The organism is Streptomyces sp. MA5143a, assembly GCF_900290235.1.
GTDB lineage: Bacteria > Actinomycetota > Actinomycetes > Streptomycetales > Streptomycetaceae > Streptomyces.
The window spans coordinates 1-190,822 of sequence record NZ_OLMK01000073.1 but is presented as its reverse complement, the minus strand read 5'-3'; the positions used below and the strand labels follow the sequence as shown (position 1 = coordinate 190,822).

Below are 190,822 nucleotides of genomic sequence, written 5' to 3'. Positions count from 1 at the left end.
AGGGCTCGGCGAGTCAGGCCGCCGCCGAGTCGGCGTCGGCGCCCGAGGCACCGCCCGCTGCTCCCGCGACACCGCGCCGCGACCGTACCGCCTCCGGCGGCTCGGCGAGCCAGCGCACCCCGGAGGCCGACGCCCCCGGCGAGCCCCCGGCGGAGAGCCGCCCCGCACGCCCCGCTGCCCGCAGCGCCGACGCCCCGTGGCACCACGCCCGCCCGGCCTTCGAGGAGCCGAAGCCGGAAGCGGAGCCCGCTCCGACGGAGCCGAAGCCCACGCCGGAGCCGGAGCCGGAGCCGGAGCCGGAGCCCACGCCTGAGCCGGAGCCGAAGCCGGAGGCCGAGCCCGTGGCGGAGCCGAAGCTCACGCCGGAGCCGAAGCCGGAGGCCGAGCCCGTGGCGGAGCCGCCCGCGTCCCCCGGCACTCCCGACGGCCGCACCCCCGGCGACGGGAGCGAGACGCCCGCCGAAGAAACCGCCGACCACGCCGAAGAAACCGCGGACGAAACCCCCGCTGCCGAACCTTCCCCCACCCCCGAACCCCCCACCACCCCCGAACCCCCCGCAGGAGGCCCGCGGTGAACGACGCCCTCGACGTCGCCCTGCGACTCCTGCTCGTCTTCGTCGTCTTCCTCACCTTCCCGCTGATCATCGGTCAGACGGAACACAAGGTGATGGCCCATATGCAGGGCCGCCTCGGCCCCATGTACGCCGGCGGCTTCCACGGCTGGGCCCAGCTCGTCGCCGACGGCGTGAAGTTCGCCCAGAAGGAAGACGTCGTCCCGGCCGGCGCGGACCGCCGTATCTTCCAGCTCGCCCCCGCGGTCGCCCTCCTCCCGTACCTCCTCGTCCTCCTCGCCATCCCCATCGGCCCCGGAGAGGGCGCCGTCGGCGAGGTCATCGACGCGGGCATCTTCTTCGTCCTCGCCGTGATGGGCGTCGGTGTCCTCGGCTCCCTCATGGCCGGCTGGGCCTCCGCGAACAAGTTCTCGCTCCTCGGCGGCCTCCGCACCGCCGCCCAGCTCCTCGCCTACGAGCTCCCGATGCTCCTGACGGCCGCGTCGGTGGCGATGGCGGCCGGCACGGTCTCCCTCGTCGGCATCCTCGACGCCTTCGAGTGGTGGTGGCTCCCCTGGCAGATCGTCGGCGCGATCGTCTTCTTCGTCGCCGGCCTCGCCGAACTCCAGCGCCCGCCCTTCGACATGCCCGTCGCCGACTCGGAGATCATCTTCGGCGCGTACACCGAGTACACCGGCCTCCGCTTCGCGCTGTTCCTCCTCGCCGAGTACGCCGGCATCGTCGTCCTGTGCGGCCTGACCACCGTGCTCTTCCTCGGCGGCTGGCACGGCCCCTGGGGCGCCGACGGCCTCGGCTGGGTCTGGACCCTGCTGAAGACCGCCGTCCTCGCCTTCATCGTCATCTGGCTCCGCGTCACCTACCCCCGGCTGCGCGAGGACCAGCTTCAGAAGCTCTCCTGGACCCTCCTCGTCCCCCTGTCCCTCGCCCAGATCGCCCTCACCGGCGTCGTCAAGGTGGTGATCCGGTAACCATGGCCCCCATCCCCGGCAGTGGTCTCGCCAAGGGCCTCGCCGTCACCCTCCGCACGATGACGCGGAAGACGGTCACCGAGCAGTACCCGGACGCCCAGCCGGAACTCCCGCCCCGCACCCGCGGCGTCATCGGCCTCTTCGAGGAGAACTGCACCGTCTGCATGCTCTGCGCCCGGGAGTGCCCGGACTGGTGCATCTACATCGACTCCCACAAGGAGACCGTCCCGCCCGCCGCCCCCGGCGGCCGTGAGCGCAGCCGCAACGTCCTCGACCGCTTCGCCATCGACTTCTCCCTCTGCATGTACTGCGGTATCTGCATCGAGGTCTGCCCCTTCGACGCCCTCTTCTGGTCGCCCGAGTTCGAGTACGCGGAGACCGACATCCGCGAACTCACCCACGAGCGCGACAAACTCCGCGAGTGGATGTGGACCGTCCCGGCCCCGCCCGCCCTCGACCCCGGCGCCGAGGAACCCAAGGAACTCGCCGCCGCCCGCAAGACCGCCGAGAAGCTCGCCGCCACCCAGCAAGCCGAACAGGCCGAACGAACCGAACAGGCAGAACGGGCAGGGCAGGCGGGGCGGGCTGAGCAGGCCGGTTCGGGCGAGCGGGCGCAACAGGCCGAGCAGCACCGGCCGGGGGAGGAGAACGCATGAGCCTCACCGCCACCACCGCCGTCGCCCTCGCCGCCACGCACCACCACCCCTCCTTGGCCGCCGTCGAGACCCGCGGCTTCCTCTCCCCGACCGGCGTCGAGATCGCCTTCCTCCTCGTCGGCCTCGTCACCCTCGGCGCCGCGATCGTCACCGTCACCACCCGCCAGCTGGTGCACGCCGCCCTGTGGCTGGTCGTGGCGCTCGGCGGTCTCGCCGTCGAGTACCTGCTCCTCACCGCCGAGTTCATCGCCTGGGTCCAGGTCCTCATCTACGTCGGCTCCGTCGTCGTGCTCCTCCTGTTCGGGCTGATGCTCACCAGGGCCCCGATCGGCCGCTCCCCGGACGCCGACTCCGGCAACCGCTGGGCCGCCCTCACCGTGGCCGTCGCCGCTGCCGCCGCCCTCGTCTGGGTCGTCGTCGACGCCTTCCGCGCCACGTGGATCGACCTCGACGGCCCCGCCGCCGGCTCGACCAGGGCCACTGGTGAAAGCCTCTTCCAGAACTGGGTCCTCCCCTTCGAGGCCCTCTCCGTCCTCCTTCTCGCCGCCCTGGTCGGCGCGATCGTCCTCTCCCGCAAGGCCAAGCAGGAGCCCGACGAACCGAAGACCCCCACCGCGGCCACGGGAACCACCCCGGCCACCGGGCCCGCCCCCGCCACCGCCCCGGCGAAGGCACCCGCCGCGGCCGACACCGCCGTGCCGAAACCGGCACCCACCCCGACCGACACACCCACCCCGGCCGAGACACCCGCCGCCCCCGCCGCAGCCGCCACCCCCGACCCGTCCGAGGGAGGGGTCCGCTGATGCACCTCGCCTACCCCGTCGTGCTCTCCGCCCTCCTCTTCTGCACGGGCCTGTACGGCGTCCTCGCCCGCCGCAACGCGATCCTGGTCCTGATGTCGGTCGAGCTGATGCTCAACGCCGTCAACCTCAACCTCGTCGCCTTCGACGTCTGGCTCAGCAAGGCCGCCGAGGAGACCCTCCACTCCGGGCAGGCCCTGACCCTGTTCACCATCACCATCGCCGCCGCGGAGATCGGCATCGGCCTGGCCATCGTCCTCGCCGTCCACCGCAACCGCGGCACCGCCGACATCGACAAGCTCCGCGACACCGCCGAGCGCCCCGAGCGGAGCGAGAAGGCCGAGGCCAGCGCGTGACCACGACCACCCTCGCCGTCCTCGTCCCCCTCCTTCCGTTCCTCGGTGCCGCCGCCGGCCTGCTCCTCGGCCGCACCGCCCCCGGCTTCGTCCGCCCCCTCGCCGTACTCCCGACCCTCACGGCCTTCGCCCTGGCCGTCCTGGTCGCCGTGCGCCAGGGCGGCGACAGCCCGGTCGTCGCGTCCACGCGACTCACCCCCACCGGCTCGGTCCCCATCGACCTCGCCCTGTACGTCGACGGCTTCGCCGCCCTCGTCGCCCTGGTGGTCGGTCTGGTCGCCACCTGCGTGCAGATCTACTCGACGGGCTATCTGCGCGACGACCCCCGCTACCCCTCGTACGCCGCCCTCGTCTCCCTCTTCACCTCCGCGATGCTCCTCGTCGTCTACTCCGGCGACCTGATGGTGCTGCTGGTCGGCTGGGAGATCATGGGCATCTGCTCCTACTTCCTGGTCGGCCACTACTGGGAGACCCCGGAGGCCCGCGCCGCCTCCCTCAAGGCGTTCCTGGTCACCAAGCTCGGCGACGTCCCCTTCCTGATCGGTCTGTTCGCGCTCGCCTCGGACGCCGGGTCGTTCCGCATCACCCGGATCCTCGACACCGTCGCCGACGGCGGACTCGACCACCCGACGCTGATCGCCCTGCTGCTCCTGGCCGGTGTGGCCGGCAAGTCCGCGCAGTTCCCCCTCCACACCTGGCTGCCCGACGCGATGGCCGGCCCGACGCCCGTCTCCGCGCTGATCCACGCCGCGACGATGGTCGCCGCCGGTGTCTACTTCATCGCCCGCCTCCTCCCGGTCTTCACCGCCTCCGCGGCGGCCCTGGTCGTCCTCGCCGTGATGGCCGCCGTCACCATGGCCGGCTCGGCTCTCGCCGCCCTCGCCCAGGACGACATCAAACGCGTCCTCGCCTACTCGACGATCGGCCAACTCGGCTACATGACCGGCGCCCTCGCCGTCGGCGACCGCGGCGCCGCCGTCTTCCACCTCATCTCCCACGGCGCCTTCAAGGCGCTGCTGTTCCTCGCCGCCGGCGTGATCATCCACGCCGCCGGCACCAACTCCCTGGCCGCCATGTCCCGCATGAGCAACCTCCGCGCCCGCGTCCCGGACGCCTACTGGACGATGACCGTGGCGCTCCTCGCCCTCGCCGCGATCCCGCCCTTCAGCGGCTTCTTCTCCAAGGAGTCCGTCCTCGGCGCCGCCGAGTCCGCCGCCGAGGGCCACACCGAGCACATCCCCGGCGCCGCCGGCTGGACCGTCCTTGTCGCCGGCCTGCTCACCGCCCTCCTCACCGCCGCGTACGCCACCCGCCTGTGGCTGCGCACCTTCCGCGGCCAGGGCGACGAAGCCCCCGACCACGGCCGCCAGCCGCTCAGCATGACCGTGGTCCTCTGGGTGCTCGCCGTCCCGTCCCTGGCCCTCGGCGGACTCGCCTACGGCACCCTCCCCGACTGGTTCGACGGCGACGACCTGGCCCCGACCCTCACCACGTCCGTCCTCGGCACCGGCCTCGCCCTCACCGGCGGACTCGTGACGTACGCGGCCTGGCGGTACACCACGGCCCTGGCCCGTACCCCGCTCGGCGCGGTCGCCGCCCACCCCGAGGCGGACGCCGCGACCGTCGAGGCGGAGGCCATCGCGAGCCACGCGCCCGCCTACGGGGACGTGGCCTCGGCACCCGACCCGACGGACCCCTCCCGGGTGCTGCTCGGCCCGCTGCACCGCCACGCCGCCGTCGGCTTCCACCTCGACGCCGTGTACACGGCCCTGTTCGTCCGCCCGGTGCAGGCCGGCGCGCGACTCGTCCGGTTCCTCGACCGCGAGGTCGTCGACACCTACGTCCACGGCGCGGGCGCCCTGCCCCGCCTGCTCGGCGCGGCCGTACGGCGGGCGCAGACCGGCAATGTGCAGACCTATGTGAGCGCGCTGCTCGCCGGCACCGTCGTCCTGGTGGTCGCCGCCCTTCTCGTCGCCACGGGAGCGTGAGCAGGCGTGATCGATATCAACGAGTCCGTGACGCAGGTCCTTCTGGCGTTCGTCGTCGTCGGCCCGCTCATCGGCGCCGCCGCCGCTCTCCTGCCCGCCCCGCCGGGGCTGAAGGGGAAGTCACCCGAGCAGGCCGTGCTCCGCCACGGCATCACCGTGACCGGTGCCGTGCTTATCGCCGCGATCGTCCTCGCGCTCGGCTTCGACCACGACCATCCGTCGAGGATGCAGGCCAGCACCGACATCAGCTGGATCCCCGCACTCGACGTGCGCATCCACCTGGGCATCGACGGCATCTCCCTCCCCCTCCTGGTCCTGACCGCGCTGCTGACCTTCCTCTGCGCGCTCTACTCGTACTTCAAGCTGCCCTCGGGTCCGTCCCCGAAGGCGTTCGTCGCCCTGCTGCTCGTCCTCGAGTCCGGCACCCTCGCGACCTTCGCCGTCCTCGACCTGCTGCTGTTCTTCCTCGCGTTCGAGATGGTGCTCATCCCGATGTACTTCCTCATCGCCCGCTGGGGCGGTGAGCAACGTACGCAGGCCGCTTGGAAGTTCATCCTCTACACCCTGCTCGGTTCCGTGGTCATGCTGCTCGGCCTGCTCCTGATCGGACTCAGGGCGGGCACCTTCGACATGGTGGCACTCACCACTGACAATCACCCCGAACTGACCACATCCGTGCAGGTCATCGCCGTTCTGACGATCGGGCTCGGGCTCGCGGTGAAGACCCCGATGTGGCCGCTGCACAGCTGGCTGCCGGACGCCCACACCGCCGCCCCGACCGTCGGCTCGGTCCTGCTGGCCGGCGTCCTGCTGAAGATGGGCACCTACGGGTTCGTCCGCATCCTGCTGCCGATCACCCCCGACGGCTTCCGCACCTTCGCGCCGTACCTCGCCGCCTTCGCGGTCGTCGGCATCATCTACGGGTCCCTCGCCTGCCTCGCCCTCGCCCGGCCGGGCGCGAAGGGCGACCTCAAGCGCCTCATCGCGTACTCCTCCGTCGGCCACATGGGCTTCGTGCTCCTCGGCATCGCGACGATGACCCCGACCGGCGTGAACGGCGCCCTGTTCGCCAACATCGCCCACGGCCTCATCACCGGCCTGCTGTTCTTCCTCGTCGGCGCCCTCAAGGACCGCACCGGCACCACCGACCTCGACGCCCTGGCGCAGGAGACCGGCGCCGCCCTCTACGGCAGGGCGCCGCGCCTCGGCGGCCTGCTCGCCTTCGGCGCCGTCGCCTCCCTCGGACTGCCCGGCCTCGCCGGGTTCTGGGGCGAGATGCTCGCCCTGTTCGGCGCGTTCCGGCCCGCCGACGACCTCAGCCGCCCGGCCTTCCTCACCTTCATGGCGATCGGCGCGTTCGGCACCCTCCTCACCGCTGCGTACATGCTGATCGTGGTCCGCCGCGTCTGCATGGGTGGCGCCCCGCAGGAGGGGCCACGACTCGCCGACGTACAGACGTACGAGTTCGCGGCCTGGACCCCGCTCGTCGCCCTCACCGTTCTCGCCGGTCTCTGGCCCGCGGCCCTCCTCGGCCTGACCGACCCGGCCGTGCAGCAGCTCCTCGCAGGAGGCACCCGATGAGCTCCCTGGCCCCGACGACGGCCCTGACCGCGGCCCAGGCGCCGACGCAGCCGCTGGCCGAGTCCGTCGTCCAGTCCGTCGACTGGCTCGCCGTCGCGCCGCCCACGATCGCCGCCGTCGTCGGCCTCGCCGTGCTCGTCACGGACCTCTTCGTGGACGACACGAAGAAGACCCTGCTCGGCTGGACGTCCGTGGCGGGCCTCGCCCTGTCCCTGCTGGCCCTGGTGCCCCTCCTGGACGGCGACCGCGCCACCTTCTGCCTGAGCGGCAGCCCGGACGTGTGCAGCTACACCGCCGACCGCTTCACCCTCGTCATCCAGTTCATGGTGCTCGGCGGCGCCCTCCTCGCCGCCCTGCTGTCGATGACGGCCCTGAAGGACTACCACAGGGAACTGCCCGCGGGGGAGTTCTGGTTCCTGCTCCTGTCGTCCGCCGCGGGCGCCGCCCTCCTGCCCGCCGCCCGCGACCTCGCCACCCTCGTCGTCGCCCTGGAGGTCGCCTCGCTGCCCGCGTTCGCCCTGGTCGGCATCCGCCACGGCGACAAGCGGTCCTCCGAAGCGGCCCTGAAGTTCTTCCTGTCGTCCGTCACCGCGACCGCCGTCAGCCTCCTCGGCATCAGCTTCGTCTACGCCACCACCGGCACCCTCTATCTCACCCAGATCGCCGACCGGGTCCAGAACGTCGACGGCCAGCTCCACACCGTCACCCAGACCGGCGTCGTCCTCACCCTCATCGGCTTCGCCTTCAAGACGGCCGCCGTGCCGTTCCACTTCTGGGTCCCCGACACCTACGTCGGCGCGCCCCTCCCCGTGGCCGCCTACCTGTCGGTCGTCGGCAAGGCGGTCGGCTTCTCCGGGCTGATCCTCGTCACCGTCGTCGCCCTGCCGTCGTACGCCGACGTCTGGGGCCCCGCCCTCGCCGCGCTGGCCGCCCTCACCATGACCGTCGGCAACGTCGGCGCCCTCCGACAGCGCTCCACGCGCGCGTACAGCGCGGTCCGGCTGCTCGCCTGGTCCTCCGTCGGCCAGGCCGGCTACCTCCTGGTGCCGATCGCGGCCGCCGCCTACACCGACGACGCAGAGCGGGCCATCGGCTCCACCGTCGCCTACGCGCTGATGTACGCGGCCGTGAACCTCGGCGCCTTCGCCGTGGCCGCCCTCGTCGGCCGCACCAGGACCCTCAACCGCGTCAGCGACTACCGCGGCCTCTACGCGTCGAGCCCCCTGACCGCGCTGCTGCTGGGCTTCTTCCTGCTCTGCCTCGCCGGACTGCCGCCGGGCATCATCGGCCTGTTCGCCAAGGTCACCGTCTTCTCGGTGGCCGTCGACGCGGGCCTCGGCTGGCTCGCCGTCGTCATGGCCGTCAACGTCGTGATCGCGCTGTTCTACTACCTCCAGTGGACCGCGCTGCTGTTCCGCGCCCCCGAGGGCGAACCCGAGCCGCACCGCGTCCCCGCTCCCCTCACCCTCGCGATCGCCCTCACCGGAATCGTCGGCATCGCCCTCTCCGGAGCCCCCCAGCTGATCCTGCGCTTCGCCGACACCGCCCTCTTCTAGAGCCCTTCCAGAGCCGGTCGGCCCGACAGGCACAGCCACCCCCCTGGCATCCGGCACGCACGCGTGGGCACCCGGTGCCCCGTACACGCGGGCGTGCCGAGGCGTCCGGCCGTCACCCGGACGGCCCCGCCCCGGCCCGCGCGCACAAGGGAACTAGTGCTCTCCGCCTCGCGTTGACCAGTACGGGAGGGTCCACTGAGAGGTGGAGTCAACAGCGACAGCAGGCAAAGGGTTCCCCTGCCGCACGACTTGGAGGGCGTACCGTGCACCGCCGGCACAACGGGCTCAGGACCGCCGTACTCCTCGGGGGGCTGTCCGCACTCATCATCGTCATCGGCAGTCTCTTCGGCCGGACGGGCCTGATCATCGCGGTTGTCGTCGCCCTCGGCACGAACGCGTACGCCTACTGGAACAGCGACAAGCTGGCTCTACGCGCGATGCGCGCCCGCCCGGTCAGCGAGTTCGAGGCCCCCGCCCTGTACCGCATGGTCCGCGAGCTCTCCACCCAGGCCAGGCAGCCCATGCCCCGCCTGTACATCTCCCCGACCGACGCCCCGAACGCGTTCGCGACGGGCCGCAACCCACGCAACGCGGCCGTGTGCTGCACGGACGGCATCCTCCGCCTCCTCGACGAACGGGAGCTGCGCGGTGTCATCGGCCACGAGTTGAGCCATGTCTACAACCGCGACATCCTGATCTCATCGGTCGCGGGAGCCCTCGCCTCCGTGATCATGTTCCTGGTCAACTTCGCCTGGCTGATCCCCATCGGCCGCTCCGACGACGATGACGGCCCCGGTCTCCTCGGCATGCTGCTGATCATGATCCTGGGCCCGCTCGCCGCCGGCCTCATCCAGCTCGCGATCAGCCGGTCCAGGGAGTACGAGGCGGACGCCTCGGGCGCCCAGCTGACCGGTGACCCGCTGGCCCTCGCCGCCGCCCTGCGCAAGCTCGAAGCGGGCACCAGACAGCTCCCGCTGCCCCCCGAACCCCGCATCGAGACGGCGAGCCACATGATGATCGCGAACCCGTTCCGGCGCGGTCAGGGCTTCTCGAAGATGTTCTCCACCCACCCGCCCATGGCCGAACGCATCGCCCGACTCGAGAAGATGGCAGGTCGCCCCCAGTGAAGACGATCCTCAACATCATCTGGCTCATCCTCAGCGGCTTCTGGCTCTTCCTCGGCTACGTGGTCGCGGGACTCCTCCTCTGCATCACGATCATCGGCATCCCGTTCGGGATCGCCGCGTTCCGCATCGGCGTCTACGCCCTGTGGCCCTTCGGGTACACGACGATCGAGCGCCGTGACGCGGGCGCGCCCTCGTGCGTCGGCAACGTCCTGTGGCTGATCCTGGCGGGCTGGTGGCTCGCGCTGACCCACATCCTGACGGGCCTGGCGCTCTGCATCACGATCATCGGCATCCCGTTCGGCATCGCCAACTTCAAGCTCGTCCCGCTCTCCCTGATGCCCTTGGGCCGCGAGATCATCTCCACGGACGAGCCCTTCGCCGGACGCTACTGACCGGCGCGGCCGCGCCGGTGCCACCACCGCCGCACGAAGTAGGCCGCGGCCCCCGCGCCCAGTACGGCGGCGCCCACCGCCACCGACACCCAGGGCAGCGCGAACGCCACGACGACGCAGCCGACGAGCCCCACGACGGGCACGATCCGCGAGACCGGCGCGGAACTCAGCGTCCACGCGGACGCGTTGGCGACCGCGTAGTACGCGAGCACGCCGAACGAGGAGAAGCCGATCGCGCCCCGGACGTCGACGGTCGCGGCCAGCACCGCGACCACCGCACCGACGGCCAGCTCCGCCCGGTGCGGCACCTGGAACCGGGGGTGCACGGCGGCCAGGACCCGCGGCAGATGCCGGTCCCGAGCCATGGCGAGCGTCGTGCGGGAGACCCCCAGGATCAGCGCCAGCAGCGACCCCAGCGCGGCCACCGCCGCACCGACCCGCACCACCGGTACGAGCCCCGGTGCCCCGGCCGCCCGTACCGCCTCGGCCAGCGGGGCCGACGCCTGCCCGAGTCCGCCCGAGCCCAGCACGGACAGCACGGCGACCGCGACGGCCGCGTACACCACGAGCGCGATGCCCAGCGCGAGGGGGATCGCACGCGGGATGGTGCGCGCCGGGTCGCGCACCTCCTCGCCCAGGGTCGCGATCCGCGCGTACCCGGCGAACGCGAAGAACAGCAGACCGGCCGCCTGCAACACCCCGCCCACGCCGCCCGACGCCCCGATGTCCAGCCGCCCGGCGTCGGACCGGCCGGAGGTGAGGCACACGACGACCACGGCGGCGAGGACCGCCAGCACGACGGCGACGATGGCCCGCGTCAGCCAGGCCGACTTCTGGATGCCGCCGTAGTTCACGGCCGTCAGCGCCACCACGGCGGCCACGGCCACGGCGTGCGCCTGTTCCGGCCAGACGTACGCCCCGACGGTGAGCGCCATGGCCGCGCACGAGGCGGTCTTCCCGACGACGAAGGACCAGCCGGCCAGATACCCCCAGAAGGCGCCGAGCCGCTCACGCCCGTACACATAGGTGCCGCCCGAGGCCGGATAGAGGGCCGCGAGCCGGGCGGAGGACATGGCGTTGCAGTAGGCGACGACGGCGGCGAGCGCGAGACCGAGGAGCAGCCCGGACCCGGCGGCGTGCGCCGCGGGCCCCAGTGCCGCGAAGATGCCCGCGCCGACCATCGATCCGAGGCCGACGACCACCGCGTCACCGACGCCGAGCGTGCGCCGCAAACGGGCGTCCGAAACGGGCTGTGTCATGAGCCGCACCCTACTGACCAGCGCAACCACCGGACGTACGGGAGGCGTCCTCCAGATCAACAGAGCATGACGACCGAGCCCGGCACCACGTGCCCCCTCAGGAACCGCGTAAGCGGCCGCCGGGAGCCACGTGACGGAGACGACACCCCGGGCGCGGCACAGGCACGGCACGAAAGGGCAGGTTCACGGCATGAGCATCATCGGCTGGATCGTTCTGGGGCTGTTGGCCGGCGCCATCGCCAAGTTCCTGCTGCCGGGCCGCGACCCGGGCGGCTTCATCGGCACGACCCTCATCGGCGTCGCGGGAGCGTTCATCGGCGGCTGGATCTCCGCCCGCTGGCTGGACCACCCGATCAGCAAGGACTTCTACGACGGCGCCACCTGGGCGGCCGCGATCGGCGGCTCCCTGGTCCTGCTGATCGCCTACCGACTGCTGTTCGGCCACTCCCGACGCTGAGCGCGCACGACGGGTGGGCCCCGGCTCCGGCCGAGGGCCCACCCTCCGGTAAGTCCTACCGGTAGTTGACGAACTGGAGCGCGAAGTCGAAGTCCTTGCCCTTCAGCAGGGCGATGACGGACTGCAGGTCGTCACGGCTCTTGGAGCTGACCCGCAGCTCGTCGCCCTGGACCTGGGCCTTGATGCCCTTGGGACCCTCGTCGCGGATGATCTTCGCCACCTTCTTGGCGTTCTCCTGGGAGATGCCCTCCTGGATCTCCGCGAAGATCTTGTACTCCTTGCCGGACAGCTGGGGCTCACCCGCTTCCAGCGCCTTCAGCGAGATGCCCCGCTTGATCAGCTTGGACTGGAAGACGTCGAGGACGGCCTTCACCCGGTCCTCGGAGTTCGCCTCCATCAGGATCTTCTCGCCGGACCACGAGATCGAGGCGCCGACGCCCTTGAAGTCGTAGCGCTGCGAGATCTCCTTGGCGGCCTGGTTGAGGGCGTTGTCGACCTCCTGCCGCTCGACCTTCGAGACGATGTCGAAACTGGAGTCGGCCATGTCCTGTGGCTCCTTGTATCGGGGTATCGGGGGGCGTGTCGGGACCATCGGACACGTGCCGGCGCGCGCGAAGGCGATCGCCGAGCCCGGTGTCAGGTCCCACGCCGCATCCGGACAAGCCTAGCCACCCAGCCCCCTCCGAGTGCTGATCAATCAGGTGGCGAAGCACCCCCACGCATCAGGTATCGTTTACGTCGTCGCCACGGAGCACCGCCGAAAAGCGGTTCGAAGGGTGGCAAATCCCAGGCGGTGTGCCCGAGTGGCCAATGGGAGCGGACTGTAAATCCGTCGGCTTAGCCTACCCAGGTTCGAATCCTGGCGCCGCCACGTGGAGGGAGACCCCCTTCGATCCGTTGAAAAGCGGATCGAAGGGGGTCTCTTCGTTGTGCGGCCGGCCCTGTTCGGGCGGGCGCCCGCGGCGACAGCGAGGTGACGTGTCTCACGCGGCGGGACGTAGGGCACCGGGCGGGCGAGTGGGACGCCGCCCAGGCCAGTTGGGGATCTCCTCCGCGGATCATCCACGTCCACGTCACGCCGCCGTGCCGAGCCGTGCCGGGGACAGCCGTACGACTCGGCGCACTCGTCACCGGGCACACTGACCCCATGTCATCGCGCCGCAGGAACTGCCCCGAGTGCCGTCGTGAGATCGCCGTCGTGGCCGGACGGTTCGCGCGGCACGACCCGCCGGGCGCGAGCGGGGAACTCGTATCGTGCCCCGGATCGCGCAGGCAGGCCCAGATCGGGGCGGCCCAGCCCACGCTCGACGGATACGCCGTCCCGGAGTTCCCCGGCCAGCTGCCCCTCTTCTGACCGGCCCCGCCGAGCGGCCCTCAGTTGCCGGCGACCGACTTCACCGCCACCGAGACCGGTGTCGAACCACTGATCGTCTCCAGGACCAGGCCGGCCGTGGCCGGGGTCTCCAGGAGCTCCGCCAGGACCGCGGCCACGTCGTCGCGGGGGATGGGCCCGCGCCCCGTGGACGCCTCCAGGCGTACGAGACCGGTGCCGGCGTCGTCCGTCAGCTGACCGGGGCGCAGGATCGTCCAGTCCAGGGCGTCCAGCCCCCGGACGTACGCGTCGGCCTCGCCCTTCGCCCGCTGGTACACGTCGAAGACCTCGTCGCCCTCGTGGTCCGGGTTCGCCCCCATCGACGACACCACCAGGTGACGCCGTACGCCCGCCCGTACCGCCGCGTCCGCGAACAGGACCGCCGCGCCGCGGTCCACCGTGACCTTGCGGGCCGCGCCGCTGCCCGGGCCGGCGCCCGCCGCGAACACGGCGGCGTCCGCGCCCCGCAGATGCCCGGCGACCTCCTCCACCGAGGCCGACTCCAGATCGCAGTGCACCGGCTCGGCGCCGGCCGCGCGCAGATCGTCGGCGTGCTCGGCGCGGCGGACGAGCCCCGCGACCTCGTACCCGCGCGCGGCGAGCAGTCGCTCCAGCCGCAGCGCGATCTGACCATGTCCTCCAGCGATGACAATGCGCATGTCTCCGACCGTACGCCCGAACGAATGTGTTCGCCGTGCAACCATTCGGGCGCCTCGTGTGTCTCAAACATGTTCGCCGTATCGGCGAGCGCCGAAAACATAGGGGGACGTCATCACCGTCATGCACAAATCCGCCGTACGTACGTCCATGGCGCGCGCGTCAGCCGCCGGGGCGCCCGTCTTCCGCCGCGCGTTCACCGGGGTCGGCTGCGCCGCCGCCGTGCTCGTCACGGTCGCCGCGTGCGGCACCGTCCAGAACCTCAGCGCGGGGCAGAAGGTGGACAACGCCGTCGAGCGGCTCGGCGAGCAGAAGTCGCTGGCGTTCGGCATGCGGCTCGACGCCGACCAGGACGACCTCACCGCGCTGATGGGCGAGGACAGCGAGGAAATGCCGCCGGAGATGGCGGAGTTCTTCACCGGGCTCAGCATCGACGTGACGGTCAAGTCCAAGAAGCCGCTGGCCGACTCCGGGGAGAAGGACCTCGTCGGCGTCGGCATGAAGATCTCGGCCGACAAGAAGGTCTTCACCGAGTACCGGCTCGTCGGCGACTACATGTACTACCGCGTCGACATGGACGCCATGGGCGACGCGATGGGCATGCCGTTCCCCTCGCCCGACGACCTCGACGAACTCCCCGAGAGCGAGCAGCACCTGAAGCCGCTCTTCGAGGGCGACTGGGTCAAGATCAACACCGATGACCTGGAGAAGGCCGGCGAGGAGGCGGGCGGTTCCGGCTCCGGCGGTTCCGGCGAACTCGACGCCAAGACGCAGAAGAAGATCCTCGACGCGGTGCGTAAAGTCATCGCCCGCGAGGTCACCTTCAAGGCCAAGGACGGCAAGGACGGTGCCGAGGTCATCACGGCCAAGGCCAACTTCCGCGAGCTGCTCACCGGCGTCTTCGACAAGCTCCAGCCGCTCGAGGACGACCTCCCGCCGGGCGCCGAACTGCCCACCGCGAAGGACCTGAAGGACGCTCCGAACAAGAAGGTCGCCGTCGACTTCACCATCAAGAACGGTGACCTGACCCGGATCGAGACGGACCTCGCCGTCCTCGCCGACGACCCGAAGGGCGCCAAGGCCCCCCTGGTCCTCACCTTCGGCAAGGCCGGCGACATCAGCGCCCCCCAGGGCGCCTCCGAGATCCCCGTCGACGACTTCGGCGGCCCGTTGGGCGGCGGAATGCTGGGCGTCTGACCGTCCGACACCGTCCGACACCGACTGGGTCCGACTCGGCCGCCACGGGCAGGAGGGCTGTCGGCCAGGGCACCCCTGCGCACGAACAGGCCTTGCACAACGCCGACTTCGGGGCCGGTCATCAGCACCGGCCCCGTCCCCGGCCCCCGTTGAGCACGCTTCGAAACAGCACACCGCAAAACACCGGGCACGCACGCGTGGAGCACGAAAACACCCACGCGCGCGTGCCCACGCTCATTTCCCAGCCGCGGACCCACAGCGGGCGCCACACACCCCCACGCCCCCCCCCCCCCCACGCCCCCTAGACCCCCGGAAACGGCTTCCCCCGCCCCTGCCGGGGTAGATCCAGCGCCGCCGCCCCCGCCGCCGACCCGCAGAACTCCCGTACCGCGCTCGTGCGGGTCACCACACACCCCCGGTGCACGACGATCCGGGTGTACGCCAGGGAGAGCGCAGCGGCGAGCGTTTCGCCCCGGACGGCCAGCAGTTCGGCGGGGAAGCCGGCCTCCACGCGTACCTCGGGCAGGCCCAGGGTCGCCCGCGCCGCCCCGCTCACCGCGTCGTACGCGTCCTCCGCGCGCAACCCCTCCCTCGAGGCCAGCAGATAGGCGGCCTCCAGAGGATCACCGCGCCCCACGGGGTTGGAGACGTCCCGCAGGGCCCCGCTGCCCGCCGCGACCCGCACCCCGGCCGACCGCAGCAGTCGTACGGGCGCGGTGCCCCCGCCGTCCACCGTGCCGCAGCCGCCCTGGGGCAGGAAGACGACGCCCACGCCGGCCGCCGCCAGCTGGTCCGCCGCGCGGGACGCGACCGGGGCGGGAAGGCGCGCCAGGCCCGCGCACGGGCCGAGGGTCACGCCGGGGCGCAGGCCGCCCGCCATGGCCGCGAGCCGGGCGAGCCGGGCCGGGTCGTCGGCGTCGGTGTGCAGGTCGACCGGGCAACCGTGCTCGGAGGCGATGTCCAGCACCGCCTCGACGTACCCGGCGGGGTCGGGGTCCACATCGGGGCAGCCCCCCACCACGGAGGCGCCCATCCTCACCGCGTCCCGGAGCATCGCGAGTCCCTCCGCCCCCGCCACCCCGGTCAGCAGCCGGGGCATCGCCACCGCCGTGACCTCGACGAGCCCGCGCAGCGCCCGCCGCGCCCGCAGGACGGCGGCCAGCGCCCCGAGGCCCTGGACGTCCCCCACGTGCACATGCGAGCGCAACGCGGTGGCCCCGTGCCCGAGTTGCAGCAACGCGGCCTCGGTGAACCGCCGCTGGACGTCCTGGCCGTCGTACGGGACCGGCCCCTCGATCTCCGCCGACAGGGCGGTGTCGCCGTGGGCGTGCGGCTCGGCGGGGGCGGGGAGGAGCAGATGGCCGGCGAGGTCCACGCGCGCGACGGGGGCACCGGACGCGGCCGTACGGCCCGTCCCCAGGCTGCCCGCCGTGCCGACCGCCTCGATACGGCCGCCGCCCAGCCGGACGTCCACGACCCGGCCGTCCACGAGCCGCGCACCGCACAGCAGCAGGGTGCCGCGTTCGTCCGGACCCGAGGGCGGGTCGGACGAGGAGGGGGACGGCTGGCTGTCGGGCATCGCGCTCCCAGAGGCTCGGCGACGGCTGCACATGACGGCGGAGGCGGACAGGGACGGTGGACGGCGCGGCAGGTGAGGGACACAAGATCACGCAGAGTGAGACGAGCCTAGGCGGGCCGCACGGCCTCGGCGCGGAGGAGCGCAATAGTCGTACCGGCGTGGTCCATGTGCCGGGCCGACGCGGTTCCTGGTGCCGTACCCGTGTGATTCCTGTGCCGGGGAGCCGTCGCCGGAGCCGGGAAAGGGGGGCCGGGTGAGGCCCGTGGGGCGGGGGAACAGGGGCGGCCGGAGCCCCGGCCCACCTCCCGGAAGATCCCCGCGGAGCCCGGCGAAGCGGGGCCCGGAAACGGATTTGGGCGAACGGCCGTGGGGCGTGTAATGTCTTCATCGCTCGCCCCAATAGCTCAGTCGGCAGAGCGTCTCCATGGTAAGGAGAAGGTCTACGGTTCGATTCCGTATTGGGGCTCTGGTGTGAAAGGTTCCCGCCGTCAGGCGGGGCCCGATCGCATCACAGCGGTGTAGCTCAGTCGGTAGAGCAAGCGGCTCATAATCGCTGTGTCACCGGTTCAAGTCCGGTCACCGCTACTGACAGTAGCCGATTGTGGGGTCGGTCCTTCGATCGGCTACTCTTCTATGCGTTAAACCCGTCCCATCCGTTCGTCAAGGAGCACTCACGTGGCTGCCACCGACGTCCGCCCGAAGATCACGCTGGCCTGCGTGGAGTGCAAGGAGCGGAACTACATCACCAAGAAGAACCGGCGCAACAACCCGGACCGTCTTGAGATGAAGAAGCACTGCCCGCGTTGCAACGCGCACACCGCGCACCGCGAGACGCGATAAATCAGGCTCGTACGCGAGGCCGTTCCCGAGAGATCGGGGACGGCCTCGCGTCGTTGAGTGACCCGTACCGGCCGGTACCGCCGACCGGTACGAGCCAAGCCCCGCGGCCGACCGCCGAGCCCCGGCCGACGGCCGCCGTTCCCGCTGAGCAATCAGGAGGTGCCGAGCCCATGGCGCTCGATCAGTCCTTCGTGGGGCGGTCCTACCCGCCCACCGACCCGTACGAGGTCGGCCGGGAGAAGATCCGCGAGTTCGCGGAGGCCGTGGGGGACGCCAATCCGGCGTACACCGACCCGGACGCGGCCAAGGCGCTCGGGTACCCCGATGTGATCGCCCCGCCGACCTTCGTGTTCTCCATCACGTTCAAGGCCGCGCGGCAGGTCGTCCAGGACCCCCAGCTGGGGCTCGACTACAGCCGCGTCGTGCACGGCGACCAGAAGTTCGCGTACCGGCGCCCCGTCCGGGCCGGTGACCGGCTCACCGTCACCTCGACCATCGAGGGCATCAAGTCCCTGGCGGGCAACGACATCCTGGACGTCCGCGGCGAGGTCCACGACGAGGCGGGCGAGCACGTCGTCACCGCCTGGACCAAGCTCGTGGCCCGCGCGGCCGAGGAGGCGTGAGGACCCGATGACCGCGAAGATCTCCTACGACGACGTCGAGGTCGGCACCGAACTGCCCGCCCAGACCTTCGGCGTGACCCGCGCCACCCTCGTCCAGTACGCGGGGGCCTCCGGCGATTTCAACCCGATCCACTGGAACGAGAAGTTCGCCAAGGAGGTCGGCCTCCCCGACGTCATCGCGCACGGCATGTTCACCATGGCCGAGGCGATCCGCGTCGTCACCGACTGGACCGGCGACCCCGGCGCGGTCGTCGAATACGGCGTCCGCTTCACCAAGCCCGTAGTCGTCCCCAACGACGACCAGGGCGCGACCATCGAGGTCACCGCCAAGGTAGGCGCCAAGCTCGACGACAACACCGTCCGCGTCGACCTCACCGCGCTGAGCGCCGGCCAGAAGGTCCTGGGCATGTCCCGCGCGGTCGTACGCCTGGCCTGACCACACACAGGGCACAAAGTGCAGTAAGGGGCGTCCTCCACTACGAGGCGCCCCTTACGCACACACTGCGGCGGGTGTGCCGCGTACGGGAGCCGAGGCATGTCACCGGGGCGGCGCAAGCCCCCACGTCGGTTCAGTGGTGTACGGACGAGCCGAGGCGCGTCCCTGATGTGGCGCAAGCCCCTACGGCGGCCCGGTCGCGTACGGACGTGAGGGGGTGTGCCGGGGGGTGTCCGCCCGCAGCGGTTGGCGCGTCAACTGGTTCAGCTTCTCGGGCGACCGATTCCGCGCCGTTCCGAGGACGGACACCCCCCGGCGCGCCCCCGCCCCACCCCACACCGCAGGCGCACGCGAACCCCACCCCACCCGCACAGGCCGCCGCAGGCATCCCCCGGCCCCACCCCCACCCGCGTCCTCGTACTCTTGAGCGCGTGCAGGAACGACACGACGCCCCCCTCGCCCCGCTGACCACCTTCCGGCTGGGCGGTCCCGCGGACCGGCTGATCACCGCCACCACCGACGACGAGGTGATCGCCGCCGTCCGCGAAGCCGACGACACCGGCACTCCCCTCCTCCTCATCGGCGGCGGCTCCAACCTGGTCATCGGCGACAAGGGCTTCGCCGGCACCGCCCTGTCCATCGCCACCAGGGGCGTCACCCTCGACGGCACGAAGCTGGAGCTCGCCGCCGGCGAGGTCTGGACCGACGCCGTCGCCCACACCGTCGCCGCCGGACTCGCCGGCATCGAATGCCTCGCCGGAATCCCCGGCTCCGCCGGCGCGACCCCCATCCAGAACGTCGGCGCGTACGGCCAGGAGGTCGCCTCCACCATCACGGAGGTCGTCGCCTACGACCGCCGCACCCGCGAAACGGTCACCCTCCCGAACGCCGACTGCGCCTTCTCCTACCGGCACAGCCGCTTCAAGAACGACCCCGACCGCTACGTCGTCCTCCGCGTCCGCTTCGAACTGGAGGACGCCGACGGCCTCTCCGGCCCGATCAAGTACGCCGAGACGGCCCGCGCCCTCGGTGTGGAGCCCGGCGACCGCGTCCCTCTCGCCGCGGCCCGCGAGACCGTGCTGAAGCTCCGCGCCGGGAAGGGCATGGTGCTCGACCCCGAGGACCACGACACCTGGTCCGCCGGTTCGTTCTTCACGAACCCGATCCTCACGAACGACGAGTTCGCCGCGTTCCACGCGCGCGTGCGCGCCCGCCTCGGCGACGACGTCACCCCGCCCGCCTACCCCGCGGGCGACGGCCACACCAAGACCTCCGCCGCCTGGCTCATCGACAAGGCCGGCTTCACCAAGGGCTACGGCACCGGCCCGGCCCGCATCTCCACGAAGCACACCCTGGCCCTCACCAACCGCGGCGCGGCCACCACCGAGGACCTCCTCACCCTGGCCCGCGAGGTCGTCACCGGCGTCCACGACGCCTTCGGCATCACCCTGGTCAACGAGCCGGTCACGATCGGCGTAAGCCTCTAGCGCCCCGCCCCGCCCCGCCCCGCCCCGCCACAGCCGGGCCCCGCCGCGCCACAGCCGCGCCGCCGCCGCGGCTCCGGCCGGTCAGCCGACGAGCCAGCCGTCCACCCCCGCCAGCAGCCGAGCCTTCGTGTCGTCCGGCGCCGCCGACCCCCGGATCGACTGCCGGGCCAGTTCCGCCAGCTCCGCGTCCGTGAACCCGTGGTGCGTACGGGCGATCTCGTACTGCGCAGCCAGACGGGATCCGAAGAGCAGCGGGTCGTCGGCCCCCAGGGCCATCGGCACACCGGCCTCGAAGAGCGTGCGCAGCGGTACGTCCTGCGGCTTCTCGTAGACGCCGAGCGCGACGTTCGACGCGGGGCACACCTCGCAGGTGATGCCCCGGTCGGCGAGCCGCTTCAGCAGCCGCGGGTCCTCCGCCGCGCGCACGCCGTGCCCGATCCGGTCGGCGTCGAGGTCGTCGAGGCAGTCGCGGACGGACGACGGCCCGGTCAGCTCACCCCCGTGGGGAGCGGACAGCAGCCCCCCGTCGCGCGCGATCGCGAACGCCCGGTCGAAGTCCCGCGCCATGCCGCGCCGCTCGTCGTTGGAGAGCCCGAACCCGACGACGCCCCGCTCCGCGTACCGCACGGCGAGCCGGGCCAGGGTCCGCGCGTCCAGTGGGTGCTTCATCCGGTTGGCGGCGACGAGTACCCGCATCCCGAGCCCGGTCTCGCGGGCCGTCGTGTCCACGGCGTCCAGGATGATCTCCAGTGCGGGGATCAGCCCACCCAGCCGAGGGGCGTACGACGTCGGGTCGACCTGGATCTCCAGCCACCCGGAGCCGTCCTTGACGTCCTCCTCGGCGGCCTCCCGCACGAGCCGCTGGATGTCCTCGGGTTCCCGTAGGCACGAGCGCGCCGCGTCGTACAGCCGCTGGAAGCGGAACCAGCCGCGCTCGTCCGTGGCCCGCAGCCGCGGTGGCTCCCCGCTGGTCAGCGCGTCCGTCAGCGCGTCGGGCAGCCGTACCCCGTGTTTGTCGGCGAGTTCCAGGACGGTCCACGGGCGCATCGACCCGGTGAAGTGCAGGTGCAGATGGGCCTTCGGCAGTTCAGAGAGATCACGTACGCGCTCCATTGCAGGATCCTGCCGCACGCCCCCGCCGTACCGGTAGCGGAATCCCTGAACGTGGTCTTGCTCGCACAAACGAATGGAGGCGGGCACCCCCCGGAATCCGGAAGATGCCCGCCCCCGACGCGAGCCGACGGACCCACGGGCCGAAAGCCCGAAGGAACGTCCGTCCGTCGTCAGTCCGTCGTCAGTCCGTCGCCTCGGCCAGCAGCTTCTGGATCCGCGACACGCCCTCGACGAGGTCCTCGTCACCCAGCGCGTACGACAGCCGCAGGTATCCCGGCGTGCCGAACGCCTCGCCCGGGACGACCGCGACCTCGGCCTCCTCCAGGATCAGCGCGGCCAGCTCGACCGAGTTCTGCGGCCGCCTGCCCCGGATCTCCTTGCCGATCAGCGCCTTCACCGACGGGTAGGCGTAGAACGCGCCCTCGGGCTCCGGGCAGAGGACGCCCTCGATCTCGTTGAGCATCCGCACGATGGTCTTGCGGCGCCGGTCGAAGGCCTCGCGCATCGTCGCCACGGCGTCCAGGTCGCCGGAGACGGCGGCGAGGGCGGCCGCCTGCGCGACGTTGGAGACGTTGGAGGTGGCGTGCGACTGGAGGTTGGTCGCGGCCTTCACCACGTCCTTCGGGCCGATGATCCACCCGACGCGCCAGCCGGTCATGGCGTACGTCTTGGCGACGCCGTTGACGACGATGCACTTGTCGCGGAGCTCGGGCAGGAGCGCGGGCAGCGAGGTGAACGTCGCGTCCCCGTAGACGAGGTGCTCGTAGATCTCGTCCGTCATCACCCACAGGCCGTGCTCGACGGCCCAGCGGCCGATCGCCTCGGCGTCCTCGGCGCTGTAGACCGCGCCGGTCGGGTTGGAGGGGGAGACGAAGAGGACGACCTTCGTCCGCTCGGTGCGCGCGGCCTCCAGCTGCTCGACGGAGACGCGGTAGCCGGTGGTCTCGTCGGCGACGACCTCGACCGGGACACCGCCGGCCAGGCGGATCGACTCCGGGTACGTCGTCCAGTACGGCGCCGGGACGATCACCTCGTCGCCCGGGTCGAGGATCGCGGCGAACGCCTCGTAGATGGCCTGCTTGCCGCCGTTGGTGACGAGGATCTGCGCCGGGTCGACCTCGTAGCCCGAGTCGCGCAGCGTCTTCGCGGCGATCGCGGCCTTCAGCTCGGGCAGACCACCGGCCGGCGTGTAGCGGTGGTACTTCGGGTTCTTGCAGGCCTCGACGGCCGCCTCGACGATGTAGTCGGGGGTCGGGAAGTCGGGCTCACCGGCGCCGAAGCCGATCACCGGACGTCCGGCGGCCTTGAGGGCCTTGGCCTTGGCGTCGACGGCGAGGGTCGCGGACTCGGAGATCGCGCCGATGCGGGCGGAGACCCGGCGCTCGGTCGGAGGGGTTGCAGCGCTCATGGGGCCCATCGTTCCAGACCGGAAACGAGCCCGGCACGCGGGTTTCACAGACTGAACAGCACCGGAACAACCGTCCGGATCCGGGCGCGGCGACGGTCGATCTTCGACGCACAACGCCCCTGCGGACGCTTTCTGTTCGACGACGGGCCTCGGACCACGTACACTCTCACCTCGTTGGCCTTCACCGGCCGCAGCACCAGGTGCACACCGAGCACCCGGTCGTATGCGGTACGTTGGTGGAGAACCACAAAGGGTCGTAGCTCAATTGGTAGAGCACTGGTCTCCAAAACCAGCGGTTGGGGGTTCAAGTCCCTCCGGCCCTGCTACACACTCCTCACGCCAGGATGTGTGCGCATGTACGTACAGCAATGTTCCGCCGTGCGGCTCAGACCGGGCGCGGCACGGCCACGGACCCGGACCGGAATCAGGTGAGGATGAATGACGGACGCCGTGGGCTCCATCGACACGCCTGATGCCCAGGACGAGGTGCCCGAGGACAAGAAGAAGACCCGTAAGGGCGGAAAGCGCGCCAAGAAGGGCCCGCTGAAGCGCCTGGCGCTCTTCTACCGCCAGATCGTCGCGGAGCTGCGGAAGGTCGTCTGGCCCACCCGCTCCCAGCTGACGACTTACACCACCGTGGTCATCGTCTTCGTCGTCATCATGATCGGTCTCGTGACCGTGATTGACTTCGGACTCGACAAGGCCGCCAAGTACGTCTTCGGCTGAGCCGACTGCGAAGGGCGCCGTACCAGGCGCCCCTTTCGCGTGTTCCACCCCTTGTATCCAGGAAGAAGCAGCCACAGTGTCTGACCCGAACCTGAACGACGCCATCGAGCCGGACCAGTCCGTGGATGATGAGCTCGACATCGTCGAGGGAGCGGACGAGGTCGACGAGTTCGAGGCTGCGGAAGCCGAGGCGGGGGAGCCGGCCGAGGAAGAGGCCGTGCACGTCGTGGACGACGAGGCCGAGGCCGCCGAGGAAGCCGAGGAAGAGGCCCCCGAGGAAGAGCCCGAGCCGGTCGACCCGGTCGAGGCCCTCCGCGAGGAACTGCGGACCCTGCCCGGCGAGTGGTACGTCATCCACACCTACGCCGGTTACGAGAACCGCGTGAAGACCAACCTGGAGCAGCGCGCCGTCTCGCTGAACGTCGAGGACTTCATCTTCCAGGCCGAGGTGCCGCAGGAAGAGGTCGCGCAGATCAAGAACGGCGAGCGCAAGACCATCCGTCAGAACAAGCTCCCCGGCTACGTCCTGGTGCGCATGGACCTGACGAACGAGTCCTGGGGCGTCGTCCGCAACACCCCTGGCGTCACCGGCTTCGTGGGCAACGCGTACGACCCGTACCCGCTGACCCTGGACGAGATCGTCAAGATGCTCGCGCCGGAGGCCGAGGAGAAGGCCGCGCGTGAGGCCGCCGAGGCCGAGGGCAAGCCCGCCCCGCAGCGCAAGGTCGAGGTCCAGGTGCTGGACTTCGAGGTCGGCGACTCGGTCACCGTCACCGACGGCCCCTTCGCCACGCTGCAGGCGACGATCAACGAGATCAACGCCGACTCCAAGAAGGTCAAGGGCCTGGTGGAGATCTTCGGCCGCGAGACCCCGGTCGAGCTTTCCTTCGACCAGATCCAGAAGAACTGACGAAGCTCGAAAGCAGCAGGTCAGGTCGGTCCTTGTGAGGGCCCCCTGACCTGCTCGTTTTTGGCCGCGCATCTATACCCGTTATCGTTGTGCGGTATGCCTTCATCTGGCCGCGAACCGGATGAGGGCGCACTCGAATCGAAAGGACCCGGAGAGCTATGCCTCCCAAGAAGAAGAAGGTCACGGGGCTTATCAAGCTCCAGATCAACGCCGGTGCGGCGAACCCGGCTCCGCCGGTCGGCCCCGCGCTCGGTCAGCACGGCGTCAACATCATGGAGTTCTGCAAGGCCTACAACGCGGCGACCGAGTCGCAGCGTGGCTGGGTGATCCCGGTGGAGATCACGGTCTACGAGGACCGCTCCTTCACCTTCATCACCAAGACCCCGCCGGCCGCGAAGATGATCCTCAAGGCCGCTGGTGTCGAGAAGGGCTCCGGCGAGCCCCACAAGACCAAGGTCGCCAAGATCACCGAGGCGCAGGTCCGCGAGATCGCCCAGACCAAGCTGCCCGACCTGAACGCCAACGACCTGGACGCCGCGTCGAAGATCATCGCTGGCACCGCCCGTTCCATGGGCATCACGGTCGAGGGCTGATCTCAGCCTCGTAGCACCTTCGTAGAACCATGCGGCCTCGGCCGCACGTGGCAGGGCCTGCTCGGCCCGTACCACGACTCCTTTCAGAACACACAGGAGCAGTTGTGAGCAAGCGCAGCAAGGCTCTCCGCGCTGCGGACGCCAAGGTCGACCGGGACAAGCTCTACGCCCCGCTCGAGGCCGTCCGTCTCGCCAAGGAGACCTCCACGACCAAGTTCGACGGCACCGTCGAGGTCGCCTTCCGTCTGGGTGTCGACCCGCGTAAGGCCGACCAGATGGTCCGTGGCACCGTGAACCTCCCGCACGGCACCGGTAAGACCGCCCGGGTCCTGGTCTTCGCGACCGGTGACCGTGCCGAGGCCGCACTCGCCGCGGGCGCCGACATCGTCGGCTCCGACGAGCTCATCGACGAGGTGTCGAAGGGCCGTCTGGACTTCGACGCCGTCGTCGCCACCCCGGACCTCATGGGCAAGGTCGGCCGCCTCGGCCGTGTGCTCGGTCCCCGTGGTCTCATGCCGAACCCCAAGACCGGCACCGTGACCCCGGACGTCGCGAAGGCTGTCACCGAGATCAAGGGTGGCAAGATCGAGTTCCGCGTCGACAAGCACTCGAACCTGCACTTCATCATCGGCAAGACGTCCTTCGAGGACGAGAAGCTGGTGGAGAACTACGCGGCGGCCCTCGAGGAGATCACGCGTCTCAAGCCGTCCGCCGCCAAGGGCCGCTACATCAAGAAGGCCGCCATCAGCACCACGATCGGCCCCGGCATCCCGATCGACCCGAACCGCACCCGCAACCTCCTCGTCGAGGAGGACCCGGCCGCCGTCTGAGCCCACCGCTCACCAGGCAGCCGCGTCGCGCACGCGTAGCGAGAACGAGCCCCGCACCCTCCGAGGTGCGGGGCTCGTCCCTTTGCGGCCTGAAACCCGGGGACAGCCGGGTTGCGGGCGCGTTAGTGTCCCCTCGGCCCCCTGCGTGTGGGGCGTGAGGCAACAGGGGGACACATGAGGTTTGGCACCGCCGGCTCCGTACGACGGCGCAGCGCCGCCACGACGGTCGTCGTCGCCGCGCTGCTCGGCGGCACCAGCGGCTGCGGCACCGCGTCGGACTCGGCGGCCGAGGCGGATCTGACGCCCGCCCAGTCGGTGTCCCGGGCGGTGCGGACGACGCTGGGGCTCACCTCGTTGCGGTACCGGGTGACCGGCACGCTGCCGGGGCACGGCAAGGTGCGGGCCGAGGCGTCCATGGGCGTGCGGCCGAGTGTCATGCGCATGAATATCACCGGGCTCGGCAAGACCGAGGACAAGCCCTTGCAGATCCGGTTCGCGGGCGGGGCCATGTACACCGAGGGGGACACCGCCGCCCTCGGGGACGCGGGCGGGAAGCGCTGGCTCAAGGCGGAGCCGGCCGTGTGGGGCCGCGGCTCCGCTGACAACCAGACCTATCGGGTCGTGCCCCGGCAACTGGAGGGCAGCCCCCTCGTGCAGTCCACGATCCTGAGCGGTGCCAAGGACATCCGCGAGGCCGGCTCCGGGACCGTGGACGGCACCCCCACCACCCACTATCGGGGCGAGGTCACGGGCAAGGGACTGCGGGCGTACCAGTCGGCGGCCAAGAGCAAGAAGGCCCACGAGCTCAGGACGGACTGCTTCGACCAGTTCATGGCCCTGGGGCTGAAGGTCGGGAGCGCGCTCACCATGGATCTGTGGGTCGACGAGGACGGCCGGACCAAGCAGTTCCGGATGCGGGGGCGGACCAACGCGCTGGACGGCAAGGGGCGCTGGGTCGACACCGGGCCGCTGGACGTGACCGTCACCTTCCTGGACATCAACCCGTCGGTGACCGTCGAGCCCCCGGCGGCCGACGACACGCTGGACCTCGCCGAGCTGGTGGACGCGGCGCCCAAGGGCTGATCCGTGACCCCTGACCCCAGGGGAGCGGATTTGCTTGACGACGACACGGTCCCGTACTCTTCCGGAGAAGCCAAAGACCGCTGGTCGTTGCCGTGTGCTCGTTGAGAGGGCTCGGTGGCCGAAGGATCCGCTGAATGCGGACGACCCGCGCAGGTGACTGTGGAAGTTGCTCCCGGATCTGTTCCGTCTCCAGCGGAATTCGTTCGGTCGAGCTACGCCCCGTGCGCCTGCGCCGGGGCGTTTCGTTTTGACGCAGCCCCTTCCGAGCGGTCCTCATCACCCGGAAGGAGGCCGACGCTCTATGGCAAGGCCCGACAAGGCTGCCGCGGTGGCCGAGCTCACGGAGCAGTTCCGTAGCTCGAACGCCGCCGTGCTGACCGAGTACCGGGGTCTCACCGTGGCGCAGCTCAAGACGCTGCGTCGTTCGCTCGGTGAGAACGCCCAGTACGCCGTGGTGAAGAACACGCTGACCAAGATTGCGGCCAACGAGGCCGGGATCACGACGCTCGACGACCTGTTCAACGGTCCGACGGCGGTCGCCTTCGTCACCGGTGACCCGGTGGAGTCGGCGAAGGGTCTTCGTGACTTCGCCAAGGACAACCCGAACCTCGTCATCAAGGGCGGTGTCCTTGACGGCAAGGCGCTGTCCGCCGACGAGATCAAGAAGCTTGCGGACCTCGAGTCCCGCGAGGTTCTGCTCGCCAAGCTGGCGGGCGCCCTGAAGGGCAAGCAGACGCAGGCTGCTCAGGTCTTCCAGGCGCTCCCGTCGAAGCTCGTCCGCACCGTGGACGCGCTTCGCGCCAAGCAGGACGAGCAGGGCGGTGCCGAGTAACTCGGCTCGCGAAATGACCGCCGTCTGAGGCGCTCAGCCACAGACAGAGGTCGTAGCGGGCCGAACGTACGCCCGCCAGACATGTACATCCGGCACCAGCCGAATTAGTGGAAGGAAAGCCATCGTGGCTCTCACCCAGGACGAACTGCTCGCCGAGTTCGAGGGCATGACCCTCATCCAGCTCTCCGAGTTCGTGAAGGCGTTCGAGGAGAAGTTCGACGTCACCGCCGCCGCCGCGGTCGCCGTTGCCGGCCCCGCCGTTCCCGGCGCCCCGGCCGAGGCCGTCGAGGAGAAGGACGAGTTCGACGTCATCCTCACCGGCGCCGGCGAGAAGAAGATCCAGGTCATCAAGGTCGTGCGTGAGCTCACCTCCCTCGGCCTGAAGGAGGCCAAGGACCTGGTCGACGGTGCGCCGAAGCCGGTTCTGGAGAAGGTCAACAAGGAGGCCGCGGACAAGGCCAAGGAGTCCCTCGAGGGCGCCGGCGCCTCCGTCGAGGTCAAGTAAGGCCTCGCTGGTCCGCCAGCTTCCCGGGCCCGCGAGGGCCCGTGCGACACGGATCTGAGACGAGTGGCAAAAACTCGTTCGAATCTGTAACGCGAGCACACTGAAGGGCGATCACCCAACTGGGTGGTCGCCCTTCGGCGTTCCGGGACGTCGAGTGACGACTGCCTTGCGCTGTCGGTGGCGACGAGTAGGGTGATCTTCGTCGTGCCCCCGAGCGTCCTGGGTGACGGACCGCGAGTGACGATCGCGGCGGGCGGATCGGGCATGAGGGGCCTTGACGAACCGCACGCAGCGCGCAATTCTCAGGACGCGTCGTCACACCGATCCGAACTCCGAGGCATGGATCGACGGCGAAGAGGGCAGTATCAACGTGCATTGAGGGCGTGGGCTTGCGCAGGGTGGCGAGAACGACGAGGGTCTCAGAAAACCCGCACTGGACATCAGTGTGCCATCTGGCTACACTGACCCTTTGCGCTGCCTGTTAGCTGTCCCCTGCCCGTCACCAGGGGCATGCCCTCGCTTGAGCATCGACGAAGGACCATTCCCGACCTGGCCTTATCTGTCAGTTCAGGAACATCCTGTTCGCTTTGCGCAGGAGAGGGGCCGGTACGCGCGTAGTGAGTCCGAGCCCTCGGAAGGACCCCCTCTTGGCCGCCTCGCGCAACGCCTCGACCGCGAATACGAACAACGGCGCCAGCACCGCCCCGCTGCGCATCTCCTTTGCAAAGATCAAGGAGCCTCTCGAGGTTCCCAACCTGCTCGCGCTGCAGACCGAGAGCTTCGACTGGCTGCTCGGCAACACCGCTTGGCAGAGTCGGGTCGAGGAGGCTCTGGAGAACGGACAGGACGTCCCCACCAAGTCCGGTCTGGAGGAGATCTTCGAGGAGATCTCCCCGATCGAGGACTTCTCCGGGTCGATGTCGCTGACGTTCCGCGACCACCGCTTCGAGCCGCCGAAGAACAGCATCGACGAGTGCAAGGACCGTGACTTCACGTACGCGGCCCCGCTCTTCGTGACGGCCGAGTTCACCAACAACGAGACCGGCGAGATCAAGTCCCAGACGGTCTTCATGGGCGACTTCCCGCTCATGACCCACAAGGGCACCTTCGTCATCAACGGCACCGAGCGTGTCGTGGTGTCGCAGCTGGTTCGTTCGCCGGGTGTCTACTTCGACTCCTCCATCGACAAGACGTCCGACAAGGACATCTTCTCGGCCAAGATCATCCCGTCCCGGGGTGCCTGGCTGGAGATGGAGATCGACAAGCGCGACATGGTCGGTGTCCGTATCGACCGCAAGCGCAAGCAGTCCGTGACCGTCCTCCTCAAGGCCCTCGGTTGGACCACCGAGCAGATCCTCGAGGAGTTCGGCGAGTACGAGTCCATGCGCGCCACCCTGGAGAAGGACCACACCCAGGGCCAGGACGACGCGCTGCTCGACATCTACCGCAAGCTGCGTCCGGGCGAGCCCCCCACGCGTGAGGCCGCGCAGACGCTGCTGGAGAACCTGTACTTCAACCCCAAGCGCTACGACCTCGCGAAGGTCGGCCGCTACAAGGTCAACAAGAAGCTGGGTGCGGACGCCCCGCTCGACGCGGGCATCCTGACCGTCGAGGACATCATCTCGACGATCAAGTACCTGGTGAAGCTGCACGCGGGCGAGACCGAGACGGTCGGCGACCGGGGTACGAGCATCGTCGTCGAGACCGACGACATCGACCACTTCGGCAACCGTCGCCTGCGCAGCGTCGGCGAGCTCATCCAGAACCAGGTCCGTACGGGTCTGGCTCGTATGGAGCGCGTCGTCCGTGAGCGCATGACGACCCAGGACGTCGAGGCCATCACGCCGCAGACCCTGATCAACATCCGGCCGGTCGTCGCCTCCATCAAGGAGTTCTTCGGCACCAGCCAGCTGTCGCAGTTCATGGACCAGAACAACCCGCTGTCGGGTCTGACGCACAAGCGTCGTCTCTCGGCGCTGGGCCCCGGTGGTCTGTCCCGTGAGCGGGCCGGCTTCGAGGTCCGTGACGTGCACCCGTCTCACTACGGCCGTATGTGCCCGATCGAGACGCCCGAAGGCCCGAACATCGGTCTGATCGGTTCGCTCGCCTCCTACGGCCGCGTCAACGCGTTCGGTTTCGTGGAGACGCCGTACCGCAAGGTCGTCGACGGCGTCGTCACCGACGAGGTCGACTACCTGACGGCCGACGAAGAGGACCGGTTCGTCATCGCGCAGGCCAACGCCACGCTCGACGACGACCTGCGCTTCACCGAGAACCGCGTCCTGGTCCGCCGTCGTGGCGGCGAGGTCGACTACGTCCCCGGTGACGACGTGGACTACATGGACGTCTCGCCGCGCCAGATGGTGTCGGTCGCGACCGCCATGATCCCGTTCCTCGAGCACGACGACGCCAACCGTGCCCTCATGGGCGCGAACATGATGCGTCAGGCCGTGCCGCTGATTAAGTCCGAGGCCCCGCTCGTCGGCACCGGCATGGAGTACCGCTCCGCCGTCGACGCCGGCGACGTCGTCAAGGCCGAGAAGGCCGGTGTGGTCCAGGAGGTCTCCGCGGACTACATCACCACCGCCAACGACGACGGCACGTACATCACGTACCGCCTGGCCAAGTTCGCCCGCTCCAACCAGGGCACCTCGGTCAACCAGAAGGTCATCGTCCACGAGGGCGACCGCATCATCGAGGGCCAGGTCCTCGCCGACGGTCCCGCCACCGAGAACGGCGAGATGGCGCTCGGCAAGAACCTGCTCGTGGCGTTCATGCCGTGGGAGGGTCACAACTACGAGGACGCGATCATCCTGTCGCAGCGCCTCGTGCAGGACGACGTCCTCTCCTCGATCCACATCGAGGAGCACGAGGTCGACGCCCGTGACACCAAGCTCGGCCCCGAGGAGATCACCCGGGACATCCCGAACGTCTCCGAGGAGGTCCTCGCCGACCTCGACGAGCGCGGCATCATCCGGATCGGTGCCGAGGTCGTCGCCGGCGACATCCTCGTGGGCAAGGTCACGCCCAAGGGTGAGACCGAGCTGACGCCCGAGGAGCGCCTGCTGCGCGCGATCTTCGGTGAGAAGGCCCGTGAGGTCCGTGACACCTCGCTGAAGGTCCCGCACGGCGAGATCGGCAAGGTCATCGGCGTCCGCGTCTTCGACCGCGAGGAGGGCGACGAGCTTCCCCCCGGTGTCAACCAGCTGGTGCGCGTCTACGTCGCGCAGAAGCGCAAGATCACCGACGGTGACAAGCTCGCCGGCCGTCACGGCAACAAGGGTGTCATCTCCAAGATCCTGCCCATCGAGGACATGCCGTTCCTCGAGGACGGGACCCCGGTCGACATCATCCTCAACCCGCTCGGTGTGCCGTCCCGAATGAACCCGGGACAGGTCCTGGAGATCCACCTCGGCTGGCTCGCCAGCCGCGGCTGGGACGTCTCCGGTCTCGCCGACGACTGGGCGCAGCGTCTGCAGGTCATCGGCGCCGACAGTGTCGCCCCCGGCACCAACGTCGCCACCCCGGTCTTCGACGGTGCCCGTGAGGACGAGCTGGCGGGTCTGCTCCAGCACACCATCCCGAACCGCGACGGCGAGCGCATGGTGCTCCCGTCCGGCAAGGCGCGGCTGTTCGACGGCCGTAGCGGTGAGCCGTTCCCGGACCCGATCTCGGTCGGCTACATGTACATCCTCAAGCTGCACCACCTGGTCGACGACAAGCTGCACGCCCGCTCGACCGGCCCGTACTCGATGATCACCCAGCAGCCGCTGGGTGGTAAGGCCCAGTTCGGTGGCCAGCGCTTCGGTGAGATGGAGGTGTGGGCGCTGGAGGCTTACGGCGCCGCGTACGCCCTCCAGGAGCTGCTGACCATCAAGTCCGACGACGTCACCGGCCGCGTGAAGGTCTACGAGGCCATCGTCAAGGGCGAGAACATCCCCGAGCCCGGCATCCCCGAGTCCTTCAAGGTGCTCATCAAGGAGATGCAGTCTCTCTGCCTGAACGTGGAGGTGCTGTCCAGCGACGGTATGTCCATCGAGATGCGTGACACCGACGAGGACGTCTTCCGCGCTGCGGAGGAGCTCGGCATCGACCTGTCCCGGCGCGAGCCGAGCAGCGTCGAAGAGGTCTGACGGGAGTTCGGCCGGGCTCGTGACGAGCCCGGCCGGCCCCAGGACCCCCGTTTCAGACCAAAGACTTACAACCCTGAGAGGGATTGACGCATAGTGCTCGACGTCAACTTCTTCGACGAGCTCCGGATCGGTCTGGCCACCGCTGACGACATCCGTCAGTGGAGCCACGGCGAGGTCAAGAAGCCCGAGACGATCAACTACCGCACCCTGAAGCCCGAAAAGGACGGACTCTTCTGCGAGAAGATCTTCGGTCCGACCCGGGACTGGGAGTGCTACTGCGGCAAGTACAAGCGTGTCCGCTTCAAGGGCATCATCTGTGAGCGCTGTGGCGTCGAGGTCACGCGCGCCAAGGTGCGCCGTGAGCGGATGGGCCACATCGAGCTGGCCGCTCCCGTCACCCACATCTGGTACTTCAAGGGCGTTCCGTCGCGGCTGGGCTACCTGCTCGACCTCGCCCCGAAGGACCTGGAGAAGGTCATCTACTTCGCGGCGTACATGATCACGTACGTCGACGAGGAGCGCCGCACCCGCGACCTGCCCTCCCTGGAGGCGCATGTCTCCGTCGAGCGGCAGCAGATCGAGAACCGCCGGGACGCCGACCTGGAGGCCCGCGCCAAGAAGCTCGAGACCGACCTGGCCGAGCTGGAGGCCGAGGGCGCCAAGGCCGACGTGCGCCGCAAGGTGCGCGAGGGCGCCGAGCGTGAGATGAAGCAGCTGCGCGACCGTTCGCAGCGCGAGATCGACCGTCTCGACGAGGTGTGGACCCGGTTCAAGAACCTCAAGGTCCAGGACCTGGAGGGCGACGAGCTCCTCTACCGCGAGCTGCGTGACCGCTTCGGCACGTACTTCGACGGTTCGATGGGTGCCGCGGCGCTGCAGAAGCGCCTGGAGTCCTTCGACCTGGACGAGGAGGCCGAGCGCCTCCGCGAGATCATCCGCACCGGCAAGGGCCAGAAGAAGACCCGTGCGCTCAAGCGCCTCAAGGTCGTCTCCGCGTTCCTGCAGACCAGCAACAGCCCCAAGGGCATGGTGCTCGACTGCGTGCCGGTCATCCCGCCGGACCTTCGCCCGATGGTGCAGCTGGACGGTGGCCGCTTCGCGACCTCCGACCTGAACGACCTGTACCGCCGTGTGATCAACCGCAACAACCGTCTGAAGCGCCTGCTCGACCTGGGTGCTCCGGAGATCATCGTCAACAACGAGAAGCGCATGCTTCAGGAGGCTGTTGACGCCCTCTTCGACAACGGTCGTCGCGGCCGCCCGGTGACCGGTCCCGGTAACCGCCCGCTGAAGTCCCTCAGCGACATGCTGAAGGGTAAGCAGGGACGATTCCGTCAGAACCTGCTCGGCAAGCGTGTGGACTACTCCGCGCGTTCCGTGATCGTCGTCGGTCCGCAGCTGAAGCTGCACCAGTGCGGTCTGCCGAAGGCGATGGCGCTGGAGCTGTTCAAGCCGTTCGTGATGAAGCGCCTGGTCGACCTGAACCACGCGCAGAACATCAAGAGCGCCAAGCGCATGGTGGAGCGCGGCCGCACGGTCGTGTACGACGTCCTCGAAGAGGTCATCGCCGAGCACCCGGTCCTGCTGAACCGTGCTCCCACCCTGCACCGCCTCGGCATCCAGGCCTTCGAGCCGCAGCTGGTCGAGGGCAAGGCCATCCAGATCCACCCGCTCGTCTGCACCGCGTTCAACGCGGACTTCGACGGTGACCAGATGGCCGTGCACCTGCCGCTGTCCGCGGAGGCGCAGGCCGAGGCCCGCATCCTGATGCTGTCCTCGAACAACATCCTCAAGCCGGCCGACGGCCGTCCGGTGACGATGCCGACCCAGGACATGGTCCTCGGTCTGTTCTTCCTCACCACCGACGGCGAACTCCGTGACACCAAGGGCGAGGGGCGTTCGTTCGCCTCCACGGCCGAGGCGATCATGGCGTTCGACGCCGACGAGCTCGCGTTGCAGTCCGCGGTGGACATCCGCTTCCCGGTGGGCACCATCCCGCCGCGCGGCTGGACCCCGCCGGCGCGCGAGGAGGGCGAGCCGGAGTGGCAGCAGGGTGACACCTTCCGTCTGAGGACCACGCTCGGCCGTGCGCTCTTCAACGAGCTGCTGCCCGAGGACTACCCGTTCGTCGACTACTCGGTGGGCAAGAAGCAGCTCTCCGAGATCGTCAACGACCTCGCCGAGCGCTACCCCAAGGTCATCGTGGCGGCGACGCTCGACAACCTGAAGGCGGCCGGCTTCTACTGGGCGACCCGTTCCGGTGTCACCGTGGCCATCTCCGACGTCGTCGTCCCCGAGGCGAAGAAGGAGATCGTCCGCGGGTACGAGGCGCAGGACGAGAAGGTCCAGAAGCAGTACGAGCGCGGTCTGATCACCAAGGAAGAGCGCACGCAGGAGCTCATCGCGATCTGGACCAAGGCGACCAACGAGGTCGCCGAGGCGATGAACGCGAACTTCCCCAAGACCAACCCCATCTTCATGATGGTTGACTCGGGTGCCCGAGGAAACATGATGCAGATGCGGCAGATCGCCGGTATGCGTGGTCTGGTGTCGAACGCGAAGAACGAGACCATCCCGCGTCCGATCAAGGCGTCCTTCCGTGAGGGCCTGTCCGTGCTGGAGTACTTCATCTCCACGCACGGTGCCCGTAAGGGTCTGGCGGACACCGCCCTGCGTACCGCCGACTCGGGTTACCTGACCCGTCGTCTGGTGGACGTCTCGCAGGACGTCATCATCCGCGAGGAGGACTGTGGCACCGAGCGCGGTCTGAAGCTGCGGATCGCCTCGAAGGACGAGACCGGTGTCCTGCGCAAGGCCGAGGACGTCGAGACCAGCGTCTACGCCCGCATGCTCGCCGAGGACGTCGTCATCGACGGCAAGGTGATCGCGCCGGCCAACGTGGACCTCGGCGACGTGCTCATCGACCAGCTCGTGCGCCACGGCGTCGAGGAGGTCAAGACCCGCTCGATCCTGACCTGTGAGTCCAAGGTCGGCACGTGTGCCATGTGCTACGGCCGCTCCCTGGCCACCGGCAAGCTGGTCGACATCGGTGAGGCGGTCGGCATCATCGCCGCCCAGTCCATCGGTGAGCCCGGTACCCAGCTGACGATGCGTACCTTCCACACCGGTGGTGTGGCCGGTGACGACATCACGCAGGGTCTGCCGCGTGTCGTCGAGCTCTTCGAGGCCCGTACCCCGAAGGGTGTCGCCCCGATCTCCGAGGCCTCCGGCCGCGTGCGGATCGAGGAGACCGAGAAGACCAAGAAGATCGTCGTCACTCCGGACGACGGCAGCGACGAGACGGCGTACCCGATCTCGAAGCGTGCCCGACTCCTGGTCAGCGAGGGCGAGCACGTCGAGGTGGGCCAGAAGCTCACCGTGGGTGCCACCAACCCGCACGACGTGCTGCGCATCCTGGGTCAGCGTGCCGTCCAGGTCCACCTGGTCGGCGAGGTCCAGAAGGTGTACAACTCGCAGGGTGTGTCGATCCACGACAAGCACATCGAGATCATCATCCGGCAGATGCTCCGCCGCGTGACGATCATCGAGTCCGGCGACGCCGAGCTGCTGCCCGGCGAGCTGGTCGAGCGCTCCCGCTTCGAGCAGGAGAACCGTCGTGTGGTGCAGGAGGGCGGTCACCCGGCCTCCGGTCGTCCGCAGCTCATGGGTATCACCAAGGCCTCGCTGGCCACGGAGTCCTGGCTGTCGGCGGCGTCCTTCCAGGAGACGACGCGAGTCCTCACGGACGCGGCGATCAACGCCAAGTCCGACTCGCTGATCGGCCTCAAGGAGAACGTCATCATCGGTAAGCTCATCCCGGCCGGTACGGGTCTGTCCCGCTACCGCAACATCCGGGTCGAGCCGACCGAGGAGGCCAAGGCCGCGATGTACTCGGCCGTCGGCTACGACGACATCGACTACTCGCCGTTCGGCACGGGCTCCGGCCAGGCCGTTCCGCTGGAGGACTACGACTACGGTCCGTACAACCAGTAAGGCGTACGTCTGCCGAAGGGCGCCCACTCCGTTTGCGCGGGGTGGGCGCCCTTCGGGGTTTTTGGGGGCGGGTGTGTCAGCGCGCGCTGTCCACGTGGGTCTGTAGACGGTGGAGCCGGGTGTGGACGTCGGGGTGCGAGGCGAGGAGCCGTGCGACGACACCCTCCTCCTCGAAGCGGACGCCCATGGCCGTGGCACCCACCCGCGACGCCTCATCGTGGGCGAGGTCCTCGCGCAGCACGGCCATCAGTTGCGGCGCGAAACCGAGGCCGGCCGCGTGCTCGTCGGCGCGGAGTTCCGAGCGGCGGGACACCGCGGCGACCAGGTAGGGCGTGGCCAGGGGGAGGAGGACCAGGCCGTAGGTGGCGGTCGCCACGGCGAACACGGTGGCTCCCAGGACGCCGATCACCACGGCGGCGGTGCCCACGGGGAGACGGTCGACGCGCGCGGCCAGCCGGCGGAGCAGGCGCCAGGTGAGCTTGGCCGGCAGCGTGTACCAGATGGTGATCAGGGAGGCCCAGGGGTGGCCTCCCACGTGGTGCCCCAGCTCGTGCGCGAGCACTGCGGCGAGCCGGGCCGGCGCCAGGGATCGGAGCGAGTGGCTGGTGACGCCGACGATGTGGCCCGCGGCGGCCATGGCGTTGACCTCGTCGCTGTCCTCGACCCACAGCTGGTAGGCGTCCGGGTCCACCCCGGCCCGGGCGGTGACCTTCCGCCAGACCGAGGTCAGTTTCCGGGCCTCCTCCGGCGTGGGGTGGCGCAGCCCGTACAGCCAGCGGGCGAGGAGACGTTCGCAGGGCCGGTGGAAGGCCAGTGCGCCGCTCGCCGCCCAGCAGCCGACCGGAATCCACCAGGGAGGCCCGAACAGGGCGTCGACGACGTACGAGGCCGCGAGGACGACGGTCAGGCTGGTGAGCAGGTGCGGTAGGTGGAGGGCGAGCGTTCCGAGCGTGGTGACGTCGATGTGCCGGTGCCGGGCCGATATGTGGACGCGGCCCGCGGGGGGCCGCGGGGCGGAGCCGGGTTCGTGGCCGGATCCAAGGCCGGGGCCCGGGTCGGCAGGTTTTCGGCGGCTCTCGGAACCGTGGGGTACGGACATGGCGCTCCTTGTCGGATCGGGTGCCGCACGGGGCGTGATCAGGCCATGAGGGCGGAGGCGGGCAGCAGTACCGCGGCGCAACCGAAGGCGATCAGGCCGGTGCGGATCCAGAGGTGTTTGCGGGCCACGATCCGGCTGGTCTCGGCGAGTGCCGGGAAGAGACCGACGGAGGGATCGCGCCCGGTCTCCGCCACGGCGGTGGCGAGCCCGCCGGAGCGGGCGGCACGCCGTACGTCCCCGAAGTAGGTGAGGGGGCGGCCGGGCTCCCAGCTGCTTCTGCGGTAGCGGGGCAGGACGGCGAGCAGCAGGGCGAACAGCGCGGCGAAGAGCGAGGCCGCGCCGAGCCACCACAGGACGGCGGCGGCGGGCGGGAGCCCGGCCGGGCCCCAGCCGTGTCCGCCGAGCAGACCGGCCGTGATGCCGAGGGCTCCGACCAGGACGGAGGCCTTGGTGTCGGCGCGCGCGATCTCCGCCCGGAGGTCGCCCAGCAACCGCAGACCTGCCTCCACCTGGGGTCCGGGCAGCCGGGCGGGTACGCCGCTCACGCCGGGGCCTCGGGGATCTCGTCCTCGGGGGTGGCCCCGGACTTGAGGACGGTCGTCATCCACTGGGCCGTGAGTTGGCGGGGCTCCTCCATCTGGTAGCTCTCCAGGCCGTCCTTGTCGAGCACACGGTCGATCAGATGGCGTTGGGTCGCGAACAGCTCCTTGCGTTCCTCGCCGAGCCGCGTCAGGACCAGCCGGGTGTCCTCGGGGTGTTCCGCCAGATGGAGGGCCAGCGCGGCCGTGTCGCCTCTGGCCAGGCAGTCCTCGTAGAACTTGATCTTCTCGGACCTGATGTGGGCCTCGTGCCTCAGGCGCCGCGCGGAGACCGCCTGCTCGGGCGGCGCCGCCTCCGCCTCGTGCCGTGCGACGCGCAGCCGTTCCTGGTGGGTGCGTTCGGTGACGTCGCGGCGCAGCCGCACGGTGACGGTGGCACGCAGCCCCTGGTCCGTGCCGATCGGCGCGGCGTCGTTCAACGCCCGCTGTACCGCCCGCTCGGCCCGGGAGCTGTCGCCGATGGCGTGGCCACGGCTCGCGGCGCGCATCAGTGGGACGAGTTCGCGGATCAGAAGGCCGGGTACGTCGCGCTCCTGACTGGCGACGAAGCGGGCGGGGTCGCTGACCCGCCAGGTGATGTCGGCGACGAGGTCGAACTCGAAGCTGTCGACGTCGCTGGGCAGGTGCTCGCACAGCTGGAAGGAGTGCGGGTCGGTGTTCACCTCGTAGAGGGCGACATAGCGGCGGACGGTCGTGGGCCGGGCCGGGGGCAGGAAGGTCTCGTACGAGCCCTTCCGGGTCACGAAGACCAGTGCGTTGTCCAGCCGCCCGGTGAACCGCCGGCCGCCGAGCCGGAGGCGGGGCAGTTGCCAGACCCTGATGACGGGGTCGGTACGGGAGGCGGGGAGAGGAGGGGCTTCTTCAAGCCAGTCGGGTTCGTCGGGCTGAGGGTGCGTTTCGGACATGAGCCGCTCCACAGGGCAGGTTCAGGCGACGGTCGTGAGCAGCCGTGCGGCCACTCCGGTGGTGTCCTCGTCGGAGTCACGCAGGGTCCGCAGGAGGTGGGCGACGCGCTGCTCGTTGGCGGGTGTACCGGTGAGCGCCGGCAACAGGGACACGAGGGCGACCTCGGACTGCCGGTCCCGGCCGGCGGTGAGGATCCAGCTGCGCAGTGTCCGCAGGGCCTGGGCGGTCAGTTCGTGGTCGCCGAGGGCGGCCTCCCAGAAGGCGGCCAGGTAGCGGGCATCCGCGCTCTCCCGGTCCGGTACGGACAGGTACCAGTCGAGGACGATCGGGCGACCGCCGTCCTCCTCGTACCGGTCGCAGGCCTGGACGAAGGCGAGCAGGGCCCGGTCACGGACGGCGCGGTCGGGGTGGGGTGGCAGATACTCGGCCAGAGCGGCGAGCACCGGCCTAGAGACATGAGGCGCTGCGCGAACTGAGCGGTCTCGTGCGGTGGATGCTCGCGTTGGAGGAACTCCTTGACGTACGGGAGCCCACTCAGCTCCGTCCAGGGCGCCTCGCCGAGGGCGCGTGTGACGTGGGAGTGCAGCACATCGGAGGTCGGTGGCGGCTCCCACCGCACATAGGGGACGTCAGTCGGCAGCGCGGAGGACTCGACGGTGATGACCAGATGGCCGCCGACGCGCTCCAACTGCTCGCGCAGCCCCGACAGGTGCGGGGTGCGCAGCGGATGACGGCGGCGGGCCGTCCAGTCGCAGAGGACGTATCCGACGGGCTGGTCCAACCCTCTCGGGAGGAGCCGACCGAGCCCGCGAACTCCTGCTGGCTGAGCCCGAGGGTGAGCTCGATGCCCTCGTCGGTGCGGCTGCCGTGGGTGCGGACGAGTTCGAGCAGTAGGACGGCGAGCCGCTCCCGAACGGTGAGCGCCGCCCACTCCAGCCGACGGCGGTCGGTCGCCCGCTGCCGGTCGGTGGCCAGGCCCAGCAGTTGCAGGGAGACCTGAGGGCTGCCCGAGAGGAACGCGGTGAAGCGGGCCTGGTCGATGACGACCGCCTCGACCGGTTCCAGTGCCGTCACCGTGGCCGAGCGGTGGTGTCCGCTGAGCGCGGCGCCCTCTCCGAGGATGTCGCCGGGGCCGCGAAGGGCGAGCAGCGCCTCGTAGCCGTTGGCGGCGATGGCCGTCACCTTGGTCCAGCCGTGCAGGAGCAGCAGCACATGGGTGGACGGCTCGTCCTGGTGCATGATCACGGCGCGCTCCCGGTACCGCAGAGGCCGGCCGACAGCCAGGAGGGCGGCGCGGTCCTCCTTCTCGAGCCGGGCCAGAAAGGGCACACGGTCGTCGAACCCGTCGTCGTCCCACGCGCGCGTACGCCCCCCGGTCATGCCCTCGCCCCCGCGTCCACCTGTGCCGATGCCGTCGATACCGCGACCCCTCAACGTACTTGAGGCGGCCGGGCGGGAAACGGGCTGCAATCGGCCGCTGGCCGACAGTCGCCCCCTGCCGCGCCTCGCGCCCCGGGGCCTCGTCGCGTCGCCGTCGCGGACGCCCGACCGCCCGCTCGGTCGCCGAACCGGGACACTGGTAGCGGAAACGAAACACAAGCGGCGTCCGGGAACCTGTGCCGGGGGACGTGCGTTGGAGCATCATTGGAGGCACAACCAGTCCGGGGGAGTGTTTCTCGTGTCGAACCCGTCGTGGCAGCCGATGCCGTGGCAGGCGCAGGGCAGTAGTCCGTCGCTGCTCGCCGCCCATGCCGATCGTGAGCGTGCCGTGGATGTCCTGCGGGCCGGTTTCAGTGAGGGCCGCCTCCAGCAGGACGAGTATGAGAAGCGCATCGAGCGGGCCTACACGGCGCGCACGGTGGGTGAGCTGGCCCTTCTGGTCGCCGATCTGCCGCAGGGGCCCTCGGCCATGCAGCCGAGTGCGATGCCCGCGATGCCGCCGGTGGTCCCGCGTACGTTCATGCCGGCCCCCGCTCTGCCCCCGCCCACCAACGGCAAGGCCGTCGGCGCGATGGTGTGCGGTGTGCTCACTACGATGACCATGGGGCTCACCGGTATCCCGGCCGTCGTCCTCGGCCACACCGCCCGCTCCGAGATCAAGCGCACCGGCGAGGGCGGCGAGGGCTTCGCCCTGGCCGGCCTCATCCTGGGCTGGCTCTCGGTCGCCGGCTGGGCCTTCTTCCTCGCCATCATGATCATCGCCGGGGTGGCCTCGGAAAGCGGAGTCTGAGGACGAGGGGGCGGCTGGCCCCTGGGTGCCGGCCGGGAAACCCTGGGGCCGAGAACCCTGAGGTTGCGGGGGCGGGCAGCCCTTCGCCGGGAGCCGCCGCGCAACTCGCCGGGCGGTCTCGCTGGGTAGCCGTCCCGTCTTGCCGGACACCCCGCGGCCCTTGCCGGGTCTCGTTACGTAGCCGCCCCTCTTTGCCGGGCAGCCGCTCGCTGGGCGGCGGCACCCGTCGTCGATTCCGCCCCCGGCCCCAAGGCCCCCCGCCCGACCTCTCCCCGTCCCCGGCACCCTCGGCCCCACCGGCAAGGGCACCGGCGGAAGACCCCCGGCAGCCCCCCGGCCCCCGCCGGAGAAGGCCCCCCGGCCCAGGCCCAGCGCAGCGGGTACCCATTTGTTTTGACCGTAGCGAATGCGATAGGTACGCTCAGACCTTGTGCCTGGGGTGTGCCCTGGCTCTCGTGCGTGCCTTGAACCGCACAGGTGGGAGCCGTAAGCGGACGCCGTAATCTGCGCCCTTCTGCCTCGCGGCGGGAACCCGCAGTATTCGACACACCCGACCGCGTGGGTCGGAGATGTTCCGGGTTAGCTTCACCATTCGGCACACAGAAACCGGAGAAGTAGTGCCTACGATCCAGCAGCTGGTCCGTAAGGGCCGGCAGGACAAGGTCGAGAAGAACAAGACGCCCGCACTCGAGGGTTCCCCTCAGCGCCGCGGCGTCTGCACGCGTGTGTTCACGACCACCCCGAAGAAGCCGAACTCGGCCCTGCGTAAGGTCGCGCGTGTGCGTCTGACCAGCGGGATCGAGGTCACCGCTTACATTCCGGGTGAGGGACACAACCTGCAGGAGCACTCCATCGTGCTCGTGCGTGGTGGCCGTGTGAAGGACCTGCCGGGTGTTCGCTACAAGATCATCCGCGGCTCGCTCGACACCCAGGGTGTCAAGAACCGCAAGCAGGCCCGCAGCCGCTACGGCGCCAAGAAGGAGAAGTAAGAATGCCTCGTAAGGGCCCCGCCCCGAAGCGCCCGGTCATCATCGACCCGGTCTACGGTTCTCCTCTTGTCACGTCGCTCATCAACAAGGTGCTGCTGAACGGCAAGCGCTCCACCGCCGAGCGCATCGTCTACGGCGCCATGGAGGGCCTGCGTGAGAAGACGGGCAACGACCCGATCATCACGCTGAAGCGCGCTCTGGAGAACATCAAGCCGACCCTCGAGGTCAAGTCCCGCCGTGTCGGTGGTGCGACGTACCAGGTTCCGATCGAGGTCAAGCCCGGTCGTGCCAACACGCTCGCGCTGCGCTGGCTCGTCGGTTACTCCCGCGCCCGTCGCGAGAAGACGATGACCGAGCGTCTGCTCAACGAGCTTCTCGACGCCTCCAACGGCCTCGGTGCCGCTGTGAAGAAGCGCGAGGACACCCACAAGATGGCCGAGTCCAACAAGGCCTTCGCGCACTACCGCTGGTAGTCGCAGACCCCATCGAGACCGAGAGAAGACTGAAGCCTTATGGCTACCACTTCACTTGACCTGGCCAGGGTCCGCAATATCGGGATCATGGCCCACATCGACGCGGGCAAGACGACCACCACCGAGCGGATCCTCTTCTACACCGGCGTCAGCTACAAGATCGGTGAGGTCCACGACGGCGCCGCCACGATGGACTGGATGGAGCAGGAGCAGGAGCGTGGCATCACGATCACCTCTGCTGCCACCACCTGTCACTGGCCGCTTGAGGGTGTCGACCACACCATCAACATCATCGACACCCCGGGTCACGTCGACTTCACCGTCGAGGTGGAGCGTTCGCTCCGTGTCCTCGACGGCGCCGTGACGGTGTTCGACGGCGTTGCCGGCGTGGAGCCGCAGTCCGAGACGGTGTGGCGTCAGGCCGACCGTTACGGCGTGCCCCGCATCTGCTTCGTCAACAAGCTGGACCGCACCGGCGCCGAGTTCCACCGCTGCGTGGACATGATCTCGGACCGCCTGGGCGCCCAGCCGCTCGTCATGCAGCTCCCCATCGGCGCTGAGGCCGACTTCAAGGGCGTCGTGGACCTGGTCCGCATGAAGGCGCTCGTGTGGTCCGCCGAGGCCGCCAAGGGCGAGATGTACGACACCGTCGACATCCCGGCCACGCACACCGAGGCTGCCGAGGAATGGCGCGGCAAGCTGCTCGAGGCCGTCGCCGAGAACGACGAGGAGCTGATGGAGCTGTACCTGGAGGGCGAGGAGCCCTCCGAGGAGCAGCTGTACGCGGCGATCCGTCGTATCACCATCGCGTCCGGCAAGTCCAAGGACACCACGGTCACCCCGGTGTTCTGTGGCACCGCGTTCAAGAACAAGGGCGTCCAGCCCCTGCTCGACGCGGTCGTGCGCTACCTCCCGACGCCGCTTGACGTCGAGGCCATCGAGGGCCACGCCGTCAACGACCCGGAAGAGGTCATCAAGCGCAAGCCGTCCGACGACGAGCCGCTGTCCGCGCTGGCGTTCAAGATCATGAGCGACCCGCACCTCGGCAAGCTCACCTTCGTCCGGATCTACTCCGGTCGCCTGGAGTCCGGCACCGCCGTGCTGAACTCCGTCAAGGGCAAGAAGGAGCGCATCGGCAAGATCTACCGCATGCACGCGAACAAGCGTGAGGAGATCGACTCGGTGGGCGCCGGCGACATCGTCGCCGTCATGGGCCTGAAGCAGACCACCACCGGTGAGACGCTGGCCGACGACAAGCAGCCGGTGATCCTGGAGTCCATGGACTTCCCGGCCCCGGTCATCCAGGTCGCCATCGAGCCCAAGTCGAAGGGCGACCAGGAGAAGCTCGGCGTCGCGATCCAGCGCCTGGCCGAGGAGGACCCCTCCTTCCAGGTTCACTCCGACGAGGAGACCGGCCAGACCATCATCGGTGGTATGGGCGAGCTGCACCTCGAGGTGCTGGTCGACCGTATGCGCCGTGAGTTCAAGGTCGAGGCCAACGTCGGCAAGCCGCAGGTCGCCTACCGCGAGACGATCCGCAAGGCCGTCGAGCGCGTCGACTACACGCACAAGAAGCAGACTGGTGGTACCGGCCAGTTCGCCAAGGTGCAGATCGCGATCGAGCCGATCGAGGGCGGCGACGCCTCGTACGAGTTCGTGAACAAGGTGACCGGTGGCCGTATCCCGAAGGAGTACATCCCTTCGGTGGACGCCGGTGCGCAGGAGGCCATGCAGTTCGGCATCCTCGCCGGTTACGAGATGACCGGCGTGCGCGTCACCCTGATCGACGGTGGCTACCACGAGGTCGACTCCTCCGAGCTGGCGTTCAAGATCGCCGGTTCGCAGGCCTTCAAGGAGGCCGCGCGCAAGGCCAGCCCCGTGCTGCTCGAGCCCATGATGGCCGTCGAGGTCACCACGCCCGAGGACTACATGGGTGAGGTCATCGGCGACATCAACTCCCGCCGTGGCCAGATCCAGGCCATGGAGGAGCGGGCCGGTGCCCGTGTCGTGAAGGGCCTCGTGCCCCTCTCGGAGATGTTCGGCTACGTCGGCGACCTGCGCAGCAAGACGTCCGGCCGCGCCAGCTACTCCATGCAGTTCGACTCCTACGCCGAGGTTCCGCGGAACGTCGCCGAGGAGATCATCGCGAAGGCCAAGGGCGAGTAACTCAGTAGAGTTCCAGCCTTTAGGCTTGACTCCGGAGCCTTACGGGGTCAAACCCCCGCGAACGCGGATGTTTGACCCCGGGGCCCGGGCTTTCCAGCAAAGATCACCTGGCGCCGATGAAGCAAGGCGTTCAGAACCACTCCACAGGAGGACCCCGTGGCGAAGGCGAAGTTCGAGCGGACTAAGCCCCACGTCAACATCGGCACCATCGGTCACATCGACCACGGTAAGACGACCCTCACGGCCGCCATTACCAAGGTGCTGCACGACAAGTACCCGGACCTGAACGAGGCCTCGGCCTTCGACCAGATCGACAAGGCTCCTGAGGAGCGCCAGCGCGGTATCACCATCTCCATCGCGCACGTCGAGTACCAGACCGAGTCGCGTCACTACGCGCACGTCGACTGCCCGGGTCACGCCGACTACATCAAGAACATGATCACCGGTGCTGCCCAGATGGACGGCGCCATCCTCGTGGTCGCCGCCACCGACGGCCCGATGCCGCAGACCAAGGAGCACGTGCTCCTGGCCCGCCAGGTCGGCGTTCCGTACATCGTCGTCGCCCTGAACAAGGCCGACATGGTGGACGACGAGGAGATCCTGGAGCTCGTCGAGCTCGAGGTCCGTGAGCTCCTCTCCGAGTACGAGTTCCCGGGCGACGACCTGCCGGTCGTCAAGGTCTCGGCGCTCAAGGCGCTCGAGGGCGACAAGGAGTGGGGCCAGTCGGTCCTGGACCTGATGGACGCCGTCGACTCCGCCATCCCGGAGCCGGAGCGCGACGTCGACAAGCCGTTCCTGATGCCGATCGAGGACGTCTTCACCATCACCGGTCGCGGTACGGTCGTCACCGGCCGTATCGAGCGTGGTGTCCTCAAGGTCAACGAGACCGTCGACATCATCGGCATCAAGACCGAGAAGACCACCACCACGGTCACCGGCATCGAGATGTTCCGCAAGCTGCTCGACGAGGGCCAGGCCGGTGAGAACGTCGGTCTGCTCCTCCGTGGCATCAAGCGCGAGGACGTCGAGCGCGGCCAGGTCATCATCAAGCCGGGTTCGGTCACCCCGCACACCGAGTTCGAGGCCCAGGCCTACATCCTGTCCAAGGACGAGGGTGGCCGCCACACGCCGTTCTTCAACAACTACCGTCCGCAGTTCTACTTCCGTACGACTGACGTGACCGGTGTTGTGACCCTCCCCGAGGGCACGGAGATGGTCATGCCGGGCGACAACACTGAGATGAAGGTCGAGCTCATCCAGCCCATCGCCATGGAAGAGGGCCTGAAGTTCGCCATCCGTGAGGGTGGCCGGACCGTGGGCGCCGGCCAGGTCACCAAGATCAACAAGTAAGTCCGTTGATCTGACCTGGTAGCTCCAGCACGAGCTCCAGAAGGGGCCCGTACGACTTCGGTCGTACGGGCCCTTTCGCTGTGCCCAGGCTTGCGCCGGGGCTTCTCCCGGTAACGCCTTCGCCCTCCCGGGCCAAGTACAGGTGACAGCATGACCGACGACGGGAGGTACCCACCTTGGCACCGGACAGCAGAAGCCGGGGCGGTCCGCAGGGAGCGATGTACGATCCCGCGGCGTTCGAGGTCTTCTATCGCCGCCACGTCGACACCGTCACCCGGTTCATGGCCCGGCGGGTCACCGATCCGCACACCGTCGCCGACCTGACCGCCGAGACGTTCCTCGCGGCCATCGACTCCGCGCACGCCTACCGGGCCGACCTCGGCAGCGAGACGGCCTGGCTCTACGGCATCGCGCGCAACGTCGTCGCCGCTGAGGCCCGGCGCAGCGCCCGCCAGAGCGTCCTCGGCAGCCGTATCGCCGGCCGCCGGCTGCTCGACGGCGACGACATCGACCGGCTGGAGGAGAAGCTCGACGCGGAGGCCGCCGGGCGACGGGCGCTGGCCGCGCTGGAAGGGCTGCCCGACGGGGAACGCGCGGTGATCGAACTCGTCGCGGTCGACCAGCTCAGCGTCACGGAGGCGGCGACGGCTCTCGGGATACGCAAGGTCACCGCGAGGGTGCGGCTGCACCGGGCGCGCAAGGCGCTGCGGTCGGCCGCCGCGCCGATGGAGCAGACAGCGGGGCTCAGCTACGCAGGGGGAGAGGCATGACGACGAAGACGGGGAAGACGGGGAGCACGTTCGAGGACCGGCTGCTGGGCGAACTCCAGCGGGAGATCGCGCTGCGCGCGGCGGACCGGACGGAGGAGGAGCCGGTGCGGCGGCGCCGGGTCACGCCCCGGCGGGCGCTGGTGGCGCTGGCGGCGTGCGCTGTGGCGGCGGGGGTCGTGGTCGCGGTGCCGTCGTCGACGGGTGGGCCGCGGGCGTACGCGGTGGAGCGCAACGACGACGGCACCGTCACGGTCAGCATGGAGGACATCGGGCTGAGCGGCGACGAGTTGAAGGAGCTGGGCGAACGGCTGCGTGCCGACGACATCAGCCTGACCGTCGACAGGCCCAGGGACGGTCATGTCTGCGCGCACCCGCGTGGCGATGCCTATCAGCCGGGCTGGATCAGGGAGTCTTCGGGAGGCGGCGATGTGATGCCCGTCCACGCCTTCATCCTGCGCCCTGGTGATTCGCTGGTCTTCGAGGAGCCGCAGTGGAAGCCCCGGAAACGTATGCCCGCCTCCGTGGTGTACGCGTTCAAGGGGCAGGCCGAGCCCTGCCGGGAGGTGCCCTGGGACGGGGCCGGCGCTTCCAAGGGGATGTTCGAAGAGAAGTAGGCCGCACTTCCCTCTTCGAAACTATTCGACGCGCCTGACCCGTTGTCCCCTCGCTTCACTCCCTCCACCATTTGTCATGTCGCTGAGCAAATCCCGGTTTCGGGACGATCGGTCGAGGGGTGTGGCATGTCCGCGGACGTCAGCCGTAGAACCGTTCTGGGAGTGGGCGCGGGGCTTGCCGTGGGCCCCGCGTTGCCGGGGGCCGCGTCGGCGGACGACGGTTCCACGGCCGGCGGCGGCGCCGGGGGCGGGGTCGGCGGTGGGGGTGGGGCGCTGCGGGTGTCCGACCCGGGGGCGTATCTGTCCCTCACCCCGACCCCCGGCGCGTTTCCGCTGGTGGGCGCGCCGGTCGTGGTCAGCGCCGAGGATCACCCCGGAGTCGTACGGGTGGCGGGGGATCTGCGGGACGACATCGAGCGGGTCACGGGGGTGCGGCCGGGGGGCTCGATGGGCCGTGAGGTGGTCCTGGTGGGGACCATCGGGCGGAGTCCGCTGATCGACGGGCTGGTGAGCGCGGGGAAGCTCGACGTCAGCGGGGTGCGGGGGAAGTGGGAGACCTCGTTGCAGACGGTCGTGGAGCGGCCGATGCCCGGGGTGGAGCGGGCCTTCGTGGTCGCGGGCAGCGATCCGCGCGGCACGATCTTCGGGGTGTACGACGTGTCGTACGGCATCGGGGTCTCCCCCTGGTACTGGTGGGACGACGTGCCGCCGGTGCGCCGGGACGAGGTGTACGTGCTGCCGGGCCGGTACAGCCAGGGCACGCCGGCGGTGAAGTACCGGGGGGTCTTCATCAACGACGAGAACCCGGCACTCGGGACCTGGGCGCCGGCGTTCTTCGGCCCCGGCAAGGCGCCCGGGTATCCCGGTGGGTTCACCGCCGACTTCTGGGCCAAGGTCTTCGAGGTGCTGCTCCGGCTGAAGGGGAACTACGTCTGGCCGGCGGTGTGGGGGCGGGCGTTCGCCGAGGACGACCCGGAGAACCACGCGCGCGCCAAGGAGTACGGGATTGTCATGGGCACGTCCCACGAGGCGCCCATGATGCGGGGCATCGAGGAGTGGAACCGCCACGCCGTGCCGGCGGTCAGGGACTCCTCCGGGGCGATCGTCACCCCCGGCCGCGACCCCTACGGGGGCACCGGGGAATGGTCGTACCGGCGCAACGCCGAGGCCATCCGGGCCTACTGGCGGGACGGCATCCGGCGCATGGTCGACGAGGACTTCGAGGGCGTCGTCACCCTGGGGATGCGGGGGAACGGCGACACGAGCCTGCCCGACGGCGACGGCATCGAGCTGATGACGGAGATCATCGCGACGCAGCGCCGGATCATCGAGGAGGTGACCGGGAGGCCGGCGGACGAGACCCCGCAGGTGTGGACCCTCTACAAGGAGGTCCAGCGGTACTGGGACCGGGGCCTCAGGGCACCGGACGATGTGACGGTCGTCCTGACGGACGACAACTGGGGGAACATCCGTAAGCATCCCGACCCACGGGAGCCCCGATCCGGGGGCTACGGGTTGTACTACCACTTCGACTACGTGGGCGTCGGCCGTAACTACAAGTGGGTCGACACGGCGAACCTCGCGAACCTCTGGGAGCAGCTCCACACCGCCGACGCCTACGGCAACCACGGCCTGTGGGTGGCGAACGTCGGCGACCTGAAGGGGAACGAGCTGCCCACCGAGTTCTTCCTGAACTACGCCTGGCGGCCCGGTCGTTGGGGACTGGAGAACCTGGAGGAGTGGGAGCGGGGGTTCGCCCGGCAGAACTTCGGCGAGCGGTTCGCCGACGAGATCGCCGAGGTGCTGAGCGCGTACGGACAGTTGCAGGCCCGCCGCAAGCCCGAGCTGCTGAACCGGCGGATCACCCTCGACCCGTCGAAGGACCCGACGAAGGACGAGCGGGCGATCGTCTACGACGACAAGGAGACGCCGTTCCACTTCGGGCACCACGAGCTGGAGCGGGTCACCGAGGAGTGGCGCGCGCTGGCCCGGCGGGCGGAGCGCCTGGGGCGGAAACAGCCGGCCCGCGTCCAGGACGCCTGGTTCGAGCTGGTCGGCTACCCGGTGCTGGCGACGGCCAACCTGTACGGGTTACGGGAGGACGAGTTCAAGAACCTGCTGTACGCGCGGCAGGGGCGGGCGGCGACGAACGACCGGGCGGCCGCCGCGGAGGCGGGCCTGACCAGGGACTTCGCCCTCGCCGACCGCTTCAACACCGAGGTCGCCGACGGGAAGTGGCGGGGCTTCCAGACCCAGCCGCACATCGGGTACGGGGACGTCGAACGCTACGGCCCCAACGCCGGGTGGCAGCAGCCCGAGAAGGACCACCAGGCGCTGCCGGACGAGATCTTCCCCAAGGTGCGGCGGATCGAGGTGCCACAGGCCGCGGAGCTGGGAGTCGCCGTCGACGGGGCGGACGACCGGGGGGCGTGGTGGCCGGGCGGCGCGTCCGGCGCGGCGGCCGTGCTCCCGGTGTTCAGCCCGTACCAGACGCGACCCCGGCAGTACGTCGAGATCTTCAACCGGGGCCGTACGCCCTTCTCGTACCGCGTCGAGCCGTCGGTGCCGTGGCTGGTCGTCGACCGGTCGCGCGGCCGGGTCGACCAGCAGGTCCGGGTGGCCGTGCGGGTGGACTGGGCGCGGGTGCCGGCCGGCGGCGCGGAGGGGACGCTGACGGTGAGCGGGGCGGGGGCCTCGGTGACGGTGAGGGCGGTCGCCGAGAAGCCGTCGGCCCGGCAGGCGCGGGCACTGCGGGGGTTCGTCGAGGCCGGTGGGTACGTCGCGATCGACGCGGAGCACCATGTGCGGGCCGTGGGCTCGTCCGGCGGCCGGGTCCGCTGGCGGCGGATCGAGCGGATCGGCCGTACGGGGGCGGGGATGGCCCCGTGGCCGGTGACGGCGGCGCGGCAGACACCGGGTGGGGCCGGGCCGCGGCTGGAGTACGAGGTCGGCCTGCTGTCGGTGCCGACGGGCGGTGAGGTGACGGTGTGGGCGTACGTCTCACCGCGGAACCCCGCCCTTCCGACGGGCGGCCTGCGCTACGCGGTGTCCTTCGACGACGCGGAACCCCAGGTCGTCGACATCCACGCCGTCACCGGCGCCGACGACGGGCTCATGAACAAGCAGTGGGCGCGCAACACCTCCGACAACGTGAACGTGACGGCGACCCGGCACACGGTTGCCGGACCCGGGGTGCGGCGCCTGAAGTTCTGGATGGTCGACCCGACGGTGATCCTGCAACGCCTGGTGATCGACACGGGTGGGCTGACACCGACGTATCTGGGACCGCTGGAGAGCCGGCGTATCTGACTTCCGGCGCCGAGAGCCGGAACCGAGAGAGGAACCACGCATGAGGCACATGAACCGCTTCCGCCTGCCCGCGCTCGCGCTGGCCGCCGGGACCCTGCTGTCCACGGTGGTGGCCGTGCAGCCGGCGTCAGCGGGCGGGGGAGGTCAGGGGCCGTCCCTGCGGGCGCTGGCCGACCGGGCGGGCGTACGCATCGGGACGGCCGTGGACATGACGGCGCTCGCGGACGACCGGACGTACCGCAGGACGACCGGCCGGGACTACAACTCGGTCACCGCCGAGAACGTCATGAAGTGGGAGTCGGTCGAGCCCGAGCGGGGCGTCCACAACTGGAAGCCGGCCGACGACCTGGTCCGCTACGCGCGGGCGCACGGCCAGGTGGTCCGCGGCCACACCCTGGTCTGGCACAGCCAGCTGCCGGTCTGGCTGACCAACGGGGTGGCGGACGGCTCGATCGGGCGGGCCGAGCTGCGGAAGATCCTCCGCGACCACATCACCGCCGAGGTGAAGCGGTACAAGGGGAAGATCCAGCAGTGGGACGTGGTGAACGAGGTCTTCGAGGAGGACGGCAGCCTGCGCGACTCGATCTGGCTGCGTGAGCTGGGCCCCTCCTACATCGAGGACGCCTTCCGCTGGGCCCACGCGGCCGACCGGAAGGCGAAGCTCTTCCTCAACGACTACAACGTCGAGGGCGTCAACGCGAAGTCCACCGCCTACTACGGCCTGGCGAAGCGGCTGCGCGCCGAGGGCGTCCCCGTCCAGGGCTTCGGCATCCAGGGCCACCTCGCCATCCAGTACGGCTTCCCGGGGCAGGTCGCCGAGAACCTCGCCCGCTTCGGGGCGCTGGGGATGCAGACCGCGTTCACCGAGGTCGACGTGCGGATGATCCTGCCGGTCGACGAGACGAAGCAGGCGACCCAGGCGAGCTACTACCGCCGCCTGCTCGACGCCTGCCTGGGCGCCCGGAGCTGCAAGTCCTTCACGGTGTGGGGCTTCACCGACAAGTACTCCTGGGTGCCGGGCGTCTTCGAGGGCCAGGGCTCGGCGACCCCGATGGACGAGACGTACGGCCGCAAGCCGGCGTACGAGGCGCTGAGGGAGGGGCTGGCGGCGGGGCGGTGACCGGGCTCGCCCTCAGCCCTTTTCCGGGTCCGGGTAGCGGGGCAGGTTCTCGGTGGAGATGGTCCAGTCGGCGATGGTGACGTCCTCGCCGTAGACGAAGTCCTTGCGGGTCGCGTAGCGGGGGCCGTCCGGGGTGGAGTGGATGTCCGTGAGGACGGCGCCCGTGCCGGTGCGGGGGTCGAAGACCGCGTACTCGGCGATGCCGAGGAGCGGGTAGTCACGCATTTTGGTGACCCAGTCGTTGTCGGGGTTGGAACGGGAAACGACCTCGACGGCGGCGTAAATCGTGCGGGGATCAAAGGCTCCCTCGACCTCCATGTCGGCTTCGGCGATCACCATCACGTCAGGGCGTCGCATGATGCCTTCGGCTTCGCCCTCCACGTCCGGCTCACCCGTATGGGCCACGATCTCTTCCGGCATCGCCTTTTCCAGGCGCTTTCGTAGGCGCAGCACGGTGAGTTCGTGCGGTCCGATGGGCGCCATCATGTCGTGGACGATCCCTTCCTTGGTGATCTCGAATTTGCCGGGGAGGGTGTCGTCCATCGACTGAACGAAGTCCCGCATAGCCCGGTAGAGGTGGGAGGAGCCGGGCTGTGCGTTGTCCGGGAGGGTGGTCATGGCGCGCGCTCCTCGTCGTCTGTGCCCGGGGGCAAGGATCGTCACGTTCATGCTAGGTGGCCCCATTGAGGTCGGGCGTGGGGCTGGGCCGGCAGTCGCGGCAGCGGCTGTCCTGCGGGCCCCGGAAGCCGCGGTCGCATCCGTCGCAGTTCGTCATGGGGTACTGGATGGCGGGTGGTGCCGCGGGCGCGCGGAACGGCGGCGGGGGTGGCAGCTGGGCCGTGAGGCGGTGGGCCAGGAGGGCGGCCGGGCGGTGGATCGGCTCAGACGGGAGGTCTTTCGCCAGGGCCTGGCGTACGGCCGTGGGGCTGAGGTCGCGCTCCAGCCAGGCGGCCACGCCCGGGGCGAGGTGCGCGGTGTCGCAGGCCGAGAGGAGGAGGCGGGGGTCCGTGCGGCGCAGGTCGGCGAGGAGGTCGGTGGCGGTCTGGAGGAGGGTGGGGGAGCGGTAGGAGGGTTGGGGGACGGCGGGGAGGGGCTTGCGGGGTGGCTTCTTCGCCGGGCGGGAGGGGTGCGTGCGGCGTGCGGGCTCGGCCGCCGCGTGGCCGCCGCGACCGGGCTGGTTGCAGGAGATCGTGCGGGTGACGATGCGGCCCGCGGGCGTGCGTACGCGCTCGCGGCGCAGGTAGCCGTGGGTCTCCAGCTCGCGCAGCGCCGCCGCGATACGGGTCGCGCCCTCCGTGAAACGGGCCGCGAGGCTCTTGATGTCGACGCGGGCGCTCTGCGGCAGCGACTGGATGTGCGTGGCCAGCCCGATCGCCAGGAGCGACAGCTCCGGGTGCTGGGCGAGGTGGTTGCCGATCACCGTGAAGCGGGTGGTGTGGCGGGTGTGGTCGTGTACCAGACCGCCTGAGCTGGAGTGGCTCTGCCGCTTCGGGTGTTTGTTGTCGGCAAGCCGGGCGTGGGCGCGCGCGGGCGCGCTAGGGTGCTGCGTATCCATCGGGAAGTCCTTACCTTCCTCGGTGGTCAGGCCCTCGCACTGGGATTGCCGTCCCGGCGGGGGCCGTCGCATGTCTGCGGTTGTGTTGCGCTGAGAGTAAGGCGCGCAACGGGTCCCGGCGCCAGCCGAGTTGGCGATGTTCACTCGCGAGGGTGAGGCCGCTCGGCGGGCGGGAGGGGTGGGGCTTGGTGGGGGTTCTTTCACCTGTGAGTTCTTTGGAAAAGACGGCCCGTGCCACCGAAGCACGAGCCGTTGGGTGCCGGTGCCGGGCGGAGTTGGACCTCGGCCCAGATGGTCTTGCGTGGGGGGCGCCCCGGCGTGGTTCCCCAGCGGTCCGCGAGCGCCTCGATGAGAAGCAGGCCGCGTCCGGACTCGTCGTCGGCGGTGGGGCGCCGACCGCACGGAAGCCGTTCGGCGCGGGTGTCGGTGACCTCGATGCGGAGGGTGTCGCCGATGACGTAGAGCGTCACCTCGAAATCGCGTCCCTGGACCCGCCCGTGTGTCGCCGCGTTGGCGGCCAGCTCCGCGACGATGTGCTCCGCCGGGTCGGGCGGAAGTCCCCAGGTGCGCAGTTGCTCGGTCGCGAGCAGCCGGGCGAGGCGGGCTCCGCGTGGAGTGGAGGACAGCCGCACGCTGAAGTTGCGGATGGGGCTGGGGTGTTCGGTGTCAGGGCCGACGGTTTCCGTATTCACGTCACTCAGCGTGGCGGCGCGCACCTACTGTGAACAGTGACTGCGCTGATACGTACGGTGACTGTCCGGACGTTGTCCGGTCGTGTCGGGCCTGTCCGGAAGGGCCGTACGGGTAGGGGGCGTTGAGGCGCGACGGTACGGCGGAGAGGTGCGCGATGTTGGTGGACGGCGACGCGGGGCGGCTCAAGACGGAGGCCGACGAGCCGGGCTGGGAGGTGGACCCGGACGACGAGTGGGGCGTCGCGGTCATCGCCACGGTCGGGCGGCAGTTGAAGCTGCGGCGGGAGGCGGTGGGGATGAGCGCCGCCGACTTCGGGAGGGCTGTCGGGTACGGCGAGGACCTGGTCTACAAGATCGAGGGCGGGAAACGGATTCCCCGGCAGGAGTACCTGGACAAGGCCGACGAGGCGCTGGGCGCGGGCGGGCTCATCACGGCGACGTGGGAGGACGTGAAGAAGGTCCGGTACCCGAGGAAGGTGCGGGCGCTGGGGGAGATGGAGGCGAAGGCGGTCGAGATCGGGGTGTACGAGTGCAACAGCGTTCATGGGCTCTTGCAGACGCCGGAGCATGCCCGGGTCTTGATCGAGGCAGCGCAGCCGCCTTACTCGCCGGATGATGTGGAGCGCATGGTGGCCGCTCGTCTGGCTCGGCAGGCGGTGTTCGAGCGCGACCCTGCCCCGTCGATTCACTTCGTCCTGGAAGAGGCCCCGTTGCGACGCCCGCTCGGAGGCACAATGGTGTGGCGACAGCAACTCGAACGTCTGCTGGAGGTCGGGCGGATGCGCCACGTCACGCTCCAGGTGATGCCGACACGCGTTGAGGTCCACTCCGGTCTTGACGGCCGGATCGAGTTGCTGAAGTACGTGGACGGTACGGCGGTCGGACGTTCCGACGGAGCATTCGGCGGGCGTCCCGTCTCCGACCCGAGGCAGCTCCGCATTCTTGAGCTGCGGTATGGCACCATCCGAGCGCAGGCTCTCCCTCCTTGGGAATCGCTGGCCCTCATCGAGCAACTGCTGGGAGAGACATGATCAGTAAGGCCTCCGCCGGGGACGCCTCAGAACCGGCCTGGTTCAAGAGCAGCTACAGCAGCGGCAATGACGGCGAGTCCTGCGTCGAGATCGCCGTAGCCCCCGGCACCGTCCACGTCCGCGACTCCAAGAACCTCACCGGGCCTCAGCTCGCGCTCGCGAGGGACGCGTGGGCGGAGTTCGTGGCGTACGCGGCCGAGGGCTGAGCTGTCAGTTGGTTCACTGGGGCGGAGCGCATCTCTGCTCTGCCCGGTGATCACATGGCCGACCCTTGTCTGCGGACAGCGAAAGGATGGGTCTTACCCTGTGACTGCGCCGAAGTCGTCCACTTTGCTTGCTCCTTGGCTTCGAGCACACCGAAGTCAAGGAAGTCGTCGGCGTTCGCCTGTAGCCAGCGCAACGCGCGGGCTCGCTCGGCGATGCTGAACGCCGCCGCTGCCGACCCGAAGTCGCTGTTCAAGGTGTGACGACAGCGTCGGCGCTTCGAGTGGCGGGAATCGTCCCGTCAGCCACCAGTACCGCCACCGCCTCGCCGTGGTTGCGGACCAGGTAGTCCATCGCGTGTTCGGTGGAGGACTGGTACTCCAGCTGTTGGCCGTAGAAGCGGAGTCGGGTTTCGCAGTCCTGAACGAGTTCGCCCCAGGTCCGGACCCAGATCCTGTACGTCGGTTGGTCGAGGGCGCAGCCCGGGGGATTGTGGGGTTGGTGGGACAGCTCCCGGAGCGTGTCCGTCATGTCGTTGCCGACCAGCCAGAAGTCCCATGTCGTGCGGGTGTCACGGAACCGGTCGTCCTTTCGGACGGCCTGTGCGTAACTGCTGAGCTGCTCGAACTCGCCCGATCCGAGAGTGAGGCCGGGACGCTTGAGCTCGACCACCAGGTGGTGTCGCTCGTCGTGCCGGTGGCGGGACGCTCGCGACAACATGAGGTCGACGATTCCGCGGCGCCCGTCGGGCCGGAGCACGGGAGGGCCGGTCGGCTTCTCGCGGCCGAGCAAATGGCAGTGCTGCCGCAGTACCTCGTCGAGGCTCCGATCGCTCACATGCAGGCCGTACTCCTCGCCGAAGACCCAGCACTCGTTCTCCAGGATGCGGTGGAGTTCGGAGCGTTCCCTCACACGGTTCTTGGCCTCGGGGTCGAAGACGAGGTGTTCCAGAGCCGCCAGGAAGTCCAGCCGACTCGTCGCGGCCGTGGAGGCCTTGACCAGGGCCGACAGGGGAGTGCGGTCGAGGAGTCGGTTGAGCTGCTCACGTTCCTGCTTGGAGAGGTTGAACAGCTCCTCGGCGATGCGGAGGACGTCCGAGGGCTCGTGCGCGAGGACTGATCGGAGCAGGGCGAACGTGGTCCTGCGCGTTCCGGTGGATTTGGGCAGGTGACGGAAGACGGTCGTGGCCACCGCGTCGAACGTCTCGCGTTCCGTTCGTTCGCGTGCACCGGTGGGTGGCCCCGCGTACGGGTAGATGCCTTCCCTACGCCACTCCGCGACCTGTTCCCGCCGTCGCTCGTCGACGCGTGTTCGGACGTGGCTCCTCAACTGGTCGCGGGCAGCGGCGAGGACATCGGCAAGTGGGCCGTGCGACACCCAGTCGGTGAAGGCGAGGTCCTCGGAGTCGACGTCGTCGAATCCGGACCAGTTGAGGTGAGCGGTGAAATTGAAGCCGGGGGCCTGGATGCCGGGCTTGAGCTGAGCTCGGGACATGCCCTGGCCGTCGCACAGAAAAAGCGCGCGGGTGACGGGCCTGCGCCATTCGACGACCCTGAGACGCGCTGGTTCGTCAGAAGCCTCGGCCGAGCTGGCGGGTGATGGCAGGACGTAGTCGCGTACGTGAAGTCGCTCGGCGGCCGGATCGAGATTCCGGCCGTCGTACTCGATCCGCACATCCGGGTATTTCTCCAGGTAGGTGGCGAATGCCGCGGTGAGTGATGACCTGGCGCGCTCGTCGGCCAGAGTGTTCAGCTGTTCGTCCCCGCCGAACGCCTCGAAGAGCGTGCCGGTGGGGTCGTCCGTGGGTTCCGGGTCTCCGATGTCGAACTCGTCCATGGAGCGACGGTCCGCCTCTATCACCAACTGCTGTCGGCCGCCGAATGCGTCGCTGACGCTCGTCCAGCGCACCTGGGTGCCGAGCGCGAAGGCACGAACCCGGCCGCGCCCGTTCTTCCCGTGCAGGGCACGTTTCTTCACTGGGCTTCCCTGCGAGCGCTTCTTCCAGGAGGCACCGATCGGTCGGAAGTACTCCTCGCAGCTCTCGGCCGACATTCCGCTGCCGTCGTCCTGCACGCTGACCCTGTCCACGCCGCCCAGGTCGTTGCGCTCCAACGTGACGACGACGTACTCGGCGTCGGCGTCGACGCTGTTCCAGATCAGCTCCTCGACGGCGCCGACGGGATCCCGCAGCCGCGCCAGCTCGGCGACGTGCTCCCGGCTGGTCTCCAGCCGCACCTTCACCATGACGTCGGTTTCTCCGGTTCTGCCGTACGTCCCTGACCGAGAGCAAAGTCTGCCCCCTCCAGCAGGTTTGACGTAGGGAAACGCCGCGAGATCACCCTTGCTACTCTGCCGCCCTCTGATGGGGACATCCTTTCGAAGAGGTGTGAATGAAGACAGGCAGACGAACCGTCGCGGTGGCCGCGCTCGCGGGAGCGTTGCAGCACCGGCGGCCTCAAGGCGAGCGTCACCGCCTCCACCGACGGTTCCTTCCGCTGGGTGTACTACGGCAACTCGACGACCGGCGTCGCGACCAGCGCGGCGGACTACGTCGACGTGCTCTGACCACCTCCGACCAGGGCCGGGTCAGTACAGGGTCGGCACCTCGCCCCCCTCGGCCCGGGTGAGGGTGACCCCGTCCAGGCCGCGCAGCCGGCGTTCCGCCACGGTGGTCAGCGCGTCGGCGGTCGGCGGGGTCGGACCCAGGCCGATGGCGTAGCGCGTGGGGGCGGTGGTGAAGGGGCGGGGCCAGGCGTGGCACCCGGGGGCCGCTTCCGCGAGGTCGGTGAGCAGGGCCCGCATCCGGCCCCGTACGCGGCCCTCGTCCGCACCCTCGTCCACCGTCACGATCGCCCAGGCGGCGTGGCGGCGGTGGAGCGGGGGAGGGGCCAGGACGTCGGACCAGGGGCGGCCCTCCTCCAGCAACTCCCAGGCCCGGAACAGCTCTTGTGTGATCAGGTCACGCATGCCCGTCGTGACCTGATCCGTGCAGGGGCGGACCGGGAGGGAGGGGGTGGTGATGGTGAGGGGATGGGGGGACCGCTCCGCCCCACCACCCACCGGCTCTCGCCAGTCCCACGACGCCCAGGTCGCGAAGAAGTGCCGCAGGAGGTCGGCCGGCGGCAGGTCACCGGCCTCGCTCGCCGTGCGGGCCGCCAGGACCGACCAGGCCAGCCCCGGTACGCCACCGAACGGCGCCGAGTCCAGCCCCCGGGCCTTCGCCCATGCCTTGACCCGCGTGGCCAGCCGGACGAAGGCCGGCCGGTGGGGGCCCGCCGAGGCGAGTACCGCGTCGGCGTCGCTCACCGCGCTTAGGGCGATCGCCGCCGCCTCGCCCAGTTCGGCCCGGCGGGCCACCGCCTCGGCGGGGTCCAGCGAGCCGGTGGCCACGACCACCAGGTCGACGTCCATCCCGTCGAGGCGCAGTCGCAACCCCGGCACCCGGGCTCCCACCACCTCCCGTACACCGGTCGCCTCAGGGAACGCGGCAGTCAACTCCGCACGCAGCGAGGTCAGTTCGACGGTACCGGGGAGGGCCGCGACCAGGTCCAGGTCGGCGCCCGGCAGCGCGCAGCCCATGCGCCGCGAGCCGACGACGTGCACGACGCCGTAGGGGAGGGCGGCCGAGATGCGGCGGGCGAGGCGGTCGGCCACGGCGCTGTCGGCCCTCTCGTCCGCACCCGGCACGGCGCTGTCGGCCGCATCGCCCCCACCCGGCGTCTCCTCCCGAGGCGCCGGGTGCGGGGGCTCCTCCGCCGCCCAGCGCACGTCGCCCGTGCCCAGCGTCAGCCGGCCCCGCACCCGCATCGGCTCGTCGCCGCGCCGTGACAGGAGCACCAGCGCGTCGACCCGAGCCCGCAGCGGCGTGAGCCGGTCGGCACAGTCGGCGGCCAGGGTGTTCGGGTCGGTGGTGCGGCCCAGACTGAGGTGCGGGGTGAAGCCGTCGCGGCGGCCCCGGCAGCGGGGGAAGCGGCTCACCAGGGCACGGTGCAGCGCGTCCCACGGCTCCTCGCCGGCCGCCGCCGGGTCCAGCCAGACCGTCGCGTCCTCCCGGTGCCCGAACCAGTGCACGCCCTCCAACCGGGCGTCGAACGCGGCGGTCGGCGCCGACGCCAGCACGGCCGCCGCCTGCTCGAAGGCGTGTTCCGGTACGAAGCCGAAGAGGACGTTGACATGCGGGGGCCAGCGGTGGATCTGCGGGTCGTGCTCCCGGCGGATGTCCTGGAGCGGCGGCCACAGTTCCTCCGGCGGCAGCCACGCCAGCGCCGTGCGCGCCGTCGCCGGGGCGTCACAGACGTCGGCGGTCACCCCGGCCGGGTCACCCGCCGACGCGGACGGATCGGCGGTCGGGTCCAGGTCGACCCGTACCGCGTAGTGGTCGGAGATGTGGAGGCCGTCCGCCGTGGGCCGGTCGCCGTACAGCTCCGCGGCGCGCACGCGCAGGCCGTCGCCCGTCGAGCGCAGCAGCACCCGGTCCAGCCGGGAGGCCCGGCCGCTGAGGGAGGAGATCGCGGCGAGGGGGTTGGCGGCGGGGTCGAAGGTCGGCGTCGTGTCGCCGGGGCCGTGGGCCTCGCTCCACGCGTCCCGCATCCCGAGGGTGACCTGCGGGGTGTCCCCGCCGTCGTTGAAGTCGCCCAGGAGGACCAGCTCGGCGTCCAGACCGGCCAACCCCTCGGCGATACGGTCCAGTTCGGCCGTACGACGACCGGCGCCGTCCGTGGAGTGGTCGCTGCTGAGGTGGGTCGCCGCCACGGCCAGGGGACCGGCGGCCGTCTCCACGACCACGGCGGTCACCCCCTTGTGCGGGCCCAGCGCGTGATGCGCCGCCTCGCGCACCGGCAGCCGGCTCAGGAGCAGCAGACCGCACTCGTCCACGTCACGACCGCGAGGGTCCGTGCCCAGCGTCCAGCCCGCCCGGAGCCAGGGCTCGCGCAGCAGCATGGCCAGCAGCTCCGCCTCGACCTCCTGCAACGCGATCACATCCGCTTCGGCGTCGCGCAGCGCCCGCAGCAGCGACGGCCGCCGCCGGGCACTGTCGATGCGGTCGGCGTCGTAGCGGTCCCAGAGGGTGTTCCAGGTCAGGACCCGTACGGTGCCGGCCGCCGTACCCGAGGCCCGGTCGGCGGGGGCGGCCGAGGCCACGGGCGGCGCGGGCACCCAGTCGTCGTCGGCGTCGTCCCAGACGTGGGGCGTGCGGGGCGTGAAGAACGGCGCCCGCAGCCGCCGGGCCTCCCGTACGCGCCCGGCGTCCGTCGCGTCGATGCGGTCCACGCCGGTGGTCCGGTCCCACACCACCTCGCCGTCGGCCTCGAAGAACAGCACCCGGTGCCACGGGATCTCGCCGCCCGGCACGAACGCGGGCAGCGGGACGCGCTTGGGCTCGGCGCCGCGCTGCATCACGCCCAGCACGAAACGGGCCGGGTCGAAGCGGGCGTCCCAGCGCACCCGGTGATAGATCTCCTCGCTCGTACGCACGTCCTCAGACCTCTTCCTCTACGGTCCCACTCGCCCCGATGTACCAGGTGCGATGGGCGTCGCCCGGGTACGGCGGGCTGAACCGGAGCACCTGCGCGGTGAGCACCTCCGCCGGCACCGGGTGCTCGCGGCGGGCGTTGCGCCGCACCAGCTCGTCCTCGTCGACGAGGACCACGGCATGGGTGAGCAGGGCGTCCCTGCGGTGGGCGACCGCGTGCACGAGCGAGCGCTGCTGCCGGGTGAGCGACGTGGCGTCCCACACCACCGTCCCCCCGGCGGCCAGCGCCGCGTCCAGCCGGTCGAGCCCCGCGCGCAGCACCTCCGCGTTGGCCCGCTGATCGGCGCGCGCACCCCGGCCCGCGCGCAAGTCGTCCAGCGAGACGTACGCGTCCACCCCCGGCAGCTCCCGCCCGAAGGTGCTCTTGCCGCTGCCCGCCGGCCCCACCAGCTGGATCAGCTTCGGAAAGTCACCCGCCCGCCAACGCCAGGTCGCGGCCACGGCCTCCGCGGAGACCGCCCCGCTCCCGCCGTCCCCCGCGATCGCGCTGATCCGCCCCCGCGCGTACGCCTCCCGGGCCTCGGCCCGGCAGCGGGCGGCCGCGTCGGCGGGGAGGTCGGCGAAGGCGGCCCGCAGCGCGTCCCACTCCGGGCGGCCGACCTCCTCCGCGTGCAGCGCGGACCACTCCACCTGTTCCCGCGCCTCGTCCGTGTCCGCGGTGGCTCGGGCGACCGCGTGCAGCAGCCCGAGGTCGGCGGCGTACGCCATCCGCACCAGGCCCGTCCGCCGGTCCTCGTCCGGGTACGGCCGGTGCAGCGCCGGGTGCAGCCCGACGAGATCCGCCACCCGCCGCGCGAGCGGCAGGCCCACCGCCCCCGCGAGCCGCCCCGCGAGCCACCCCCGCTGCCCGTGCCGGGCGTGCAGCAGGGCGGCGAGGGCCCCGACGAGCCGGTCGTCCCCGGTGAACCCGGCCCCGTCGAACCGAGCGAGAGCCCCCGCGTCCCCCACTTTCTCCGCACCGGGCAGCCCGACCGCCTCCGCCAGCACCGCCGCGTCGACACCGACCCCCGAGCGCACGTCCCACAGGGCGGCCCGCGCGCCCAGCCCGTTCTCGACGACCGCCGCGTGCATCCAGTGCGTGTCGGTCCGGACGTGCCCGGCCCGCACCCACTTCGCCACGCGCGCCCCGAACTCCGCCGCGCCGAAACCGTCCGCGACCCGGACCACGTACCCCTCCTGCCGGGCGAGGTCCAGCCGCAGCGCCCGGAGCGCCCGTTCATCGAACTCGCCCCGCCACAGCACCCGCGGCACCGGGATCCCGAGCCCCCGCAGAAAGCGGACCGTGCGGTCCCAGTCGAGGCAGCGGCCCCCGGCGTCCCACACCGAGAAGCCGTAGAACCAGCTCTCCAGGTCCTCGTACGCGAGCGAGTGCCGGGCGAACATGTTCTCCCCGCACACCCGCCACCCCTCGGGGATGTACGGCCCGACCCGCGCCTGGAGCGCCTTGACCCAGGTGCGGGAGGGGTGGTGGGCGGAGTCGAGCGACCGGGCGTGGAGACCGTCGGCGTACAGCGTCGTGTTCTCGCCGTCGAGTTTCTCGGTGACGACGACCTCGCGCCCGCGCAGCCCGGACAGATCGGTGACCCGGAGATCGTCCGAGGTCGCGCCGGGGGACCAGGGCAGATGCCGGGTCCGCGGATAGTGCGTACGCATGATGGATGTTCCCCCGCCCGAGCGCCGCCCGGACCCTCCGACCAGCCGCGTCCTGCCCCCGTACGGAACGACCGCCCAGCCCGCGCCTGATCAGCGTAGGAGCGCGTGGCGACGGCGGGCCAACGGATTAAGGGCACTTAGGGGTCCTTTCACCATGCCCGCCCGGGTCGCGCGGCCTGGCACCGCACCTCGCCGCGTTGCCGAAAAGTCCAGGTAGCTCCGCTACCAGGACTCTCCGGCGCCTTGCGATGCACGGCACCAGACCAGCAACGTCACCGCGCTCAGGGCGTCGGTCCCGGACGTGCCCACCACCCTGTCCACCCGTTCCCTGACCGCCCTCCTCAGCGCCCTCCCGCCGGTCGCCGACACCCGGATCGGCTCGGGCCCCCGGCACGAGAGACGCCGGCTGGCGTCGGTCGGCACGATGTTCACGGGCGGCGTGCTGGGCGCCTGGCTCCTCGACGGGACGGCGACCCGGGCGCTCGTCCTGTTCCTGCCCGCCGCGATCGCCCTCTGCCTGGGCACGGCCCACCTGCTCGCCGGGGTGGAACGCACCTCGGTGCGCGGCTGAGCGCGAACCCGCGACGGCCTCCGGGGCCCCTGCGGCGACGGCTCGGGGGAGCTGGTTTGACCTTGGTCACTCTCGGGGTAATCTCTCCGGCTCGATTGGCGGAGGCCCAACCCCATATGGCAGACTGTCCGAGTTGCTCGGTCGAGTGTTGATGCTGCACGCCTCCCGCCGGGAGGACCGGAAGCGAGTCCCACAGTACTCGTCGCTCCAACTGCCTCACGGCAGCGCTGGAGCGGACGTACGGGAATCTTCCGGGAAGTGGAGCGCGGCGCCGGCCAGGCGCCCGGTGGGCCTCCGCCCCCGGCTCGCGGTTCCGGTAGGGCCGCGTTCCCGCGCAAGGGATGCTCGAACAAGGGGTATCTGTGTCAGCGGAAGCGCGACACGCCCGACCGCGTGGGTCGGAGGACGGCCGCAAGGGAACACCGGGTTCCAGAGCGTTAGAAGAGACAGGACTACTGAGTAGCCATGGCGGGACAGAAGATCCGCATCCGGCTCAAGGCCTACGACCACGAGGTCATCGACTCCTCGGCGAAGAAGATCGTCGAGACGGTGACCCGCACTGGTGCGTCGGTCGCGGGCCCGGTGCCGCTGCCCACTGAGAAGAACGTGTACTGCGTCATCAAGTCGCCGCACAAGTACAAGGACTCGCGCGAGCACTTCGAGATGCGCACGCACAAGCGCCTCATCGACATTCTCGACCCCACCCCCAAGACCGTTGACTCTCTGATGCGACTCGACCTCCCGGCCGGTGTCGACATCGAGATCAAGCTCTGAGGGCGGTGATCTGAGAATGGCTAAGCAGATCAAGGGCATCCTGGGCGAGAAGCTCGGCATGACGCAGGTGTGGGACGAGAACAACCGTGTTGTTCCGGTCACCGTCGTCAAGGCTGGCCCCAACGTCGTGACCCAGGTTCGTACCAACGACGCCGACGGCTACGAGTCGGTCCAGATCGCCTTCGGCGAGATCGACCCGCGCAAGGTGAACAAGCCCCTCAAGGGCCACTTCGCCAAGGCCGACGTCACCCCCCGTCGCCACCTCGTCGAGATCCGCACCGCGGACGCCTCCGAGTACACGCTGGGCCAGGAGATCACCGCTGAGGTGTTCGAGGCCGGCGTGAAGGTCGACGTCACCGGCAAGAGCAAGGGCAAGGGCTTCGCCGGTGTCATGAAGCGTCACAACTTCCGTGGCCTCGGCGCCGGACACGGCACCCAGCGCAAGCACCGCTCTCCCGGTTCCATCGGTGGCTGCGCCACCCCGGGCCGTGTGTTCAAGGGCCTCCGCATGGCGGGTCGCATGGGCAACGAGCGGGTCACCACCCAGAACCTGACCGTCCACGCCGTTGACGCGGAGAAGGGTCTGCTGCTCATCAAGGGCGCGGTTCCCGGTCCGAACGGCGGCCTCGTCCTGGTCCGCACCGCGGCCAAGGGGGCCTGAGGTACCGATGAGCACTGTTGACATCCTTTCGCCTGCCGGCGAGAAGACCGGAAGCGTCGAGCTCCCCGCGGAGATCTTCGGCGTGGAGAAGGTCAGCATCCCGCTGATCCACCAGGTCGTCGTCGCGCAGAACGCCGCTGCCCGCCAGGGCACGCACAAGACCAAGACCCGTGGCGAGGTTCGCGGTGGCGGCAAGAAGCCGTACCGCCAGAAGGGCACCGGCCGCGCCCGTCAGGGCTCGACCCGCGCGCCCCAGTTCGCCGGTGGTGGCGTCGTCCACGGCCCGCAGCCGCGTGACTACTCGCAGCGGACCCCGAAGAAGATGAAGGCCGCGGCCCTGCGCCACGCCCTCACCGACCGGGCCCGCCACAACCGCATCCACGTCGTCTCCGGCGTGATCGAGGGCGAGAACCCGTCCACCAAGGCCGCCAAGAGCCTGTTCGGCAAGATCTCGGAGCGCAAGAACCTGCTCCTGGTCGTCGAGCGCTCCGACGAGGCCGCGTGGCTCTCCGCCCGTAACCTGCCCCAGGTGCACATCCTGGAGCCGGGCCAGCTGAACACGTACGACGTGATCGTCTCGGACGACGTGGTCTTCACCCAGGCCGCTCTCGAGTCCTTCGTCGCCGGCCCGAAGGCCAACGACACCGAAGGGACTGAGGTCTGATGGCCGTCCGTCACCCCTCCATCGCCTCGAAGGCCGCCAAGGCCGCCAAGGCCGCGCGCGTCGCCAAGGCGCGTCGCCACGCCACCGAGGGCAAGAACACCGTCGTCACCCCGGCGAGCAAGGCGTACACGGACCCCCGTGACGTCCTGATCAAGCCGGTCGTGTCGGAGAAGAGCTACGCGCTCCTCGACGAGAACAAGTACACGTTCATCGTCGCGCCCGGCGCCAACAAGACCCAGATCAAGCAGGCCGTCCAGTCGGTCTTCTCGGTCAAGGTCACCGGGGTCAACACGATCAACCGCCAGGGCAAGCGCAAGCGGACCCGCACCGGCTTCGGCCAGCGCTCCGCGACGAAGCGCGCGATCGTGACCCTCGCCGAGGGCGACCGTATCGACATCTTCGGCGGTCCGACCGCGTAAGCGGGTCGGATCGTCCGATATCGGACGAGGACTGAGAAATGGGAATCCGCAAGTACAAGCCGACTACGCCGGGCCGTCGTGGTTCCAGCGTCGCCGACTTCGTCGAGATCACGCGGTCCACGCCGGAGAAGTCGCTGGTCCGCCCCCTGCACAGCAAGGGCGGCCGTAACAACGCCGGTCGTGTGACCGTTCGCCACCAGGGTGGCGGACACAAGCGCGCCTACCGAGTGATCGACTTCCGTCGTCACGACAAGGACGGCGTGCCGGCGAAGGTCGCGCACATCGAGTACGACCCCAACCGCACCGCGCGCATCGCGCTGCTGCACTACGCCGACGGCGAGAAGCGCTACATCCTCGCCCCGCGCAACCTTCAGCAGGGTGACCGCGTCGAGAACGGTCCCGGGGCCGACATCAAGCCGGGCAACAACCTGGCGCTGCGCAACATCCCGGTCGGTACCACGATCCACGCGATCGAGCTCCGTCCCGGTGGCGGTGCCAAGTTCGCCCGCTCCGCCGGTGCCTCCGTGCAGCTGCTCGCGAAGGAGGGCGCCTACGCCCACCTCCGCATGCCCTCCGGTGAGATCCGCCTGGTCGACGTGCGCTGCCGCGCCACCGTCGGCGAGGTCGGCAACGCCGAGCAGAGCAACATCAACTGGGGCAAGGCCGGCCGCAAGCGCTGGCTGGGCGTCCGCCCGACCGTCCGCGGTGTGGCGATGAACCCGGTTGACCACCCCCACGGTGGTGGTGAGGGCAAGACCTCCGGTGGTCGCCACCCGGTCAGCCCCTGGGGTCAGAAGGAGGGTCGTACTCGTTCGCCCAAGAAGGCGTCGAACAAGTACATCGTCCGCCGCCGCAAGACGAACAAGAAGCGCTAGGAGCGGGTTTAGATGCCGCGCAGTCTCAAGAAGGGGCCCTTCGTCGACGGACACCTCATCAAGAAGGTGGACGCCCAGAACGAAGCCGGCACCAAGAACGTCATCAAGACCTGGTCCCGTCGCTCGATGATCGTCCCGGCCATGCTCGGCCACACGATCGCGGTGCACAACGGCAAGACCCACATCCCGGTGTTCGTCACCGAGTCGATGGTCGGCCACAAGCTCGGCGAGTTCTCGCCGACGCGCACCTTCCGGGGTCACGTCAAGGACGACCGGAAGTCGAAGCGCCGCTAACCGCGGATCGCATTCAGACACGTAAGTAACTGAGAGGGACAACCATGGAAGCCAGGGCCCAGGCGCGGTACATCCGCGTCACGCCCATGAAGGCCCGCCGCGTGGTGGACCTTATCCGTGGCATGGACGCCACGGAGGCTCAGGCGGTCCTGCGATTCGCCCCGCAGGCCGCTTCCGTGCCCGTCGGCAAGGTGCTCGACAGCGCCATCGCCAACGCCGCGCACAACTACGACCACACGGACGCCAACTCGCTGTTCATCAGCGAGGCGTACGTCGACGAGGGCCCGACCCTGAAGCGGTTCCGTCCGCGTGCCCAGGGCCGTGCCTACCGGATCCGCAAGCGGACCAGCCACATCACCGTGGTCGTCAGCAGCAAGGAAGGAACCCGGTAATGGGCCAGAAGGTTAACCCGCATGGGTTCCGGCTCGGTGTCACCACGGACTTCAAGTCCCGGTGGTACGCCGACAAGCTGTACAAGGACTACGTCAAGGAAGACGTCGCCATCCGTCGGATGCTGACGTCCGGCATGGAGCGCGCCGGTATCTCGAAGGTGGAGATCGAGCGCACCCGTGACCGTGTGCGCGTGGACATCCACACCGCGCGTCCGGGCATCGTCATCGGCCGCCGCGGCGCGGAGGCCGACAAGATCCGCGGTCAGCTGGAGAAGCTGACGGGCAAGCAGGTCCAGCTGAACATCCTCGAGGTCAAGAACCCCGAGACCGACGCTCAGCTGGTTGCTCAGGCCGTCGCCGAGCAGCTGTCCTCCCGCGTCTCCTTCCGTCGGGCCATGCGCAAGAGCATGCAGTCCGCCATGAAGGCCGGCGCCAAGGGCATCAAGATCCAGTGCGGTGGCCGCCTCGGCGGCGCCGAGATGTCCCGCTCGGAGTTCTACCGCGAGGGCCGTGTGCCCCTGCACACGCTCCGCGCGAACGTGGACTACGGCTTCTTCGAGGCCAAGACGACCTTCGGCCGCATCGGCGTGAAGGTCTGGATCTACAAGGGCGACGTCAAGAACATCGCCGAGGTCCGCGCCGAGAACGCCGCTGCCCGTGCGGGTAACCGCCCGGCCCGCGGCGGTGCCGACCGCCCGGCCCGTGGTGGCCGCGGTGGCGAGCGGCGCGGTCGCAAGCCGCAGCAGGCTGCCGGCGCCGAGGCCCCCAAGGCCGAGGCCCCCGCCGCTCCGGCTGAGAGCACCGGAACGGAGGCCTGACCGACATGCTGATCCCCCGTAGGGTCAAGCACCGCAAGCAGCACCACCCCAAGCGTGACGGCGCTGCCAAGGGTGGCACGACGGTCGCGTTCGGCGAGTACGGCATCCAGGCGCTCACCCCGGCGTATGTGACGAACCGTCAGATCGAGGCCGCTCGTATCGCCATGACGCGTCACATCAAGCGTGGTGGCAAGGTCTGGATCAACATCTACCCGGACCGTCCCCTCACCAAGAAGCCCGCCGAGACCCGCATGGGTTCCGGTAAGGGTTCCCCGGAGTGGTGGATCGCCAACGTCAAGCCCGGACGCGTGATGTTCGAGCTGTCGTACCCCAACGAGAAGATCGCCCGTGAGGCCCTGACTCGCGCCGCCCACAAGCTGCCGATGAAGTGCCGGATCGTCAAGCGCGAGGCAGGTGAAGCGTGATGTCGGCCGGTACCAAGGCGTCCGAGCTGCGCGAGCTGGGCAACGAGGAGCTTCTGGCGAAGCTCCGCGAGGCCAAGGAAGAGCTGTTCAACCTCCGCTTCCAGGCGGCGACCGGACAGCTCGAGAACCACGGCCGTCTGAAGGCGGTCCGCAAGGACATCGCGCGGATCTACACCCTGATGCGCGAGCGTGAGCTGGGCATCGAAACGGTGGAGAACGCCTGATGAGCGAGAACAACGTGACTGAGACGAACACCGAGGCGCGCGGATTCCGCAAGACCCGTGAGGGCATCGTCGTCAGCGACAAGATGGACAAGACCGTCGTCGTCGCCGTCGAGGACCGCAAGAAGCACGCCCTGTACGGCAAGGTCATCCGCAGCACGAGCAAGCTCAAGGCGCACGACGAGCAGAACGCCGCCGGCGTCGGCGACCGCGTCCTCCTGATGGAGACCCGGCCGCTGTCCGCCACGAAGCACTGGCGCGTCGTCGAGATCCTCGAGAAGGCGAAGTAATCAAGCGGGGGCCCCGCCCCCGCTGACCCCCGCCGGGGCTCCGTCCCGGACCCCGGCGTGGGTTCTCGCCCGAAGAGGCGCAAGTAATTCCTGCGGGGCAAATCCGCAGGACGGTTCCGCCAGGCTCTCCGGTCAACTCCCGGAGGGAACCGGCAGACAATCAGGAGATAGACGTGATCCAGCAGGAGTCGCGACTGCGCGTCGCCGACAACACTGGTGCGAAGGAAATCCTTTGCATCCGTGTGCTCGGTGGCTCCGGTCGCCGCTACGCGGGCATCGGTGACGTCATCGTCGCCACCGTCAAGGACGCGATCCCCGGTGGCAACGTGAAGAAGGGTGACGTCGTCAAGGCGGTCATCGTTCGCACCGTCAAGGAGCGCCGCCGTCCGGACGGCTCGTACATCCGCTTCGACGAGAACGCCGCCGTCATTCTGAAGAACGACGGCGACCCTCGCGGCACCCGTATCTTCGGCCCCGTCGGCCGTGAGCTGCGCGAGAAGAAGTTCATGAAGATCATCTCGCTCGCGCCGGAGGTGCTGTAAGCATGAAGATCAAGAAGGGCGACCTGGTCCAGGTCATCACCGGTAAGGACAAGGGCAAGCAGGGCAAGGTCATCGCGGCCTTCCCCCGCGAGGACCGTGTCCTGGTCGAGGGTGTCAACCGGGTCAAGAAGCACACCAAGGCCGGTCCGACGGCTCGCGGTTCGCAGGCCGGCGGCATCGTCACCACCGAGGCGCCGATCCACGTCTCCAACGTCCAGCTGGTCGTGGAGAAGGACGGCAAGAAGGTCGTGACCCGCGTCGGTTACCGCTTCGACGACGAAGGCAACAAGATCCGCGTTGCCAAGCGGACGGGTGAGGACATCTGATGGCTACCACCACCACTCCGCGTCTGAAGACGAAGTACCGCGAGGAGATCGCGGGCAAGCTGCGTGACGAGTTCAAGTACGAGAACGTCATGCAGATCCCCGGCCTCGTCAAGATCGTGGTCAACATGGGTGTGGGCGACGCCGCCCGCGACTCCAAGCTGATCGAGGGCGCCATCCGCGACCTCACCACGATCACCGGTCAGAAGCCGGCCGTCACCAAGGCCCGCAAGTCCATCGCGCAGTTCAAGCTGCGTGAGGGCCAGCCGATCGGTGCCCACGTCACGCTCCGTGGCGACCGCATGTGGGAGTTCCTGGACCGCACCCTGTCGCTCGCGCTCCCGCGCATCCGCGACTTCCGTGGTCTGTCCCCCAAGCAGTTCGACGGCCGTGGCAACTACACCTTCGGTCTCACCGAGCAGGTCATGTTCCACGAGATCGACCAGGACAAGATCGACCGCACCCGGGGTATGGACATCACCGTGGTGACCACGGCGACCAACGACGCTGAGGGCCGCGCGCTCCTTCGTCACCTCGGCTTCCCCTTCAAGGAGGCGTGAGCGAGATGGCGAAGAAGGCTCTGATCGCGAAGGCTGCCCGTAAGCCGAAGTTCGCCGTGCGCGGCTACACCCGCTGCCAGCGGTGTGGCCGTCCGCACTCCGTGTACCGCAAGTTCGGCCTGTGCCGCGTGTGCCTTCGTGAGATGGCTCACCGTGGCGAGCTGCCGGGCGTGACCAAGAGCTCCTGGTAATCCCGTCTTTTAGGGATTCCGGAAGCTCTCGGTAAGCACTGGGCGTGTCAGGCGCCCTCCCTTCCATGGCTTAGGCTGGGAGGGTTGGGCGCCTGATGGTCGCCCGTACGACTTACTACGCCGTAGGTCCACCGCACCGCACCCGCCTCGTCTCGGATCGAGGAGAGGGATGGGCACCTGGAAACCCCGGCGAGAGAGGCCGAAGGCCAATTCATGACCATGACTGATCCGATCGCAGACATGCTTACGCGTCTGCGGAACGCGAACTCGGCATACCACGACTCCGTGACGATGCCGGCATCGAAGATCAAGTCTCACATCGCGGAGATCCTCCAGCAGGAGGGCTTCATCACGGGCTGGAAGGTCGAGGACGCCGAGGTCGGCAAGAACCTCGTCCTGGAGCTGAAGTTCGGCCCCAACCGTGAGCGCTCCATCGCGGGCATCAAGCGGATCTCCAAGCCCGGTCTCCGGGTGTACGCGAAGTCCACCAACCTGCCGAAGGTGCTCGGCGGTCTCGGCGTGGCGATCATCTCCACGTCCCACGGGCTCCTCACCGACAAGCAGGCCGGCAAGAAGGGCGTAGGCGGAGAAGTCCTCGCCTACGTCTGGTAGCGGAAGGGAACGGAGGAAACAGCTATGTCGCGTATTGGCAAGCTCCCCATCACGGTTCCCGCCGGCGTGGACGTCACCATCGACGGCCAGACGGTCTCGGTCAAGGGCCCCAAGGGCTCGCTGACCCACACCGTCGTGGCGCCGATCGAGATCGCCAAGGGTGAGGACGGCGTTCTGAACGTCACCCGCCCCAACGACGAGCGTCAGAGCAAGGCCCTGCACGGCCTGTCCCGCACGCTGGTGGCGAACATGATCACCGGCGTGACCCAGGGTTACGTGAAGAAGCTCGAGATCAGCGGTGTCGGTTACCGCGTGACGGCCAAGGGCTCGAACCTCGAGTTCGCGCTCGGCTACAGCCACCCGATCACCGTCGAGGCGCCCGAGGGCATCACCTTCAAGGTGGAGACCCCGACCCGCTTCCAGGTCGAGGGCATCGACAAGCAGAAGGTCGGCGAGGTTGCGGCCAACATCCGCAAGCTGCGCAAGCCCGACCCGTACAAGGCCAAGGGCGTCAAGTACGAGGGCGAAGTCATCCGCCGCAAGGTCGGAAAGGCGGGTAAGTAAGCCATGGCATACGGCACGAAGATCGCTAAGGGCGACGCTTACAAGCGTGCTGCCATCAAGCGGCGCCACATCCGTATCCGTAAGAAGGTCAACGGTACGGCTGAGCGTCCCCGCCTGGTCGTGACCCGCTCGAACCGCCACATCGTGGCCCAGGTGATCGACGACCTCAAGGGGCACACCCTTGCGTCGGCGTCCACCCTGGACTCGTCCATCCGTGGCGGCGACGAGGACAAGTCGGCGCAGGCCGGTAAGGTCGGCGCCCTGGTCGCCGAGCGTGCCAAGGCCGCCGGTGTCGAGTCCGTCGTGTTCGACCGTGGTGGTAACCGGTACGCGGGTCGCATCGCGGCCCTGGCCGACGCCGCCCGCGAGGCCGGGCTCAAGTTCTGAGCTCGCTGCGTAGCTAGCGGAAAGAGAGAGGTAAATCCAATGGCTGGACCCCAGCGCCGCGGTGGCGGTGCCGGTGGCGGCGAGCGGCGGGACCGGAAGGGCCGTGACGGCGGCGCAGCTGCCGCCGAGAAGACCGCGTACGTTGAGCGCGTCGTCGCGATCAACCGCGTCGCCAAGGTTGTGAAGGGTGGTCGTCGCTTCAGCTTCACCGCGCTGGTCGTGGTGGGCGACGGTGACGGCACCGTGGGTGTCGGTTACGGCAAGGCCAAGGAGGTGCCGGCCGCCATCGCCAAGGGCGTTGAGGAGGCCAAGAAGCACTTCTTCAAGGTCCCCCGTATCCAGGGCACCATCCCGCACCCCATCCAGGGTGAGAAGGCTGCCGGCGTCGTGCTGCTCAAGCCCGCGTCCCCCGGTACCGGTGTTATCGCCGGTGGTCCGGTGCGTGCCGTGCTCGAGTGCGCCGGTATCCACGACGTGCTGTCGAAGTCGCTCGGCTCCGACAACGCGATCAACATCGTGCACGCGACCGTGGAGGCCCTGAAGGGCCTGCAGCGTCCCGAGGAGATCGCGGCCCGCCGTGGTCTGCCCCTCGAGGACGTGGCCCCCGCGGCTCTGCTCCGTGCGCGTGCCGGGGCGGGTGTGTGATCATGGCGCAGCTCAAGATCACGCAGGTCAAGTCCTACATCGGCAGCAAGCAGAACCACCGTGACACCCTGCGCTCCCTTGGTCTCAAGGGCATCAACACGCAGGTCGTCAAGGAGGACCGCCCCGAGTTCCGCGGCATGGTGCACACCGTCCGCCACCTCGTGACGGTCGAGGAGGTCGACTGATCATGGCGGAGAACAACCCGCTCAAGATCCACAACCTCCGTCCCGCCCCGGGTGCCAAGACCGCCAAGACCCGTGTCGGTCGTGGTGAGGCCTCGAAGGGTAAGACGGCCGGTCGTGGTACCAAGGGCACCAAGGCCCGCTACCAGGTTCCGGAGCGCTTCGAGGGTGGCCAGATGCCCCTCCACATGCGTCTCCCGAAGCTGAAGGGCTTCAAGAACCCGTTCAAGACCGAGTTCCAGGTCGTGAACCTCGACAAGCTGGCCGCGCTCTACCCCGAGGGTGGCGAGGTCACCGTCGAGGGTCTGGTGGCCAAGGGTGCCGTTCGCAAGAACAGCCTCGTCAAGGTCCTCGGCCAGGGCGAGATCTCCGTGGCGCTCCAGGTGACGGTCGACGCCGTCTCCGGCTCCGCCAAGGAGAAGATCACCGCCGCCGGCGGCAGCGTCACCGAGCTCATCTGAGTCCGGGCGGCCGCGCCGCGCAGCACGTACGGAGGCCGGGTGGTTCCCCTCACGGGGGAGCCGCTCGGCCTTCGGCGTTCACCCGGCGCGAAATGGCCGCGGCCGGCATTCCCGGCGCAGTCCCGCGGGGAACCTCGGCGGACGAGGACTCGTCGTACATCGTGGTGACTGTGCGGTAGCTCTCCGCGCGGCGAGCACGGAGTCCGGTACGCGATCTGTGCCGTTTCCTCCGGTTCGTCGCCGCGGTCGGTGACAGGGGGAGACGCTCGGCCAAAGGTCCCGTCCGGTGTGCGGAGTTCGAACGCGTGACGGGATCCGATGGACGGCGGGTGACGGCGAATTGCTCGCCGCGCAAGCGAGCTTCACCTGGCTGCACAGGCACTGTTAGAGTCCGTGAGGTCCACCTGTGCCCGCGCGAGGAATGCCGTTCGGTGTCGGGGTGGTAGAAAACATCGTTCGGCCCACCGGGCCCTGTTGAAACGACTAGTCCCTACCGCGCGCGTCGCGGGGGTCGCAGGAGGAACCGTGCTCACCGCGTTCGCCCGGGCGTTCAAGACGCCCGACCTGCGCAAGAAGCTGCTCTTCACGCTCGGCATCGTCGTGATCTACCGAATCGGTACGCACGTCCCGATCCCCGGTATCGACTACACCGCTGTCCAGACCTGCATCGATGCGCAGAAGTCCAACTCTGGCCTCTTCGGTCTGGTCAACATGTTCAGTGGTGGTGCGCTGCTGCAGATCACGATCTTCGCGCTCGGCATCATGCCGTACATCACCGCGAGCATCATCCTGCAGCTGCTGACCGTGGTGATCCCGCGCCTCGAGGCCCTCAAGAAGGAGGGTCAGTCCGGTACGGCGAAGATCACGCAGTACACGCGGTACCTGACCGTGGCGCTGGCGATCCTCCAGGGCACCGGCCTGGTCGCCACGGCCCGCAGCGGTTCGCTCTTCCCGACCTGCCCGGTGGCCCAGCAGGTCGTGCCGGACCCGTCGATCTTCACCACCATCGTCATGGTGATCACGATGACCGCCGGCACGGCGCTCGTCATGTGGCTCGGTGAGCTGATCACCGACCGCGGCATCGGCAACGGCATGTCGATCCTGATGTTCATCTCGATCGCCGCCACCTTCCCGGCCGCGCTGTGGGCCATCAAGGAGCAGGGAAGCCTGGCGGACGGCTGGATCGAGTTCGCCACCGTCATCGCGGTCGGCTTCGTGATGGTCGCGCTGGTGGTCTTCGTCGAGCAGGCCCAGCGCCGCATCCCGGTGCAGTACGCCAAGCGCATGATCGGCCGCCGGTCCTACGGCGGTACCTCGACGTACATCCCGCTGAAGGTGAACCAGGCGGGTGTGATCCCCGTCATCTTCGCGTCGTCGCTGCTCTACATCCCGGCGCTGATCGTCCAGTTCTCCGGATCGACGGCCGGCTGGGCCGCCTGGGTCACGAAAAACCTGGCGCAACCGGACGCGCCCGTGCACATCACGATCTACTTCTTCCTGATCGTCTTCTTCGCCTTCTTCTACGTGGCCATCTCGTTCAACCCCGAGGAAGTCGCGGACAACATGAAGAAGTATGGTGGCTTCATCCCGGGCATCCGGGCTGGCCGACCGACCGCTGAGTACCTCTCGTACGTGCTCAACCGGATCACCTGGCCGGGTTCGCTGTACTTGGGTCTGATCGCTCTTGTGCCGACAATGGCGTTGGCCGGCTTCGGAGCGAACTCGAACTTCCCGTTCGGCGGTACCAGCATCCTCATCATCGTGGGTGTGGGTCTGGAGACGGTGAAGCAGATCGAGAGCCAGCTCCAGCAGCGCAATTACGAAGGGTTCCTCCGCTGATGCGAATCGTCCTCGTCGGGCCGCCGGGTGCGGGCAAGGGAACGCAGGCCGCGTTCCTCGCCAACAACCTGTCCATCCCGCACATCTCCACGGGCGACCTGTTCCGGGCCAACATCAGCAAGCAGACGGAGCTCGGCAAACTCGCGAAGTCCTACATGGACAAGGGCGAACTGGTGCCGGACGAGGTCACCATCGCCATGGCCAAGGACCGCATGGAGCAGCCGGACGCCGCGGGCGGCTTCTTGCTCGACGGCTTCCCGCGCAACGTCTCGCAGGCCGAGGCGCTGGACGTGACGCTGCGGGAGGAGTCCATGACCCTGGACGCGGTGCTGGACCTGGAGGTCCCGGAGGAAGAGGTCGTCAAGCGGATCGCCGGCCGGCGCATCTGCCGGAACGACTCGGCGCACGTCTTCCACGTCACGTACAAGCAGCCCCAGCGGGACGGCGTGTGCGACGTCTGCGGCGGCGAGCTCTACCAGCGCGACGACGACTCCGAGGACACCGTCCGCACGCGCCTGGAGGTCTACCACACCCAGACCGAGCCGATCATCGACTACTACAAGGCCCAGGGCCTCGTGGTGACGATCTCGGCGCTCGGCAAGGTGGAAGAGGTCACCCAGCGCGCGATGGACGCGCTGAAGCGCGAGGACGACGGCCAGTAGCCGTCAGCGGTACGTCGGCCGCGGTGCCCGTCAGGGGCGCCGCGGCCGTACTGTTGTGTAGGCAACGCCGACAACCCCGAGAACGACGAGCTGTGGACCGAGGACCGGCCCAGCGGCACAGTGGACGCCCGTAGGCGGAGAAGACGGAGAGCGCAGGACCCCATGGTGCAGATCAAGAGCCCCGAGCAGATCGCCAAGATGCGCGAGGCGGGGCTGGTCGTCGCCGCCATCCACGCGGCCACCCGTGAGGCCGCCGTGCCGGGCGCCTCCACCAAGGACCTCGACGACGTGGCCCGCAAGGTGCTCGCCGAGCACGGCGCGAAGTCGAACTTCCTCGGGTACGGCGGCTTCCCCGCCACCATCTGCACCTCGGTCAACGAGGTCGTCGTGCACGGCATCCCGAGCGACGACGTCGTCCTGAAGGACGGCGACATCATCTCCATCGACTGCGGCGCCGTCGTCGACGGCTGGCACGGGGACGCCGCGTACACGGCGTTCGTGGGCTCCGGCCACGCTCCCGAGCTGGTCGAGTTGTCGCGGGTCACCGAGGAGTCCATGTGGGCCGGGATCGCCGCGATGAGGCTGGGGAACCGGCTCGTCGACATCTCCCGCGCCATCGAGACGTACATCCGCCGGCAGCCGAAGCCGGGCGGCGGCAAGTACGGCATCGTCGAGGACTACGGCGGCCACGGCATCGGCACGGAGATGCACATGGACCCGCACCTGCTGAACTACGTCGAGCGGCGGCGCGGCAAGGGGCCGAAGCTGGTGCCGGGCTTCTGCCTGGCGATCGAGCCGATGGTGTCCCTGGGCACCCCGCGCACCGAGGTCCTGTCGGACGACTGGACCGTGGTGACGACCGACGGCACCTGGTCCTCGCACTGGGAGCACTCGGTGGCCCTGACCGAGCAGGGGCCGCTGGTGCTGACGGCGCCCGACGGCGGCCGGGCGAAGCTGGCGGAGCACGGCATCACGACGGCGCCCGACCCGCTGGCCTGACACCGGGTCGCGGCCCCGGAGACCCATGTGGGCGACGGGCCGCGGGCAGCCGCAAAGCGGCGGCAAAGGAAGCGCATGAACCGATCTTGAAAGCGCATGATTCGCTTTCGTGTTCGGTTCCGGGCCTAGTCTCGTCCATGACCGCAGCGGGGAGCGGGCTCCATGACCGACGACGCTCCCCTCTGGCATGTTCGAAACGAGGGGAATCCCATGAAGCCCGCGCTCCAGCGCACCCTTGCCGTCTCGGCCGGCGCCTTCGCCCTGGCCACCGTGGTGGGTGTCGCGCCCGCCTCGGCCTCCGCGAGCGGCTGTCACTCGTCCGCCTGTGTGCGGGTCGAGGGCTCGAAGCTCCACGTCGACTGGATCAAGGCCTACTCGGGTGACGAGCGGTTCCACGGCAAGTTCAAGATCTACGCGGAGAAGGCGCACTACGTGAAGTGGTCGCCGCTCGCCACGTACTACAACACCAGCACGCACCAGACCTTCTACAAGGTCGACATCGACAAGAACTGGCCCGACGGGACCGACGTCTGCGTCCAGGCCTTCGTCGAGGGCACGGCCTCCAACGGCACCGCCTGCGTCACGGTCCACGACTAGTCGACGACCCGTCCGCGGCACCGGTCGTGCCCCGGACCCACCCGGTCGGCCCGCCCCGCCCCTCGCGCATATCGCGCCGACGGGCGGGGCATCGTCATGAGAGACGGCCAGGAGCCAATTCGTCTTTCCGGGTGCGCTGACGTAGACTGACTCGTCGGCTCTCGTGTACCCGCATGTCCGCATGCGCCCGTTAGGGACTCGCGGACGGGAAAGCAGGAGTCGATCAAGGTAGTCGATTCGAAGGGCGAAGCGTGGCCAAGAAGCAAGGTGCCATCGAGATCGAGGGCACTGTCGTCGAGTCTCTGCCGAACGCCATGTTCAAGGTCGAGCTCCAGAACGGCCACCAGGTCCTGGCACACATCAGCGGCAAGATGCGTATGCACTACATCCGCATCCTCCCTGACGACCGGGTCGTGGTGGAGCTGTCTCCGTACGACCTGACGCGTGGCCGGATCGTCTACCGCTACAAGTAGATCTTGCCCGCATCCGTGCCCCGGTCTCCGGGACGCGGGTGGTGGCACTGACCCGGAGAACCTCACCCAATGAAGGTCAAGCCGAGCGTCAAGAAGATCTGCGACAAGTGCAGGGTGATCCGCCGTCACGGTCGGGTCATGGTCATCTGCGAGAACCCGCGCCACAAGCAGCGCCAGGGCTGACGCACGTTCGACCGCTCCCTCTGCATCGATATCGCAGGGATTCGCGCGACGCGAGCTGAATTGTTCATACGCAGGACCCAGGCGCCCCAGGTGCCTGACACCCCCGGTCGGAGGCCGGGGACCCGGTTCGTACCTGGTACGGCGGCCGGGAGCCGGTTCTGCGGAAGACCTCCGAAGATCACCAGGAGCCATTGAATGGCACGCGTTTCCGGTGTTGACATCCCGCGCGACAAGCGCGTGGAGGTCGCCCTCACCTACGTGTTCGGCATCGGCCGGACCCTCTCCCAGCTGACGCTGGCCGAGACCGGCATCGACCCGAACACCCGCGTTCGCGACCTCTCCGAGGAGCAGCTCGTCGCGATTCGTGAGTACGTCGACAACAACATCAAGACCGAGGGTGACCTCCGTCGCGAGATCCAGGCCGACATCCGCCGCAAGGTCGAGATCGGCTGCTACCAGGGTCTCCGTCACCGTCGTGGTCTGCCTGTCCGCGGTCAGCGCACCAGCACCAACGCTCGCACCCGCAAGGGCCCGCGTCGCGCCATCGCCGGTAAGAAGAAGCCGGGCAAGAAGTAGTCCACAGCGGACTTCGCCGTCCAGCGGTCTTCGCTGTAGGACCGACCACCTCCCGTAGGAGTACAGATGCCCCCCAAGGGTCGTCAGGGCGCTGCCAAGAAGGTGCGCCGCAAGGAAAAGAAGAACGTCGCTCACGGCCACGCGCACATCAAGAGCACGTTCAACAACACGATCGTCTCGATCACGGACCCCTCGGGCAACGTGATCTCCTGGGCCTCCGCCGGCCACGTCGGCTTCAAGGGCTCCCGGAAGTCCACGCCGTTCGCCGCGCAGATGGCCGCCGAGTCGGCTGCCCGTCGCGCGCAGGAGCACGGCATGCGCAAGGTCGACGTGTTCGTCAAGGGCCCGGGTTCGGGTCGTGAGACGGCCATCCGTTCGCTCCAGGCGACCGGTCTCGAGGTCGGCTCCATCCAGGACGTCACGCCCACCCCGCACAACGGCTGCCGTCCCCCCAAGCGCCGCCGCGTCTGACCCTCCGGGTCGGACACACAGACTGCTTGATCTGAGGTTTTCGGGCGGTACGGCTCTTACGGGGCGTACCGCCCGTACCCTTGTAGCTGCAGCACATATCGGGCTACCGCCCGGTGGCAAGGGCATCAAATAGTGGGTGCCCATGACTGAAGGACTCACCACATGCTGATCGCTCAGCGTCCCTCGTTGACCGAAGAGGTCGTCGACGAATTCCGCTCCCGGTTCGTGATCGAGCCGCTGGAGCCGGGCTTCGGTTACACCCTCGGCAACAGCCTCCGTCGCACGCTCCTGTCGTCGATCCCCGGTGCGGCTGTCACCAGCATCCGGATCGACGGTGTCCTGCACGAGTTCACCACCGTGCCGGGCGTCAAGGAGGACGTCACCGACCTGATCCTCAACATCAAGCAGCTGGTCGTCTCCTCGGAGCACGACGAGCCGGTCGTGATGTACCTGCGCAAGCAGGGCCCGGGTCTGGTCACCGCCGCCGACATCGCGCCCCCGGCCGGTGTCGAGGTGCACAACCCCGACCTCGTCCTCGCCACGCTCAACGGCAAGGGCAAGCTGGAGATGGAGCTGACGGTCGAGCGTGGCCGCGGTTATGTCTCCGCCGTGCAGAACAAGCAGGTGGGCCAGGAGATCGGCCGTATCCCGGTCGACTCCATCTACTCGCCGGTTCTCAAGGTCACGTACAAGGTCGAGGCGACTCGTGTCGAGCAGCGCACCGACTTCGACAAGCTGATCGTCGACGTCGAGACCAAGCAGGCCATGCGTCCCCGTGACGCCATGGCGTCCGCCGGTAAGACCCTGGTGGAGCTGTTCGGTCTGGCGCGCGAGCTCAACATCGACGCCGAGGGCATCGACATGGGTCCGTCCCCGACGGACGCCGCGCTCGCCGCGGACCTGGCGCTGCCGATCGAGGAGCTGGAGCTCACGGTCCGCTCCTACAACTGCCTCAAGCGTGAGGGCATCCACTCCGTGGGTGAGCTCGTGGCGCGTTCCGAGGCCGACCTGCTCGACATCCGCAACTTCGGTGCGAAGTCGATCGACGAGGTCAAGGCGAAGCTGGCGGGCATGGGCCTGGCCCTGAAGGACAGCCCGCCCGGATTCGACCCGACCGCCGCGGCGGACGCCTTCGGCGCCGACGACGACGCGGACGCGGGCTTCGTGGAGACCGAGCAGTACTGAGCGCTCCGCGGGGAGGCCGTACTGCGACTGCGGGCCGGTTGTGGCTGGTCGCGCAGTTCCCCGCGCCCCTTCCAGGCCCCTTCGGGGGCCTGGATCTTCGACGGGCGTCCGCCCGCTCGGATACTGACTCCGGTACCTGATACGGCCGGGGCAGACACCTAGGAGAAACACCATGCCGAAGCCCACCAAGGGTGCCCGTCTGGGCGGCAGCGCCGCGCACGAGAAGCTGCTCCTCGCGAACCTCGCGAAGTCGCTCTTCGAGCACGGCCGGATCACCACCACCGAGGCGAAGGCCCGCCGTCTGCGGCCGTACGCCGAGCGTCTGGTCACCAAGGCGAAGAAGGGCGACCTTCACAACCGCCGCCAGGTGCTCTCGGTCATCACGGACAAGAGCGTCGTGCACACGCTCTTCACCGAGATCGGCCCGCGGTACGAGAACCGTCCGGGTGGCTACACCCGTATCACCAAGATCGGTAACCGTCGTGGCGACAACGCGCCCATGGCTGTCATCGAGCTGGTCGAGGCGCTGACGGTCGCGCAGGAGGCCACCGGTGAGGCCGAGGCCGCCACCAAGCGTGCCGCCAAGGACGCGGAGACGCCGGCCGCTGAGGCCAAGGTGGACACCGCCAAGGCCGACGACGCCGCCGATGAGGCCGCCGAGGAGTCGAAGGACGCGTAAGCGTTCTGCGGGGGGCTGCCCGGTCGGCGGCTGCGGGCACGTCGTGGCCGGTCGCGCAGTTCCCCGCGCCCCTGAGGGGGCGCGTGTGAGTGGGTCCGTTCCTGTCGCGGGAGCGGGCCCGCTTTTTTTGTACCTGAGAGGATCCAGGGGTGAGTGACGAAGTACAGCCCGGCCATGTCCGTGTGCGGCTGGACCTGTCCTACGACGGGACCGAGTTCTCCGGGTGGGCCAAGCAGGCCGCGGGGCGGCGGACCGTGCAGGGGGAGATCGAGGACGCGCTGCGGACCGTGACGCGGTCGGCGACGACGTATGAGTTGACCGTGGCCGGGCGGACCGACGCCGGGGTGCACGCCCGGGGGCAGGTGGCCCATGTCGACCTGCCGCGGGAGGTGTGGGACGAGCACCACGGGAAGCTGCTCAAGCGGCTCGCGGGGCGGCTGTCGAGGGACGTACGGGTGTGGGCGCTCCGGGAGGCGCCGAGCGGCTTCAACGCGCGGTTCTCGGCCGTCTGGCGGCGGTACGCCTATCGCGTCACCGACAACCCCGGCGGTGTCGATCCGCTGCTGCGCAACCACGTGCTGTGGCACGACTGGCCGCTCGACGTGGACGCCATGAACGAGGCGGCCCGGGAACTGCTGGGGGAGCACGACTTCGCGGCCTACTGCAAGCGGCGCGAGGGCGCTACCACCATCCGCACGCTCCAGGAGCTGAGCCTGGTGCGGGGCGACGACGGGATCATCACGGCGACCGTGCGGGCCGACGCGTTCTGCCACAACATGGTGCGCTCCCTCATCGGGGCGCTGCTCTTCGTGGGGGACGGGCACCGGGGCGCCGAGTGGCCCGGCAAGGTGCTGGCCGCCGGGGTCCGGGACTCCGCCGTGCACGTCGTACGGCCGCACGGGCTGACCCTGGAGGAGGTCGGGTACCCCGCCGACGAGCTGCTCGCCGCGCGGAACAAGGAGGCGCGGAACAGGCGGACCCTGCCGGGTGCGCCCGGGGGCGGCTGCTGCTGACCCCGGGGCTGCTCCGGTGCTCGCTACTGACCGTTGGCGGCGGCGGAGGCCTGGGCCTGGCCGCGGCGGTGGATCTGCTCGAAGGTGAACTTGGCCAGGGCGTCGCCGGTGGTGAAGACGGCCTTGTCCTTCTTCGTCGCGTCCTTGCCGTTGGTGAAGCCGGTCACAGTGAAGTAGGCGTAGCGGCCGTAGGAGTTGGTGGTCGTGTAGCAGATCGTCGTACGGCAGAAGGTGGGCACGCCGTCACCCGAGAGCGAGGTGACGAGGCTCTTCTTGTCCGCTTCCGCCTTGACCTTCTCGGCTTGGGCCTCGGTGTTGAACAGGGCGACTCCGGCCGTGACCGCGACGTCGCCCCTGTAGTAGGTGACACGCATGACACGGGTGCAGTCGTTGCTGTTCAGGACCTTGTCGAGGGTGCCCTGGACGGCCGAGGCGCAGTCGGTCGTCGAGGCCGTGGGGCCCTTGCGGTAGACGCTGTCGTCCTCGGTGGTCATCTGGGAGCCCGGGAAGAGGATGTCCGGGCTGATCGGCGCCTTGTCCTTGCCCGAGCTGGAGATGAAGTCCTTCGGGTCCAGCGGGGGCGGGGCGGTGGTGGGCTCGAACGACGGATCCGTCTTGGTGCTCGCGCTCGGGATGTCCGTGGTGGCCGGGAGGTCGCTGTTCGGGCCGCTCGCCGTGGTGGAGCCGCCGTCCGCGTTGACCACGGAAAAGGCCACGGCGGCGCCGATGCCGACCGTCGCCAGGGCGCCGCCGACGATCATCAGGAGTCTGCGGCGCCTGTTGCGTGATTCGGACTGTTCGGCCATCGCGGCCCAGTCCGGGGTCTGGTTACTGGAGGAACTCCACTGATCGTCCCACGGAGTGCGGGAACCCCCGGGGCTCCACTGAGACCCCCCCTGCCCAAAGCTCATGGGGCGCAGTTTAGACGGGGGAAGTGGGCCGATGGTCAGTGTCCGGAGGGACTTGAGCGCCGGGCGTGATCCGGAGGGCGGGGGCAAAAGCCGCCAACCATGGGTGGTCGGGACGATCGTCCTCCCGGCATCGGCGGGTCGTCCGCCGGGGCCGTTTTGACCCGTCCGGGGCCGCACGGCTATTCTTCAGGTTCGTTATGTGTATTGGCTTGCTCATTCTCACGTGAGACGCCCTTACACCGGTCCACCGGGCCGATGACCAGCGACCAGCACGCGGTTTGCGTCACCGCTGTGCGGTCAGGGCTGTCGTGATCGTCTTCGGTGACCTTGTCAGGAACCTCACTGAAGAAGCGAAGGCTACGAACCGTGCGTACGTACAGCCCCAAGCCCGGCGATGTGACGCGTCAGTGGCACGTCATCGACGCTCAGGACGTTGTCCTGGGTCGTCTCGCCACCACTGCCGCCACTCTGCTCCGCGGCAAGCACAAGCCGATCTACGCGCCCCACGTCGACGCTGGTGACTTCGTCATCATCATCAACGCGGACAAGGTGCACCTGTCCGGCAACAAGCGGACCCAGAAGATGGCCTACCGCCACTCCGGCTACCCGGGTGGTCTGCGCTCCGTCCGTTACGACGAGCTGCTGGAGAAGAACCCCGAGAAGGCCGTCGAGAAGGCCGTCAAGGGCATGCTTCCCAAGAACTCCCTGGGCCGTCAGATGCTCTCCAAGCTGAAGGTCTACTCGGGCGACCAGCACCCGCACGCTGCCCAGCAGCCGGTGCCGTTCGAGATCACCCAGGTCGCGCAGTAAGTCCGGCCACCCCCTAAGCCTGAAGAGAATCTGAGGAGAATCGTGGCCGAGACCACTGCCGAGCAGCCGCTCGAAGAGCTTGACATCGACAGCTACACCACGGAGTCGGACGTCCCCGTCGAGGGCGAGTACACCACCGAGTCCATGGCCTCCCGCTTCGGCGAGCCCCAGCCGGCCGCCGGCCTGGGCCGCCGCAAGAACGCCATCGCGCGCGTTCGCATCGTGCCGGGCACCGGCAAGTGGAAGATCAATGGGCGGACGCTCGAGGACTACTTCCCGAACAAGGTGCACCAGCAGGAGGTCAACGAGCCGTTCAAGGTTCTTGAGCTCGAGGGCCGCTACGACGTCATCGCCCGCATCGCCGGCGGCGGCGTCTCCGGCCAGGCCGGTGCGCTCCGTCTCGGTGTCGCCCGCGCCCTGAACGAGGCCGACGTCGACAACAACCGTGGCGCCCTCAAGAAGGCCGGCTTCCTCCGCCGCGACGACCGTGCGGTCGAGCGCAAGAAGGCCGGTCTGAAGAAGGCCCGCAAGGCTCCGCAGTACAGCAAGCGCTAAACACCGCTCCGCTGCACCGCACGCAACGCCCCGGTGGCACGTACCTGTGCCGCCGGGGCGGTTTGCGTAGCAGGGCCGCTGCTGTTCCCGCACGACTACACGCAGACTGCCGGTACAACCCCGAACGGGGGAGGACGGTCTCAGGGGATGTACTTGGTCCGGGGGGGACCGGACACTCGGGGGACAACCGGTGGGGGACACCCGGTACGGGACCACCTGGTACGAGCCGCACATTCTCAGCAATTCGGAGGACACCACAGTGGGACGACTCTTCGGCACGGACGGCGTGCGCGGTGTCGCCAACGCGGATCTGACGGCCGAGCTCGCGCTCGGACTCTCCGTCGCGGCGGCACACGTACTCGCCGAGGCGGGCACCTTCGAAGGCCACAAGCCGGTGGCGGTGGTCGGGCGGGACCCGCGAGCGTCCGGGGAGTTCCTGGAGGCGGCCGTCGTGGCCGGCCTCGCCAGCGCGGGCGTCGACGTGCTGCGCGTCGGTGTGCTGCCCACCCCCGCGGTGGCGTTCCTCACCGGCGAGCTGGGCGCCGACCTCGGCGTGATGCTCTCCGCCAGCCACAACGCCATGCCCGACAACGGCGTCAAGTTCTTCGCCCGCGGCGGGCACAAGCTCGCCGACGAGCTGGAGGACAAGATCGAGGCCGTGTACGAGGAGCACCGGACCGGGGCGCCCTGGGACCGGCCGACCGGCGCGGGCGTCGGACGGGTCCGCTCCTACGACGAAGGGTCCGAGCGGTACGTCGAGCACCTGCTGTCCGTACTGCCGAACCGCCTCGACGGGCTGAAGATCGTCCTCGACGAGGCGCACGGCGCGGCCGCCGGGGTCTCCCCGGAGGCGTTCACCCGCGCCGGGGCCGAGGTCATCACGATCGGGGCCGAGCCGGACGGGCTCAACATCAACGACGGGTGCGGGTCCACGCACCTGGGGAAGGTGCGCGCCGCCGTCGTCGAGCACGGGGCGCACCTCGGCATCGCGCACGACGGGGACGCCGACCGGTGCCTCGCCGTCGACCACGAGGGCAACGAGGTCGACGGGGACCAGATCCTCGCCGTGCTCGCCCTCGACATGCGGGAGCGGGGGGTGCTCCGCTCGGACACCGTGGTCGCGACCGTCATGTCCAACCTCGGCTTCAAGCTGGCGCTGGAGCGGGAAGGGCTGCGGCTCGTCCAGACGGCGGTCGGGGACCGGTATGTGCTGGAGGAGATGAAGGAGCACGGGTACGCCCTCGGTGGCGAACAGTCCGGGCACGTCATCGTCCTCGACCACGCGACCACCGGGGACGGCACGCTGACCGGGCTGCTGCTGGCGGCGCGGATCGCGCGGACCGGGCGCACGCTGGGGGACCTCGCGGGGGTCATGGAGCGGCTGCCGCAGGTGCTCATCAATGTGCCGGACGTGGACCGGACGCGGGTGGGGACGTCCGCGGAGCTGGCCGCCGCGGTGACCGACGCGGAGCGGGAGCTGGGGGCCACCGGGCGGGTGCTGCTGCGGCCGTCGGGGACGGAGCCGTTGGTGCGGGTGATGGTGGAGGCGGCGGATATCGAGCAGGCTCGGTCCGTCGCCGGGCGGTTGGCCGACGCGGTGAAGTCGGCGCTCGGGTAGGGCGTCGGTTCCGGGTTCGGGGTGCCGGGTTCTGTGGTGTGCGGGCTGCGGGTTCGTCGTGGCTTGTCGCGCAGTTCCCCGCGCCCCTCAGGTGCCCGGGAGTCATCGGGCGCCCTTTGTCGCTGCTCGTTGCTTTGACCAGAGGTACTTCTGGAGGACCATGGTCAGGGTGGCCGCCAGGATGATGCCCGCCAGGTTGAGCAGGAGTTGGTTCGTCGAGCCCACCGTCTGCTTCGTGTCGCCGTAGGCCAGGGCCACCGCCGCGTTCGCCGCGGCCGGGACCGTGGTGACCGAGATGGCCACGCCCACCAGGGCGCCCGACTTCGCCGATGTCAGGGAGAGGGTGCCCGCGATGCCGGCGAGGACGGCGACGATGAAGGAGAAGGCGTCGGGGGCGTAGACGAACGCGGTGTTGGGGCGGTCGGCCTCCAGTTCGGCCTCGGTGAAGTAGCCGAGCGCGTCCATGAAGACGGTGAAGCCGACCGTCACCGCCATCGCCACCGCGAAGCCCACGAGCAGGGCGATCAGGGAGCGGAGCGCCAGCCGCGGGTGACGTTGCACGATGGCCGTGCTCAGGCCGGCCAGGGGGCCGAACTCGGGGCCGACCGCCATCGCGCCGACGATGAGGATCGCGTTGTCGAGGACCACACCGCACGCGGCGATCATCGTGGCGAGGGTGATGAAGGCGACGTAGGTGACGGAGAGCGTCGACTCCTCGTGCGTCGCGTCCGCCAGGTGCTCCCACAGCACGGCGTCGGCGCCCTCGCCCGGCGCCTCCTTCTCGGCCTTGTCGGCGCGCCTGGAGAGCGACAGGTCGATGTTCTCGACGGCGATCGAGCCGGTCTCGTCCAGGTGCAACTCGCGGAGCGCGCCGATCAGTTCGTCGCCCGCCTCCCGCGCGACGTCGCACATGACGACGTCGCCGACGGGGTTGCGGGCGGCGCCCGGCACCACGACGAGATGGGTGGTGCCGACCGTCGACTCGATCAGGCGCACCACCTCGTCGGTCCGGTCGGCCGGGGTGATCAGGCGCAGATGCAGCATGGTGCCTTTCTAACAGCACCTGTTGAACGTCCCGCCGCCCGGTGCGGCCCTTGGTCGGGCCTCACAGTTTGCGCAGGCTGAGGCGCTTCACCTTGTGGTCGGAGCCCTTGCGGATGATCAGGGCGGCGCGGCCCCGGGTGGGCGCGATGTTCTCGATCAGGTTGGGCTTGTTGATGGTGCGCCACTGGGTGCGGGCGTAGTCGAGGGCCTCCTCCTCGGAGACCTGGGTGTACTTGCGGAAGTACGAGGACGGGTCCTGGAAGGCGGTCTCCCGCAGCTTCCGGAAGCGGTTGAGGTACCAGCGCTCGACGTCGTCGGCGTGGGCGTCGACGTAGACACTGAAGTCGAAGTAGTCGGCGAGACCGACGCGGGTGCGGCCGTCCTTGCCGGGGAGGGCCGGCTGGAGGACGTTCAGGCCCTCGACGATGAGGATGTCGGGGCGGCGGACCGTGAGCCGCTTGTCCGGGACGATGTCGTAGATGAGGTGGGAGTAGACGGGGGCCGTCACCTCGTCCTTGCCGGCCTTGATGTCGGCGACGAAGCGGGTGAGCGTACGGCGGTCGTACGACTCGGGGAAGCCCTTGCGGGAGACCAGGCCGCGTTCGCGGAGGTCCTTCATGGGGAGCAGGAAGCCGTCCGTGGTGACCCGCTCCACCCGCGGGTGCTCGGGCCAGCGGGCGAGGAGGGCCTGGAGGAGCCGGGCCACGGTGGACTTGCCGACGGCCACGGAGCCGGCGACGCCTATGACGAACGGGGTGCCCGACTGGGAGCCCTGCTCGCCGAGGAACGTGTTCAGGGCGCCGCGCAGGCCGTCGGTGGCGCCCACGTAGAGGTTGAGGAGCCGGGACAGCGGCAGGTAGATGTCCCGTACCTCGTCGAGGTCGATGACGTCGCCCAGGCCACGCAGCTTCTCGACCTCCTCGGCGGTCAGTGGCAGCGGCGTCTTGTCACGCAACGCGCTCCACTCGGTACGGGTGAGGTCGACGTAGGGAGTCGCCTCCGGCCTGGGCCGGTTGGCGCTCCGCGGCAACGAGGAGACCGGTGAGATCACAGTCCATTGTTAACGGAGTTTGAACGGGGTGGCGGGGTGGGGTCCGTCACCCTCGGCCGGGGCAGGGTGGCGGACCGGGTTCGTGTCGGGTCCTCACTGTGGGTGAACTGTGGTGAAGGTATGGACCGCGGGTGTGGGGAGGACTAGCGTCCCCGGCAGCCGGGAGGGAGCCGCCTCCCGACTTACCTGAGGGGCGATCGGGTGGCTTCCGTATGGTCTACGCGCGCTGACCAGGAGTTCGCCGGGCAGGTCTGCAGTGAGCTGGCGGACGATCTGCCGGACGAGGATCTGGGCGAGTGCCTCGACGACGCCATGGACATGTACCGGATGGGCAGCAAGCCGCGGTGCGAGGAGGTCGAGTATCTGGGGATGGTGCGGGACGCCATGGACCGGATCGAGGAGGGGGAGTGACGGCCCCCGCCTCGCCTCTCGCCGTAGGTGGGTGACGACGGTCAGGCCCTGATGTCCCGCCATGCCTGGGGGAGGGCGTCCGCGACGTCCTGGGCGGCCGTGGGGGCGCCGTTCGCGGCGTAGCGGCCCGCCAGGCCGTGGAGGTACGCCGCCGCGCTCGCCGCGTCCAGGGACGCGAGGCCGGCGGCCAGCAGGGAGCCGGTGAGGCCGGACAGGACGTCGCCGCTGCCGGCGGTGGCCAGCCACGGGGTGCCGGTGGGGTTCACCCGGACCGGGGTGGCGTCGTCGGGCCCGGCGATCAAGGTGGTCGAGCCCTTGAGGAGGACCGTGGCGCCGTAGCGGCGGGCCAGCTCCCTTACTGCGGTCAGCCGGGCCGACTCGACGTCCTCGCGGGCGACACCCAGCAGCGCCGCGGCCTCGCCCGCGTGCGGGGTCATGATGGTGGGGGCGGTACGGGCCCGTACGGCGGCCACGTCCGCGAGGCGCAGGCCGTCGGCGTCCAGGAGGACGGGCACGTCGGTGGAGAGCGCCTCGGCGACCGGGGCCGCGTCGTCGCCCGCGCCGGGGCCGGTCACCCACGCCTGGACCCGGCCGGCCTTCTTCGGGCCGCTGTCCGACACCAGGGTCTCCGGGAAACGGGCGAGGACGGCGTCGGCGGCCGGGCCCACGTAGCGGACGGCGCCGGCACCGGAGCGCAGGGCGCCGGCGACCGCGAGGACCGCGGCCCCCGGGTAGCGGGTCGACCCGGCCGCGATGCCCACGACTCCCCGGCGGTACTTGTCGCTCTCCGCGGCCGGGTGGGGGAGGAGGGCGGCCAGGTCGGCGTGCTGGAGGGACTCCAGGTCCGGGGTGGCGGGGAGGGTGCTCGCGAGGCCGATGTCGATCAGGCGTACGGAGCCGGCGTACACGCGGGCCGGGTCGATGAGCAGGCCCGGCTTGTGGGTGCCGAAGGTGACGGTGAGGTCGGCGCGGAGAGCTGTGCCGTGCACCTCGCCCGTGTCCGGTTCGATGCCGCTCGGGAGGTCCACGGCGACGACCGTGGCGCGGGAGGCGGTGACGAGTTCGGCGAGGTGGGCGGCGTCGGGGCGGAGACCGCCCTTGCCGCCGATGCCGACGATGCCGTCCAGGACGAGGTCGGCGCGGGCGATGGCGTCCGCGGCGGCGCCAGGTGTGGTGGTGGTGCCGCCGGCTCGGCGGAGGGCCTTGAGGGCGTCGGGGTGGGTGCGGTCGGGGTTGAGGAGGATGGCGGTCACTCCCGCGCCGCGCCTCGCCAGGCGGGCGCCGGCGTACAGGGTGTCGCCGCCGTTGTCCCCGCTGCCGGTGAGGAGGACGACGCGGCTGCCGTAGACCCGGCCGAGCGCGTCCGCGCAGGCCGCGGCGAGGCCGGCGGCGGCGCGTTGCATCAGGGCGCCGGGGGGGAGTTGGGCCATGAGGGTGCGTTCGGCTGAGCGGACGGTTTCTACGCGGTGGGCTGAGCGCATGGGGTCGAGTGTGCCCTTCTCTTTTGGCCGGGGGAGGTAGGAGGGGGCGAGCCTTGGGGTTGGGTGCGAGGTGTGAGGGGTGGGCGCCTGGCAGCTCGGGGGTGCGCGGTTCGTTGGCGGGTGCAGGTGGGTGGGGGCTGGTCGCGCAGTTCCCCGCGCCCCTGAAGCCGGGGGCTGCGCCCCCGGGCTTTCAGCTGAAGGCCGGGCCGCAGGCCCGAAGCCTTCAGGGGCGCGGGGAACTGCGCGAGAAACCACGAACCACCCGCACCCGCCCAGGAACCGCGCACCCCCGAGCCATTAGGCGCCCCTCAGCCCTCGGCGATCACCACCGCTGAGGCCACGCCCGCGTCATGGCTCAGTGAGATGTGCCAGGACTTGACGCCGAGCTCGGCCGCGCGGGCCGCCACCGTGCCGGACACCCGGAGGCGGGGCTGGCCTGAGGGCTCGACGTAGACCTCCGCGTCGGTCCAGTGGAGGCCCGCCGGCGCGCCGAGGGCCTTGGCGAGGGCCTCCTTCGCGGCGAAGCGGGCCGCGAGGGAGGCGATGCCCCGGCGTTCGCCGCTCGGGAGGAGCAGCTCGTCGGGCACGAAGAGGCGTTCGGCCATGGAGGGGGTCCGTTCCAGGGCCGCGCGGAAACGGTCGATCTCGGCGACGTCGATGCCGACTCCGATGATGGGCATGAGCTGCACCCTACGGCGCGCCGCCCCGGGAGGGCGCACCACACCACACCACACCGGGTCCGCCCCGCCAGGGTGCGGCGCGGGCGGCCAAATCCCGGCGCGCCACGCCCTGTTATCGGCTGGCCCGCCCTCCCCGCGCGTTGAGATCATGCTGCGATTCGGTACCCACGTCTCGGGAGAGGCCCTCGTGAAGAAGAACCGCATGACCGCCGGCTTACCCCTCGTCATCGGCTCCGTGATCGCCGCCGGCAGCATCGCCCAGGAGAACTACGGCGGTGCCGTGTTCGCCGTGGTGGCCTGTGGCGCCATCTCGCTCGTCCTGCGGATCAGGGCGAATCCCGGTCAGGGGCGCTGAGGCGGCAACCCCCGCCCCGGTCACTCCACCGTCACCGACTTCGCCAGGTTGCGTGGCTGGTCCACCTCGTTGCCGCGGGCCGTGGCCAGTTCGCAGGCGAAGACCTGGAGGGGGACCGTGGAGACGAGGGGCTGGAGGAGCGTGGGGGTCGCGGGGATGCGGATGAGGTGGTCGGCGTAGGGGGCGACCGTCTCGTCGCCCTCCTCGGCGATGACGATCGTGCGGGCGCCACGGGCGCGGATCTCCTGGATGTTGGAGACGATCTTGTCGTGGAGGAGGGAGCGGCCCGCGGGGGAGGGGACCACGACGACCACCGGGAGGTCCTCCTCGATCAGGGCGATCGGGCCGTGCTTCAGCTCGCCCGCCGCGAAGCCCTCCGCGTGCATGTAGGCCAGTTCCTTCAGTTTCAGGGCGCCTTCCAGGGCCACCGGGTAGCCCACGTGGCGGCCGAGGAACAGCACCGTGTTCTTCGTGGCGAGGGTGCGTGCCAACTCCCGTACCGGCTCCATCGTTTCGAGGACCCGCTCGACCTCGCGGGAGATCCGGGAGAGGTCGCGGATCACCGCCCGGATCTCGTCGCCCCACTTGGTGCCGCGGATCTGGCCCAGGTACAGGGCGACCAGGTAGCAGGCGACCAGCTGGGTCAGGAACGCCTTCGTGGAGGCGACGGCGACCTCCGGGCCCGCGTGGGTGTAGAGGACGGCGTCCGACTCGCGGGGGATCGTCGAGCCGTTGGTGTTGCAGATGGCGAGGACCCGGGCGCCCTGTTCGCGCGCGTGGCGCACGGCCATCAGCGTGTCCATGGTCTCGCCGGACTGGGAGATCGCGACGACGAGCGTGCGGTGGTCGAGGATGGGGTCCCGGTAGCGGAACTCGCTGGCCAGCTCCACCTCGCAGGGCACCCGCGTCCAGTGCTCGATGGCGTACTTGGCGATGAGGCCGGCGTGGAAGGCCGTACCGCACGCGACGATGATCACCTTGTCCAGTTCGCGCAGTTCCTGGTCGGAGATGCGGACCTCGTCCAGTGTCAGTGAGCCCGCCGTGTCGATACGGCCCAGCAGGGTGTCCGCGACCGCCTTCGGCTGCTCGGCGATCTCCTTGAGCATGAAGTAGTCGTAGCCGCCCTTCTCGGCGGCCGACGCGTCCCAGTCGACGTGGTACGAACGGACCTCGGCGGGGCGGCCGTCGAACGTCGTCACCGTCACGCCGTCGCGGCGCAGCTCCACCACCTGGTCCTGGCCCAGCTCGATCGCCGAGCGGGTGTGGTCGATGAAGGCGGCGACGTCCGACGCGAGGAACGCCTCGCCCTCGCCCACCCCGACCACCAGAGGGGAGTTGCGGCGGGCGCCCACGACCACGTCGGGCGCGTCCGCGTGCACCGCGACCAGGGTGAACGCGCCCTCCAGACGGCGGCAGACCAGCCTCATCGACTCGGCGAGGTCGTCGCACGACGAGTACTCCTCGGCGAGGAGATGGGCGACGACCTCCGTGTCCGTCTCGGAGACCAGTTCGTGGCCGCGCTCGGTCAGTTCGACGCGCAGGGCCGCGAAGTTCTCGATGATGCCGTTGTGGACGACGGCGACCCGGCCCGCGTTGTCCAGGTGCGGGTGGGCGTTGACGTCGGTGGGGCCGCCGTGGGTGGCCCAGCGGGTGTGGCCGATGCCCGTGGAGCCGCTGGGCAGCGGACGGCCGACCAGCTCCTTCTCCAGGTTCACCAGCTTGCCGGCCTTCTTGGCGGCGGCCAGGCCCCCGTCGGCCGGCACCGCCACGCCCGCCGAGTCGTACCCCCGGTACTCCAGCCGCTTCAGCCCGGCGAGGACCACGTCGAGCGCGGACTGCGATCCGACGTATCCCACGATTCCGCACATATCAACCCCTGTGTCCGATGGTGTCCGGTGATGTCGTCACTGGTGGTGCTGTCGTCTTCCGGTGATGCCGTCGAACGCGACATGCTGTGCGCCCTCTGTGACTGTACGTGACGACCGGGTCCTGGGTGAGCCCTCATATCGGGTGACCTGGCGCGCGCGGCGCACTCCCGCACAGGTGGGCGGCACGTATGGCTGATCACATGACGAGCAGACAAATTACCCCCCGCGATATCGCGCGACGCCCCGACAACCGTGGCCGGCGCATGACCTTTCGGCGCGTCGCCGTGCTCCTCGCCCTGGTGAGCGTCCTGCCCCTGGACAGCGCCCTGGCCGAGGCGCCGCCCCCCGCCCCCGCCGACGAGCAACTCGTCCCCGGCGTGCCGCCCGGCCCCCATCAGCCCTGGCACCTCGACACGCCCGACCAGGTGCTGCCGCCCCGGGTGTACCGGCCGACCGCCCTGGAGGAGGCGGTGGAGCCGAGGAACGCGGCGGCCGGGACGTACGACCTCATCGAGTACGTGCCGCTCCGCGAGGCCCAGGCGGTCGCCGACGCGAAGGTCACCTGTACGACGGCGACGGGGCCGTACCAGAAGCAGGTCGAGCGGTGGCTCAAGCGGAAGAACGCGGACGCGAAGCAGTCGCGGGCGGACTGCCTCGCCATCCGCGCGTTCCAGATCAAGGAGGGCATCAAGCCGGCGATCGGTTTCGCCGGGCCGGTGACCTGGGCGCGGATGCAGTTCCTCTCGGCCCGCAAGAACCCCAACGCGGCCGGGAAGTGCCCGGTCCGCACGTACCGGGTGGCGTGCGTGGACCTGACGCGGCAGCTGACCTGGGTGCAGAAGGGCAAGAAGGTGGTGTTCGGGCCCGCGCCGATCCGCAGCGGACGGCGGCAGTACCCGACCCGGGCGGGCTGGCACACGGTGTACTGGAAGCACAAGAACCACTGGTCGACGCTGTATCACCAGCCGATGCCGTACGCGCAGTTCTTCAGCGGCGGGCAGGCGTTCCACGCCGTGTACGGGTCCATCTACACGGAGATCGGGTCCATGGGGTGTGTGAACCTGCGGCTGGCGGACGCGCGGACCCTGTGGGGGGTGCTGAAGACCAAGGACCGGGTGTTCGTGTGGGGGCAACGGGCAGGCACGTGAGCCCCCGCGCAAGGGGCGCCGGAGGGGTGTCCCCGGGCTCTGAGACACTGGGGCTGACATGAGTGAGACAGCGCCTTCGCGGACCGCGCCCCTGCGGGCCCGCGCCGAGATCGATCTGGATGCCCTGCGGGCCAACGTGCGGACCTTGCGCGCGCTGGCGCCGGGTGCCGCCCTGATGGCCGTCGTCAAGTCCGACGCGTACGGCCACGGGGCGGTGCGGTGTGCGCGGGCCGCGGTCGAGGAGGGGGCCGCCTGGCTGGGTACGGCCACGCCCGAGGAGGCGCTGGCGCTCCGCGCGGCGGGGCTGCCGGGGCGCATCATGTGCTGGCTCTGGGCGCCGGGCGGACCGTGGCGGGAGGCGATCGAGGCCGACCTCGACGTGTCGGTCAGCGGGCTGTGGGCGCTGCGGGAGGTCACCGACGCCGCCCGCGCGGCGGGTGCGCGCGCGCGTGTGCAGCTCAAGGCCGACACGGGGCTCGGGCGCAACGGCTGCCAGCCGGAGGACTGGGCGGAGCTGGTCACCGAGGCGCTGGCCGCCGAGGCCGAGGGGCTCGTCACCGTCACCGGGATCTGGTCGCACCTCGCGTGCGCCGACGAGCCGGGGCACCCGTCCATCACCGCGCAGCTCGGCCTCTTCCGCGAGATGGTGGCGCACGCGGAGGGCCGGGGCGTGCGGCCCGAGGTGCGGCACATCGCCAACTCGCCCGCCACGCTCACCCTTCCGGAGAGTCACTTCGACCTCGTCCGGGCGGGCATCGCCCTCTACGGCATCTCGCCCAGCCCGGAGCTGGGCAGTTCGGCCGACCTCGGGCTGCGCCCCGTGATGCGGCTCAGCGCCTCGCTCGCCCTGGTCAAGCATGTGCCCGGCGGGCACGGCGTCAGCTACGGGCACCACTACGTCACCCCGGGCGCCACGACCCTCGGCCTCGTCCCCGTCGGCTACGCGGACGGCATCCCCCGGCACGCCTCCGGCACCGGGCCCGTGCTCGTCGGCGGAAAGTGGCGGACGGTCGCGGGCCGGGTCGCGATGGACCAGTTCGTCGTCGACCTCGGCGGGGACGAACCCGCCGTCGGCGACGAGGTGGTGCTGTTCGGCGCCGGTGACGACGGCGAACCGACCGCCGAGGACTGGGCGAAGGCGGCCGGAACCATCGGGTACGAGATCGTGACCCGCATCGGAACCCGTGTACCGCGCGTCTACGTCAACACGGGTGAGCAGGCGTGAGGAATCCCGTACCCACGAACGGGTGAGCGTGTGAGCTGCCCCGCAGTTCTGAACGCGCCCGCGTCGACGCGAGTACAACACGAGTAAGCGCGAGTACACCACGAGTAAGTGAAAGACGAACGAGACGGGAAACTCCGTACAGGTGTGCGGAGCGGCTAGGGCCCGAGGGCCGGCGAAGAGGAGCGGGATGTGAGCGAGAGCAGCGCGGAGGCCGTGGAGGCCGTCGCGAGCGCGGCCGCCACAGCCGCGTCCGCCGCCGCCGGCGGGACCTGGCGCAGGGCCGGTGTCGCGGGGGCGGCGATAGGTGTGGTCGCCGCGGGCGCGGCCGCCGGTGTCGCCATAGAGCGGCTCACCGTCGGCCGCGGCATGCGCAGGAAGGCCCGGCTCGCGCTCGACTCCACGGGCCCCTACGGGACGCTGCGCGGCACCCCCGGCAAGGCGTACGCGGACGACGGCACCGAGCTGTACTACGAGGTCGACGACATCGAGCCCGAGGCCGGCCTCGCGCCCCGCAGACGCCGCCTCTTCGGCCGCAAGTCCCCCGCCCCCGTCACCGTCGTCTTCAGCCACGGCTACTGCCTCAACCAGGACTCCTGGCACTTCCAGCGGGCCGCGCTGCGCGGTGTCGTACGGACCGTGCACTGGGACCAGCGCAGCCACGGCCGCTCCGGACGGGGCCAGGCCGTCGACGGGGCGCCGGTCACCATCGACCAGCTCGGGCGCGACCTCAAGGCCGTGATCGACGCGGCCGTGCCCGAGGGGCCCATCGTGCTCGTCGGGCACTCCATGGGCGGGATGACCGTCATGGCCCTCGCCGCCCACTACCCCGATCTGATCCGTGAGCGGGTCGTCGCCGTCGCCCTGGTCGGTACGTCCTCGGGGCGGCTCGGCGAGGTCAACTTCGGGCTGCCCGTCGCGGGCGTCAACGTGGTGCGGCGGGTACTGCCGGGGGTGCTCAGGGCGCTCGGGCAGCAGGCCGCGCTGGTGGAACGGGGGCGGCGGGCGACCGCCGATCTGTTCGCCGGGATCATCAAGCGGTACTCGTTCGCGTCGCGGGACGTCGACCCGGCGGTCGAGCGGTTCGCCGAGCGGATGATCGAGGGCACGCCCATCGACGTCGTCGCCGAGTTCTACCCGGCGTTCACCGAGCACGACAAGACGGAGGCGCTCGCGGAGTTCGCCGAGCTGCCGGTGCTGGTGCTGGCCGGGGTCCAGGACCTGGTCACGCCGAGCGAGCACAGCGAGGCGATCGCCGATCTGCTGCCGGACGCGGAGCTGGTGCTCGTACCGGACGCCGGGCACCTGGTGATGCTGGAGCACCCCGAGGTGGTCACCGACCGGCTCGCCGACCTGCTGACCCGGGCGGGTGCCGTGCCGACGGGGGCTACCGTAAGTGGTTATGGAAGCGCCAGCAGCACGGTACGTCCCGGGTGAGCCCGGGGTCGTCCCCTCTTCGCCCTCTTCAACCTCTTCACCCTCGTCGCCTTCGTCGTCCGTGACGTCCTTCGAGGGCGTCGTGCAGTCTCCCGAGCAGATGCTGGAGTTGGGCCGTCGGCTGGCCAAACTGCTGCGTCCGGGTGATCTCGTCATGCTCAACGGGGAGCTGGGCGCGGGGAAGACGACCCTGACCCGGGGGCTCGGGGAAGGGCTCGGGGTGCGCGGAGCCGTCACCTCGCCGACGTTCGTCATCGCGCGCGTGCATCCCTCGCTGGGGGAGGGGCCGCCGCTCGTCCACGTCGACGCGTATCGCCTGGGCGGCGGGCTGGACGAGATGGAGGACCTCGACCTCGACGTCTCGCTGCCGGATTCGGTGATCGTCGTGGAGTGGGGCGAGGGGAAGGTCGAGGAGCTGACCGACGACCGGCTCCATGTCGTCATCCACCGGGCGGTCGGTGACACCACCGACGAGGTGCGGCAGGTGACCGTCACCGGGCTGGGGGAACGGTGGGCGTCCGTCGAGCTGGGGGTGCTGTCCGCCTGAGCTGGGCGGCGCCTGGTGGTGCTGCGCCTGAGTGAGGTGGCTCCGTCGTGCGGCGGTCGCCTCTTGTGTCGGTTCCGACAAGGTGTCGGCAAAATGTTGCTTTGGCGCTTCCGGCGTGGTCACATGGTAACCAGTCCTTGGTTAGGTCTACCTAACTTGGTTCGCCGGTGGCACCAGGAGGCGTCCATGCAGGGTTCGGAGCGGCGGGACGGGCGGCCGATCGGGGTGGCGTCCGGGGTCGCCGGGGTGTCGATGCGGGACCTGTTGGCGAGCTGTGCGGCGGCGAAGGTGGTCTCCACACCGCCGGGGGCTCCGCCGGTTCGGGTGGAGGAGCGGCGGGGCGTGAAGGGGCGGCATCCCCGGGCTGCGTAGAGGTTGCGCTCTCGGAGGGGTGTCTGCGGTCGTGGCGCGGCTGCGGGTGGGTGGGGGCCGGTCGCGCAGTTCCCCGCGCCCCTTTTGTGTGCTCCCCTTGCTTCGACCGGCACCCCTTACTTGACCACGACCACCTTCGTGCCGATGCCTGCGAACTGCCACATCGCCTTGCCGTCCTTGCGGGACTCCCGGATGCCGCCCGTCTTGACGGCGGGGTCGGGCTGGGGGGTGGAGCCGTCCACCGCCGCGCTGAAGCCGATCACCACGCCGTCGATCGAGGCGAAGCGGACCACGTGCTCGATGGGGGTGCCGTCGGAGCCGGTGACGGCGGCGGAGCGGGACGTGACCGTGTAGGTGGCGGGGGTGGGGTCCACCGCGCTGGGCGTGACCTCGAAGGTGCGGGTGACCTTCTCGTTCGCGCCGACCAGCCAGACGCGGTCCTCGTCCAGGGAGTAGACGACACGCTCGCCGGTGCCCGAACCCTTGGGCAGGAGCAGGTCGTCGTCCTTCTCCTTGCCGGCGGGTGCCTTGGACTTCTTGGCCGCCGGTGTCTCCGAGGGGGACGGCTTGCCGAGGTCGTCCGGCACGCTGGCCGATGCCTGGTAGGTGAGGAAACCGACTGCGGCGATCGCCGCCGCCGTGAGCCCGGCCACGAATCCCGAGCTGCTGCTGGCCACCTTCTGCGCCCACCTCTCGTACGCACGTACGCCCTTGATGTACGTCTGTGCTGTGACGGTAGCAGCAGAGGGACGGTGCACCGGGTCGGCCGTGGCCCGGGCCGAAGCGCCGTAGGCTGTTTGCGTGCTCTTGCTCGCTCTGGATACCGCCACCCCCGCCGTCACCGTCGCGCTGCACGACGGGACGGATGTCGTCGCCGCGTCGAGCCAGGTGGACGCCCGTCGCCATGGGGAACTGCTGCTGCCCGCCGTCGACCGGGTCCTCGCCGAGGCGGGCGCCCGCCTCGACGCCGTCACCGCGATCGTCGTGGGCACCGGGCCCGGCCCGTACACCGGGCTCCGCGTCGGCCTGATGACCGCCGACACCTTCGGCCTCGCCCTCGGGGTCCCCGTCCACGGCCTGTGCACCCTCGACGCGCTCGCGTACGCGGCCGACATCGAGGGGCCGTTCGTGGCGGCCACCGACGCACGGCGCAAGGAGGTGTACTGGGCGCGGTACGAGGACGCGCGCACCCGGGTGACGGACCCGGCCGTCGACCGGCCCGCCGAGATCGCCGAGGCCGTGGCCGGACTCCCGGCCGTGGGCGCGGGGGCGCTGCTCTACCCCGACACCTTCCCCGACGCCCGCGCCCCCGAGCATGTCTCGGCGGCGGCCCTCGCCGCCCTCGCGGCGGAGCGGCTCGCCAAGGGTGAGGAGCTGGAGGCGCCGCGGCCGCTGTATCTGCGCCGGCCGGACGCCCAGGTGCCCAAGAACTACAAGGTGGTCACCCCCAAGTGACGACCGCGGTGCTGCGCGAGATGCGCTGGTGGGACATCGAGCCCGTACTGGAGCTGGAGAAGGACCTCTTCCCCGAGGACGCCTGGTCCCGCGGCATGTTCTGGTCGGACCTGGCCCACGCGCGCGGGCCCGAGGCGACCCGCCGGTACTTCGTGGCCGAGTCCCCCGAGGACGGGCGGATCGTCGGGTACGGGGGCCTCGCGGCCGCCGGTGACGTCGCCGACGTCCAGACCATCGCCGTCGCCCGCGACCACTGGGGCACCGGCCTCGGCGCGCTGCTCCTGACCGAGCTGCTGCGGGCCGCGACCACGTTCGAGTGCGCCCAGGTGATGCTCGAATGCCGGGTCGACAACGTCCGTGCCCAGAAGCTGTACGAGCGCTTCGGCTTCGAGGCGATCGGCTTCCGCCGCGGCTACTACCAGCCGGGGAACGTCGACGCCCTCGTCATGCGCCTCAACGACCCCTCCACATCCGTACAAGGAACCGAGATCAATGGCTGACGAACCCCTGGTCCTGGGGATCGAGACCTCCTGCGACGAGACCGGCGTGGGCATCGTCCGCGGCCACACCCTCCTCGCGGACGCGATCGCGTCGAGTGTCGACGAGCACGCCCGTTTCGGCGGCGTGGTGCCCGAGGTGGCCTCCCGCGCCCACCTGGAGGCGATGGTCCCGACCATCGACCGCGCGCTGAAGGAGGCGGGCGTCAGCGCGAAGGACCTCGACGGCATCGCCGTCACCGCCGGTCCCGGACTCGCGGGCGCGCTGCTCGTCGGCGTCTCGGCGGCGAAGGCGTACGCGTACGCGCTCGGCAAACCGCTGTACGGCGTCAACCACCTGGCGTCCCACATCTGTGTGGACCAGCTGGAGCACGGGGCGCTGCCCGAGCCGACGATGGCGCTGCTCGTCAGCGGCGGCCACTCATCGCTGCTGCTGTCGACGGACATCACGGCGGACGTACGGCCGATGGGCTCGACCATCGACGACGCGGCCGGCGAGGCCTTTGACAAGATCGCCCGCGTGCTGAACCTCGGGTTCCCCGGCGGCCCGGTCATCGACCGCTACGCCAAGGAGGGCGACCCGCGGGCGATCGCCTTCCCGCGTGGGCTCACCGGGCCCCGCGACCCCATCTACGACTTCTCCTTCTCCGGCCTGAAGACCGCCGTGGCCCGATGGATCGAGGCCAAGCGCGCGGCCGGCGAGGAGGTGCCGGTGCGGGACGTGGCGGCCTCCTTCCAGGAGGCGGTGGTGGACGTCCTCACCCGCAAGGCCGTACGGGCCTGCAAGGACGAGGGGGTCGACCATCTGATGATCGGTGGGGGCGTCGCCGCCAACTCCCGGCTGCGGGCGCTCGCCTTGGAGCGCTGCGAGGCGGCCGGTATCCGGCTGCGGGTGCCGCGCCCCAAGCTGTGCACGGACAACGGCGCGATGGTGGCCGCGCTCGGCGCGGAGATGGTCGCGCGGAACCGCGCCGCCTCCGACTGGGACCTGTCCGCCGACTCCTCCCTCCCCGTCACGGACCCGCACGTGCCGGGCGCCTCGCACACGCACGACCACGTCCACGAGGTCAGCAAGGAGAACCTGTACTCGTGACCGTCGCCCTGATGTGGGAGGCGCGGGCGGTCCCCGGCCGGGGCGAGGACCTGCTCGCCTGGGCCCGGGACCAGCGGCTCCCGGTACGGCCGCTGCGGCGCGAGACGTTCCGGGCACCGCAGGACCGGGTGCTCGTCATCACCTGGTGGGACGCGGAGTTCGACGCCGAGCTGCCGGAACTGCCGGAGCCCGACGCCGGGTTGGCCGGCCGGGCGGTCCACCGCTGGCGGTTCGAGTCGCTGGGTGAGTGACGTGGCCGAGTGACGCGACTCGGTCCGGCGGCTTGATCAACAGGGTCAGGCGGTGAGGGCCGTGCGCAGGGTGGTGGCCATCAGCTCGATGGCCTCCTTCGCGGCGTCCACCGGGCCGGTGTGCGTGAAGTAGTGGTCGACGCCCTCGAAGCAACGGTGGGTGACCGGAACGCCCGCCGCCTCCAGGGCCTTGGCGTAGGCGTCGCCCTCGTCGCGCAGCCGGTCGTGCTCCGCCGTGATGACCAGCGCGGGCGGCAGTCCGGCCAGGTCGTCGGCCAGTGCGGGCGACACCAGCGGATGCGTCAGGTCGGCGGGGTCCGGTACGTAGGCGGCGGTGAAGATCCGCATGAGCCCCGGCGCGAGCAGGGGCTTGGCGATGGGGGACCGCTTGGCGGCCGGGTCCTCCAGCTGGTCGAGCGGCGCCGAGTCGATGATCTGGAGCCGGGGTGTGAAGGTGCCGCGGTCGCGGGCCGTGCGGCAGACCGCGGCGGTCAGGTTGGCCCCGGCGCTGTGCCCGCCCACGGCGATGCGCGAGCCGTCCCAGTTGTGGGCGGAGCCGTTTTCGGCCACCCAGGCGGTGACGTCGTACGCCTGGACGACGGGCGCGGGGTAAGGCTGCTGCGGGGCGACACCGTAGTCCACGTTGATCACCACGCAGCCGGCCGTGGCGGCTATGTAGCGGCACAGGTGGTCGTCCTGCTCGGGGCGGGCGACCACGAAACCGCCGCCGTGGAAGTTCACGTACACCGGGGCGGGGTCGGGGGTCGTGGCGGGCGGGCGGTAGACGGTGCAGGTCACCGTCCCGGCGCCGGTCTCCACCTGGAGGGTTTCCGTGCGCTTCGGGATGTCGGCGAAGCGCAGGTCCTCGTGCACCCGGCTCATCATCCGGCCGAAGAGCACCTGGACGCCTCTGGCCTGCATCTGTGACTTGAGTGGCACGGCGAGCCCCATCGCTGCAAAGTTAAACCATCAGGAATCCTGATGATGGGGTCTCGTCGGGTGCGCACGCAAGAGGGGAACGCGAGCCGATTGCGGCGACGGTGCGCGCCGCAGGCAACCTTCCTCGCCGGGCGGCGTCCTTCCCAGTGGCACGCTCAGAAGATCCCCCGAGCGTGCGGCCACCCCGATCGTCAAGGACGGTGCCGTGATGCTCGATCCCTCCCGCTGCCTGGACGTCCCGAAAGGCTTCGACGACTCGGATGAGGACAGCCAGGTACACCCGATCGCCAGGAAGTTCTTCGTCGGGACGAGCGCCGCGCAGGTCTTCTCCCGGGCACAGACCTGGGTCGGCGAGCACGACGTCCGCGTCCTGGACGTCTCGTGGGACCACCTCTACGGCGAGGACGAGCCGCTGTGCCTGAGCGTGTACTTCGTGTTCGAGCTGCCCGAGGAGGAGGGCGAGGACTGAGAGGCCGGTGTCATGAGGCGCGGGCGGCCCGTGCCTCGCCGACGCGGTCCAGCACGAGGAAGGCGACCGGGAGGCAGAGCAGCGGAACGCACAGGACCAGCAGAAACGTGTTTGACGGCCGGTCGGTGAAGAGGAGCCAGCCGTCGAGCACGAACATGGCGACCGCGACGACGGCGCCGACGATGGCCGCCCGCTGCCACGCTTTGCGTCGCCGCGCCTCACGCTCGATGCGCTTCTCCACCTCGGGTCGGCGCTCCGGTGACGTGAGCCCGAGGCGTAGGGCGGTGGCGTACAGGTCCGCGATCTCACCGATCGGGTCGGGCAGGTGGTACTCGTCGACCTGGGGGAGGCGGGTCCGGCGCCCGTCGACGGCGTACAGGTACCCCGACCACCGTGGGAAGCCGTGCCTGTTGTCCTCGACGCGGAGGCCGTACACGTCGGACCAGGGCCAGGTACGGGTGCGCAGTGCTCCGCGTACGGTGACGCCGTCGGCGGTGACGCACGTGCGAGCCCGCCACTCCTCCAGCACGCCTCGGGCGACGACGACCATCCAGGCTGCCAGGGAGAGCCCGTTCCAGACCGACGCGCCGGACTCCGTCATCGCGTACCCCGAGTTGGCCCCGACCAGAACGCCGGCGGCCATCAGCAGGAGGGTCGGGGGCGGCAAGCGCCGGGTCCTGCGGTACTCCCGCGCTATGCCGCCGCTGTCCTGCTCGCTCATCGCCGCTCCGTTCACGTATCCGCGTACTGGAAGGAGAGTACGTGGCGTTCGATGGACAGTACGGTGATCGTCCGGTCACTCTGGGTTGATGGTGCACGGTGTTGAGTGGGCGTCACAGGGGCCGGGTGGTGAGCCCGAGTCGTCGGACAGCATGAAGGCGTTCGGTGCGGTGGTGCAGGCGCTGCGGGAGCACGCCGGGTTGAGCCGGGAGGAGTTCGGGGCGCGCGTCCATCTGTCCAAGCACTCGGTGGCGTCGATCGAGTTGGGGCGCCGGCTCGCGGACCAGCGGTTCGTGGAGCTGGCGGAGGGGGCGACGGGCACGACGGGGGCGGTTCGGGGTGCGTTCCGGCACATGGCCCGGCAGCCGGGTTTGGCGGCCTGGTTCAGGATGTGGGCGCGGCTTGAGCGGGAGGCGGCGGCCCTGGACACGTATGAGTGCAGGCTGGTGCCGGGGTTGTTGCAGCCGGAGTCATACGTGCGGGCGGTCTTCGAGAACGCTGTCCCGCCGATCAGCGATGACGAGCTGGACGTGCAGGTGGCTGTGCGAATGGAACGCCAGCGGCTGTTGAGGGAACGGCCCAATGCATCGTTCAGCTTCATCATCGAGGAGAGTGTGTTGCTACGGGAATTGGGCGGCCCGGACGTGACCCGCAGCCTGCTGGACTACATGTTGCAGTGCGCGGCCTTGCGTAACGCGAGCCTGCAGATCATGCCGTTGAAGCGCACGCACCACGCCAGCCTGTCAGGGCCGCTCCAGCTTGTTGAGACGCCCGACGGGCGGCGGTTCGCCTACGCCGAAGGCCATATGAACGGCCACCTGATCGCTGACCCGAAAGACGTGGCTGTCCTGCACCAGCGTTATGCGAAACTGCGATCGCAGGCTCTTACCCCGGAAGACTCCGTGAGCTTGCTGGAGCGACTGCGAGGAGCCTTATGAGTACCGCCCAACTCGCTTGGTTCAAGTCCAGCTACAGCACGGATCAAGGAGACAGCTGCGTCGAAGTTGCCCTGGAATGGCGCAAGTCCACCTACAGCGGCACCGCAGGCGACAACTGCATAGAGGTCGCCGCCACCCCCGCCACCATCCACGTCCGTGACTCCAAGGACACCACCCTCACCCCCCTCGGCCTCCACCCCTCCGCCTGGGCCGCCTTCGTTCCGTTCGCGGCGGCCCAGGCGGGCTGAGCGCGTCAGTGGGCCTCCCGGACCTCCGTCTCGCAGTGCAGGCGGCGGTCCGGGCCCACCTCGCGTACCGGGCCCGTCAGCGCGACGCGCACCCCGTGGCGTACGTCCGTGCTGGACGCGGCCAGGCGCAGTTCCAGCTCGCCCGGCTCCACCACGCGGCGCCCCGCGCGGTCGGCGAAGCACGACACGTCGGCGTGGAAGCGGAACCGCACCCTGCGGGCCTCGCCGGGGGCCAACTCGACCCGCTGGTAGGCGATCAGGCGGATGTCGGGGCGGGTCACCGTGGCCACCGGGTCGTGGAGGTAGAGCTGCACGACCTCCGCGCCCGCGCGGTCCCCGGTGTTGCGGATGGTCACCGCGACGTCGTACTCGCCGTCCGTGCCGATCTCCGGGACCCCGTCGCCGTCACCCCCGCCCTCGAAGTCGGTCCACTCGAACGACGTGTACGAGAGGCCGTGCCCGAACGGGTACAGCGGGGTCGGGTCGATGTTGCTCGCGCCGCCGAACAGGCCCATCGGCGGCTGGAGGTACGTCCACGGCTGGCCGCCGGGGCGGTTCGGGACGCTGACCGGGAGGCGGCCGGAGGGGGAGATGCGGCCCGACAGCACTCCCGCCACCGACGGGCCGCCCTCCTCCCCGGGGAAAAAGGCCTGGACGGACGCCGCGAGCCCGCCGTGCCAGCGGCCCAGCGCGTAGGGGCGGCCGGTGAGCAGGACCAGCACGACCGGTGTGCCCGTGGCGACCAGCGCGTCCAGCAGCTTCGCCTGGACGCCGGGCAGCCGGAGGTCCTCCGCGTCGCAGCCCTCACCGGAGGTGCCTCGGCCGAACAGTCCCGCGCGGTCGCCGAGGACCGCCACGCAGATGTCGGCCTCGGACGCGCGGGCGACCGCCTCCGGGAACCCTTCCGTGTCGTCGCCGTCGACCGCGCTGCCGGCGGCGTACGTGATCTTCGCGTCGGGGAGTTCCGTGCGCAGGGACTCCAGGACGGTCGGGATCTCGATGCCGAGGGCGGTGTCGGGGTGGGCGGGCAGGACGTGGGAGGGGAAGGAGTAGCAGCCCAGCATGGCCAGCGGGTCGTCGGCGCGGGGGCCGACGACGGCGATCCTGAGGTCGGGGGCGAGCGGCAGTACGGCGTCGGGGTTGTCCAGCAGCACCACCGACTCCTCGGCCAGGCGGCGGGCCAGGTCGCGGTTGCGGGGCGGGTCCAGGTCGACCGACGCGGTGGCGGGCTCGGGGCTCCAGTCCTCGTCCAGGAGGCCCAGTTCGCACTTCTGGAGCAGGACCCGGCGGGCGGCCACGTCCACCAGGGACTCGGGGATCTCGCCCGCCTTCACGGCCTCGACCAGGGGTTCGCCGTAGCAGCGCAGGCTCGGCAGTTCCACGTCGATCCCGGCGGCCAGCGCGGCGTGCGCGGCCTCCGCGCGGCTGCTCGCCACCCGGTGGTTGGTCTCCAGGAAGCCGATGCCGAAGTAGTCGGAGACGACCGTGCCGGTGAAGCCCCAGTCGCCGCGCAGGAGTTCCGTGAGCAGGGCCCGGTCGGCCGACACGGGGATGCCGTCGGTCTCCGTGTACGCCGCCATCACCGAGCGGGCGCCGCCCTCCCGCAGCGCCATCTCGAACGGCGGCAGGACCACGTCCGCGAACTCGCGCACGCCCGCGCGTACGGGCGCGTGGTTGCGGGCGCCCACGGACGCCGCGTACCCCGCGAAGTGCTTCAGCGTGGCCACGATCCCGACGGACTCCAGGCCCCGGACGTATGCGGCGCCGATCGTGCCCACCAGGTACGGGTCCTCGCCCACGGTCTCCTCGACCCGCCCCCAGCGCGGGTCGCGGACGACGTCGAGAACGGGGGACAGACCCTGGTGGACGCCGACCGACGCCATGTCCCGGCCGATGCTCCGGGCCATCTCCTCGACCAGGGACGGGTCGAAGGTCGCGCCCCAGGCGAGGGGTACCGGGTACGCCGTCGCCCGCCAGCTCGTGAAGCCGGCCAGGCACTCCTCGTGGGCGACGGCCGGGATGCCGAAGCGGCTCGACGCCATGATGCGGCGCTGGAAGCGGGCCAGGACCCGCGCGCCCTCCTCGGGGTCGAGGGGCGCCGTGCCGAAGACACGGGTGAGCTGGCCGAGACCCCGGGTGATCAGCTCGTCGAAGTCGAACGCCTCCGTCATGCCCGCCTCGTCGGGGGCGATGTCCTCGCCGTTGGCGTCGTTCTTCACCCACACGCCGTACAACTGCGCGGTCTTCTCTTCGAGGGTCATCCGGGACAGCAGGTCCTCGACCCGCTCGGCGGCGGGCAGGGCGCGGTCACGCCAAGGGGTGGTCATGAAACTCCTGTCGGTGGTGGTGAGTTTCAGGGGTGCGGAAAGGGTTCGCGGGAGCGGGAGCGCTCACGGATGCGGAAGGGGCTCGGGGCCGGTGGGCGCGCTCACTTGCCGCCCACGCCCATCAGCCCGCCGATCAGGGCCCGTCGCGCCACCAGGTAGACGGCGAAGATCGGGATGCCGGAGAGGACGACCGAGGCGAGCACGGCGGGGATGTTGACGCCGAACTGGCTGACGAAGTTGAAGAGGCCGAGGGTGAGGACCCGCGGCCCGTCGGACTGGGTGAAGATCAGCGGGAACAGGAAGCCGTTCCACGCCTGGAGCGCCGAGTAGATCACCACGGTGCTGATGCCGCCCTTGGCCAGCGGGATCGTCAGCTGGAAGAGCATCCGTGCGGGTGAGGCGCCGTCCAGGGCCATCGCCTCGTACAGGTCCTCCGAGACGTCCCGCAGGCTGCCGACCAGCACCAGCACGGACACCGGCATCGCGAAGGCCGCCGTCGGCAGGATGACCGCGAGGAGCGTGTCGTACAGGTCGAGCTTCGCGATCAGCAGGTACAGCGGGACGACGACCGCCTGGGCGGGGATCGCCACGCCGAGGAGGAACAGCCGGAACGCGGCGTTCGACCAGCGGTTCCGGGTGCGGACGGCCACGTACGCGAGCGGGACGGACAGGGCGAGGACGATGCCGACGACCGCCACGGCGACGATCGCCGTGTTGGTCAGCAGATGGCCGAAGCCGCTGCTCAGGACGGTGTTGTAGTTGTCGAGCGTCGGGTCCGTGGGCGGCTTGAGCGGATTGCCCGTCAGGGCCTTGTCCGCGCTCGTGAGGGAGGCCGACAGCATCGCGTAGATCGGGATCAGGACGATGACCAGCCAGACGAACGCGCCGAGGCCCGCGACGGGGTTGGCCCGCCGCGTCCAGTGGCGCCGTCGCCGGGCGGCGGTCGGTGGTTCTCCCCCGTCCGGCCGCCGGGTCTTCGCGGGGCGCGCCAACGTGTCGTGTGACATGCCGTCACATCCCTTCGCGGGTGCTGCGCATGGAGCCGAACCCGGTCAGCCGCACGAGGACGAGCGAGAGGCCCGTCGCGGCGATGACCAGGGTCGTCGCGATGGCGCTCGCGTAGCCGAAGTCGTACTGCTTGAAGCCCGCCTCGTACATCAGGTACGGCAGGACCGCGGTGTCCGTGCCCGGGCCGCCCTTGGTGAGGATCAGGACCGTCTCGAAGTACGTCAGCGAGCCGACGACGATCAGGACCGTGGACGTGGTGATCGTGTGCCGCAGCTGCGGGAGCGTGATCGAGAAGAACTGGCGGTAGCGGCCGGCGCCGTCGATCGCGGCGGCCTGGTAGAGGACCTCGGGGATCTGGCGGGCCCCGCCCTGGTAGATCAGCGTGTGGAACGGCATGAACTGCCAGCCGCCGACGAAGACGATCGCGAGGAACGCGCCGCTCTGCGAGCCCAGGGTGTCCGCCTGGATGATGCCGAAGTTCGGGTCGAGCAGCGCGTAGAACAGGATCGCGATGGCCGTGGACGACAGCAGGAACGGCACGAAGAAGATCGCGGACAGCACCGCCCGGTTGCGCTGGCGGCCCGCCGCCCACACGCCGAGCAGCAGGGCCACGACCGTCTGGAACGCCCAGCTGGCCACGGTCAGCACCACCGTCAGCGTCAGCGACTGGGTGAGGCGGGGGTCGTCGAGCAGCTTCTTCCAGTTGTCGAGGCCCACCGGCCGGGGGTCGCCCAGGCCGTCCCAGCTGGTGAAGGACAGATAGAGCGCGAGGCCCATCGGCACGACGGCGAAGAAGGTGAAGAAGAGCACGGCGGGCAGGGCCCAGACGGCGTGCGGGCGGCCCACCCGCGACGCCTTCCGGGACCCCTGCTCGACCGTGGAGGTCTTCTGGACCGTCGAGGTCACTTCAGCCCCTTGCAGGCGGTCACGAACTCGCTCGGCGACGACTTCCCCGCGAACAGCTTGCCTATCTCCGTGTGCATCTTGGTGCCGAGCGCGTCGCCGAGCGCCTGGTCCCAGGAGAGCGTGAACGCGGGCGCCTTCTCCACCAGGTCGTACTGGAACGTGGCGTACTCGGGGTTCGGCGCGGACGCCAGGAGCTTCTTCGCGTTCGAGGTGGTCGGGACGTCACCGTTGGCGACCAGGTCCTTGGCGTACGCCTCCGACGCGCACTCCTTCAGGAAGCCGATCGCCACGTCCTTGTTCTTCGTACGGGAGTTGACCGACCAGTAGTTGGTGGGGTTGCCGACGACGTTGCGGACGTCGCCCGTGCCGCCCTCGACGGTCGGGAACGCGGCCCAGCCCAGGTTGCTCTTGGCGAAGTCCGGGAACTTGCCGAGCTGCGTGGAGTACTCCCAGGAACCCATCAGGTGCATGGCCGCCTTGCCCTTGGCGAAGACCGCCGGGGCGCCGCCGTTGACGTACGACACCGAGGTGAACTTGGAGCCGAAGGCCCCGTCGTCCACCAGCTGCTTGACCAGTTCGGCGGCCTTGAGGACCGCCGGGTCGCCCCAGCCCTCGGAGTCGCCGTCCTGGATGCGCTTGAAGACCTCGGGGCCGCCGAGACGGTCGACGAGGTACTCCAGCCACATCAGGTTGGGCCAGAGGTCGGAGCCGCCGAGCGCGAACGGGGTGATCTTCGCCTTCTTCAGCTTGGCGTTGATGTCGAGGAGCTGGTCCCAGGTGGTGGGCGGCTGGAGCTTGTGCTCGGCGAAGACGGACTTGTTGTAGAAGAGGATCACCGGCTGCATGCCGCGCATCGGGATGCCGTAGTGGCGGCCCTTGAGGTCGCCTGCGGACAGCACGGACGGCAGGAAGCCGCTCTTGAGGACGGGGTCGTCCGCGATGACGTCGGTGAGGTCGACGAGCTTGCCGGCCTCCTCGTACGTCCTGATGGAGCCGCCGCCCCAGTTGAAGAACACGTCGGGGGCGCTCGGGGAGCCCATGGCCGTGCGGAGCTTGGGGGAGTAGTCGGAGCCGGGGACCTTCTGGAGCTTGATCGTGCCGCCGGCCTTCTTGGCGGCGGCCGACTTGTTGTAGCGGTCGACGGCGGCCTGCTGGACCTTCACCGCGTCGTCGCCGTAGACGAACGCGGTGACCGTCTTGCCGTCGCCGGCCCCGGAGCTGCCGGAGCCGCAGGCCGTGAGGCCCGCGCCGAGTCCCGCGGTGGCCAGGGAGGCGGTACCGGCGCCGAGGAACCAGCGCCTGCTGACGTTCCGCCCTCTGTTCGACTCCATGTGACAGCACCTCTCACGAACGTTTCGGATGTATCGGCCGTGCGGTTGTGCGGGTGGTACGGCGGTGCGGGGCGCGCGTCCGCAGGGTCCTGCGGCCACGCGGTGGTGCGAATGTTTCGCGTGTCTCTTCGAATGTTCCGGGAACGTATGGCCGTCGAAAGGGTTCGTCAAGAGGTCGCGCAGGGATACGATCCGGCTCATGAACTCCGCGAAGCCAGAGGAAACCCAGACAAGAGCGCGCGTGTCGCAGTCCACGCAGACCGCGACGCTCGCCGAGATCGCCCGTCAGGCCGGCGTCTCCGCTCCGACTGTTTCGAAGGTGCTCAACGGCCGTGCGGACGTCGCCCCCGCCACCCGCACCCGGGTCGAGGAGCTCCTGCGCGAGTACGGCTACCGGCGCCGGCGCGCCGAGGCGACCCGGTCCCCGCTCATCGACCTCGTCTTCCACGAGCTGGAGAGCGCCTGGGCCATGGAGGTCATCCGGGGCGTCGAGAACGTCGCCCGCGAGGAGGGCCTGAGCGTCGTGCTCTCCGAGAGCGCGGGCCGGCTCACCCCCGGCCGGACCTGGGCCGACCAGGTCGCCGCCCGCCGCCCGCACGGCGTGGTCCTCGTCCTGTCCGGGCTCGACGAGTCCCAGCGCGCCCTGCTGACCAGCCGCTCCATCCCGTTCGTGGTGATGGACCCGGCGGGCGACCCCGGCGCCGACGTGCCGTCGATCGGCGCCACCAACTGGCAGGGCGGCCTTGCCGCCACCCGGCACCTCGTCGAGCTGGGCCACCGCCGCATCGGCGCGATCACCGGGCCCTCCCGGATGATGTGCAGCCGGGCCCGTGTGGACGGCTACCGGGCCGCGCTGGAGACCGCCGAGCTGCCCGTCGACCCGGGGCTGATCAGGGCCGGGGACTTCCACCACGAGACGGGCTACCGGCTGGGCCTGGAGCTGCTGCGCCGCCCCGACCGGCCCACCGCCGTCTTCGCCGGGAACGACCTCCAGGCGCTCGGCCTGTACGAGGCCGCCCGTGAGCTGGGGCTGCGCATCCCGGAGGACCTGAGCGTGGTCGGGTTCGACGACCTGCCGGTGGCCCGCTGGGTGGGGCCGCCGCTGACGACCGTACGGCAGCCGCTGATGGAGATGGCCGAGGCCGCGGCCCGGCTGGTGCTGGACCTCGGGCGACAGGACGGCGCCTCGTCCGCGACCAGGGTGGAGCTGGCCACGAGCCTGGTCGTCCGCAGCAGCACGGGGGTGCCGCCGGAGGCGTAGGGCGGCACCGGGTCGCCCCGTGGTGCCGTAGAGGCGGGTGTGCCCTGTGTTCCGTGTGGTCCGTGTGTATTGACGTGGGTTCCGGGCGCCCCCACACTGCTCCGCAGTCAATCGGATGCACAACCGAAACTTTCGGAGGCACCCGCAATGAGAACCTCCCGAACCTCCCCCGGAAACCGGCGCCCGTCTTTAGGGGCCCGCCTCGCCGCCCTGGTCACCGGCGTGTCCGCGGTCACCGCCCTGCTCGTCGCCGCCCCCGCCGCCCACGCCGCCGACACCCCGCTGCGCGACCTCGCCGCCGCCAAGGGCAAGGCGATCGGCACCGCCGTGACCGGCTCCAAGCTCACCGGCACCTACGGTGACCTCGCCGGCCGGGAGTTCAATTGGCTCACCCCCGGCAACGCCATGAAGTGGGGCTCCGTCGAGCCCAGCCGCGGCAACTTCAACTGGACCGAGGCCGACCAGATCGTCGACTTCGCCGAGGCCCACGACCAGGACGTACGCGGCCACACCCTCGTCTGGCACAGCCAGAACCCGAACTGGCTGGACAACGGCACCTGGACGCCCGCCCAGCTCCGCCAGCTGATGACCGACCACATCGCGCTCGAAGTGGGCCGCTACAAGGGCCGCCTCGCCGCCTGGGACGTGGTGAACGAGCCGTTCAACGAGGACGGCACCTTCCGCCCGACCCTCTGGTACAACGGCCTCGGCGCCGACTACATCGCCCAGGCCCTGACCGCCGCCCGCGCCGCCGACCCGGCCGCGAAGCTCTACATCAACGACTACAACGTCGAGGGCGTCAACGCGAAGTCCACGGCCCTGTACAACCTGGTCAAGGACCTCAAGGCGCGCGGTGTCCCGATCGACGGGGTCGGTCTCCAGGCCCATCTGATCCTCGGTCAGGTCCCCTCGACCTTCCAGCAGAACATCCAGCGCTTCGCCGACCTGGGCCTGGACGTCGCCATCACGGAACTCGACATCCGGATGCAGACGCCCGCCACCGACGCCAAGCTGGCGCAGCAACGCACCGAGTACGAGGCCGTGTTCAAGGCGTGCGTGGCCGTGTCCCGGTGCACCGGAGTGACCGTCTGGGGCTTCACCGACTCCGACTCCTGGATCCCCGACGTCTTCCCCGGCGAGGGCGCGGCCACCCCGTACGACGAGAACTACCGGCCGAAACCCGCCTACTACGGCATCGTCTCCGCGCTCGGCGGCACGGTCACCGAGCCCCCGCCGCCGACCGGCTGCTCGGCCGCGTACAGCGTCCAGAGCCAGTGGAACACCGGCTTCACGGGTTATGTGACGATCAGTTGCGCCGCCGGGTCCTCGCTCTCCTCCTGGCGGGCGAACTGGACGTTCGGGGCGGGCCAGCGCATCACTACGGTGTGGAACGCGGTCTGCACCCAGACCGGGGCGACGGTCAGTTGCTCGAACGCGGCGTGGAACGGGAGCGTGCCGAGCGGCGGTTCGGTGATGTTCGGCTTCAACGCGTCCTGGAGCGGCAGCAATCCGGTCCCGACGGTGACGCTGGGCTGAGCGGTCACACGAGCATCGCTTTGAAAAGTATGAGAATTTCCGAAGGAACGGGCGCAGGAGTTCTCGCTCGTAACAATTCGGACGTACGTTCCTGTGTGTGAAGGGTGAAGAAGACGAGGAGTGCGAGGGCGCGGGCGGACGGCCGCGTTGGCTGAAGATCGCCGGTGGCGCGCTCGCCGGCGTCCTCGTACTCGGCGCCTGCGGGGCGGGCTGGGCGTTCTGGCGGCTCAACGACAACATCCGAAGCGTCGACATCAACAGCGCGCTCGGCGACGACCGCCCACCCAAGACCGCGCCCACGACGGCCCCTTCGGCCTCCACCGCCGCCGAACCGCTGCCCAGCGGCGCCCTGAACATCCTGGTCCTCGGCTCCGACTCCCGCAGCGGCAAGGAGAACGCCGAACTGGGCGGCGGAGGCGAGACCTCCGGCGCCCGCTCCGACACGGCGATGGTCGTCCACATCGACGAGGGCCGCACCGCGGCGACGGTCGTCAGCATCCCCCGCGACACCCTGGTCACCCGCCCGTCCTGCCCGCGGGAGTCGGGCGGTTCCACGGCGGTCGCCTACAACGTGATGTTCAACAGCGCCTACGCGGTGGGCGGCCCCGTCTGCGCCGTGAAGACCGTCGAGTCCCTGACGCACGTCCGCATGGACCACTACGTCGAGATCGACTTCGAGGGCTTCGCCGAACTGGTCGACGCGCTCGGCGGCGTCACCGTCACCACGGACGAGGACATCGACGACGGGGACAGCCACCTGAAACTCGCGGCGGGCACCCATCACCTCGACGGAAAGCACGCACTGGCGCTCGCCCGCACCCGCCACGGCATCGGCGACGGCAGCGACCTCGGCCGCATCGGGCTCCAGCAGAAGCTCGTGAAGGCCCTGCTCGACCAGATCGCCGCCACCAGCCTCCTGACCGACCCGGCCGAGCTGTACCGGGCCGCGGACGCGGTCACGCGCAGCCTCACCACCGACACCGGCCTCGGCTCCCTCACCGATCTGGTGCGACTCGGCCAGAGCCTGAAGGGGCTGTCGTCCGACGCGACGAGGACGGTGATGATGCCGGTCGTCCCCGCCCCCTACGACCCCAACCGGGTCGTCGCGGACGAGCCGGAGGCGAAGGAACTATGGGAGTCACTGAGGTGAAATCACTGAGGTGAAGTCGCTGAGGTGAAGTCACTGAGGTGAGGTGACCGGCGCGGAAGACCCGTCGAAAAAATTCTTCGAAGAAGTTCGGCTCGGGTGTCGATCCGGTGTCCGCTCGTTCGACGCAAGGGGTGAGAGGCGGGGAGAGACCCCGCCGCCCCTACCGAAGGAGCCACCATGCCGCGCTATCTGTCGATGGTCCGGATCGACGAGTCCACCGCCCCCGCCGAGGGGCCGAGCCCCGAGCTGATGCAGCGGATGGGCGACCTGCTGGAGGAGATCACCAAGGCCGGCGTCATGCTCGACACCGCCGGACTGCTGCCGAGCGCCCAGGGCAAGCGGGTCCACTGGGCGGGCGGCGAGCTGTCCGTCACCGACGGGCCGTTCATTGAGACCAAGGAGGTCGTCGGCGGCTACGCCCTCATGCAGTGCAAGGACATGGACGAGGCCGTCGAGTGGGCCACGCGGTTCCTCAAGGTGCACGAGGAGCACTGGACGGTGACCTGCGAGGTCCGGGAGATCGCGGAGGGCTGAGGGAGTCCTTGAACCCGCTTGGCCGGGGCGCCCCGCGGGTGTCTGATGGTGGGTTGTGACAGCACAGCCCACCACCGACGCCGACCGGGCGGGGCGCGCCCCGGCGGACCCCCGGAAGGCCATCGAGACCGTCTTCCGCATCGAGGCGCCCCGCGTCATCGCCGGGGTCGCCCGCATCGTGCGGGACGTCGGGATCGCGGAGGAACTGGCCCAGGACGCGCTGGTCGCCGCGCTGGAGCAGTGGCCGCGCGACGGCGTCCCCGACAACCCGGGCGCCTGGCTCATGACGACCGCCAAGCACCGGGCGATCGACCTGGTGCGCCGCCGGGAACGCTACGCGCGCAAGCTGGCGGAGGTCGGCCGGGACCTGGAGGCGGCGAGCCCGGCGGGGCAGTACCTGGACACGCCGTCCGACCCCGACGACATCGACGACGACCTCCTGCGCCTCGTCTTCACGGCCTGCCATCCCGTGCTCTCCGCCGAGGCCCGCATCGCCCTCACCCTCCGCCTCCTCGGCGGCCTCACCACCGTGGAGATCGCGCGCGCCTTCCTCTCCCCGGAGGCCACCGTCGCCCAGCGCATCGTCCGCGCCAAACGGACCCTCGCGAAGAAGGGCGTCCCCTTCGAGGTGCCCTACGGCCCCGACCGCGAGGCCCGCCTCGCCTCCGTCCTGGAGGTCATCTACCTCGTCTTCAACGAGGGGTACGCCGCCACCGCCGGCGACGACCTGCTGCGCCCCGCCCTGTGCGAGGACGCGCTGCGGCTCGCCCGCGTCCTCGCGGAGCTGATGCCCAAGGAACCCGAGGTGCACGGGCTGGTGGCGCTGCTGGAACTCCAGGAGTCACGGGCCGCCGCACGCACGGGTCCGACCGGTGAGCCGGTGCTCCTCAAGGACCAGGACCGCCGCCGCTGGAACCGCCTCCTCATCGCCCGCGGCTTCACCGCGCTGGGCCGGGCCACCGCCGCGGCCCACGGCAGCCCCGGCCCGTACGCGCTCCAGGCCGCGATCGCCGCGTGCCACGCCCAGGCGTACACCTACGAGGAGACCGACTGGCCGCGCATCGCGACCCTGTACGCCCTCCTGGCGGCCCGTTCCCCGTCGCCGGTGGTCGAGTTGAACCGCGCGGTCGCCGTCTCGATGGCCGAGGGCCCGGCCGCCGCCCTGGAGATCGTCGACCGCCTGGCCACGGAACCGGCGCTCAGCGACTACCACCTGCTGCCGAGCGTCCGAGGCGACCTCCTCGCCCGCCTGCACCGCCCGGACGAGGCCCGCGAGGAGTTCGCCCGAGCGGCCACACTGGCCCGCAACGAACGCGAACGACGGCTGCTGCTGGCACGGGCGGAGGAGGCGGGCGAGGGCGAAGCAGGAGGGTGAGGGCGAAGCAGGAGGGTGAGGTGAAGGAGGCCGGAGAGCCGTCTTTACGCGGCTCGGCGGGTGAGCCCTGGGCCGGATCGGCCCCCCATGGGCCGGTCGCCCTCCCGCAGGCCGGTCGCGCTCCCGCAGCCCGGGTCGCCCCCGTAGAGGGCTCGGCGTGTGTGCCTGGCCCGGTCGGCCACCCCTGCGGGCGGCGCATCGATGAGGCTGGTCCTCGGCCCTCCGGGCCGCGCGAGAGTCGCCCCGACCCGGTCGGCTCAGGCCGGACGGCCGATCAGCATCGTCGGCGCGCCTGCCACCCGTGTCAGGAAGACCGTCGTCGAGGCGGTGCCGTGCGGCTTCGGCAGGGCCTTGCGGCGCAGTTCCTCCGGCTCGACGGCCGACCCGCGCTTCTTCACCGTCAGGATGCCGATCCCGCGTTCCCGCAGCAGCGCCTTGAGCTTCTTCACGTTGAAGGGCAGCACGTCGGTGATCTCGTACGCGGTGGCGTACGGGGTGACGTGGTGCTCGTCGGCGGTGATGTACGCGATCGTCGGGTCGATCAGCCCGCCCTCCAGATCCTCGGCGACCTCGGCGACCAGATGCGCGCGGATGACGGCGCCGTCCGGCTCGTACAGGTACCGCCCGACCGGCCGGACCGCCGGGTCGGGCAGCATCGTGGCGGGGGTGGCGTGGACCCCGGCCTCCGAGGGGAGCAGCACCGCCCGCCGCGCCCCCGGCGTCCCGTCCGCGCGGAACCACAGCACGGCCTCCTTCACGTCCCCGCCGTCCGAGATCCACTCGGCCTCCGCCTCGGGCGGAATCGCCTCGTGCGGGATGCCCGGTGCGATCTTGAGCGCGCCGAGCGGCGCCTTCAGCGCGGCCGACACGGCCCACGACAGGGGCGGTGAGTAGGCCTCCGGGTCGAAGATCCGGCCGCGTTTGGAGGAACGCCGGGCCGGGTCGACGAACACGGCGTCGTACCCGGCCGTGTCCACCTCCGTCACATCCGCCTCGCGCACCTCGATCAGATCGGCGAGCCCGAGCGCGTCCGCGTTGGCGCGGGCCGCCGCCGCGGTCAGCGGGTCGCGGTCGACGGCCAGGACGCGGATACCGGCCCGTGCGAACGCGATGGCGTCCCCGCCGATCCCGCAGCACAGGTCGGCGACCGACCGCACGCCGAGCGCCCGGAAGCACTCCGCGCGGTACGTCGCCACGCTCGTCCGCGTCGACTGCTCGACCCCGTTCGGCGTGAAGAACATCCGTGCCGCGTCCTCGGCCCCGAACTTCGCCACGGCCCGCTGCCGCAGCCGCGCCTGGGCGATGGCCGCCGAGACGAGGTCCGCCGGGTGCGTGCGGCGCAGCCGGGTCGCCACGGCCAGCTCCCGCGCCGGTTCCACACCGCGCACCTCGTCGAGGAGGGCACGGCCCTCGGGGGTCAGCAAGGGGGCGAGGAAGGAGGGGGCGGAGTCGGGGGAGGCGTCGGGGGAGGCGTCGTTCACCGGGCCATTGTGGGCCACTCGGTGGACGGCGCGCCGGTGGTGGCGGTGTCGGGCCGGGGCGCCGGACGGGCCCTGCGAGGATGCGGCGCCATGCGACTCGTGCGACAACATGACGAAACGAGGGTGAAGCGGACGAGTTCCCGGGGGCCGGGCCGCGGCCTCCGGGGCGCATACGCCGCGCCCGTGCGGATGCTCACCGCGACGATCGCCGCGCACGTGGCGCTCGTGGCGCTCGTGGCGTCCGGGTGTGCCGGGAGCGCCGCCGGGGGTGCCGCCTCGGGGGACGCCGCCCCCGTGACGAGGTCCACGGGGGGAGGGCGGCAGGCGACGGGCCCGGCCCACGACCACGCGGCCCCGCCGCCGGGTCACCGGGCCGGGGTGCCAGGTCGGGGCGTCGGCGCGGCGTCTCGTGGCGCCGCCCCGCCGGGCAGCCGGCTCGACGAGTCAGGTCGCCCGGCCGACGCGCCGGGCAGCCGGGCCGACCCGCCGGGCGGCCGGGCCGACGCGTCAGGTCGCCCGGCTGACCCCTCCGGCCGCACCGACCCGCCCCGGCGTCACGCCGGTACACCCCGCGCCCCGGCCCGGACGCCCGCGTACCGTCGTTGGGGGCTCACCGGGCCGCTCGTCCCGGCTCCCGAGAAGCCCGACCGGCCGTCCGTGCCCCGAGCCGTGCGCCCCGGTCCGGCCCCTGTGGTCGAGCGCGTCGCGACGCGCGACAAGGTGGTGTTCCTGACGTTCGACGACGGGGCGGAGAAGGACCCGGGGTTCGTGCGGATGGTGCGGGAGTTGCGGCTCCCGGTCAGCTTGTTCCTCACCGACAGCGTCGTCGGGCCGGGCTACGGCCACCTCGCCCGGCTCCGCGAGGTCGGCGCCACCGTGCAGAACCACACCCTCGACCACACCGCCCTGCGCGGCCTGCCGTACGCCGGGCAGCGGGCCGAGATCTGCGGCCAGCAGGACAAGCTGAAGCAGCGCTTCGGGGTCCGCCCCACCCTGTTCCGCCCGCCGTACGGCGTCTACGACAGCACGACGCTCCGTGCCGCCGCCGACTGCGGCATCGCCGCCGTCGTCCTGTGGCGCGCGTCCATGAGCGCCGACGGCTTCCGTCCCACCGCCACCGCGCCCGCCACGGCCGACGGGAGTGGCGCCACGACCGCCGCCGGCGGCGGCCGGCTCCGGCCCGGCGACATCGTCCACGCCCATGTCCGGGGCCGGGGTTCCGGCCGACTGGACGGCGCCTCGCTCACCCGCGTCACGGCCGGGCTTCTGCGCCGCATCCAGGAACAAGGCCTGACGGTGGGTCGTTTGGAGGATTACCTCTGAGGGTCACCTCCGAGGCACGGAACCTTGCGGCAACCCGGGGTCCCGCACCACGCCACGCGGCCGCAATTAGCAGTCCGCTTGACCGAGTGCTAACCACGGTCATAGTCTCAGGTCTGGCACTCCCCCCTGGAGAGTGCCAACTACGCGACGGGCAGGTCCGGCACCCGCGACGACGGATCCACCTGGTCGCCACCTCAGACAGTTAACCCCGTGAGATCTCCGAAGGGGGAGGTCGGATCGTGACGACCACCAGCTCCAAGGTTGCCATCAAGCCGCTCGAGGACCGCATCGTGGTCCAGCCGCTCGACGCCGAGCAGACCACCGCCTCTGGCCTGGTCATCCCGGACACGGCCAAGGAGAAGCCCCAGGAGGGCGTCGTCCTGGCCGTCGGCCCGGGCCGCTTCGAGAACGGCGAGCGCCTGCCGCTCGACGTCCAGACCGGCGACATCGTGCTGTACAGCAAGTACGGCGGCACCGAGGTGAAGTACAACGGCGAGGAGTACCTCGTCCTGTCGGCTCGCGACGTCCTCGCGATCATCGACAAGTAGTTCACCTCTCGCGAGGCAGCCCGCCGCCCAGCGCGGCGCGTCACTTCGCGAAACACATTGCTTTGAGCTGCGCCCCTGGCCCCCGCGACCACTAAAAAGCCGGGCGCCCGGGGCGCAGCCTGCATTCACCCGAGATTTCCGAGAGGGCTCCCGCTGCCATGGCGAAGATCCTGAAGTTCGACGAGGACGCCCGTCGCGCCCTCGAGCGCGGCGTCAACAAGCTTGCCGACACGGTGAAGGTGACGATCGGCCCCAAGGGCCGCAACGTCGTCATCGACAAGAAGTTCGGCGCCCCCACCATCACCAACGACGGTGTGACCATCGCCCGCGAGGTCGAGATCGAGGACCCGTACGAGAACCTCGGTGCGCAGCTGGTGAAGGAGGTGGCCACCAAGACCAACGACATCGCTGGTGACGGCACCACCACCGCCACCGTGCTCGCCCAGGCGCTGGTGCGCGAGGGCCTGAAGAACGTCGCCGCGGGCGCCTCCCCTGCCGCCCTGAAGAAGGGCATCGACGCCGCCGTCGCCGCGGTCTCCGAGGACCTGCTCGCCTCGGCCCGCCCGATCGACGAGAAGTCCGACATCGCCGCCGTCGCCGCGCTGTCCGCCCAGGACCAGCAGGTCGGCGAGCTCATCGCCGAGGCGATGGACAAGGTCGGCAAGGACGGTGTCATCACCGTCGAGGAGTCCAACACCTTCGGTCTGGAGCTGGACTTCACCGAGGGCATGGCCTTCGACAAGGGCTACCTGTCGCCGTACTTCGTCACGGACCAGGAGCGCATGGAGGCCGTCCTCGACGAGCCCTACATCCTCATCCACCAGGGCAAGGTCGGCGCCATCGCCGACCTGCTGCCCCTGCTGGAGAAGATCATCCAGACCAACGCCTCGAAGCCGCTGCTGATCATCGCCGAGGACGTCGAGGGCGAGGCCCTCTCCACCCTCGTGGTCAACAAGATCCGCGGCACGTTCAACGCCGTCGCCGTCAAGGCCCCCGGCTTCGGCGACCGCCGCAAGGCGATGCTCCAGGACATGGCCGTCCTCACCGGCGCCACCGTCATCTCCGAGGAGGTCGGCCTCAAGCTCGACCAGGTCGGCATCGACGTGCTCGGCACCGCCCGCCGCGTCACCGTCACCAAGGACGACACCACGATCGTCGACGGCGCCGGCAACTCCGAGGACGTCCAGGGCCGCGTCGCCCAGATCAAGTCCGAGATCGAGAACACCGACTCCGACTGGGACCGCGAGAAGCTCCAGGAGCGCCTCGCGAAGCTGGCCGGCGGCGTGTGCGTGATCAAGGTCGGCGCCGCCACCGAGGTGGAGCTGAAGGAGAAGAAGCACCGTCTGGAGGACGCCATCTCCGCGACCCGCGCCGCGGTCGAGGAGGGCATCGTCTCCGGTGGTGGCTCCGCGCTCGTCCACGCCGTGAAGGTCCTCGAGGGCAACCTCGGCAAGGACGGCGACGAGGCCACCGGTGTCTCCGTCGTCCGCAAGGCCGCCGTCGAGCCGCTGCGCTGGATCGCCGAGAACGCCGGCCTCGAGGGCTACGTCATCGTCTCCAAGGTCGCCGAGCTGGAGAAGGGCAGCGGTTACAACGCCGCCACCGGCGAGTACGGCGACCTGGTCAAGGCCGGCGTCATCGACCCGGTCAAGGTCACCCGCTCCGCCCTGGAGAACGCCGCCTCCATCGCCTCCCTCCTCCTCACGACCGAGACCCTGGTCGTCGAGAAGAAGGAAGAGGAGCCGGCCGAGGCGGGCCACGGCCACGGTCACGGCCACGCCCACTGAGGCAACGGCCACGCCCACCGAGGCGGACGCCTGAGAGGAGCCCCTGTTCCGGCCGCCGGAACGGGGGCTTCTCCCGTGCACGGTGCACGAGCGCCCCTACCGGCGGTCCCCCCAGCCCGGCCGCCGCTCTACCCGGCGCTCGCCCACCGCTCGCTCAGCGCTCCAACCCTTCCAGGGCTCCCAGCTGCGCCATCAGCGCGAGCCGGTCGTACTGCCACCACCCCTCGGCGAGCTTCCCGTCCGGCGAGCAGCGATGGATGGTCGTCCCGGTCATGGAGACCTTCCTCCCGGTGGGCGCGATACCGAGGAACTCGCCCTTGTGCGTGGCGTTCCACGTCCACCGCGTGCACACCCGGTCACCCTGGGCCATCTGGTCCTCGATGGTGAACGAGAAGTCGAAGCCCGCCCGCCACATCGCGAACTCACGCCGCGCCGCGTCCATGCCGATCACGTCCTGCGGGTTGGCCGGGTCGTGGTCGTGATAGTCCTCCACCAGCAGGTCGTTCATCGGCGGCAGTTCCCCCCGCGTGCCCAGCGTCTCGAAGAACCTCCGCGCGATGTCCGCGTTCAGCTGCTCGTCCCGCACCACGTCCAGATCCGTGAAGGTCGGCATCTCGTCGCAGAGCGCCACCATCTCGTTGAAGATCCGGTCCGTCTCCGGCAGCTGGGAGTTCCGCATGGCCTCCTCGTACGACGGGAACTCCACGATCTCGACGAAGTGCCCCTCGTCGGACCGGTCCTTCCCGATCATGTTGTGCGTCGCCGTCCGCTTTCCCTTGGTCTGCTCGACCCACCTGTCCATCAGCCGGTCCATCTCGTCGAACCGACTCGTCCTACAGTCGATGAGCTGCACAAACGTCACAAGACCACCTCCGGCCCCCCTGGGTCCGGTCGGACAGCTCCATTCTCTCCCCGCGCCGCCTCCCTCTCACCCGCTGAGCGACGAGGCCGCCCCGGCCCGCCCCGCTACTGGGGGCCGTACTTGCGTCCCGTCTTCGAGCTGACCCCGCCCAGCAGCCCCCGCGGCATCACCTTCACCACACCCATCAGGGTCTTGTAGCGCGGGTCGGGGATCGAGACCGTCCTGCCGCGGGACAGGTCGGCCAGGGCCGCCGTGACCAGCTTGTCCGCGTCGAGCCACATCCAGCCCGGGATGTTGTCCGTGCCCATGCCCGCCCGCTCGTGGAACTCCGTGCGGACGAAGCCCGGGCACAGCGCCATCAGACGGACACCGCTGCCGGCCAGGTCCCGCGCCGCGCCCTGGGTGAACTGCACCACCCACGCCTTCGACGCGCCGTACGTCCCCCGCGGCACGAACGCCGCCACCGACGCCACGTTCACGACTCCGCCCCGGCCGCGCTCCCGCATGGCCTCGGTCGCCGCGGAGGTCAGCCGGAGCACCGCCTCGCAGTGCACCTTGAGCATCTTCAGCTCGTCGGCCATCGAGACGTCGAGATAGCGGCCCTTGTTGCCGAACCCCGCGTTGTTGACCAGCAGGTCGACCGGGTTCTTGCGGTCGGACAGCCGCTTCGCCACCGCCTCGATGCCGTCGTCCGTCGCCAGATCCGCCGTCAGGACCTCCGCCTCGATGCCATGCCGGTCGTGCAACTCCGTGGCCTGCTCGCGCAGCCGCTTCGTGTCACGCGCCACCAGCACCAGGTTGTGCCCGTCCGCCGCCAGTCGCCGCGCGAAGGCTGCGCCGATGCCCGCGGTCGATCCCGTAATCAGAGCCGTTGTCATGGCGCAAGGGTAGTGACCCGGACCGCGCTGATCCGCTTGCCCACGGCGGCGGACCCCGCCCGGTCATCCCCGCCCGCGGGCGCGCCGCGCGTACGCCGGGTGCGGCACGGCCGTGGGTCACGGTGCCTCAGATGACCGGTCTCACCGTCGCGTCGCGGAGTCGGCGTTTCCGTCCTGTTGGGCCGCGTACGTCCGGGCCGACTCCAGGATCTCCGGGTGGAGTGCCTCGCCCGCGGCCAGCAGACGTGGCAGCAGCTCCCGATCGTGCATCGTGGCGCGGAAGGCGAGGGCGACGGTGACGTCGTGGTCCGGGCGGCGGACGATCTCGATCGGGTCGCCCGCCCGGATCTCGCCCGGCCGCACCACCCGCAGATACGCCCCGGGCTCGCCCTTCCCCGCGAAGCGCTTGACCCAGCCGCGCTCACCGAGGTGCCGCTGGAAGTTCAGACAGGGGACGCGGCCGGCGGTGACCTCCAGGACGACCTCCGCGCCGATCCGCCAGCGCTCCCCGATGAGCGCGCCGGAGATGTCGAGGCCCTCGGTCGTCAGGTTCTCCCCGAAGGACCCGTTGGGCAGGTCGCGGCCGAGCTCCTGCTCCCACGCGTCGAGGTCCTCGCGGGCGAAGGCGTAGACCGCCTGGTCGTTCCCGCCGTGATGCCGTCTGTTGCACACCGCGTCCCCGGCCAGCCCGCTGCCGCCCACCCCCTTCGGCCCGGGCGCGGCCACCCGCACCGGCCCGGCCACCGGCCGCTTGTCGATCCCTGTCACGCGCTTCGACTCCTCGGGGACGTCGACCGCCGCGGCCTGCCCGAGGTTCAGTGACAAAAGCTTCATACCGGCACGCTAGGCGAACGTCGGTCAAAGCGTCGAGGCGATATTCGCCGCGCCTTCCAAGCCGCCCTTATGCTCGACCCGTGATCGAGGCCCGTCATCTCCGCGTCCTGCGTGCCGTCGCCGCCACCGGCTCCTTCTCGGCGGCCGGCCGTGAACTGGGCTGCACCCAGCCCGCCGTGAGCCAGCAGATGAAGGCGCTCGAATCGTCCGTCGGCACGCCCCTGCTCGTCCGCGGCGGCCGCGAGATGCGGCTGACCCAGGCGGGCGAGGCGCTCGTGCGGCACGCGGCCGGCATCCTCGCCGGTCTCACGGCGGCCGAGGAGGAGGTCGCCGCGATCGCGGGTCTGCGCGCCGGCCGGGTCCGGCTGATCTCCTTCCCCAGCGGCAGCTCCACGCTGGTCCCCACCGCCCTCGCCGCCCTGCGCGCCGCCCACCCCGGCACCCGGGTCTCCCTGGAGGAGGCCGAACCGCCCCGCTCTGTGGAACTGCTCCGCGAGGGCGACTGCGACATCGCGCTCGCCTTCCGCTACGAGGGCGCGGCGAACGCAGAGGAGTGGGGGGACCTGGTGGTGCGCCCCCTGCTCACCGACCGTCTCGTCGGCCTCGTCCCTCAGGGGCACCGACTGGCCGGCGCGCGGTCCATCGGCATCGAGGAGCTCGCGGGGGAACCCTGGATCGCCGGCTGTCCCCGCTGCCGGGGCCAGCTGGTGAGAGTCTGCGAGAGCGCGGGCTTCACGCCGCGTATCGACTTCGCCACCGACGACTACCCGGCGGTGGTCGGCCTGGTGGGCGCGGGCCTCGGCGTCGCGGTCCTGCCGGAACTGGCCATCGAGTCCGTGCGGCCCAAGGGGGTACGGATGATCACGGTGGAGCCGGTGGTGCACCGAGAGATCGTGGCGCTCACCCTCCCGGACCTGGCCCGGGTCCCCACGGTCGCCGCGACCCTGGACCAACTGGCGAGGGCGGCGACCCGCTAGCCACCGTCCTCCGGCCGCCTCGCGCGCCCTCGGCCGACCGGGCCGGAACCGGCTGAAGCAGAGCCGGTGCTGGGGTGCTGCGGTATCGGTGCGGGTGCGGGTGCGGGTGTCGGTACAGGACTGGGGCCGGGGCTCACCGGAGCCGGAGTGTCCCTCCGAGCGACCGCCGGGTCGTGGAGCGGTCGTACGCGCTGTCGTGGCGTCCGCGCGGGGCGGCGCCCGATGAAACGTTCCTTCAGTTGTTCGAACCGGCGTCGCCGACGGGCGTGGACGCCGACACCAGGCGGTGCCGGGCGCGCCCCATGAGCTCCTCGCGCTCGTCCTCGGTCAGCCCGCCCCACACGCCGTACGGCTCACGGACCGCGAGGGCGTGGGCCGCGCACTGGGCGCGTACCGGGCAGCGCATGCAGACCTCCTTGGCCGAGTTCTCACGAGCGCTCCGCGCCGCGCCGCGTTCTCCCTCGGGGTGGAAGAACAGCGAGCTGTCCACCCCTCGGCAGGCCGCGAGGAGCTGCCAGTCCCACAGATCAGCGTTCGGTCCGGGAAGGCGGGAGAAATCTGCCATTACGTGTCCCCTTGTTGCCGTTCTGAGAGGATATGGTGCTCATGACCGTACATGGACTATCTAAGGAGATGAAAATATGACTCATTGCGAATCTAGCTCCAGACACCGGCAAATAGGAACAAAAACGGCTGAATGGGGCATAGCTTGTGATGAAACGTTGAGGGTCTGTTGTGCATGTCTGCACCGTGTCCGTTCCCTCACGTAGAGTGCCGAAGGTGACCAGCCATCCCGTAACTCTTTCGAGTGACCGTCGTTGAGAGGTCGGAGGCGGTTGAAGGAACAAGCGCTCGGGCAGGCGTTCGTGTCCGCTCGTGAGTGTCGACCGCACAGGTGACGATTTCGTACCAGCCTGGAGGCTCAAGGTGACGCGCATCAGCTGCGGAGGACGGCCATGACATCCGTCCTCGTCTGCGACGACTCCCCGCTTGCCCGAGAGGCGCTGCGCCGCGCGGTGGCGACCGTGCCCGGCGTCGAGCGCGTGACCACGGCGGCCAACGGCGAGGAAGTCCTCCGCCGCTGGGGGGCCGACCGCTCGGACCTGATTCTGATGGACGTACGCATGCCCGGCCTGGGCGGCGTCGAGACCGTACGGCGGCTGCTGTCCGCCGACCCCGGTGCGCGCATCATCATGCTCACCGTCGCCGAGGACCTGGACGGCGTGGCGCTCGCCGTCGCCGCAGGTGCCCGCGGCTATCTGCACAAGGACGCCTCCCGCGCGGAGCTGCGCGCCACCGTGACGCAGGCGCTCGCCGACCCCACCTGGCGGCTCGCCCCGCGCCGGCTGCGGTCCGCCGAGATGGGCGCCGCGCCGACGCTCACCGCGCGGGAGATCCAGGTGCTGGAGGGCATGAGCCACGGCCGCTCGAACGCGGAGATCGGGCGCGAGCTGTTCCTCTCCGAGGACACCGTGAAGACCCACGCGCGGCGGCTGTTCAAGAAGCTCGGCGCCTCGGACCGCGCGCACGCCGTTGCGCTCGGCTTCCGCTGGGGTCTGGTCCGCTGAGTTGAGCCGTGACGGGGGTAGGAGAATCCCCGCTCACCACCAGGTGGGCGGGGGTGGCCGGGCGGTCCACCGGATGCCCGCTGCTCGTTTCGCCGCGGATGCCGCATCCTTGAGGTGTGGAGTTCCTCGGGGAGCAGTCGAACGAGCGGGAGGGGAGGGCGCAGGAGATGACTTCCGGCGCGCCTACTCATAACGCTTCGGTGCACAACCATGGACGTGGCGCCACGGACCGGACGGCCGCAAGGCACCATGGACCGATGCGCGACGACGAGACGACGGTGATCGGTGCGCTCGTGCATCGCGCCGTCGACGGGGACGAGCAGGCGACCCACGATCTGCTCGCCCATGTCCACCCCCTTGCCCTGCGCTATTGCCGCACCCGTCTGTCGCGGCTGCCCGGTGACGCGCGGCACTTCGTGGAGGACCTGGCGCAGGAGGTCTGCGTCGCCGTCCTCCTCGCGCTGCCGCGCTACAAGGACACCGGACGGCCGTTCGAAGCCTTCGTCTTCGCCATCGCGGGTCACAAGGTCGCCGACCTCCAGCGCGCCGCGATGCGCCACCCCGGCTCGACGGCCGTGCCCTCGGACGAGATGCCCGAGCGCCCCGACGACTCCCTCGGCCCCGAGGAGCGCGCCCTGCTCAGCAGCGACGCCGAGTGGGCCAAGAAACTCCTGGCCAACCTGCCCGAGAACCAGCGGGAGCTGCTGCTGCTGCGGATCGCCGTCGGGCTCACGGCCGAGGAGACGGGACAGATGCTCGGCATGTCGCCCGGCGCGGTCCGGGTGGCGCAGCACCGGGCGCTGAGCAGGCTCAGGGCCCTCGCCGAACAGTAGGAACGAGCACGAACCACGTCGGTCGAGCAGGAGGGCCGGCGTTCGTGCCGCAGCTCGGGAGGCACCCCGTATGAACAGGCGGGGTGCCTTTTCCGTATGACGTCCGTACGAACATACGAAGCCCGGGATGACTTCGTACCGTGGAATGTGTGCTCCGCGCTTCCCGTTAGCATGGACATCCGCACCGATCAAGGCCATTTGGGGAAGGTGTCATGACTGCCAACGTCGACGGAGTGCCCGAAAAATTCGCGACGCTCGGGCTGACCTACGACGACGTGCTGCTGCTGCCGGGCCCGTCGGACATGGCTCCCGACGAGATCGACACCGCCTCGTACGTCTCCAAGAACGTGCGGGTGAACATCCCGCTGCTCTCGGCCGCGATGGACAAGGTCACCGAGTCCCGCATGGCCATCGCCATGGCCCGCCAGGGCGGCGTGGGTGTCCTGCACCGCAACCTGTCCATCGAGGACCAGGCCAACCAGGTCGACCTGGTGAAGCGCTCCGAGTCCGGCATGGTGGCCGACCCGATCACCGTGCACCCGGACGCCACGCTCGCCGAGGCCGACGCGCTGTGCGCCAAGTTCCGCATCAGCGGCGTCCCGGTGACCGACGGCAACAAGAAGCTGCTGGGCATCGTCACCAACCGCGACATGGCCTTCGAGACGGACCGCTCGCGCCAGGTCCGCGAGGTCATGACCCCGATGCCGCTGGTCACCGGCAAGGTGGGCATCTCCGGCGTCGAGGCCATGGAGCTGCTGCGCAAGCACAAGATCGAGAAGCTGCCGCTGGTCGACGACTCGGGCATCCTCAAGGGCCTCATCACGGTCAAGGACTTCGTGAAGGCCGAGAAGTACCCGAACGCCGCGAAGGACGGCGAGGGCCGTCTCCTCGTCGGCGCCGCCGTCGGTGTCGCCGGTGACGCCTTCGAGCGCGCCCAGGCCCTCATCGAGGCGGGCGTCGACTTCATCGTCGTCGACACCGCGCACGGCCACTCCCGCCTGGTCGGCGACATGGTCGCCAAGATCAAGTCGAACTCGACCGGCGTCGACGTCATCGGCGGCAACATCGCCACCAGGGACGGCGCCCAGGCCCTCATCGACGCCGGCGTGGACGGCATCAAGGTCGGCGTCGGCCCCGGCTCCATCTGCACGACCCGCGTCGTCGCCGGCATCGGCGTCCCGCAGGTCACCGCCATCTACGAGGCGTCCCTCGCCGCCAAGGAGGCCGGCATCCCGGTCATCGGCGACGGCGGCCTGCAGTACTCCGGCGACATCGCCAAGGCCCTGGTCGCGGGCGCCGACACGGTGATGCTCGGCTCGCTGCTCGCGGGCTGCGAGGAGTCGCCGGGCGAGCTGATGTTCATCAACGGCAAGCAGTTCAAGTCGTACCGCGGCATGGGGTCGCTCGGCGCCATGCAGTCCCGTGGCGACCGCAAGTCGTTCTCCAAGGACCGCTACTTCCAGGAGGGCGTCGCCTCCGACGAGCAGCTCGTCCCCGAGGGCATCGAGGGCCAGGTGCCCTACCGCGGTCCGCTCTCCTCGGTCGTCCACCAGCTGGTCGGCGGTCTGCGCCAGTCGATGTTCTACGTCGGCGGCCGGACGGTCCCGGATCTCCAGGCGGGCGGACGCTTCGTACGGATCACCTCCGCGGGTCTGAAGGAGAGCCACCCGCACGACATCCAGATGACCGTCGAGGCGCCGAACTACAGCCGTAAGTAGACAGCCGTAGGTGGACAACGGACCTGGTGAGGGCGGCCCCGGTGCATCCGGGGCCGCCTTCGTCGTGCCCGTCGGCGATACTGGAAGACGCTGAACGCTTCAGGGAAAGGCCACACACGTGACTGAGATCGAGATCGGGCGCGGCAAGCGCGGCCGCCGGGCGTACGCCTTCGACGACATCGCCGTCGTCCCCAGCCGTCGTACGCGCGACCCGAAGGAGGTCTCGATCGCCTGGCAGATCGACGCCTACCGCTTCGAGCTGCCCTTCCTGGCCGCCCCGATGGACTCGGTCGTCTCCCCGGCCACCGCGATCCGCATCGGCGAGATGGGCGGCCTCGGCGTACTGAACCTCGAAGGTCTGTGGACGCGGTACGAGGACCCGCAGCCGCTGCTCGACGAGATCACCGGCATGCCCGACGAGGCCGCGACCCGCCGCCTCCAGGAGATCTACGCGGCTCCCATCAAGGAGGAGCTGATCGGGCAGCGCATCAAGGAGGTGCGCGACTCCGGAGTGGTCACCGCGGCGGCGCTCTCCCCGCAGCGCACGGCCCAGTTCTCCAAGGCCGTCGTGGACGCGGGCGTCGACATCTTCGTCATCCGCGGGACGACCGTGTCGGCGGAGCACGTCTCCGGCTCGCACGAGCCGCTGAACCTGAAGCAGTTCATCTACGAGCTGGACGTCCCGGTGATCGTCGGCGGCTGTGCCACGTACACGGCGGCGCTGCACCTGATGCGGACCGGCGCGGCCGGTGTCCTCGTCGGCTTCGGCGGCGGTGCCGCCCACACCACGCGGAACGTGCTGGGCATCCAGGTCCCGATGGCGACGGCGGTGGCCGACGTGGCCGCGGCCCGCCGCGACTACATGGACGAGTCCGGCGGCCGGTACGTGCACGTCATCGCCGACGGCGGTGTCGGCTGGTCCGGCGACCTCCCCAAGGCGATCGCCTGTGGCGCCGACGCGGTGATGATGGGCTCCCCGCTGGCCCGCGCCACGGACGCGCCCGGCAAGGGGCACCACTGGGGCATGGAGGCGGTGAACGAGGAGCTGCCGCGCGGCAAGAAGGTCGACCTCGGCACCGTGGGCACGATCGAGGAGGTCCTGACCGGACCCTCGCACACGCCCGACGGCTCGATGAACCTCTTCGGCGCGCTGCGCAGGGCCATGGCCACCACCGGGTACAGCGAGCTGAAGGAGTTCCAGCGCGTCGAGGTGACGATCGCCGACTCGCAGCACAAGCGGTGAACTGACACCGCGCTCGACTTGAGCGGAGAGAGGGGCCCGACCGCCCACGGGGGCAGCCGGGCCCCTCTTCGTGTGCCCAGGGGCTGGTGGGGGCGTGGGTTGCGGTGGGGGCGGTTGCGTTCGGGGCGAATGTGGGCTGATAGCGATCGTGATCGGCGCCCCGGTTCTTCTACGTCACCGCAAGCCCACCCGCTGGGACCGACTCCGTCTTCGGATGGTGCAGTGCCGGAGGAGGTGGATCTTGCGGCTTTTCGGATGGTGAGCGGCCGCCCCCACAAGAACTAGGGGCGGACACTCCGTGAACCATCCAGGAGCCTGCCGCAGTAGCCGCTGCGGTGGGCTCCACCTGGGTCGTACGGTACCTGCGCAGGGACCCGGCTGCCACCGGCCCCGGAGTGTCGGGCGGTGGCGCGCGCCCCGTTCACAACCTGTGCGCCGCCCCCGTCGGAGTGGCTCCGCGGGTGTCCAGCAGGAGCTGGGCCTTGACCGAGAGGCCCTGGAGGTCGTAGGTGCGGTGGTGCTGGAGGAGGATCGTCAGATCGGCCTCGGCGGTGGCCTCGTAGAGGCAGTCGGCGCGGGGGACCGGGCGGTCGAGGACGCTCCACGCGGGGACGTGCGGGTCGTGGTAGCTGACGTGCGCGCCGAGTTGGAGGAGACGACGGGCGATCTCCTCCGCGGGGGTGCCCTGTTGGTCGGGGATGTCGGGCTTGTAGGTGACGCCGAGGAGGAGGACGCGGGCTCCGCGGGCCGACTTGCCGTGCTCGTTGAGGAGGGTGGCGGCGCGCTGGACGACGTACTGGGGCATGCGGTGGTTGACCCGCTGGGCCAGTTCGACCATGCGGAGTGAGTGCGGGGCCTGGCCCGACAGGTCCTGCGCGAGGGCGTGACCGCCCACGCCGGGCCCCGGGCGGAACGCCTGGAAGCCGAACGGTTTGGTCTCGGCACAGCGGATGACGTCCCACAGGTCGACGCCGAGGTCGTGGCAGAGGACGGCCATCTCGTTGACGAGGGCGATGTTGACGTGCCGGTAGTTGGTCTCCAGCAGCTGCACCGTCTCGGCCTCGCGTGGCCCACGTGCGCGTACCACCTTGTCGGTGAGCCGGCCGTAGAAGGCGGCGGCCGACTCGGTGCAGGCCGGGGTGACGCCGCCGATCACCTTGGGGATGTTCGCGGGACCGAAGTCGCGGTTGCCCGGGTCGACACGGGCGGGCGAGTAGGCGAGGTGGAAGTCGCGGCCCGCGCGCAGCCCCGACCCCTCTTCGAGGAGCGGGCGCAGGAACTCCTCGGTCGTGCCCGGGTGGACCGGTGACTCCAGGATGACCGTGGTGTGCGGGCGCAGCCGGGCGGCCAGGACCCGGGCGGCCTCCTCCACCTGGGTGAGGTCCGGCGCTCCGTCGGCGCCCATGGGCACGGGGACGCAGATGACCGCCGTGCGGACCCGGCCGAGTTCCGCGGGGCTGGTGCCGGGCTTGAAGCCGCGGGCGAGCATGCGGCGCAGTTCGGCGGGGGTGAGGGAGCCGCGTTCGGGGCCGGTGCGGTAACCGAGCGTGGGGATGCCGGCGGCGACGGCGGCCTGCGCCAGCGGCAGGCCGAGCTGGCCGAGTCCGATGACGGCGAGATCTGCGGGCATGGCGTGAGCCGTCCTTCCCAGTAACCGAAGCGGGACAGACGCGCAAGCCCTGTGGACTGGACGAGCGAGCGCAATGTCAGACTAGGAGTAAATATGACCGATATGCGGGATTGGGGGACGGTATTTCTCCGCGCGTCCCGGAGAGTTGTCCACAGGCTGGGGGCGGGTGGTGGCCGATGTCGGGCAACCCGGTCAGAATTCTGGGCAGGGGGATGTGAGCAGGGTCTTGCCTGACGGGCATCGACAGGTGGGACCGGCGCGACAAACAGCGGGAGGCAGCGGTGAGGACAGCGGCACTGGGACCGGCACAGCGCGCCGAGTCACTGGCGGGTATGGCCGAGCGCGAGCTGGACGTGCTGGTCGTGGGTGGTGGCGTGGTCGGTGCGGGCACGGCCCTGGACGCCGTGACGCGCGGCCTGTCCACGGGCCTCGTCGAGGCGCGTGACTGGGCGTCGGGCACGTCGAGCAGGTCGAGCAAACTCATCCACGGCGGCCTGCGCTATCTGGAGATGCTCGACTTCGCCCTCGTCAGGGAGGCCCTGAAGGAGCGAGGGCTCCTCCTGGAGCGCCTCGCACCCCATCTGGTGAAGCCCGTGCCGTTCCTCTACCCCTTGCAGCACAAGGGCTGGGAGCGGTTCTACGCGGGATCCGGCGTCGCCCTGTACGACGGGATGTCGATGGCCCGCAGCCACGGCCGGGGACTGCCCCTGCACCGCCATCTCAGCCGCCGCCGCGCCCTGCGCATAGCGCCCTGCCTCAAGAAGGACGCGCTGGTCGGAGCCCTCCAGTACTACGACGCCCAGATGGACGACGCCCGCTACGTGGCCACCCTGGTGCGCACGGCCGCCTCCTACGGCGCGAAGGTCGCCAACCGCGCGCGCGTCACGGGGTTCCTGCGCGAGGGCGAGCGGGTCGTCGGCGCCAGGGTGCGGGACGTCGAGGGGGGCGGTGAGTACGAGATCCGCGCCAAGCAGGTTGTGAACGCCACCGGGGTGTGGACCGACGACACCCAGGCGATGGTCGGGGAACGCGGCCAGTTCCATGTGCGGGCGTCCAAGGGCATCCATCTGGTCGTACCCAAGGACCGGATCCACTCCACGACCGGGCTGATCCTGCGGACCGAGAAGTCCGTGCTGTTCGTCATCCCCTGGGGCCGGCACTGGATCGTGGGCACCACCGACACCGGCTGGGACCTGGACAAGGCCCATCCGGCGGCGTCCAGCGCGGACATCGACTACCTGCTGGAGCAGGTGAACTCCGTCCTCGCGGTGCCGCTCACCCGTGACGACGTGCAGGGCGTGTACGCCGGGCTCCGACCGCTTCTCGCCGGGGAGTCGGAGGCGACCAGCAAGCTCTCGCGCGAACACACCGTCGCCCACTCCGCGCCGGGGCTGGTGGTCGTGGCCGGCGGCAAGTACACGACGTACCGGGTCATGGCGAAGGACGCGGTGGACGCCGCCGTGCACGGGCTCGACCAGCGGGTCGCCGAGTGCGTCACCGAGGACGTGCCGCTGCTGGGTGCCGAGGGGTACCGGGCCCTGTGGAACGCGCGGGCGCGGATCGCGGCCGGCACCGGGCTCCATGTGGTGCGCGTGGAGCACCTGTTGAACCGGTACGGGTCCGCGACCGAGGAGATCCTCGACCTCATCGCCGACGACCCCTCCCTGGCCGAGCCGCTCCAGGCCGCCGACGACTATCTGCGGGCCGAGATCGTCTACGCGGCCTCCCACGAGGGCGCGCGCCACCTCGACGACGTGCTCACCCGGCGCACCCGGATCTCCATCGAGACCTTCGACCGGGGCACACGCAGTGCGCGTGAGGCGGCGGAGCTGATGGCGCCGGTGCTCGGCTGGGACAAGGGCCAGATCGAGCGGGAGGTCCAGCACTACGAGAAGAGGGTGGAGGCCGAGCGGGAGTCGCAGCGCCAGCCGGACGACCTGACGGCCGACGCGGCGCGGTTGGGCGCACCGGACATCGTGCCGCTGTAACAACGTGCCGCTGTAGCAACGCACCGCTGTAGCAACGTGCCGCTGGACGGAGCGAGCGGCACTCCCGTGCCTATGGCCTTGGTGCGGTGCGGGGGCAGAACTCGGCGGCGAGCAGCGCCGGTTCCAGGTCGGGGTCCTCGGGCGCGTCCGTGTTCACGCGGTAGGTGAGCACGTGACGGCCGTCGACGGTGGCGGCGGTGCGCACATAGCTGCCGGCGATCCGGCCGTTGTGTCCCCACACCGTGGTGCCGCACGGCAGCCTCACCGGGTAGAGGCCCATGCCGTACGCGCCGTGCGCGGTCCCGGTGTCGAGCATCTCGCGGAGCTGACGGGGACGCAGGAGGTCGCCGCCGAGCAGGGCGCCGTAGAAGCGGTTCACGTCGGGCAGCGTGGTGACGAGTTCCCCGGCCGCCCCGGCCGCGCGCGGGTCGAGGTCGGTGACGTCGGAGCCGTCGGCGGAGTAGGCGCGGCCGTGCGGCTCCGGCAATGAGGAGCGGGCACCCGGAAAGGACGTGCCCGTCAGACGGAGGGGCGCGATGACGCGGCGCTCGGCCTCGGTGGCGTAGGAGTTGCCGGTGACCTGCTCGATGACCAGGCCCAGCAGTACGTAGTTGGTGTTCGAGTAGGAGAAGCGGCCGGGGACGGCCGGGGGGAGGGCGAGCGCGAGGCGTACGGCCTGACGCGGGGTCACGGGGGTGGTTCCCCTGGTGACCGCCGTGAAGTCGGCGAGGCCGCTGGTGTGCGTGAGCAGTGCGCGCAGGGTGATGCGGCGCCCGTCGTCGCCCCGGCCCGCGCCCTCGCCCCCGCCCTCGCCTCGGACCAGGCCCGGCAGGTGGTCCTCCACCGAGTCCGACAGCGACAGCCGGTGTTCCGCGGCCAGTTGGAGCACGACGGTGGCGATGAACGTCTTGGTGATGCTGCCCGCCCGGAAGTGGTCGGCGCGACGGAGCGGCTCGGGCCTCTGCTCGGGCGGGCCATCTCGGCCGACTTCGGCCTCGGCCCCGTCTTCCGCCTCGGCGTGGGCGTAACGGGTACCGGACGGGGCGTCGGTGAGGAGGGCGGCAGCGGGGGCGTGACCCCGGGTGACCAGGAGGGGGAGGACGGCGTCCGTGCCCGTCGCGACCTGCGCCCGGGAGGACGTCGGGGCCACGGCCAGGAGGAACAGGGCCACGGGGACGGCCAGGTGCGCCATGGGCTTCCTGAGTGTCATGAGTGTCCTGGTCGGTGGCATCGGTTCTTCCTGTCGCGGCACATCATGCGGGACGACCCCGGGCGGCGCCGGGGCGGGGGTCGACTCCGGGGCGGCCCGACGTGCCGAGCCTGTGCTGGCTGGTTTTCGCCGTCCCTGTCGTGCCGCCCCGGCCCGCCTCCGAGGGCGTGCCCGGGAACCCCGTCCGACGCCTCAGAAGCGCTTCCCCGCACGCCGGACGGGGTGCGTGGACCGGGCCGACGGGCCGACTATGCCCGACCCGGCCGTGAAGTGTGGGTGGGCGGAGTGAGGGTCTGGGGAGATGCGGTGGCCGGTTGAAGGGCACCCTGGGCGAGGGGCGCTTGGCGGGTGGGTGACAATGGAGGCTCTGTCAGGGCGGGTTGCATGAGGGGACGCATGTCGGAGGCGGAGCGGGCTGGGGAATCCCGTCAGGACAAGGACGCACGTCTCCTCGCCGGGCGGTACCGGCTGGGAGGGGTGCTCGGTCGCGGCGGCATGGGCACGGTGTGGCGTGCCAAGGACGAGACGCTGGGCCGTACGGTCGCCATCAAGGAGCTGCGGTTCCCGTCGAGCATCGACGCGGACGAGAAGCGGCGGCTGATCACGCGCACACTGCGCGAGGCCAAGGCGATCGCACGGATCCGCAACAACGGCGCGGTGACGGTGTTCGACGTCGTCCATGAGGACGACCGGCCGTGGATCGTGATGGAACTCGTCGAGGGCAAGTCGCTCGCCGAGGTCATCCGTGAGGACGGGGTCCTCGAACCGAGGCGCGCCGCCGAGGTGGGGCTCGCGATCCTCGACGTGCTGCGCGCCGCGCACCGCGAGGGCATCCTGCACCGGGACGTGAAGCCGTCGAACGTGCTGATCGACAAGCATGACGGCCGGGTCGTCCTCACCGACTTCGGTATCGCGCAGGTCGAGGGCGACCCGTCCATCACCTCGACCGGCATGCTCGTGGGCGCCCCCTCGTACATCTCGCCGGAGCGGGCGCGCGGGCACAAGCCCGGCCCCGCGGCGGACCTGTGGTCGCTCGGCGGTCTGCTGTACGCGGCGGTCGAGGGCGTACCGCCGTACGACAAGGGGTCGGCCATAGCGACGCTGACCGCGGTGATGACCGAGCCGGTCCCGGAGCCGAAGCGTGGCGGGCCGCTGAAGGACGTCATCTTCGGACTGCTCACCAAGGACCCCGAGCGGCGACTCGACGACGCGGGCGCGCGGGCGATGCTCAACACGCTCATCCACGCGCCGGACCCGAAGGACGCCGCGCCGCTGGACGCGACGCAGCTCGTGCCGCTGCCGGTGGTGCCTCAGGAGCGGCCCAAGAAGGGCGGGTTCGGCGCGCTCGGGACCAAGCGGGGCGACGAGGCCGGGGAGCGGTCTCGCGCGCCTCGCTGGTCCATGCGCAAGGGCGCGCCCGAGACGGGGGTGGCCGCTGCCGCGTCCGCCACGCCGAGCACGTCCGGCAGCGCGTCCGCCGCGGCCGCGCCGACCCCGACCCCGGCCGCGCCGCCCGCCACACCTGCCACGCCTGCCAAGCCCGCGGAGTCGGCCACGGCCGTGACCACGAAGTCCGCGTCGGTCGGGCTCTCGTCGGGGACCGCCGCCGGGACCGCGGCGGCCGGCGCCGCGAAGGCCGGGAGCGCCTCGGGGTGGCCGCAGGTGCCGCCGCCGGACCTGCCGCCGCGGCCCGTGCCCAGGGCGCCGATCACGGATGTGGTCTCGCGGCGGACGCTCGCGTTCATCGCCGTGGCCGTGGCGCTGGTGGTCCTCGGGACCGTACTGGCGTTCGTGTTCAGCCGCGACGGCAGCACCGACAACAGCAAGGGCGCCGGCACCAAGGCCGCCGTGTCCAGCGGGACTTCCTCGGACGGCGCCGCCAAGGACAAGGACAAGGACAAGGACAAGAACGGCGAGGACCAGGACGCGGGTTCGGTCCCCAGCCCGGACGGTGAGACCTCCGAGGAGGCCACGGAGTCGGACGACTCCACGGACAACTCGCCGTCCACCGACTCCGACACGTCGAGCGGTTCCGGCGGTTCCGGCGGCTCCGGGTCCTCGAAGGACATCTCCGCCGAGACGTACAAGAGCGGCCAGGGCTTCTCCATCGGACTGCCCGACGGGTGGAAGTACCAGTCCACGGGCGCGGCGGGCGCGCGGTTCGCCGGGCCCGACGGGCAGAAGCTGCTCGTGGGATGGACGAACACCCCGAAGGACGACCCGGTCGCCGACTGGAAGAACCAAGAGCAGTACATGACCCGCGCGCAGTACGACCGGATCCGCATAGAGGCGGTCAACTACCGGGGCTGGAACACGGCCGACTGGGAGTTCACCTATGTGGAGAGCGGGACGAAGTACCGGTCGATCGACCGCGGTTTCGTGGTCGACGGGCAGCAGGGGTACGCGCTGATGTACACGGCCAAGGCGTCCGAGTGGAGCGGCGAGCTGCGCAAGAACACCTGGCGGACGTTCACCAAAACGTTCCGCCCGAAGTCCTGAGGCTCCGGAAGGCTCCGGGGCACCGGTCGGCGCGCGGGAGGCGCTCCGAGGCACGCGGGACGCGGCCGGCGGGGTGCGTGTGATGACGTGAGTCCGCGGCGCGCCGGGCGGCCGCGGCGCCCGTGGACGAGGGGTTCGGGTGTACGTCCACGGGGGTTCGGGCGGGGCGGCGCGGCTGTTGTGCGCCGGTGCCCATCTCGTTATGGAGCCGTGAGGATGCCGCTCCGGCCCGGCGCGCCGTGCGGGGGCGTGCGGGGGCACGGGGTGGTGTGAGCTCCTCCGATGCGAGGTCCGCCGGGGGAGTTGTGCCCGCCCGGTGAGTTCGGGGACGGGTGTTCCGGGGAAGATCGAGGGCGTTCGAGCGCATTCGAGACGGGTGAGATATCGCATCCCCTCAATGCGGGTTGCCTCAGGCACGTATCGTGAATGGCTGCGGACCGTACGCATCCAGCACGGAACGGGCCGCCGGACGAACGAATTTGACCAACCAAACGGTCGGGGGAGGGCATCGTGGACGAATACGCGGGACGAGTACTCACGGACCGTTACCGCCTGCCGCTGCCGCCCACCGACGACTACGAGTTCGCCGAGAGCCGGGCCTTCGACACCTACAGCGGCCAGGAAGTGCTCGTACGGCAGGTGCCGTTGCCCGAGGTCGTCGAGGCCGAGGTGCTCGACGCGGACGGCCTGCCCGAGGGGTACGTGGCCCGGGACCGCGGGGCGCGCCGGGGTGCGGCGCGCACCACGCGAGGGGCCGCCGACCCGGCCGTACGGCGGGCGATCGAGGCCGCGCAGGCCGCCGCGCAGATCCCCGACCACCCACGGCTCGACCAGGTCTTCGACGTGTTCGCCGAGGGCGGTTCGCTGTGGATAGTGAGCGAACTGGTGCCGGCGCGGCCGCTCGCGGCGCTGCTGGCGGACCAGCCGCTGACCCCGTACCGGGCGGCCGAGGTCGCCTCCGACGTGCTCACCGCGCTGCGGGCGCTGCACGCCCACGGCTGGGTGCACCGCAACATCACCGAACGGACGGTGCTGGTCTGCGACGACGGCCGCGTCATGCTCACAGGGCTCGCGGTCGGGGCCGCCGAGGAGGCCCTGTGCGGGTACGACCCGGTGCCCGTACGGGACTTCGAGGACCATCCCGGCACGCCGGGCGATGATCCGGGCGCGACGGGCGCAGGGCCGGTCGTTCCGGGGGGGCGTGGCCCTGGTGCGGCCGGGGTCGGTCAGGGCGGAGCCGCGGGAGCGGTGGGGCCCGGTGGTGTCGGCGGTGCCCGTCCGGTTCCGGGGGCGCTCGGGGGCGGCGGTGCAGGCGCGCGCGGGGTGTCGGCGCCCGGTGGCGCCCTGACGGGCGGCGCGTACGGCGGTCCCGCCCTCGGCGGCGGGGCCGGTGGCGCGGCCGGGGACCCGGAGGCGGCGCGTCGGGCCGCGATCGAGGCGAGAGCGGTCACCGACCCCTCGGAAGGGCAGCGCGCCCTGGAGGCCGGCGGTGACGTCCGGGCGGCACGGGCGGGCGCCATCGCGGCGTACCGGGCGGGCGCCCGCGCGGCGGCCCGCGTCCAGGACGACCGGCGCGGCGGCCCCGGCGGCGGGCTGCCCGCCCAGCGCCCGGCGCCCGGCGCGGCCCACGACGGCACGGCGCCCCCGGCCACCGGCCGCGAGGACGGCCTCGCCCCCGGACTGGCGACGAGCCCCGTCCCCCCCGGCCAGATCGCCGATCCGTACGGCGTCCGCGCGGGCCGCGGCACGACGACCGCCTGGCACGGCGCACAGCCCCGCGGCGGCGTGCCCGCGCCCGGCACCGACGGACGGAACCACCCGGCCCCGCGCGACGCACACCCCGACGGCGCTGCGACGAACGACATGGCGGTGCCCGCCGGAACCACGGACGCCACGCCCTGGGACCGTGCCGCCGGGGCGGCGCCCGGACGGGGACCCGCCACGGCGCTCGCCGCCGAGCGGGCGCGGCAGGCGCGGATGGCGGTGGTGGGACCGGTCACCGAGCGCTGGGCGCCGGAACAGGCCGGACCGGTGCACGAGAACTGGCAGCTGGCGGCTCCGATCGGACCCGCGACGGACCTGTGGGCGCTGGGCGCGCTGCTGTTCCGCGCGGTGCAGGGGCACGCCCCGTACCCGGAGGAGAACACCGCCGAGCTCGTCGAGATGGTGTGCTCGGAACCGCCCGCCTTCGCCGAGGAGTGCGGACCGCTGCGCCCCGTCGTGGAGTCGCTGCTGCGTCAGGACCCCACCGAGCGACTGGACTTCGAGGAGCTGCGGGGCTGGCTGCGCTCCCTCGTGCGGTCGGCGCCGGAGCCCGAGGCCGGCACCCATGTCGTCGCCGCGCCGCCCGTGAACGCGAGCCGGCTGCCCATCGTCCGGCGGCGCGGCGAACTCGTCCGCAGGCGCCGCGCCAAAGTGCCCGCGACCAGCGCCCACGCCCGCCACCGGCGCGCCCACCAGGAGAAGCCCCCGCAGCCCCGGAAGCTCGGCCGCACCCTGCTCCTGCTGATCCTGCTCGCGCTGGCCGCGGCGGTCGCGTACGCCATGGTGTTCATGCCGAAGGCCGAGCCGAGCAGCGACGGCGTGAGCAACGGCGGCCGCAGCGACGCGGCCGGACAGCCGAGTGCCGCGCCGGAGGCCAGCAGCCAGTCCCGACCCGACCAGAACTCCAGTTCACCCGACGGGGGCGAGGAGGGGGAAGGGCAGGCGAGCCCGTCGGAGTCGTCCGGTTCGGAGCAGACCCAAACCGGCGGCCCCGAGGTCGCCCAGGGCTTCACCCTGCGCAAGGACGCCGAGGGCTTCCAGGTCGCCGTCGCCACCGGCTGGGACCGCAGCCCCAAGAACGGTCGCGGCCAGGTCGTCTACTCACGGGGAAGCTTCGAGCTGATCGTCGTACCCGGCCGGGACAGCACGGCGACGTACGGCAGCGATCCGCTGAAGTACCAGCGGGAGGGTGAGCGCGAACTCCAGCCGTTCCGCGACTCCACGTGGGCCACCTCCGGCGGCATGCGGCTGGTCGAGGTCGGCGGGGTCACCATGGCCGAGGGGCAGTTCACCTGGCAGGACAGCCAGGGACGCGGTGTGTTCGTGCGGAATCTCGCGATACTCCTCGACGGCAAGTACCACGTGGTGCAGGTGCGCGGGCCGGAGGCCGAGCGGGACGAGGTGACACGGCTGTACGAGCAGGCCGCGGACACCTACCGGGTGTCCGGCTGACCCCCCTTCACGGGGAGTCGACCCCGCTCGGCGGGGACGGCTGACCCTGCCGCGGCGGGGAGTGGGGAGGCCGAACCGCGAGGGCGGCGGAAGGTTGCGCTCCGCTCGCGGAAGCGAGAACCGTCACAGTGCTGTCCCTGTGACGCCGTGCCGGTTTCCCGGGGGGAGCACCGCTCCTTAACCTGACCCTGTCAAGAGCATTGCGGGGCAACGTGAATCAGATGCAGGGCCGGCTCATCGCCGAGCGCTACCGTCTCGTCGACGTCATCGGCAGCGGCGGCATGGGCCGGGTGTGGCGTGCCCGGGACGAGGTGCTGCACCGGGCCGTCGCGGTCAAGGAGTTGACGGCCGCGCTGTACGTCTCGGAGAACGAGCAGGCCGTCCTGCTGGCGCGGACCCGGGCGGAGGCGCGCGCGGCGGCACGGATCAACCACTCGGCCGTCGTCACCGTGCACGACGTGCTGGAGCACGACAACCGGCCGTGGATCGTCATGGAGTTGGTCGAAGGGCTCTCGCTCGCCGACGCGGTCAGGGAACAGGGCCGCGTCGAGGCGCGGGAGGCCGCCCGGATCGGCATGTGGGTGCTGCGCGCGCTGCGCGCCGCCCACCAGGCCGGTGTGCTGCACCGTGACGTGAAGCCCGGCAACGTCCTGCTCGCCGAGGACGGCCGGGTCCTGCTGACCGACTTCGGCATCGCCCAGGTCGAGGGCGACACGACGATCACCCGCACCGGGGAGATCGTCGGCTCGGTCGACTACATCGCGCCCGAGCGGGTGCGCGGCCATGACCCCGGGCCCGCGTCGGACCTCTGGTCGCTGGGCGCCACGCTGTACACGGCGGTGGAGGGCAAGTCGCCGTTCCGGCGCACGACCCCGCTCACCACCATGCAGGCCGTGGTGAGCGAGGAGGCCGCCGAACCGGTGGCGGCGGGCCCGCTCGGCCCCGTCATCGCCGCGCTGTTGTGCAAGGACCCCGCCGTACGGCCGGGTGCGCAGGACGCCGAACTGATGCTCGCGGAGGCCGCGGAGGGCCGACGGCCGCGCGTCGCCGAGGCGTACGTGGCCACACGGCAGCAGGCTGCGGGCACGGCGGGGGCGGAGGACACGGCGGAGGCGGCTGGGGCGGCTGGTGCGGCCGGTACGGATTCCGGTCGGCGTGGCCGGGACGCGGCGAGCGAGACGGACGGAGTGCCTGACACGGACTCCGGGTCCGCGAGCCGCTCTCGCGGGGCGGACGGCTGGTCCGGCAGTGGCTCGCGGGGGACTGATGGTCGGCCAGCGAGCGGTTCGCGTGGGGCCGATGGCTGGGCCGGCAGTGGTTCGCATGGGGCGGACGGTTGGGCCGCGAGTGGCTCTCGCGCAGCCGATGGGGGATCCGGAGGCGGCGTTCGAGGGGCGCATGGGGGGCCGGGCGAAGGCGTCGGTCCCTACGGGGTGCGTGAGGGTGGAGCCAGCGGCGCCCATTCCGCCCCTGCGTACGGTGGGCCCCACGGGCCCCACGGGCCCCACGGCGGTGGGCCCGGCGGCTTCGTCCACTCCGCCACGCCCGCGACCGGCTTCCCTCCCGGCGGCCAGATGCTCGGCCACGCCCCCGGCCACGCCCCCGCGCCCGGAGGCGCCACGCGGCGCGGACGCGGTCGTACCGTCGCCCTCGTCGCCCTGCTGGCCGCGCTCATCGGCGGCGGTGGCGCCGCCGCGATGTACTACGCGGACGAGTGGCGGACGGAGAACACCTCGGCCACGGCCGGTACGACGGCCGGGACCGGCGGTACGACCACGGGCCAGGGACAGCCGGCGACGGACGGCGTCCCCGAGGGATGGGTTCGCGTCGAGGACCCGGAGGGGTTCAGCCTCGCCCTGCCCGAGGGATGGAAGCGCCGGGTGCAGGACGCTCAGATCGACTACACACCGGACGGCGGCGAGCACTTCCTGCGGGTGGCGGTCGACGGCTCCCCGGACTTCGACAGCCCGTACCACCACCAGCTCGACCTGGAGGAACAGGTGAAGGACCGGCTCCCCGCGTACCGGCAGGTGGGCCTGAAGAAGAACCTCTACCGCGACCGTCCGGGCTCGCTCTGGGAATTCACCTGGAACGCGGCCCAGGACACCGACTTCCCCGGCCCGCGCCGGGCGATCGAGCAGACGTACCTCGCCCGCGACGGCGTCGAGTACACGATCTACATGTCCTCGCCCGCCGCCGACTGGGACACCGCGCGCCAACAGTTCGACACGGTGCTGCGCAGTTGGCGCGAGGCACGCAAGTGACCGGAGGGACACCGGCGTAGGCCGACCTCGGCGGCCCGGCCAGGGGAAGTGGGCGGCGCCTCAGGCGCGGTGGCGGACGTGACAGCGCGTCGGCCCGCCCCGGGGCCGGGGCCCGCGCGTGGCGCATACGCGGCGCTCGCGCGACGCGCGTACGTCGCTTGTCGGCCAGCCCTGTCCCGCGGCACCGGAGGGTTTCGGTCCGGTGCGGCATGATGGGGCGCATGGGGACCGAGGGGGAGAACGTCCGCGTCATAGCGGGCCGGTACCGGCTGGAGGCCAGGGTCGGCCGCGGCGGTATGGGCATCGTGTGGCGTGCCACCGACGAACTCCTCGGTCGGCGTGTCGCGGTCAAGGAGCTGGCCCTCGACCCCTCGCTCCCGGAGGAGACGTCCCGGCAGCTGCGTGAACGCACCCTGCGGGAGGCCCGGGCGGTGGCCCGGCTCGGCCACCCGCACATCATCGTCGTCCACGACGTCGTCGAGCAGGACGAACGTCCGTACATCGTCATGGAGTTCATCGACGGCGGTTCGCTCGCGGAGCGGGTCGCGGCCGACGGACCGGTCGACGCGCGGGAGGCGGCCCGGATCGGGCTCGCCCTGCTCGCCGCGCTGCGGCGGGCACACGACGCGGGTGTCCTGCACCGCGACCTCAAACCCGCGAACGTCCTGCTGGAGAAGGGCACCGACCGGGTCGTCCTCACCGACTTCGGCATCGCCCAGGTCGCGGGCGCCACCACGCTCACCGAGAACGGGTCCTTCGTCGGCTCGCCCGAGTACACCGCGCCGGAACGGATGTCCGGGGTCCGCACCGGGCCGGAATCCGACCTGTGGTCGCTGGGCGCGCTGCTGTGCACCGTGCTCAGCGGGGAATCGCCGTTCCGCCGCGACTCGTTGGGCGGCATCCTGCACGCCGTCGTCTTCGACGAGATCCGGCCACCGGCCCAGGCCGCGCCGCTGCTCCCCGTCATCCGCGGCCTGCTGGAGCGCGACCCCGACCAGCGGCTCGGCGCGGCGGAGGCGGAGCGGCTGCTGCGCGCGTTCCGGGAGACCGGCCGTACGCCGAGACCGCCCAAGGGGCCGCGCACCTCGACCGGTTACACACCGACCCGGCGCGACATGCCGCGCACGCCCCCGCCGACCGCCCCCCAGGACACGCCGGAGGCCGGGCACCGGGACCACCCCGAACAGGCCGGGCAGCCGGGCGGGCCCGCGCACGACCGGGCGGCGGCCCTGCGGGAGCAGCCCGGCGAGCCCCGGCGTCCGCAGCCCACCCGGAGCGTCCTGGTCGCCGCCGCGCTGGTCGCGGCGATGGCCGGGGCCGGCGTGTCGGCGGCCGCGCTGCTGCTGGGGGAGGGCGGCGGCCCCGGGGGCGGCAGACCGACGACATCGGCGCCCCGGACGCCCGGCACGTCGCACACGCCGTCCGGCTCGGCGGGCCAGTCGAACGGGCGGGACACGCCGGGCACCGACGGGACGGCCTCGGACGCGACCTCCGGTACGGCGTCCGGGACGACGCAGGGCGTGTCGTCGGGGACGTCCTCGGGCTCGTCGGGGGGCGCCACGCCCACCGTGACGCGGTCACGGGCGGCCACGGCGCCGACGGTGCCCTCCGGGTACCGGCTCGCCCGGGACGAGCGGGGGTTCAGCCTCGCCGTGCCGGACGACTTCACCCGGGAGCCGCAGGGGGAGCGGGTCTTCTACATGTCGCCGGGGCAGTCGATCCGGATCGGCATCAAGGTCGACGACGCGGAGGAGGGCGGACCGGTCGCGGTGATGCGGCGCGCCCACGAGAAGGGCCCCTCCACGAACCCCGGCTACCGTGACGGCCGGGTGGCCGGGACGACGCACCAGGGGCGGCCGGCGGCGCTCTGGGAGTTCACCTGGGACGGCTTCAGCTCGGCGGAGGGCCCCCGGCACACGTACGACCTGTGCTGGGAGCAGGACGGGAAGCTGTACGACGTGTGGGTCTCGGCGCCAGTCGGGAGGGTGAGCGAGGCGAAGGAGTACTTCGACGTCGCGGTGGACACCTTCACGGGTTCGTGAGGCGAGTAAAAGGGAAATAAGGGGCTTCTCGCGTCACGGGTCTGTGACTGGAAAGCGACCGGACTGGAAGCCCGAGGGCTGTCGCGATACAGATGACCATATGAGCAGCAACGGGGGAGCCCCTTACGGATCCGGCGAGCCGACGAGTTTCGGACTGCAACCGCCGCAGCCCGCCGTGCCGTACCCCGGCAACCCGTACGCGCAGCCGGCGCCGCCCGTGCGGCACCCACAGCCGACACCGCCGTCCCAGCCCGGGCAGTCGGCGCCGCAGCCCGCCCCGCCGTCCCATCCGGCACCGGCCGCCTCGCCCGCCGCACAGCCCCAGCCTGCCCCCTCAGCCCCGCCCGGCCCGCCCGCGCGCCCCGCGCCGGACCCCGGCACCGGACGGCTGATCGCGGGTCGCTACCGGCTGCTCGCGAAGCTCGGGCACGGCGGCATGGGCACGGTGTGGCGGGCGAAGGACGAGACGGTGGACCGGGAGGTCGCCGTCAAGGAGCCCCGCGTCCCGGACCACCTTCCCGAGCGTGAACGGGCCAACGCCTACGAGCGGATGCGCCGCGAGGCACGGGCCGCGGCCAGGCTCGATCACCCTGCGGTCGTGAACGTGCACGATGTGGCGGTCGTGGACGACCGGCCGTGGATCGTCATGGAGTTGGTGCAGGGGCGTTCCCTGGGCGACGCCCTCCAGGAGGGCACCCTCGGGGTGCGGGACGCGGCGAGGATCGGCCTGGAGGTGCTCGGCGCGCTGGAGGCCGCGCACGCGGCGGGCATCCTGCACCGCGACGTCAAGCCCGACAACGTCCTGCTCGGCCGCCACGACCGGGTCGTCCTCACCGACTTCGGCATCGCCCAGATCGAGGGCGAGACCAATCTGACGGACACCGGCGGTTTCGTCGGCTCCCCCGAGTACATCGCCCCCGAGCGGGTGCTGGGCCAACGACCCGGCCCCGCCTCCGACCTCTGGTCGCTCGGTGTCGTCCTCTACGCCGCCACGGAAGGGGTCTCACCCTTCCGGCGCAGCAACACGCCCGCGACGTTGCAATCCGTCCTCAACGCCGCGCCCGCCGCGCCCGCGTCGGCCACGGGCCCCCTCGCCGAGGCCATCAACGGCCTGCTGCAGAAGGACCCGGCGCGCCGCCCGAACGCCGCCCGTGTCCGTGAACTCCTGGAGGCCGCCGCGAACCCGCCGGCCCCGGCGCCCACCCAGGTGATCCAGCAGATCGCCGCCCCGGCCGGGAAGGGCCCGCGCCTCGGCCCCAGGACCCTCGCCGGCCTCGCCGCGGTGGTGGTCGCGGCCGCGGTCACGGCCTACCTGGTCGTCGCCGACCCCTTCGCCGGACCACTGCCGGACGGCTGGAAGCAACGGGACCTCGGGGGCAGGGTCGCCGCGAGCGTCGGCGTGCCCGGTGACTTCACGAAGGACACGTACGAGCCGGACGAGGCGGACGACACCTACGCGTCGTACAGCGATCCGAGCGGACTGATCCAGATCGCCGTGGACCGCGACATCAAGGCGGACGACAAGGACAACGAGATCCCGGCCACCGCCCTGGACAAGGCCTACGCCGACTGGGCCATGCTCAAGGACGGCGAGTACTCCTGGGACATCGCCGACGACCCCGCGCCCAGGGGCAAGCCGAAGGAGGCCACGTACCAGGAGCGCGAGGCCGCCGAGAACACCGTCGTGTACACGACCACCGACAGCGAGTCGCCGCGCCTGCGTGAGGCGCGGGTCCTCTACTACCGGGCGAAGAACGGCGACACGTACCGGCTGTGGATCGACTATCCGGGCAAGGGGCACTTCACCGAGCAGGGCCGCGAGATCGCCCGGACGGCCATCGAGACCCTGAAGATCGACAAGCTCTAGACACGCCGAGACGGGGGCTCACTTCTGTCGGGACACGCTCACGGCCAGGTCGTTGGTGACGGTGAAGAAGCAGCGGGCCCGCACGGACGCACCCGACCGCGCCGGCAGCGTGACCTCCGGGTACTTGTCGGTGTCCTTGCGGTCCACGATGTCGCCGAACAGCCGTCCGAGACGGACCGGTTCGGCGTCGGTGGCGGGCCGCAGGAACAGGTCCCAGATCACCTTGCCGGGCGCGGTCGGGTCCGGCAGCGACGGCAGCCTCCCGTGGAACAGGCGCCCGTGGAACGGGTGCCCCTCGGGCAGGTGCCCGCCGGTGGACTCCACCGGTGCCTCGAAGTCCGCCGTCTCCCCACCCCGGGCGACACCCACCAGCGCCGCGCCGGCACCGAGTTCGGCCCCGTGCAGGACACCCTCCACGGCCGACGACCCCTCACCGACCGGCAGCGCGGTGACCTCGGCGTGGGCTTCGCGGCGGAAGGTCCGCAGGGCGAGGTAGCCGTCCTTCGTCGTGTACGGGATCCACCACGCGACCGGGCCCGCACCGGTGAACTCCGAGGTCAACAGGGACCGTTGCTCCACGTGCCCGGCCCGCAACCGGCGCCGGACCCCGTCCCCCGCCCGCTCCGCGTACAGGTCCCAGCGCCCTTCGGCGAGGGGCGGCCGGGTCTGGCTCAGCAGCGCGGTCCAGTGGCCTTCGGTGACGTCCGGCGTCTCCCGTCGCAGCGGTACCCGGAGTTCGTCGTCGCCGTGGCGGTGGCGCAGGACGAGTACGAGGTCCCGTCCGGACGCGTCGGTCCAGCCGACCGAGACCCGTACGTCCCGCCGGGCGTCGACCCGGCAGTCGCCCCACGGACGGGACGGCCGGCGCTCGGTCTCCGTGGCGGGTGCCGTCCCGGCCTTCCGCGCCGCCCGCCCCGGAGCCGCCCACCGCGTCCACCGTCCCGGTGCCGTACGGCCCGCCCGTCGCCCCTGCCCCGGCACCGCAAGGCCGAGCCATCGCCCCATCCCGGCCACCAGCCCCGGCCGGCGAGCCGCCAGGAGCTCGGTGATGAGCCGCTCGTACCGGTCCGCGATCGTGGCCGGCTCGTACCGCTGGACCGTCGTGCGGGCGGCGGTGCCGAGGGTGTGCCGGAGACCGGGGTCGTTGATCAGGCGGAGCAGCCCCGTGGCGAGGGCGTCCGGATCGCCCGGCGGGACGAGGAGGCCGTCGGACCCGTCGGTGATGATCTCGCCGGGGCCGTGCGGGCAGTCGGTCGCGACCACGGGCACCCCGGCGTGCATGGCCTCCAGGATCGTCATGCCGAAGGACTCCCACGCGGAGCTGACGACGGCCACCGAGGCCTTCGCCCACTCGGTTTCCAGGGTGGTGTGCGGGCCCATCAGAAAGACGTGGTCGTTCAGGCCGTGCGCGGCGACGGCGGCGCGCAGGTTCGCGCGCTCCGGTCCCTGGCCGTGGATCCGCAGCCGCCACTCGGGGCGCTCGGCGACGACCTTGGCGAACGCCTCGACGAGCAGGTCGTAGCGCTTGACCGGCACCAGCCGTCCGGCGGCCACCACGAGCGGGGCCCGCAGGTCGGAGGGTTCGGCCCTCGGGCGGGGGGCGGCGTTGGCGATGTCCGTGATCCGGGTGCGCAGGCCGGGCAACCGGTGGCGGTGGTCGGCGGCGTCCCGCGCGGACACGGTGACGAACGCGTCGAGGCGGGCGATCGCCTCGTTCTGCGCCGCGCGCACCCCGGGCACGTGGTTGTCGTACGACAGGTGCTCCTGTCCGATGCGGATCGCGCGGCGCGGTCCGTGCTCGGCGAGGACGACGACCAGCGCGGGGCGGGTCGCGACGAGGACGTCCGCGTCGGTGGTGTCGAGGAAGGCGCGCAGGCGCGCGTCGGTCAGAGCGGTGTAGCGGTGGGCGAGGACCTCGGTGGGCGGTACCAGCGCGGAGGGCCGTGCCATCAGCTCGTGGTCGCCGTCGTACGCCGCGGAGTCGGGGCGCTCGTCGACCAGCGGGACCAGGCGGACGTCGCCGTGCACACCGAGCAGCGGCTGTTCCGCCGTCCGCAGGACCGAGACGATCTCGACCTCGTGCCGGGCGGACAGAGCCCCGGCGAGGTTCAGGGTCGAACGGACCGTGCCGCCGATCGCATAGGCGTTGTGCAGCAGAAAGGTGATCTTCATGGGTGTCGGGCTCCGCGTTCGTCGGCCACGCCGACTCGCCCAACACCCCGCCGCGCCGCCAGGAACCGGCCCGGACCCCGACCATGACCCCAATGGGGGTACGCGGGTCGTGGCTCCGTGCGGGACTCGCGACGGCGTTCCCGCGGATGAGCGGTGGGCCATCGCCTTGGCCCGCCCCCTGGCCCTAACATGCCGTGTCAAGTGCATGATCGGCGCGGAGGGCGAGCGGGCGTGGGCATCGAACACCTGGACGTGCAGGCTCATGCGCGACAGCGATGGGCGGCGCGGGCCGCCCTCGGCTGCGCGGCGCTGGCCGTCCTGCTGCCGATCGGCTACGCGCGGGAGGCGAGCCTGCTGCTCGTCGCGGGCCTGCTGCTGGGCGCCGGTCTGACGGTGGCCGCGCTGTGGTGGGTGCTGACCCATCGGGGTGTCGTCCGGGTGGCGGCGGCCACGCTGGCGGTGGCCGCGCCGGTGGGCGTCATCTGGTGGTTCGCGGCCGTCAACCTGCTGTGGGTCGTGCTCGTGTCGGCCGCGCTGTGGGGTGCGGCCGTCTGGTCGGGGAAGTTCGCGCTCAGCCTCACCAAGTCGCACCGGGTGGACGTGCCCGAGCACCGCACACCCGCGCCGAGCCGGCCCTTCCTCATCATGAACCCCAAGTCGGGGGGCGGGAAGGTCGAGCGGTTCCGGCTGAAGGAGCGGGCCGAACGGCTCGGCGCCCGGGTCCATCTGCTCGACCCGGAGCGCCACGAGGACGTCGCCGTGCTGGCCCGCGACGCGGTCCGGGAGGGCGCCGACCTGCTCGGTGTCGCCGGCGGCGACGGCACCCAGGCCCAGGTGGCCGCCATCGCCGCGGCCTACGACGTGCCCCTCCTCGTCATCTCCGCAGGCACCCGCAACCACTTCGCCATGGACCTCGGCCTCGACCGCGACAACCCCGCCGCCTGCCTCGACGCCCTCACCGACAAGGGCGTCGAACTCCATGTCGACCTGGGGTACGCAGGCGGTCACCCCTTCGTGAACAACGCGTCGTTCGGCGCGTACGCGGCCGTCGTGCAGAGCCCCGCCTACCGCGACGACAAGGTCCGCACCACGCTGGAACTGCTGCCCGAACTGCTCACGCACCAACGCGGTCCGCGGCTCACCGCCCGGATCGGCGACGCCGTGATCGACGCGCCCCAGGCCGTGCTGGTCAGCAACAACGTCTACCGGAGTGACGACCTGGTCGGCCTCGGCCGACGTGAGCGGCTGGACGCCGGGGTGCTGGGCGTGGTCGGTGTACGGGTCGAGAGCGCGGCCGACGCCGCGAGCCTGGTCCTCGGGCCGAACGCGCCCGGCCTCAGCCTGCTCATCGCCGACGAGATCGTGGTCGAGGCCGACCGGCCGGAGATCGAGGTCGGCGTCGACGGCGAGGCCCTCGTCCTGCCCACCCCGGTCCACTGCCGGATCTCGACCAAGGCCCTGCGCGTCCGGGTGCCGCGCGACCGACCCGGCGTCCCCGAGCCCAAACCGCCGCTGGACTGGCGCCGGTTGCGCAAGCTCGCCGCCGCCGTCGGCCGCACGGCCCTGCCCAAGCACCGCGAACGGTACGGCTGGGCCGAGGACCTGTGGAACCGCCGGCGTTAGCGCGGCGGGGCGACCGGGACGCCGCTCCGCCCGGCGGCGCGCCCGGCGGCGCGCCCGGCGGCGCGCCCGGCGGCGCGCCCGGCGACCCGGCCGTACGTCGACAAGTTCCGCTTCCGCGCGGTACTGATGTCGCATGAGTGATGACGGCGAACACCAGCGCGACGCACGCCGGTTCGGCGGAAGGGCCACCCAGTGCGACGATCGTCTGGTCGGCGGTCGCTACCGCCTCACCGAGCGCATCGGGTCCGGCGGCATGGGCACCGTGTGGCAGGCCGTCGACGAACTGGTGGGCCGTGAGGTCGCCGTCAAGCAGCCCCGGCTGCCGGGCGGCCCCGACGACCCGGAGAACGAGGAGCGCAGCCGGGCCGCCAACCGCCTCTACCGCGAGGCCCGCGCCGCCGCCCGCGTCGACCACCCCTCGGCCGTCACCATCCACGACGTCGTCATCGACGACGGCCACCCCTGGATCGTCATGGAGTGGGTCCGCGGCGAGTCCCTCCAGGAACGGCTCCGACGCGGTCCCCTCACCCCCGCCGAGTCGGCCCGTATCGGCCTCGCCGTCGTCGGCGCGCTGCACGCCGCGCACGGCGTCGGCATCGTGCACCGTGACGTCAAACCGGCCAACGTCCTGCTCGGGCCGCACGGCCAGGTCGTCCTCACCGACTTCGGCATCGCCCACGTCCAGGGCGAGGAATCGCTCACCATGACAGGGGAGTTCGTCGGTTCGCTGGAGTTCGTCGCCCCCGAGCGCATGTCCGGGCACGGCGCCGCCGGGCCGCCCTCCGACCTGTGGTCGCTCGGCGTCCTCCTGTACGCCGCCGTCGAGGGCGCGTCGCCCTTCCGCCGTACGTCCCCGGAGTCCACGCTCGCCGCGATCCTCTCCACCGAGCCCCCCGAACCCACCGGGGCGGGCCCCCTCGGCCCCCTGGTCGTACGGCTTCTGGCCAAGGACCCGGCGGATCGCCCCGACGCCGAGGAGGCCGCACGGATCCTGGCCGACGTCGCGGAGGGCCGGACCCCGGACACACAACTGCCGTCGGAGCTGAAGCAACTGGGCGAGGACGAGGGGACCCTGCGACTCGCGGGCGAACGGCCGGGCAAGGCGTCACGCGAGGAGTCGGCACCGGCCGTCGCCGCGGCCGAGCCCGAGAACGCCCCCGCGGACCCCGTCACCGCCGGTTCCGGGCGGGTGTCCGGGGACTCGTCGGCGACCCCGTCGGTGACCGTCGACGTACGGGGCCCCGAGCCCGCCCGGCGGCCCGGCAGGCGTCCTTCCCGCCGGCTGGCCGCAGTCGGGACCGTCGCCGGGGTCCTGTTCGCCGGTGGGGGAGTCTGGGTGGGGACGCTGATCGGTGCCGACGACGACCGTCTCGCCGTTCCCGAGCCTCACATCGGGTCGTTCTCGGGCCGCACCGCCTCGGCCGGCCCCGAGTCCGGCGCCCCGTCAAAGTCCCCGTCCGGCGCCGACACCCGCTGGGTCGCGCACCGCGAGAAGGAGATGAACGCCGTCCTGTCCCTTCCGAGCTCGTACGAGCGGACCGGCGAGAAGCGCGGCGAGGACGGCGTGTCCCGCACGGTCACCTACGACGGGGAAAAGGTCATCCGCGTACGGCTCACCCAGTGGGACGAGGCGCCCACGTCGCCCATGAAGGAGGCCAAGGACTCCTCGGACATCGTGGGCAGCGGCGTGAAGTCCACCGCGCGGTACACGAGTACCAGTTTCGAGGGGCAGGAGGCGGTGCTCGCCGACACCACGCACTACGCGGACAGCACCCCCACCCGCGTCATGGAACTGATCGTCCGCACCGACGACAGCCAGATGTTCGCACTCCGGGTGGACATGCCGAAGGGCACGCCGGACGAGAAGAAGGGCACCGCGGTCTTCAAGGGGGCACGCGAGCGGCTGAAGATCCCCGCAGAGTGACACCGGCGCTTGAGCAGCGGTGACACCGGCGCTTGAGCAGCGGTGACGCCGGCCTTCCGCCGGGGTGACGCCGGCCTTCCGCGTGATGTGACCAAGTCGCGTCCGCAGGCGCACAACGCGCTGATCAGCGTCTTCGTGCCACTGATCACTGGCATGGTGTGTGCGGCCGGTGAAAGCCTGTTACCGCCGGGTACCCAAAGTCGTCCGCTCCGGAATACCCTGCGCGTCATGACGGACTCGCAGGCCCCCGAAAAGACCGGCACGGCACGGACGACCGGCACCAACCCCCTCGCACCCGCCCCGGCGGGCGCCCGTACCGCCGCCGACGTGGTCACCCCCGAACTGGTCGCCCAGCTCACCAAGGGTGTGGTCGGTTCCGGCCGGACCGCCAACCACACGCCGTTCACCGGCGAGAAGCTCGCCGACCTGCCCGAGTCCACCCCCGAGGACGTGGAGAAGGCGTACGTGCGGGCCCGCGCCGCGCAGGCCGTGTGGGCGCAGGTGCCCGTCCGTGAGCGCGCCGCCGTCCTGCTCCGCTTCCACGACCTCGTCCTGGAGCGCCAGGCCGAGGTGCTCGACCTCATCCAGCTGGAGACCGGCAAGGCCCGGCTGCACGCCCACGAGGAGGTCCAGGCCGTCGCGGTCGCGGCCCGCCACTACGGCCGCAAGGCCCCCGCGTACCTCAAGCCGAAGCGGCACACCGGCGCCGTACCGACCCTCACCAAGGTCGTCGAACTCCGCCACCCGCGCGGTGTGGTGGGCCAGATCGCGCCCTGGAACTACCCGCTCGAACTCTCCGTCGGCGACGCGATCCCCGCCTTCGTCGCGGGCAACGCGGTCGTGATGAAGCCCGACACGGAGACCTGCCTGACCGCCCTGTGGGCGCGTGACCTCCTCGTCGAGGCCGGTCTGCCCGCCGAGGTCTTCCAGGTCGTCCTCGGCGAGGGCCCGGTCATCGGACCCGAGGTCGTCCGGCACGCCGACTACGTCTCCTTCACCGGCTCCACCCGCACCGGTCGCGAGGTCGCCCAGGGCGCCGCCGCCCGCCTCGTCGGGGTCTCCCTCGAACTCGGCGGCAAGAACGCCATGCTGGTCCTGGAGGACGCCGACATAGAGAAGGCGGCCGCCGGAGCCGTCCGCGCCTGCTTCTCCTCCGCCGGCCAACTCTGCATCTCCATCGAGCGCCTGTACGTCCACGAGTCCGTCGCCGACGCCTTCCTGGAGCGCTTCGCCGCCCGCACCCGGGCGATGCGCCTCGGCACGTCCCTCGCCTACGGCGCCGACATGGGCTCCCTCGTCGGCGACCGCCAGCTGGAGACGGTCACCCGGCACGTGGACGAGGCCGTCGCGAAGGGCGCCAAGCTCGTCGCCGGCGGTGTCGCCCGCCCCGACATCGGCCCCTACTTCTACGAGCCGACCATCCTCGACGGCGTCACCGAGCCCATGGCCGTCTGCACCGAGGAGACCTTCGGCCCCGTCGTCTCCGTCTACCGCTTCAAGGACGAGGACGCGGCCATCGACGAGGCCAACGCCACCGCGTACGGCCTCAACGCCTCCGTCTGGACCAAGGACGGCCGCCGCGGCCGCGCCGTCGCCGCCCGCCTGCGCGCCGGCACCGTCAACGTCAACGAGGGCTACGCCTCCGCGTACGGCAGCGTCCAGTCCCCGATGGGCGGCATGAAGGACTCGGGCCTCGGCCGCCGCCACGGTTCCGAGGGCATCCTCAAGTACACCGAGGCCCAGACGGTCGCCCAGCAGCGCGTCCTGCCGATGGCCCCGTCCTTCGGCATGGACGACGAGAAGTACGCGCAGTTCATGAGCACCAGCCTCAAGGTCATGAAGGCGCTCCGGCTGCGCTGACACCCGCGCCCCTCCGGGGGCGCGGTACGCACCGTTCTCGATGAGGAGAGCACGTGTCATACGACTACGACGTCATCGTCGTCGGCTCCGGCTTCGGCGGCTCCGTGACCGCCCTGCGCCTCACGGAGAAGGGGTACAAGGTCGGCGTCCTGGAGGCAGGGCGCCGCTTCACCCGTGACTCCCTGCCCAAGAACTCCTGGGACCTGAGGAACTACCTCTGGGCCCCGGCCCTGGGCATGTACGGCATCCAGCGCATCCACCTGCTCGGCAACGTCATGGTGCTCGCCGGCGCCGGCGTGGGCGGCGGCTCCCTCAACTACGCCAACACCCTGTACGTCCCGCCGAAGCCCTTCTTCGAGGACCCCCAGTGGAAGGACATCACGGACTGGCAGGAGGAGCTGAAGCCGTACTACGACCAGGCGCGCCGCATGCTCGGCGTACGGCTCAACCCGACGATGACCCCGTCCGACGTGCATCTGAAGGCGGCCGCCGAGCGGATGGGCGTCGGGGACAGCTTCCACATGGCCCCGGTCGGCGTGTTCTTCGGTGACGGCGAGGACGCCGACGGCAAGGCCAAGGCCGCGCCCGGCGACCAGGTCCCCGACCCGTACTTCGGTGGCGCGGGCCCGGCCCGCAACGCCTGCACCGAGTGCGGCGAGTGCATGACCGGCTGCCGCCACGGCGCGAAGAACACCCTCAACGAGAACTACCTCCACCTCGCCGAGAAGGCGGGCGCGGTCGTCCACCCGATGACGACGGTGGTCGCCCTCACCGAGGACTCCCAGGGCGGCTTCGCCGTGACCACCCTGCCCACCGACGAACGCCGCAAGGCGGGCCGGGGCAAGGGCGGGGGCGGTTCCGGGGGCCGGGTCCTCAAGGCCCGCCGGGTCGTCCTCGCCGCCGGCACCTACGGCACCCAGACCCTGCTGCACCGTATGAAGGCGGGCGGCCAGCTGCCGCACATCTCCGACCGCCTGGGCATGCTGACCCGCACCAACTCCGAGGCCCTGGTCGGAGCCCAGACAGACCAGCGCCGCTATCGCAGGGCCCACGGGGCCGACGTGGACTTCACCCGGGGCGTGGCCATCACCTCGTCCATCCACCCCGACGAGAACACCCACATCGAGCCGGTCCGTTACGGCAAGGGCTCCAACGCGATGGGCGGTCTGTCGATCCTCCAGGTCCCGTACGCGGGCGCCACGGCGTCGGGCGCGTCGCGCGTGCTCGGCTGGTTGGCCCACGCGGCGAGGCACCCGCTGCTGGTGGCCCGTTCGCTGTCCAACCGCCGCTGGTCCGAGCGGACCATCATCGGCCTGGTGATGCAGTCCCTCGACAACTCGCTCACGACACATCTGAAGCCGAAGGGCCCCGGCAAGGGCCTGCTGACCGCCCGGCAGGGCCACGGCGCCCCCAATCCCAAGCAGATCGAGGCCGCCTCGGCCGCCGCGTCCACGATCGCCGCCGAGATCAACGGGTTCGCCGGCAGCAACGTGGGCGAACTGATGGGCACCCCGCTCACCGCGCACTTCCTCGGCGGCTGCCCCATCGGCGCCACCCCCGAGGACGGCGTCATCGACCCGTACCACCGCCTCTACGGCCACCCCGGTATCTCTGTCGTCGACGGCGCCGCGGTCTCCGCCAACCTGGGCGTCAATCCGTCCCTGACGATCACGGCCCAGGCCGAGCGCGCGATGTCGTACTGGCCGAACAAGGACGAGCCCGACCACCGTCCCGCCCCCGGAGCGGCGTACGAACGCCTGCGCCCGGTGGAGCCGGTGAACCCGGCGGTCCCGGAGGACGCCTTCGGCGCGCTGCGGCTGCCGCTGATGCCGGTGCCGACGGTGCCGCCGAAGAAGTAACCGCGGAAGTAACCGCGGAAGTAACCGCGGAAGTAAGCGAAGAACCAAGAGAAGAACCAAGCGAAGAAGCAGCGGAGAAGGACCCGCACCCCCCTCCGAGCGCGGGTCCTTCTCTCGTGTGCCAGGTGTGACCAGCGAGGCATGCGAAGGGTTGCCCTCCGGATCACAGTTTCCTGGAGTGACGTGAGTCACATGTGAATGTGGCGGGAGTGACGCAACGAATCCATGGGTCTGGCTGTCACATACATGTTCGATGGGCCCTGTGGGGCCCCTGTGTGACGCGAGTAGCGCAAGGCGTAAAGGGTGGGGGACATGAAGTCGAAGATGTCGCGGGCAGCGGTGGCCGTCTCGGTCATGGCCACGCTGGGTCTCACCGCGGCGTGCGGTGGCGGCGGCGAGAACGGCGAGAACACGGATGCGGAGAAGAAGCCCTCGGCGGGCTCCTCCGCCCCGGCCGAGAAGCCGAAGGAGCCGGCCGGGCAGGGCGCGCTGACCGAGGCCCAGCTGCAGAAGGCCGCCCTGACGAAGGGTGACGTCAAGGGCTACACCATCGCCGACATGCCGGCGGAGGACATGCCCGCCGAGACCGTTCCCGCGCAGCCGGCCGCCTGCCAGCCCATCGCGAACATGTTCTTCTTCACCTCGGACCCGCAGGCCAAGGCCCGCGCCGGGCGCACGGTCACCCCGAAGGACGAGCTCTCCGGCAGCGTCATCTCCCTCGCCCTCGCCGCGCACGAGCAGAGCGACGCCGAGAAGGTGATGGCCGACCTGCGCAAGGCGACCGAGACCTGCACGAAGTACGAGCACGTCGGCAACAAGTACTCCGGCGTCGAGGCCCTTCCCGCCCCCGAGCAGGGCGACGAGGCCGTCTCGTACAAGCTGAAGGGCGACATCGAGGGCGCCAAGATCCCGATGTCCTTCACGGTGGTCCGCAGCGGCTCGACGCTCATCGGGTTCTACTCGATGAACATGCTCGACGCGGACAAGGCGAAGGTCCCGGCAGAGGTGCTGGAGGCGCAGGTCGCCAAGCTGGAGAAGGCGGCCGGCTGATCTGACGGTGGCACACATGGCGAGGGGCCCCGTGGGACGGAACCCACGGGGCCCCTCGCCGTCAGCACCGACGTCAGGTCGGCGCCGGTGCCTCGCAGCGGCGCCGGGGGGTCGCGCCGCTGGTGGGGGGTGGATGTCGGACGCGCGCACGGGGCGCCGTACCGGGTGTCGACCTTGCGGTGCGGGCTGCTCCTGCTTCGTGCCGGGCGGCTGACGGGCTCCGTAACCGTCTCGCCGCCCTCGGAACAATCCGCCGGTCGGCCCCGGGCGTCCCCGGAGCCGACCGTTCAATTGAGTGACCGGGCTGCTGTCCCCTGCGGTCCGGTCACCACTTTGGAGCGAGGTCCCACGGCGCACGGCACGATCCGGACGCCTCATCGCTCCAGCGGAGCCACGCGTGGTTCTTTCGGACCCGGACCTGGCTGGCACGGGCATCGGGACCAACGAAGCGCGTCGTACGGCGGTCACGCGCCGTACGGGTGAGACGGCAGGCGCACACGTACGTGCGCCCGGCGCGTGCGCCGTGACCGTCGCCGGACGGGGCGCCGAGGGGTGCTCGGGCGAGAGTTCGCCCGGGGCGGCGCCGGTCGGCGGGGTCTCGGGGGTGGCTGAGTCTCGCGGGGCGGCGTGATTCAGATGCGTCCCCGGCACAGCTCCAGCAGGGTCATGGCGAGGGCGGTGCCGGGCTTGCCGAGGGCGTCGCTGTAGTGGGCGAGGACCTCCATCTCGCGCGAGAGGTTCACCCGGCGGCCGCCCGACTCGATCCGGGCGTCCTGGATCACGGCCGACACCGCCATCCGTTCCTGCACCAGCCCGATGATCCGGTCGTCCAACGCGTCGATCCGCTCCCGGGCGCCGCTGATCACACCCGCGGCCTCCTCGGTCCGCGCGCCGGTCCTCTCGGTGACGGTCTGTACCGAGGTGGTCCTCGTGACGGCGGTCATCTCGGCGGCGGTCTGCACAGCGGTGGTGGTCTTCTTGGTGGCGGTCTGCACAGCGGTGGTGGTCTTCTTGGTGGCGGTGGTGGCGGTGGTGGTGGTCATCGTCGGAACTCCTCGGTGTCCGGTTCCGCACCCCGCCCCGACAGTCCCCGGAAAACGCCAGGCGCCCCGGACCTTGTCGGCCCGGGGCGCCTGGGGAAGTCGCTTGTCAGTTGCTCAAGCAGCACGACCATGGCAGCCGGTGGGCCGGTTGCCATAGGTAAAGACGAAGGTCGAGTGCGCGAGCATGGGCGCCAGTATGCCACGGCAAGCCACCGGCTCCGACGCGGTCCGGCCCCACGGGGCGGCTGGCCCCAGGGGCTTGGTCGGCCCCAAGGGCTGGTGGGGCCCACGGGCTGGTCGGTCCCAGGGACTGGTCGGGCCCACCGGCTGGTCGGGCCCAGGGACTGGTTGGCCCCAGGGACTGGTCGGCCTCCTCGAGCCGGTCGTGCGGGGGGCGCCTTGTCCCCGAGGGGGGCGGCAAGGGGTCCTCGGGGTCCCGGGGGCGGAGCCCACCGTGGGCCCGCACCACGAGAGCGCACCCCGGTAGACTCGGCCACACAGACCCCCGCCCGACCGCCGGAAGGCACCCCGTGTCATCAGCGCCCTCCGCTGCCGCCGCCCCCGACACCGTTCTGGTCGTCGACTTCGGCGCGCAGTACGCCCAGCTCATCGCCCGCCGTGTCCGCGAGGCCCGGGTCTACAGCGAGATCGTGCCCAGCACCATGCCGGTCGCGGAGATCCTCGCCAAGAACCCGGCGGCGATCATCCTCTCCGGCGGCCCCTCCTCGGTCTACGCCGAGGGCGCCCCTCGCCTCGACCGCGCGCTCTTCGAGTCCGGCGTCCCCGTGTTCGGCATGTGCTACGGCTTCCAGCTGATGGCCACCACCCTCGGCGGCACCGTCGACAACACGGGCGCCCGCGAGTACGGCCGTACGCCGCTGCACGTCACCAAGTCCGGCTCGACCCTCTTCGAGGGCACCCCGGACGAGCAGTCGGTGTGGATGTCGCACGGCGACGCCTGCTCCGCCGCCCCCGAGGGCTTCACCGTCACCGCCTCCACCGACGTCGTACCGGTCGCCGCCTTCGAGAACGACGAGAAGAAGCTGTACGGCGTCCAGTACCACCCGGAGGTCATGCACTCCACGCACGGGCAGCAGGTGCTGGAGCACTTCCTGTACCGGGGCGCCGGGCTGACCCCGTCCTGGACCACCGGCAACGTGATCGAGGAGCAGGTCGCCGCCATCCGCGAGCAGGTCGGCGACAAGCGCGCCATCTGCGGCCTCTCCGGCGGCGTGGACTCCGCGGTCGCCGCGGCCCTCGTGCAGAAGGCCATCGGCTCCCAGCTGACCTGCGTGTACGTCGACCACGGTCTGATGCGCAAGGACGAGACCGAACAGGTCGAGAAGGACTTCGTCGCGGCCACCGGCGTCCAGCTGAAGGTCGTCGACGCGGAGGAGCGGTTCCTCAAGGCGCTCGCCGGGGTCTCCGACCCCGAGGAGAAGCGGAAGATCATCGGCCGCGAGTTCATCCGCGTGTTCGAGCAGGCGCAGGCCGAGATCATCGCGGACGAGGGCCCGGCCGTGGAGTTCCTGGTCCAGGGCACCCTCTACCCGGACGTCGTCGAGTCCGGCGGCGGCACCGGCACCGCCAACATCAAGTCCCACCACAACGTGGGCGGTCTCCCCGAGGACCTGGAGTTCCAGCTCATCGAGCCGCTCCGCAAGCTGTTCAAGGACGAGGTCCGCATGGTCGGCCAGGAGCTCGGCCTGCCCGAAGAGATCGTCCAGCGGCAGCCGTTCCCCGGTCCCGGCCTCGGCATCCGGATCGTCGGCGAGGTCACCAAGGACCGCCTCGACCTGCTCCGTGAGGCCGACGCCATCGCCCGCGAGGAGCTGACGGCGGCCGGGCTCGACCGCGACATCTGGCAGTGCCCGGTGGTCCTCCTGGCGGACGTCCGCAGCGTCGGCGTCCAGGGCGACGGCCGCACCTACGGCCACCCCATCGTCCTGCGCCCGGTCTCCTCCGAGGACGCCATGACGGCCGACTGGTCGCGCCTGCCGTACGACGTGCTGGCGAAGATCTCGACCCGGATCACCAACGAGGTGCGCGACGTCAACCGCGTGGTCCTGGACGTGACGTCCAAGCCGCCGGGCACCATCGAGTGGGAGTGACCGCTCGGCGTGACGGGGCCTTCGGGTGACGAGGTCCCGCCTCCGGTGAGGGGGCTCAGGTCCGTTTGAGAGTGCGCACCGGCTCTCCGGGCTTCCAGACCTGGACGACCAGATACGTCTCGTCCTCGACGTAGGTCCGTACGACCTCCGTCAGCTCGGTGCGGAAGAGGTGGAACGGCTCCGGCGGTTCCACCTCTTCGCTGTACGCGGCCTTGACGGCCGGATCGTCGACCTCGACCGCCCGCCCGCTGATCCGTACATCACCACCGCTGGTCCCGGTGCCCGGACCCGGGTTGGCCTGCAGCGCGAACCGGGGATCGCGGCGCAGGTCGAGCGCTTTCAGGGAGTCCGGCATCATCCCCAGCCACAGCTCGCCGCCGACGAACCTGACCTCCAGTCCGGTCGTGCGCGGCGAGCCGTCCCGGCGGAGGGTTGCGAGGACATGGTGGTTGAAGGCGCCGAAGCGTGCCTCCACGGTCTGCGCGAGACCGGGTTCGGCGGCGGAGAAGGCGGCCCAGTCGGCGACGGTGCGCGGCGGCGTGGGGGACGCGGAAGGTGGCGTGGGGGACGCGGAAGGTGGCTCGGGGGACGCGGAAGACGGCGTTGTGTGTGGCATGGGACGAGTCTCGCGCGGATACCCGACAACCACTGTCCGGTTACCCCGAGCGACTGACGGCTCGTCCCCTGAGTGGTGTGGCGCCAGCATGCTTATGTGACTTGCGTAACGGTTGCACACTCTCTTCAGGGAACGGACCTGTTCTGCCGGGGAGACCGACGGTAACTTCCGCTTCGTAAAGGAAGTCAGTCTGGAGGACACATGCACGGGCCCACACCGCCCCTGCCCCTACCCACCGACCAGCTGCGGTTCGCCATGCCCCCGATGCACGAGTCGGTGGAGGAAGAGCGGCGGCACCGCAAGGAACGGCTGGCCGGGGCCCTGCGGATCTTCGGACGGCTGGGGTTCGAGGACGGCGTCTCGGGGCACATCACCGCCCGCGATCCGGAGTTCAGCGACTGCTTCTGGGTCAACCCGTTCGGGATGTCCTTCAAGCACGTCACCGTCAGTGACCTCGTCCTCGCCAACCAGGACGGCCAGGTCATCGAGGGCCGCTACCACGTCAACCAGGCCGCCTTCACCGTCCACGCCCAGGTCCACGCCGCCCGCCCGGACGTCGTCGCCGTCGCGCACTGCCACTCGGTGCACGGCCGCGCCCTCGCCGCGCTCGGCGAACTGATCGAGCCGATCACCCAGGAGTCCTGCGCGTTCTACGAGGACCACGCGCTCTACGACAACTACACGGGCGTGGCCGTGGACGCGGACGAGGGGCGGCGGATCGCGGCGGTCCTCGGGAGCCGCAAGGCCCTGGTCCTGCGCAACCACGGTCTGCTGACCGTCGGCGACTCGGTGGACGCGGCGGCCTGGTGGTTCCTGTCGATGGAACGCTCCGCCCAGGTCCAGCTCACCGCGAAGGCCGCGGGCCGCCCTCTCCTCGTCGACCACCGGCTGGCCGTCGCCACACGCGAACAGGCGGGCGGGGACCTCGTGGCGTGGATCAACTACCAGCCCCTGTGGCAGGACATCAGCCGAAGCGAGCCGGACCTGCTGAGCTGAGCCGCGCGGAAGTGGGGGCGGCGGGGGCGGTGACGGCAGCTGTGTCGCTGTGGTGGGGCGGGGCGGGCAATCAGCCGGTAGGGCTTGGCCCCTCGCTTTCGCAGCCGTCCGCCGGTGGTCTGGAGCAGCGGATCAATGCCCTGCGCTCGCGGAGCCGCCACCGCAGTCGGCCCCGCCTGCGTTCGGGCTCGTAGACGACACCCGGCACCGCCTCCAGCGGAACCGCGACCTCCCCGTATGTCCGCCGGAACAGCGCCACGGAACGGTGCGGTCCCGGCGTGATCCGGACCACAGGGAGATTTTCGCAGCCGGGTCAACAGAACGACCCGAACTTCACCCCGCACTGCCCTTGCACTCGACGCCCCTGCCGGGCACGGCCCGCCTTCCGTACGGCACAATTCGCTGTCATCGCGGGGCATGTGTCCGGCCGCACGGCCGTGGTAGTGAGCGGCTGTACGGACGGCGCCCCGCCGGGGCGGTGACGGCGATGGCGTCGATATCGGTGACGACGATGGCGTCGATGAAGATGACGGCGAATGCCGAGGACAGCGCACGCAGAGGCGTGCGCGGCGCGGGAAGGCGGGCTCGGGCGTGGCGGTGCAGGAGGCCAGAGGGGGCATGGGCTCGGCTGCCCATGACGGCGGATGCACGTGCGGGGACTGCCCGCACGGCGCGCGCACGGGACACCGGCGCGCGGTCGCCGAGTTCCTGCTGAAACGCGAGGAGTTCGCCGCCGGACAGGGCCTGCCCGCCGCTGTCGCACACTCCGCTTCGGCCTCCCGCCAGTGGGTCTCCGACGAGCTCACCCAGTCCGCCGCCGTCGTCGCCGAACGCGGCCGCGTCGAGGGCGAGGCCTGGCTGGGCCGGCTCTGGCTGCGCACGGCGATCGTCGTCTGGGCCGGAGTCGTCACCCTGCTCCTCGTCCAGGCGATCACCGCGATCGGCGCGGGCTGGACCGTCGCCCGCACCGCCGGCCTGGTCGCCGCCCTGCTCGTCGCCGCGGCGCTCACCGGGGCGGGGTATCTGCACCGTGCGCGTGGGGGCGCCCTCGCCCCGGTGATCGGCGAGGACAACCGCCTCTCCACGTCCCGCGCGATCGCCGCGAGCTGGGTCCTCTTCGTCGTCCTCTGCGTCCTCGTCCTGGTCGGGCGCCTGGCCGCCGCCTCCGACCACCGGGAACGCGACGCCCTCATCGCCGGTTTCGAACTCGCCCGCGGTGCCGGCATCGTCACCGTCCTCGCCGTGGTGTGCGGCATCGCCGTCCTGGTACGCCGCGTCGTGGGCCTCCGCGTCCTCGGCCAGCGCCTTCAGAAGGTCCGCGCCCACCGCCCCCGCGCCGCCGACCTCCTCACCGACGACGCCGGCCGGGGCAGCTTCACCGACATCCAGTACGTGACCATCTGCGCCGTCGCCCTGGTCTTCGCGGCGGTACGGCTGGCCCGCCGCCCCGACCAGCTCCCCGACCTCCCCTGGGGCCTCGCTCTCCTCGTCCTCGTCTCCGCGGCCACCTACGTCGCCGGGAAGTACGCCGAGGGCGGCCGTCCCGTCATCCTCTCCGTCGTCCGCGCCCGCGAGGCCGGCGACCTCGACGCGCCCATCCGCAACGGCGACGACATCGAGATCCGCGGCGCCGGCTTCGTCCCGCCCGGCGCGCAGACCGCCGACCGCCTCTCCCGCATGGTCGTCCGCATCGGCCCCGTCCATGTCCACGTGCCCCTCGTCCCCGTCGCCGGCGGCTTCAGCAACCCCACCGACGCGGTCCTCACCGTGCCGGTCCCCGCCGACGTCGAACCCGGCACGGTCGACGTCCAGGTCGTCACCGCGGCCGGAGTGGAGACCAACCGCTACGCCATCGAGGTCTCGGCCGACTGATCCGAGGCGGTGGGTCGGCACGGTGGCCGATGAGTGGGGCAGGATGCGTCCGGCGGGGTGCGGTCAACTGGATGGGCGGGCCGGCAGCCTCGCGGGCGTTTGGGCGGGTCTGTCGGGAAGCGAAGCCGTGTGGCGCGGTCTCCGGGCATCTGTGGGCCGTGGGCGGACCCTCGGGACGAGACCACCCAAGACGGAAAAAGAGGTGACGCACCATTGAGCGCCCCCACCCCTTCGAACGTATCGTCTGTTGAGGGGTCAACGGCACGGCGGACAAGAGGCGGCGCAGACTGATGACTCACGGTACTCGCACGGACTCCCACACCCCCTACCTCGACGGCGGCCACGACTGGCGGGACGCGGCCACCCGCTACGCACTTCTGCCCCTGCGGGTCTTCCTGGGCGTCACCTTCATCTACGCCGGCCTGGACAAACTCACCGACAGCGCGTTCATGGCCGCGTCCGGCTCCGGCTCGATCGGCGACATGATGAGCGCCGCCCGCGATGCCTCAGCCATCCCCGCGATGATCGACATGGCCCTGAAGAACCCCGTCGGCTTCGGCTACGCCATCGCCATCGGCGAACTGGCCGTCGGGATCGGCACCCTCATCGGTCTCCTCGCCCGCCTGGCCGCCCTGGGCGGTGCCCTCATCTCCCTCAGCCTGTGGCTGACGGTCAGTTGGTCGTCCAGCCCGTACTACTACGGCAACGACCTTCCCTACCTCATGGCCTGGATCCCCCTGATCCTCGCCGGCGCCCCCACCCTCTCCGTGGACGCCGCCTTCCGCTCCCGACGCAACAGGCACCGAGCCGGCAGCTACCGCTGACCGCGCGCTGTCCTCGCGGCTGAAATACGGTCCTTGATCTCTTGCATCCATGCGCCAACAATGCGCATGACAAAACTGTGGGCGGCCGGAAACCTTCCGGCCGCCCTTCCGCAAGAGGGGACCCCCACGTGAGAAAGCCTTTCGGCGCCGCGATCTTCGCTCTGGCCCTCGCCGGAGCGGTCGCGACGCCCGCGGTCGCGGCACCCGGCGCCCGGCCCGCGACCGCCCGGCCCGCGACCGCCCAGCCCGTGACCCAGGCGGCCGAGCCGGCGCTCCAGGCCGTCAGCCTCGCCGGGACGGTGGCGCTCAGCAACTGCTCCGGCTCGGTCGTCCGCTTCCCCGACTCCGCGGACACCGACCCGGCGCTGGTGCTCTCCAACGGTCACTGCAGCAGCCTGCTGGACCCGGGCGTGGTCATCACCAACCGGCCGGCGAACCGGCCGTTCAACCTGCTCGACTCCTCGGGCACCCAGGTCGCCACACTGAAGGCCGCCAAGCTCGCGTACGGGACGATGACCGACACGGATGTGGCGATCTACGAGACCACCACCACCTACGCGGCGATCAGGAGCGCGTACGGGGTGTCGCCGCTGACCCTGCGGGACACACCTCCGACCGCCGGGACCGCCATCACGGTGGCGTCCGGCGCCTGGAAGAAGCTCCTGGACTGCACCATCGACGGGTTCCCGCATCGCCTCAAGGAGGGCAAGTGGACCTGGAAGGATTCGGTCCGCTACAGCCCCGCCTGCCAGACCATCGGCGGCACCTCCGGCTCGCCGGTGATCGACCGCGCCACCGGTGAGGTCGTCGCGGTCCACAACACCGGCAACGAGAACGGCGCCTCCTGCACGTTGAACAACCCCTGCGAGGTGGACCCGAGCGGCAGCATCACCGTCCGCAGGGGCGTCAACTACGCCGCCCAGACCTACCGCATCCCGGCCTGCTTCACGACCGGCAACCAGCTGGACCTGAGCGCCGCCGACTGCGCTCTGCCGAAGCCAAGCTGACGCGGCCGACGTCGGGTGGCGCTCAGTTCACGTTGACCGCACTCCAGGCCGCCGCCACCGCTTCGTACTCCGTGCCGGCCGCGCCGTAGAGGTCGCGGGCCGCGTTCAGGGTGGCCGTCCTCGCTCCGGCGTAGTTCGTCGAGGACGTCATGTAGACGGTCAGGGCGCGGTACCAGATCGCGCCGAGCTTGGCGCGGCCTATCCCGGTGACGGTGGAGCGGTTGTACGTCGGGGAGTCATAGGTGACCCCGTTGATCGTCTTGGTGCCGCTGCCCTCCGCGAGGAGGTAGGCGAAGTGGTTGGCGACGCCGGACGAGTGGTGGACGCTGATGCTGCCGACCGAACTGCTCCAGTAGTCCGCGGAGCTGCCGTCCTTGCTCGGCTTGTCCATGTAGCGCAGGGCATCCCGTCCCAGACCGGGGCGGACGACCTTCTCGCCGATCAGATAGTCGCCGGCGTCCTGGGCGTTCCCCGCGTAGAACTCCACCAGCGTCCCCAAGATGTCGGACGTCGCCTCGTTCAGGCCACCGGACTCGCCCGAGTAGACCAGCCTGGCCGTTCTCGAGGTCACACCGTGGGACATCTCGTGGGCGGCCACGTCCAGCCCGACCATCGGCCCGAAGTGGGTGCCGTTGCCGTCGCCGTAGGTCATGCAGAAGCAGCTGTCGTTCCAGAAGGCGTTGGAGAGCTTGTTGCCGTAGTGGACGCGGTTGTACGAGCCCTTGCCGTCGTCGCCGATGCCGTCGCGGCCGTGGACTTCCTTGTAGTAGTCCCAGGTCGTGTCGCTGCCGTACTGGGCGTCGACGGCGACCGTCGAACGGTCGGCGGTCGTCCCCGTGCCCCAGTGGTTGTCGTCGTCCGTGAAGAGGCGGCCGTTGCAGGTGTCGCCACTGCACGCGTCCATCCTGTCGCCCGCGTCAGCGGTGTAGGTGTTGCCGCGCGTCGGGTCCTTGAGCTGGTGAGCCGACCCCGAGGGGGTCGTCTCCAGCGTGACCGTGCCGCTGTACAGGGACCTGCCGTCGCCGGTGGCCGACTCCATCGTGTCCCAGGCGTCGATCCGGGCACCGCTGCGGGCATCGGTCAACAGCACGCGGGCGACCGGGTTGCCGAGCGGGTCCAGCCCGGTGGTCTCCGTGCGCCAGGCCAGTCTCGGGGCGCCGTGCAGGGCGTCGACGACGAGCTCGGGCTTGGCCCTCACCTGCTTCAGCACGTCGCCCGGGTTGGCCGCGCGCAGGGCGTTCACGCCGAGGTCGGCCGCCCTGGAGGCCGGCACCTTCGGCCTGGTGCTCGGCAGCGAGATCTCCGCCCTCGCCGCCCGGTCAGCGCCGCGGTAGGTACCGTCAGGCGCCATATGCACGACGAAGTCACCGCCGAGCACGGGGAGTTGCCGGTACGTACGGTCGTAGCGAACGTGCTGGGCGCCGTCCTTGTCCACGATCACGTCACGCACGAAGGTCTCCTGCGCGGAGGTGAGGCCCAGCGACGCGGCCCGGTCGGCGAGGGCCGTCGCCGCGTTGTCGAGGGCGGCGGCACGGCTCGGCCTGTCCGCCGCGTCGGCGGCCGGGGAGAGTACCCCGGCCAGAAGTGTGGCTGCGGTCGCTAAGCCGGCGGTGGCGCGACGGGAACCTCGGACGTACTGCCGAATCCAACTCATCAGTGTCTTCTGTCTCCTGGAGAAGGCGCCGCATGGAAGCGCCTGTGGCGGTGGGCGCCGTGGGGCACACATGAGGGGGCACTGAGGGAGCGGCGCAGAGGGTGCCGCTGATCTTGCCCTGGCATTTAAGAGCCCACGGGACTGTCATGTCCACATCCGTCGTGTGGGTGGATGAGGGGCGGTAACGGGAACGACTTGTTTTCGCCACAGCGCCCGGCGCCCCCCGCACTACCGCTCCGCTCCGCTCCGGGACTCCGGCACCCACCGCCCCGGGAGACTGATCGAGCATCTGATCAGCGAGGAGCGCGACGAACTGGGCGCGCTGAATGACGCGGGCCGCTCGACGAGTAGGGGTTGGCCTTCCCGGCTGGACGGCTGCTTTGGGTGCGCAGCTCCCCGCTGCTTGCGCCCGAGGCCATGAGGCCATGAGGCCATGAGGCCAGCGGGATCATGAGGTCGCCCTCGGGACCACGAGGTTGCCCTTGCCGTGGGCTGGGCTCAGCCAACGCTGGGGCCACCGGCAGTTAGCGCCCTGCCGATCCCCGATCCTGCCCTGGCGACCCCGCCCCTGTCGCGCGGCGCCCAACCCTGCGCTGCCCGCCCCCGCGCCGGGTCAGCCCCGGTCTACTCTCACCCGGCGACTGCCCGCCTCTGGGCATGTGCCCCGTCGACCCTGCTGCCCCGTGCTTCCCACCGCCCCGTTACGCCCGGTGACTCGGCTGGTCCTGTCGGCCTCGTCCACCCCGCCGCTCTCGCCTGTCCTCCCCTCCCGTCCGGCAGGACGCCCGGTGGCCCCGTATCGCGTGGTGTATGAAGGCCACGGCGCCCGCGAGGCACAGGCCTCCGAAGGTGAGTGGTAGGACGACGAACCACGGTGTCTGCCAGGCCCCGGCCGCATCGCCGAGGTAGATGACACCGGCGGCGGTCACGAAGAGTCCGCCGACGAGCTTCCCGGGCTGGAACTCATGCCGCAGCACGGGCCACCTCCGCCTGGCCCAGACCGACCTCCAGGTCGAGAGTGATCGTCCCGCCACTCCCCGAGCCCTCGGCCGGGGACAGGGTCAGGCGATCGCTCTTGTCCGGTGCCACGTCCACGTCCTCCTTGCCCTCACCCGGCAGCTGGATGTCACCGAAGCCCACCTGGACGTCGAGCCGCACGGTCACGTCCGACGGGACCACGACCTTCACCTTGCCCGCACCCACTTCCACACTCGTGGACAACGTCTGGCCCTTCGCCAGGTCCACCCGCGTCAGATCCAACGTGCCCACGCCCGTCCCCAACTCGTACCGCGCCGCCACGTCCGCGGCCTTCCCCGGTGTCCACTCGGTGCGGGCCCAGTCCGTCGTGATGTTCGACGGGAGCGCCGCCGCGCAGGCCAGGAGCCCTGCGGTGACCAGGGCCAAGAAGATCGATCCGGCTCCCGTCCGGCCCAGGAAGGAGCTCACCGCTATGCCCAGGCCGAACGCGACCAGCGCGCAGGCCAGCCCTGTTTGCATGCTGGCCGCCAGCGTGCGGTCCTCCCACGTCGCGGTGGTGCCGAGACCGCCGGCGAGCAGCGCGAGCAGGAAGACCCAGCCGCCTATCCAGCGCGGCCCGCGCGGCTTCGGCCCACGCGCGGTGCGTATGTCGTGCCGCGGGGGGACGCCGCGAGCGATGTTGACCGCCGCGGAGATGTCCCGCCCACGCGTCTCCCAAGGGCCCCACAGGTAGCCCGTGCTGCCCACATGGGTGCCGTCCTTGACTATCGGGTCCCGCCACCACGACGGGTAGGAGGCGGCCACGGGGGGTGCCTGGGCCTCCGGCGGCGCGTCGGCGACGGCCTGGGCTGCCAGCGGGTCGGGGTCGGGGGTGCCTCGCTGCCGTGACCAGTAGCCCGCGCCGGCCAGGAGGAGGGAGACGATCACGGAGAACGTCAGGACGGTGCTGTTGCCCAGCATCGTGAGGAACACGCCGCAGCCGACCAGCGCGAAGAGCACGGCCGCCAGCGCCTGACCGTCGACACGGCCGGTGAGCAGCTTCCGTACCTCGTTCTCCTCCTCGTCGTCGTACGGCACGAACAGCCAGGCGAAACCGTAGAAGATGAGGCCCAGCCCTCCGGTCGCCGAGAGCACCGCGAGCACGATCCGGAAGATCACCGGGTCCATGTCGCACTGCCGCCCGAGGCCGGCGCAGACACCGCCCAACATGCTGTACCGCCGGTCACGGCGGAACCCGTGAGGAGTGACCGGGGCGTCCGGGCGAGCCGAACCGCCCGAACCAGCCGGGCCGGCAGCATGCGCGTCGTAGGCCGCTTGATCCGCGGGCGCGTCCGCACCCGCGTGCGCATCCGTGCCCGCGCCCCCGTGCGTACCCGTGCCCGGGCGCGTGCCCGAGCCCGGGTGCGGCTCCTTCGCCGTGCCCCGGCCCTCGTGCGCGCGCGGCTCCTCTGCCGTGCCCGGCGCGGGCACGGCGTCCTGCGGCTCGGTGGTCGGCCGCTGGGAGTCGGAGCCCGAGGTGGGTCCCGACTCCGATGCCGCGTGCTGGTGATCCGTCATGCGTCCATCGTGACCGCCGTGCCGGTTCGATGGCACTCGGGATGACCCTGGTCGAACCCTGATATCCACCCGGGGATGCGTTCGATCATGGCTCCGCCGAAGATCAGGGGCGTCTCGGGGATGGACCCTGATGCCTCGATCGGCCGTGCGTGTGAACATCGATGGCATGCCGGAAGCCGCAGCACTGCCCATCGACACTCCGCGGCCCCCGCGCAAGCTCTACCGCAGCAGCGACGGTCGCTGGCTCGGCGGAGTGGCGCGAGGGCTCGCTGGGCATCTCGGGCTGCCCGTGATCTGGGTCCGGCTCGTGTTCGTCGGCCTGTTCACGGCGGACGGCCTGGGCGCTTTGGTGTACGCGGCGTTCTGGTTCTTCGTGCCGCTCGGCGTCGGCGGGGTCGACAACCAGCGACCCTCGGCCATCACCACCGAGACCTCACCCGACGGCCGCCGCAGACTCGTGGCGCGCCGGCCCGACCGGGGCCAGATCGTCGCTCTTCTCCTCATGGTCGTCGTGGCCATGGTCTTCGTCGGCAATGTGAACCTGGGGGACGGCGCCCGAGCGTATCTCTGGCCGACGGTGCTGGTCGCCGCCGGTGTGGCCCTGGTCTGGCGCCAGGCGGACAACGCCCGGCGTGCACGCTGGGCCGAGGTCGGCCGCCGCCGGCGCACCATCACCCTGCTCCGCTCGGTGGCCGGAGTCCTGCTCGTCACCGCCGGCGTCTCCGGGATATTCGTCCTGCAAGGCTCCGCCGCCCACCTCGGCTCGGTGCTTCAGGCAGCGCTCGCGGTCCTCGTGGGGATAGCGCTGCTGGCGGGCCCCTACCTGGTCAGGATGACCCAGGACCTCTCCGAGGAGCGCCTGATGCGCATCCGCGCCCAGGAACGCGCGGAGGTCGCGGCCCATGTGCACGACTCGGTGCTGCACACCCTGACGCTGATACAGCGCAACGCGGACAACCCCAACGAGGTCCGCCGCCTGGCCCGCGCCCAGGAGCGCGACCTGCGCAACTGGCTGTACAAACCCGAGGGCACCGGAAAGGACGAGGACGACGAGCCCGACACCCTCGCCGAGGCCGTGCGGCGCAACGCCGCGGAGGTGGAGGACAAGCACGGAGTGCCCATAGAAGTGGTCGTCGTCGGCGACTGCCCCCTCGACGAGGGACTGACCGCACAGATGCAGGCCGCGCGCGAGGCGATGGTGAACGCCGCCAAGTACGGTGGCGAGGGCGGCGCCGTACAGGTCTTCGCCGAGGTCGAGGGAAGGACGGTCTTCGTGTCCGTGCGTGACCGCGGTCCCGGCTTCGATCTCGACGCGATACCCGCCGACCGCATGGGCGTCAGAGAATCGATCATCGGCCGCATGGAACGGAACGGCGGTACGGCACGGCTCCGCGCCGTACCGGGCGGCGGCACGGAGGTCGAGCTGGAGATGGAGAGGGCGGAGACGACGTCATGAGTGACGCGAACGAGCCGAACGACCTTGCCGGGCAGAGCGGTTCCGGCACGGAACCGACCGTGGGCCGGGGAGGCGACCGGGCCGCGCAGGAACCCGGTCCCGGACCCGCTGGTGGCCGGCAGGGGGAGGACGCGGGTCGGGGGGCGTTCGGGGACGCCGATGTCTCCGATGCGTCGGCTTCCGACGTGTCCGCTTCCGGTGCTTCCGGCGGGCCCGTGGCCGGGGGAGAGCCGGAGGCCGCGGTGTCCGGTCCGGGGCGGCATGTTCGGGTCGTGCTCGTCGACGATCACCGTATGTTCCGTACGGGAGTGCAGGCCGAGATCGGGCAGACGGAGCGTACGGGGGTCGAGGTCGTCGGGGAGGCTCCTGACGTCGACCAGGCGGTCTCGGTGATCACGAGCGCTCGCCCCGAGGTGGTGCTCCTGGACGTCCACCTCCCCGGCGGCGGTGGGGTGGAAGTCCTGCGTCGCTGTTCGGCGTTGATGGCGGACACCGAACGACCGGTTCGCTTCCTGGCGCTGTCCGTGTCGGACGCGGCGGAGGACGTCATCGGCGTGATCCGGGGCGGCGCACGGGGCTATGTCACCAAGACGATCACCGGCACCGACCTCGTCGACTCCATCTTCCGGGTCCAGGAGGGGGACGCCGTGTTCTCCCCGAGGCTGGCCGGCTTCGTCCTCGACGCCTTCGCCTCCACCGATGCCCCGCCCGTCGACGAGGACCTGGACCGCCTCACCCAGCGTGAGCGTGAGGTGCTGCGTCTCATCGCCCGTGGCTATGCGTACAAGGAGATCGCCAAGCAGCTCTATATCTCGGTGAAGACCGTGGAGTCCCATGTCTCCGCCGTCCTCCGCAAGTTGCAGCTCTCCAACCGGCATGAGCTGACGAGATGGGCGACAGCACGACGGCTGGTGTAAGGCTGAGCGGCCGAGGGCGACGGGACCTCGGTCCCGTACGCGCCCGACGGATCGGCCAGCCTCTCGACTCCGGCCTGCCCCTCGACCCCCGACCCCGGACCCCCGACCTCCGACTCCCGCGGCCCTTGCCGCCGCGCCGCCAGGCCCTTGCCGCCACGCCACCGGCTGCGGCGCCCTGCCGCGGGGGCCCGCTCACTCCTCGCTCACACCGCCCTCACTCCTCGCTCAGGCCACCCGTGTGGCGCCGGTGAACGGCATTTCGTCGAGGGGGGCCACGCGAACCGGGGCGGAGGGGTTCGGGGCGTGGATCATCTGGCCGTTGCCCACATAGATGCCCACATGGCTGATGCCGGAGTAGAAGAAGACCAGGTCGCCGGGGAGCAGTTCCGCGCGGGAGACGCGGCGGCCGGCGCCGATCTGGCCGTAGGTGGTGCGAGGGAGGGAGACACCGGCGGAGCGGTAGGCGGCCTGGGTGAGGCCTGAGCAGTCGAAGGCGTCGGGGCCGGTGGCACCCCAGACGTACGGGCTGCCGAGCTTGGAGTACGCGTAGGAAACGGCCGAGGCGGCCCGGGGATTGGGGGCGTCGGAGGCGGAGGAGGCCGGTGAGACCGGGCCGGTGACGGTGCGCGGGGACGAGGGGGCGGAGCGCGAGGCATGGCCGGTGCCGGAGCCGGGGCTGCTCAGACGGGTGCGGTCCTCGGGCGTGAGGCGGTCGAGGAGCCGCCGTGCCTCGGTCAACTTCGAGGTGACCGTCTTCTTGTGCCGCTTGACCTCCTGCTGCTTGGTCCTGAGGGTGCCCAGTTCGACACGGGCGGCCCCGCGGAGTCGTTCGATCTCCAGCAGTTGCTGCCGTACGCCTGCCACATCGGCCGCCTGCCGGTTGCCGACGCGTTCGGCGAGGGCGGCGTTGCCGAGGTACTGGTCCGGGTCACCGGAGAGCGCCAGCTGCCACGACGGGTCGATGCCGCCGGTCCGGTACTGCGCGGTGGCCAGCGAACCCAGCTGCTCGCGGGCGGAGTTGAGCCGGTCGGTGCGGCGGGCCGCCTGGTCGCGCAGTACCTCCAGGTTCTCCTGCGCCTTGTCGGCCTTCTCCTTGGCCCCGTTGTACTTGTCGGTGGCGACCTCCGCCTCCTCGTACAGCTTGTCCACCTTCGCCTTGATCTGCTCGGGCGTGAGGTGAGGGTCGGCGTGCCCGGTACCGTCGAAACCGGTCGCGGTCGCCGCGCCGGCGAGCGCGAGAGTCGCGGCCGTGCGGACCGTCGGGCCGCCGAGCGAGCGCTGTCTGGGCTTGCGGTGCGCTGCCACGTGGGACTCCATGTCCTCTCGTACGACCGCCGTCCGTACGTCGGAGCGCACAGACCGCCTGGGGGAGCGGTGACGCATCCGGCGGCGGCCCGCACAGGGGGGAGCGGGACGCCGCCGGACTTTCTCGGCGGTGGTGTCCGACTGCCGCCCCTGGCCCGGGCGGCGGTGGGGAGCCGGTCACCTGAGGGAGGACGCTAAACCTGACTGTGTCGAGCCGGTAACGCGTTGTACGGAAGTGGCGCGCACCGACCGCGAGGTGACCGTATGTGACCGTGATCTCGTCCTGGCGTCGCCGCAATCACGCTGCGCGATGACCGATGCGGCGATTCCCGGCCGGGCGGGGCACGACGGTGCTATGGGGCGCATATATGCAAGATCGATCCCGCCCTCACCGGTTGCGGCGTCGCAGGGGCCTGGCCCACATGCGGAAGCCCCCGCACCCGGAAGCCCTCACCCCCGGAAGCCTCCCCGCGCCCGGCAGTCCTCCGCCCTCGGCGGCACCTCACGCCGGAGAGGGGCAGCACCCCGCCATCCGGTGCCCGGCCGGTCGTCGCCTCCTCATTAGGCTCCGCCCATGGACGTACTCATCCACCTCTTCGTCGCGCTCCACATCATCGGGATCGCCGCTCTCCTCGGCGGTTTCCTCACCCAGATGAAGGCCATGGGCCAGGGCACCGCCCGCTTCGTCCCCGCCATGCTGCACGGCGCGCTCACCATGCTGATCACCGGAGCGATCCTCGTCGGCCTCAACCAGGCGGACGACCAGCCCGTCAACAACATCAAGATCGGCATCAAGATGGCGCTGCTGGTCGTGATCCTGGGGCTGGTGTACGTCAAGCGTGACGAGGAGACGGTGGACAAGTCGCTGTTCGGGCTGGTGGGCGCACTCACCATGGCGAACATCTTCATCGCGGTGCTCTGGACCTGAGCCGGCCCGCCTCCCCGGCGAGCCGGCCGTACGGTTACGCCGGCCGCACCACGCTGTGGATGGAGGACTCGCCGTCGTAGAAGATCGACTCCTCGCGGACGTAGGTGCCCGGCTTCGGGGCGTGGATCATCATGCCGTTGCCGATGTAGAGGCCGACGTGGCCGATGTTGTCGTAGAAGAAGATCAGGTCGCCGGGGCGGGCCGCGGAGAGCGCGACGGTCGTACCGGCGTTGACCTGGTCGTAGGTGGTGCGGGGGAGGTCGACACCGGCGGCCTTCCAGGCGGCCTGGGTGAGGCCGGAGCAGTCGTAGGACCCGGGGCCGGTGGCACCCCAGACGTACGGCTTGCCGATCTGCGCGCGGGCGAAGGCGAGGGCCTTGGCGGCCTTCGTGGCGTAGGCCGAGTCGTCGACCGTCGTCGTGGTCTCGGTGGACGGGGACGGGGACGGGGACGGAGGCGTGGACGGGGACGGAGGCGTGGACGGGGAGGTGGAGGTGTCCTGAGGGGCTTCCTGTGTCTCCTGGGCCGACTCGGCCCGTGACTCGGCCGCCGCCTGCTGCCGTGCCAGCTCCTCCGCCTTGCGGTCGGCCTCCTCCTGCTTCCGCTGCTCGATGTCCGCGAGCCGGGCCTTCTCCTCGGCGGTGAGCTGGGAGAGCAGTTCGCGGGCCGCGGCGAGTTTCGCCTGGACCTTGGCCTTGCTGGACTTGAGGGCGTTCTGCGACTCGGTGAGCTGCTCCAGGCCCTCGGACGCCTCCTGGCGCCGCTGCGAGGTCTCCGCCTGCTGCGCGACGTACCCCTCGACGGCCTCCTGCTGGCGGTCCGTCAGCCGGTCCATCAACTGGTTCTGGGCGAAGTACTCCTGCGGGTCGTCCGCCAGGAGCAGGGCCGCCGTGTCGGGTGCGGCCGCGCCCGTCCGGTACTGGGCGGCCGCGTACGAACCCAGCTCCTCGCGCGCTTCGTTGAGCCTTTCTGTCCGCTTCGCGACGTCGTCGAGGAGACTTTCGACCTGTTTCTTCTGCTTTGTGGTCTTCTCCTTGACCGAGTTGTACTTCTCGGTCGCCGTCTCCGCCTGGCGGTAGAGGTCGCCTACCTTCTTCTCGACCTCCTCCAGACTCGGCTTGTCGTCGGTCGAGGGGGCGGCGGTGGCCGTCTGGGAGAGCAGGGCCACGGAGGTGAGGGCGGCGGTGGCGAGAGCGGGGGTGCGGATGCCCGCGCGCGTCCGGCCGGTCGGACGCGGCTTGCGGTGCGGCGCCATGGTTCGGCGACTCCTTCCGTAGTCCGCCTACCGAGTTAGCTGTCGGGTTCGGGCGCAAGCTTTCGGAAGGTTTGCCCTACGGCCCTCGCCGCGTGCGGCGGACGGGTCGATTCACCCCAGAGGTCGGTGGGTCCCCGGCTCCGGCTGCCGTGGAGAGGCGCACCGGACTCGGCGGAGGCCGTGCGGCCCGGCGACGTTCGCCGGTTGGGTCGTACGGCCTGACCCAAGACGCTAGCCAACTGGTGTGGTCCGTGTGAAGGTTGATGTTCGATATGCCCGATACGTTTTCGTGACCTTGGCCTCGCGGACACGACAGGTGCTACGTTCGATCGCTCACCGTGATGAGGTGGGCGCGACCGGTGGCCGACGGCTCCGTGGGGCGCGGCTCGGAGCGTGCCCGCACGGACTTCCCGGGGCGGCCCCTCGCTGTCAGTGGGGGCGCCTAGACTCGGAGAGCGATGAGCAGCCTCTTTGACGACAGCTTCCTGGCGGACCTCCAGGCCCCCCGCGGCCATGGCGAGGAACCTCCGCCGCCGCCCGAGGACGATCATGCGCCGGAGTCGATTCCGGACGATCTGTTCGGCGGGAAGTTCGACGTGCCGCCGGACCGGGACACCTACTACCGCGACGGCGCCCCACGCCCCGCGATCGACGCGGCGGCCCTGCTGGACGGGCTGAACGAGAACCAGCGCGCGGCCGTCGTGCACGCCGGCTCCCCCCTGCTCATCGTGGCCGGTGCCGGCTCCGGCAAGACCCGTGTGCTCACCCACCGCATCGCCCACCTGCTCGGCGAGCGGAACGTCCACCCGGGCCAGATCCTCGCGATCACCTTCACCAACAAGGCCGCGGGCGAGATGAAGGAGCGCGTCGAGCAGCTCGTCGGGCCGCGGGCGAACGCGATGTGGGTCATGACCTTCCACAGCGCCTGCGTCCGCATCCTGCGCCGCGAGAGCAAGAAGCTGGGCTTCACCTCCTCCTTCTCGATCTACGACGCCGCCGACAGCAAGCGCCTGATGGCCCTGGTCTGCCGTGATCTGGACCTCGACCCCAAGCGCTTCCCGCCCAAGTCCTTCAGCGCCAAGATCAGCAACCTGAAGAACGAGCTGATCGACGAGGAGGACTTCGCCGCCCAGGCCACCGACGGCTTCGAGAAGACCCTCGCCCAGGCCTACGCGCTCTACCAGTCCCGCCTCCGCGAGGCGAACGCCCTCGACTTCGACGACCTGATCATGACGACGGTCAATCTGCTGCGCGCCTTCCCGGATGTCGCCGAGCACTACCGACGTCGTTTCCGTCATGTCCTCGTCGACGAGTACCAGGACACCAACCACGCCCAGTACGCCCTGGTCAGGGAGCTGGTCGGCACCTCCGAGCACCCCGTCGACGTGCCCCCCAGCGAGTACGACCTCCAGCCCGCCGAGCTGTGCGTCGTCGGTGACGCCGACCAGTCGATCTACGCCTTCCGCGGCGCGACGATCCGCAACATCCTCCAGTTCGAGGAGGACTACCCGAACGCGACGACGATCCTGCTCGAACAGAACTACCGCTCGACGCAGACGATCCTCTCCGCCGCCAACGCCGTCATCGAGCGCAACGAGTCCCGCCGCCCCAAGAACCTGTGGACCAACGCGGGCGCCGGCGCGCAGATCACCGGGTACGTCGCCGACACCGAGCACGACGAGGCCCAGTTCGTCGCCGACGAGATAGACCGCCTCACGGACGCGGGCCACGCGAAGGCCGGCGACGTCGCCGTCTTCTACCGGACCAACGCCCAGTCCCGTGTGTTCGAAGAGGTCTTCATCCGCGTCGGCCTGCCCTACAAGGTCGTCGGCGGCGTCCGCTTCTACGAGCGCAAGGAGGTCCGGGACGTCCTGGCCTACCTGCGCGTTCTCGCCAACCCGGAGGACTCGGTCCCGCTGCGCCGCATCCTCAACGTCCCCAAGCGGGGCATCGGCGACCGTGCCGAGGCGATGATCGACGCCCTGTCCCAGCGCGAGAAGATCAGCTTCCCGCAGGCACTGAAGCGCGTCGACGAGGCGTACGGCATGGCCGCCCGGTCGACGAACGCGGTCAAGCGGTTCAACACGCTCATGGAGGACCTCCGGACCGTCGTCGAGTCCGGCGCCGGCCCCGCGACCGTCCTGGAGGCGGTCCTCGAACGCACGGGCTACCTGGCCGAGTTGCAGGCGTCCACCGACCCGCAGGACGAGACCCGCATCGAGAACCTCCAGGAACTCGCGGCGGTGGCCCTGGAGTTCGAGCAGGAGGCCGGCGCGGCGGAAGGCGAGGGCGCGACCCCCGCCAGTCTCGCCGAGTTCCTGGAGCGGGTCGCCCTGGTCGCCGACTCCGACCAGATCCCCGACGAGGACGAGGACGGCTCGGGCGTCATCACGCTCATGACCCTCCACACCGCCAAGGGCCTGGAGTTCCCCGTCGTCTTCCTGACGGGCATGGAGGACGGCGTCTTCCCGCACATGCGTGCCCTCGGCCAGACCAAGGAGCTGGAGGAGGAGCGCCGCCTCGCCTACGTCGGCATCACCCGCGCGCGGGAACGGCTCTACCTCACCCGGTCGTCGATGCGCAGCGCCTGGGGGCAGCCGTCGTACAACCCGCCGTCCCGCTTCCTGGAGGAGATCCCGGCGAGCTACCTGGAGTGGAAGCGCAAGGGCGGCTCCGCACCGATGTCCTCGGGGCCGGTCGGCGGGATCGCGTCGTCGTTGTCGTCGTCGCGCTCCCGTTCCTCCGCCTCGGGCGCGTCCGGCTTCGCCACCCGTCGCACCAACGAGAAGCCGGTGGTCTCCCTCGCCGTCGGTGACCGCGTCACCCACGACCAGTTCGGCCTCGGCACGGTCATCGCCGTCAAGGGCACGGGAGCCAACGGGGAGGCGACGATCGACTTCGGCGACGCCAAGCCGAAGCGGCTGCTGCTGCGGTACGCGCCGGTGGAGAAGCTGTAACGAGACCCGTCGGAGGCTCGGCGACGAGCCTCCGACTTCGATGGCACGTCTCCGCCGCCGGCGGCACGCCTCCGCCCCTCCGGTGACATGGCTCGGGCCCCTGCTCAGTAGGGGCCCGGTTCTCGTTCCTGATCTTGTTCGGCTTGGCTCGATCTCGCCCGGTACGCCGCTTGACGCCGATCGGCGACGGCTACGTCGGATCCAGTCCGTGGCTGCGCAGCCACGGCAGGGGGTCTATGGCCGAGCCGCCCGCCGGGTGGACCTCGAAGTGCAGGTGCGGGCCGGTCGAGTTGCCCGAGTTGCCCGAGTAGGCGATGACATCGCCGGCCTGGACCGTCGCGCCGGAGGCGACCTTGTACGTGGAGAGGTGGCAGTACCAGGTCTCGGTGCCGTCCTTGGCGGTCACGATGACCATGTTGCCGTAGGCCGGATTCCACTGCGTGCGCACGGTACCGTCGGTCGCGGCCATCACCGGCGTGCCGTACGAGACGGGGAAGTCGATACCGGTGTGCAGCGACATCCAGTTGACACCGGACTGCCCGTAGTACGCGCTGAGCCCGTGCTTGGCGACCGGCAGCGCGAACTTCGGCCGCAGCCGCTCCTTGCGGGCCGCCTCGGCCGCCGCCTTCTTCTGCTCCAGCTCCTGCTGGGCCTTCAGGTCGATGCGCTCCTGCGTGCGGCTTGCCCGGTCGGCGAAGTCGTCCGCCTGGGCGGACAGGCTCTCCAGCTGGGTGTCGAGCTGGTTGTTGGCGGCGGACGGCTTCACGGCGGTGGCGTCCGACTTGGTGGCCGCGGTCGTCTCCGTCTCGCCCCCGCCGATGCCCACCGAGGCCGCCGCGATACCGGCGACACCCATGACGCACGCCGAGGGAACGGCCACCGTCAGCAGGGCGGAACGTTTGGCCGGAGCGCGACGACGGGACCGCGAGGCCGCGCGAGCGGCCGCCCGGCCCGGGCTCGCCGTGGCGCTCGGGGTGACCTCCTCCTGGTCGTCGAGGAGCGCGGCGCCGCCGGGCTCGGACTCGCCGTCACCGGAGAGGGCTTGATCGTCGTCGTACGGGGCGAGCTGCTCGAACGTGGCGGTCGCCTGCTGGGCGAACTCCATGGCTTCGGGGGAGGGGTGCTCGTGCCCGTCGGGTACCTCGGGGGCGCTGTCGCCGTGGTCGTACGACTCGGCGGCGCCGCCGTCGTGCTCGTCGGAGGTCTGCGTGCCGTCGGTGTTCCACTGCGTGGCGTCGAACACGCCCGTCGCGAAGTGCTGCACCCCGACCCACTGCTGGGTCTGGTCGGCGTCCAACTGATCGTTCTGGCCGAGCTGTTCGGCCTGCAGCCAGCCGCTCGCGTCCCACTGGCCGCTGGCATCCGGACCCTGCGACTGGCCCGGGACCTGGGCGAGGTGCTCGTAACCGGAGGACCAGGCCGTCGAGTCGTAGTTGCCCGTGTCGTACGCGGCCTGGTGCTGCGCGGCGTACGGGTCGTAGTTCAGCGTCTGGTCGCTGCCCGTGGACCACTGGGAGGCGTCGTAGGAGCCGGTGCCCGCGTCGTTGCCCGGAAGGTCGCCGAAAAGAGGGTCGGTCTCGAAGGTTCCGGTCGCGTTCGCCTGGGCACCCGTGCCGGAGTCAAAACCAGTGGCGGAGTAATCGCCGTACGTGGTGAAGTCGCCGTAACCGGCTCCTTGGTGGCCGTACGACGCGTAGTGCGCCGGGTCGGCATCGGAGGCCGGAGCCGGGGATGTTGCGGTCCCCGACGGGTGACGATCGTTCACCAACTTCTCTTTCGCCTCGACGACAGGGGCTGGCAGAGCAGTGCGGTGACTGTACCCGGCGGTACGCGGGCGCGACAATCTTCAACGGGTTTCACGGTCGTAGGAAACGGGCATTCGAGCGTCTTTCGGCGGTCTATGGGTACGAGTTTGGCTTTGCGTTCGAAGTTTGTTCGATAACTGGCGGGTGTGTGGGGCCTGTGGGGCGGCCGACTTCCGGGGTTTCGGGCACTCCCCGATGCGCGGGCAAGTCGCCTGTGGGGCGCGTGGATGCTGAGCGGAAGGGTGTCGCGGATCCGGCGCACGGCGGGGGCGTGCGGAAGTGCGCCGGGTTTACGCCGATGTGCCCCTTGTTGTCACGCCATCGTCACGCCACCGTCAGGCCACCGGGGCGGGCGGCGGGGCGGGTTGCCGTCGGGGCCGCGTCCAGCGCCCGGCGGATCTCGTCGGCGACGGTGGGGTGCACGGGCAGCGCGAGATGGCCGATGCCGGTGACCTGGACATTGCGCACCATGAGGTCCGGATGGTCGACGCAGGCGGTCTCCACCGGAACCATCACATGGTCGAAATCGCTCCAGAACGCCACGAAATGCGTACGGCAGCCCGGCGCCGGCTCGCGCAACTCCTCCAGCACGTCCGAGCCCGGCCGCATCTGCCGGACGATCGGGTGCGCGTTCGCGAGGGGCGCGACCTGGGTGCCGCCGTGCGGGGTACCGAGCGTGACGAGTGTACGGACGCGGCGATCGCCGCCGAGCCGCTGCACGTAGTACCGCGCTATCAGCCCGCCCAGGCTGTGCCCGACGACGTCGACCCGCTCCCGGCCCGTGCGTTCGCAGATGTCCTCGATGTGCCGGCCCAGCAACTCGGCGGCGGCGCGGATGTCGAAGGTCAGAGGCGAGTAGTTGAGGGACTCCAGGTGCCGGCCGCCGTCCTGGGCGAGGGCGCGGCGCAGCAGGACGAACACCGAGCGGTTGTCGATGAATCCGTGCAGGAGCACGACCGGAGGCTTGTCCTCCGTCGGCAGGCGGGGCGCGTCCGCCGAAGGGGGCGCGGGCGTGGTCCGGCGCTCCTGGATGATCCCGGACGGGTAGAGCAGCAGGTGTCCGGCGAGGATCGCCAGTTCCAGGGCGGTCGCCTTGAGCAGGGCGACCGAGAGGCCGGTCAGTCTTGTGGGCAGGAGTCGCTCGCAGAGCGGAAGAAGGGGCGCCGCCGCCCTGGTGACCTTCATGCCCGACCCTCCCGTCGGCAGACGGTCGGACGGCCGGCGTCCCCCGTATGCCCTAGTGGAAGGCCCGCGGCGCGGTTGGCGGGCGGCGTGGACGCGAAGCCTGATCGTCTGCGGCGCCTGGTGCGTCCGCGTACATCCGGGGTGTCCGGATGCCTCCGATCTTTGCAACGCGTGGTGCGCCCGCGACGCGTGAGGCGTCGATGACGCTACGGGAGCCGTCGATCCTCCTTCTGGCCCCGCTGTCCTGCCGTCCGCCGTCCGCCGGTGTCGATCCTCCTTCGCCGTGGCTCCCGTGAACGGCGAGGGTGGTGCGACACCTTGCTGACGGCCTTCCTGTGCGCCCGCTCCCGTTCACGGCGCGCGCGGCACGGGGGCTGAGGTGCCCGGCACGGCTGCCGTGGCACCTCGATCCCCGCGACGCGTGAGCCGCGAGAACCGGGAACGGTGCGCGGCGAACGTGTCCCATCGTGTGATTTCCCCCTCGGTCTCCACCGCGAAACTGCCGGTTGCGGGATGCTGGGGATAACGTTCGTTCACTTCCCCGGTATGTGGTGCGGGTAGCTGTTCCACGGAACGGATGGCATGCGGACATACCCGGTGCGGCGGGTAGTGATATGTGCGGTTTTCGCGGTACGTGCGGTAATGACGGCCGTGCTCTGTTACGGATGGGTGTAGTCGTTTCATGGAGGCAGTGATGGGTGTGGCAGCCGGTCCGATCCGCGTGGTGGTGGCCAAGCCGGGACTCGACGGCCACGATCGCGGGGCCAAGGTGATCGCGCGGGCGCTGCGCGACGCCGGTATGGAGGTCATCTACACCGGCCTTCACCAGACTCCGGAGCAGATCGTCGACACCGCGATCCAGGAGGACGCCGACGCGATCGGCCTGTCCATCCTCTCGGGCGCCCACAACACGCTCTTCGCGGCCGTCATCGATCTCCTCAAGCAGCGCGACGCCGAGGACATCCTCGTCTTCGGCGGCGGCATCATCCCCGAGGCCGACATCGCGCCCCTCAAGGAGAAGGGCGTCGCCGAGATCTTCACGCCCGGGGCGACGACGGCGTCGATCGTGGACTGGGTCCGGGCGAACGTCCGACAGCCGGCAGGCGCGTAACCGCCCCGCTGGGTCTGCCGCCCCCAGGACCCCCTGGGGAAGAGGGGGCGGCTGTGCGGTAGCGGGGGAAAGCGTGGGGCGCAGTCCCCGCTTTTCAGGGGCGCGGGGAACTGTGCGAAACCCTCCACCCCACCCCACCCGCACTCGCCCTTGAACCCGCAGCCCCGAGCTACGAGGCGCCCACCCTGCCCGGCGGAGCCAACTCCGCTCTCATCGTCGCGCGCAACCGCAGCGTCGTCGCCAGGCGCTGGAACGCCTCGGCCCAGTAACCCCCGGCGCCGGGCGCCGCGTCCTCCGGTTCCTCCGTCGCCGCGGCGAGCGGTTCGAGACGGGCGGCCTCGTCGGGGTCCAGGCATCTCTCCGCCAGGCCCATCACCCCGCTGAAGCTCCAGGGGTAACTTCCGGCGTCCCGCGCGATGTCGAGGGCGTCCACCACGGCCCGGCCCAACGGCGGAGCCCACGGGACATCACACACCCCGAGCAACTGGAACGCCTCCGACAGGCCGTGCGTCCCGATGAACCCGGCCACCCACTCGGCCCGCTCCTCGGCGTCCAAGGTGGCGAGCAGCTTCGCCCGCTCGGCCAGCGACACGGCTCCCGGCCCGCCCGCCTCGGGCGTGACGGGAGCCCCCAACAGGGCTCTCGACCAGTTCGGATCGCGTTGGCGTACCGCCGCCCGGCACCAGGCGCCGTGCAGCTCCGCCTGCCAGTCGTCCGCGACCGGCAGCGCCACCACCTCCTCCGGTGAACGGCCGCCGAGCCGCGCCGACCAGGCGTCGAGCGGGGCCGCCTCCACCAACTGGCCCAGCCACCAGGACCGTTCGCCCCGGCCGGCCGGAGCCTTCGGCTGGACGCCGTCCCGTTCCATGCCGGGATCGCACTCGTGCGGTGCCTCGACCACGATCGTGGGCGTGTCGCCGGTACGGTCCACCGCCACGCACGCCGTCGCCCGCCGCGCCATCCGCTCGGCCAGAGCCGAGGTGGGGAGCGCGGACAGCAACTCGGCCGCGGTGGAACGCACGTTGCGGCTGCGGTCGGACAACGCGGTTTCCAGGAAGGGCTCGTCCGCCGCCTCCAGTCCCGTCCGGAGCGAGTCGAGGAACATCAGCCGGTCCTCCGCCCGTTCCGTCGACCAGGTGGAGGCCAGCAACTCCCGTGCGGCGGTCGCGTCCTGGGCGCGCAGGGCGGTGAGGAGCGCCACCCGTTCGGCGAACAGACCCTCCTGCCACAGGCGTCGCAACCGCTCCGGCTCGTCCGGGCCGGGCAGCGCTGAACCACCACCCGGCGCGGCCCGCAACGCGAAACGCCAGTCCGTGTTCAACCGGGCCAGCCACAACGCGCGCGTGCCCGCGAAAGTCAGGGCGGCTGTCCGTAGATCGGTACGGCCGCGCGCCGCGTCGAGCAGCGCGGGCAGCGTCTCCGGTGGTGCCGCGTATCCGTGCGCGTTGGCCAGCGCCAACCACTGGGGCAACAGCTCCATCAGATCCGGCGCCGTCCCGCGACGGCCGCCACCCGTGCCGGGCCGGTCCGTCAGCAGCGTCGCCAGCCGGCGAGCCGCGGCCGGCGGCAGCGGCGGCCGTCCGTCCGGTGCGGCGGGCAGCGGTCCCGCCGCCGCCCGCACGGGCCGTAGCCCCGCCCTGCGCCGGACGGTCTCCACCGCCGCCGCGTCGAGCAGGGCCACGGGCGCTTCCCGGCCGGACTCCGACACCGGAGGCGTACGGCGGTCCGTCCCGAGGAGCGCCGTCGTGACGAGCTCCTCCCAGGCGTGCCCCGCCTGCGCGGTCGACGTGCTGGTCATGAGGGTTCCTTCCGTACGGGGACGGCCGGGTGGGCCGGGCCGGTCGGTCGGCTGTTGCCAGTGCGAGTGCGAGTGCGAGTGCCTGTGCCTGTGCCTGTGCCTGTATCGGTGCCGGTGCCGGTGCCGGTGGGCGCGGTGTCGGCTTCTCTCAGCACAGGGCCACCGCCTGTCCTGCAGGGTCCTCCGGCCACGCCGTCAGCGGAGTGAAACCCCGGTGGCCGCATTCGCCGAAGACCGTGACGGGGGCGCCGCCGGACAGGGCGACGAGGCGCCACAGGCCGGGGCGTGAGCGGGCGGACGCCGTGAGGGGGAGGGCCAAGTCGCTCTTCGGGTCCGCCAATTGCCAGGAGTCGCCGTCCGGCGTGGGTATCACCCGGGCGAGCGTCACCGGACACGAGTCGAGCCATGGGTCGTCCCGCAGGGCCTCGCCGTAACGGGCCGCCGCCTCGGCCGGACTGACTCCGGGCGGACGGATCTCCGCGGGCGCGGGCGCGGTGAACCGCTGGCCCAGGGCCGCTCGGAGCTGCCCGCCGCCCGGGTACGCCGACACCTCCGCCTCGAAGGCCAGGCCCACCGGCAGCGACAGTTCGGGCGCGCGGCCGGCGGCCCCGTACGACAGGAGCAGCGCCGTACGGCCCGACTCGGCGCCGTGGAGCCAGATCCGGCGGGTGGTGAGGCGGGAGTCGGACGTGTCGTACTGGGCGAGGGCCAGCCAACGGTCACGGACCGGCGGTCCGTCCGCCGAGCCCGGCAGGCCGACACGGGAGCGGACCGTCGCCGCGAGTCCCTCCGGGAGGCTTTCGCGGCGCAGCCACCCCTGGTCGAGAAGGTGGAGGAGGGCGCACTCCTCCAGGAGCCGGACCGGCCAGCCCGCGCCCGATCCCGGTATGGCGCCCAACTCCCGCACGCGCGCGGCCAGTCCGGGTGCCTGGGCGTCGACCATGCGGGCGGCCGTCTCCTCCCACAGCCCGTACCCCGCCTGCTCCGCGGCGGCGAGGCCGCCGCGGAGCAGGTCGGTCAGGCGCTGTTCGAGCTCGGTCGCGCCCGCGGTGACGCGCTCGGCGCGCCGCTCGGCCCGGCGCCGCGCCGCCTCGGGGTCAGCGGACGTGGCCCCAGATGCCGCGCCCGTCCTCGTCGTCCTCTCCGCTGCGCGCCTGCGGCGGCCTTCCAGCCACTGCTCCGCCCAGTCCGGTGCCTGCCCAGGCGGCACCGCACCGGCGTCGCCCGCCCAGAGCAGCAGCAGTCCCAGCGCGTGCTTGCACGGGAATTTGCGGCTCGGACAACTGCACTTGTACGCGGGCCCGGATGAGTCCGCGACGTCGACCACAGTCTGATACGGCTTGCTGCCACTGCCTTTGCACAGTCCCCACACCGTCCCCTCGTCCGAAGTGCCCGCCTGCGACCACGGTCCGGCCGCGGCGAGTTTGCTTCCGGCTTTGCGCGAGGCTGCGTCAGGTGCCAGTGCCAGCACCTGCTCAGCCGTCCAGCGCACCCCCTGCTGAGTCATGTTTCGAAGGTAGATCCCACCACTGACAATTGGCTTGCGCCATTGGATTTCCGCAGGTCAGACTGGATTGTCAGTGGCGTGGTGCATCGTGGTCAGCAGATCCGAACCGGCCGAGCTGGAGGGGGACTCAGCCATGCCTGCGTCCGTAGAAACGACCACTGTCGACCCGAGCCACGACCAGTCCGCGCCCGCGAACGCGCACACGGATGCGCATACGGATGCGCACACGGATGCGCGCGTGCAGGGCGCGCCCACGGGCGGCGAGGAACTGCGCCCGCACGCCGAGCACGCCTTCGCCGGAGAACTCGCCGCGCTCGCGGCCCAGGACGACCGGCCCCGCCCGGTCCGCTGGAAGCTGTCGCCGTGGGCGGTCGCCACCTACCTGCTCGGCGGGACGCTCCCCGACGGCACGGTGATCACACCGAAGTACGTCGGCCCGCGCCGCATCGTCGAGGTCGCCGTCACCACGCTCGCCACCGACCGCGCCCTGCTGCTGCTCGGTGTGCCCGGCACCGCCAAGACCTGGGTCTCCGAGCACCTCGCGGCGGCCGTCAGCGGCGACTCGACCCTCCTCGTGCAGGGCACCGCCGGCACCCCGGAGGAGGCCATCCGCTACGGCTGGAACTACGCGCAGCTCCTCGCCCACGGCCCGAGCCGCGACGCCCTCGTGCCCAGCCCCGTCATGCGCGCCATGTCCGAGGGCATGACCGCCCGCGTCGAGGAACTGACCCGTATCCCGGCGGACGTCCAGGACACCCTGATCACGATCCTGTCCGAGAAGACCCTGCCCATCCCGGAGTTGGGGCAGGAAGTGCAGGCCGTGCGGGGCTTCAACCTCATCGCCACGGCCAACGACCGCGACCGCGGGGTCAACGACCTGTCGAGCGCCCTCCGCCGCCGCTTCAACACCGTCGTGCTGCCGCTGCCGGAGAGCGCCGACGCCGAGGTCGAGATCGTCTCGCGCCGCGTCGACCAGATCGGCCGCTCCCTCGACCTGCCGACCGCGCCCGACGGCATCGACGAGATCCGCCGCGTCGTCACCGTCTTCCGCGAGCTGCGCGACGGCGTCACCACGGACGGCCGTACGAAGCTGAAGTCGCCCAGCGGCACACTCTCCACCGCCGAGGCGATCTCCGTCGTCACCAACGGACTCGCACTCGCCGCCCACTTCGGTGACGGCGTGCTGCGCCCCTCCGACGTGGCCGCGGGCATCCTCGGCGCCGTCGTCCGCGACCCGGCCGCCGACCGCGTCATCTGGCAGGAGTACCTGGAAGCGGTCGTCCGCGAGCGCGACGGCTGGACGGACTTCTACCGCGCCTGCCGCGAGGTGAGCGCGTGACGGCCCAGGACGAGCGCCCGGACAGCCCACGGCCGTCCGGCGCAGGACCACTGCTCCTCGGTGTGCGGCACCACGGGCCCGGCTCGGCGCGGGCGGTGCGGGCCGCGCTGGAGGCGGCCCGCCCCCGAGTCGTGCTGATCGAGGGGCCACCCGAGGCGGACACCCTCATCCCGCTCGCCGCCGACGAGGACATGCGGCCCCCGGTCGCCCTCCTCGCCCACGCGGTCGACGAGCCCGGCCGCTCCGCGTTCTGGCCCCTCGCCGAGTTCTCCCCCGAGTGGGTGGCCATCCGCTGGGCCCTGGAGCACGAGGTCCCCGCCCGCTTCATCGACCTCCCGGCGACGCACACGCTGGCCTGGGGGAGGGAGGCCACCCCGGCGACCGAACCGGAAGGACCCACCTCGGCCGCGGAGGAGCCGGCCCGGCAGGCACAGGGGGACACCGTCCCGGACGCGGCAGAGGAGCGGACCGGGCAAGGCGCCGGCGAAGCAGCCGACGAGAACGCCGGGGACGACGGCCCGGGGTCCGCGGCGGACACGGTTCGGGTCGATCCTCTGGCCGCGCTCGCGGAAGCCGCCGGATACGACGACCCGGAGCGCTGGTGGGAGGACGTCGTCGAGCACCGGGGCACGGGCGGGGACGCGTTCGCGCCGTTCACCGCGCTGGAGGAGGCCATGGGCGCGCTCCGCGAGGGGGAGGCGACCGGCGGGCACGACCGCGACTCCGTGCGCGAGGCGTACATGCGGTTGCAGATGCGGGCCGCCCAGAAGGAGTTCGGGGACGACGAGGTGGCCGTCGTGTGCGGCGCCTGGCACGTGCCCGCGCTGCGGGAGAAGCGGACCATGGCCGCCGACCGGGCCCTGCTCAAGGGGCTGCCCAAGGTCAAGGCCGACATGACCTGGGTGCCGTGGACGCACCGACGGCTGGCCCGGGCCAGCGGCTACGGCGCGGGGATCGACTCACCGGGCTGGTACGGGCACCTGTTCGGCGCGCCCGACCGTCCCGTGGAGCGATGGCTGACCAAGGTGGCCGGCCTGCTGCGCGAGGAGGACCGCGTCGTGTCCTCCGCGCATGTCATCGAGGCGGTGCGGTTGGCCGAGACGCTCGCCGCGATGCGCGGGCGCCCCCTTCCGGGCCTCACCGAGACCACCGACGCCGTACGGGCCGTGATGTGCGAGGGCTCGGACGTGCCGCTGTCCCTGGTGCACGACCGGCTGGTGGTCGGGGACGTGCTGGGGGAGGTGCCCGAGGCGGCCCCGGCCGTGCCGCTCCAACGGGACCTGACACGGCTCCAGCGGCGCCTGCGGCTCAAGCCGGAGGCGCTGGAACGGGAACTGGAACTCGACCTGCGCAAGGAGAACGACGCCAAGCGCAGCCGTCTCCTGCACCGGCTGCGACTGCTCGGCGTCGCCTGGGGCGAGCCCGCCGTGTCGCGGAGCAGCACGGGGACGTTCCGGGAGACCTGGCGGCTGCGCTGGGAGCCGGAGCTCGCCGTGCGCGTCGCCGAGGCCGGGGTGTGGGGGACCACGGTGCTCGCGGCGGCGACCGCGAAGGCCGAGGCGGACGCGGTCTCCGCCCGGTCGCTCGCCGACATCACCGCGCTCGCCGAGCACTGCCTGCTGGCCGAACTGACCGACGCGCTGCCCGTGGTGATGCGGGTCCTCGCCGATCGGGCCGCCCTCGACGCCGATGTCGCCCACCTCGCGCAGGCGCTCCCGGCCCTGGTCAGGTCCCTGCGCTACGGCGACGTCCGCGCCACCGACTCCCGGGCGCTCACCGAGGTCGCCGCAGGGCTCGCCGAGCGGATCTTCGTCGGACTGCCGCCGGCCTGCGCCGCGCTCGACGCGGAGGCGGCACAGGAGATGCGCGGTCATGTGGACGCCGTACACGCAGCGGTGGGGCTGTTGGCCGATGCCGTCGGCGCCGGCCACGGTGACCTGCGGGTCCGCTGGCACTCCGTCCTGCGGGTGCTCTCCGGGCGGGACACCGTACCGGGCGTGATCCGGGGCCGGGCCGTCCGGCTCCTGCTGGACGACGGGGAGCTGGCGCAGGACGAGGCGGCCCGGCTCATGGGACTCGTCCTGTCGCCGGGCACGGCCCCGGCCGACGCGGCGGCGTGGATCGAGGGGTTCGTCGGCGGTGGCTCGGGCGGCGGCATGCTGCTGGTCCACGACGAACGGCTCCTCGGGCTGGTGGACACCTGGCTGACCGGAGTGCCGGGGGACGCGTTCACGGACGTACTGCCGCTGCTGCGGCGGACGTTCTCGGCGTACGAGCCGGGGGTGCGCAGGACGCTCGGCGAGCTGGTGCGGCGCGGACCCGGGCGGGGCAGCGCGGCGGCCGCAGGTGGATCCGGCGCACCGGGCTTCGCGGCCGACCTCGACCACGACCGCGCGGACGCGGTCCTGCCGGTGGTACGGCTGCTGCTGGGCCTGGACGACGACCGGGCCCGCATCGACGACAACGACCTTGCGGGGGTGGCGGGATGACGACGGACGGACTGAGGCGGACGGGGCGGGCGGCGGAAGTGGTGGCCGCCGGGGACGGCCACGGCCACGCGCCGGGGCCCCGGTCGGGTGACCGGCCGACCACGACGGTGCCCGTGATGCCGCTCTGGGCCCGGCCTCGTACGGGGGTGCGCGGATGACCGTGCGGGGGATCGCGGACGGGACGAAGAGCATCGCGGACGAGGTGACGGGGACCGCGGACGAGGTGCTGGGGGCCCAGAAGGGGACGAAGGGGGCCGTGGAGGGGGCGCGTGGGGGTGCGGCCGATGAACGGTTGCGGCGCTGGCGGCTGGTGCTCGGCGGGGACTCGGCCGACGGCACCGGATGCGCGCTCGGCGGCCGGGACGCGGCGATGGACCAGGCACTGACCGCGCTGTACGGCAAGGGGGACAAACCGCAGACGGGGAGGGACCGATCGGCGGGGCTCGGGGCGTCGGCGCCGTCGGTGGCGCGGTGGCTCGGGGACATCCGGACGTACTTCCCCTCCTCCGTCGTCCAGGTCATGCAGCGCGACGCGATCGACCGCCTCGGTCTGTCCACGCTGCTGCTGGAGCCGGAGATGCTGGAGGCGGTGGAGGCCGACGTCCACCTCGTCGGCACCCTGCTCTCCCTCAACAAGGCCATGCCGGAGACGACGAAGGAAACGGCGCGGGCCGTCGTGCGGAAGGTCGTCGAGGATCTGGAGAAGCGGCTCGCGACCCGCACCCGGGCCACCCTCACCGGTGCGCTCGACCGCAGCGCCCGTGTCAGCAGGCCGCGCCACCACGACATCGACTGGAACCGCACGATCGCGGCGAACCTGAAGAACTACCTGCCCGAGTACCGCACGGTCGTGCCCGAGCGGCTCATCGGGTACGGGCGGGCCTCGCAGTCGGTGAAGAAGGAGGTCATCCTCTGCATCGACCAGTCGGGGTCGATGGCGGCGTCGGTCGTCTACGCGTCCGTGTTCGGGGCGGTGCTCGCGTCGATGCGGTCCATCAGCACCCGGCTCGTCGTCTTCGACACGGCGGTCGTCGACCTCACCGACCAGCTCGACGACCCCGTCGACGTCCTCTTCGGCACCCAGCTCGGCGGCGGCACGGACATCAATCGGGCGCTCGCGTACTGCCAGTCGCAGATCACCCGGCCCGCGGAGACGGTGGTCGTGCTGATCAGCGACCTCTACGAGGGCGGGATCCGCAACGAGATGCTGAAGCGGGTGGCGGCGATGAAGGCGTCCGGGGTGCAGTTCGTGACGCTGCTGGCGCTCTCCGACGAGGGGGCGCCGGCGTACGACCGGGAGCACGCGGCGGCCCTCTCCGCCCTGGGCGCACCGGCGTTCGCCTGTACGCCCGACCTGTTCCCGGAGGTGATGGCGGCGGCGATCGAGAAGCGGCCGTTGCCGATACCGGACAGCGCCTAGAAGGCTGATGAAGATCTT

171 protein-coding genes, 4 tRNA genes, 3 pseudogenes and 1 riboswitch are annotated in these 190,822 nt (G+C 70.8%); of the genes and pseudogenes, 128 read left to right on the top strand and 50 right to left on the bottom strand.

The features are described 5' to 3' along the window. From SMA5143A_RS43495 to SMA5143A_RS30010, 10 genes and pseudogenes are all read left to right on the top strand, one after another. Nucleotides 1-575, top strand: a pseudogene (locus tag SMA5143A_RS43495) (NADH-quinone oxidoreductase subunit C); the annotation flags it as partial. Then, nucleotides 572-1,540 carry a complex I subunit 1/NuoH family protein gene (locus SMA5143A_RS30050; RefSeq protein ID WP_055716151.1) on the top strand — a complete coding sequence of 323 codons (969 nt, stop codon included), beginning with the start codon at nt 572-574 and terminating at the stop codon, nt 1,538-1,540. The pseudogene SMA5143A_RS43495 and the gene SMA5143A_RS30050, both read left to right, overlap by 4 nt. 2 nt (nt 1,541-1,542) lie before the next feature. Further along, complete coding sequence (locus tag SMA5143A_RS30045) at nt 1,543-2,196, top strand: NuoI/complex I 23 kDa subunit family protein (protein ID WP_107465915.1); 654 nt, start codon at nt 1,543-1,545, stop codon at nt 2,194-2,196. Beyond that, nucleotides 2,193-2,999 carry an NADH-quinone oxidoreductase subunit J family protein gene (locus tag SMA5143A_RS30040; protein ID WP_258193808.1) on the top strand — a complete coding sequence of 269 codons (807 nt, stop codon included), beginning with the start codon at nt 2,193-2,195 and terminating at the stop codon, nt 2,997-2,999. The genes SMA5143A_RS30045 and SMA5143A_RS30040 overlap by 4 nt, the downstream gene beginning before the upstream one ends. Further along, complete coding sequence (gene nuoK / locus SMA5143A_RS30035) at nt 2,999-3,352, top strand: NADH-quinone oxidoreductase subunit NuoK (protein WP_055716154.1); 354 nt, start codon at nt 2,999-3,001, stop codon at nt 3,350-3,352. Before SMA5143A_RS30040 ends, nuoK begins: the two co-directional genes overlap by 1 nt. Continuing rightward, nucleotides 3,349-5,340, top strand: a complete 1,992-nt coding sequence (locus SMA5143A_RS30030; protein WP_107465914.1) for an NADH-quinone oxidoreductase subunit 5 family protein — start codon at nt 3,349-3,351, stop codon at nt 5,338-5,340. Before nuoK ends, SMA5143A_RS30030 begins: the two co-directional genes overlap by 4 nt. Before the next feature lie 6 nt (nt 5,341-5,346). Next, nucleotides 5,347-6,921 (top strand): complex I subunit 4 family protein, encoded by a 1,575-nt coding sequence (locus SMA5143A_RS30025; RefSeq protein ID WP_107465913.1) that lies wholly within the window; start codon nt 5,347-5,349, stop codon nt 6,919-6,921. Beyond that, complete coding sequence (locus tag SMA5143A_RS30020; protein ID WP_107465912.1) at nt 6,918-8,477, top strand: NADH-quinone oxidoreductase subunit N; 1,560 nt, start codon at nt 6,918-6,920, stop codon at nt 8,475-8,477. The genes SMA5143A_RS30025 and SMA5143A_RS30020 overlap by 4 nt, the downstream gene beginning before the upstream one ends. 263 nt (nt 8,478-8,740) lie before the next feature. After that, nucleotides 8,741-9,604 (top strand): zinc metalloprotease HtpX, encoded by an 864-nt coding sequence (htpX, locus tag SMA5143A_RS30015; protein WP_107465911.1) that lies wholly within the window; start codon nt 8,741-8,743, stop codon nt 9,602-9,604. After that, complete coding sequence (locus tag SMA5143A_RS30010; protein ID WP_107465910.1) at nt 9,601-9,996, top strand: YccF domain-containing protein; 396 nt, start codon at nt 9,601-9,603, stop codon at nt 9,994-9,996. Before htpX ends, SMA5143A_RS30010 begins: the two co-directional genes overlap by 4 nt. Here the strand turns inward: SMA5143A_RS30010 and SMA5143A_RS30005 are convergent. Further along, complete coding sequence (locus SMA5143A_RS30005) at nt 9,990-11,255, bottom strand: APC family permease (protein ID WP_107465909.1); 1,266 nt, start codon at nt 11,253-11,255, stop codon at nt 9,990-9,992. The two genes, SMA5143A_RS30010 and SMA5143A_RS30005, sit on opposite strands and share 7 nt — an antisense overlap. A gap of 190 nt (nt 11,256-11,445) precedes the next feature. On the opposite strand from SMA5143A_RS30005, the gene SMA5143A_RS30000 reads away from it, so the two are divergent. Continuing rightward, nucleotides 11,446-11,712 (top strand): GlsB/YeaQ/YmgE family stress response membrane protein, encoded by a 267-nt coding sequence (locus tag SMA5143A_RS30000; protein WP_055539388.1) that lies wholly within the window; start codon nt 11,446-11,448, stop codon nt 11,710-11,712. 55 nt (nt 11,713-11,767) lie between these two features. Here SMA5143A_RS30000 and SMA5143A_RS29995 read toward each other — a convergent pair whose 3' ends face one another. Further along, entirely contained in the window at nt 11,768-12,256 is a 489-nt protein-coding gene (locus tag SMA5143A_RS29995; protein ID WP_055519719.1) for a YajQ family cyclic di-GMP-binding protein, read from the bottom strand. A gap of 245 nt (nt 12,257-12,501) precedes the next feature. On the opposite strand from SMA5143A_RS29995, the gene SMA5143A_RS29990 reads away from it, so the two are divergent. Further along, a tRNA-Tyr gene (locus SMA5143A_RS29990) sits at nt 12,502-12,583 on the top strand. Between the two features lie 276 nt (nt 12,584-12,859). Beyond that, a complete protein-coding gene (locus SMA5143A_RS29985; protein ID WP_055539390.1) occupies nt 12,860-13,066 on the top strand; it encodes a hypothetical protein in 207 nt (68 codons plus the stop codon). A 20-nt stretch (nt 13,067-13,086) separates the two neighbouring features. Here the strand turns inward: SMA5143A_RS29985 and SMA5143A_RS29980 are convergent, their stop codons facing one another. Beyond that, nucleotides 13,087-13,743: an SDR family oxidoreductase gene (locus tag SMA5143A_RS29980; RefSeq protein ID WP_107465908.1), complete on the bottom strand. Its 657-nt coding sequence runs from the start codon at nt 13,741-13,743 to the stop codon at nt 13,087-13,089. Nucleotides 13,744-13,891: 148 nt separating this feature from the next. Between SMA5143A_RS29980 and SMA5143A_RS29975 the strand changes: the two genes are divergently transcribed. Next, the gene (locus SMA5143A_RS29975; RefSeq protein ID WP_107465907.1) at nt 13,892-14,938 is read left to right on the top strand and encodes a hypothetical protein; all 1,047 of its coding nucleotides are present in this window, start codon (nt 13,892-13,894) and stop codon (nt 14,936-14,938) included. 301 nt (nt 14,939-15,239) lie between these two features. On the opposite strand, the gene SMA5143A_RS29970 is transcribed toward SMA5143A_RS29975, so the two are convergent. Beyond that, entirely contained in the window at nt 15,240-16,517 is a 1,278-nt protein-coding gene (locus SMA5143A_RS29970) for an amidohydrolase family protein (RefSeq protein ID WP_107465906.1), read from the bottom strand. Between the two features lie 393 nt (nt 16,518-16,910). Between SMA5143A_RS29970 and SMA5143A_RS29965 the strand changes: the two genes are divergently transcribed. From SMA5143A_RS29965 to SMA5143A_RS29940, 6 genes are all read left to right on the top strand, one after another. After that, a tRNA-Thr gene (locus tag SMA5143A_RS29965) sits at nt 16,911-16,983 on the top strand. A gap of 46 nt (nt 16,984-17,029) precedes the next feature. Beyond that, nucleotides 17,030-17,102 (top strand) — tRNA-Met (locus SMA5143A_RS29960). A gap of 90 nt (nt 17,103-17,192) precedes the next feature. Continuing rightward, entirely contained in the window at nt 17,193-17,357 is a 165-nt protein-coding gene (gene rpmG / locus SMA5143A_RS29955; protein WP_003948671.1) for a 50S ribosomal protein L33, read from the top strand. A 170-nt stretch (nt 17,358-17,527) separates the two neighbouring features. Beyond that, complete coding sequence (locus SMA5143A_RS29950; RefSeq protein ID WP_055542592.1) at nt 17,528-17,980, top strand: MaoC family dehydratase N-terminal domain-containing protein; 453 nt, start codon at nt 17,528-17,530, stop codon at nt 17,978-17,980. A 7-nt stretch (nt 17,981-17,987) separates the two neighbouring features. After that, nucleotides 17,988-18,416 (top strand): MaoC family dehydratase, encoded by a 429-nt coding sequence (locus tag SMA5143A_RS29945; RefSeq protein WP_055542593.1) that lies wholly within the window; start codon nt 17,988-17,990, stop codon nt 18,414-18,416. A 431-nt stretch (nt 18,417-18,847) separates the two neighbouring features. Then, nucleotides 18,848-19,903 carry a UDP-N-acetylmuramate dehydrogenase gene (locus tag SMA5143A_RS29940; protein WP_107465905.1) on the top strand — a complete coding sequence of 352 codons (1,056 nt, stop codon included), beginning with the start codon at nt 18,848-18,850 and terminating at the stop codon, nt 19,901-19,903. 81 nt (nt 19,904-19,984) lie between these two features. Here SMA5143A_RS29940 and SMA5143A_RS29935 read toward each other — a convergent pair whose 3' ends face one another. Beyond that, on the bottom strand, nt 19,985-21,016 hold the full coding sequence (locus SMA5143A_RS29935) for an adenosine deaminase (RefSeq protein ID WP_107465904.1): 1,032 nt from the start codon (nt 21,014-21,016) through the stop codon (nt 19,985-19,987). A 181-nt stretch (nt 21,017-21,197) separates the two neighbouring features. Further along, nucleotides 21,198-22,424, bottom strand: coding sequence for a pyridoxal phosphate-dependent aminotransferase (locus tag SMA5143A_RS29930; RefSeq protein WP_107465903.1), 1,227 nt, complete (start codon nt 22,422-22,424; stop codon nt 21,198-21,200). Nucleotides 22,425-22,674: 250 nt separating this feature from the next. On the opposite strand from SMA5143A_RS29930, the gene SMA5143A_RS29925 reads away from it, so the two are divergent. The 10 genes from SMA5143A_RS29925 to SMA5143A_RS29875 all read left to right on the top strand — a co-directional run bounded on the left by SMA5143A_RS29925 (nt 22,675) and on the right by SMA5143A_RS29875 (nt 36,029). Further along, nucleotides 22,675-22,747: transfer RNA gene (locus SMA5143A_RS29925), tRNA-Trp, on the top strand. A gap of 115 nt (nt 22,748-22,862) precedes the next feature. After that, entirely contained in the window at nt 22,863-23,150 is a 288-nt protein-coding gene (gene secE, locus SMA5143A_RS29920) for a preprotein translocase subunit SecE (protein ID WP_033528314.1), read from the top strand. A 76-nt stretch (nt 23,151-23,226) separates the two neighbouring features. Further along, nucleotides 23,227-24,060 (top strand): transcription termination/antitermination protein NusG, encoded by an 834-nt coding sequence (gene nusG, locus SMA5143A_RS29915; protein WP_107465902.1) that lies wholly within the window; start codon nt 23,227-23,229, stop codon nt 24,058-24,060. Between the two features lie 158 nt (nt 24,061-24,218). Then, entirely contained in the window at nt 24,219-24,653 is a 435-nt protein-coding gene (gene rplK / locus SMA5143A_RS29910) for a 50S ribosomal protein L11 (protein WP_055515278.1), read from the top strand. Nucleotides 24,654-24,757: 104 nt separating this feature from the next. Next, nucleotides 24,758-25,483: a 50S ribosomal protein L1 gene (gene rplA / locus SMA5143A_RS29905; RefSeq protein ID WP_107465901.1), complete on the top strand. Its 726-nt coding sequence runs from the start codon at nt 24,758-24,760 to the stop codon at nt 25,481-25,483. Between the two features lie 174 nt (nt 25,484-25,657). Continuing rightward, the gene (locus SMA5143A_RS29900; protein ID WP_258193807.1) at nt 25,658-26,566 is read left to right on the top strand and encodes a hypothetical protein; all 909 of its coding nucleotides are present in this window, start codon (nt 25,658-25,660) and stop codon (nt 26,564-26,566) included. A 301-nt stretch (nt 26,567-26,867) separates the two neighbouring features. Next, the gene (gene rplJ / locus SMA5143A_RS29895) at nt 26,868-27,398 is read left to right on the top strand and encodes a 50S ribosomal protein L10 (protein ID WP_009330729.1); all 531 of its coding nucleotides are present in this window, start codon (nt 26,868-26,870) and stop codon (nt 27,396-27,398) included. Nucleotides 27,399-27,519: 121 nt separating this feature from the next. Continuing rightward, complete coding sequence (gene rplL / locus SMA5143A_RS29890; protein ID WP_107102767.1) at nt 27,520-27,903, top strand: 50S ribosomal protein L7/L12; 384 nt, start codon at nt 27,520-27,522, stop codon at nt 27,901-27,903. 647 nt (nt 27,904-28,550) lie between these two features. Further along, on the top strand, nt 28,551-32,036 hold the full coding sequence (gene rpoB, locus SMA5143A_RS29880) for a DNA-directed RNA polymerase subunit beta (protein ID WP_107465900.1): 3,486 nt from the start codon (nt 28,551-28,553) through the stop codon (nt 32,034-32,036). A 93-nt stretch (nt 32,037-32,129) separates the two neighbouring features. After that, a complete protein-coding gene (locus SMA5143A_RS29875) occupies nt 32,130-36,029 on the top strand; it encodes a DNA-directed RNA polymerase subunit beta' (RefSeq protein ID WP_107465899.1) in 3,900 nt (1,299 codons plus the stop codon). 76 nt (nt 36,030-36,105) lie between these two features. Here the strand turns inward: SMA5143A_RS29875 and SMA5143A_RS29870 are convergent, their stop codons facing one another. From SMA5143A_RS29870 to SMA5143A_RS29850, 5 genes are all read right to left on the bottom strand, one after another. Continuing rightward, a complete protein-coding gene (locus SMA5143A_RS29870; protein ID WP_107465898.1) occupies nt 36,106-37,128 on the bottom strand; it encodes a M48 family metalloprotease in 1,023 nt (340 codons plus the stop codon). A 38-nt stretch (nt 37,129-37,166) separates the two neighbouring features. After that, nucleotides 37,167-37,673 (bottom strand): Pycsar system effector family protein, encoded by a 507-nt coding sequence (locus SMA5143A_RS29865; protein ID WP_107465897.1) that lies wholly within the window; start codon nt 37,671-37,673, stop codon nt 37,167-37,169. Then, a complete protein-coding gene (locus SMA5143A_RS29860; RefSeq protein ID WP_107465896.1) occupies nt 37,670-38,632 on the bottom strand; it encodes a hypothetical protein in 963 nt (320 codons plus the stop codon). Before SMA5143A_RS29860 ends, SMA5143A_RS29865 begins: the two co-directional genes overlap by 4 nt. Before the next feature lie 21 nt (nt 38,633-38,653). Next, nucleotides 38,654-39,076 carry a hypothetical protein gene (locus SMA5143A_RS29855; RefSeq protein WP_107465895.1) on the bottom strand — a complete coding sequence of 141 codons (423 nt, stop codon included), beginning with the start codon at nt 39,074-39,076 and terminating at the stop codon, nt 38,654-38,656. 91 nt (nt 39,077-39,167) lie between these two features. Further along, nucleotides 39,168-40,013 carry a Crp/Fnr family transcriptional regulator gene (locus SMA5143A_RS29850; protein WP_258193806.1) on the bottom strand — a complete coding sequence of 282 codons (846 nt, stop codon included), beginning with the start codon at nt 40,011-40,013 and terminating at the stop codon, nt 39,168-39,170. 298 nt (nt 40,014-40,311) lie between these two features. Here SMA5143A_RS29850 and SMA5143A_RS29845 point away from each other — a divergent pair, with 298 nt between their 5' ends. The 9 genes from SMA5143A_RS29845 to SMA5143A_RS29805 all read left to right on the top strand — a co-directional run bounded on the left by SMA5143A_RS29845 (nt 40,312) and on the right by SMA5143A_RS29805 (nt 51,654). Next, the gene (locus SMA5143A_RS29845) at nt 40,312-40,863 is read left to right on the top strand and encodes a DUF1707 and DUF4190 domain-containing protein (RefSeq protein WP_375136557.1); all 552 of its coding nucleotides are present in this window, start codon (nt 40,312-40,314) and stop codon (nt 40,861-40,863) included. Between the two features lie 617 nt (nt 40,864-41,480). Further along, the gene (gene rpsL, locus SMA5143A_RS29840) at nt 41,481-41,852 is read left to right on the top strand and encodes a 30S ribosomal protein S12 (protein ID WP_003948652.1); all 372 of its coding nucleotides are present in this window, start codon (nt 41,481-41,483) and stop codon (nt 41,850-41,852) included. A gap of 2 nt (nt 41,853-41,854) precedes the next feature. Further along, the gene (gene rpsG, locus SMA5143A_RS29835; RefSeq protein ID WP_003992340.1) at nt 41,855-42,325 is read left to right on the top strand and encodes a 30S ribosomal protein S7; all 471 of its coding nucleotides are present in this window, start codon (nt 41,855-41,857) and stop codon (nt 42,323-42,325) included. 39 nt (nt 42,326-42,364) lie between these two features. Beyond that, nucleotides 42,365-44,491, top strand: coding sequence for an elongation factor G (fusA, locus tag SMA5143A_RS29830; RefSeq protein WP_055515263.1), 2,127 nt, complete (start codon nt 42,365-42,367; stop codon nt 44,489-44,491). A gap of 156 nt (nt 44,492-44,647) precedes the next feature. Beyond that, entirely contained in the window at nt 44,648-45,841 is a 1,194-nt protein-coding gene (gene tuf, locus SMA5143A_RS29825) for an elongation factor Tu (protein ID WP_055515262.1), read from the top strand. A 218-nt stretch (nt 45,842-46,059) separates the two neighbouring features. Continuing rightward, the gene (locus tag SMA5143A_RS29820; protein WP_107465894.1) at nt 46,060-46,611 is read left to right on the top strand and encodes an RNA polymerase sigma factor; all 552 of its coding nucleotides are present in this window, start codon (nt 46,060-46,062) and stop codon (nt 46,609-46,611) included. Beyond that, nucleotides 46,608-47,225, top strand: a complete 618-nt coding sequence (locus tag SMA5143A_RS29815; RefSeq protein WP_107465893.1) for a hypothetical protein — start codon at nt 46,608-46,610, stop codon at nt 47,223-47,225. Before SMA5143A_RS29820 ends, SMA5143A_RS29815 begins: the two co-directional genes overlap by 4 nt. Before the next feature lie 126 nt (nt 47,226-47,351). Further along, nucleotides 47,352-50,534, top strand: a complete 3,183-nt coding sequence (locus SMA5143A_RS29810) for a glycosyl hydrolase 115 family protein (protein WP_181362064.1) — start codon at nt 47,352-47,354, stop codon at nt 50,532-50,534. 40 nt (nt 50,535-50,574) lie between these two features. After that, nucleotides 50,575-51,654 (top strand): endo-1,4-beta-xylanase, encoded by a 1,080-nt coding sequence (locus SMA5143A_RS29805; protein WP_107465891.1) that lies wholly within the window; start codon nt 50,575-50,577, stop codon nt 51,652-51,654. 12 nt (nt 51,655-51,666) lie between these two features. Here the strand turns inward: SMA5143A_RS29805 and SMA5143A_RS29800 are convergent, their stop codons facing one another. The 3 genes from SMA5143A_RS29800 to SMA5143A_RS29790 form a co-directional block, all read right to left on the bottom strand. Further along, the gene (locus SMA5143A_RS29800; protein WP_107465890.1) at nt 51,667-52,272 is read right to left on the bottom strand and encodes a Uma2 family endonuclease; all 606 of its coding nucleotides are present in this window, start codon (nt 52,270-52,272) and stop codon (nt 51,667-51,669) included. A gap of 52 nt (nt 52,273-52,324) precedes the next feature. Continuing rightward, nucleotides 52,325-53,209 carry a helix-turn-helix domain-containing protein gene (locus tag SMA5143A_RS29795; protein ID WP_107465889.1) on the bottom strand — a complete coding sequence of 295 codons (885 nt, stop codon included), beginning with the start codon at nt 53,207-53,209 and terminating at the stop codon, nt 52,325-52,327. 200 nt (nt 53,210-53,409) lie between these two features. Further along, the gene (locus SMA5143A_RS29790) at nt 53,410-53,901 is read right to left on the bottom strand and encodes an ATP-binding protein (protein WP_107465888.1); all 492 of its coding nucleotides are present in this window, start codon (nt 53,899-53,901) and stop codon (nt 53,410-53,412) included. Nucleotides 53,902-54,056: 155 nt separating this feature from the next. Between SMA5143A_RS29790 and SMA5143A_RS29785 the strand changes: the two genes are divergently transcribed. After that, nucleotides 54,057-54,932 (top strand): helix-turn-helix domain-containing protein, encoded by an 876-nt coding sequence (locus SMA5143A_RS29785; RefSeq protein WP_107465887.1) that lies wholly within the window; start codon nt 54,057-54,059, stop codon nt 54,930-54,932. Beyond that, entirely contained in the window at nt 54,929-55,138 is a 210-nt protein-coding gene (locus tag SMA5143A_RS29780) for a DUF397 domain-containing protein (protein WP_107465886.1), read from the top strand. The genes SMA5143A_RS29785 and SMA5143A_RS29780 overlap by 4 nt, the downstream gene beginning before the upstream one ends. A 50-nt stretch (nt 55,139-55,188) precedes the next feature. Here SMA5143A_RS29780 and SMA5143A_RS42670 read toward each other — a convergent pair whose 3' ends face one another. The 4 genes from SMA5143A_RS42670 to SMA5143A_RS29765 form a co-directional block, all read right to left on the bottom strand. Beyond that, nucleotides 55,189-55,392 carry a hypothetical protein gene (locus SMA5143A_RS42670; protein WP_146193972.1) on the bottom strand — a complete coding sequence of 68 codons (204 nt, stop codon included), beginning with the start codon at nt 55,390-55,392 and terminating at the stop codon, nt 55,189-55,191. Then, a complete protein-coding gene (locus SMA5143A_RS29775) occupies nt 55,389-57,380 on the bottom strand; it encodes an ATP-binding protein (RefSeq protein WP_107465885.1) in 1,992 nt (663 codons plus the stop codon). The genes SMA5143A_RS42670 and SMA5143A_RS29775 overlap by 4 nt, the downstream gene beginning before the upstream one ends. A gap of 342 nt (nt 57,381-57,722) precedes the next feature. After that, nucleotides 57,723-60,611 carry a poly(A) polymerase gene (locus SMA5143A_RS29770; RefSeq protein ID WP_107465884.1) on the bottom strand — a complete coding sequence of 963 codons (2,889 nt, stop codon included), beginning with the start codon at nt 60,609-60,611 and terminating at the stop codon, nt 57,723-57,725. A 4-nt stretch (nt 60,612-60,615) separates the two neighbouring features. Further along, nucleotides 60,616-62,322 carry an RNA ligase family protein gene (locus tag SMA5143A_RS29765; protein WP_107465883.1) on the bottom strand — a complete coding sequence of 569 codons (1,707 nt, stop codon included), beginning with the start codon at nt 62,320-62,322 and terminating at the stop codon, nt 60,616-60,618. 280 nt (nt 62,323-62,602) lie between these two features. Between SMA5143A_RS29765 and SMA5143A_RS29760 the strand changes: the two are divergent. From SMA5143A_RS29760 to truA, 33 genes and pseudogenes are all read left to right on the top strand, one after another. Then, a pseudogene (locus SMA5143A_RS29760) lies at nt 62,603-62,893 on the top strand (DUF1275 family protein); the annotation flags it as partial. A gap of 465 nt (nt 62,894-63,358) precedes the next feature. Then, the gene (rpsJ, locus tag SMA5143A_RS29755; RefSeq protein WP_003948644.1) at nt 63,359-63,667 is read left to right on the top strand and encodes a 30S ribosomal protein S10; all 309 of its coding nucleotides are present in this window, start codon (nt 63,359-63,361) and stop codon (nt 63,665-63,667) included. Between the two features lie 16 nt (nt 63,668-63,683). After that, a complete protein-coding gene (gene rplC, locus SMA5143A_RS29750) occupies nt 63,684-64,328 on the top strand; it encodes a 50S ribosomal protein L3 (protein WP_107465881.1) in 645 nt (214 codons plus the stop codon). A 7-nt stretch (nt 64,329-64,335) separates the two neighbouring features. Next, nucleotides 64,336-64,992 (top strand): 50S ribosomal protein L4, encoded by a 657-nt coding sequence (gene rplD, locus SMA5143A_RS29745; protein ID WP_055517287.1) that lies wholly within the window; start codon nt 64,336-64,338, stop codon nt 64,990-64,992. Beyond that, a complete protein-coding gene (rplW, locus tag SMA5143A_RS29740; RefSeq protein ID WP_055517285.1) occupies nt 64,992-65,411 on the top strand; it encodes a 50S ribosomal protein L23 in 420 nt (139 codons plus the stop codon). The genes rplD and rplW overlap by 1 nt, the downstream gene beginning before the upstream one ends. A gap of 38 nt (nt 65,412-65,449) precedes the next feature. After that, entirely contained in the window at nt 65,450-66,286 is an 837-nt protein-coding gene (rplB, locus tag SMA5143A_RS29735) for a 50S ribosomal protein L2 (RefSeq protein WP_055517283.1), read from the top strand. A 12-nt stretch (nt 66,287-66,298) separates the two neighbouring features. Then, a complete protein-coding gene (gene rpsS / locus SMA5143A_RS29730; RefSeq protein ID WP_107465880.1) occupies nt 66,299-66,580 on the top strand; it encodes a 30S ribosomal protein S19 in 282 nt (93 codons plus the stop codon). 44 nt (nt 66,581-66,624) lie between these two features. After that, complete coding sequence (rplV, locus tag SMA5143A_RS29725) at nt 66,625-66,972, top strand: 50S ribosomal protein L22 (RefSeq protein ID WP_055517281.1); 348 nt, start codon at nt 66,625-66,627, stop codon at nt 66,970-66,972. Continuing rightward, entirely contained in the window at nt 66,972-67,790 is an 819-nt protein-coding gene (rpsC, locus tag SMA5143A_RS29720; protein WP_055536778.1) for a 30S ribosomal protein S3, read from the top strand. Before rplV ends, rpsC begins: the two co-directional genes overlap by 1 nt. A 5-nt stretch (nt 67,791-67,795) precedes the next feature. Beyond that, entirely contained in the window at nt 67,796-68,215 is a 420-nt protein-coding gene (rplP, locus tag SMA5143A_RS29715; RefSeq protein WP_103837549.1) for a 50S ribosomal protein L16, read from the top strand. Then, entirely contained in the window at nt 68,215-68,439 is a 225-nt protein-coding gene (gene rpmC / locus SMA5143A_RS29710) for a 50S ribosomal protein L29 (RefSeq protein ID WP_007494763.1), read from the top strand. Before rplP ends, rpmC begins: the two co-directional genes overlap by 1 nt. Further along, a complete protein-coding gene (gene rpsQ / locus SMA5143A_RS29705) occupies nt 68,439-68,726 on the top strand; it encodes a 30S ribosomal protein S17 (RefSeq protein ID WP_006130775.1) in 288 nt (95 codons plus the stop codon). Before rpmC ends, rpsQ begins: the two co-directional genes overlap by 1 nt. A gap of 173 nt (nt 68,727-68,899) precedes the next feature. Further along, nucleotides 68,900-69,268: a 50S ribosomal protein L14 gene (gene rplN / locus SMA5143A_RS29700; protein WP_003998823.1), complete on the top strand. Its 369-nt coding sequence runs from the start codon at nt 68,900-68,902 to the stop codon at nt 69,266-69,268. Between the two features lie 2 nt (nt 69,269-69,270). Then, the gene (rplX, locus tag SMA5143A_RS29695) at nt 69,271-69,594 is read left to right on the top strand and encodes a 50S ribosomal protein L24 (RefSeq protein WP_010036713.1); all 324 of its coding nucleotides are present in this window, start codon (nt 69,271-69,273) and stop codon (nt 69,592-69,594) included. Further along, nucleotides 69,594-70,151, top strand: coding sequence for a 50S ribosomal protein L5 (rplE, locus tag SMA5143A_RS29690; protein ID WP_020135807.1), 558 nt, complete (start codon nt 69,594-69,596; stop codon nt 70,149-70,151). Before rplX ends, rplE begins: the two co-directional genes overlap by 1 nt. Before the next feature lie 5 nt (nt 70,152-70,156). Then, nucleotides 70,157-70,342 carry a type Z 30S ribosomal protein S14 gene (locus SMA5143A_RS29685; protein WP_049567381.1) on the top strand — a complete coding sequence of 62 codons (186 nt, stop codon included), beginning with the start codon at nt 70,157-70,159 and terminating at the stop codon, nt 70,340-70,342. A 213-nt stretch (nt 70,343-70,555) separates the two neighbouring features. After that, nucleotides 70,556-70,954: a 30S ribosomal protein S8 gene (gene rpsH, locus SMA5143A_RS29675; protein WP_007384075.1), complete on the top strand. Its 399-nt coding sequence runs from the start codon at nt 70,556-70,558 to the stop codon at nt 70,952-70,954. A 24-nt stretch (nt 70,955-70,978) separates the two neighbouring features. Continuing rightward, a complete protein-coding gene (gene rplF, locus SMA5143A_RS29670; RefSeq protein ID WP_099969705.1) occupies nt 70,979-71,518 on the top strand; it encodes a 50S ribosomal protein L6 in 540 nt (179 codons plus the stop codon). A gap of 3 nt (nt 71,519-71,521) precedes the next feature. After that, entirely contained in the window at nt 71,522-71,905 is a 384-nt protein-coding gene (gene rplR, locus SMA5143A_RS29665; RefSeq protein WP_055517271.1) for a 50S ribosomal protein L18, read from the top strand. Nucleotides 71,906-71,944: 39 nt separating this feature from the next. Next, on the top strand, nt 71,945-72,550 hold the full coding sequence (rpsE, locus tag SMA5143A_RS29660) for a 30S ribosomal protein S5 (protein WP_004984517.1): 606 nt from the start codon (nt 71,945-71,947) through the stop codon (nt 72,548-72,550). Nucleotides 72,551-72,552: 2 nt separating this feature from the next. Next, entirely contained in the window at nt 72,553-72,735 is a 183-nt protein-coding gene (gene rpmD, locus SMA5143A_RS29655) for a 50S ribosomal protein L30 (protein WP_003974250.1), read from the top strand. Nucleotides 72,736-72,737: 2 nt separating this feature from the next. Continuing rightward, nucleotides 72,738-73,193: a 50S ribosomal protein L15 gene (gene rplO / locus SMA5143A_RS29650; protein ID WP_055517269.1), complete on the top strand. Its 456-nt coding sequence runs from the start codon at nt 72,738-72,740 to the stop codon at nt 73,191-73,193. Between the two features lie 525 nt (nt 73,194-73,718). Continuing rightward, nucleotides 73,719-75,032, top strand: a complete 1,314-nt coding sequence (gene secY / locus SMA5143A_RS29645; protein WP_107465879.1) for a preprotein translocase subunit SecY — start codon at nt 73,719-73,721, stop codon at nt 75,030-75,032. Beyond that, the gene (locus SMA5143A_RS29640) at nt 75,032-75,694 is read left to right on the top strand and encodes an adenylate kinase (protein ID WP_099969703.1); all 663 of its coding nucleotides are present in this window, start codon (nt 75,032-75,034) and stop codon (nt 75,692-75,694) included. Before secY ends, SMA5143A_RS29640 begins: the two co-directional genes overlap by 1 nt. Nucleotides 75,695-75,856: 162 nt before the next feature. Then, nucleotides 75,857-76,693: a type I methionyl aminopeptidase gene (gene map / locus SMA5143A_RS29635; protein WP_107465878.1), complete on the top strand. Its 837-nt coding sequence runs from the start codon at nt 75,857-75,859 to the stop codon at nt 76,691-76,693. Nucleotides 76,694-76,903: 210 nt separating this feature from the next. Then, on the top strand, nt 76,904-77,290 hold the full coding sequence (locus SMA5143A_RS29630) for a hypothetical protein (protein WP_107465877.1): 387 nt from the start codon (nt 76,904-76,906) through the stop codon (nt 77,288-77,290). Nucleotides 77,291-77,541: 251 nt separating this feature from the next. Beyond that, entirely contained in the window at nt 77,542-77,763 is a 222-nt protein-coding gene (gene infA, locus SMA5143A_RS29625) for a translation initiation factor IF-1 (RefSeq protein ID WP_003948620.1), read from the top strand. A 69-nt stretch (nt 77,764-77,832) separates the two neighbouring features. Continuing rightward, on the top strand, nt 77,833-77,946 hold the full coding sequence (rpmJ, locus tag SMA5143A_RS29620; RefSeq protein ID WP_003998809.1) for a 50S ribosomal protein L36: 114 nt from the start codon (nt 77,833-77,835) through the stop codon (nt 77,944-77,946). Nucleotides 77,947-78,141: 195 nt separating this feature from the next. Next, a complete protein-coding gene (rpsM, locus tag SMA5143A_RS29615; RefSeq protein ID WP_055536772.1) occupies nt 78,142-78,522 on the top strand; it encodes a 30S ribosomal protein S13 in 381 nt (126 codons plus the stop codon). 66 nt (nt 78,523-78,588) lie between these two features. After that, nucleotides 78,589-78,993 (top strand): 30S ribosomal protein S11, encoded by a 405-nt coding sequence (gene rpsK / locus SMA5143A_RS29610; protein WP_003956432.1) that lies wholly within the window; start codon nt 78,589-78,591, stop codon nt 78,991-78,993. Between the two features lie 162 nt (nt 78,994-79,155). Next, complete coding sequence (locus tag SMA5143A_RS29605; protein ID WP_003966937.1) at nt 79,156-80,178, top strand: DNA-directed RNA polymerase subunit alpha; 1,023 nt, start codon at nt 79,156-79,158, stop codon at nt 80,176-80,178. 172 nt (nt 80,179-80,350) lie between these two features. Then, complete coding sequence (gene rplQ, locus SMA5143A_RS29600) at nt 80,351-80,857, top strand: 50S ribosomal protein L17 (protein WP_107465876.1); 507 nt, start codon at nt 80,351-80,353, stop codon at nt 80,855-80,857. A gap of 149 nt (nt 80,858-81,006) precedes the next feature. Next, entirely contained in the window at nt 81,007-81,870 is an 864-nt protein-coding gene (gene truA, locus SMA5143A_RS29595; RefSeq protein WP_107465875.1) for a tRNA pseudouridine(38-40) synthase TruA, read from the top strand. A gap of 23 nt (nt 81,871-81,893) precedes the next feature. Here truA and SMA5143A_RS29590 read toward each other — a convergent pair whose 3' ends face one another. Further along, nucleotides 81,894-82,781 (bottom strand): hypothetical protein, encoded by an 888-nt coding sequence (locus tag SMA5143A_RS29590; protein WP_107465874.1) that lies wholly within the window; start codon nt 82,779-82,781, stop codon nt 81,894-81,896. Nucleotides 82,782-83,147: 366 nt separating this feature from the next. Here SMA5143A_RS29590 and rplM point away from each other — a divergent pair, with 366 nt between their 5' ends. The 3 genes from rplM (at nt 83,148) to glmM (ending at nt 85,764) form a co-directional block, all read left to right on the top strand. Then, entirely contained in the window at nt 83,148-83,591 is a 444-nt protein-coding gene (rplM, locus tag SMA5143A_RS29585; protein ID WP_055715789.1) for a 50S ribosomal protein L13, read from the top strand. A gap of 42 nt (nt 83,592-83,633) precedes the next feature. Beyond that, nucleotides 83,634-84,146, top strand: coding sequence for a 30S ribosomal protein S9 (gene rpsI / locus SMA5143A_RS29580; RefSeq protein ID WP_055517251.1), 513 nt, complete (start codon nt 83,634-83,636; stop codon nt 84,144-84,146). 259 nt (nt 84,147-84,405) lie between these two features. After that, nucleotides 84,406-85,764, top strand: coding sequence for a phosphoglucosamine mutase (gene glmM / locus SMA5143A_RS29575; RefSeq protein WP_107465923.1), 1,359 nt, complete (start codon nt 84,406-84,408; stop codon nt 85,762-85,764). A gap of 102 nt (nt 85,765-85,866) precedes the next feature. Here glmM and SMA5143A_RS29570 read toward each other — a convergent pair whose 3' ends face one another. After that, nucleotides 85,867-86,808, bottom strand: coding sequence for a DUF389 domain-containing protein (locus SMA5143A_RS29570; RefSeq protein ID WP_107465873.1), 942 nt, complete (start codon nt 86,806-86,808; stop codon nt 85,867-85,869). Between the two features lie 61 nt (nt 86,809-86,869). Next, entirely contained in the window at nt 86,870-87,859 is a 990-nt protein-coding gene (gene coaA / locus SMA5143A_RS29565; RefSeq protein WP_107465872.1) for a type I pantothenate kinase, read from the bottom strand. 201 nt (nt 87,860-88,060) lie between these two features. On the opposite strand from coaA, the gene SMA5143A_RS29560 reads away from it, so the two are divergent. Next, nucleotides 88,061-88,270: a hypothetical protein gene (locus tag SMA5143A_RS29560; protein ID WP_099969695.1), complete on the top strand. Its 210-nt coding sequence runs from the start codon at nt 88,061-88,063 to the stop codon at nt 88,268-88,270. Nucleotides 88,271-88,311: 41 nt separating this feature from the next. Here the strand turns inward: SMA5143A_RS29560 and SMA5143A_RS29555 are convergent, their stop codons facing one another. Together SMA5143A_RS29555 and SMA5143A_RS29550 are read right to left on the bottom strand one after the other, a co-directional pair. Continuing rightward, complete coding sequence (locus SMA5143A_RS29555; RefSeq protein ID WP_181362063.1) at nt 88,312-89,751, bottom strand: NAD(P)H-hydrate dehydratase; 1,440 nt, start codon at nt 89,749-89,751, stop codon at nt 88,312-88,314. Nucleotides 89,752-90,059: 308 nt separating this feature from the next. After that, nucleotides 90,060-90,431: a holo-ACP synthase gene (locus SMA5143A_RS29550; RefSeq protein ID WP_107465870.1), complete on the bottom strand. Its 372-nt coding sequence runs from the start codon at nt 90,429-90,431 to the stop codon at nt 90,060-90,062. Between the two features lie 202 nt (nt 90,432-90,633). Here SMA5143A_RS29550 and SMA5143A_RS43160 point away from each other — a divergent pair, with 202 nt between their 5' ends. Continuing rightward, nucleotides 90,634-90,786: a hypothetical protein gene (locus tag SMA5143A_RS43160; protein ID WP_181362062.1), complete on the top strand. Its 153-nt coding sequence runs from the start codon at nt 90,634-90,636 to the stop codon at nt 90,784-90,786. A gap of 20 nt (nt 90,787-90,806) precedes the next feature. Here the strand turns inward: SMA5143A_RS43160 and glmS are convergent, their stop codons facing one another. Beyond that, the gene (gene glmS, locus SMA5143A_RS29540) at nt 90,807-92,654 is read right to left on the bottom strand and encodes a glutamine--fructose-6-phosphate transaminase (isomerizing) (RefSeq protein ID WP_107465868.1); all 1,848 of its coding nucleotides are present in this window, start codon (nt 92,652-92,654) and stop codon (nt 90,807-90,809) included. A 263-nt stretch (nt 92,655-92,917) separates the two neighbouring features. Here glmS and SMA5143A_RS29535 point away from each other — a divergent pair, with 263 nt between their 5' ends. The 5 genes from SMA5143A_RS29535 to SMA5143A_RS29515 all read left to right on the top strand — a co-directional run bounded on the left by SMA5143A_RS29535 (nt 92,918) and on the right by SMA5143A_RS29515 (nt 97,380). After that, the gene (locus tag SMA5143A_RS29535) at nt 92,918-93,802 is read left to right on the top strand and encodes a L,D-transpeptidase (RefSeq protein WP_107465867.1); all 885 of its coding nucleotides are present in this window, start codon (nt 92,918-92,920) and stop codon (nt 93,800-93,802) included. A gap of 58 nt (nt 93,803-93,860) precedes the next feature. Continuing rightward, a complete protein-coding gene (gene alr, locus SMA5143A_RS29530; RefSeq protein WP_107465866.1) occupies nt 93,861-95,027 on the top strand; it encodes an alanine racemase in 1,167 nt (388 codons plus the stop codon). A 189-nt stretch (nt 95,028-95,216) separates the two neighbouring features. Next, nucleotides 95,217-96,461, top strand: coding sequence for an alpha/beta fold hydrolase (locus SMA5143A_RS29525; RefSeq protein WP_107465865.1), 1,245 nt, complete (start codon nt 95,217-95,219; stop codon nt 96,459-96,461). Further along, complete coding sequence (tsaE, locus tag SMA5143A_RS29520) at nt 96,427-97,008, top strand: tRNA (adenosine(37)-N6)-threonylcarbamoyltransferase complex ATPase subunit type 1 TsaE (protein ID WP_107465864.1); 582 nt, start codon at nt 96,427-96,429, stop codon at nt 97,006-97,008. The genes SMA5143A_RS29525 and tsaE overlap by 35 nt, the downstream gene beginning before the upstream one ends. 186 nt (nt 97,009-97,194) lie before the next feature. Continuing rightward, the gene (locus tag SMA5143A_RS29515; protein ID WP_107465863.1) at nt 97,195-97,380 is read left to right on the top strand and encodes a hypothetical protein; all 186 of its coding nucleotides are present in this window, start codon (nt 97,195-97,197) and stop codon (nt 97,378-97,380) included. Between the two features lie 116 nt (nt 97,381-97,496). Here the strand turns inward: SMA5143A_RS29515 and SMA5143A_RS29510 are convergent, their stop codons facing one another. Next, nucleotides 97,497-98,057: a L,D-transpeptidase gene (locus SMA5143A_RS29510; protein WP_180303962.1), complete on the bottom strand. Its 561-nt coding sequence runs from the start codon at nt 98,055-98,057 to the stop codon at nt 97,497-97,499. A 124-nt stretch (nt 98,058-98,181) separates the two neighbouring features. Between SMA5143A_RS29510 and tsaB the strand changes: the two genes are divergently transcribed. Genes tsaB through SMA5143A_RS29490 form a run of 4 tightly spaced genes read left to right on the top strand, consistent with a single transcriptional unit; the run spans nt 98,182 to nt 100,676 of the window. Beyond that, nucleotides 98,182-98,835 carry a tRNA (adenosine(37)-N6)-threonylcarbamoyltransferase complex dimerization subunit type 1 TsaB gene (tsaB, locus tag SMA5143A_RS29505; RefSeq protein WP_107465862.1) on the top strand — a complete coding sequence of 218 codons (654 nt, stop codon included), beginning with the start codon at nt 98,182-98,184 and terminating at the stop codon, nt 98,833-98,835. Further along, on the top strand, nt 98,832-99,335 hold the full coding sequence (gene rimI / locus SMA5143A_RS29500) for a ribosomal protein S18-alanine N-acetyltransferase (protein ID WP_099969686.1): 504 nt from the start codon (nt 98,832-98,834) through the stop codon (nt 99,333-99,335). The genes tsaB and rimI overlap by 4 nt, the downstream gene beginning before the upstream one ends. Beyond that, complete coding sequence (gene tsaD / locus SMA5143A_RS29495) at nt 99,328-100,425, top strand: tRNA (adenosine(37)-N6)-threonylcarbamoyltransferase complex transferase subunit TsaD (protein WP_107465861.1); 1,098 nt, start codon at nt 99,328-99,330, stop codon at nt 100,423-100,425. Before rimI ends, tsaD begins: the two co-directional genes overlap by 8 nt. Beyond that, complete coding sequence (locus tag SMA5143A_RS29490; protein WP_107465860.1) at nt 100,422-100,676, top strand: hypothetical protein; 255 nt, start codon at nt 100,422-100,424, stop codon at nt 100,674-100,676. Before tsaD ends, SMA5143A_RS29490 begins: the two co-directional genes overlap by 4 nt. Nucleotides 100,677-100,721: 45 nt before the next feature. Here the strand turns inward: SMA5143A_RS29490 and SMA5143A_RS29485 are convergent, their stop codons facing one another. Continuing rightward, on the bottom strand, nt 100,722-101,558 hold the full coding sequence (locus SMA5143A_RS29485; RefSeq protein WP_375136560.1) for an alpha/beta hydrolase: 837 nt from the start codon (nt 101,556-101,558) through the stop codon (nt 100,722-100,724). A gap of 265 nt (nt 101,559-101,823) precedes the next feature. On the opposite strand from SMA5143A_RS29485, the gene SMA5143A_RS29480 reads away from it, so the two are divergent. Then, nucleotides 101,824-102,084, top strand: coding sequence for a hypothetical protein (locus tag SMA5143A_RS29480; protein WP_258193811.1), 261 nt, complete (start codon nt 101,824-101,826; stop codon nt 102,082-102,084). 10 nt (nt 102,085-102,094) lie between these two features. On the opposite strand, the gene SMA5143A_RS29475 is transcribed toward SMA5143A_RS29480, so the two are convergent. Continuing rightward, a complete protein-coding gene (locus SMA5143A_RS29475) occupies nt 102,095-102,805 on the bottom strand; it encodes a PH domain-containing protein (RefSeq protein ID WP_107465857.1) in 711 nt (236 codons plus the stop codon). An 88-nt stretch (nt 102,806-102,893) separates the two neighbouring features. Between SMA5143A_RS29475 and SMA5143A_RS29470 the strand changes: the two genes are divergently transcribed. Then, nucleotides 102,894-103,742, top strand: a complete 849-nt coding sequence (locus SMA5143A_RS29470; protein ID WP_107465856.1) for a helix-turn-helix domain-containing protein — start codon at nt 102,894-102,896, stop codon at nt 103,740-103,742. Then, nucleotides 103,739-103,990: a DUF397 domain-containing protein gene (locus SMA5143A_RS29465; protein WP_107465855.1), complete on the top strand. Its 252-nt coding sequence runs from the start codon at nt 103,739-103,741 to the stop codon at nt 103,988-103,990. The genes SMA5143A_RS29470 and SMA5143A_RS29465 overlap by 4 nt, the downstream gene beginning before the upstream one ends. 5 nt (nt 103,991-103,995) lie before the next feature. Here SMA5143A_RS29465 and SMA5143A_RS29460 read toward each other — a convergent pair whose 3' ends face one another. The 4 genes from SMA5143A_RS29460 to SMA5143A_RS29445 all read right to left on the bottom strand — a co-directional run bounded on the left by SMA5143A_RS29460 (nt 103,996) and on the right by SMA5143A_RS29445 (nt 109,562). Further along, entirely contained in the window at nt 103,996-106,317 is a 2,322-nt protein-coding gene (locus SMA5143A_RS29460; RefSeq protein ID WP_107465854.1) for a glycoside hydrolase family 3 N-terminal domain-containing protein, read from the bottom strand. Nucleotides 106,318-106,418: 101 nt separating this feature from the next. Further along, nucleotides 106,419-107,324, bottom strand: a complete 906-nt coding sequence (locus SMA5143A_RS29455) for a carbohydrate ABC transporter permease (protein WP_107465853.1) — start codon at nt 107,322-107,324, stop codon at nt 106,419-106,421. Nucleotides 107,325-107,328: 4 nt separating this feature from the next. Beyond that, a complete protein-coding gene (locus SMA5143A_RS29450) occupies nt 107,329-108,231 on the bottom strand; it encodes a carbohydrate ABC transporter permease (protein ID WP_107465852.1) in 903 nt (300 codons plus the stop codon). Then, complete coding sequence (locus tag SMA5143A_RS29445) at nt 108,228-109,562, bottom strand: ABC transporter substrate-binding protein (RefSeq protein ID WP_107465851.1); 1,335 nt, start codon at nt 109,560-109,562, stop codon at nt 108,228-108,230. The genes SMA5143A_RS29450 and SMA5143A_RS29445 overlap by 4 nt, the downstream gene beginning before the upstream one ends. A 199-nt stretch (nt 109,563-109,761) precedes the next feature. Here SMA5143A_RS29445 and SMA5143A_RS29440 point away from each other — a divergent pair, with 199 nt between their 5' ends. The 5 genes from SMA5143A_RS29440 (at nt 109,762) to SMA5143A_RS29420 (ending at nt 115,418) form a co-directional block, all read left to right on the top strand. Then, nucleotides 109,762-110,823 (top strand): LacI family DNA-binding transcriptional regulator, encoded by a 1,062-nt coding sequence (locus tag SMA5143A_RS29440; RefSeq protein ID WP_107465850.1) that lies wholly within the window; start codon nt 109,762-109,764, stop codon nt 110,821-110,823. 147 nt (nt 110,824-110,970) lie between these two features. Then, nucleotides 110,971-112,359, top strand: coding sequence for an endo-1,4-beta-xylanase (locus tag SMA5143A_RS29435; protein WP_107465849.1), 1,389 nt, complete (start codon nt 110,971-110,973; stop codon nt 112,357-112,359). Between the two features lie 91 nt (nt 112,360-112,450). Next, nucleotides 112,451-113,509 (top strand): LCP family protein, encoded by a 1,059-nt coding sequence (locus SMA5143A_RS29430; RefSeq protein ID WP_375136559.1) that lies wholly within the window; start codon nt 112,451-112,453, stop codon nt 113,507-113,509. A gap of 177 nt (nt 113,510-113,686) precedes the next feature. Beyond that, nucleotides 113,687-114,043: a YciI family protein gene (locus SMA5143A_RS29425; RefSeq protein WP_107465847.1), complete on the top strand. Its 357-nt coding sequence runs from the start codon at nt 113,687-113,689 to the stop codon at nt 114,041-114,043. A 55-nt stretch (nt 114,044-114,098) separates the two neighbouring features. Continuing rightward, nucleotides 114,099-115,418 carry an RNA polymerase sigma factor gene (locus SMA5143A_RS29420; RefSeq protein WP_107465846.1) on the top strand — a complete coding sequence of 440 codons (1,320 nt, stop codon included), beginning with the start codon at nt 114,099-114,101 and terminating at the stop codon, nt 115,416-115,418. Between the two features lie 257 nt (nt 115,419-115,675). Here SMA5143A_RS29420 and SMA5143A_RS29415 read toward each other — a convergent pair whose 3' ends face one another. Next, nucleotides 115,676-116,899 carry a class I SAM-dependent methyltransferase gene (locus SMA5143A_RS29415; protein WP_107465845.1) on the bottom strand — a complete coding sequence of 408 codons (1,224 nt, stop codon included), beginning with the start codon at nt 116,897-116,899 and terminating at the stop codon, nt 115,676-115,678. A gap of 294 nt (nt 116,900-117,193) precedes the next feature. On the opposite strand from SMA5143A_RS29415, the gene SMA5143A_RS29410 reads away from it, so the two are divergent. The 3 genes from SMA5143A_RS29410 (at nt 117,194) to groL (ending at nt 120,557) form a co-directional block, all read left to right on the top strand. Next, on the top strand, nt 117,194-118,222 hold the full coding sequence (locus SMA5143A_RS29410; RefSeq protein WP_375136558.1) for a polysaccharide deacetylase family protein: 1,029 nt from the start codon (nt 117,194-117,196) through the stop codon (nt 118,220-118,222). Nucleotides 118,223-118,461: 239 nt separating this feature from the next. Then, a complete protein-coding gene (gene groES / locus SMA5143A_RS29405; RefSeq protein ID WP_055715921.1) occupies nt 118,462-118,770 on the top strand; it encodes a co-chaperone GroES in 309 nt (102 codons plus the stop codon). Between the two features lie 158 nt (nt 118,771-118,928). Next, nucleotides 118,929-120,557: a chaperonin GroEL gene (groL, locus tag SMA5143A_RS29400; RefSeq protein ID WP_107465844.1), complete on the top strand. Its 1,629-nt coding sequence runs from the start codon at nt 118,929-118,931 to the stop codon at nt 120,555-120,557. 154 nt (nt 120,558-120,711) lie between these two features. On the opposite strand, the gene SMA5143A_RS29395 is transcribed toward groL, so the two are convergent. The 3 genes from SMA5143A_RS29395 to SMA5143A_RS29385 form a co-directional block, all read right to left on the bottom strand. After that, a complete protein-coding gene (locus tag SMA5143A_RS29395; protein WP_107465843.1) occupies nt 120,712-121,419 on the bottom strand; it encodes an ester cyclase in 708 nt (235 codons plus the stop codon). 104 nt (nt 121,420-121,523) lie between these two features. Continuing rightward, nucleotides 121,524-122,297 (bottom strand): SDR family NAD(P)-dependent oxidoreductase, encoded by a 774-nt coding sequence (locus SMA5143A_RS29390; protein ID WP_055715924.1) that lies wholly within the window; start codon nt 122,295-122,297, stop codon nt 121,524-121,526. Between the two features lie 141 nt (nt 122,298-122,438). After that, nucleotides 122,439-123,131: an MOSC domain-containing protein gene (locus tag SMA5143A_RS29385; protein WP_107465842.1), complete on the bottom strand. Its 693-nt coding sequence runs from the start codon at nt 123,129-123,131 to the stop codon at nt 122,439-122,441. Between the two features lie 80 nt (nt 123,132-123,211). On the opposite strand from SMA5143A_RS29385, the gene SMA5143A_RS29380 reads away from it, so the two are divergent. Further along, on the top strand, nt 123,212-124,108 hold the full coding sequence (locus SMA5143A_RS29380) for a LysR family transcriptional regulator (protein ID WP_107465841.1): 897 nt from the start codon (nt 123,212-123,214) through the stop codon (nt 124,106-124,108). Between the two features lie 235 nt (nt 124,109-124,343). On the opposite strand, the gene SMA5143A_RS29375 is transcribed toward SMA5143A_RS29380, so the two are convergent. Beyond that, complete coding sequence (locus SMA5143A_RS29375) at nt 124,344-124,673, bottom strand: WhiB family transcriptional regulator (RefSeq protein WP_055540437.1); 330 nt, start codon at nt 124,671-124,673, stop codon at nt 124,344-124,346. Between the two features lie 391 nt (nt 124,674-125,064). On the opposite strand from SMA5143A_RS29375, the gene SMA5143A_RS29370 reads away from it, so the two are divergent. From SMA5143A_RS29370 to SMA5143A_RS29355, 4 genes are all read left to right on the top strand, one after another. Then, nucleotides 125,065-125,676 (top strand): response regulator transcription factor, encoded by a 612-nt coding sequence (locus SMA5143A_RS29370; protein ID WP_003948568.1) that lies wholly within the window; start codon nt 125,065-125,067, stop codon nt 125,674-125,676. 257 nt (nt 125,677-125,933) lie between these two features. Continuing rightward, a complete protein-coding gene (locus SMA5143A_RS29365; RefSeq protein WP_005481141.1) occupies nt 125,934-126,509 on the top strand; it encodes a sigma-70 family RNA polymerase sigma factor in 576 nt (191 codons plus the stop codon). A 212-nt stretch (nt 126,510-126,721) separates the two neighbouring features. Then, nucleotides 126,722-128,227 carry an IMP dehydrogenase gene (gene guaB, locus SMA5143A_RS29360; RefSeq protein WP_107465840.1) on the top strand — a complete coding sequence of 502 codons (1,506 nt, stop codon included), beginning with the start codon at nt 126,722-126,724 and terminating at the stop codon, nt 128,225-128,227. Between the two features lie 118 nt (nt 128,228-128,345). Next, nucleotides 128,346-129,470: a GuaB3 family IMP dehydrogenase-related protein gene (locus SMA5143A_RS29355; protein WP_055522669.1), complete on the top strand. Its 1,125-nt coding sequence runs from the start codon at nt 128,346-128,348 to the stop codon at nt 129,468-129,470. A 421-nt stretch (nt 129,471-129,891) separates the two neighbouring features. Here SMA5143A_RS29355 and SMA5143A_RS29350 read toward each other — a convergent pair whose 3' ends face one another. Next, nucleotides 129,892-131,100, bottom strand: coding sequence for a nucleotide sugar dehydrogenase (locus SMA5143A_RS29350; protein WP_107465839.1), 1,209 nt, complete (start codon nt 131,098-131,100; stop codon nt 129,892-129,894). 281 nt (nt 131,101-131,381) lie between these two features. Here SMA5143A_RS29350 and SMA5143A_RS29345 point away from each other — a divergent pair, with 281 nt between their 5' ends. Next, entirely contained in the window at nt 131,382-133,088 is a 1,707-nt protein-coding gene (locus SMA5143A_RS29345; protein WP_107465838.1) for a glycerol-3-phosphate dehydrogenase/oxidase, read from the top strand. A gap of 70 nt (nt 133,089-133,158) precedes the next feature. Here SMA5143A_RS29345 and SMA5143A_RS29340 read toward each other — a convergent pair whose 3' ends face one another. After that, nucleotides 133,159-134,319: a serine hydrolase domain-containing protein gene (locus SMA5143A_RS29340; protein WP_107465837.1), complete on the bottom strand. Its 1,161-nt coding sequence runs from the start codon at nt 134,317-134,319 to the stop codon at nt 133,159-133,161. A 375-nt stretch (nt 134,320-134,694) separates the two neighbouring features. On the opposite strand from SMA5143A_RS29340, the gene SMA5143A_RS29335 reads away from it, so the two are divergent. The 5 genes from SMA5143A_RS29335 (at nt 134,695) to SMA5143A_RS29315 (ending at nt 146,186) form a co-directional block, all read left to right on the top strand. Continuing rightward, nucleotides 134,695-136,797: a serine/threonine-protein kinase gene (locus SMA5143A_RS29335; RefSeq protein WP_107465836.1), complete on the top strand. Its 2,103-nt coding sequence runs from the start codon at nt 134,695-134,697 to the stop codon at nt 136,795-136,797. A 510-nt stretch (nt 136,798-137,307) separates the two neighbouring features. Then, nucleotides 137,308-140,013: a protein kinase gene (locus tag SMA5143A_RS29330; RefSeq protein WP_107465835.1), complete on the top strand. Its 2,706-nt coding sequence runs from the start codon at nt 137,308-137,310 to the stop codon at nt 140,011-140,013. A 221-nt stretch (nt 140,014-140,234) separates the two neighbouring features. Further along, the gene (locus tag SMA5143A_RS29325; RefSeq protein ID WP_107465834.1) at nt 140,235-142,277 is read left to right on the top strand and encodes a serine/threonine-protein kinase; all 2,043 of its coding nucleotides are present in this window, start codon (nt 140,235-140,237) and stop codon (nt 142,275-142,277) included. Between the two features lie 221 nt (nt 142,278-142,498). Further along, entirely contained in the window at nt 142,499-144,319 is a 1,821-nt protein-coding gene (locus SMA5143A_RS29320) for a serine/threonine-protein kinase (RefSeq protein WP_107465833.1), read from the top strand. Nucleotides 144,320-144,419: 100 nt separating this feature from the next. Then, nucleotides 144,420-146,186: a serine/threonine-protein kinase gene (locus SMA5143A_RS29315; protein WP_107465832.1), complete on the top strand. Its 1,767-nt coding sequence runs from the start codon at nt 144,420-144,422 to the stop codon at nt 146,184-146,186. 18 nt (nt 146,187-146,204) lie between these two features. Here the strand turns inward: SMA5143A_RS29315 and SMA5143A_RS29310 are convergent, their stop codons facing one another. Beyond that, on the bottom strand, nt 146,205-148,358 hold the full coding sequence (locus SMA5143A_RS29310) for a glycosyltransferase family 4 protein (protein WP_181362061.1): 2,154 nt from the start codon (nt 148,356-148,358) through the stop codon (nt 146,205-146,207). Nucleotides 148,359-148,589: 231 nt separating this feature from the next. On the opposite strand from SMA5143A_RS29310, the gene SMA5143A_RS29305 reads away from it, so the two are divergent. The 5 genes from SMA5143A_RS29305 to SMA5143A_RS29285 all read left to right on the top strand — a co-directional run bounded on the left by SMA5143A_RS29305 (nt 148,590) and on the right by SMA5143A_RS29285 (nt 156,674). Then, a complete protein-coding gene (locus SMA5143A_RS29305; RefSeq protein ID WP_107465830.1) occupies nt 148,590-149,981 on the top strand; it encodes a diacylglycerol/lipid kinase family protein in 1,392 nt (463 codons plus the stop codon). Nucleotides 149,982-150,114: 133 nt separating this feature from the next. After that, complete coding sequence (locus SMA5143A_RS29300; RefSeq protein ID WP_107465828.1) at nt 150,115-151,905, top strand: serine/threonine-protein kinase; 1,791 nt, start codon at nt 150,115-150,117, stop codon at nt 151,903-151,905. A 228-nt stretch (nt 151,906-152,133) separates the two neighbouring features. Next, a complete protein-coding gene (locus SMA5143A_RS29295; protein WP_107465827.1) occupies nt 152,134-153,765 on the top strand; it encodes a succinic semialdehyde dehydrogenase in 1,632 nt (543 codons plus the stop codon). Between the two features lie 53 nt (nt 153,766-153,818). Then, nucleotides 153,819-155,624 (top strand): GMC family oxidoreductase, encoded by a 1,806-nt coding sequence (locus SMA5143A_RS29290; protein WP_107465826.1) that lies wholly within the window; start codon nt 153,819-153,821, stop codon nt 155,622-155,624. Between the two features lie 312 nt (nt 155,625-155,936). Then, nucleotides 155,937-156,674 (top strand): hypothetical protein, encoded by a 738-nt coding sequence (locus SMA5143A_RS29285; protein ID WP_107465825.1) that lies wholly within the window; start codon nt 155,937-155,939, stop codon nt 156,672-156,674. 632 nt (nt 156,675-157,306) lie between these two features. On the opposite strand, the gene SMA5143A_RS29280 is transcribed toward SMA5143A_RS29285, so the two are convergent. Continuing rightward, nucleotides 157,307-157,618, bottom strand: a complete 312-nt coding sequence (locus SMA5143A_RS29280; RefSeq protein WP_107465921.1) for a chorismate mutase — start codon at nt 157,616-157,618, stop codon at nt 157,307-157,309. 629 nt (nt 157,619-158,247) lie between these two features. On the opposite strand from SMA5143A_RS29280, the gene guaA reads away from it, so the two are divergent. Then, complete coding sequence (gene guaA / locus SMA5143A_RS29275) at nt 158,248-159,828, top strand: glutamine-hydrolyzing GMP synthase (protein WP_107465824.1); 1,581 nt, start codon at nt 158,248-158,250, stop codon at nt 159,826-159,828. Nucleotides 159,829-159,883: 55 nt separating this feature from the next. Here guaA and SMA5143A_RS29270 read toward each other — a convergent pair whose 3' ends face one another. After that, complete coding sequence (locus SMA5143A_RS29270) at nt 159,884-160,444, bottom strand: pyridoxamine 5'-phosphate oxidase family protein (RefSeq protein ID WP_107465823.1); 561 nt, start codon at nt 160,442-160,444, stop codon at nt 159,884-159,886. A 201-nt stretch (nt 160,445-160,645) separates the two neighbouring features. Here SMA5143A_RS29270 and SMA5143A_RS29265 point away from each other — a divergent pair, with 201 nt between their 5' ends. Continuing rightward, a complete protein-coding gene (locus SMA5143A_RS29265) occupies nt 160,646-161,440 on the top strand; it encodes a class II aldolase/adducin family protein (RefSeq protein ID WP_107465822.1) in 795 nt (264 codons plus the stop codon). Between the two features lie 71 nt (nt 161,441-161,511). Here the strand turns inward: SMA5143A_RS29265 and SMA5143A_RS43490 are convergent. Beyond that, nucleotides 161,512-161,732: pseudogene (locus SMA5143A_RS43490) on the bottom strand (DUF4429 domain-containing protein); the annotation flags it as partial. Between the two features lie 326 nt (nt 161,733-162,058). Between SMA5143A_RS43490 and SMA5143A_RS29255 the strand changes: the two are divergent. From SMA5143A_RS29255 to SMA5143A_RS29245, 3 genes are all read left to right on the top strand, one after another. Next, a complete protein-coding gene (locus SMA5143A_RS29255; protein ID WP_258193800.1) occupies nt 162,059-163,312 on the top strand; it encodes a hypothetical protein in 1,254 nt (417 codons plus the stop codon). A 290-nt stretch (nt 163,313-163,602) separates the two neighbouring features. Beyond that, nucleotides 163,603-164,136, top strand: coding sequence for a DoxX family protein (locus SMA5143A_RS29250; RefSeq protein WP_107465818.1), 534 nt, complete (start codon nt 163,603-163,605; stop codon nt 164,134-164,136). Nucleotides 164,137-164,264: 128 nt separating this feature from the next. Then, nucleotides 164,265-165,143: a S1 family peptidase gene (locus SMA5143A_RS29245; protein ID WP_107465816.1), complete on the top strand. Its 879-nt coding sequence runs from the start codon at nt 164,265-164,267 to the stop codon at nt 165,141-165,143. Between the two features lie 22 nt (nt 165,144-165,165). Here the strand turns inward: SMA5143A_RS29245 and SMA5143A_RS29240 are convergent, their stop codons facing one another. Both SMA5143A_RS29240 and SMA5143A_RS29230 read right to left on the bottom strand, forming a co-directional pair. Continuing rightward, complete coding sequence (locus SMA5143A_RS29240; RefSeq protein WP_107465815.1) at nt 165,166-166,797, bottom strand: M4 family metallopeptidase; 1,632 nt, start codon at nt 166,795-166,797, stop codon at nt 165,166-165,168. Nucleotides 166,798-167,760: 963 nt separating this feature from the next. Continuing rightward, entirely contained in the window at nt 167,761-169,332 is a 1,572-nt protein-coding gene (locus SMA5143A_RS29230; protein WP_107465812.1) for a PspC domain-containing protein, read from the bottom strand. Between the two features lie 166 nt (nt 169,333-169,498). Here SMA5143A_RS29230 and SMA5143A_RS29225 point away from each other — a divergent pair, with 166 nt between their 5' ends. Then, nucleotides 169,499-170,788 (top strand): ATP-binding protein, encoded by a 1,290-nt coding sequence (locus SMA5143A_RS29225; RefSeq protein WP_240496784.1) that lies wholly within the window; start codon nt 169,499-169,501, stop codon nt 170,786-170,788. Continuing rightward, on the top strand, nt 170,785-171,705 hold the full coding sequence (locus SMA5143A_RS29220; RefSeq protein ID WP_375136555.1) for a LuxR C-terminal-related transcriptional regulator: 921 nt from the start codon (nt 170,785-170,787) through the stop codon (nt 171,703-171,705). The genes SMA5143A_RS29225 and SMA5143A_RS29220 overlap by 4 nt, the downstream gene beginning before the upstream one ends. Before the next feature lie 225 nt (nt 171,706-171,930). On the opposite strand, the gene SMA5143A_RS29215 is transcribed toward SMA5143A_RS29220, so the two are convergent. Then, the gene (locus SMA5143A_RS29215) at nt 171,931-173,010 is read right to left on the bottom strand and encodes a C40 family peptidase (protein ID WP_107465919.1); all 1,080 of its coding nucleotides are present in this window, start codon (nt 173,008-173,010) and stop codon (nt 171,931-171,933) included. 574 nt (nt 173,011-173,584) lie between these two features. On the opposite strand from SMA5143A_RS29215, the gene SMA5143A_RS29210 reads away from it, so the two are divergent. After that, a complete protein-coding gene (locus SMA5143A_RS29210) occupies nt 173,585-173,938 on the top strand; it encodes a hypothetical protein (RefSeq protein WP_099969639.1) in 354 nt (117 codons plus the stop codon). 34 nt (nt 173,939-173,972) lie between these two features. Here SMA5143A_RS29210 and SMA5143A_RS29205 read toward each other — a convergent pair whose 3' ends face one another. Continuing rightward, the gene (locus SMA5143A_RS29205; protein ID WP_107465811.1) at nt 173,973-175,193 is read right to left on the bottom strand and encodes a C40 family peptidase; all 1,221 of its coding nucleotides are present in this window, start codon (nt 175,191-175,193) and stop codon (nt 173,973-173,975) included. Between the two features lie 9 nt (nt 175,194-175,202). Continuing rightward, nucleotides 175,203-175,377: riboswitch (cyclic di-AMP (ydaO/yuaA leader) on the bottom strand. Nucleotides 175,378-175,651: 274 nt separating this feature from the next. On the opposite strand from SMA5143A_RS29205, the gene pcrA reads away from it, so the two are divergent. Continuing rightward, the gene (gene pcrA / locus SMA5143A_RS29200) at nt 175,652-178,150 is read left to right on the top strand and encodes a DNA helicase PcrA (protein WP_107465810.1); all 2,499 of its coding nucleotides are present in this window, start codon (nt 175,652-175,654) and stop codon (nt 178,148-178,150) included. A 190-nt stretch (nt 178,151-178,340) separates the two neighbouring features. On the opposite strand, the gene SMA5143A_RS29195 is transcribed toward pcrA, so the two are convergent. Together SMA5143A_RS29195 and SMA5143A_RS29190 are read right to left on the bottom strand one after the other, a co-directional pair. Continuing rightward, nucleotides 178,341-179,915: a M23 family metallopeptidase gene (locus SMA5143A_RS29195; RefSeq protein WP_258193798.1), complete on the bottom strand. Its 1,575-nt coding sequence runs from the start codon at nt 179,913-179,915 to the stop codon at nt 178,341-178,343. 364 nt (nt 179,916-180,279) lie between these two features. After that, on the bottom strand, nt 180,280-181,140 hold the full coding sequence (locus tag SMA5143A_RS29190) for a lipase family alpha/beta hydrolase (protein WP_107465808.1): 861 nt from the start codon (nt 181,138-181,140) through the stop codon (nt 180,280-180,282). A 694-nt stretch (nt 181,141-181,834) separates the two neighbouring features. On the opposite strand from SMA5143A_RS29190, the gene SMA5143A_RS29185 reads away from it, so the two are divergent. Continuing rightward, nucleotides 181,835-182,251: a cobalamin B12-binding domain-containing protein gene (locus SMA5143A_RS29185; RefSeq protein ID WP_055517099.1), complete on the top strand. Its 417-nt coding sequence runs from the start codon at nt 181,835-181,837 to the stop codon at nt 182,249-182,251. 169 nt (nt 182,252-182,420) lie between these two features. Here SMA5143A_RS29185 and SMA5143A_RS29180 read toward each other — a convergent pair whose 3' ends face one another. After that, nucleotides 182,421-184,049 carry a DUF5691 domain-containing protein gene (locus SMA5143A_RS29180; protein ID WP_107465807.1) on the bottom strand — a complete coding sequence of 543 codons (1,629 nt, stop codon included), beginning with the start codon at nt 184,047-184,049 and terminating at the stop codon, nt 182,421-182,423. A 148-nt stretch (nt 184,050-184,197) separates the two neighbouring features. Further along, complete coding sequence (locus SMA5143A_RS29175; protein WP_107465806.1) at nt 184,198-185,556, bottom strand: SWIM zinc finger family protein; 1,359 nt, start codon at nt 185,554-185,556, stop codon at nt 184,198-184,200. A gap of 133 nt (nt 185,557-185,689) precedes the next feature. On the opposite strand from SMA5143A_RS29175, the gene SMA5143A_RS29170 reads away from it, so the two are divergent. From SMA5143A_RS29170 to SMA5143A_RS29160, 3 genes are all read left to right on the top strand, one after another. After that, the gene (locus tag SMA5143A_RS29170; RefSeq protein WP_107465917.1) at nt 185,690-186,895 is read left to right on the top strand and encodes an ATP-binding protein; all 1,206 of its coding nucleotides are present in this window, start codon (nt 185,690-185,692) and stop codon (nt 186,893-186,895) included. Beyond that, nucleotides 186,892-189,384, top strand: coding sequence for a DUF5682 family protein (locus SMA5143A_RS29165; protein WP_258193797.1), 2,493 nt, complete (start codon nt 186,892-186,894; stop codon nt 189,382-189,384). Before SMA5143A_RS29170 ends, SMA5143A_RS29165 begins: the two co-directional genes overlap by 4 nt. A gap of 154 nt (nt 189,385-189,538) precedes the next feature. Then, complete coding sequence (locus SMA5143A_RS29160; protein WP_258193796.1) at nt 189,539-190,804, top strand: vWA domain-containing protein; 1,266 nt, start codon at nt 189,539-189,541, stop codon at nt 190,802-190,804. The last annotated feature ends 18 nt before the right edge of the window (nt 190,805-190,822 follow it).

What these genes read in the sequence shown, in the direction of transcription:
- SMA5143A_RS29350 (WP_107465839.1), bottom strand. Translation starts at nt 131,100, where the DNA reads ATGCCCGCAGATCTCGCCGTCATCGGACTCGGCCAGCTCGGCCTGCCG.
- SMA5143A_RS29160 (WP_258193796.1), top strand. Translation starts at nt 189,539, where the DNA reads ATGACCGTGCGGGGGATCGCGGACGGGACGAAGAGCATCGCGGACGAG.
- SMA5143A_RS29390 (WP_055715924.1), bottom strand. Translation starts at nt 122,297, where the DNA reads ATGACAACGGCTCTGATTACGGGATCGACCGCGGGCATCGGCGCAGCC.
- rplQ (WP_107465876.1), top strand. Translation starts at nt 80,351, where the DNA reads ATGCCGAAGCCCACCAAGGGTGCCCGTCTGGGCGGCAGCGCCGCGCAC.
- SMA5143A_RS29180 (WP_107465807.1), bottom strand. Translation starts at nt 184,049, where the DNA reads ATGACCAGCACGTCGACCGCGCAGGCGGGGCACGCCTGGGAGGAGCTC.
- SMA5143A_RS29185 (WP_055517099.1), top strand. Translation starts at nt 181,835, where the DNA reads ATGGGTGTGGCAGCCGGTCCGATCCGCGTGGTGGTGGCCAAGCCGGGA.
- SMA5143A_RS29465 (WP_107465855.1), top strand. Translation starts at nt 103,739, where the DNA reads ATGAGTACCGCCCAACTCGCTTGGTTCAAGTCCAGCTACAGCACGGAT.
- guaB (WP_107465840.1), top strand. Translation starts at nt 126,722, where the DNA reads ATGACTGCCAACGTCGACGGAGTGCCCGAAAAATTCGCGACGCTCGGG.
- SMA5143A_RS29175 (WP_107465806.1), bottom strand. Translation starts at nt 185,556, where the DNA reads ATGACTCAGCAGGGGGTGCGCTGGACGGCTGAGCAGGTGCTGGCACTG.
- SMA5143A_RS30000 (WP_055539388.1), top strand. Translation starts at nt 11,446, where the DNA reads ATGAGCATCATCGGCTGGATCGTTCTGGGGCTGTTGGCCGGCGCCATC.
- rplC (WP_107465881.1), top strand. Translation starts at nt 63,684, where the DNA reads ATGGCTAAGCAGATCAAGGGCATCCTGGGCGAGAAGCTCGGCATGACG.
- rpsM (WP_055536772.1), top strand. Translation starts at nt 78,142, where the DNA reads ATGGCACGCGTTTCCGGTGTTGACATCCCGCGCGACAAGCGCGTGGAG.
- rplO (WP_055517269.1), top strand. Translation starts at nt 72,738, where the DNA reads ATGGCGGAGAACAACCCGCTCAAGATCCACAACCTCCGTCCCGCCCCG.
- rplD (WP_055517287.1), top strand. Translation starts at nt 64,336, where the DNA reads ATGAGCACTGTTGACATCCTTTCGCCTGCCGGCGAGAAGACCGGAAGC.
- SMA5143A_RS29930 (WP_107465903.1), bottom strand. Translation starts at nt 22,424, where the DNA reads ATGAGCGCTGCAACCCCTCCGACCGAGCGCCGGGTCTCCGCCCGCATC.
- SMA5143A_RS29640 (WP_099969703.1), top strand. Translation starts at nt 75,032, where the DNA reads ATGCGAATCGTCCTCGTCGGGCCGCCGGGTGCGGGCAAGGGAACGCAG.
- SMA5143A_RS29205 (WP_107465811.1), bottom strand. Translation starts at nt 175,193, where the DNA reads ATGGCGCCGCACCGCAAGCCGCGTCCGACCGGCCGGACGCGCGCGGGC.
- SMA5143A_RS29285 (WP_107465825.1), top strand. Translation starts at nt 155,937, where the DNA reads ATGAAGTCGAAGATGTCGCGGGCAGCGGTGGCCGTCTCGGTCATGGCC.
- tsaD (WP_107465861.1), top strand. Translation starts at nt 99,328, where the DNA reads ATGGCTGACGAACCCCTGGTCCTGGGGATCGAGACCTCCTGCGACGAG.
- SMA5143A_RS29385 (WP_107465842.1), bottom strand. Translation starts at nt 123,131, where the DNA reads ATGAAGCTTTTGTCACTGAACCTCGGGCAGGCCGCGGCGGTCGACGTC.
- SMA5143A_RS29555 (WP_181362063.1), bottom strand. Translation starts at nt 89,751, where the DNA reads ATGCGCTCAGCCCACCGCGTAGAAACCGTCCGCTCAGCCGAACGCACC.
- SMA5143A_RS29785 (WP_107465887.1), top strand. Translation starts at nt 54,057, where the DNA reads ATGTTGGTGGACGGCGACGCGGGGCGGCTCAAGACGGAGGCCGACGAG.
- SMA5143A_RS29485 (WP_375136560.1), bottom strand. Translation starts at nt 101,558, where the DNA reads ATGAGCCGGGTGCACGAGGACCTGCGCTTCGCCGACATCCCGAAGCGC.
- pcrA (WP_107465810.1), top strand. Translation starts at nt 175,652, where the DNA reads ATGAGCAGCCTCTTTGACGACAGCTTCCTGGCGGACCTCCAGGCCCCC.
- SMA5143A_RS30005 (WP_107465909.1), bottom strand. Translation starts at nt 11,255, where the DNA reads ATGACACAGCCCGTTTCGGACGCCCGTTTGCGGCGCACGCTCGGCGTC.
- SMA5143A_RS29370 (WP_003948568.1), top strand. Translation starts at nt 125,065, where the DNA reads ATGACATCCGTCCTCGTCTGCGACGACTCCCCGCTTGCCCGAGAGGCG.
- SMA5143A_RS29805 (WP_107465891.1), top strand. Translation starts at nt 50,575, where the DNA reads ATGAGGCACATGAACCGCTTCCGCCTGCCCGCGCTCGCGCTGGCCGCC.
- SMA5143A_RS29780 (WP_107465886.1), top strand. Translation starts at nt 54,929, where the DNA reads ATGATCAGTAAGGCCTCCGCCGGGGACGCCTCAGAACCGGCCTGGTTC.
- glmS (WP_107465868.1), bottom strand. Translation starts at nt 92,654, where the DNA reads ATGTGCGGAATCGTGGGATACGTCGGATCGCAGTCCGCGCTCGACGTG.
- SMA5143A_RS29265 (WP_107465822.1), top strand. Translation starts at nt 160,646, where the DNA reads ATGCACGGGCCCACACCGCCCCTGCCCCTACCCACCGACCAGCTGCGG.
- SMA5143A_RS29820 (WP_107465894.1), top strand. Translation starts at nt 46,060, where the DNA reads ATGTACGATCCCGCGGCGTTCGAGGTCTTCTATCGCCGCCACGTCGAC.
- SMA5143A_RS29445 (WP_107465851.1), bottom strand. Translation starts at nt 109,562, where the DNA reads ATGGAGTCGAACAGAGGGCGGAACGTCAGCAGGCGCTGGTTCCTCGGC.
- rplB (WP_055517283.1), top strand. Translation starts at nt 65,450, where the DNA reads ATGGGAATCCGCAAGTACAAGCCGACTACGCCGGGCCGTCGTGGTTCC.
- rplF (WP_099969705.1), top strand. Translation starts at nt 70,979, where the DNA reads ATGTCGCGTATTGGCAAGCTCCCCATCACGGTTCCCGCCGGCGTGGAC.
- SMA5143A_RS29815 (WP_107465893.1), top strand. Translation starts at nt 46,608, where the DNA reads ATGACGACGAAGACGGGGAAGACGGGGAGCACGTTCGAGGACCGGCTG.
- rplJ (WP_009330729.1), top strand. Translation starts at nt 26,868, where the DNA reads ATGGCAAGGCCCGACAAGGCTGCCGCGGTGGCCGAGCTCACGGAGCAG.
- rplP (WP_103837549.1), top strand. Translation starts at nt 67,796, where the DNA reads ATGCTGATCCCCCGTAGGGTCAAGCACCGCAAGCAGCACCACCCCAAG.
- SMA5143A_RS29870 (WP_107465898.1), bottom strand. Translation starts at nt 37,128, where the DNA reads ATGTCCGTACCCCACGGTTCCGAGAGCCGCCGAAAACCTGCCGACCCG.
- SMA5143A_RS29765 (WP_107465883.1), bottom strand. Translation starts at nt 62,322, where the DNA reads ATGCGTACGCACTATCCGCGGACCCGGCATCTGCCCTGGTCCCCCGGC.
- SMA5143A_RS30020 (WP_107465912.1), top strand. Translation starts at nt 6,918, where the DNA reads ATGAGCTCCCTGGCCCCGACGACGGCCCTGACCGCGGCCCAGGCGCCG.
- SMA5143A_RS30045 (WP_107465915.1), top strand. Translation starts at nt 1,543, where the DNA reads ATGGCCCCCATCCCCGGCAGTGGTCTCGCCAAGGGCCTCGCCGTCACC.
- SMA5143A_RS29220 (WP_375136555.1), top strand. Translation starts at nt 170,785, where the DNA reads ATGAGTGACGCGAACGAGCCGAACGACCTTGCCGGGCAGAGCGGTTCC.
- SMA5143A_RS29300 (WP_107465828.1), top strand. Translation starts at nt 150,115, where the DNA reads ATGAGTGATGACGGCGAACACCAGCGCGACGCACGCCGGTTCGGCGGA.
- rplR (WP_055517271.1), top strand. Translation starts at nt 71,522, where the DNA reads ATGGCATACGGCACGAAGATCGCTAAGGGCGACGCTTACAAGCGTGCT.
- rpmD (WP_003974250.1), top strand. Translation starts at nt 72,553, where the DNA reads ATGGCGCAGCTCAAGATCACGCAGGTCAAGTCCTACATCGGCAGCAAG.
- rpsS (WP_107465880.1), top strand. Translation starts at nt 66,299, where the DNA reads ATGCCGCGCAGTCTCAAGAAGGGGCCCTTCGTCGACGGACACCTCATC.
- SMA5143A_RS29980 (WP_107465908.1), bottom strand. Translation starts at nt 13,743, where the DNA reads ATGCGCATTGTCATCGCTGGAGGACATGGTCAGATCGCGCTGCGGCTG.
- rplW (WP_055517285.1), top strand. Translation starts at nt 64,992, where the DNA reads ATGGCCGTCCGTCACCCCTCCATCGCCTCGAAGGCCGCCAAGGCCGCC.
- rpmJ (WP_003998809.1), top strand. Translation starts at nt 77,833, where the DNA reads ATGAAGGTCAAGCCGAGCGTCAAGAAGATCTGCGACAAGTGCAGGGTG.
- SMA5143A_RS29550 (WP_107465870.1), bottom strand. Translation starts at nt 90,431, where the DNA reads ATGCCCATCATCGGAGTCGGCATCGACGTCGCCGAGATCGACCGTTTC.
- SMA5143A_RS29590 (WP_107465874.1), bottom strand. Translation starts at nt 82,781, where the DNA reads ATGAGCTTTGGGCAGGGGGGGTCTCAGTGGAGCCCCGGGGGTTCCCGC.
- rpsK (WP_003956432.1), top strand. Translation starts at nt 78,589, where the DNA reads ATGCCCCCCAAGGGTCGTCAGGGCGCTGCCAAGAAGGTGCGCCGCAAG.
- SMA5143A_RS29325 (WP_107465834.1), top strand. Translation starts at nt 140,235, where the DNA reads ATGCAGGGCCGGCTCATCGCCGAGCGCTACCGTCTCGTCGACGTCATC.
- SMA5143A_RS29480 (WP_258193811.1), top strand. Translation starts at nt 101,824, where the DNA reads ATGCTCGATCCCTCCCGCTGCCTGGACGTCCCGAAAGGCTTCGACGAC.
- SMA5143A_RS29935 (WP_107465904.1), bottom strand. Translation starts at nt 21,016, where the DNA reads ATGGAGCGCGTACGTGATCTCTCTGAACTGCCGAAGGCCCATCTGCAC.
- SMA5143A_RS29630 (WP_107465877.1), top strand. Translation starts at nt 76,904, where the DNA reads ATGAAGCCCGCGCTCCAGCGCACCCTTGCCGTCTCGGCCGGCGCCTTC.
- SMA5143A_RS29570 (WP_107465873.1), bottom strand. Translation starts at nt 86,808, where the DNA reads ATGCTGCATCTGCGCCTGATCACCCCGGCCGACCGGACCGACGAGGTG.
- SMA5143A_RS43160 (WP_181362062.1), top strand. Translation starts at nt 90,634, where the DNA reads ATGACCGCCGGCTTACCCCTCGTCATCGGCTCCGTGATCGCCGCCGGC.
- rplE (WP_020135807.1), top strand. Translation starts at nt 69,594, where the DNA reads ATGGCTACCACCACCACTCCGCGTCTGAAGACGAAGTACCGCGAGGAG.
- SMA5143A_RS29210 (WP_099969639.1), top strand. Translation starts at nt 173,585, where the DNA reads ATGGACGTACTCATCCACCTCTTCGTCGCGCTCCACATCATCGGGATC.
- SMA5143A_RS29605 (WP_003966937.1), top strand. Translation starts at nt 79,156, where the DNA reads ATGCTGATCGCTCAGCGTCCCTCGTTGACCGAAGAGGTCGTCGACGAA.
- map (WP_107465878.1), top strand. Translation starts at nt 75,857, where the DNA reads ATGGTGCAGATCAAGAGCCCCGAGCAGATCGCCAAGATGCGCGAGGCG.
- SMA5143A_RS29810 (WP_181362064.1), top strand. Translation starts at nt 47,352, where the DNA reads ATGTCCGCGGACGTCAGCCGTAGAACCGTTCTGGGAGTGGGCGCGGGG.
- SMA5143A_RS29270 (WP_107465823.1), bottom strand. Translation starts at nt 160,444, where the DNA reads ATGCCACACACAACGCCGTCTTCCGCGTCCCCCGAGCCACCTTCCGCG.
- rplK (WP_055515278.1), top strand. Translation starts at nt 24,219, where the DNA reads ATGCCTCCCAAGAAGAAGAAGGTCACGGGGCTTATCAAGCTCCAGATC.
- SMA5143A_RS29190 (WP_107465808.1), bottom strand. Translation starts at nt 181,140, where the DNA reads ATGAAGGTCACCAGGGCGGCGGCGCCCCTTCTTCCGCTCTGCGAGCGA.
- secE (WP_033528314.1), top strand. Translation starts at nt 22,863, where the DNA reads ATGACGGACGCCGTGGGCTCCATCGACACGCCTGATGCCCAGGACGAG.
- SMA5143A_RS29535 (WP_107465867.1), top strand. Translation starts at nt 92,918, where the DNA reads ATGACCTTTCGGCGCGTCGCCGTGCTCCTCGCCCTGGTGAGCGTCCTG.
- rplV (WP_055517281.1), top strand. Translation starts at nt 66,625, where the DNA reads ATGGAAGCCAGGGCCCAGGCGCGGTACATCCGCGTCACGCCCATGAAG.
- SMA5143A_RS29475 (WP_107465857.1), bottom strand. Translation starts at nt 102,805, where the DNA reads ATGAGCGAGCAGGACAGCGGCGGCATAGCGCGGGAGTACCGCAGGACC.
- SMA5143A_RS29365 (WP_005481141.1), top strand. Translation starts at nt 125,934, where the DNA reads ATGCGCGACGACGAGACGACGGTGATCGGTGCGCTCGTGCATCGCGCC.
- nuoK (WP_055716154.1), top strand. Translation starts at nt 2,999, where the DNA reads ATGCACCTCGCCTACCCCGTCGTGCTCTCCGCCCTCCTCTTCTGCACG.
- SMA5143A_RS29225 (WP_240496784.1), top strand. Translation starts at nt 169,499, where the DNA reads ATGCCGGAAGCCGCAGCACTGCCCATCGACACTCCGCGGCCCCCGCGC.
- SMA5143A_RS29970 (WP_107465906.1), bottom strand. Translation starts at nt 16,517, where the DNA reads ATGCCCGACAGCCAGCCGTCCCCCTCCTCGTCCGACCCGCCCTCGGGT.
- alr (WP_107465866.1), top strand. Translation starts at nt 93,861, where the DNA reads ATGAGTGAGACAGCGCCTTCGCGGACCGCGCCCCTGCGGGCCCGCGCC.
- SMA5143A_RS29320 (WP_107465833.1), top strand. Translation starts at nt 142,499, where the DNA reads ATGGGGACCGAGGGGGAGAACGTCCGCGTCATAGCGGGCCGGTACCGG.
- SMA5143A_RS29460 (WP_107465854.1), bottom strand. Translation starts at nt 106,317, where the DNA reads ATGACCACCCCTTGGCGTGACCGCGCCCTGCCCGCCGCCGAGCGGGTC.
- rpmC (WP_007494763.1), top strand. Translation starts at nt 68,215, where the DNA reads ATGTCGGCCGGTACCAAGGCGTCCGAGCTGCGCGAGCTGGGCAACGAG.
- tsaE (WP_107465864.1), top strand. Translation starts at nt 96,427, where the DNA reads ATGGAAGCGCCAGCAGCACGGTACGTCCCGGGTGAGCCCGGGGTCGTC.
- SMA5143A_RS29310 (WP_181362061.1), bottom strand. Translation starts at nt 148,358, where the DNA reads ATGAAGATCACCTTTCTGCTGCACAACGCCTATGCGATCGGCGGCACG.
- SMA5143A_RS29255 (WP_258193800.1), top strand. Translation starts at nt 162,059, where the DNA reads ATGGGCTCGGCTGCCCATGACGGCGGATGCACGTGCGGGGACTGCCCG.
- SMA5143A_RS29455 (WP_107465853.1), bottom strand. Translation starts at nt 107,324, where the DNA reads ATGTCACACGACACGTTGGCGCGCCCCGCGAAGACCCGGCGGCCGGAC.
- SMA5143A_RS29975 (WP_107465907.1), top strand. Translation starts at nt 13,892, where the DNA reads ATGGCGCGCGCGTCAGCCGCCGGGGCGCCCGTCTTCCGCCGCGCGTTC.
- SMA5143A_RS29375 (WP_055540437.1), bottom strand. Translation starts at nt 124,673, where the DNA reads ATGGCAGATTTCTCCCGCCTTCCCGGACCGAACGCTGATCTGTGGGAC.
- rpsC (WP_055536778.1), top strand. Translation starts at nt 66,972, where the DNA reads ATGGGCCAGAAGGTTAACCCGCATGGGTTCCGGCTCGGTGTCACCACG.
- SMA5143A_RS29335 (WP_107465836.1), top strand. Translation starts at nt 134,695, where the DNA reads ATGTCGGAGGCGGAGCGGGCTGGGGAATCCCGTCAGGACAAGGACGCA.
- SMA5143A_RS29240 (WP_107465815.1), bottom strand. Translation starts at nt 166,797, where the DNA reads ATGAGTTGGATTCGGCAGTACGTCCGAGGTTCCCGTCGCGCCACCGCC.
- SMA5143A_RS29995 (WP_055519719.1), bottom strand. Translation starts at nt 12,256, where the DNA reads ATGGCCGACTCCAGTTTCGACATCGTCTCGAAGGTCGAGCGGCAGGAG.
- SMA5143A_RS29860 (WP_107465896.1), bottom strand. Translation starts at nt 38,632, where the DNA reads ATGTCCGAAACGCACCCTCAGCCCGACGAACCCGACTGGCTTGAAGAA.
- groL (WP_107465844.1), top strand. Translation starts at nt 118,929, where the DNA reads ATGGCGAAGATCCTGAAGTTCGACGAGGACGCCCGTCGCGCCCTCGAG.
- SMA5143A_RS29800 (WP_107465890.1), bottom strand. Translation starts at nt 52,272, where the DNA reads ATGACCACCCTCCCGGACAACGCACAGCCCGGCTCCTCCCACCTCTAC.
- SMA5143A_RS29230 (WP_107465812.1), bottom strand. Translation starts at nt 169,332, where the DNA reads ATGACGGATCACCAGCACGCGGCATCGGAGTCGGGACCCACCTCGGGC.
- SMA5143A_RS29775 (WP_107465885.1), bottom strand. Translation starts at nt 57,380, where the DNA reads ATGGTGAAGGTGCGGCTGGAGACCAGCCGGGAGCACGTCGCCGAGCTG.
- SMA5143A_RS29470 (WP_107465856.1), top strand. Translation starts at nt 102,894, where the DNA reads ATGGTGCACGGTGTTGAGTGGGCGTCACAGGGGCCGGGTGGTGAGCCC.
- SMA5143A_RS29950 (WP_055542592.1), top strand. Translation starts at nt 17,528, where the DNA reads ATGGCGCTCGATCAGTCCTTCGTGGGGCGGTCCTACCCGCCCACCGAC.
- rpsJ (WP_003948644.1), top strand. Translation starts at nt 63,359, where the DNA reads ATGGCGGGACAGAAGATCCGCATCCGGCTCAAGGCCTACGACCACGAG.
- rpsG (WP_003992340.1), top strand. Translation starts at nt 41,855, where the DNA reads ATGCCTCGTAAGGGCCCCGCCCCGAAGCGCCCGGTCATCATCGACCCG.
- SMA5143A_RS29985 (WP_055539390.1), top strand. Translation starts at nt 12,860, where the DNA reads ATGTCATCGCGCCGCAGGAACTGCCCCGAGTGCCGTCGTGAGATCGCC.
- SMA5143A_RS30040 (WP_258193808.1), top strand. Translation starts at nt 2,193, where the DNA reads ATGAGCCTCACCGCCACCACCGCCGTCGCCCTCGCCGCCACGCACCAC.
- SMA5143A_RS29945 (WP_055542593.1), top strand. Translation starts at nt 17,988, where the DNA reads ATGACCGCGAAGATCTCCTACGACGACGTCGAGGTCGGCACCGAACTG.
- SMA5143A_RS29440 (WP_107465850.1), top strand. Translation starts at nt 109,762, where the DNA reads ATGAACTCCGCGAAGCCAGAGGAAACCCAGACAAGAGCGCGCGTGTCG.
- SMA5143A_RS29850 (WP_258193806.1), bottom strand. Translation starts at nt 40,013, where the DNA reads ATGACCGGGGGGCGTACGCGCGCGTGGGACGACGACGGGTTCGACGAC.
- SMA5143A_RS29295 (WP_107465827.1), top strand. Translation starts at nt 152,134, where the DNA reads ATGACGGACTCGCAGGCCCCCGAAAAGACCGGCACGGCACGGACGACC.
- rplX (WP_010036713.1), top strand. Translation starts at nt 69,271, where the DNA reads ATGAAGATCAAGAAGGGCGACCTGGTCCAGGTCATCACCGGTAAGGAC.
- SMA5143A_RS29435 (WP_107465849.1), top strand. Translation starts at nt 110,971, where the DNA reads ATGAGAACCTCCCGAACCTCCCCCGGAAACCGGCGCCCGTCTTTAGGG.
- rpsE (WP_004984517.1), top strand. Translation starts at nt 71,945, where the DNA reads ATGGCTGGACCCCAGCGCCGCGGTGGCGGTGCCGGTGGCGGCGAGCGG.
- SMA5143A_RS29425 (WP_107465847.1), top strand. Translation starts at nt 113,687, where the DNA reads ATGCCGCGCTATCTGTCGATGGTCCGGATCGACGAGTCCACCGCCCCC.
- fusA (WP_055515263.1), top strand. Translation starts at nt 42,365, where the DNA reads ATGGCTACCACTTCACTTGACCTGGCCAGGGTCCGCAATATCGGGATC.
- rpsH (WP_007384075.1), top strand. Translation starts at nt 70,556, where the DNA reads ATGACCATGACTGATCCGATCGCAGACATGCTTACGCGTCTGCGGAAC.
- SMA5143A_RS29250 (WP_107465818.1), top strand. Translation starts at nt 163,603, where the DNA reads ATGACTCACGGTACTCGCACGGACTCCCACACCCCCTACCTCGACGGC.
- SMA5143A_RS29315 (WP_107465832.1), top strand. Translation starts at nt 144,420, where the DNA reads ATGAGCAGCAACGGGGGAGCCCCTTACGGATCCGGCGAGCCGACGAGT.
- SMA5143A_RS29280 (WP_107465921.1), bottom strand. Translation starts at nt 157,618, where the DNA reads ATGACCGCCGTCACGAGGACCACCTCGGTACAGACCGTCACCGAGAGG.
- SMA5143A_RS29685 (WP_049567381.1), top strand. Translation starts at nt 70,157, where the DNA reads ATGGCGAAGAAGGCTCTGATCGCGAAGGCTGCCCGTAAGCCGAAGTTC.
- SMA5143A_RS29170 (WP_107465917.1), top strand. Translation starts at nt 185,690, where the DNA reads ATGCCTGCGTCCGTAGAAACGACCACTGTCGACCCGAGCCACGACCAG.
- SMA5143A_RS29900 (WP_258193807.1), top strand. Translation starts at nt 25,658, where the DNA reads ATGAGGTTTGGCACCGCCGGCTCCGTACGACGGCGCAGCGCCGCCACG.
- SMA5143A_RS29340 (WP_107465837.1), bottom strand. Translation starts at nt 134,319, where the DNA reads ATGCCACCGACCAGGACACTCATGACACTCAGGAAGCCCATGGCGCAC.
- SMA5143A_RS29515 (WP_107465863.1), top strand. Translation starts at nt 97,195, where the DNA reads ATGCAGGGTTCGGAGCGGCGGGACGGGCGGCCGATCGGGGTGGCGTCC.
- SMA5143A_RS29795 (WP_107465889.1), bottom strand. Translation starts at nt 53,209, where the DNA reads ATGGATACGCAGCACCCTAGCGCGCCCGCGCGCGCCCACGCCCGGCTT.
- rpsQ (WP_006130775.1), top strand. Translation starts at nt 68,439, where the DNA reads ATGAGCGAGAACAACGTGACTGAGACGAACACCGAGGCGCGCGGATTC.